207 protein-coding genes, 5 tRNA genes, 3 rRNA genes and 1 other RNA gene (2 of these 216 cut by a window edge) are annotated in these 229,404 nt (G+C 67.5%); 89 read left to right on the top strand and 127 right to left on the bottom strand.

Annotation, left to right across the window (positions count from 1 at the left end; translation table 11 throughout):
- The 5 genes from nadD to ODI_RS08410 all read left to right on the top strand — a co-directional run.
- Positions 1-340: the 3' portion of a nicotinate (nicotinamide) nucleotide adenylyltransferase gene (gene nadD, locus ODI_RS08430; RefSeq protein WP_067755151.1), read on the top strand. 317 nt of this gene lie to the left of the window's left edge; only the last 340 of its 657 coding nucleotides appear in the window; the start codon falls outside the window, past its left edge; it ends in the stop codon at positions 338-340.
- A 44-nt stretch (positions 341-384) separates the two neighbouring features.
- A complete protein-coding gene (gene rsfS, locus ODI_RS08425; RefSeq protein WP_067755148.1) occupies positions 385-771 on the top strand; it encodes a ribosome silencing factor in 387 nt (128 codons plus the stop codon).
- A 2-nt stretch (positions 772-773) separates the two neighbouring features.
- Entirely contained in the window at positions 774-1,244 is a 471-nt protein-coding gene (rlmH, locus tag ODI_RS08420; protein ID WP_067755145.1) for a 23S rRNA (pseudouridine(1915)-N(3))-methyltransferase RlmH, read from the top strand.
- 7 nt (positions 1,245-1,251) lie between these two features.
- The gene (locus ODI_RS08415; protein ID WP_067755142.1) at positions 1,252-1,902 is read left to right on the top strand and encodes a Maf family protein; all 651 of its coding nucleotides are present in this window, start codon (positions 1,252-1,254) and stop codon (positions 1,900-1,902) included.
- Between the two features lie 209 nt (positions 1,903-2,111).
- Positions 2,112-2,870 (top strand): SDR family NAD(P)-dependent oxidoreductase, encoded by a 759-nt coding sequence (locus tag ODI_RS08410; protein WP_067755139.1) that lies wholly within the window; start codon positions 2,112-2,114, stop codon positions 2,868-2,870.
- A gap of 58 nt (positions 2,871-2,928) precedes the next feature.
- Here ODI_RS08410 and ODI_RS08405 read toward each other — a convergent pair whose 3' ends face one another.
- Positions 2,929-4,296: a dicarboxylate/amino acid:cation symporter gene (locus tag ODI_RS08405; protein WP_067755136.1), complete on the bottom strand. Its 1,368-nt coding sequence runs from the start codon at positions 4,294-4,296 to the stop codon at positions 2,929-2,931.
- A 310-nt stretch (positions 4,297-4,606) separates the two neighbouring features.
- On the opposite strand from ODI_RS08405, the gene ODI_RS08400 reads away from it, so the two are divergent.
- Positions 4,607-6,430: a sensor histidine kinase gene (locus ODI_RS08400; RefSeq protein ID WP_067755133.1), complete on the top strand. Its 1,824-nt coding sequence runs from the start codon at positions 4,607-4,609 to the stop codon at positions 6,428-6,430.
- Positions 6,427-7,797 carry a sigma-54-dependent transcriptional regulator gene (locus tag ODI_RS08395; protein ID WP_067755130.1) on the top strand — a complete coding sequence of 457 codons (1,371 nt, stop codon included), beginning with the start codon at positions 6,427-6,429 and terminating at the stop codon, positions 7,795-7,797. The genes ODI_RS08400 and ODI_RS08395 overlap by 4 nt, the downstream gene beginning before the upstream one ends.
- On the opposite strand, the gene ODI_RS08390 is transcribed toward ODI_RS08395, so the two are convergent.
- Positions 7,794-8,459, bottom strand: coding sequence for a GntR family transcriptional regulator (locus ODI_RS08390; RefSeq protein ID WP_231968220.1), 666 nt, complete (start codon positions 8,457-8,459; stop codon positions 7,794-7,796). The genes ODI_RS08395 and ODI_RS08390 overlap by 4 nt on opposite strands.
- 184 nt (positions 8,460-8,643) lie before the next feature.
- Between ODI_RS08390 and ODI_RS08385 the strand changes: the two genes are divergently transcribed.
- From ODI_RS08385 to ODI_RS08320, 14 genes are all read left to right on the top strand, one after another.
- Positions 8,644-9,861 carry a pyridoxal phosphate-dependent aminotransferase gene (locus tag ODI_RS08385; protein ID WP_067755124.1) on the top strand — a complete coding sequence of 406 codons (1,218 nt, stop codon included), beginning with the start codon at positions 8,644-8,646 and terminating at the stop codon, positions 9,859-9,861.
- A gap of 8 nt (positions 9,862-9,869) precedes the next feature.
- Positions 9,870-10,598, top strand: a complete 729-nt coding sequence (gene pxpB, locus ODI_RS08380) for a 5-oxoprolinase subunit PxpB (RefSeq protein WP_231968219.1) — start codon at positions 9,870-9,872, stop codon at positions 10,596-10,598.
- Positions 10,595-11,593: a 5-oxoprolinase subunit C family protein gene (locus ODI_RS08375; RefSeq protein WP_067755121.1), complete on the top strand. Its 999-nt coding sequence runs from the start codon at positions 10,595-10,597 to the stop codon at positions 11,591-11,593. Before pxpB ends, ODI_RS08375 begins: the two co-directional genes overlap by 4 nt.
- 32 nt (positions 11,594-11,625) lie before the next feature.
- Positions 11,626-12,378, top strand: coding sequence for a LamB/YcsF family protein (locus tag ODI_RS08370; RefSeq protein WP_074046814.1), 753 nt, complete (start codon positions 11,626-11,628; stop codon positions 12,376-12,378).
- 50 nt (positions 12,379-12,428) lie between these two features.
- Entirely contained in the window at positions 12,429-14,027 is a 1,599-nt protein-coding gene (locus tag ODI_RS08365; RefSeq protein WP_067755115.1) for an ABC transporter substrate-binding protein, read from the top strand.
- A gap of 83 nt (positions 14,028-14,110) precedes the next feature.
- Positions 14,111-15,097 (top strand): ABC transporter permease, encoded by a 987-nt coding sequence (locus ODI_RS08360; RefSeq protein ID WP_067755112.1) that lies wholly within the window; start codon positions 14,111-14,113, stop codon positions 15,095-15,097.
- Between the two features lie 15 nt (positions 15,098-15,112).
- On the top strand, positions 15,113-15,949 hold the full coding sequence (locus tag ODI_RS08355; protein ID WP_067755110.1) for an ABC transporter permease: 837 nt from the start codon (positions 15,113-15,115) through the stop codon (positions 15,947-15,949).
- A gap of 4 nt (positions 15,950-15,953) precedes the next feature.
- Positions 15,954-17,654 (top strand): ABC transporter ATP-binding protein, encoded by a 1,701-nt coding sequence (locus ODI_RS08350; RefSeq protein WP_067755107.1) that lies wholly within the window; start codon positions 15,954-15,956, stop codon positions 17,652-17,654.
- On the top strand, positions 17,651-18,943 hold the full coding sequence (locus ODI_RS08345; protein WP_067755104.1) for a Zn-dependent hydrolase: 1,293 nt from the start codon (positions 17,651-17,653) through the stop codon (positions 18,941-18,943). The genes ODI_RS08350 and ODI_RS08345 overlap by 4 nt, the downstream gene beginning before the upstream one ends.
- A 36-nt stretch (positions 18,944-18,979) precedes the next feature.
- Positions 18,980-19,984: a hydroxyacid dehydrogenase gene (locus tag ODI_RS08340; RefSeq protein ID WP_067755101.1), complete on the top strand. Its 1,005-nt coding sequence runs from the start codon at positions 18,980-18,982 to the stop codon at positions 19,982-19,984.
- A complete protein-coding gene (hutG, locus tag ODI_RS08335; protein ID WP_067755098.1) occupies positions 19,981-20,781 on the top strand; it encodes an N-formylglutamate deformylase in 801 nt (266 codons plus the stop codon). The genes ODI_RS08340 and hutG overlap by 4 nt, the downstream gene beginning before the upstream one ends.
- Positions 20,782-20,792: 11 nt before the next feature.
- Positions 20,793-21,545 (top strand): biotin/lipoyl-containing protein, encoded by a 753-nt coding sequence (locus tag ODI_RS08330; RefSeq protein ID WP_098020875.1) that lies wholly within the window; start codon positions 20,793-20,795, stop codon positions 21,543-21,545.
- Positions 21,535-22,893 (top strand): acetyl-CoA carboxylase biotin carboxylase subunit, encoded by a 1,359-nt coding sequence (gene accC / locus ODI_RS08325; RefSeq protein WP_067755095.1) that lies wholly within the window; start codon positions 21,535-21,537, stop codon positions 22,891-22,893. Before ODI_RS08330 ends, accC begins: the two co-directional genes overlap by 11 nt.
- A 97-nt stretch (positions 22,894-22,990) precedes the next feature.
- The gene (locus tag ODI_RS08320) at positions 22,991-24,214 is read left to right on the top strand and encodes a pyridoxal phosphate-dependent aminotransferase (protein WP_067755092.1); all 1,224 of its coding nucleotides are present in this window, start codon (positions 22,991-22,993) and stop codon (positions 24,212-24,214) included.
- Positions 24,215-24,290: 76 nt separating this feature from the next.
- On the opposite strand, the gene ODI_RS08315 is transcribed toward ODI_RS08320, so the two are convergent.
- From ODI_RS08315 to ODI_RS08290, 6 genes are all read right to left on the bottom strand, one after another.
- On the bottom strand, positions 24,291-24,818 hold the full coding sequence (locus ODI_RS08315) for a YbaN family protein (RefSeq protein ID WP_082985355.1): 528 nt from the start codon (positions 24,816-24,818) through the stop codon (positions 24,291-24,293).
- A gap of 158 nt (positions 24,819-24,976) precedes the next feature.
- Positions 24,977-25,089 (bottom strand): 5S ribosomal RNA (rrf, locus tag ODI_RS08310).
- A 188-nt stretch (positions 25,090-25,277) separates the two neighbouring features.
- A 23S ribosomal RNA gene (locus ODI_RS08305) occupies positions 25,278-28,158 on the bottom strand.
- Positions 28,159-28,451: 293 nt separating this feature from the next.
- Positions 28,452-28,527, bottom strand: a tRNA-Ala gene (locus ODI_RS08300).
- 40 nt (positions 28,528-28,567) lie between these two features.
- Positions 28,568-28,644 (bottom strand) — tRNA-Ile (locus ODI_RS08295).
- A 125-nt stretch (positions 28,645-28,769) separates the two neighbouring features.
- Positions 28,770-30,300: ribosomal RNA gene (locus ODI_RS08290) — 16S ribosomal RNA — on the bottom strand.
- The 16S, 23S and 5S rRNA genes sit together here with 2 tRNA genes alongside, the layout of an rRNA operon.
- Before the next feature lie 810 nt (positions 30,301-31,110).
- Here ODI_RS08290 and rng point away from each other — a divergent pair.
- Both rng and ODI_RS08280 read left to right on the top strand, forming a co-directional pair.
- Positions 31,111-32,574, top strand: coding sequence for a ribonuclease G (gene rng, locus ODI_RS08285; RefSeq protein ID WP_067757006.1), 1,464 nt, complete (start codon positions 31,111-31,113; stop codon positions 32,572-32,574).
- Between the two features lie 62 nt (positions 32,575-32,636).
- On the top strand, positions 32,637-33,104 hold the full coding sequence (locus ODI_RS08280) for a carboxymuconolactone decarboxylase family protein (protein ID WP_067756994.1): 468 nt from the start codon (positions 32,637-32,639) through the stop codon (positions 33,102-33,104).
- A gap of 114 nt (positions 33,105-33,218) precedes the next feature.
- On the opposite strand, the gene msbA is transcribed toward ODI_RS08280, so the two are convergent.
- Positions 33,219-34,991, bottom strand: coding sequence for a lipid A export permease/ATP-binding protein MsbA (gene msbA / locus ODI_RS08275; protein ID WP_067756991.1), 1,773 nt, complete (start codon positions 34,989-34,991; stop codon positions 33,219-33,221).
- Between the two features lie 244 nt (positions 34,992-35,235).
- Here msbA and ODI_RS08270 point away from each other — a divergent pair, with 244 nt between their 5' ends.
- The 3 genes from ODI_RS08270 to ODI_RS08260 are packed head-to-tail and all read left to right on the top strand — an operon-like array spanning position 35,236 to position 37,255.
- Positions 35,236-36,213 (top strand): glycosyltransferase family 9 protein, encoded by a 978-nt coding sequence (locus tag ODI_RS08270; RefSeq protein ID WP_067756988.1) that lies wholly within the window; start codon positions 35,236-35,238, stop codon positions 36,211-36,213.
- 11 nt (positions 36,214-36,224) lie between these two features.
- The gene (locus tag ODI_RS08265; protein WP_067756985.1) at positions 36,225-36,992 is read left to right on the top strand and encodes a YdcF family protein; all 768 of its coding nucleotides are present in this window, start codon (positions 36,225-36,227) and stop codon (positions 36,990-36,992) included.
- A gap of 5 nt (positions 36,993-36,997) precedes the next feature.
- Positions 36,998-37,255, top strand: coding sequence for a YkgJ family cysteine cluster protein (locus ODI_RS08260; RefSeq protein ID WP_074046831.1), 258 nt, complete (start codon positions 36,998-37,000; stop codon positions 37,253-37,255).
- Positions 37,256-37,269: 14 nt separating this feature from the next.
- On the opposite strand, the gene ODI_RS08255 is transcribed toward ODI_RS08260, so the two are convergent.
- A complete protein-coding gene (locus ODI_RS08255; RefSeq protein ID WP_067757000.1) occupies positions 37,270-38,028 on the bottom strand; it encodes a glycosyltransferase family 2 protein in 759 nt (252 codons plus the stop codon).
- 14 nt (positions 38,029-38,042) lie between these two features.
- On the bottom strand, positions 38,043-41,540 hold the full coding sequence (gene dnaE, locus ODI_RS08250; RefSeq protein WP_067756982.1) for a DNA polymerase III subunit alpha: 3,498 nt from the start codon (positions 41,538-41,540) through the stop codon (positions 38,043-38,045).
- Between the two features lie 79 nt (positions 41,541-41,619).
- Here dnaE and lpxO point away from each other — a divergent pair, with 79 nt between their 5' ends.
- Entirely contained in the window at positions 41,620-42,519 is a 900-nt protein-coding gene (lpxO, locus tag ODI_RS08245) for a lipid A hydroxylase LpxO (protein WP_067756979.1), read from the top strand.
- A 104-nt stretch (positions 42,520-42,623) separates the two neighbouring features.
- Here the strand turns inward: lpxO and ODI_RS08240 are convergent, their stop codons facing one another.
- Together ODI_RS08240 and hrpA are read right to left on the bottom strand one after the other, a co-directional pair.
- A complete protein-coding gene (locus ODI_RS08240; RefSeq protein WP_082985421.1) occupies positions 42,624-43,760 on the bottom strand; it encodes an MFS transporter in 1,137 nt (378 codons plus the stop codon).
- A 327-nt stretch (positions 43,761-44,087) separates the two neighbouring features.
- Positions 44,088-47,945 (bottom strand): ATP-dependent RNA helicase HrpA, encoded by a 3,858-nt coding sequence (gene hrpA / locus ODI_RS08235; protein ID WP_067757888.1) that lies wholly within the window; start codon positions 47,943-47,945, stop codon positions 44,088-44,090.
- Positions 47,946-48,080: 135 nt separating this feature from the next.
- On the opposite strand from hrpA, the gene argA reads away from it, so the two are divergent.
- The gene (argA, locus tag ODI_RS08230) at positions 48,081-49,436 is read left to right on the top strand and encodes an amino-acid N-acetyltransferase (protein ID WP_067757885.1); all 1,356 of its coding nucleotides are present in this window, start codon (positions 48,081-48,083) and stop codon (positions 49,434-49,436) included.
- Positions 49,437-49,535: 99 nt separating this feature from the next.
- Complete coding sequence (locus ODI_RS08225; RefSeq protein ID WP_067757883.1) at positions 49,536-49,808, top strand: oxidative damage protection protein; 273 nt, start codon at positions 49,536-49,538, stop codon at positions 49,806-49,808.
- Positions 49,809-49,893: 85 nt separating this feature from the next.
- On the opposite strand, the gene phoU is transcribed toward ODI_RS08225, so the two are convergent.
- The 16 genes from phoU to ODI_RS08145 all read right to left on the bottom strand — a co-directional run bounded on the left by phoU (position 49,894) and on the right by ODI_RS08145 (position 66,426).
- A complete protein-coding gene (gene phoU, locus ODI_RS08220) occupies positions 49,894-50,619 on the bottom strand; it encodes a phosphate signaling complex protein PhoU (protein ID WP_067757880.1) in 726 nt (241 codons plus the stop codon).
- Between the two features lie 156 nt (positions 50,620-50,775).
- The gene (gene rpiA, locus ODI_RS08215; protein ID WP_067757877.1) at positions 50,776-51,456 is read right to left on the bottom strand and encodes a ribose-5-phosphate isomerase RpiA; all 681 of its coding nucleotides are present in this window, start codon (positions 51,454-51,456) and stop codon (positions 50,776-50,778) included.
- Positions 51,457-52,422: 966 nt separating this feature from the next.
- Positions 52,423-53,766, bottom strand: a complete 1,344-nt coding sequence (rmuC, locus tag ODI_RS08210) for a DNA recombination protein RmuC (protein ID WP_098020873.1) — start codon at positions 53,764-53,766, stop codon at positions 52,423-52,425.
- 90 nt (positions 53,767-53,856) lie between these two features.
- A complete protein-coding gene (locus ODI_RS08205) occupies positions 53,857-54,546 on the bottom strand; it encodes a DNA-3-methyladenine glycosylase (RefSeq protein WP_067759442.1) in 690 nt (229 codons plus the stop codon).
- 46 nt (positions 54,547-54,592) lie between these two features.
- On the bottom strand, positions 54,593-54,946 hold the full coding sequence (locus tag ODI_RS08200; RefSeq protein ID WP_067759445.1) for a Spx/MgsR family RNA polymerase-binding regulatory protein: 354 nt from the start codon (positions 54,944-54,946) through the stop codon (positions 54,593-54,595).
- Positions 54,943-55,755, bottom strand: a complete 813-nt coding sequence (locus ODI_RS08195; RefSeq protein ID WP_067759448.1) for an ABC transporter permease subunit — start codon at positions 55,753-55,755, stop codon at positions 54,943-54,945. Before ODI_RS08195 ends, ODI_RS08200 begins: the two co-directional genes overlap by 4 nt.
- Complete coding sequence (locus ODI_RS08190; RefSeq protein ID WP_067759451.1) at positions 55,752-56,672, bottom strand: ABC transporter permease subunit; 921 nt, start codon at positions 56,670-56,672, stop codon at positions 55,752-55,754. The genes ODI_RS08195 and ODI_RS08190 overlap by 4 nt, the downstream gene beginning before the upstream one ends.
- Positions 56,669-57,799 carry an ABC transporter ATP-binding protein gene (locus tag ODI_RS08185; RefSeq protein WP_067759454.1) on the bottom strand — a complete coding sequence of 377 codons (1,131 nt, stop codon included), beginning with the start codon at positions 57,797-57,799 and terminating at the stop codon, positions 56,669-56,671. The genes ODI_RS08190 and ODI_RS08185 overlap by 4 nt, the downstream gene beginning before the upstream one ends.
- Before the next feature lie 6 nt (positions 57,800-57,805).
- On the bottom strand, positions 57,806-58,870 hold the full coding sequence (locus tag ODI_RS08180; RefSeq protein WP_162292311.1) for a polyamine ABC transporter substrate-binding protein: 1,065 nt from the start codon (positions 58,868-58,870) through the stop codon (positions 57,806-57,808).
- Between the two features lie 188 nt (positions 58,871-59,058).
- Positions 59,059-59,727 carry a 3-deoxy-D-manno-octulosonic acid kinase gene (locus ODI_RS08175; protein WP_067759815.1) on the bottom strand — a complete coding sequence of 223 codons (669 nt, stop codon included), beginning with the start codon at positions 59,725-59,727 and terminating at the stop codon, positions 59,059-59,061.
- Between the two features lie 67 nt (positions 59,728-59,794).
- Positions 59,795-60,214 (bottom strand): group II truncated hemoglobin, encoded by a 420-nt coding sequence (locus ODI_RS08170; RefSeq protein WP_067759459.1) that lies wholly within the window; start codon positions 60,212-60,214, stop codon positions 59,795-59,797.
- Complete coding sequence (locus ODI_RS08165) at positions 60,214-62,763, bottom strand: ABC transporter permease (RefSeq protein WP_082985514.1); 2,550 nt, start codon at positions 62,761-62,763, stop codon at positions 60,214-60,216. Before ODI_RS08165 ends, ODI_RS08170 begins: the two co-directional genes overlap by 1 nt.
- 251 nt (positions 62,764-63,014) lie before the next feature.
- Positions 63,015-63,263, bottom strand: coding sequence for a hypothetical protein (locus tag ODI_RS22260; protein WP_067759462.1), 249 nt, complete (start codon positions 63,261-63,263; stop codon positions 63,015-63,017).
- Positions 63,264-63,443: 180 nt separating this feature from the next.
- Entirely contained in the window at positions 63,444-64,226 is a 783-nt protein-coding gene (locus tag ODI_RS08155) for a sulfite exporter TauE/SafE family protein (protein ID WP_067759464.1), read from the bottom strand.
- Positions 64,227-64,268: 42 nt separating this feature from the next.
- Positions 64,269-65,627, bottom strand: a complete 1,359-nt coding sequence (gene radA / locus ODI_RS08150) for a DNA repair protein RadA (protein ID WP_067759466.1) — start codon at positions 65,625-65,627, stop codon at positions 64,269-64,271.
- Between the two features lie 79 nt (positions 65,628-65,706).
- Complete coding sequence (locus tag ODI_RS08145) at positions 65,707-66,426, bottom strand: SDR family oxidoreductase (protein WP_067759818.1); 720 nt, start codon at positions 66,424-66,426, stop codon at positions 65,707-65,709.
- A gap of 238 nt (positions 66,427-66,664) precedes the next feature.
- Here ODI_RS08145 and hpnC point away from each other — a divergent pair, with 238 nt between their 5' ends.
- The 3 genes from hpnC (at position 66,665) to hpnE (ending at position 69,877) form a co-directional block, all read left to right on the top strand.
- Positions 66,665-67,495, top strand: coding sequence for a squalene synthase HpnC (gene hpnC / locus ODI_RS08140; protein ID WP_067759468.1), 831 nt, complete (start codon positions 66,665-66,667; stop codon positions 67,493-67,495).
- A gap of 172 nt (positions 67,496-67,667) precedes the next feature.
- Positions 67,668-68,531: a presqualene diphosphate synthase HpnD gene (hpnD, locus tag ODI_RS08135; protein ID WP_067759470.1), complete on the top strand. Its 864-nt coding sequence runs from the start codon at positions 67,668-67,670 to the stop codon at positions 68,529-68,531.
- A complete protein-coding gene (gene hpnE / locus ODI_RS08130) occupies positions 68,528-69,877 on the top strand; it encodes a hydroxysqualene dehydroxylase HpnE (RefSeq protein ID WP_067759472.1) in 1,350 nt (449 codons plus the stop codon). The genes hpnD and hpnE overlap by 4 nt, the downstream gene beginning before the upstream one ends.
- Here the strand turns inward: hpnE and crcB are convergent.
- The 6 genes from crcB to alaC form a co-directional block, all read right to left on the bottom strand.
- Complete coding sequence (gene crcB / locus ODI_RS08125; RefSeq protein ID WP_067759475.1) at positions 69,831-70,229, bottom strand: fluoride efflux transporter CrcB; 399 nt, start codon at positions 70,227-70,229, stop codon at positions 69,831-69,833. The genes hpnE and crcB overlap by 47 nt on opposite strands.
- 93 nt (positions 70,230-70,322) lie before the next feature.
- Complete coding sequence (locus ODI_RS08120) at positions 70,323-71,105, bottom strand: ABC transporter permease (RefSeq protein WP_067759477.1); 783 nt, start codon at positions 71,103-71,105, stop codon at positions 70,323-70,325.
- On the bottom strand, positions 71,102-72,025 hold the full coding sequence (locus ODI_RS08115; RefSeq protein ID WP_067759821.1) for an ATP-binding cassette domain-containing protein: 924 nt from the start codon (positions 72,023-72,025) through the stop codon (positions 71,102-71,104). The genes ODI_RS08120 and ODI_RS08115 overlap by 4 nt, the downstream gene beginning before the upstream one ends.
- Positions 72,026-72,060: 35 nt before the next feature.
- A complete protein-coding gene (gene thrC, locus ODI_RS08110; RefSeq protein WP_067759480.1) occupies positions 72,061-73,476 on the bottom strand; it encodes a threonine synthase in 1,416 nt (471 codons plus the stop codon).
- On the bottom strand, positions 73,473-74,780 hold the full coding sequence (locus tag ODI_RS08105) for a homoserine dehydrogenase (protein WP_067759482.1): 1,308 nt from the start codon (positions 74,778-74,780) through the stop codon (positions 73,473-73,475). Before ODI_RS08105 ends, thrC begins: the two co-directional genes overlap by 4 nt.
- The gene (gene alaC, locus ODI_RS08100; RefSeq protein ID WP_067759485.1) at positions 74,777-75,964 is read right to left on the bottom strand and encodes an alanine transaminase; all 1,188 of its coding nucleotides are present in this window, start codon (positions 75,962-75,964) and stop codon (positions 74,777-74,779) included. The genes ODI_RS08105 and alaC overlap by 4 nt, the downstream gene beginning before the upstream one ends.
- Before the next feature lie 297 nt (positions 75,965-76,261).
- Here alaC and ODI_RS08095 point away from each other — a divergent pair, with 297 nt between their 5' ends.
- The 5 genes from ODI_RS08095 (at position 76,262) to pbpG (ending at position 81,749) form a co-directional block, all read left to right on the top strand.
- On the top strand, positions 76,262-76,705 hold the full coding sequence (locus tag ODI_RS08095) for an Mth938-like domain-containing protein (protein WP_067759487.1): 444 nt from the start codon (positions 76,262-76,264) through the stop codon (positions 76,703-76,705).
- Positions 76,706-76,725: 20 nt separating this feature from the next.
- Positions 76,726-77,193 carry a peroxiredoxin gene (locus ODI_RS08090; RefSeq protein ID WP_067759490.1) on the top strand — a complete coding sequence of 156 codons (468 nt, stop codon included), beginning with the start codon at positions 76,726-76,728 and terminating at the stop codon, positions 77,191-77,193.
- Between the two features lie 40 nt (positions 77,194-77,233).
- A complete protein-coding gene (locus tag ODI_RS08085) occupies positions 77,234-79,036 on the top strand; it encodes a PhoH family protein (protein WP_067759492.1) in 1,803 nt (600 codons plus the stop codon).
- Between the two features lie 24 nt (positions 79,037-79,060).
- Positions 79,061-80,122, top strand: a complete 1,062-nt coding sequence (pdxA, locus tag ODI_RS08080) for a 4-hydroxythreonine-4-phosphate dehydrogenase PdxA (RefSeq protein ID WP_082985516.1) — start codon at positions 79,061-79,063, stop codon at positions 80,120-80,122.
- A 310-nt stretch (positions 80,123-80,432) separates the two neighbouring features.
- Positions 80,433-81,749 carry a D-alanyl-D-alanine endopeptidase gene (gene pbpG / locus ODI_RS08075; RefSeq protein WP_082985517.1) on the top strand — a complete coding sequence of 439 codons (1,317 nt, stop codon included), beginning with the start codon at positions 80,433-80,435 and terminating at the stop codon, positions 81,747-81,749.
- A gap of 179 nt (positions 81,750-81,928) precedes the next feature.
- Here the strand turns inward: pbpG and ODI_RS08070 are convergent, their stop codons facing one another.
- From ODI_RS08070 to ODI_RS08025, 10 genes are all read right to left on the bottom strand, one after another.
- On the bottom strand, positions 81,929-83,308 hold the full coding sequence (locus tag ODI_RS08070) for a replicative DNA helicase (RefSeq protein WP_067759494.1): 1,380 nt from the start codon (positions 83,306-83,308) through the stop codon (positions 81,929-81,931).
- Positions 83,305-84,156: a phosphotransferase gene (locus ODI_RS08065; protein WP_231968217.1), complete on the bottom strand. Its 852-nt coding sequence runs from the start codon at positions 84,154-84,156 to the stop codon at positions 83,305-83,307. The genes ODI_RS08070 and ODI_RS08065 overlap by 4 nt, the downstream gene beginning before the upstream one ends.
- A 114-nt stretch (positions 84,157-84,270) precedes the next feature.
- A complete protein-coding gene (rplI, locus tag ODI_RS08060) occupies positions 84,271-84,726 on the bottom strand; it encodes a 50S ribosomal protein L9 (RefSeq protein WP_067759498.1) in 456 nt (151 codons plus the stop codon).
- 16 nt (positions 84,727-84,742) lie between these two features.
- A complete protein-coding gene (gene rpsR / locus ODI_RS08055; RefSeq protein WP_067759500.1) occupies positions 84,743-85,015 on the bottom strand; it encodes a 30S ribosomal protein S18 in 273 nt (90 codons plus the stop codon).
- 110 nt (positions 85,016-85,125) lie between these two features.
- Complete coding sequence (gene priB, locus ODI_RS08050) at positions 85,126-85,440, bottom strand: primosomal replication protein N (protein ID WP_067759503.1); 315 nt, start codon at positions 85,438-85,440, stop codon at positions 85,126-85,128.
- Positions 85,441-85,475: 35 nt separating this feature from the next.
- Complete coding sequence (rpsF, locus tag ODI_RS08045; RefSeq protein WP_067759505.1) at positions 85,476-85,853, bottom strand: 30S ribosomal protein S6; 378 nt, start codon at positions 85,851-85,853, stop codon at positions 85,476-85,478.
- Between the two features lie 239 nt (positions 85,854-86,092).
- Entirely contained in the window at positions 86,093-86,890 is a 798-nt protein-coding gene (gene folE2 / locus ODI_RS08040; RefSeq protein ID WP_067759507.1) for a GTP cyclohydrolase FolE2, read from the bottom strand.
- 196 nt (positions 86,891-87,086) lie between these two features.
- Complete coding sequence (dxs, locus tag ODI_RS08035; RefSeq protein WP_067759510.1) at positions 87,087-88,976, bottom strand: 1-deoxy-D-xylulose-5-phosphate synthase; 1,890 nt, start codon at positions 88,974-88,976, stop codon at positions 87,087-87,089.
- A 78-nt stretch (positions 88,977-89,054) separates the two neighbouring features.
- Positions 89,055-89,966 carry a polyprenyl synthetase family protein gene (locus ODI_RS08030; protein ID WP_067759512.1) on the bottom strand — a complete coding sequence of 304 codons (912 nt, stop codon included), beginning with the start codon at positions 89,964-89,966 and terminating at the stop codon, positions 89,055-89,057.
- Positions 89,963-90,244 (bottom strand): exodeoxyribonuclease VII small subunit, encoded by a 282-nt coding sequence (locus tag ODI_RS08025; protein ID WP_067759514.1) that lies wholly within the window; start codon positions 90,242-90,244, stop codon positions 89,963-89,965. The genes ODI_RS08030 and ODI_RS08025 overlap by 4 nt, the downstream gene beginning before the upstream one ends.
- Before the next feature lie 252 nt (positions 90,245-90,496).
- Here ODI_RS08025 and ODI_RS08020 point away from each other — a divergent pair, with 252 nt between their 5' ends.
- The 3 genes from ODI_RS08020 to ODI_RS08010 all read left to right on the top strand — a co-directional run bounded on the left by ODI_RS08020 (position 90,497) and on the right by ODI_RS08010 (position 93,799).
- Positions 90,497-91,579: an acyltransferase gene (locus ODI_RS08020; RefSeq protein ID WP_082985518.1), complete on the top strand. Its 1,083-nt coding sequence runs from the start codon at positions 90,497-90,499 to the stop codon at positions 91,577-91,579.
- A 182-nt stretch (positions 91,580-91,761) separates the two neighbouring features.
- Positions 91,762-92,925, top strand: coding sequence for an aromatic ring-hydroxylating oxygenase subunit alpha (locus ODI_RS08015; protein ID WP_067759517.1), 1,164 nt, complete (start codon positions 91,762-91,764; stop codon positions 92,923-92,925).
- A 79-nt stretch (positions 92,926-93,004) separates the two neighbouring features.
- The gene (locus ODI_RS08010) at positions 93,005-93,799 is read left to right on the top strand and encodes a hypothetical protein (protein WP_157929738.1); all 795 of its coding nucleotides are present in this window, start codon (positions 93,005-93,007) and stop codon (positions 93,797-93,799) included.
- A 13-nt stretch (positions 93,800-93,812) separates the two neighbouring features.
- Here the strand turns inward: ODI_RS08010 and ODI_RS08005 are convergent, their stop codons facing one another.
- A complete protein-coding gene (locus tag ODI_RS08005; RefSeq protein ID WP_067759523.1) occupies positions 93,813-94,709 on the bottom strand; it encodes a DMT family transporter in 897 nt (298 codons plus the stop codon).
- Positions 94,710-94,869: 160 nt separating this feature from the next.
- Between ODI_RS08005 and htpX the strand changes: the two genes are divergently transcribed.
- Positions 94,870-95,745 (top strand): protease HtpX, encoded by an 876-nt coding sequence (gene htpX / locus ODI_RS08000; protein WP_067759525.1) that lies wholly within the window; start codon positions 94,870-94,872, stop codon positions 95,743-95,745.
- A 121-nt stretch (positions 95,746-95,866) separates the two neighbouring features.
- On the opposite strand, the gene ODI_RS07995 is transcribed toward htpX, so the two are convergent.
- Entirely contained in the window at positions 95,867-96,733 is an 867-nt protein-coding gene (locus ODI_RS07995) for a ZIP family metal transporter (protein ID WP_067759527.1), read from the bottom strand.
- Positions 96,734-96,853: 120 nt separating this feature from the next.
- Positions 96,854-99,571: a DNA polymerase I gene (gene polA, locus ODI_RS07990; RefSeq protein ID WP_067759530.1), complete on the bottom strand. Its 2,718-nt coding sequence runs from the start codon at positions 99,569-99,571 to the stop codon at positions 96,854-96,856.
- On the opposite strand from polA, the gene ODI_RS07985 reads away from it, so the two are divergent.
- The gene (locus ODI_RS07985) at positions 99,570-100,250 is read left to right on the top strand and encodes an LOG family protein (protein WP_456299560.1); all 681 of its coding nucleotides are present in this window, start codon (positions 99,570-99,572) and stop codon (positions 100,248-100,250) included. The two genes, polA and ODI_RS07985, sit on opposite strands and share 2 nt — an antisense overlap.
- Positions 100,251-100,340: 90 nt before the next feature.
- Here the strand turns inward: ODI_RS07985 and ODI_RS07980 are convergent, their stop codons facing one another.
- A complete protein-coding gene (locus tag ODI_RS07980; RefSeq protein WP_067759536.1) occupies positions 100,341-101,315 on the bottom strand; it encodes a tripartite tricarboxylate transporter substrate binding protein in 975 nt (324 codons plus the stop codon).
- 11 nt (positions 101,316-101,326) lie between these two features.
- The gene (locus ODI_RS07975) at positions 101,327-102,151 is read right to left on the bottom strand and encodes an amidohydrolase family protein (RefSeq protein ID WP_067759539.1); all 825 of its coding nucleotides are present in this window, start codon (positions 102,149-102,151) and stop codon (positions 101,327-101,329) included.
- A gap of 121 nt (positions 102,152-102,272) precedes the next feature.
- Here ODI_RS07975 and ODI_RS07970 point away from each other — a divergent pair, with 121 nt between their 5' ends.
- The gene (locus tag ODI_RS07970) at positions 102,273-103,169 is read left to right on the top strand and encodes a LysR family transcriptional regulator (RefSeq protein ID WP_067759541.1); all 897 of its coding nucleotides are present in this window, start codon (positions 102,273-102,275) and stop codon (positions 103,167-103,169) included.
- A 102-nt stretch (positions 103,170-103,271) separates the two neighbouring features.
- Here ODI_RS07970 and typA read toward each other — a convergent pair whose 3' ends face one another.
- The 8 genes from typA to scpB form a co-directional block, all read right to left on the bottom strand.
- Positions 103,272-105,092 (bottom strand): translational GTPase TypA, encoded by a 1,821-nt coding sequence (gene typA, locus ODI_RS07965; RefSeq protein ID WP_067759544.1) that lies wholly within the window; start codon positions 105,090-105,092, stop codon positions 103,272-103,274.
- Positions 105,093-105,105: 13 nt separating this feature from the next.
- A complete protein-coding gene (gene truB / locus ODI_RS07960) occupies positions 105,106-105,852 on the bottom strand; it encodes a tRNA pseudouridine(55) synthase TruB (protein WP_067759546.1) in 747 nt (248 codons plus the stop codon).
- 33 nt (positions 105,853-105,885) lie between these two features.
- Entirely contained in the window at positions 105,886-106,296 is a 411-nt protein-coding gene (gene rbfA, locus ODI_RS07955; protein ID WP_067759549.1) for a 30S ribosome-binding factor RbfA, read from the bottom strand.
- Positions 106,297-106,299: 3 nt separating this feature from the next.
- A complete protein-coding gene (gene infB, locus ODI_RS07950; RefSeq protein ID WP_067759551.1) occupies positions 106,300-109,305 on the bottom strand; it encodes a translation initiation factor IF-2 in 3,006 nt (1,001 codons plus the stop codon).
- 67 nt (positions 109,306-109,372) lie between these two features.
- Positions 109,373-110,866, bottom strand: coding sequence for a transcription termination factor NusA (gene nusA, locus ODI_RS07945; protein WP_067759553.1), 1,494 nt, complete (start codon positions 110,864-110,866; stop codon positions 109,373-109,375).
- Entirely contained in the window at positions 110,863-111,357 is a 495-nt protein-coding gene (gene rimP, locus ODI_RS07940; RefSeq protein WP_067759555.1) for a ribosome maturation factor RimP, read from the bottom strand. Before rimP ends, nusA begins: the two co-directional genes overlap by 4 nt.
- A gap of 446 nt (positions 111,358-111,803) precedes the next feature.
- A complete protein-coding gene (gene rluB, locus ODI_RS07935) occupies positions 111,804-113,597 on the bottom strand; it encodes a 23S rRNA pseudouridine(2605) synthase RluB (RefSeq protein ID WP_067759557.1) in 1,794 nt (597 codons plus the stop codon).
- A gap of 23 nt (positions 113,598-113,620) precedes the next feature.
- The gene (gene scpB / locus ODI_RS07930; protein ID WP_067759560.1) at positions 113,621-114,586 is read right to left on the bottom strand and encodes an SMC-Scp complex subunit ScpB; all 966 of its coding nucleotides are present in this window, start codon (positions 114,584-114,586) and stop codon (positions 113,621-113,623) included.
- 84 nt (positions 114,587-114,670) lie between these two features.
- Between scpB and ODI_RS07925 the strand changes: the two genes are divergently transcribed.
- A tRNA-Met gene (locus tag ODI_RS07925) sits at positions 114,671-114,747 on the top strand.
- Positions 114,748-115,696: 949 nt separating this feature from the next.
- Here ODI_RS07925 and ODI_RS07920 read toward each other — a convergent pair.
- The 3 genes from ODI_RS07920 to ODI_RS07910 are packed head-to-tail and all read right to left on the bottom strand — an operon-like array spanning position 115,697 to position 119,002.
- Entirely contained in the window at positions 115,697-116,737 is a 1,041-nt protein-coding gene (locus ODI_RS07920; protein WP_067759562.1) for a CobW family GTP-binding protein, read from the bottom strand.
- The gene (locus ODI_RS07915) at positions 116,734-117,267 is read right to left on the bottom strand and encodes a DUF934 domain-containing protein (RefSeq protein ID WP_067759565.1); all 534 of its coding nucleotides are present in this window, start codon (positions 117,265-117,267) and stop codon (positions 116,734-116,736) included. The genes ODI_RS07920 and ODI_RS07915 overlap by 4 nt, the downstream gene beginning before the upstream one ends.
- The gene (locus ODI_RS07910) at positions 117,260-119,002 is read right to left on the bottom strand and encodes a nitrite/sulfite reductase (protein WP_067759568.1); all 1,743 of its coding nucleotides are present in this window, start codon (positions 119,000-119,002) and stop codon (positions 117,260-117,262) included. Before ODI_RS07910 ends, ODI_RS07915 begins: the two co-directional genes overlap by 8 nt.
- 198 nt (positions 119,003-119,200) lie before the next feature.
- Between ODI_RS07910 and ODI_RS07905 the strand changes: the two genes are divergently transcribed.
- The gene (locus ODI_RS07905) at positions 119,201-119,470 is read left to right on the top strand and encodes a hypothetical protein (protein WP_067759570.1); all 270 of its coding nucleotides are present in this window, start codon (positions 119,201-119,203) and stop codon (positions 119,468-119,470) included.
- A 321-nt stretch (positions 119,471-119,791) separates the two neighbouring features.
- Here ODI_RS07905 and ODI_RS07900 read toward each other — a convergent pair.
- Positions 119,792-119,867: transfer RNA gene (locus ODI_RS07900), tRNA-Asn, on the bottom strand.
- A gap of 137 nt (positions 119,868-120,004) precedes the next feature.
- Here ODI_RS07900 and ODI_RS07895 point away from each other — a divergent pair.
- Positions 120,005-120,080: transfer RNA gene (locus ODI_RS07895), tRNA-Thr, on the top strand.
- 71 nt (positions 120,081-120,151) lie between these two features.
- Here the strand turns inward: ODI_RS07895 and maiA are convergent.
- The 3 genes from maiA to ODI_RS07880 all read right to left on the bottom strand — a co-directional run bounded on the left by maiA (position 120,152) and on the right by ODI_RS07880 (position 122,345).
- Complete coding sequence (gene maiA / locus ODI_RS07890) at positions 120,152-120,796, bottom strand: maleylacetoacetate isomerase (RefSeq protein ID WP_067759831.1); 645 nt, start codon at positions 120,794-120,796, stop codon at positions 120,152-120,154.
- Positions 120,797-120,873: 77 nt separating this feature from the next.
- Positions 120,874-121,869 carry a 4-hydroxy-3-methylbut-2-enyl diphosphate reductase gene (gene ispH / locus ODI_RS07885; RefSeq protein ID WP_067759572.1) on the bottom strand — a complete coding sequence of 332 codons (996 nt, stop codon included), beginning with the start codon at positions 121,867-121,869 and terminating at the stop codon, positions 120,874-120,876.
- Complete coding sequence (locus tag ODI_RS07880; protein ID WP_067759575.1) at positions 121,869-122,345, bottom strand: FKBP-type peptidyl-prolyl cis-trans isomerase; 477 nt, start codon at positions 122,343-122,345, stop codon at positions 121,869-121,871. The genes ispH and ODI_RS07880 overlap by 1 nt, the downstream gene beginning before the upstream one ends.
- A gap of 47 nt (positions 122,346-122,392) precedes the next feature.
- On the opposite strand from ODI_RS07880, the gene radC reads away from it, so the two are divergent.
- The 4 genes from radC to ODI_RS07860 all read left to right on the top strand — a co-directional run bounded on the left by radC (position 122,393) and on the right by ODI_RS07860 (position 126,969).
- Positions 122,393-123,067, top strand: a complete 675-nt coding sequence (gene radC / locus ODI_RS07875; protein ID WP_067759578.1) for a RadC family protein — start codon at positions 122,393-122,395, stop codon at positions 123,065-123,067.
- A 268-nt stretch (positions 123,068-123,335) separates the two neighbouring features.
- Positions 123,336-123,608, top strand: coding sequence for a type B 50S ribosomal protein L31 (locus ODI_RS07870; RefSeq protein WP_067759579.1), 273 nt, complete (start codon positions 123,336-123,338; stop codon positions 123,606-123,608).
- Positions 123,609-123,808: 200 nt separating this feature from the next.
- Positions 123,809-125,539 (top strand): glycosyltransferase, encoded by a 1,731-nt coding sequence (locus ODI_RS07865; protein ID WP_067759581.1) that lies wholly within the window; start codon positions 123,809-123,811, stop codon positions 125,537-125,539.
- Complete coding sequence (locus tag ODI_RS07860) at positions 125,536-126,969, top strand: MATE family efflux transporter (RefSeq protein ID WP_067759582.1); 1,434 nt, start codon at positions 125,536-125,538, stop codon at positions 126,967-126,969. The genes ODI_RS07865 and ODI_RS07860 overlap by 4 nt, the downstream gene beginning before the upstream one ends.
- Here the strand turns inward: ODI_RS07860 and orn are convergent.
- Positions 126,959-127,510, bottom strand: coding sequence for an oligoribonuclease (gene orn / locus ODI_RS07855; RefSeq protein WP_067759584.1), 552 nt, complete (start codon positions 127,508-127,510; stop codon positions 126,959-126,961). The genes ODI_RS07860 and orn overlap by 11 nt on opposite strands.
- 44 nt (positions 127,511-127,554) lie before the next feature.
- Here orn and ODI_RS07850 point away from each other — a divergent pair, with 44 nt between their 5' ends.
- On the top strand, positions 127,555-128,817 hold the full coding sequence (locus tag ODI_RS07850; protein ID WP_067759586.1) for a M48 family metallopeptidase: 1,263 nt from the start codon (positions 127,555-127,557) through the stop codon (positions 128,815-128,817).
- Positions 128,814-129,725 carry a ribosome small subunit-dependent GTPase A gene (gene rsgA / locus ODI_RS07845; RefSeq protein ID WP_067759588.1) on the top strand — a complete coding sequence of 304 codons (912 nt, stop codon included), beginning with the start codon at positions 128,814-128,816 and terminating at the stop codon, positions 129,723-129,725. Before ODI_RS07850 ends, rsgA begins: the two co-directional genes overlap by 4 nt.
- A 32-nt stretch (positions 129,726-129,757) precedes the next feature.
- On the opposite strand, the gene ODI_RS07840 is transcribed toward rsgA, so the two are convergent.
- The 16 genes from ODI_RS07840 to ODI_RS07765 all read right to left on the bottom strand — a co-directional run bounded on the left by ODI_RS07840 (position 129,758) and on the right by ODI_RS07765 (position 145,686).
- Entirely contained in the window at positions 129,758-130,486 is a 729-nt protein-coding gene (locus tag ODI_RS07840; RefSeq protein WP_067759591.1) for a CoA pyrophosphatase, read from the bottom strand.
- A 108-nt stretch (positions 130,487-130,594) separates the two neighbouring features.
- Positions 130,595-130,984 carry a 50S ribosomal protein L19 gene (gene rplS / locus ODI_RS07835; protein ID WP_067759593.1) on the bottom strand — a complete coding sequence of 130 codons (390 nt, stop codon included), beginning with the start codon at positions 130,982-130,984 and terminating at the stop codon, positions 130,595-130,597.
- 231 nt (positions 130,985-131,215) lie between these two features.
- Complete coding sequence (locus ODI_RS07830; protein ID WP_082985519.1) at positions 131,216-131,557, bottom strand: hypothetical protein; 342 nt, start codon at positions 131,555-131,557, stop codon at positions 131,216-131,218.
- A 12-nt stretch (positions 131,558-131,569) separates the two neighbouring features.
- Positions 131,570-132,808: a PA0069 family radical SAM protein gene (locus ODI_RS07825; RefSeq protein ID WP_074046860.1), complete on the bottom strand. Its 1,239-nt coding sequence runs from the start codon at positions 132,806-132,808 to the stop codon at positions 131,570-131,572.
- A 97-nt stretch (positions 132,809-132,905) separates the two neighbouring features.
- Positions 132,906-134,216: a sulfate adenylyltransferase subunit 1 gene (locus ODI_RS07820; RefSeq protein ID WP_067759596.1), complete on the bottom strand. Its 1,311-nt coding sequence runs from the start codon at positions 134,214-134,216 to the stop codon at positions 132,906-132,908.
- Entirely contained in the window at positions 134,216-135,124 is a 909-nt protein-coding gene (gene cysD, locus ODI_RS07815) for a sulfate adenylyltransferase subunit CysD (protein WP_067759598.1), read from the bottom strand. Before cysD ends, ODI_RS07820 begins: the two co-directional genes overlap by 1 nt.
- A 36-nt stretch (positions 135,125-135,160) precedes the next feature.
- On the bottom strand, positions 135,161-135,931 hold the full coding sequence (locus ODI_RS07810; RefSeq protein WP_098020871.1) for a phosphoadenylyl-sulfate reductase: 771 nt from the start codon (positions 135,929-135,931) through the stop codon (positions 135,161-135,163).
- A 41-nt stretch (positions 135,932-135,972) separates the two neighbouring features.
- A complete protein-coding gene (locus tag ODI_RS07805; protein WP_067759600.1) occupies positions 135,973-137,046 on the bottom strand; it encodes a sulfate/molybdate ABC transporter ATP-binding protein in 1,074 nt (357 codons plus the stop codon).
- A gap of 16 nt (positions 137,047-137,062) precedes the next feature.
- Positions 137,063-137,953 carry a sulfate ABC transporter permease subunit CysW gene (gene cysW, locus ODI_RS07800; protein ID WP_067759603.1) on the bottom strand — a complete coding sequence of 297 codons (891 nt, stop codon included), beginning with the start codon at positions 137,951-137,953 and terminating at the stop codon, positions 137,063-137,065.
- Between the two features lie 118 nt (positions 137,954-138,071).
- Positions 138,072-138,998 (bottom strand): sulfate ABC transporter permease subunit CysT, encoded by a 927-nt coding sequence (gene cysT / locus ODI_RS07795; protein WP_082985520.1) that lies wholly within the window; start codon positions 138,996-138,998, stop codon positions 138,072-138,074.
- A gap of 18 nt (positions 138,999-139,016) precedes the next feature.
- On the bottom strand, positions 139,017-140,036 hold the full coding sequence (locus tag ODI_RS07790) for a sulfate ABC transporter substrate-binding protein (protein ID WP_067759605.1): 1,020 nt from the start codon (positions 140,034-140,036) through the stop codon (positions 139,017-139,019).
- Between the two features lie 285 nt (positions 140,037-140,321).
- On the bottom strand, positions 140,322-140,963 hold the full coding sequence (locus ODI_RS07785) for a peroxiredoxin (RefSeq protein WP_067759607.1): 642 nt from the start codon (positions 140,961-140,963) through the stop codon (positions 140,322-140,324).
- Positions 140,964-141,071: 108 nt separating this feature from the next.
- Positions 141,072-142,895: an acyl-CoA dehydrogenase gene (locus ODI_RS07780; RefSeq protein ID WP_067759610.1), complete on the bottom strand. Its 1,824-nt coding sequence runs from the start codon at positions 142,893-142,895 to the stop codon at positions 141,072-141,074.
- 89 nt (positions 142,896-142,984) lie between these two features.
- Positions 142,985-143,914 (bottom strand): electron transfer flavoprotein subunit alpha/FixB family protein, encoded by a 930-nt coding sequence (locus tag ODI_RS07775; protein ID WP_067759612.1) that lies wholly within the window; start codon positions 143,912-143,914, stop codon positions 142,985-142,987.
- Between the two features lie 2 nt (positions 143,915-143,916).
- A complete protein-coding gene (locus tag ODI_RS07770; RefSeq protein ID WP_067759615.1) occupies positions 143,917-144,666 on the bottom strand; it encodes an electron transfer flavoprotein subunit beta/FixA family protein in 750 nt (249 codons plus the stop codon).
- 96 nt (positions 144,667-144,762) lie between these two features.
- On the bottom strand, positions 144,763-145,686 hold the full coding sequence (locus ODI_RS07765) for a histone deacetylase family protein (RefSeq protein WP_067759617.1): 924 nt from the start codon (positions 145,684-145,686) through the stop codon (positions 144,763-144,765).
- A 10-nt stretch (positions 145,687-145,696) separates the two neighbouring features.
- Here ODI_RS07765 and mltB point away from each other — a divergent pair, with 10 nt between their 5' ends.
- On the top strand, positions 145,697-146,887 hold the full coding sequence (mltB, locus tag ODI_RS07760) for a lytic murein transglycosylase B (protein WP_067759620.1): 1,191 nt from the start codon (positions 145,697-145,699) through the stop codon (positions 146,885-146,887).
- A gap of 76 nt (positions 146,888-146,963) precedes the next feature.
- Here the strand turns inward: mltB and cysM are convergent, their stop codons facing one another.
- From cysM to gyrA, 14 genes are all read right to left on the bottom strand, one after another.
- Positions 146,964-147,878 carry a cysteine synthase CysM gene (cysM, locus tag ODI_RS07755; protein WP_067759623.1) on the bottom strand — a complete coding sequence of 305 codons (915 nt, stop codon included), beginning with the start codon at positions 147,876-147,878 and terminating at the stop codon, positions 146,964-146,966.
- An 81-nt stretch (positions 147,879-147,959) separates the two neighbouring features.
- Positions 147,960-148,376 carry a ComEA family DNA-binding protein gene (locus ODI_RS07750; protein ID WP_082985521.1) on the bottom strand — a complete coding sequence of 139 codons (417 nt, stop codon included), beginning with the start codon at positions 148,374-148,376 and terminating at the stop codon, positions 147,960-147,962.
- Positions 148,377-148,526: 150 nt separating this feature from the next.
- Positions 148,527-149,519, bottom strand: a complete 993-nt coding sequence (gene rfaD / locus ODI_RS07745) for an ADP-glyceromanno-heptose 6-epimerase (protein ID WP_067759627.1) — start codon at positions 149,517-149,519, stop codon at positions 148,527-148,529.
- Complete coding sequence (gene rfaE1, locus ODI_RS07740) at positions 149,516-150,445, bottom strand: D-glycero-beta-D-manno-heptose-7-phosphate kinase (protein WP_067759630.1); 930 nt, start codon at positions 150,443-150,445, stop codon at positions 149,516-149,518. Before rfaE1 ends, rfaD begins: the two co-directional genes overlap by 4 nt.
- Positions 150,442-151,665, bottom strand: coding sequence for a lipopolysaccharide assembly protein LapB (gene lapB, locus ODI_RS07735; RefSeq protein WP_067759632.1), 1,224 nt, complete (start codon positions 151,663-151,665; stop codon positions 150,442-150,444). The genes rfaE1 and lapB overlap by 4 nt, the downstream gene beginning before the upstream one ends.
- Positions 151,666-151,735: 70 nt before the next feature.
- Positions 151,736-152,053 (bottom strand): LapA family protein, encoded by a 318-nt coding sequence (locus ODI_RS07730; RefSeq protein ID WP_067759634.1) that lies wholly within the window; start codon positions 152,051-152,053, stop codon positions 151,736-151,738.
- Between the two features lie 183 nt (positions 152,054-152,236).
- A complete protein-coding gene (locus ODI_RS07725; protein WP_067759637.1) occupies positions 152,237-152,587 on the bottom strand; it encodes an integration host factor subunit beta in 351 nt (116 codons plus the stop codon).
- A gap of 2 nt (positions 152,588-152,589) precedes the next feature.
- On the bottom strand, positions 152,590-154,293 hold the full coding sequence (gene rpsA, locus ODI_RS07720) for a 30S ribosomal protein S1 (protein WP_067759640.1): 1,704 nt from the start codon (positions 154,291-154,293) through the stop codon (positions 152,590-152,592).
- A 169-nt stretch (positions 154,294-154,462) separates the two neighbouring features.
- Entirely contained in the window at positions 154,463-155,137 is a 675-nt protein-coding gene (gene cmk / locus ODI_RS07715; RefSeq protein ID WP_067759642.1) for a (d)CMP kinase, read from the bottom strand.
- A 52-nt stretch (positions 155,138-155,189) separates the two neighbouring features.
- Positions 155,190-156,512 (bottom strand): 3-phosphoshikimate 1-carboxyvinyltransferase, encoded by a 1,323-nt coding sequence (gene aroA, locus ODI_RS07710; protein WP_067759645.1) that lies wholly within the window; start codon positions 156,510-156,512, stop codon positions 155,190-155,192.
- Positions 156,509-157,420, bottom strand: coding sequence for a prephenate dehydrogenase (locus ODI_RS07705; RefSeq protein ID WP_067759647.1), 912 nt, complete (start codon positions 157,418-157,420; stop codon positions 156,509-156,511). The genes aroA and ODI_RS07705 overlap by 4 nt, the downstream gene beginning before the upstream one ends.
- A gap of 19 nt (positions 157,421-157,439) precedes the next feature.
- On the bottom strand, positions 157,440-158,528 hold the full coding sequence (pheA, locus tag ODI_RS07700; RefSeq protein WP_067759650.1) for a prephenate dehydratase: 1,089 nt from the start codon (positions 158,526-158,528) through the stop codon (positions 157,440-157,442).
- Positions 158,521-159,663: a 3-phosphoserine/phosphohydroxythreonine transaminase gene (serC, locus tag ODI_RS07695; RefSeq protein ID WP_067759651.1), complete on the bottom strand. Its 1,143-nt coding sequence runs from the start codon at positions 159,661-159,663 to the stop codon at positions 158,521-158,523. Before serC ends, pheA begins: the two co-directional genes overlap by 8 nt.
- Positions 159,664-159,667: 4 nt before the next feature.
- Entirely contained in the window at positions 159,668-162,322 is a 2,655-nt protein-coding gene (gyrA, locus tag ODI_RS07690) for a DNA gyrase subunit A (RefSeq protein WP_067759654.1), read from the bottom strand.
- Between the two features lie 373 nt (positions 162,323-162,695).
- On the opposite strand from gyrA, the gene ompA reads away from it, so the two are divergent.
- The 3 genes from ompA (at position 162,696) to gph (ending at position 164,851) form a co-directional block, all read left to right on the top strand.
- Positions 162,696-163,292 (top strand): outer membrane protein OmpA, encoded by a 597-nt coding sequence (ompA, locus tag ODI_RS07685; RefSeq protein WP_067759656.1) that lies wholly within the window; start codon positions 162,696-162,698, stop codon positions 163,290-163,292.
- A gap of 141 nt (positions 163,293-163,433) precedes the next feature.
- Complete coding sequence (gene ubiG, locus ODI_RS07680; RefSeq protein WP_067759659.1) at positions 163,434-164,153, top strand: bifunctional 2-polyprenyl-6-hydroxyphenol methylase/3-demethylubiquinol 3-O-methyltransferase UbiG; 720 nt, start codon at positions 163,434-163,436, stop codon at positions 164,151-164,153.
- 20 nt (positions 164,154-164,173) lie between these two features.
- A complete protein-coding gene (gene gph, locus ODI_RS07675; RefSeq protein WP_074046863.1) occupies positions 164,174-164,851 on the top strand; it encodes a phosphoglycolate phosphatase in 678 nt (225 codons plus the stop codon).
- Here the strand turns inward: gph and ODI_RS07670 are convergent.
- On the bottom strand, positions 164,737-166,041 hold the full coding sequence (locus tag ODI_RS07670; RefSeq protein ID WP_157929737.1) for a GGDEF domain-containing protein: 1,305 nt from the start codon (positions 166,039-166,041) through the stop codon (positions 164,737-164,739). The genes gph and ODI_RS07670 overlap by 115 nt on opposite strands.
- A 281-nt stretch (positions 166,042-166,322) precedes the next feature.
- On the opposite strand from ODI_RS07670, the gene ODI_RS07665 reads away from it, so the two are divergent.
- The 4 genes from ODI_RS07665 to ODI_RS07650 all read left to right on the top strand — a co-directional run bounded on the left by ODI_RS07665 (position 166,323) and on the right by ODI_RS07650 (position 169,651).
- The gene (locus ODI_RS07665; protein WP_067759666.1) at positions 166,323-167,042 is read left to right on the top strand and encodes an autoinducer binding domain-containing protein; all 720 of its coding nucleotides are present in this window, start codon (positions 166,323-166,325) and stop codon (positions 167,040-167,042) included.
- 140 nt (positions 167,043-167,182) lie between these two features.
- Positions 167,183-167,824, top strand: coding sequence for an acyl-homoserine-lactone synthase (locus ODI_RS07660; RefSeq protein ID WP_231968215.1), 642 nt, complete (start codon positions 167,183-167,185; stop codon positions 167,822-167,824).
- A 32-nt stretch (positions 167,825-167,856) separates the two neighbouring features.
- Positions 167,857-168,831, top strand: coding sequence for a formyltetrahydrofolate deformylase (purU, locus tag ODI_RS07655; protein WP_231968214.1), 975 nt, complete (start codon positions 167,857-167,859; stop codon positions 168,829-168,831).
- 43 nt (positions 168,832-168,874) lie between these two features.
- Positions 168,875-169,651 (top strand): ferredoxin--NADP reductase, encoded by a 777-nt coding sequence (locus ODI_RS07650; protein WP_067759671.1) that lies wholly within the window; start codon positions 168,875-168,877, stop codon positions 169,649-169,651.
- A 27-nt stretch (positions 169,652-169,678) separates the two neighbouring features.
- Here the strand turns inward: ODI_RS07650 and ODI_RS07645 are convergent, their stop codons facing one another.
- The 14 genes from ODI_RS07645 to ODI_RS07580 form a co-directional block, all read right to left on the bottom strand.
- Positions 169,679-170,134: an OsmC family protein gene (locus tag ODI_RS07645; protein WP_067759674.1), complete on the bottom strand. Its 456-nt coding sequence runs from the start codon at positions 170,132-170,134 to the stop codon at positions 169,679-169,681.
- A gap of 3 nt (positions 170,135-170,137) precedes the next feature.
- Positions 170,138-171,322, bottom strand: a complete 1,185-nt coding sequence (locus ODI_RS07640) for an acyl-CoA dehydrogenase family protein (protein WP_067759676.1) — start codon at positions 171,320-171,322, stop codon at positions 170,138-170,140.
- Positions 171,309-172,073: a 4'-phosphopantetheinyl transferase family protein gene (locus ODI_RS07635; protein ID WP_067759679.1), complete on the bottom strand. Its 765-nt coding sequence runs from the start codon at positions 172,071-172,073 to the stop codon at positions 171,309-171,311. The genes ODI_RS07640 and ODI_RS07635 overlap by 14 nt, the downstream gene beginning before the upstream one ends.
- Positions 172,070-172,903 carry an aldolase gene (locus ODI_RS07630; RefSeq protein WP_067759681.1) on the bottom strand — a complete coding sequence of 278 codons (834 nt, stop codon included), beginning with the start codon at positions 172,901-172,903 and terminating at the stop codon, positions 172,070-172,072. The genes ODI_RS07635 and ODI_RS07630 overlap by 4 nt, the downstream gene beginning before the upstream one ends.
- Before the next feature lie 9 nt (positions 172,904-172,912).
- Positions 172,913-173,632, bottom strand: coding sequence for a TenA family transcriptional regulator (locus ODI_RS07625; protein ID WP_067759684.1), 720 nt, complete (start codon positions 173,630-173,632; stop codon positions 172,913-172,915).
- A gap of 33 nt (positions 173,633-173,665) precedes the next feature.
- Positions 173,666-173,989, bottom strand: coding sequence for a ferredoxin FdxA (gene fdxA, locus ODI_RS07620; protein WP_067759686.1), 324 nt, complete (start codon positions 173,987-173,989; stop codon positions 173,666-173,668).
- A gap of 15 nt (positions 173,990-174,004) precedes the next feature.
- Positions 174,005-175,096, bottom strand: a complete 1,092-nt coding sequence (locus ODI_RS07615) for a C45 family autoproteolytic acyltransferase/hydolase (RefSeq protein ID WP_067759689.1) — start codon at positions 175,094-175,096, stop codon at positions 174,005-174,007.
- Positions 175,089-175,679 (bottom strand): GNAT family N-acetyltransferase, encoded by a 591-nt coding sequence (locus ODI_RS07610; RefSeq protein WP_067759691.1) that lies wholly within the window; start codon positions 175,677-175,679, stop codon positions 175,089-175,091. The genes ODI_RS07615 and ODI_RS07610 overlap by 8 nt, the downstream gene beginning before the upstream one ends.
- Positions 175,680-175,687: 8 nt before the next feature.
- Complete coding sequence (locus ODI_RS07605; RefSeq protein WP_067759694.1) at positions 175,688-175,945, bottom strand: hypothetical protein; 258 nt, start codon at positions 175,943-175,945, stop codon at positions 175,688-175,690.
- Positions 175,942-177,489 (bottom strand): AMP-binding protein, encoded by a 1,548-nt coding sequence (locus tag ODI_RS07600; protein ID WP_067759697.1) that lies wholly within the window; start codon positions 177,487-177,489, stop codon positions 175,942-175,944. Before ODI_RS07600 ends, ODI_RS07605 begins: the two co-directional genes overlap by 4 nt.
- Before the next feature lie 22 nt (positions 177,490-177,511).
- On the bottom strand, positions 177,512-179,401 hold the full coding sequence (locus tag ODI_RS07595) for a hypothetical protein (RefSeq protein WP_067759699.1): 1,890 nt from the start codon (positions 179,399-179,401) through the stop codon (positions 177,512-177,514).
- A gap of 207 nt (positions 179,402-179,608) precedes the next feature.
- A complete protein-coding gene (locus ODI_RS07590) occupies positions 179,609-180,601 on the bottom strand; it encodes a tripartite tricarboxylate transporter substrate-binding protein (protein WP_098020870.1) in 993 nt (330 codons plus the stop codon).
- 8 nt (positions 180,602-180,609) lie between these two features.
- Positions 180,610-181,050 (bottom strand): SEL1-like repeat protein, encoded by a 441-nt coding sequence (locus ODI_RS07585; RefSeq protein WP_067759703.1) that lies wholly within the window; start codon positions 181,048-181,050, stop codon positions 180,610-180,612.
- Between the two features lie 103 nt (positions 181,051-181,153).
- Positions 181,154-182,053, bottom strand: coding sequence for a LysR family transcriptional regulator (locus tag ODI_RS07580; protein ID WP_067759709.1), 900 nt, complete (start codon positions 182,051-182,053; stop codon positions 181,154-181,156).
- 239 nt (positions 182,054-182,292) lie between these two features.
- On the opposite strand from ODI_RS07580, the gene ODI_RS07575 reads away from it, so the two are divergent.
- From ODI_RS07575 to ODI_RS07535, 9 genes are all read left to right on the top strand, one after another.
- Positions 182,293-183,006: an autoinducer binding domain-containing protein gene (locus ODI_RS07575; RefSeq protein WP_067759712.1), complete on the top strand. Its 714-nt coding sequence runs from the start codon at positions 182,293-182,295 to the stop codon at positions 183,004-183,006.
- Between the two features lie 164 nt (positions 183,007-183,170).
- Entirely contained in the window at positions 183,171-184,370 is a 1,200-nt protein-coding gene (locus tag ODI_RS07570; RefSeq protein WP_067759719.1) for an SfnB family sulfur acquisition oxidoreductase, read from the top strand.
- 9 nt (positions 184,371-184,379) lie between these two features.
- Positions 184,380-185,327: a hypothetical protein gene (locus ODI_RS07565; RefSeq protein ID WP_067759721.1), complete on the top strand. Its 948-nt coding sequence runs from the start codon at positions 184,380-184,382 to the stop codon at positions 185,325-185,327.
- A gap of 18 nt (positions 185,328-185,345) precedes the next feature.
- Positions 185,346-185,627 (top strand): acyl carrier protein, encoded by a 282-nt coding sequence (locus tag ODI_RS07560; RefSeq protein ID WP_067759724.1) that lies wholly within the window; start codon positions 185,346-185,348, stop codon positions 185,625-185,627.
- 5 nt (positions 185,628-185,632) lie between these two features.
- On the top strand, positions 185,633-188,911 hold the full coding sequence (locus tag ODI_RS07555; RefSeq protein WP_067759726.1) for a non-ribosomal peptide synthetase: 3,279 nt from the start codon (positions 185,633-185,635) through the stop codon (positions 188,909-188,911).
- Positions 188,912-188,930: 19 nt separating this feature from the next.
- On the top strand, positions 188,931-191,129 hold the full coding sequence (locus ODI_RS07550; RefSeq protein ID WP_067759729.1) for an iron-containing redox enzyme family protein: 2,199 nt from the start codon (positions 188,931-188,933) through the stop codon (positions 191,127-191,129).
- A gap of 22 nt (positions 191,130-191,151) precedes the next feature.
- Positions 191,152-191,985 carry a ferredoxin--NADP reductase gene (locus ODI_RS07545; RefSeq protein WP_082985528.1) on the top strand — a complete coding sequence of 278 codons (834 nt, stop codon included), beginning with the start codon at positions 191,152-191,154 and terminating at the stop codon, positions 191,983-191,985.
- Positions 191,982-192,776: a thioesterase II family protein gene (locus ODI_RS07540; RefSeq protein ID WP_067759734.1), complete on the top strand. Its 795-nt coding sequence runs from the start codon at positions 191,982-191,984 to the stop codon at positions 192,774-192,776. Before ODI_RS07545 ends, ODI_RS07540 begins: the two co-directional genes overlap by 4 nt.
- A gap of 127 nt (positions 192,777-192,903) precedes the next feature.
- Positions 192,904-193,296, top strand: a complete 393-nt coding sequence (locus ODI_RS07535) for a hypothetical protein (RefSeq protein ID WP_067759736.1) — start codon at positions 192,904-192,906, stop codon at positions 193,294-193,296.
- Positions 193,297-193,373: 77 nt separating this feature from the next.
- On the opposite strand, the gene ssrA is transcribed toward ODI_RS07535, so the two are convergent.
- Positions 193,374-193,736: a transfer-messenger RNA gene (ssrA, locus tag ODI_RS07530) on the bottom strand.
- 144 nt (positions 193,737-193,880) lie between these two features.
- Here ssrA and ODI_RS07525 point away from each other — a divergent pair.
- From ODI_RS07525 to ODI_RS07460, 14 genes are all read left to right on the top strand, one after another.
- Entirely contained in the window at positions 193,881-194,174 is a 294-nt protein-coding gene (locus ODI_RS07525) for a hypothetical protein (protein WP_067759739.1), read from the top strand.
- Positions 194,175-194,191: 17 nt separating this feature from the next.
- The gene (locus ODI_RS07520) at positions 194,192-194,581 is read left to right on the top strand and encodes a DUF2784 domain-containing protein (RefSeq protein ID WP_067759741.1); all 390 of its coding nucleotides are present in this window, start codon (positions 194,192-194,194) and stop codon (positions 194,579-194,581) included.
- 64 nt (positions 194,582-194,645) lie between these two features.
- Positions 194,646-195,464: a 2-keto-4-pentenoate hydratase gene (locus ODI_RS07515; protein ID WP_067759744.1), complete on the top strand. Its 819-nt coding sequence runs from the start codon at positions 194,646-194,648 to the stop codon at positions 195,462-195,464.
- 104 nt (positions 195,465-195,568) lie between these two features.
- Positions 195,569-195,991 carry a CopD family protein gene (locus tag ODI_RS07510; protein ID WP_067759746.1) on the top strand — a complete coding sequence of 141 codons (423 nt, stop codon included), beginning with the start codon at positions 195,569-195,571 and terminating at the stop codon, positions 195,989-195,991.
- Positions 195,992-196,043: 52 nt separating this feature from the next.
- The gene (locus ODI_RS07505) at positions 196,044-197,669 is read left to right on the top strand and encodes a THUMP domain-containing protein (protein WP_067759749.1); all 1,626 of its coding nucleotides are present in this window, start codon (positions 196,044-196,046) and stop codon (positions 197,667-197,669) included.
- Between the two features lie 456 nt (positions 197,670-198,125).
- Complete coding sequence (locus tag ODI_RS07500; RefSeq protein ID WP_067759751.1) at positions 198,126-198,911, top strand: amino acid ABC transporter substrate-binding protein; 786 nt, start codon at positions 198,126-198,128, stop codon at positions 198,909-198,911.
- A 76-nt stretch (positions 198,912-198,987) separates the two neighbouring features.
- Positions 198,988-199,668, top strand: coding sequence for an amino acid ABC transporter permease (locus tag ODI_RS07495; RefSeq protein ID WP_067759848.1), 681 nt, complete (start codon positions 198,988-198,990; stop codon positions 199,666-199,668).
- On the top strand, positions 199,665-200,465 hold the full coding sequence (locus ODI_RS07490) for an amino acid ABC transporter ATP-binding protein (protein ID WP_067759753.1): 801 nt from the start codon (positions 199,665-199,667) through the stop codon (positions 200,463-200,465). The genes ODI_RS07495 and ODI_RS07490 overlap by 4 nt, the downstream gene beginning before the upstream one ends.
- Before the next feature lie 67 nt (positions 200,466-200,532).
- The gene (locus ODI_RS07485; protein ID WP_067759756.1) at positions 200,533-201,069 is read left to right on the top strand and encodes an RDD family protein; all 537 of its coding nucleotides are present in this window, start codon (positions 200,533-200,535) and stop codon (positions 201,067-201,069) included.
- Positions 201,070-201,158: 89 nt separating this feature from the next.
- Entirely contained in the window at positions 201,159-202,070 is a 912-nt protein-coding gene (locus ODI_RS07480; protein ID WP_408635913.1) for a UDP-2,3-diacylglucosamine diphosphatase, read from the top strand.
- Between the two features lie 140 nt (positions 202,071-202,210).
- Positions 202,211-203,905, top strand: coding sequence for an acyl-CoA synthetase (locus ODI_RS07475; protein ID WP_067759761.1), 1,695 nt, complete (start codon positions 202,211-202,213; stop codon positions 203,903-203,905).
- A 101-nt stretch (positions 203,906-204,006) separates the two neighbouring features.
- The gene (locus ODI_RS07470; protein ID WP_067759763.1) at positions 204,007-204,528 is read left to right on the top strand and encodes a gamma carbonic anhydrase family protein; all 522 of its coding nucleotides are present in this window, start codon (positions 204,007-204,009) and stop codon (positions 204,526-204,528) included.
- 47 nt (positions 204,529-204,575) lie between these two features.
- On the top strand, positions 204,576-205,514 hold the full coding sequence (hslO, locus tag ODI_RS07465; RefSeq protein ID WP_067759766.1) for an Hsp33 family molecular chaperone HslO: 939 nt from the start codon (positions 204,576-204,578) through the stop codon (positions 205,512-205,514).
- A 124-nt stretch (positions 205,515-205,638) separates the two neighbouring features.
- Positions 205,639-206,373, top strand: coding sequence for a hypothetical protein (locus ODI_RS07460; protein ID WP_067759768.1), 735 nt, complete (start codon positions 205,639-205,641; stop codon positions 206,371-206,373).
- Between the two features lie 58 nt (positions 206,374-206,431).
- Here ODI_RS07460 and ftsB read toward each other — a convergent pair whose 3' ends face one another.
- From ftsB to ODI_RS07425, 7 genes are all read right to left on the bottom strand, one after another.
- Positions 206,432-206,788, bottom strand: coding sequence for a cell division protein FtsB (ftsB, locus tag ODI_RS07455; protein ID WP_067759770.1), 357 nt, complete (start codon positions 206,786-206,788; stop codon positions 206,432-206,434).
- Positions 206,789-206,901: 113 nt separating this feature from the next.
- Positions 206,902-208,188, bottom strand: coding sequence for a phosphopyruvate hydratase (gene eno / locus ODI_RS07450; protein ID WP_067759772.1), 1,287 nt, complete (start codon positions 208,186-208,188; stop codon positions 206,902-206,904).
- Between the two features lie 5 nt (positions 208,189-208,193).
- Positions 208,194-208,478 (bottom strand): DUF1330 domain-containing protein, encoded by a 285-nt coding sequence (locus ODI_RS07445; protein ID WP_067759774.1) that lies wholly within the window; start codon positions 208,476-208,478, stop codon positions 208,194-208,196.
- A 10-nt stretch (positions 208,479-208,488) separates the two neighbouring features.
- Complete coding sequence (kdsA, locus tag ODI_RS07440) at positions 208,489-209,394, bottom strand: 3-deoxy-8-phosphooctulonate synthase (protein WP_098020868.1); 906 nt, start codon at positions 209,392-209,394, stop codon at positions 208,489-208,491.
- Positions 209,395-209,420: 26 nt separating this feature from the next.
- Positions 209,421-211,079, bottom strand: a complete 1,659-nt coding sequence (locus tag ODI_RS07435) for a CTP synthase (RefSeq protein ID WP_067759777.1) — start codon at positions 211,077-211,079, stop codon at positions 209,421-209,423.
- 123 nt (positions 211,080-211,202) lie between these two features.
- Positions 211,203-213,011: an aminopeptidase P family protein gene (locus ODI_RS07430; RefSeq protein WP_408635938.1), complete on the bottom strand. Its 1,809-nt coding sequence runs from the start codon at positions 213,009-213,011 to the stop codon at positions 211,203-211,205.
- Between the two features lie 11 nt (positions 213,012-213,022).
- Complete coding sequence (locus tag ODI_RS07425) at positions 213,023-213,937, bottom strand: LysR substrate-binding domain-containing protein (RefSeq protein WP_067759779.1); 915 nt, start codon at positions 213,935-213,937, stop codon at positions 213,023-213,025.
- 124 nt (positions 213,938-214,061) lie between these two features.
- Here ODI_RS07425 and ODI_RS07420 point away from each other — a divergent pair, with 124 nt between their 5' ends.
- Together ODI_RS07420 and ODI_RS07415 are read left to right on the top strand one after the other, a co-directional pair.
- Positions 214,062-215,150, top strand: coding sequence for a tartrate dehydrogenase (locus tag ODI_RS07420; RefSeq protein WP_067759782.1), 1,089 nt, complete (start codon positions 214,062-214,064; stop codon positions 215,148-215,150).
- Between the two features lie 113 nt (positions 215,151-215,263).
- Positions 215,264-216,286 carry a Bug family tripartite tricarboxylate transporter substrate binding protein gene (locus ODI_RS07415; RefSeq protein WP_082985524.1) on the top strand — a complete coding sequence of 341 codons (1,023 nt, stop codon included), beginning with the start codon at positions 215,264-215,266 and terminating at the stop codon, positions 216,284-216,286.
- A 46-nt stretch (positions 216,287-216,332) separates the two neighbouring features.
- Here the strand turns inward: ODI_RS07415 and ODI_RS07410 are convergent, their stop codons facing one another.
- A complete protein-coding gene (locus ODI_RS07410; protein ID WP_067759784.1) occupies positions 216,333-217,199 on the bottom strand; it encodes a LysR substrate-binding domain-containing protein in 867 nt (288 codons plus the stop codon).
- Between the two features lie 108 nt (positions 217,200-217,307).
- Between ODI_RS07410 and trpB the strand changes: the two genes are divergently transcribed.
- The gene (gene trpB, locus ODI_RS07405; RefSeq protein ID WP_067759786.1) at positions 217,308-218,516 is read left to right on the top strand and encodes a tryptophan synthase subunit beta; all 1,209 of its coding nucleotides are present in this window, start codon (positions 217,308-217,310) and stop codon (positions 218,514-218,516) included.
- A complete protein-coding gene (trpA, locus tag ODI_RS22255; protein WP_067759789.1) occupies positions 218,513-219,349 on the top strand; it encodes a tryptophan synthase subunit alpha in 837 nt (278 codons plus the stop codon). The genes trpB and trpA overlap by 4 nt, the downstream gene beginning before the upstream one ends.
- A gap of 80 nt (positions 219,350-219,429) precedes the next feature.
- On the opposite strand, the gene ODI_RS22250 is transcribed toward trpA, so the two are convergent.
- From ODI_RS22250 to ODI_RS07390, 3 genes are all read right to left on the bottom strand, one after another.
- A complete protein-coding gene (locus tag ODI_RS22250; RefSeq protein WP_067759791.1) occupies positions 219,430-220,083 on the bottom strand; it encodes a 3-oxoacid CoA-transferase subunit B in 654 nt (217 codons plus the stop codon).
- Positions 220,084-220,100: 17 nt separating this feature from the next.
- Positions 220,101-220,799 (bottom strand): CoA transferase subunit A, encoded by a 699-nt coding sequence (locus tag ODI_RS07395; RefSeq protein ID WP_067759794.1) that lies wholly within the window; start codon positions 220,797-220,799, stop codon positions 220,101-220,103.
- A gap of 135 nt (positions 220,800-220,934) precedes the next feature.
- Positions 220,935-221,402 carry an acyl-CoA thioesterase gene (locus tag ODI_RS07390; RefSeq protein WP_067759796.1) on the bottom strand — a complete coding sequence of 156 codons (468 nt, stop codon included), beginning with the start codon at positions 221,400-221,402 and terminating at the stop codon, positions 220,935-220,937.
- Between the two features lie 98 nt (positions 221,403-221,500).
- On the opposite strand from ODI_RS07390, the gene ODI_RS07385 reads away from it, so the two are divergent.
- Positions 221,501-223,147, top strand: coding sequence for an electron transfer flavoprotein-ubiquinone oxidoreductase (locus ODI_RS07385; RefSeq protein WP_067759798.1), 1,647 nt, complete (start codon positions 221,501-221,503; stop codon positions 223,145-223,147).
- Positions 223,148-223,225: 78 nt separating this feature from the next.
- Here the strand turns inward: ODI_RS07385 and acs are convergent, their stop codons facing one another.
- The 4 genes from acs to ODI_RS07365 form a co-directional block, all read right to left on the bottom strand.
- The gene (gene acs, locus ODI_RS07380; protein ID WP_067759801.1) at positions 223,226-225,205 is read right to left on the bottom strand and encodes an acetate--CoA ligase; all 1,980 of its coding nucleotides are present in this window, start codon (positions 225,203-225,205) and stop codon (positions 223,226-223,228) included.
- 93 nt (positions 225,206-225,298) lie between these two features.
- A complete protein-coding gene (locus ODI_RS07375; protein WP_067759861.1) occupies positions 225,299-226,546 on the bottom strand; it encodes an MFS transporter in 1,248 nt (415 codons plus the stop codon).
- Between the two features lie 75 nt (positions 226,547-226,621).
- A complete protein-coding gene (locus tag ODI_RS07370; RefSeq protein WP_067759803.1) occupies positions 226,622-227,029 on the bottom strand; it encodes a GlcG/HbpS family heme-binding protein in 408 nt (135 codons plus the stop codon).
- On the bottom strand, positions 227,026-229,269 hold the full coding sequence (locus ODI_RS07365; RefSeq protein ID WP_269460530.1) for a propionate--CoA ligase: 2,244 nt from the start codon (positions 229,267-229,269) through the stop codon (positions 227,026-227,028). The genes ODI_RS07370 and ODI_RS07365 overlap by 4 nt, the downstream gene beginning before the upstream one ends.
- A gap of 82 nt (positions 229,270-229,351) precedes the next feature.
- Here ODI_RS07365 and ODI_RS07360 point away from each other — a divergent pair, with 82 nt between their 5' ends.
- A protein-coding gene (locus tag ODI_RS07360; protein WP_408635937.1) for a C40 family peptidase crosses the window boundary here: on the top strand, positions 229,352-229,404 show its 5' end (the start). The gene runs 529 nt beyond the window's last position; only the first 53 of its 582 coding nucleotides appear in the window; its start codon is at positions 229,352-229,354; the stop codon falls past the right edge of the window.

The following is a 229,404-nucleotide window of genomic DNA, read 5'->3' as shown; positions in this document are numbered from 1 at the left end:
CGCCGGCCCCGACTACATCTGGCTGCTGGGCGCCGACCAGCTGGCGAACTTCTGCACCTGGAACGGCTGGGAGGAGATCGTCGAGCGCGTCACGCTCGCCGTGGCCTCGCGCCCCGGCACGCCGCTGGCCGCCCCCCAGGCCCTCACCGAGCGCCTGCGCGGCCTGCAACGCAGCCTGCTTGCCCTGCCCTTCACGCCCATGGACGTCTCCGCCTCGGACATCCGCCAGCGGCTGGCCCAGGGCGTTTCCACCGCGGGCCGCCTGCCCGCCGCGGTGGCCGATTACATTGCACGGCACGGCCTGTACCAGTCCGCCGCCGCTCCCTTTACCCGCACTTGACCCGCAAGCCGGCCCCACCGCCGGCACGCGTTATATTCCCGCCTATGGACATCCAGAAAATGCAGCGCGTCGTCGTCGACGCGCTTGAAGACGTGAAGGCCCAGGACATCAAGGTGTTCAACACCACGCACCTGACGAGCCTGTTCGACCGCGTGATCATCGCCAGCGGCACCTCCAACCGCCAGACGCGCGCGCTCGCCAACAGCGTCGCCGACAAATGGCGCGAGAACGGTGAGCGCGTCATCGCCATCGAAGGCGAAGACACCGGCGAATGGGTCGTGGTCGACCTGGGCGACATCGTCGTCCACCTGATGCAGCCCGCCATCCGCCAGTACTACAACCTGGAAGAGATCTGGGGCGGCAAGCTCGTGCGCATGAAGCTGCTGCCTGACGGCAACCGCGGCGGCGCCAGCCAGGACGACGGGTCCTGACGGTGAAGCTCATCGTGGCGGCCGTGGGCAACAAGATGCCGGGCTGGGTCGAGCAAGCCTGGAACGACTATGCCAAGCGGCTGCCGCCCGACTGCGCGCTGGAACTGCGCGAAATCAAGCCTGAACCCCGTACCCTGGGCAAGACGCCCGCCCAGATGATGGCCGCCGAGGCGCGCCGCATCGAGTCGGCCTTGCCCGACGGCGTGCTGCGCGTGACGCTGGACGAACGCGGCCGCGACCAGACCACCATGCAGCTCTCGCAACGCCTGTCGGGCTGGCGCGAAGGCGGACGCGATGTCGCCCTGCTGGTGGGCGGCCCCGACGGCCTCGATCCCGACCTGAAGGCCGCCAGCGCGGAAAGCCTGCGCCTGTCCTCCCTGACCTTGCCGCATCCCATGGTGCGCGTGCTGCTGGCAGAGCAGCTCTATCGTGCCTGGGCGATCCTGACCAATCATCCCTATCACCGAGCCTGATTCCGCCATGCGCCCTGCCTCGCCGCACCCCTCGGCCCCGCCCCCGGCGCACGCCTCCGCTCCCGCCATCGTCCACCTGGCCTCGGCCAGCCCGCGCCGCCGCGAGTTGCTGTTGCAGCTGGGCGTCCCGCACGAGGCGCTGGCCGTGCCCGCGCCTCCTGGCGAAGACGAGCCGCGCCTGCCCGGTGAATCGCCGCATGCCTACGTCTGCCGCACCGCGCGCGAGAAGGCCATGCGTGCCCTGCGCTGGCGGCGCGAGCAAGGCCTGCCCGCGCTGCCGCTGCTGGCCGCCGACACCTGCGTGAGCCTGGACGACGAGATCTTCGGCAAACCCACGGATGCCGCCGACGCGGCCCGCATCCTGCGCAAGCTCTCGAACACCTGCCACGACGTGCGCACCGCGGTGGTCGTGGCGCACGACGGCGCGCTCTTCGAGATCCTGTGCGCCTCGCAGGTGTGGATGCGCGACCTGCTGCCCGCGGAAATCCAGCGCTACTGCGCCACCGCCGAGCCCTATGGCAAGGCCGGCGCCTATGGCATACAGGGCCTGGCCGGCGCCTTCGTGGCGCGGCTGGACGGCAGCTACACCGGCGTCATGGGCCTGCCGCTGTGCGAGACGGCGGCGCTGCTGGCGCGCGTGGGCATCCAGCGGCCCTGAGCCATCCCGGCCCTGGCGCAGGCGCGCCAGGCGGCGCGTCACGCCTTCGGCCCAGGCCCGGGCCTTTGCGCGCCACATATTTTTATATCAATCGATATAAAAACATTGACACCCGCCCCTTCCTCTTCGTAGCATGAATTTTGTAGTGATCGACACACATTAAATTCATCCCGCCGAGCCCACCCGGCTCGGCTGCAACGGAGAAAGTCATGAAGGGAACATTGCACGGCAAGGTCGCGCTCGTCACGGGCGGCTCGCGCGGATTGGGCGCCACCCTCGCCAAGGCACTCGCGGCGGAGGGCGCGGACGTCGCGATCAGCTACGCGTCTTCGGCCGGCAAGGCGGAGGCGGTGGTCGGGGCGCTACGCGCACAGGGCGTCCGGGCGCAGGCGATCCGCAGCGACCAGGCGGATACGCGCGGCGCCAAGCCCCTGATCGACCAGGTCATCCAGCACTTCGGGAAACTGGACATCCTGGTGAACAATGCCGCGATCGCGGTCCAGGGCCAGACAGTCGACGACCCCGCGCTCGATACGGCCAGGCTGGATCATCAATGGCAGGTGAACGTGCTGGGTGCGATAGCGACGACGCGCGCGGCGGCACCAGTGCTGCAGGATGGCGGCCGCATCCTGTTCATCGGCTCCCTGCTGGGCAGTCGCGTCCTCTTCCCGGGTGCCGCGGATTATGCGGGCACGAAAGCCGCCATCGCCGGCTACGCGAAAGGCGCGGCCCGTGACCTGGGCAGGCGCGACATCACGGTCAACGTCATCCAGCCCGGCGTGATGCCGACCGACATGGCCCAGGAAGTGCTCGGCGACGACGTGCCGGACGCGCTGCTGGACCTGCACCCGATACGCCGGATCGCGAGGCTGGAGGAAGTGTCGGCAATGGCCGTCTTCCTGGCCGGGCCCAACGGGGGATACATCACCGGCGGCGTTATCGACATCGCGGGCGGCGCGGGCATCTGACGCCCGCGACGCGATGCGCCGCCCTGTCATGGACGGTGCATCGTGCAAGCAGTGCGTATCAGGCGCGCTGCGGGGCCAGCGACACCGGCGCGGCGTGCGCCGGAGCAGGCGATGCTTCCGGCGCGGGCACGGCAGGCAGGTCACCGGCCATCGCACGGTCCAGTTGCTCGCGGTCCAGCTCGTTTTCCCAACGCGCCACCACGATCGAGGCCACGGCATTGCCGGTCAGGTTGGTCAGCGCGCGGCACTCGGACATGAAGCGGTCCACGCCCAGGATCAACGCCATGCCGGCCACGGGCACGGCGGGCACCACCGACAACGTGGCGGCCAGCGTGATGAAGCCCGCGCCGGTCACGCCGGCGGCGCCCTTCGAACTTATCATGGCCACCAGCAGCAGCAGGACCTGGTCGGTCAGCGACAGCGGGATGTCGCAAGCCTGGGCAATGAACAGCGCGGCCATCGTCATGTAGATGTTGGTGCCGTCCAGGTTGAACGAATACCCCGTGGGAACCACCAGGCCGACCACCGATTTGCCACAGCCGGCGCGCTCCAGCTTCTGCATCAGCGTGGGCAGCGCGGCTTCCGACGAGCTCGTGCCCAGCACCAGCAGCAGTTCCTCGCGGATGTAGCGGATCAGCTTCAGGATCGAGAAGCCGTTGTAGCGGGCCACCGCGCCCAGCACCACCAGCACGAAGAGCAGCGAGGTCAGGTAGAACGTGCCCACCAGCATCGCCAGGTTCACGACCGACGAGATGCCGTACTTGCCGATCGTGAAGGCCATCGCGCCGAAAGCGCCGACCGGGGCAGCCTTCATCAGGATCGCCACCAGCTTGAACACCGGGGCGGTGATGGCGTGGAAGAAGTCCAGCACGGGCTTGCCGCGCTCGCCGACCAGGGCCAGCGCGATGCCGAACAGCACGGCCACGAACAGCACCTGGAGGATGTCGCCCGAGTTGAAGGGGCTGTAGATCGTGGTCGGGATGATGTTCATCAGGAAGCCGACCAGCGTGGAGTCATGCGCCTTCTCGACATAGGTCGAGACCGCCTTGGTGTCCAGCGAGGCCGGGTCGATGTGCAGGCCGTGCCCCGGCTGCACGACGTTGGCCACGATCAGGCCCACGATCAGCGCCAGGGTCGAGAACACCAGGAAGTAGCCCATGGCCTTGCCCGCCACGCGGCCCACCTTCTGCATGTCGCTCATGCCGGCGATGCCGGTCACCACCGTCAGGAAGATCACCGGGGCGATGATCATCTTCACCAGTTTGATGAAGGCGTCACCCAGCGGCTTCATGCTCGCGCCCAGGTCCGGATGGAAGTGTCCCAGCAGCACGCCGATGACGATTGCCACCAGCACCTGGACATAGAGAAGTTGATAGAACTTGAGCTTGCGCGCAGGCGTTGCTGCGGCGTTGGGCGCGTCGATCATGTTGGGCTGTCCCCACCTGGTGCTTCTCGCCAGCCGGTCTGGATAGGAGGCCGGCGACCAAGCATCTGTTGTTGAATAAGCGCGCGTCCCGGTGTGATGGGCGCGCGCCCCGCACGGCTGTCATGCCGCGTGGACTCTCCAATGCAAGCCGCGTGCCAACGGAATAACCTGAATCACGATCAGGAATAGCCTTGATTCATAAAGGAAATTTTTTCCTTTCCCGGTTGAGATGACACAAACTTGGCGAAATTCCGCCAAATTCCGCCGTAGAATGTGCGGAAATCCGCACAACCTGCGTCCGTGACTTCGCATGCCCACCCGCTTTCCCCCTCCTCCCCGCGTCTCCCGCCGCGGCGCCTGGCTGCTGTTCGCGCTCGCCGTGATCGTGCTGGCGCTCACCTGGACCAGCGCCGGGCGCGTGGGCAGCGTGACGGCCCACGAACGCGTCGTGGCCCAGGCCCAGGCTGTCGCGCAGGGACAGGCGCAACTGCTGGAAAGCGAACTGAACAAGTTCCGCACGCTGCCCTTCGTGCTGGCGCAGGACCGGCAATTGCGCGATGTGCTGCGCCAACCCACCGGGGCCGCGCTTGCCACGCTGAATGCCAAGCTCGAAGGCCTGCCCGCGGGCACCGGTGCCTCGGTCGTCTACCTGCTGAACCAGGACGGCCTGGCCATCGCCGCCAGCAACTGGCGCACGCCCACCAGCTTCGCAGGCGTGCACTACGGTTTCCGGCCGTACTTCAAGGACGCCTGGCAGCACGGCACGGCCGACTATTTCGCGCTGGGCACGGCGAGCCGCCTGCCCGGGCTGTACCAGTCGCGCCGCATCGACGACGACGACGGCCAGCCGCTGGGCGTGCTCGTGGTGAAGGTGGAGTTCCATGGCATGGAGACCATCTGGCGCAAGCTGCCGCAACGCTATCTGGTGCATGACGAAGAAGGCATCATCCTGTTCGGCAGCCAGGCCGACTGGCGCTTCCTGACCCTGTCGCCCGTCACCGCCGAACGCGCACGCGTGCTGCGCGACAGCCTGCAATTCGGCGACGCGCCGCTCACGCTGCTGCCCTGGCGGCAGGTGACCGGCACGCCCGGCGAAGTCGTCATCCAGGGCACGCGCTATGCCGAGGCACGCCAGGCCATCACCGGCCTGGGCTGGACCTTGCGGGCGCTGGTGCCGGTGGCGCCGGTCTATGCCGAGGAAATCGCCGAAACCCGCCAGGCCTCCTTGCTGGCCTGCCTGCTGGCGCTGGCCGTCGCCGCCACCTGGCTGCTGTATCGCCGCCGCCGGCAGGATGAACTGGCCCTGCAAAAGCGCCAGCGCGCCACGCTCGAAGCCCTGGTGCAGGCGCGCACCGAGGCGCTGCGCGACAGCAATGCCCAACTCACCACGGAAATGGCCGACCGCCAACGCACCCAGGCGCGCGCCCGCGCCCTGCAGGCGGAACTGGAGCAAGCCAACAAGCTGTCGCTGCTGGGCCAGATCTCGGCAGGCGTGGCCCACGAGATCAACCAGCCGCTGGCCGCCATCCGCACCTATGCCGAGAATGCCGGCGAACTGCTGCGCCAGCAGCGCCCCGAGTCTGCCGGCCAGGCGCTGGACACCATCGTGTCGCTGACCGAGCGCATCGGCCACATCACGGGCGAGCTGCGCGGCTTCGCGCGCAAGCCGCTGGCCCGGGACGACGCCGTGCGGGTGCGCGACGCGGTCGACGGCGCGCTGCTGTTGCTGGCTCCGCGCGCCAGGCAGCTGGGCGTGCGTCTCCACACCAGCGACATCCCCGACGACCTGCTGGCCCAGGGCGAACGCGTGCGCCTGGAGCAGATCCTGGTGAACCTGCTGCAGAACGCGCTGGATGCCCTGGCCGGCCGCGATGACGGTTTCCTGCGCGTGCGCGCCTGGGCGGCCGACACCCGCCTCTACATCGAAATCAGCGACAACGGCCCGGGCCTGTCCGCCACCGCGCGCGCCACGCTCTTCACGCCCTTTTCCTCCGAGCGGCCGGCCGGGTTGGGACTGGGTCTCGTCATCAGCCGCGACATCGCCCGCGAACTGGGCGGCGAGCTCGATGCCGTGACGCCGCGCGATGGCGGCGCCACCTTCCTCCTCCAACTTCGAAAGGCAGACGCCGCATGAACGCCGCCCAGCATGTTTTCTTCGTGGACGACGACGCCGACCTGCGCCAGGCCACGGCGCAGAGCCTGGCGTTGCATGGCGTGCAGGTGACGGTCCATGCCAGCGCCAACGCCGCGCTGGCCGCCCTGCCCCCCGACTTCGACGGCGTGCTCGTCACCGACGTGCGCATGCCCGGCATGGACGGCCTGCAACTCTTCCAGGCGGTCCGCGCCCGCGACCCCGACCTGCCCGTCATCCTCATCACCGGCCACGGCGACATCCCCATGGCCGTGCAGGCCATGCAGCAAGGCGCGTACGACTTCCTCGCCAAGCCCTATGCCAGCGCACGCCTGCTCACCGCCGTGCGCAACGCCTGCGCCCAGCGCCGGCTGGCGCTGGACAACCGGCGGCTGAAAGCGCAGGCGGTCGCGGTCGACGACGACCTGCCGCTCATCGGCGAAAGCCCGGCCATGCAACGCCTGCGGCAGACGCTGCGCCACATCGCCGACGCCGACGTCGACGTGCTGGTCGAAGGCGAAACGGGCGCCGGCAAGGAAGTGGTGGCCGCGTCGCTGCATCGCCTGAGCCGGCGCGCGCCGCGCCCCTTCGTGGCACTGAATTGCGGCGCGCTGCCTGTCACGGTGATCGAAAGCGAACTGTTCGGGCACGAGGCCGGCGCCTTCACCGGCGCGCACAAGCGCCGCGTGGGCAGCATCGAATACGCCAGCGGCGGCACCCTGTTCCTCGATGAAATCGAAAGCATGCCGGCCGCCGCGCAGGTCAATCTGCTGCGCGTGCTGGAAACCCGCGCGGTCACGCCGCTGGGCAGCAACGAACTGCGGCCGGTGGACCTGCGCGTGGTCGCGGCCACCAAGGTGGACCTGGGCGACCCGTCGCAACGCGGCGACTTCCGGGCCGATCTCTATTACCGCCTGAACGTGGTGACGCTGCGCCTGCCCGCCTTGCGCGAGCGGCGCGAAGACCTGGCGATGCTGTTCACGCACTTCTCGATGCGCGCGGCCGCGCGCTTCAAGCGCGAGCCGGTGCTGCCCGACGGCACGATCCTGGACTATCTGCATGGGCACGACTGGCCGGGCAATGTGCGCGAACTGGCGCATTACGCCGAACGCCAGGTGCTGGGCCTGGCTGACGCCCTGATGCCGCAGGCCTCGCCCGCGGACGCCGAGGAAAGCCTGCCGGCATTGATGGAAAAGCACGAAGCCGGCCTGATCCGCCAGGCGCTTGCCCGTCATGCGGGCGACGTGCGCGCCACGCTGCAGGCGCTGGGCATTCCCCGCAAGACCTTCTACGACAAGCTGCAGCGCCATGGCATCGACCGCAGCGCCTACCAGCCAGGCAGCCCCGCAGGCAACAGCCAACCGTCCTAGTAGGACCCCGCCAGCTTGTCGATGATGGACTGGCGGATGTTGTCGATGTGTCGCATGGTCTCGGCCTGCGCCGCCTGGCCGTCGCCGCGCGCCAGCGCATCGATCATCGCCATGTGCTCGTCACAGACCGGCACCATGCGGTTTTCCAGCCGCTTCAAGGAAAACATGCGGGTTTTCTGGCGCAGGTTCGCGATCATGCCGGCCAGCAGTTCGTTGCCGCAGTAATCGGAAATGAAACCGTGCAGCTCGGCGTCCAGCTGCTGGTGCAGCGGGTCACCGGCGGCGCCGTGTTCCATCAGCCACTGGATGCGCTCGCGCAGGTCGGCCAGCTTGTCCAGCGGCACCTTGCCCGCCGCCCTGGCCGCGGCATCTCCCTCCAGCAGGCGCCGGATATAGAGCGCTTCCATCAGTTCCTGCAGCGTGACCTGCCGCACGAACAGGCGGTTGTTGGATTTGCGTTCCAGGAGCTGCTCGCCTTCGAGCCGGTGCATGGCCTCGCGCAGGGGCGTGCGTGACACCCCCAGCCGCACGGCGAGCATGCGCTCCTGAACCTGCTCCCCCTGCCTGAGCTCGCGCGACAGGATCATGTCGACCAGGGCGTCATAGGCCTGGTTGCCCAGCCCCCGGACGCCGCTGGCGGCTTCCTGGCTTTCTCTTTCCATTGTCTGGCTCATATCCATGGGCGTGATTGTGCACGATCCGTGCCAGCTTGGAACCGGTACAAAACCAGGCACGGATATTGCTTGTACCACTGGCATTATAGTGGAATCTAGGTGGTATACCGGATGTACATCGGTAGCCACATCCCCCAAGCTGAGTCTTCCCGACACCTGAATCCGAGCCGCCATGTCCGCCCCTCACGCCATCCTCTCGAACCGCCTGGCCGCCGCCCGCCCCTCCGCCACGGGCGCCGTCTCCGAACTGGCCCGCCGCCTTGCGGCCGAAGGCCGCTCCATCATCAGCCTGAGCGAGGGCGAGCTGGATTTCGACACGCCCGCGCACATCCAGTACGCGGCCATCAAGGGCATCATCGGCGGCCAGACCCGCTATACCAGCGTCGGCGGCACGCCGGCCCTGAAGGCAGCCATCCAGCGCAAATTCCGCGACGACAACGACCTCGACTATCAACCTTCGGAAATCATCGCGGCCACGGGCGCCAAGCAATTGCTGTTCAACGCCTTGCTGGCCACGCTGAACCAGGGCGATGAGGCACTGGTTATTGCACCATTTTGGGTCTCGTACACCGAAATGGTGCAAATCGCGGACGGCACGCCAGTCGTCATCACCCCGCCCGCCGGCGATCATTTCAAGCTGACGCCCGACCTGTTGGCCGCGCACATCACGCCCAATACCCGCTGGCTGATCCTGAACGCCCCCTGCAACCCCTCGGGTGCGCTGTACTCCCGTGAAGAACTGGCGGCGCTGGCCGACGTCGTGCGCAAGCATCCCCGCATCCTGGTGCTGTCGGACGACATCTACGAAAAGATCCTCTACGAAGGCAGTTTCACCTCCTTCGCCCAGGCAGCGCCCGACCTCAAGGACCGCGTGCTCACCATCAATGGCGTGTCCAAGAGCCATGCCATGACCGGCTGGCGCCTGGGCTACGCCGGCGGCCCGGCCTGGCTCATCAAGGGCATGGAGCTGCTGCAGTCGCAAAGCACCAGCAACCCCAGCTCGGTCAGCCAGGCCGCCGCCACCGCCGCGCTCGACGGCCCGCAGGAATTCCTGGACGACTGGCGCGACCGGCTGCGCGTGCGCCGCGACACCGCCCTGTCCATCCTGGCCCAGACCCCGCTGCTGTCCATCAGCCGTCCGCCCGCGGCCTTCTATCTGTTCGCGGACTGCGGCAAGGCCATCGGCCTGCGCACGCCGCAAGGCCAGGTCATCGGCAGCGATCTCGACCTTGCCCGCTACCTGCTGGAAGAGGCCGGCGTGGCGGTCGTGCCCGGCACGGCTTTCGGCCTCGCCCCCTACCTGCGCCTGGCCTTCGCGTTGTCCGACGAACGCCTGAAGCTTGCCTGCGAACGCATCGTCGCGGCTTGCGGCCAACTGGCCAAGGCGTGAGCGTCATCGTGGCCGAAACTTCCCCGTCCCTGCGAGACTGGCAGATAGAGCCGGTCGGCGACCGCTGCGTGCTCGTGCGTCTCGGCCAGGTGGTCGACGCAGGCACCAGCCGGACCGTGCACGCCGTCACGCGGCTGCTCACGGCCAGCCAGCTCCCCGGCGTCGTGGAGGTGGTGCCGGCTTTCACCACGGTCGCCGTGCATTACCAGCCTCGCGCCTTCCCGCGCGAGGCGGGCCCGGCGTCCGAACAGCTCACCGCGCAACTGTGGCGCCTGCTCGAACAGGACCTGGCCGAAGACGCCCGCACCGGCCGCGTCATCGAGATCCCGGCCTGTTATGGCGGTGAATTCGGCCCCGACCTGGAAACCGTGGCGCGGCACTGCGGCCTGGCCGTGGAAGAGGTCATCGCCCTGCACAGCCTGGCGCCGTTCATGATCTACGCCTTCTTCTTCACGCCGGGCCAGCCTTTCGCCGGCCCGCTGGACCCGCGCCTGCAGATCGGCCGCCGCGCCACGCCGCGCACGCGGGTCGAAGCCGGCACGATCTCCATCGCCAACGGGCTCACGGCCATCAACCAGACGGCCTCGCCCAACGGCTGGAACGTCATCGCGCGCACGCCGCTCGGCCTCTTCGATCCGCAAGCCCAGCCGCCCGCGCGCCTGCGCCTGGAAGACCGCATTCATTTCCGCCCCGTCACGCCAGAGGAATACCGGGACCTGCAGGAGGCGCGCGCATGAGTACGATGCGAGTCGAACGCCCCGGCCTGCTCAGCACGCTGCAGGACACCGGCCGCTATGGCCAGCAACAGTACGGCGTGTCGGTCAACGGCCCCATGGACGAGTGGTCGCACCGGCTGGCCAACGCGCTGGTCGGCAATCCTGAACAGGCCGCCGTGCTGGAGTGCACGCTGGGCGGCCCGCGCGTGGTCTTCTCCGAAGACACGCTCATCGCCGTCTGCGGCGCGCGCCTGCCGGTGACGGCGGGCGGACAGGCCATCCCGCAGGACCGTGCCGTGCTGCTCAAGCGCGGCACCGTGCTCGACCTGGGCTTGCGCCAGGACGGCGCGCGCGCCTACCTGGCCGTGCGCGGCGGCTTCGCCCCCCCGCCCGTGCTGGGCAGCCGCAGCACCAATCTGCGCGCGGGCTTCGGCGGCCACGAGGGACGCGCGCTGAAAGGCGGCGACCGCGTGGCGCTGGCGCCGCGGCGCGCGCTGCCCATGCTGCCCATCGAACGCCGGATGGTGCAAAGCGGCTTGCCGGTGCTGCTGGCCCCGGCCATCGACACCGCGACAGCCCCTCGGCCGGACACGGCGATCCGCGTCATCGCCGGCCCGCACTGGCAGGCCTTCACCCTCGCCGCGCACCACAGCTTCACCACGCAGCCCTACGCCGCCACGCAACAGTCCGACCGCATGGGCATCCGCCTGAAAGGCGAATCGCTGTCGCTCATCGCGCCGCTGGAACTGGTCTCCGAAGCCACGGTGTTCGGCGCCGTGCAGGTGCCGCCCGACGGCCAGCCCATCGTGCTGATGGCCGACCGGCAAAGCGCCGGCGGCTATCCCAAGATCGGCTACGTCGCCAGCGCCGACCTGCCCCTGCTGGCGCAAGCCATGCCGGGCGATGCCCTGCATTTCACCCTTGTCGACCAGGCCCAGGCGGAAGCTGCCTGGCTGGCCGCCGAGGATCGTCTCATCCAAATACAGGAAGCGGCCGCCCTTGCCCTGCAACGGTAGCGGACCGCCCCAGCCCCCAAGGAGAAAACAACGTGCCAACACTGGACATCAACTGCGACATGGGAGAGAGCTTCGGGCCCTGGGTCATGGGCCAGGATCTCGAACTGCTGGCCCACATCACCTCGGCCAACATCGCTTGCGGTTTCCACGCAGGCGACCCCGACGTCATGCTGAAGACCGTGCGCGGCGCCATCGCGCACGGCGTGGCCATCGGCGCGCACCCGGGCCTGCCCGACCTGCAGGGTTTCGGCCGGCGCGTCATGGCCATGCGCCCGGACGAGGTCTATGCCCTGGTCGTCTACCAGGTCGGCGCGCTGCAGGCCTTCGCCCGCTCGCAGGGCGGCAGCCTGCACCACGTCAAGACGCATGGCGCGCTCTACAACATGACGGCCAAGGACCCGGCGCTGGCCGAGGCCGTGGCGCAAGCCGTGCACGACATCGACCCGGCCCTGCCCATCTACGTCGCCAATGCCGCCATCGCCGCGGCCTCGGAGAAGCTGGGCCTGCCGACCGTCTACGAAGTCTATGCGGACCGCAGCTACCAGGACGACGCCACGCTCACGCCGCGCTCGCAGCCGCACGCCATGATCGAGGACGTCGACCAGGCCATCGCGCAGGTCAAGCGCATGGTCAAGGACGGCGTGGTGCGCGCGCTGTCGGGCAAGGAAGTGCCCATCCGCGCCGACACGCTTTGCATCCATGGCGACCAGCCTGGCGCCGCCGTCTTCGCGCGCACGATCCGCGCCGCGCTCGAAGCCGACGGCATCACGATCCGCAGCACCTGACCCCACACCCCGACGACGTTCCCGCCTCTCCCATAACAAGGAATGACCGCATGACCTCCGCAGCCAACCTCTCCTCCTCTTTCCGCGCCAAGCGCCCGCTGCTGTCGATGGCCCTGGCCGGCATGCTGGCGCTGGCCGGCGCCAACGCCTTCGCCCAGACCCAGGGCGGCACCCTGCGCGCCATCGTGCAGCCCGAGCCGCCCATCCTCATGCTGGGCCTGAACCAGCAGATCCCCACGCAATACGTGGCCGGCAAGATCTATGAAAGCCTGCTGACCTGGACGCCCGCCATCGAGCCCGCGCCCGGCCTGGCCAAGTCGTGGAAGATCTCCGACGACGGCAAGCTCTACAGCTTCGAGCTGCAATCCGGCGTCACCTGGCACGACGGCAAGCCCTTCTCGGCCGACGACGTGGTGTTCTCCATCGACAAGTTCCTGCGCGAAGTCCACCCGCGCGCGCGCGTCATCATCAACCAGTTCGTCGAGTCGGTCACCGCCACGGCCCCGGACAAGGTCGAGATCCGCCTGAAGCAGCCCTTCGCGCCGTTCCTGAAGGCCTTCGTCAGCGACAACATGCCCATCGTGCCCAAGCACATCTACGAAGGCACCGACTTCCGCAGCAACCCCGCCAACCAGACGCCCATCGGCACCGGCCCCTTCAAGCTGAAGGAATGGCGCAAGGGCTCGCACATCATCCTGGAGCGCAACCCCAGCTACTGGCAGAAGGGCAAGCCCTACCTGGACAGCATCGTCTTCAGCGTGATCCCCGACGCCGCCTCGCGCGCCGTGGCCTTCGAGCGCGGCGACGTGCAGGTGCTGCGCAGCGGCGACGCCGACAGCGTGGACGTGCGCCGCCTGCGCAAGCTGCCCAACGTGGAATACACCACCAAGGGCTGGGAAATGTTCTCGCAGCAGTCGTACATCCAGATGAACCAGCGCAAGCCGCCCTTCGACAACGTCAAGGTGCGCCAGGCCGTCATGACCGCGCTGAACCGCAAGTTCGTCGTCGACAACATCTTCTTCGGCCTGGGCAAGGTCGCCACCGGCCCCATCTCGTCCGGCACTCCGTTCTATGACGGCAACGTGCGCGCCTACGACTTCGACATCAAGGCCGCGCGCGCCCTGATCAAGGAATCCGGCGTCGACCTGTCCAAGACCCCCATCAAGATCCTGTCGTATCCCTACGGCGCCGTGTGGGACCGCCTGGGCGAGTACACCCGCCAGAGCCTGGAGCAGGTCGGCTTCAAGGTCGAGATCGAAGCGGCCGACTCGGGCACCTGGTCCAAGCGCGTCTCGGAATTCGACTTCGACCTGACCTTCAGCTTCACCTCGCAATACGGCGACCCCGCGCTGGGCGTCTCGCGCCTGTACCTGGCCCGCAACATCGTCAAGGGCTCGGCCTTCGTGAACAACCAGGGCTACAACAACCCCGAGGCCGACAAGCTGTGGGACCTGGCCGCCACCACCACCTCGAACGACGAGCGCCAGAAGCTCTACACGCAGATCCAGCAGAAGCTGGTCGAGGACGTGGCCAACGGCTACCTGTTCGAGATCGAGAACCCCACGCTCTACAGCAACAAGGTGCACAACCTGGTGAAGTCGGCCATCGGCCTGCATGACACCTTCGCCGACGTGTACATCGAGAAGTAAGCAGCACCGCAGTACCGGCCGGGGCGCCGCGCCCCGCGCGCAAGACGCGCCCCGGCCTGACGAACACAAGGGGATAACACCGCATGCAGACTCTGTCCTTCCTGATCTCGCGCCTCGGCAAAGCCGTCTTTGTCGTGCTGGGCGTGGTGATCATCAACTTCATTCTGATCCGCATGGCGCCGGGCGACCCCGCCGCCGTGCTGGCAGGCGAATCCGGCTCTTCCGACCCGGCCTACGTGGAACAGCTGCGCGAGCAGTTCGGCCTGGACCAGCCCCTCTACGTCCAGCTCGCCACCTACCTGAAGGGCGTGGTGCAGCTGGATCTCGGCTATTCCTACCGCGAGCGCCTGCCGGTCTTCGACCTCATCATGGACCGCTTGCCCGCCACCCTGCTGCTCATGGGGTGTGCCTTCGTGTTCGCCATCACGCTGGGGGTGCTCTTCGGCATCATCGCCTCGCGTTGCCGCTACCAGGGCAAGCGGCCCTGGGTCGACAGCGTGCTCATGACCGGCTCGCTGCTCATCTATGCCACGCCGCAGTTCTGGCTGGCGCTGCTCGCCATCATCTTCTTCTCGCTGCAGCTGGGCTGGCTGCCGCCCTTCGGCATGGAGACCATCGGCAGTGGCTACACCGGCTGGGCCCGCGTGAAGGATGTCGCCGCGCACCTGGTGCTGCCCACCATTTCGCTGGGCTGCTTCTTCATGGCGGTCTATGCGCGCCTGACCCGCGCCTCGATGCTGGAAGTGCTGGGCATGGACTTCATCAAGACCGCCCGCGCCAAGGGCGTGCCGGTCGGCCAGATCATCCGCCACCACGCCTTGCGCAACGCCCTGCTGCCGGTCGTGACGTTCGCGGGCATCCAGCTCGGCCAGATGGCCGGCGGCGCGGTGCTCACGGAAACCGTGTTCGGCTGGCCCGGCATCGGCCGCCTGATGTTCGATGCCCTGATGCAGCGCGACTATCAATTGCTGCTGGGCGTGTTCCTGGTGACCTCGACCATGGTGGTGCTCTTCAACCTGCTCACCGACCTGATCTACCGCTTTGTCGACCCGCGCATCCAGGGCAGCTGAGAGAGAGACACACACATGACCTTCCTGAAACGATTCCTCTCCAACCGCGGGGCCGCCCTGGGCGCCGTGCTGTTGCTCGCCGTCATCCTCACCGGCTGCTTCGCCAGCTTCTGGTACGAAGGCTCGCCGTGGATGATGGTGGCCCAGCCCCTCATCGAACCCTTCACCGATCCGGCCTATCCGCTGGGCACCGACATGCTGGGCCGCGACATCGCCGCCGGCCTCGCGCACGGCGCCCGCGTCTCGCTCATGATCGGCGTCATTTCCACCCTGGTCGCGGTGTTCGTCGGCATCCTGGTGGGCGCGCTGGCCGGCTACTACGGCAAGTGGGTCGACGACGTGCTGATGCGCGCCACCGAGTTCTTCCAGACCGTGCCCCAACTGGCCATGGCGATGGTGCTCGTGGCCATCTTCAAGCCCTCGCTCTACTCCATCGTCGGCGCCATCGCGATGGTGTCCTGGCCGCCTGTCGCGCGCCTGGTCCGCTCGGAATTCATGTCGCTCAAGACGCGTGAATTCGTGCAGGCGGCCGTCGTCATCGGCCAGCGTCCCAGCCGCATCATCCTCACGCAGATCCTGCCCAACACGGCCTCGCCCATCATCGTCACCGCCTCGCTCATGACGGCCACCGCCATCCTGACCGAATCCGCGCTGTCCTTCCTGGGCCTGGGCGACCGCAACCTGATGAGCTGGGGCTACATGATCGGCGCGGCCCGCACCATGCTGCGCGAGTCGCAGTGGATGAGCCTGTGGCCCGGCATGGCCATCATGCTCACCGTGCTGGCCATCAACCTGATCGGCGAAGGCTTGAACGACGCCCTCAACCCGCAACTTCGCAAGCGTGGAGCGTGACAGCATGACCCAAGACAACGCCACCACCCAGCCCGCAGCCGCCCAGCCCGCGCTGCTGTCCGTGCGCAATCTCAGCATCGCCCTGCCCAAGGGCGGCGACCGCGCGCACGCCGTCAAGGACGTGTCCTACGACATCCGCGCGGGCGAGATCCTGTGCATCGTGGGCGAGTCCGGTTCGGGCAAGTCCATGAGCGCCAACGCCATCATGGGCCTGCTGCCCGACTACCTGCAGCCCGAGGGCGGCCAGATCCTGCTCAAGGGCAAGGACCTGCTGACGCGCCCCGAACACGAACTGCGCGCCATGCGCGGGCGTGACATGGCCATGATCTTCCAGGAGCCGCTCTCGGCGCTCAACCCCCTGCAGACCGTGGGCGAACAGATCGCCGAGGTCATGCAGGTGCACAACGCCTATCCGGGCGAGGCGCGCGAGCAGCGGGTGCTGGAGCTGCTGCAGTTCGTCGGCCTGCCCGACCCCGCCACGCTGCGCCACGCCTATCCCTTCCGCCTGTCGGGCGGCCAGCGCCAGCGCGTCATGATCGCGATGGCGCTCGCGCTGGAACCGCAACTGCTGATCGCCGACGAGCCCACCACCGCGCTGGACGTCACCACCCAGGCCCAGATCCTGGCGCTCATCGCCCGCATCCAGAAAGAGAAAGGCATGGGCGTGATGTTCGTCACGCACGACTTCGGCGTCGTGGCACAGATCGCCGACCGCGTGGCGGTCATGGAGAAAGGCATCCTGGTGGAACAGGGCACGGCCGATGAAGTGCTGAATCGTCCGCGCCATCCATACACCCAGCGGCTGATCGCCGCCGTGCCGCGCCAGCGCGCGGGCGACGCCGGCCGTCCCGAACCCGAGGGTTATCCGGTACTGCGTGTGGAGAACCTGAACAAGACCTACGTCACTGGCGGCGGCCTGTTCCAGAAGAAGCGCGAAGTGCATGCGGTCAACGACGTGAGCTTCAGCATCCGCCGTGGCGAGACCGTGGGCATCGTGGGTGAATCGGGCTCGGGCAAATCCACCATCGGCAAATGCCTGTTGAAGCTCATCGACATCGACGGCGGCCAGATGGTTTTCGACGGCACCGACATCGCGCCGATGCCCGAAGCGCAGTTCCGCCAGCACCGCCGCCACATCCAGATGATCTTCCAGGATCCCTTCGCCTCGCTCAACCCGCGCCACACCGTGGGCCGCATCCTGTGCGACGGCCCGCGCGCCAACGGCGTGCCGCGCGAGCAGGCCGAAAGCCGCGCGCGCGAACTGCTGAAGCTCGTCGAGCTGGACCCCTCGGCCTTCGACCGCTACCCCGGCGAGTTCTCCGGCGGCCAGCGCCAGCGCATCGGCATCGCCCGCGCGCTGGCCATGGACCCGCGCCTGATCGTGGCCGACGAGTCCGTCTCGGCGCTGGACGTGTCGGTGCAGGCGCAGGTGCTCAAGCTGCTGCACGACGTGCAGCAGCGCCTGGACCTGGCGCTCATCTTCATCACCCACGACCTGCGCGTCGCGGCGCAGATCTGCGACCACATCCTGGTCATGCACCAGGGCAAGGTCGTGGAACAAGGCCCGCCCGCCCAGATCTTCGACGCCCCGCAGCACCCGTACACGCGCCAGCTCATCGCCGCCGTCCCCGGCCGCGACTGGGATCCTGGCGCGGCCGTGGAGACATTCACCCAGGACAACGAGAGGGCGCTGAGCCCCGCATGACGATGATGGAACCCGATATGGCCCTGGCCGAAAGCCTCTTCGCGCAACTGCGCGCGGACAGCTTCGACGGCGTGGGCATCACCCGTGACACCTATGGTCCCGGCGAACAGGCCGCGCACGACCTGCTGGCGCAGACCGCGCGCGACCTGGGCCTGGAAATCCGGCGCGATGCCGCCCTCAACCTCTACCTGACCCTGCCCGGCCAGGACCGCCAGGCGCCCGCCGTCATGACGGGTTCCCACCTGGACTCCGTGCCGCGCGGCGGCAACTACGACGGAGCGGCCGGCGTGGTAGCCGGCATGGCCGTGCTGGCCGGCTGGGTGCGCGCAGGCGTCCGCCCGGCACGCGACGTCACCGTCATGGGCGTGCGCGCGGAAGAAAGCGCGTGGTTCCCCGTGTCCTACGTGGGCAGCAAGGCCGCCTTCGGCCTGCTGGACGCCGCCGCGCTGGCAGCCCGACGGGCCGACACCCAACGCGCCCTGTCGGACCACCTCGCCACCCTGGGCGGCAACCCGCAAGCCGTCGCGCGCGGCGAGGCCGCGCTGCGCCCCGAGGCGCTCGACTGCTTCGTGGAACTGCACATCGAACAAGGCCCCGTGCTCATCGGCGAAGGCGACACGCTCGGCGTGGTCACGGGCATCTGCGGCAGCCACCGCTATCGCCAGGCGCAGGTCCTCGGGCGCTACGCCCACTCCGGCGCCGCCCCACGCGGCCACCGCAGCGACGCCGTGGTGGCGCTGGCCACGCTCATCGCGCGCCTGCAGGATGCCTGGCGTGACATGGAAGCAGCCGGCCACGAGCTCACGCTCACCTTCGGCCAGGTCTACACCGACGCCCAGCAGGCCGACTTCAGCAAGGTGCCCGGCCAGGTCAGCTTCTGCGTGGACATCCGCTCGCGCGACACCAACAGCCTGCGCCAGATGGATGCGCACGTCCAAGGCATCGCGGCCGAACTGGAGGCTGCGCACGGCGTGCGCTTCGACTGGGGCGCCACCTCGGGCAGCCAGCCCGCCATCATGGACGAGCGCCTGCAGGCGGCCCTGCACGCGGCCGCCGATGCCATCGGCGCCCCGTCGCGCAGCATGCCCAGCGGCGCCGGCCACGACGCGGCCACGTTCTCGAACCAGGGCGTGCCCACCGCGATGCTTTTCGTGCGCAACGCCCACGGCAGCCACAACCCGGACGAGGCGCTGGACATGCGCGACTTCACCGCCGCCACCCGCGTCCTGGGCCAGGTCCTGGGCCTGCGCGCAGGCATCGCACGCGCCGGCGCGCCCATCGCGTCCTGACACCCCTGACCTCCGACTTTCCGAGACTCAACGCCCATGCCCACCTGCGTCATCGCCCAACCGATACACCCCGTCGGCGCGCAACTGCTCGGCGCCGCCGGCATCGACGTCATCCAGGCGCCCGGCCCCGACCTCGCTTCCGTGCGCAGCGTCATGGCCAATGCCAACGCCGTGCTGGTGCGCGACAGCCTGCCCGCCGACCTCATCGACGCCGCACCCGGCCTCTGCGTCATTGCCAACCACGGCACCGGCACCGACAAGATCGACGTGGCGCGCGCCACCGAACTCGGCGTGCCCGTCGTCTATACGCCCGACGCCAACGTCCGCGCGGTCGCCGAGCACGCGCTCACCCTGATGCTCGCCACCGCCCACCAGGCCGCGCAGGCCGACGCCGCCACGCGCCGCGGCCACTGGCGCTTCAAATACGAACAGCCCATGCTCTCGCTCCATGGCAAGACGCTGGGCATCGCAGGCCTGGGCCGCACCGGCCGCATCCTCAGTGAAATGGCCTCGCGCGGGCTTGGCATGCGGATCCTGGTCTGGTCACCCAGCCTGCCCGCGGACGAAACCCTGGGCGAGGGCGTCACGCGCGTCGACAGCCTGGAGGCGCTGCTGCAGGCCTCGGACGTCGTCGCGCTGCACCGGCCCTTGCGCGCGGACACGCAACACATGCTCAATGCCGCTACCATCTCACAGATGAAACCCGGCGCCATCGTCGTCAACACCTCGCGCGGCGGCCTCATCGACGAGGTTGCGCTGGTCGAGGCGCTGCGCAATGGCCGCCTCTTCGGCGCCGGCCTGGACGTCTTCGAGCAGGAACCGCTGACGGCCGACTCGCCGCTGGCCGGCCTGCCCAACGTCGTGCTCACGCCGCACGTGGCAGGCTCTTCGCAGGAAGCCCTGCATGCCACGGCCAGCCAGTGCGCCGAACAGATCATCGCCGTGCTGAACGGCCAGCGCCCCGCGCACATGGTGCGCCCTGAAGTGTGGGACCGCCGCCGCCAGCTCTCATCCCTGCCCGTTCGCGAGGACCACGCATGACACGCCCCATCATCACCCTGGAACAGGGCACGTTGCCCCTGCTCATCTCCATCCCCCATGGCGGCGAATGCCTGCCCGAGGCGCTGGCCCAGCGCATGACGCCCGCCGCCCGCAAGCTCACCGACACCGACTGGCACCTGTCGCGGCTCTACGATTTCGCGCGCGCCATGGGCGCCTCGATCCTGCAGGCCAACTACTCGCGCTACGTCATCGACATGAACCGCCCGCGCGACGGCAGCAGCCTGTATGCCGGCCAGACGACCACGGGCCTGTGCCCCACGGAAACCTTCCGCGGCGAACTGATCTATGCCGACGGCCAGGCGCCCGACGACGCCGAGACCGCCGAACGCGTCGCGCACTACTGGGTGCCCTACCACGATGCCCTGCGCGCCGAGCTGGATCGCCTGCGCCAGCAACACAGCCAGGTGCTGCTGTGGGAAGCCCATTCCATTGCCAGCGTGCTGCCCCGTCTCTTCGACGGCCAGTTGCCCGACCTCAACATCGGCACCTACAGCGGCGCGGCCTGCGCGCCGGCACTGCGCGACGCCGCCATCGCCGCGGCCAGCGACAGCGGCTACACCTGGGTGGCGGATGGCCGCTTCAAGGGCGGCCACATCACCCGGCATTACGGCCAGCCGAAAGACGGCGTGCATGCCGTCCAGCTGGAAATGGCCCAGTGCCTCTACATGGACGAAGACGAGCCCTACGGCTATCGGCCAGACCTGGCCGCGCGCGCCCAGCCAGTCGTCGAGGACATGATCCGCCGCGCCCTGGGCGCGCTGGGCACGGTGCGCTGAGCGGAGCCCGCATGATCGACGCCTCTCTCATCCAGGACCTCGCCAGCCAGCTGCGCCGCCTTGGCGTGGAACGGCTGGAAATCGGCGTGTCCGATTGCGTGGCGCACCTGCGCCTGCCGCTCCATACGGCTGCCGGCGCAGCGCCCGCGCACAACCCTGCTCCCGCTGCCGCGCCAGCCGTCACCGTCCGCAGCGAAGGGCTGGGCCTGCTGCGGCTGAGCCACGACGCGCAATTGACCCAAGCCATCCAGCCCGGCGACAAGGTGGAACACGGCCAGCTGCTGGCCTTGCTCGAACTCGAGGACACGCTCACGCCCGTCCTTGCTCCGCAAGCCGGCACGATCGACAGGGTGCTGGGCCAAGACGGCCAGTTGGCCGACTACGGCATGGCGCTCTTCACGTTCGCGTCGCCGCCCGCCACGGCAAGCACGGCAGTCGAAGAGCAGGCCGCAGGCGCCCGCGCCGCCCCGCCCCAGGCGCGTGCCGCGGCAGCCTCCGCCTCGCAGACGCACACCATCCTCTCGCCCATGTCCGGCACCTTCTACCGCGCGGCCCGCCCCGGCGCCGATGCCCTGGTCAGCGTGGGCAGCCGCGTCGAGATCGGCACGCCCCTGTGCGTGCTCGAGGCGATGAAGATGCTCAACGAACTGCCAGCGGAGCACGCCGGCAGCGTCGCGCAGATCCTGTGCGAAAACGGCCAGCTGATCGAAGCCGGCCAGCCCCTGTTCGTCCTGGCCCTCGAGGAGACACGCGGTGTTTCGTAAGATCCTCATCGCCAATCGCGGCGAGATCGCGCAACGCATCCAGCGCGCCTGCCACGAACTGGGCATCCAGACCGTGATCGTGCACGCCGAGGCCGACCGCGATGCCGCCTATGTCCGGCACGCCGACGAAGCCCTCTGCATCGGCCCCGCCCCATCCGCCCGCAGCTACCTGAACATTCCGGCCATTCTTGCCGCCGCCCGCCTGACCGGCGCACAGGCCGTGCATCCTGGCTACGGATTTCTCAGCGAGAACGCCGGCTTCGCCGATGCCGTCGAGGCCGCGGGCCTGGCCTTCATCGGTCCCACCGCCGCCGCCATCCGGACAATGGGCGACAAGGTCCAGGCCAAGCAGGCCATGCTGACTGCCGGCGTGCCTTGCGTGCCCGGCACCGAGGGCGAACTGCCCGATGACCCGCAAGCCATCCTGGCCGCCGCCCGCAAGATCGGCTACCCCCTGATCGTCAAGGCCGCTGGCGGCGGCGGCGGCCGCGGCATGCGCGTCGTGGAGGCCGAAACCGCGCTGCTGGCCGCTGTCGAGACCACCCGCGCGGAAGCAGCGGCCGCCTTCGGCAACCCGGCGCTCTACATGGAGCGCTTCCTGCAACGGCCACGCCACATCGAGATCCAGGTGCTGGCCGACACGCACGGCAACGCCGTCTGGCTGGGCGAACGCGACTGCTCCATGCAGCGCCGCCACCAGAAAGTCATCGAGGAATCCCCGGCGCCGGGGCTGCCCGAGGGCGCTGTCGCCGCCATCGGCGAGCGCTGCGCGCAAGCCTGCCGCACGCTCGGCTACCGCGGCGCCGGCACCTTCGAGTTCCTGTACGAGGACGGCCAGTTCTACTTCATCGAGATGAACACGCGCCTGCAGGTGGAGCACCCGGTCACCGAGCTCACCACCGGCATCGACCTCGTCCAGATGCAGATCCGCATCGCCGCCGGCGAAGCCCTGCCCTGGCCACAGTCCGCCATCCAGCGACGCGGCCACGCCATCGAATGCCGCATCAATGCCGAGAACCCACGCAGCTTCCTGCCCTCGCCCGGCCGCATCACGGAATGGATCGCGCCGGGCGGACCAGGCATCCGCGTCGATTCGCATGCCTACCCGGGTTACATCGTCCCCCCTCACTATGATTCAATGATTGGCAAGTTCATCGCGTATGGAGACACGCGTGAACAAGCCCTTGCGCGCATGCGCGTGGCCTTGCGGGAGACCGTGGTCGCGGGCATCGACACCAACATCGCCTTGCATCGGGACCTGTTGACGGACCCGGTGTTCTGCGAAGGCGGCGCGGGTATCCATTACCTGGAGACCTGGATCGCGTCGCGCACGTCCGCGTCGGGCTGATTGCCCACGCACCCGCCGCGCGGTGTCACACCGCGCGGCGGTTCAGCCAGACCACCAGCGCCCACGCCCGGGCGGCACAAGGAGACAAAAGGAAACCATGAACGCAATCGAACAGAAATTCGCCAGGCTTTCCACCGACAACGCACCCGGCCAGGAGGTCCGCCTGCGCGCGGAGGGCAGCCAGCCGCAAGCCAAGGGTGAGAACCTGCCCGGCACGCCCGTCGATTTCTCGCACGGCGACGTCAACGACTCCGCCTTCGCGCCCACGCCGGGCTCGCTGGAGGCCTTCGTCGATGGCGTCCATCGCGGCGGCGAACAGGCCTACACCGAATACCGCGGCGGCGCCGCCCTGCGCGAACGCGTGGCGGCCCACCTGAGCACCTTCACCGGCGCGCCGGTCTCCGGCGACCGCGAACTCATCATCACCCCGGGCACGCAGGGCGCGCTGTTCCTGGCGATCGCGGCCACCGTCACCGCAGGCGACAAGGTCGCCATCGTGCGCCCCGACTACTTCGCCAATCGCAAGCTCGTCGAATTCCTGGGCGCGGAAATCGTGCCCGTCGACATGGACTACCTGGGCAACGACGTGCGTGCCGGCCTGGACCTCGGCCAGCTCGAAGCCGCCTTCAAATCGGGTGCCAAGACCTTCCTGTTCTCCAATCCCAACAACCCCGCCGGCGTGGTCTACAGCAAGGAAGAGATCGCGCAGATCGCCGCGCTGGCCAACCAATACGGCGCCACGGTCATCGCGGACCAGTTGTATTCCCGCCTGCGCTACACGGGCACCGAATACACCCACCTGCGCGCGACCGCCATGAATCCGGACAATCTCATCACCATCATGGGACCGTCCAAGACCGAGTCGCTCAGCGGCTATCGCCTGGGCGTGGCCTTCGGCGCCGCCCGACTCATCGACCGCATGGAAAAGCTGCAGGCCATCGTGTCCTTGCGCGCGCCGGGCTACTGCCAGGCCGTGCTCACCACCTGGTTCGAAGAGCCCAAAGGCTACATGGACACGCGCATCGCCCAGCACCAGGCCATCCGCGATGACCTGCTGAAAGTGTTGCGTGGCATCGAAGGCGTGGCCGCCCGCACGCCTCAGGCCGGCAGCTATCTGTTCCCGCGCCTGCCCAAGCTCAGCGTCCCGCCGCTCGATTTCGTGCGCCTGCTGCGCCAGCAGGCCGGCGTCATCGTGACGCCCGGCACAGAGTTCAGTCCCCACTCGGCCGACAGCATTCGCCTGAACTTCTCGCAGAACCACCAGGCTGCCGTCCAGGCCATCGAACGCACCGCCACGCTCATCGAACGCTACCGCGCTTGATGCAGCTGGGTGCCATGAAAAAGGCAGCTCCCCGGCGCTGCCTTTTCATTTTCAGGGTTGATTGCCTGCGTTGCGCTCAGACAGGCGGCGCCGGCCGGCTCAACACGTACGCCGCGCAGGCAGCCATGAACATGCCCACCACCGTGGCAAGCGGCCATTGCGGCCGCACACTCAGCCAGAAGATCACATACCCCGCCGTCATACCTGTGCAAGCCAGCGCCTTGCCCTTGCGGCTGATCGCGCCATTGCGCTGCCAATCGCGCAGCGTCGGCCCAAAGGTGGGGTGATTCAGCAACCACGCCTCCATGCGCGGCGACGAACGCGCCATGCACCACGCAGCCAGGATCAGGAAGATCGTCGTCGGCATCACCGGCAACACCGCGCCAATCAGGCCCAGGCCGATGAAAAGAAAGCCCAGCACCAGATAACAGGCGCGTGCCAGCCGGCTTTCAGGCACCAGGCGATGCGTGGCCGCCACGTCCGGCGGGTCTTGCGGCGGCACCTTGCCTTGCCCCGCCGTCGCAGGCGTCACCGCCGAGCAGGCAGGATCGGCGGCGCCACGCGCAGCCGAAGGCAAATCATCTTGAGAGTGGGAGGGATCCATGGGTTCCGCCGTGCTCCACCTTGGCCACAAGGCCGGAACACGCTAGTCCCGGACATTGTAAGCCTGGGCCGGGAACACTGAATCTGTTCGGGCCCGAGATCTGGTCGCCCAAAAGCAAAACCCCATCCGGTTGACCGGATGGGGTTTTGGGGATAAGAGCCTGACAATGACCTACTTTCACAGACGTCCGTCCACTATCATCGGCGCGAAGGCGTTTCACTGTCCTGTTCGGGATGGGAAGGAGTGGTACCACCTTGCTATGGTCGTCAGGCGTAACTGTTTGATGTGTCGCGGTTTAGGGCGTCACATCCAATCTGGGAAGAAGCGTATTGAAGTGTGTTTCAGGCTGGGCCTGAGACAACGAATTGGGATTGTTGGCTTGCTGCAGACGGTGCAGCAAGTTTTGAGTTTTGAACGACACTGTCGCTATAACTATCAGCGTTTAACCGCCAGGGTTATAGGATCAAGCCGCACGGGCAATTAGTATCGGTTAGCTTAACGCATTACTGCGCTTCCACACCCGACCTATCAACGTCCTGGTCTCGAACGACCCTTCAGGGGAATCAAGTTCCCAGGGATACCTAATCTTCAGACGAGTTTCCCGCTTAGATGCCTTCAGCGGTTATCTCTTCCGTACTTAGCTACCCGGCAATGCCATTGGCATGACAACCGGTACACCAGAGGTACGTCCACTCCGGTCCTCTCGTACTAGGAGCAGGCTCCGTCAAGTATCCAACGCCCACGGCAGATAGGGACCAAACTGTCTCACGACGTTTTAAACCCAGCTCACGTACCTCTTTAAATGGCGAACAGCCATACCCTTGGGACCGGCTACAGCCCCAGGATGAGATGAGCCGACATCGAGGTGCCAAACACCGCCGTCGATATGAACTCTTGGGCGGTATCAGCCTGTTATCCCCAGAGTACCTTTTATCCGTTGAGCGATGGCCCTTCCATTCAGAACCACCGGATCACTATGTCCTGCTTTCGCACCTGTTCGACTTGTCAGTCTCACAGTCAAGCACGCTTATGCCATTGCACTATCAGCACGATTTCCGACCGTACCTAGCGTACCTTCGAACTCCTCCGTTACACTTTGGGAGGAGACCGCCCCAGTCAAACTGCCCACCATGCACTGTCCCCGACCCGGATAACGGGCCTAGGTTAGAACCGCAAACAAACCAGGGTGGTATTTCAAGGACGGCTCCACGTGATCTAGCGACCACGCTTCAGCGCCTCCCACCTATCCTACACAGACCGGTTCACAGTCCAATGCAAAGCTACAGTAAAGGTTCATGGGGTCTTTCCGTCTAGCCGCGGGTAGATTGCATCATCACAAACACTTCAACTTCGCTGAGTCTCGGGAGGAGACAGTGTGGCCATCGTTACGCCATTCGTGCAGGTCGGAACTTACCCGACAAGGAATTTCGCTACCTTAGGACCGTTATAGTTACGGCCGCCGTTTACCGGGGCTTCGATCAAGAGCTTGCACCCCATCACTTAACCTTCCGGCACCGGGCAGGCGTCACACCCTATACGTCGACTTTCGTCTTTGCAGAGTGCTGTGTTTTTAATAAACAGTCGCAGCCACCGATTCTCTGCGGCCCCATCATGCTCCGAGCGCAGGCTCTTCACACTACCGGGGCATACCTTCTCCCGAAGTTACGGTATCAATTTGCCGAGTTCCTTCTCCCGAGTTCTCTCAAGCGCCTTGGAATATTCATCCCGTCCACCTGTGTCGGTTTGCGGTACGGTCTCGTACAGCTGAAGCTTAGAGGCTTTTCTTGGAACCACTTCCAATCACTTCGCGAACAATGTTCGCTCGCGCCACACCCTTGAATTACGCGCCCGGATTTGCCTAAGCGCCTTCTTCGATGCAGCAACAGGGACATCCAACACCCTGATGATCTTCCGCAATCCGTCCCCCCATCGCACTGTACGACGGTGCTGGAATATTAACCAGCTTCCCATCAGCTACGCATCTCTGCCTCGCCTTAGGGGCCGACTCACCCTGCGCCGATGAACGTTGCGCAGGAAACCTTGGACTTACGGCGAGGGGGCTTTTCACCCCCTTTATCGCTACTCATGTCAGCATTCGCACTTCTGATACCTCCAGCAGCCTTTACAAGCCACCTTCGCAGGCTTACAGAACGCTCTCCTACCGCGTGTACATAGTACACACCCGCAGCTTCGGTTCATTGCTTAGCCCCGTTACATCTTCCGCGCAGGACGACTCGATCAGTGAGCTATTACGCTTTCTTTAAAGGATGGCTGCTTCTAAGCCAACCTCCTGACTGTCTATGCCTTCCCACTTCGTTTCCCACTTAGCAATGATTTGGGACCTTAGCTGGCGGTCTGGGTTGTTTCCCTCTTGAGTCCGGACGTTAGCACCCGGTGCTCTGTCTCCCAAGCTGTACTTGCAGGTATTCGGAGTTTGCCATAGTTTGGTAAGTCGCCATGACCCCCTAGCTATAACAGTGCTCTACCCCCTGCAGTAATACTTGAGGCACTACCTAAATAGTTTTCGGAGAGAACCAGCTATTTCCAGATTTGTTTAGCCTTTCACCCCTATCCACAGCTCATCCCCTAATTTTTCAACATTAGTGGGTTCGGTCCTCCAGCACGTGTTACCGTGCCTTCAACCTGGCCATGGATAGATCATCTGGTTTCGGGTCTACACCCAGCGACTGAACGCCCTATTCGGACTCGCTTTCGCTACGCCTTCCCTATTCGGTTAAGCTCGCCACTGAATGTAAGTCGCTGACCCATTATACAAAAGGTACGCAGTCACCCCACAAGGAGGCTCCTACTGTTTGTATGCATACGGTTTCAGGATCTATTTCACTCCCCTTCCGGGGTTCTTTTCGCCTTTCCCTCACGGTACTGGTTCACTATCGGTCGATCACGAGTATTTAGCCTTGGAGGATGGTCCCCCCATCTTCAAACAGGATTTCACGTGTCCCGCCCTACTTCTCGTACGCTTAGTTCCACCTTCGTAATTTCGTGTACAGGGCTATCACCTGCTATGGCCGGAGTTTCCAATCCGTTCCACTATCACGAAGGCTAAAACGTACAGGCTCTTCCGATTTCGCTCGCCACTACTTTCGGAATCTCGGTTGATTTCTTTTCCTCGAGCTACTGAGATGTTTCAGTTCACCCGGTTCGCTTCCACTGACCTATGTATTCAGTCAGGGATACTCCTTGCGGAGTGGGTTTCCCCATTCGGACATCTACGGATCAAAGCTTGTTTGCCAGCTCCCCGTAGCTTTTCGCAGGCTACCACGTCCTTCATCGCCTGTGATCGCCAAGGCATCCACCATATGCACTTAGTCGCTTGATCCTATAACCATGTCGGCTATAAGACGCTGATACTTTGTAGCGTTTGTGCCGTTCATAAGTTTCAAAGCAAGATTCGGCTTGCGCCAAATCCTTGAGAACTTGAACTATTAATGCAATCACAACCCGTGTCTAATCGTCGATGCCTAAGCATCTACCAATCAAACACACTTCGTTGTGCTTCTTCCAGATTGTTAAAGAACAAAACAGCCGTTGGGATAAACCCAACTGTCAGCATTCAGTAAACGCTGACAGTTGGACTCACATCCAATGTCGTGCCAATTGATTAATTTGTAGTGGTGGAGGATGACGGGATCGAACCGACGACCCCCTGCTTGCAAAGCAGGTGCTCTCCCAGCTGAGCTAATCCCCCGGAATATCCCAATCCTGAACCCAGGACCAGAAACACTCGATGGTGGGTCTGGTTGGATTCGAACCAACGACCCCCGCCTTATCAAGACGGTGCTCTAACCGACTGAGCTACAGACCCAAACCGTTAGGACCAGCAACCCAGCCCATCGCCAGAGAAAGATCTCTCTAACCCCGGTCAACAAACTAACCAATCAAACAACAACCGATAAGCGTGGACGCTTTCGCTTCGTGCACTTCGCTCTTAAAGGAGGTGATCCAGCCGCACCTTCCGATACGGCTACCTTGTTACGACTTCACCCCAGTCATGAACCCTACCGTGGTAATCGCCCCCCTTACGGTTAGGCTAACTACTTCTGGTAGAACCCACTCCCATGGTGTGACGGGCGGTGTGTACAAGACCCGGGAACGTATTCACCGCGACATGCTGATCCGCGATTACTAGCGATTCCGACTTCATGCAGTCGAGTTGCAGACTACAATCCGGACTACGATCGGGTTTCTGGGATTGGCTCCCCCTCGCGGGTTGGCGACCCTCTGTCCCGACCATTGTATGACGTGTGAAGCCCTACCCATAAGGGCCATGAGGACTTGACGTCATCCCCACCTTCCTCCGGTTTGTCACCGGCAGTCTCATTAGAGTGCCCTTTCGTAGCAACTAATGACAAGGGTTGCGCTCGTTGCGGGACTTAACCCAACATCTCACGACACGAGCTGACGACAGCCATGCAGCACCTGTGTTCCGGTTCTCTTGCGAGCACTCCTAAATCTCTTCAGGATTCCAGACATGTCAAGGGTAGGTAAGGTTTTTCGCGTTGCATCGAATTAATCCACATCATCCACCGCTTGTGCGGGTCCCCGTCAATTCCTTTGAGTTTTAATCTTGCGACCGTACTCCCCAGGCGGTCAACTTCACGCGTTAGCTGCGCTACTAAGGCCCGAAGGCCCCAACAGCTAGTTGACATCGTTTAGGGCGTGGACTACCAGGGTATCTAATCCTGTTTGCTCCCCACGCTTTCGTGCATGAGCGTCAGTGTTATCCCAGGGGGCTGCCTTCGCCATCGGTGTTCCTCCGCATATCTACGCATTTCACTGCTACACGCGGAATTCCACCCCCCTCTGACACACTCTAGCCCGGTAGTTAAAAATGCAGTTCCAAGGTTAAGCCCTGGGATTTCACATCTTTCTTTCCGAACCGCCTGCGCACGCTTTACGCCCAGTAATTCCGATTAACGCTTGCACCCTACGTATTACCGCGGCTGCTGGCACGTAGTTAGCCGGTGCTTATTCTGCAGGTACCGTCATCTACGCATGGTATTAATATGCGCAATTTCTTTCCTGCCAAAAGTGCTTTACAACCCGAAGGCCTTCATCGCACACGCGGGATGGCTGGATCAGGGTTTCCCCCATTGTCCAAAATTCCCCACTGCTGCCTCCCGTAGGAGTCTGGGCCGTGTCTCAGTCCCAGTGTGGCTGGTCGTCCTCTCAAACCAGCTACGGATCGTTGCCTTGGTAGGCCTTTACCCCACCAACTAGCTAATCCGATATCGGCCGCTCCAATAGTGAGAGGTCTTGCGATCCCCCCCTTTCCCCCGTAGGGCGTATGCGGTATTAGCTACGCTTTCGCGTAGTTATCCCCCGCTACTGGGCACGTTCCGATACATTACTCACCCGTTCGCCACTCGCCACCAGACCGAAGTCCGTGCTGCCGTTCGACTTGCATGTGTAAAGCATCCCGCTAGCGTTCAATCTGAGCCAGGATCAAACTCTTCAGTTCAATCTCTGTAATTTCCGTATTAACAACCCTCCGAAGAAGGCCGGTCATACGTCGCTGCTACTCAAAGGAAGTGAGGTTTAAAAAACCTTACTTCATTAAGTGAGCACTTGATTTAGTTGGCTAGCCACCAATCCAGCAAGCTGAATCGTTGGCACGCGCACTCATTCCAAGCGCCCACACTTATCGGCTGTTTAGTTGTTAAAGAACGGTGACCTTGCGGTCGTTACTGCTATCAACTTCGCTTCTGACTCAGTAGCGCTACTTTCGCGTCGCTTGCTGTTTCAGCAGCAGAGAAACGAGATTATGAAGCAGTTTTTTTCGTTTGTCAAGTCGTTTGCGTTTTGACTTAAGCCTAACAACGCCAACCACTGACTTCCCGAAAAATCGATTTGGCTTACGCCGCCTCGCTTCTTCTCGCTTCCCGACTCGCCGAACTCATCAGGGTTAACCCTTAATCAGTTCGTGTTGCCGAGCCCGAAACTATAACACAACTTTTTTAGTTTGTGTGGCGCACCGCGTTTTCGCTTAAGCACCCCACCCACCTCACCCCCAACAACCACACTTTTGTTGCAGAACAACTTGCGTGTCGTGTTGCGAGGGGGCGAACTATAGCACCCTTTTTTTGCACTTTGCAAGTCAAACACCAAAAAAGAGGAAATTCTTGTCCGCCGTCCCTGCCGTCCCCAGGGGGAAACCCCCGTTCTCCCAGGAAGGCATCGGTCCGCAAGGCCAATAGATGTCATGATGGATGCCTGTGCGCACGCGCCTGGCACGTGCTTCCCTATATATATGCAGCATCGCAGCACCACCATGACTGAAGACATCCTGATCAATGTCACCCCCTTCGAGACCCGGGTAGCCCTGGTGGAACAAGGAGCCGTGCAGGAATTGCACGTCGAACGCAGCATCCAGCGCGGTCATGTCGGCAACATCCACCTGGGGCGCGTCGTGCGGGTGCTGCCCGGCATGCAGAGCGCCTTCGTGGATATCGGCCTGGAGCGCGCCGCCTTCATGCACATTGCCGACCTGCGAGAAAACCGCAGCGAGCGCGCCCAGGGAACACCGCCCACTCCTATAGAGAAGCTGCTCTTCGAGGGGCAGACCCTCATGGTGCAGGTGATCAAGGATCCGCTGGGCACCAAGGGCGCCCGGCTGTCCACCCAGATCAGCATGGCAGGGCGCATGCTGGTGCACCTGCCGCATGACCCGCATATCGGCATCTCGCAGAAAATCGACGGCGACGCCGAGCGCAATCGCCTGCGCGAGCGGCTGCAGGCCCTCATTCCCGCCGAAGAGAAAGGCGGCTTCATCGTGCGCACGCAGGCCGAAGGCGCCACGGACGAGGAGCTGCTGGCCGACCTGGAATACCTGCGCAAGCTGTGGGCCAGCGTCCAGGCCAGTGCCCGCAGCCTGCCTGCCCCCTCGGTGCTGCACCGTGACCTGTCGCTGGCGCAACGCGTCCTGCGCGACATGGTCGGCCCCCACACCGGCAAGATCCTGGTCGATTCGCGCACCACGACGACCGCAATGGTGGAGTGGGCGCGCCTGTATACGCCTTCCGTCGCGGAGCGCATCGGGCACTACAGCGGCGAGCGGCCCCTGTTCGACACGGCCAACGTGGATGACGAGATCGCGCGCGCGCTGTCGCGGCGCGTGGACCTGAAGTCCGGCGGCTATCTCATCATCGACCAGACCGAAGCATTGACGACGGTGGACGTGAATACCGGCGGCTTCGTGGGCGGGCGCAATTTCGACGACACGATCTTCAAGACCAACCTGGAGGCGGCCCAGGCCATTGCCCGCCAGCTGCGTCTGCGCAACCTGGGCGGCATCGTGATCCTGGACTTCATCGACATGGAGGATCACGCGCACCGGGACACCGTGCTGGCCGAACTGCGCAAGGCCTTGTCGCATGACCGCACGCGCATGACGGTGAACGGTTTCACCCAGCTCGGCCTGGTGGAAATGACGCGCAAGCGCACGCGCGATTCCCTTGCGCACCAGTTGTGCGAGCCCTGCCCGACCTGCCAGGCACGCGGCACGGTCCGCACGGCGCGCACCGTCTGCTATGAGATCCTGCGGGAAGTGCTGCGCGAGGCGCGGCAATTCAATCCGCGCGAATTCCGGATATTGGCCTCGCAGGATGTGGTCGACCTCTTCCTGGAAGAGGAAAGCCAGCACCTGGCCATGCTGGGGGATTTCGTCGGCAAGCCGATTTCACTGGAAGTCGAGGCCAGCTACCACCAGGAACAGTACGACCTGATCCTGATGTAGGCGGCCCCGCCGCGCACCCTGCTTGTTTTCACCCTGTTTACCTTGCATCCCCCGGAGACCGCATGGCCATCACGCCGCCCACCCCGCGCCTGGAGCGCGCCGCCTTTGCCCAGCTCGCGCCCGATGCGAACGCCGCCCTGATCGCGCTCAGCAAGGCCATCGATGCCTCGGGGCTGGAAAAGACGCTGACTGAACTGGTGAAGCTGCGCGCCTCGCAAATCAATGGCTGCGCCTTCTGCCTGCAGTTCCACCTGAACGTGGCGCGCGGCGCCGGCGTGGGACTGGCGCAGCAGGATCAGTTGGCGGCGTGGCAGGATTCGTCCGTGTTCACGGCGCGGGAGCGGGCCGCCCTGGCCTGGACCGAAGCGCTGACCCGCAAGGACCAGGGCGCCGAGGATGCCTTGTACGCGCAGGTGCGCGAGCAATTCTCCGAGTCGGAGGTGGCCTTCCTGACGGCGGCAGTGGGGCTGATCAATGCCTGGAACCGGATCGCCGTGGGATTGAAGTTCACGCCGCCTGGCGCGCAGTGACATCCCGATAGGCGCAATCACCAACGAAAAGGCCGGGAGATCCCGGCCTTTTCTTTGTCGCCGACGAGAGGCGCGGCGGACTGTGGATCCGCCACCCTCGTCGCATCCACGCCTTCAATCCTCCTGGAACTGCATCGCATACAGCGAGGCATACAGCCCGTTGGCCGCCAGCAGGTCGGCGTGGCGCCCCTGCTCGACGATCCGGCCCGCGTCCAGCACGACGATGATGTCGGCTTTCTGCACGGTGGACAGGCGGTGCGCGATGACCAGGGTGGTGCGGCCCTGCATGAGACGCTCCAGCGAGATCTGCACCTGGCGCTCGGACTCGTTGTCCAGGGCCGAGGTCGCCTCGTCCAGGATCAGGACGGGGGCATTCTTGATGAGCGCGCGGGCGATGGCCAGGCGCTGGCGCTGGCCGCCGGACATGCGGGCGGCGTTCTCGCCCACCTGGGTATTCAGCCCGTCGGGCAGCGAATCGACGAAGTCCAGCAGGTTGGCGTCGGCCAGCGCCCGCCGAATCTCTTCCTCGCTGGCATCGTGCAAGGCGCCGTAGCCGACGTTGGCGCCGATGGTGTCATCGAAGAGCACCACGTCCTGGCTGACCAGCGACAGCTGGGCGCGCAGGTCGCGCAGCGCGAGCGCCTCGATGTCGTGGCCATCGATGAGGATCTGTCCGCCCGTGGGCGAGACGAAGCGCGGAATCATGTTGACGAGGGTGGTCTTGCCGCTGCCCGACCTGCCCACCAGGGCGACGGTCTGGCCGGGCTCCACCAGCAACTCGATGTCGCTGAGCGTGTCGCGCTGCGAATCCGGGAAGCGATGCGAGACGCCACGAAAGGCGATGCGCCCCTGCACGGGCCCCTGGAAATGCGCCGTGCCCTTGTCGGACTCCTGCTGCTCATCGATCAGCGAGAAGACGCTTTCCGCGGCCACCAGCATCTTCTGCATCTTGCCCGCGATATTGGTCAGGCGCTTGATGGGATCGAAGATCTGCGCCAGCGCGGCCATGAACGCCGCGAAGCCGCCCGCGGTGAGGGTGCCCGACGAGGCCTCGCCGAGCGCCACCGCGATCACGGCCGCCACCGAGATGGCGATGCAGATCTGGGTGAGCGGCGTCATGGCGGCATCGGCGGTGGCCGAGCGCATGGCGAAACGGCGCAGGCGACCACTGACATAGCCAAAACGCTTGCTTTCGTTTTCGTAGCCGTCGAAGAGCTTGATGACGCGCTGGCCGTCGATGCCTTCGCTGACCACGCGGGTCAGCTCGGCGTTCATGTTGACGGTGTCGCGGTTGATGCGGCGCAGGCGCTTGATGAAGGTGCGCGCCACCAGCACGGAAACCGGCAGCATGAAGATGACGATGAGCGTGAGCTTCCACGACATGTAGAGCAGCACGACGATGAGCGCGCACACGACCAGCGTTTCGCGCACCAGCACCGTGAGGACGTCCGTGGCATAGCCGGTGACGTTGCCGGCATCGATGGTGAAGCGGTTGAGCAGCCGGCCGGAGTCGCCGCGCTTGAACTCGGCGTCGGGCAGGCCCAGCAAGCGGTCGAACATGTCCTTGCGCATGCCGAGCAAGACGTTGTTCGCGACCCAGGCGAGCAGATAGTCGCTGAAGAAATTGCACACGCCGCGGATGAAGATGAGGCCCACGACCGCCAGGGGGATGGCCCAGACATAATGCGGCTTGGTGCCGGCGAAACCGTCGTCCAGCAGCGGCTTCATGATGACCGCCAGGGTGGGCTGCGTGGCCGCCGCGCCGGCCATCAGCAGGATGGCCAGCAGCAAACCCTTCCAATAGCCGCCGACCCGGGTATAGACCCGCCGCCACAGCTCTGACTTGACGGGTTGGGAGCCGGCCGCGGCATAACGTGGGGCTGACATGGGAAAGACACTCGCTTTTTCTGTGGAATCCTGCACGGATTGTACCCAGTGCGACGCCCTTGCCTGCCGGATCCGCGCCGGCAGGCGCGGCACGCTTGCGTTTATGATTGCCCCGTCGCACGCGGCTGCGGGCTGGCGCCTGCCGCCTGCCGCCCCCTCCGCCTGCGACATCGATCCCTATCGGGCGCATCCAGGACTTCCTGGTAGCGTCCGGCCTCCGCCGTCAGACACGCTCATCACTTTCATGGCCTTTCCGTCCCATCTATTGGTCCGCCTGCCCAACTGGGTGGGGGATGTCTGCATGAGCCTGCCCTCGCTGGCGCGCCTGCTCGAAACCGGGCTGCCCGTGCACGTCTGCGCCCGGCCGTGGGCGCGCGGCCTGTTGGCGGGTCTGCCGCTGGCGGGATTCATCCCCATGACGGGACGGCTGGGCGATGACCGCCGCGGCGTGCGCGAACATTTTTCCGGGCAAGGCGTCCGGACTACCGAGGTGGCGGGACTGCTCCTGCCGGACTCGCTGTCCAGCGCCGCCGTTTTCCGCCTGGCTGGCATACGCTGCGCCGGGTACCGGGATGACGGGCGATCCCTGCTGCTGCGCTGGCCCCAGGCCAAATCACGCGAGCGGCTGCACGCCGTGGAATCGTGGTACCGCCTGACCCGCCTGGCGCTGCAGGCCTGGCAGCTACCCGCCGGCCCGGCGCAGCCCGAACCTGGCCTGACGCTGCCCTTGACCCGGCAACACCAGGAAGAAGCCCATGCCGCCCTCGCGGCAGCCGGCCTGCACGGCAAGGACTTCGTCCTGATCGCCCCCACGGCTACCGGCCTGCACCGTGGCCGGGTGAAGGTGTGGCCAGGCTTCGCCCAGTTGGCGCAGGACCTGCAGGCCGCCGGCCGGACCGTCCTGATGTGCCCGCCCCCGGCCGAACTGGAGGAGGCGCAGCGCAACGCCCCGACGGCACAGGTGCTGCCGCCGTTGTCGCTGGGCGCTTTCGCCGCCCTCACCCAGGCCGCCAGCCTGGTGGTCTGCAACGACTCGGGCGTCTCGCACGTGGCCAGCGCCACGGGCGCGCGCCAGGTCACGCTCTTTGGCGTGACCGACCCGGCCCGTACCGGGCCCTGGTCGCAGACTGCGATCTGCCTGGGCGCCGATAACGCCTGGCCCAGCGCCGAGTCCGTGCTCGACCGTGTACAGTCTGAGCTCGTTTCCGTCATTCGTCCCTGACCTGAGTATCGATGCCCTCCGTCTCCAGCATGCTGACCTCCCTCATCGTCCCCATCAACCTGAGCGTGGCACTGCTGGTGCTGGCTGCCGTGCTCGCGCTGTTGCGCTGGCGGCGCCTGGCCGCGACGGTGCTGGTGCTGGCGCTGTCGTGGTCGCTGGCCTGGTCCCTGCCCGCGACCTCGCTGGCATTGGGCGGCGCGCTGGAGCGCACCTATGCCTTCCTGCCGCCCGGCCAGGTGCAGCAGGCGGACGCCATCGTGGTGCTGGGCGGCCATACGGCGGGCAATCGCGCGAACTGGTTCGAGCCCATCGACCCCGCCAAGCGGGTGACCCGCATCGGCCGGGCAGCCGAGCTGTACCACGCGGGCCGCGCACCGCGTATCGTGTTGTCGGGGGGCGCGCTGGAAGGCGACGTCAGCGAAGCCCAGGGCATGGCGCATTCGCTCAAGCAGATGGGCGTGCCGGATGCCGCGCTGGTGCTGGAAAACGCAAGCCGCAACACCTATGAGAACGCCGAGCGCACCGAAGAACACCTGCGTGGCCAGAACATCCGCACGGTGCTGGTGGTGACCTCCGCGCTGCACATGCCGCGCGCCATGGCGGCCTTCCGCAAGCAAGGCATCGCCGCCACCGCGGCGCCGGCCGCCCCCCAGATCGTCCGCCCCGAAGACCCGGCGTTCTCGCCGTGGTGGCCCGATGAGCGGACGATGGACGCCAGCCGCTCGATCATCAAGGAGTATGCGGGCCTGCTGGTGTATTGGCTGCGCGGGTGGGTCTGATGGGCATGGCCTGTCGGCCCGATTGCGGCGCCTGTTGCACGGCGCCGTCGATCACCAGCGCGATACCTGGCATGCCCCAGGGCAAGCCAGCGGGTGTGCCTTGCATCCAGCTGGCGGAGGATCACCGGTGCCGCATCTTCGGGCAACCAGAGCGGCCGGCTTTCTGTGGCGGCCTCCAGCCCTCCGAAGACATGTGCGGCGGCAGCCGGGAACACGCGATACGCTGGCTGAGCGAGCTGGAACGCGCGACGGCGCCGATATAGCCGGCGCCCGTCGCCTACCCTTTCCCGCGGGTTTCGTCCCAGAGCAGCAGTTTCGCATAGCGGAAGATGCTGCCCGACGCGGCGAACAGCGCCAGCACCAAGCCTTGGCGGCCATCCAGGAAGCCCCGCCGGAGGAAATAGATACGGATGAAGGTCCAGATGCCGTGGCCCAGCATGCCCAGCGGCGTGGTGCGCTTGCCCCGCGCGTGCATCTGCGCGGCGGCATCGGAGGAGTAGCGGTTGTTCTTGGCGATCAACGCTTCCAGGTCGGCGTAGGGGAAATGCAGCAGATGATGCCTGAGCTTGCCGACGCTGCCTTGCGGCACGACCTTTTCGTGCACGGCGGCCTCGGTGAAGCGGGCCGTTCCGCGCCTGAAGAGGCGCAGCACGTAATCCGGCCACCAGCCGCTGTGGCGGATGGGACGCCCGCACAGCTCGGACAGACGCGCCACGTCATAGGCGTCGTGCTGGGGGGAAGCGATGACCGCGAGAATTTCCTCTGCCAATTCGGGCGGGACCCGCTCGTCGGCGTCCAGCGAGAGCACCCAGTCACCTGTCGCCAGATCGAGCGCGCGGTTCTTCTGCGGGCCGAAACCCGGCCAATCCGGTGATTGCTCGACCCGGGCGCCCCAGGCCAGCGCGAGGTCACGGGTATCGTCCGTGCTGCCCGAGTCCAGCACCACCACCTCGTCGGCGAAGGCGACGCTCTCCAGGCATGCCTGGATGTGGGCCGACTCGTTCTTGGTGATGATGATGACCGAGACGCGAGGCATGGAAGCGCGATCCATCAGTAGTTGATCTCGACAGGATAAGGCTGGGTCCAGGCGTTGAGCTGGTCGATCAGCGTCTCGGACATCCGCACGCGCCACTCCTCGCCCAGGCGAAGCAGCCCGCATGCGTCATCCCGCGCGTAATAGATTTCCACCGGCGTTCCCGGGAAACCATTCTCGGGTTCGGCGCGGAAGGGGTTCAGCAGGCGGCGCAGCTCGGCGGCGTCGGCGTTGCCATTGAGCGTGATGCGCAGGGACCGCGCCCGCGCCTCGCGCGCCAGCTGCAGGTCGTGCAGCGTGTCGGCCACGATGCGCATGCCGCCGGAGTATTCATCATTGCTGATCTTGCCCTGCACGATCAGCAACTGGTCTTCACGCAGGCGGGTCTTGTTCTGCTCGAACAGCTCGTTGAAGACCGAGATCTCGACCTGGGAGGAGCCGTCGTCCAGCACCGCGAACAGCATCTTGCCGCGGCGGGTCATCATGGTGCGCACGCCGGCCAGCACGCCCGCCATCCATTGCAGCTCGCGTGCGGGTTCCAGGCGCGCGAGCGGCGTGGGCACGAAGCGGCGGACCTCGTCGCGCCAGGCGTCGAACAGGTGGCCGCTGAAGAAGAAGCCCAGCGCGGCCTTTTCCTCGGACAGCTGGGTGCGCAGGTCCCAGGGCTGGACCTTGGCCAGCTGCCCCGCCACCACGTCCGTGCCGTCGTCGCCGAAGTCACCGAAGAGCGAGACCTGGTTGGCGCTGCGCGCGGCCTGCTCGGCCGCTTCCATCGCCGTGGGCACCGAGGCCAGCAAGGCGGCCCGGTTGGCCAGGATGGTGTCGAAGGCACCGGCGCGGATCAGCGCCTCGATGGTGCGGCGGTTGACCGAATGACGGTCGATGCGCCGGCAGAAATCGAACAGGTCCTTGAACGGACCGCCCTCCTCCCGCGCGCGCAGGATGTCTTCCACCGCGGCCTGGCCCGTGCCCTTGACCGCGCCCAGGCCATAGCGCATGGTGCGCGGCGGCAGGCCCTGGGCGGTGTGCGCGTCCTCCACCGGTTCGAAGCGGTAGTTCGAATGGTTGACGTCGGGCGGCAGCACGGTGATGCCGTTGGCCAGCGCATCCTTCCAGAAGGTCTGGACCTTGTCGGTGTCGTCCATGTCGGAGGACAGCGTGGCGGCCAGGAACTCGGTCGGGTGGTAGGCCTTGAGCCAGGCGGTGTGATACGAGATGAGCGCGTAGGCGGCCGAGTGCGACTTGTTGAAGCCGTAGCCGGCGAACTTCTCCATCAGGTCGAAGAGCTGGACGGCCAGGTCGGGGTCATGGCCCTTGTCCTGCGCGCCCTTCTGGAACAGCTCGCGGTGCTTGGCCATTTCCTCGGGCTTTTTCTTGCCCATGGCGCGGCGCAGCAGGTCGGCGCCGCCCAGCGAGTAGCCGCCGAAGATCTGCGAGATCAGCATCACCTGTTCCTGGTAGACGATGACCCCGTAGGTGCTCTTCAACGTCCCTTCCAGGTCCGGGTGGAAGTAATCCACCGCGGCGCGGCCGTGCTTGCGGTTGACGAAGTCGTCCACCATGCCCGACTCCAGCGGACCCGGGCGGTAGAGCGCCAGCACGGCGATGACGTCTTCGAACGTGCTGGGCCGCAGCTTCTTCAGCAGTTCCTTCATGCCGCGCGATTCCAGCTGGAACACCGCGGTGGTGTTCGCGTCGCACAGCACCTTGTAGGCGGCCGGATCATCGAGCGCCAGCGCCATGACGTCGAAGTCGCGCTTGTCCGCATTGAAGCGGCGCACGAAACGCACGGCCCAATCCAGGATGGTCAGGTTGCGCAGGCCCAGGAAGTCGAACTTCACCAGGCCGGCAGCTTCGACGTCATCCTTGTCGTACTGCGAGACCGCGCTGTTTTCCTGGCCTTGCTGGCAATACAGCGGGCAGAAATCGGTGAGCTTGCCGGGCGCGATCAGCACGCCGCCCGCGTGCATGCCGATGTTGCGGGTCAAGCCCTCGAGCGGCTTGGCCAGGTCGACCAGCGCCCGCACCTCTTCCTCCTGCTCGTAGCGCTCCTTGAAGGCAGGCTCGTTGGCCAGCGTGCGCTCCAGGGTCCACGGATCGGCGGGATTGAAGGGGATCAGCTTCGAGAGCTGGTCGCACATGGTGTAGGGCATGTCCAGCACGCGGCCTGCGTCGCGGACCACGGCCTTGGCGCCCAGCGTACCGAAAGTGGCGATCTGGCTGACGGCCTCGCGCCCGTATTTCTGCTTGACGTAGTCGATGACGCGTTCGCGGTTGTCCTGGCAGAAGTCGATATCGAAGTCGGGCATGGACACCCGCTCCGGATTCAGGAAGCGCTCGAACAGCAAGTCATAGCGGATGGGATCGAGGTCGGTGATGCCCAAGGCGTAGGCCACCAGCGAGCCCGCGCCCGAGCCCCGGCCCGGCCCCACGGGCACGCCATTGTTCTTGCCCCAGTTGATGAAGTCGGCCACGATCAGGAAGTAGCCCGGGAAGCCCATCTGGATGATGGTCTTGCACTCCCAGTCCAGCCGCGCCAGGTATTCCGGTCGCTTGGCGTCGCGCTCGGCCGCTTCCGCGAACAGCTGCGCCAGGCGCACTTCCAGGCCCTCGCGCGACAGCTGCACCAGGTAATCGTCCAGCGTCACGCCTTCCGGCGTGGGGAAATTGGGCAACTGGGGCTTGCCCAGCACCAGCGTCAGGTTGCAGCGCTTGGCGATCTCGACGCTGTTGGCCAGCGCCGACGGCACGTCGGCGAACCGGCGGGCCATTTCCGCCGAGTCCAGCAGGTACTGGTCTTCGGTGTGGCGGCGCGCGCGGCGCGGGTTGCTGAGGATTTCGCCTTCCGCGATACAGACGCGCGCCTCGTGGGCGCGGAACTCTTCGCGGGACAGGAACTGCACAGGGTGCGTGGCGACCACCGGCAGGCCGCACTCGCCCGCCAGCCGCATGGCGGCCTGGACATAGGCTTCGTCGCCGTCGTGGCCCGAACGCTGCAGCTCGATGTAGAAACTGCCGGGGAAGGTTTGCGCCCACTGGCGCGCCAGGACCTGCGCGGTGGCCATGTTGCCGGCTTCCAGCGCCTGGCCGATGTCGCCCGCCCGGCCGCCGGACAGCATGATGAGGCCGGCCTGGCCTTGCAGCCATTCGCGGCGCAGCTCGGCCCGGCCGCGATGCTGGTTGGTCAGCCAGGCCTGGGTCAGCAGGGCGCACAGGTTAAGATAGCCCTCGCGGCTGGCGACCAGCAACAGGATGCGGAAAGGCTTGTCCCGGTCATCCTCGTTGGTCAGCCACAGGTCGCAGCCCGCGATCGGCTTGATGCCTGCCCCGCGGGCCGCCTTGTAGAACTTGATCAATCCGAACAGGTTGGCGAGGTCGGTCAGCGCCACGGCCGGCTGCCCAAGGCGGGCGGCCTGCTTGACCAGATCGGAAATACGGACGATGCCGTCCACCACCGAAAACTCGGAATGGACGCGCAGATGGACGAAGGAAGGGGGCGTTGCGGATTCTGACATGGACGGAATTGTACCCACGCGCCCAGGCCCCCAAGCGCCGGCACGGTGCCACTAGGACGTTACGGAAGGTTTTCACGATATGAAATGGCTGATTCCCGGAATCTGGCTGGCCGCCATCCTGTATGGCCACCTGCGTGGGCGCGTGCGCCTGCCCTTCGTGCGGCAGTTGCTGGATCATTCGGCGTTGCTGGCGCCCATCAATGCCTTGATGGTGCTCAATTCCAAGGTGCCGACCACGCCCTACGTGGCGCCGGCCGACATGCCCGACCTGAAGGTGCTGGACGACAACTGGGAAATGATCCGGGAGGAAGCCCTGGCCATGGCCGAGGCGCAGCACATCAAGGCGGCGGAGAAGCACGACGACATCGGCTTCAACTCCTTCTTCAAGTACGGCTGGAAGCGCTTCTACCTGAAGTGGTATGACGCTCGCCACCCTTCCGCGGAAGCCCTGTGCCCGCGCACCGTGGCGCTACTGCGCCAATTGCCCTCCGTCAAGGCGGCGATGTTTGCCCAGCTGCCGCCCGGCGGCAAGCTCAATGCGCACCGCGACCCCTATGCCGGATCGCTGCGTTACCACCTGGGCCTGGTCACGCCCAACGACGACCGCTGCTACATCGAGGTCGACGGCGAGCGCTACAGCTGGCGCGACGGCGACAGCGTGGTGTTCGACGAAACCTACATCCACTCGGCGCTGAACGGCACCGAGCAGAACCGCATCATCCTCTTCTGCGACATCGAGCGTCCCGTGCGCTGGGGCTGGGTCGGCGCGCTGAACCGCTGGTTCGGCAAGGCGGTGATGTCGGCGGCCAGCTCGCCCAACGAAAGCGGCGACAAGACGGGCGCCATCAACCGCCTGACGCACCTGCACTACCGCATCGACCAGAAGCGCCGTACGTTCAAGAAGTGGAACAAGACGGTCTACAAGGCCACCAAGTGGGGCCTAATCGCGCTGGTGGTGATCGGCTTCATCGCGCTGTAGGCCCACAGGCAAGAAAACGCCCCCGCCGGCAGGCTGCCGCGGGGGCGTTTTTCATTGCGGGACGCGGGCACGCGGTGGCCCGGCCCTGCAAGGCCCGCTGCCGCTCAGGCCGCTGCAGCCTTTTCCTTGCGCGCCGCGCTGACCGACCAGGCGAAGACGCCCAAGCCCGCCACCGCCAGCAGGGCGCCCACCCAGCCGGTGGACGGATAGCCCATTCCAGCGGCGATGGACAGGCCGCCCAGCCAGGCCCCCAGCGCGTTGGCCATGTTGAAGGCGGAATGATTGAGCGCGGCGGCCAGGGTCTGCGCATCGCCCGCGACGTCCATCAGGCGGATCTGCAGCGTCGGGCCCATGGCCACGATGGTGCCCACCAGGAAGACGTTGATGGCGGCCAGCCAGGGATGGTGCGCCGTGAACACGAAGGCGCCCAGCACCACGAACGCCCAGACCAGCAGGCCGCCGATGGTGGGGATCAAGGCCTTGTCGGCCAGGCGGGACCCCGCCAGGTTGCCGACGATCATCCCACAGCCGAAGAGCGCCAGCACCGCGGGCACCAGCGAGGCATTCATGCCCGCGACCTCGATGAGCGTGGGCTTGATGTAGCTGAAGACCGAGAACAGGCCGCCCAGGCCGATGGCGCCGATGCCCAGGGTCAGCCAGACCTGCTTGCGGCGCAGCGCGCCCAGCTCGCGCATGGGGCTGGCGCGATGGTCCGCGGGCTGGTCGGGCACTTCGCGCTGGACCATCACGGCTGCCAGCACGCTGATGACGCCCACCAGCGCGAAGGCCGCGCGCCAGCCGAAGACTTCACCCAGCCAGGTGGCGATGGGCACCCCCACCAGCGTCGCCGTCGTCAGCCCGAGCATGACCCAGCCGACCGCCTGGGCGCGCCGCCAGGGTTCGACCAGCGACGCCGCCACCAGCGCGGCGACGCCGAAATAGGTGCCGTGCGGCAGGCCGGCGACGAAACGCAGCAGGTTCAGCGTCAGGTAGCTGGGCGCCATCGCGCTGGCGAAATTGCCCAGCGCGTAGAAGATCATGAGCGCCACCAGCAGGCGGCGGCGCGGCCAGCCCGCCGCCAGCACCGCCAGCAGCGGCGCGCCGATCACCACGCCCAGGGCATAGGCGCTGATGACGTGGCCGGCTTGGGGGATCGTGATGCCGATGTCCTGCGCGACTTCGGGCAACAGCCCCATGATGACGAACTCACCCGTGCCGATGCCGAAACCGCCGATGGCCATGGCGACCACGGCGCGTCCGACGCTGCCGCCTTTGGGTGGGCGGGCGGGTTCCTGTGCGACGCCGTCACCGGCGTCGTTGTCCTTGATACTGAAATCCATGTGTCCTCGAGTGTTGCTGGCCGTCCCGGCACGCTGCCCGGGAAACAGCCTGCCTTGCGGGGCGGCGGACACGGCAAAAGCGCTCCCCTGCCCCGCGCGGGACGTGCGAAGCTGGTATTGTGCAGTGCAGCAGTTGAAATTGCGATGAATGTCCTGTCGCCATCAGGGGCTTCGCGCCCGAGCCGGCGCCATCGCGTGGCGACGCTCGGGCGCGGGCGGCAGCGCCCGTCAGCGCTGCATGGCTTCCCAACTCTTCTGCAGGCGCTTGACCGACACGGGCATGGGCGTGCGCAACTCCTGGGCGAAAAGCGCGACGCGCAGCTCCTCCAGCAGCCAGCGGAACTCGTCCAGGCCGGCGTCGGGCGCGCCCTTGCGTGCTGCACGGGCGCGTTGGTAGAGCGTCAGCAGCGGCGCCATCTCCTGCATGATGCGGGCATCGCGGGCGGGATCGGCGCGCAGCTTGTCGATGCGGGCGCTGACCGCCTTCAGGTAACGCGGGAAATGCGCCAGCTGCGCCTGCGGCGTGTCGCGGATGAACCAGCGCGTGACCAGCGCCCCCAGTTGCTGCTGGATGTCGGCATGCGCCGCGGCATGCCCCTTGGCCTGCGGCAGTTTGCGCTGCGCCGCCGCCCATTCGGTGAGCACCGTCGCGGCCAGCCGCGCGGCTTCCTGCGCCAGCAGCCCCAGCCGGCCCTTGCCTTCGGCGCGCCGCGCCGCGAAGGCCTCGGCGTCCACCGGCCAGGGTTCGGCCAGGCAGGCCTGGCCGATGGCGCTGTCGACGATCTGGTCGCGCAGTTCTTCCAGGGTGCCCAGCGGCATGAAGAGCATGCTGGTCTTGGTCAGGTCGTGCAGGTTCTTTTCCAGGAACTTGACCTGCTCGCGCAGGCCCAGCTTGAAAAGCCGCAAGAGGCCCGCGCGATGGTGCCGCCGCGCCTCCTCGGGATCGTCATAGACGTCCAGGTCGCAATGCGTGCCCCGATCGACCAGCGCCGGATACCCCACGAAGGATTGCCCCTTGCGCTGGATTTCCAGCAGCTCGGGCAAGGCGCCGAAGGTCCAGTCGCTCAGGTTCTCGTGCGACAGCGCCTGGGCCACGCCCGCATCGCGCGCGGCCATCTGCTGGAAGGTGACCTGGGCCTGGCGGCCCAGCCCCGCTTTCAGCTGCGCCAGGTTCCGGCCCGCCTCCAGCATGCGGCCATGCTCGTCGATGACCTTGAAGTTCATGAACAGGTGGGCGGGCAGCGTCTCGAGCTTGAAGTCCGCCAGTTGCGGCCGGATCTGCACCTGCTCCCACATGTCGGCGATGATGCCCTCGACCAGGCCCATCTGCGGGTCGTCCAGGCGCTCGAACCAGCGGTCGTAGAAACCCGAGGCGTAGTCCGGCAAGGGCACGCAGTGGCGACGCAGCTTCTGCGGCAGGGACTTCAGCAGCAACTGCACCTTTTCCTTCAGCATGCCGGGCACCAGCCACTCGCAGCGCTGCGCGTCGATCTGGTTGAGCGCGAAGAGCGGCACGGACAAGGTCACGCCGTCGCGCGGCGAGCCGGGCTCGAAGTGATAGTCGAGCGCCATCGCGACGCCCTGCCATTCCACCTTCTTCGGGAAGACCTCGGTGGTGACGCCCGCCGCCTCGTGGCGCATCAGCGCATCGCGCGTGAGCAACAGGGCTTGCGCGCCCGCCTTGTCGAGCTTGGCGTACCAGGCTTCCAGCGTGGCGGTCTGGCTGATGTCCTCAGGCAGCAGCTTGTCGTAGAAGGCGAAGATCAGCGTGTCGTCGACCAGGATATCGGGACGGCGCGTCTGGTGCTCCAGCTTCTCGATCTGCGCGATCAGCTTGCGGTTCTGCGCCACGAAGGGCAGGCGCGTGTCGATGTCGCCCGGCACCAGCGCCTGGCGGATGAAAAGCTCGCGGGCGTGCCCGGGATTCACGCGGCCATAGTGGATGCGCCGGCCGCTGTAGACCGGCAGGCCATACAAGGTGCCGCGCTCGTTGGCCACCACCTGCCCGGCCTTGCGCTCCCAGCGCGGGTCGGCATGGGCGCGGCGGATCAGGTGCGAAGCCACGCGCTCGAGCCACACGGGCTCGATGCGCGCCACGCAGCGCGCGTACAGCCGCGAGGTTTCCATGAGTTCGCCGGCCACCACCCAGCGCCCGGCCTTGCGGGCCAGCCTCGAGCCGGGGTGGATGTGGAAACGCAGTTCGCGGGCGCCCTGGAAGTGGCCCGCCTCCTCGCTCTTCACGCCGATATTGCCCAGCAGCCCGGTCAGCAGGGCCAGGTGCACCTGCTCGTAGGTGGCCGGGCTCTGGTTGACGCGCCAGCCCTGCTCGCCGACGACCGCGGCCAGCTGCGTGTGGACGTCGTGCCATTCGCGCAGGCGGATGGGCGAGAGGAAATGCTGGCGCAGGAGCGCGACCAGCTTGCGCTGCGAGCCCTTGTGCGCCACCTGTTCGCCATACCATTGCCAGAGCTTCACGAAGGACAGGAACTCGGATTTCTCGTCGGCGAAGCGTGCGTGGGCCGCCTCGGCTGCTTCGCGCTGCTCCAGCGGGCGGTCGCGCGGATCCTGCACCGACAGCGCCGCGGCGATGACCAGCATCTCGGCCAGGCAGTCGTGCTGGCGCGCCGCCAGGATCATGCGGCCGATGCGCGGATCCACCGGCAGGCGCGCCAGTTCGCGGCCCACCTCGGTCAGCACGTTGGCCTCGTCGATGGCGCCGAGTTCCTGCAGCAGGTGGTAGCCATCGGCCACGGCACGTCCGGGCGGCGCCTCGACGAAGGGGAACTGCTCGATATCGTCCAGGCGCAGGGCCTTCATCCGCAGGATGACGGCGGCCAGCGAGGAACGCAGCACTTCCGGATCGGTGAAGGGCGCGCGTGCCGCGAAATCGGCCTCGTCATAGAGCCGCAGGCAGATGCCCGGCCCCACCCGGCCGCAACGGCCGGCGCGCTGGTTGGCGGATGCCCGGCTGATGGACTCGATGCGCAGCTGCTCGACCTTGTTGCGCCAGGAATAGCGCTTGATGCGGGCCAGGCCGCTGTCGATGACGTAGCGGATGCCGGGCACGGTCAGCGAGGTCTCCGCCACGTTGGTGGCCAGCACGATGCGGCGGCCATTGCCCGTGGGGCGGAAGATCTGCTCCTGCTCGGCCTGCGACAGCCGCGCGAACAGGGGCAGCACCTGGGTGCCCGGCGGATGGTGCTTGCGCAGGGCCTCGGCGGCCTCGCGGATCTCGCGTTCGCCGGGCAGGAAGACCAGCACATCGCCAGGACCGCTGCGGGCGCATTCGTCCACGCCGTCCACGATGGCATCGATGAGATCACGTTCCTCGTCGCCCGAGAGCCGCTCGCCTTCGCCGCCGCGCTTGGCGGGCTTGCCGTCTTCCTCTTCCTCGCGCACCGGGCGATAGCGGATTTCCACCGGGTACAGCCGGCCCGAGACCTCGATGACGGGCGCGGGCCGGCCGCGCTTGTCGGCGAAGTGCGTGGCGAAGCGTTCGGCGTCGATGGTGGCCGAGGTGATGATCACCTTCAGGTCGGGCCGCCGCGGCAGGAGCTGCTTCAGGTAACCCAGCAGGAAATCGATGTTGAGGCTGCGTTCGTGGGCCTCGTCGATGATGATCGTGTCGTAGCGGCGCAACAGCGGGTCGCGCTGCGACTCCGACAGCAGGATGCCGTCGGTCATGAGCTTGATGGCCGCATTGGGCCCGGTGCGGTCGTTGAAACGCACCTGGTAGCCCACCCACTCCCCCAGCGGCGTGCCCAGCTCGTCGGCGATGCGCTTGGCCACCGAGGTGGCGGCCAGGCGGCGCGGCTGGGTGTGGCCGATCATGCGGCGCAGGCCGCGCCCCAGTTCCAGGCAGATCTTGGGAAGCTGGGTGGTCTTGCCCGAGCCGGTTTCCCCGCTCACGATCGTGACCTGGTGGGCGGCGATGGCGCGCGCGATCTCGTCGCGCCGCGCGCTGACGGGCAGGTCTTCGGGGTACTGGATGGGCGGGGCGACGCGCGGCGGCGCGTCGGTCTCGGGCGCCTGCCTGGCAGGCCCCCGTCGCGCCGCGCTTGCGGCCGTGCCGGGATTGTCGGACATGGGTTGAATCGCTACTTGAAGCCCATCATTATAATTTCCGCCACGCGCCAGGCGTTTTGCCCGGCCGTGGACCGGCAGGGGGACCCATCCCCGCTCCGTTTTCCGATTCTTTTCGCTGGATACCCCCTCACCGCCATGCATGACCTGGAACCCGACACCGTCTCCGCCCTGGAAGCCCCCGAATTCGCCGCCGCGCAGTTCGTGCGATGGTTCCGAGAGGTGGCGCCCTATGTGCACGCGTTCCGGGGCAAGACCTTCGTCATCGGCTTCGGCGGTGAACTGGTGCAGGCCGGCGCGCTGAACGTGCTGATCCAGGACCTGTCGCTGCTGTCGGCCCTGGGCATCAAGCTGGTGCTGGTGCACGGCTCGCGCCCGCAGGTCAACGAACAGCTGCGGCTGAAGGGGCTGGACCAGCAGTTCGGTCGCGGCATGTCGCCCACCGACGCCGCCGCCCTGGAATGCGCCAAGGAAGCCGCCGGCGAGATCCGCCTGGACATCGAGGCCGCCTTCAGCCAGGGGCTGCCCAACACGCCCATGTCGCACGCCCACATCCGCGTGCTGTCGGGCAACTTCATCACCGCCCGCCCTGCCGGCGTGATCGACGGCGTGGACTATCGCCACACCGGCCACGTCCGCAAGGTGGACGCGGACGCCCTGCGTTTCGCCATGGAGCGCGGCGCCGTGGTCCTGCTGTCGCCGCTGGGCTTCTCGCCGACGGGCGACGCCTTCAACCTGGCCATGGAAGAGCTGGCCACGAGCGTGGCCGTGGCCCTGCGCGCCGAGAAGCTGATCTTCCTGACCGACACGCGTGGCGTGCTGGATGCCGACGGCAACGTCGACACCGAGCTGGCCCGCGACGACGCCGACTCGCTGCTGGCCGAAGGCGCGCTGGACGAGGACACCGCCTTCTTCCTGCGCTACGCCTCGCGCGCGGTCAAGCGCGGCGTGGCGCGTGCGCACCTGGTGCCCTATGCCCTGGACGGCAGCGTGATGCTGGAAGTGTTCACCCACGACGGCGTGGGCACCATGGTGGTCGAGGACACGCTGGACGACCTGCGCGCCGCCACCGTCGACGACGTGGGCGCCATCCTGCAGCTCATCGAGCCGCTGGAAGCCGACGGCACGCTGGTGGCCCGTGGCCGCAGCGTCATCGAACGCGACGTGGAGAACTTCACGGTACTGGAGCACGACGGCGTGATCTACGGCTGCGCCGCGCTGCATGCCTATCCGGGCGAGCAGATGGCGGAAATGGCCTGCCTCATCGTGCATCCCGAGTGGCAAGGCGCGGGCGAAGGCGAGATCCTGCTGCGCCACATCGAATCACGCGCGCGCGCGCAGGGCATCAAGCGGCTGTTCGTGCTCACCACCCGCACCTCGCACTGGTTCCTGAAGCGCGGCTTCACGCAGGGCGGCGTCGCCGACCTGCCGCGCGAGCGCCAGGCCAGCTACAACCGCTCGCGCAACAGCCTGATCTTCATCAAGCGGCTCTGAGCCTGCACCCTCGCCGCCCCCATGACCCTTGGGGGCTTGGCCGGTCTTGCCGGATGGGCAAGGTTAGAATGAACCATTACTTTTCATAGGCAGTCGATCATGGCCCGTACCGTCCAGTGTGTGAAATTGAAGCGCGAGGCCGAAGGCCTGGATTTCCCTCCGTATCCCGGAGAGATGGGCACGCGCATCTGGCAGAGCATCTCCAAGGAAGCCTGGCAGGAATGGCAGTCGGTGCAGACCCGCCTGGTCAACGAAAACCGCCTGAACCTCGCCGACAGCCGCGCCCGCAAGTACCTGGCCCAGCAAATGGAGAAGTTCCTGTTCGAGGACAGCGACGTCGAAGCCCACGGCTACGTGCCCCCCTCGGCCTGAGCCCCACCCCGAGACGAAAAAAAACGCCATCCGCAAGGATGGCGTTTTTTCTTGCGCAAGCCGGACAGCATCCGGCCCGGCGGGCTTACTCGGCGCCAGCGTCCGGCTCGGTCTCACCGCGCGCCAGGCGCTCGGTGTTCTTCACGCCGGTGTGGCGCACGTCGGCGCCGTGCACCATGTAGATGACGCGCTCGGCCATGTTCTTGCAGTGGTCGCCCACGCGCTCGAGCGCGCGCGCGATGAAGATCAGGTCGATGGAGCGGGAGATGGTGCGCGGGTCTTCGATCATGTAGGTGATCAGGTGACGCAGCGCACCCTTCCATTCCTTGTCGACTTCCTTGTCGCTGCGCACCACGGCGGCGGCCTGGATGGCGTCCAGGCGGGCGAAGGAGTCCAGGGCCTGGCGCAGCATGACCAGCACGCCGTTGGCCATGTGGCGCAGCTCGACGACCGGCTGGTAGCGCCTTTCGCCTTCGTGCACGCGGCGGGCGACGGTGGCGACCTTCTCGGCCTCGTCACCCGAACGCTCCATGTCCGTGAGCATCTTGGAGACGGCCAGCATCATGCGCAGGTCGATGGCGGTGGGTTGATGGCGAGCGAGGATCAGGCTGATGCGCTCGTCGATTTCCACTTCCAGGCGGTTGACTTCCTTTTCGCGCTCGCGGACCTTCTCGACGAGGTCGAGATCACCGCTGGCCAGGGCATCGATGCCGTCCTGGATCATGGCTTCGACCAGCCCGCCCATCTGCAGAAACTGCGAGCGGATGCGCTCCAGATCCTGGTCGAACTGCTTGTTGGTATGTTCGGTCATGCCTGATCCCTGTTTCCTGCCTTGTACAAGGCGCTGTCATATTTCAGCCGGCATGCCGCGGGAGGCCGCGCCGGGTGGGGGGTGGTGAGCCGCATCGCTTGCATTTCGGCGGGCTTACGCACGATCCAGCAAGCTTATGACTCGCATGTGACAACATTATGACTTTCGGTCCAGGCGGCGAATACCCCCTTGGGTAGCCAGCAGCGCGACGTCGGCGCCCGCGCGCGCGAACAGGCCGCAGGTGACCACCCCGGGGATGTTGTTGACCTCGGCCTCGAACGCGGCTGGATCCTTGATCGTCAGACCCGCCACGTCCAGAATGATGTTGCCGTTGTCGGTGACGAAGCCCTGGCGCCAGACGGGCTGGCCGCCCAACGCGGCCAGGCGGCGCGCCAGCGCCTCACGGGCCATGGGAATGACCTCGACGGGCAGCGGGAAGGCGCCCAGGCGGTCGACCAGCTTGGATTCGTCAGCGATGCACACGAAGCGCTTGGCCACCGAGGCCACGATCTTCTCGCGCGTGAGCGCGCCGCCCCCGCCCTTGACCATGTTCAGCGCGGGATCGATTTCATCGGCGCCGTCCACATAGACGGGCATGTCGGCGACGTCGTTCAGGTCCAATACCGTGATGCCGTGCGCCGCCAGGCGGGCGGCGCTGCGCTCGGAACTGGCCACGGCGCCCCGCACCCGTCCCTTGAACCGCACCAGGCCATCGATGAAGAGATCCGCCGTGGAGCCGGTGCCCACGCCGATGACGACGTCGGGACCAACGAAAGGGTCGATGTAATCGAGCGCGGCATCGGCCGCCTGCTGCTTGAGTTGCTGTTGAGTAAGCATAGGAAGGGACACCGGAGAGGCGCCGCGACAGAATTTCGGGGTGAAGCCGGGAATGTAGCAGATCGGTTTGGAGGGAAGCTTTCGCTGCGGGGGGGGGTGGGTGAGGTTGTGATACCGCATCGTTGACGGCCGTCGAGGGTGGTCGCGCCGTCGGTCGCCTGCCGCGTGGTGGGGCGCCCACAGCGCCCCGCCCCCCGCAGAAGGCGCCCGCCGTCCCGCCCACCCTCGACGTCCTGCGCTTAGGGGTTCTGGATCGGAGTCAGCAACCCGAGTCCTGCTCGCATTCTTGCCCTGCGCTCGCTGCCCTCCCGAAGATCTCGGCTTGCCGCTGGCCGGAGGGCGCCCACAGCGCCCACCGGCCAGCATTCGGAAAAGCAATAGGGCAGCTTTTGAGAGAGTGGGGGCGAGAGTTGGAGGGGGGAAGCAGCACGCTTCGGACTACGGGCGCCGCTTGGCCGTGTTGCCTGCTTGGAAAGGCTGCTCCACCACCGTCACGGAGCGGCCGAAGCCGCCAGGCTCATCAATGTCTCGGTGCCTCTGCCCGCGCAAGACTCCCGCCATTCAGTCACGATGACGGAACAACGCCTCCAAGCAGACAACGCAGCCTGACGGGGGCCCCCGCCCGAAGCGCGATGCCCCCCACCTCCACTCCCCTTCCCCCCTCTCTCAAAAGCTGCCCTATTGCTTTCCCGAATGCTCAGCAATGGGCGCTGTGGGCGCCCATTGCTGAGCGGCAAGCCGAGATCTTCGGACAGGCAGCGAGCGCAAGGCAAGAATGCGAGCAGGACTACGGTGGATGACTCCGGTACACACCACTCAAACGCAGGACGTCGAGGGTGGGCGGGACGGCGGGCGCCTTCTGCGGGGGGCGGGGCGCTGTGGGCGCCCCACCGCGCGGCAGGCGGCCGACGGCACGACCACCCTCGGCGGCCGTCAACCTAGCGGTTCAACCCCCCTTCCAAAAAATCACCCCTCATCAACCCGCTCCTCCTCAGAAGCCTCCCCCAACAACCGCTGCGCCTCCCCATCAGGCAGCGCCTCAACCGCTTTCAGATTCCGCAGCATCACCCGCGTCCGCGTCTCCGTCAGACCGATCTTGCTGCTGGCCGTATCCAGCGTCTTCTTCACGCTCGCCAGCGACTCGCCGAACTTGCCGAACTCCGTCTTCACCGCCCGCAGCACCTGCCAGACTTCAGACGAGCGCTGTTCGATCGCCAGCGTGCGGAAGCCCATCTGCAGGCTGTTGAGCAGCGCGGCCAGGTTGCTCGGGCCGGCCACGTTCACGCGCAGGCCCTGCAGCTTGTCGACCAGGCCGGGGCGGCGCAGCACTTCCGCGTACAGGCCCTCGGTGGGCAGGAACATGATGGCGAAATCGGTCGTGTGCGGCGGCGCGATGTACTTGTCGGCGATGAGCTTGGCCTGGATCTCGACGGCCCGCGCCAGCGCGTTGCCCGCCACGCGCGCGGCGTCGGCGTCGGCCGTGTCCTGCGCGTCGACCAGGCGCTCGTACTCTTCCTTGGGGAACTTGGCGTCGATGGGCAGCCAGACAGGCTGGCCCTCGGTCTCGCGGCCCGGCAGGCGGATCGCGAACTCCACGATGGCGTCGCTGCCCGGCACCGGCCGCACGTTGCGGCCGTACTGGTCGGCCGTCATCGTGTCCTCGACCAGGCGTGCAAGCTGGACTTCGCCCCAGGTGCCGCGGCTCTTCACATTGGTCAGCACGCGCTTCAGGTCGCCGACGCCGGCGGCCAGCGACTGCATCTCGCCCAGGCCCTTGTGCACGGCCTCCAGGCGCTCGGACACCAGCTTGAAGGACTCTCCCAGCCGCTGTTCCAGCGTGGCGTGCAGCTTTTCATCGACGGTGCGACGCATTTCGTCGAGCTTGGCGGTGTTGTCGGCCTGCAGGCTTTGCAGGCGCTGGTCCACCGTCAGCCGCACTTCCGACAGGCGCCGCTCGTTGATCTCGATGAGGCCCTGCAGCTGCTCGGTCAGGCGCGAGACGAAACGGGCCTGGGCTTCCGCATGTTCCGTGCGGGATGCCGAGGCATCCCGCGACAGCACGGCACGCAGCGCCTCGTGGCTTTGCGCCAGCTCGGCCCGGATGGCGCGCGAGGACTCCGAGAACTCGGCGCGCAAGGCACGCTGCCCCTCCGCCAGGTCGGCGCGAAGGCCGCGCGCCAGCTTGTCCTGGCCTTCCAGCAGACGGTCCAGGCGCGGATCGGGACGCTGTCCGCGCAGGAGCGCGAGCAATGCAAGCAAGGTGGCCAAAACGGCGCCCACGGCGGCCAGCCAGAGCAGGATAGCGGTCAAGGTGTTCTCCGGGAAGACAGGATTGTAGAGCGCGGGATAGCTGCCTGGCCGGACAGTCTCAGGCTGCCCGATGCCTGCCACCGGGCCAGTTCAATCCGCCGGGGACGCCGGCAAGGGCAGCCCCTGCCGGTCCACCAGGCGGTAATCCAGCCCGGCAGTCTGGCCACGCCGCAAGGGGTTGCGCGTGCAGTGGCGCGCATAGGCCGCGTCCACATAGCGGTAAGGCAGGTGCGCGTCCCGGCCGGCGGGAATGCCCAGCCTGGCCGCCTGCACCAGCACTGCCGGTCGTTCGCCCACGTCTTCCACGAAGAAGCGCGACGCGTTGAAGCGCTGCGCGTCCCAATGCGGCACCTGCAAGCCCAACGACCGGCACAGCAGGGTCTGCCCCGCGCACAGGCGTTCGGGTGGGCGCGGCCGGCCTTGCGCATCGGGGTTGGCGCGCTGCATGGCGGCCAGCGCGCGCGGACCGGCCTTGGCATCCAGCCAGGGATAGGCCGACTTGATCAGCACCGCATTGCCCGGGCCGTGCGCGCTGAAGTTCAGCGAATCGCCGCCGCGGGCGTAATACATATAGATGACGCCGCCATCCTGGAACAGCGCGCGGCGCTTGTGCGTGTAGCCCAGCGACGCATGGCTGCCGCGGTCGTCGAGGGTATAGGCCTCGGTCTCGATGATGCGCGCCGAACGCCAGATGCCGCCCACGCGATGGCGCAGCACCATGCCCAGCAGCTCACGCGCCAGGGTCAGGGCGTCCCGGTCGAAGAAGGCGTCGGGCAGCATGGACGAGACTCAGGAAGCCGGGCGCTGGCCGCGCCCGCCGGCCGGGTCAGAGAAAGCGCTCGGTGTAGCGCTTTTCGTTGAAGCCCACGGCCACCGTGCCGTCACCGGCCTGCGAGACCGGACGGCGCACCAGCGCGGGGTACTCGGCGATGAGGGCCAGCCACTCGGCATCGGAAGCCGGGGACTTGCGGCTTTCATCCAGGTTGCGCCAGGTCATGGAGGCCCGGTTCACCAGCTTTTCCCAGCCGCCCAGCTGTGCCGCCCAGTCTTTCAACAGGGCGGGCGACACGGGCGTCTCGCGGTAATCGACGAAGTCATGCGCCACATCGTGGGCGTCCAGCCATTGCCGCGCCTTGGCGACGGTGCTGCAGGCCTTCAGGCCGTACAAGGTCAGGCTCATCGTTCCTCTCTCCGTTTCTGCAGGCGATGGGCGACGATGACGCACACCCCCACCGCCAGGATGAACAAGGTCGCCAACGCGTTGACCTCGGGTTTCAGCCCCAGGCGCACGCGCGAGAAGATCTCGGGCGACAAGGGGGTGAAGCCCGGCCCCGACAGGAACGAGGCAATGACGACGTCGTCGAGCGACAGCGTGAAGGACAGCAGCCAGGCCGCGCCCAGAGCCGGCGCGATGAGCGGCAGCGTGATCAGGAAGAAGACCTTGAGCGGCGGTGCGCCGAGATCCAGCGCAGCCTCTTCCAGCGAGCGGTCCAGGTCGCGGATGCGCGACTGGATGATGACCGCGACATAGGCCGTGCACAGCAGCACGTGGCCCACCCAGATGGTGAACATGCCGCGCTCGCCGGGCCAGCCGAAGAGCTTGTCCATTTCCACGAACATGAGCAGCAGCGACAGGCCCAGCACGACCTCGGGGATGACCAGCGGCGCGCTGACCATGCCGAGATACAGCGAAAAGCCGGGGAAGCGCCCCATGCGCGCCAGCACATAACCGGCCCAGGTGCCGATGATGACCGCCGCGGTGGCGCTGAGCGCGCCGATGCGGAAGGACAGCCAGGCCGCCGACAGCAGCACCGAGTCATTGAAGAGCGCGGTGTACCAGCGGAACGAGAAGCCGCTCCAGGACGTGACCATGGCCGAGTCGTTGAACGAGAAGACGATCAGCGTGGCGATGGGCAGGTAAAGGAAGCCGAAGCCCAGGAACAGGACCAGGCCGCGCAGCCAGGGGTTGGGGGCGATGGCGGTGCTCATCGCGCGCCCTCCCGCTGCAGCTCCATCTGGCGCACCTGGCTCTTCTGGAAGAGCGCGAGCGGCACGAGCAGCAGCAACACCATGACCACCGTGATGGACGCGGCCATCGGCCAGTCGGTGTTGGTGAAGAACTCGTTCCACATGAGCCGGCCCATCATGAGCGTGTTGGCGCCGCCCAGCATTTCGGGAATGACGTACTCGCCCACGCAGGGAATGAACACCAGCATGGCGCCCGCGATGACGCCGGCGCGCGACAGCGGCAGCGTGATCTTCAGGAAGGCCTGCCAGGGACGCGCGCCCAGGTCGTAGGCGGCTTCCAGCAGCCGCGTGTCCAGCTTCACGAGATTGGCGTAGAGCGGCAGGATGAAGAACGGCAGATAGGCGTAGATCATGCCGATGTAGACGGCCAGGTCCGTGCGGTATATCTCGAGCGGGCTGTCGATGACGCCCAGCCACATCAGGAAATTGTTCAGCAGGCCGTCGTTGCGCAGGATGCCGACCCAGGCGTAGACGCGCAGCAGCAGCGAAGTCCAGAACGGCAGGATCACGGCCAGCAGCAGCACGTTGCGCACGGCAGGCGCCGAGCGCGCGATGTAATAGGCGATGGGATAGCCGATGAGCGCGCACCACAGCGTGGTGATGGCGGCCATCTCCAGCGAGTTGAGATAGGTCTGGACGTACAGCGAGTCGGCCAGCAGCATGGCGTAGCCGCGCAGGTGCAGCGCCAGGGTGATGGTCTCGTCCTTGAACTCGTAGAGCGGCGTGTACGGCGGCACGCCGAACTCGAGCTCGGCGAAGCTGATCTTCAGCACCAGGAAGAACGGCACCAGCAGAAACAGCGCCAGCCAGGCATACGGCGGCACGATGGCCAGCGCCCGGCTGCCCGGAAGCAGCTTGCGCACGTCCAGGCGCATCATGATGCGAGCACCATGGCGCTGTCGTTGTCCCAGCTGACGTAGACCTCTTCGTCCAGGCCCGGCGCGTCGGGGCCGGCCAGTTGGCGGCCCGATACGCTGACCTCGACGATCTTGCCCGAGGACAGGCGCACCTGGTAGCGCGCATGGCTGCCCAGCCACGCCACGTGGCTGACCACGCCGAAGCCCCAGTTGTGCTCGACCCGTGGCTGCTCGCGCGACAGCAGCAGTTGCTCGGGCCGGATGGACACGTGCACTTCCATGCCCAGCGGCTCGCTGACGCCGTGGCTCACGAAGAGCGGGCGCGGCAGGTCGTCGCTTTCGATGGCGATGTGATCGGGCTCGTCCACCACGATGGTGCCGGTGAAGAGATTGGTCGAGCCGATGAAGCCCGCCACGAAGCGGTTGCTGGGGAAGGTGTAGACATCCTGCGGCGAACCCACCTGCACGATCTGCCCGTCGGTCATGACGGCCAGGCGGTCGGAGAGGGTCATGGCCTCGTCCTGGTCATGGGTGACCATGATGCAGGTCACGCCCACCTGCTGGATGATGCGCACGAGCTCGATCTGCGTCTTCTGGCGGATCTGCTTGTCCAGCGCGGACATGGGTTCGTCCAGCAGCAGCAGCTTCGGGCGCTTGACCAGGCTGCGCGCCAGCGCGACGCGCTGCTGCTGGCCGCCGGACAGCTGGTGCGGCTTGCGGCGGGCATATTGGCCCATCTGCACCAGCTCCAGCGCTTCCTGCACGCGCTCGTAGATCTCGTTGGCCGGCACGCCTTCCTGCTTCAGGCCGAAAGCGACGTTGCCCTCGACGGTCATGTGCGGGAACAGCGCATAGGACTGGAACATCATGTTGACAGGCCGCCGGTACGGCGGCATGCCGGTGATGTCCTGGCCGTCGAGCAGGATGCGGCCCGAGCTGGGGGTCTCGAAACCGGCCAGCATGCGCAGCAGCGTGGATTTGCCGCAGCCCGAACTGCCCAGCAGCGAGAAGAGCTCGTTGCGGCGCACCGCGACGTTCACCCCGCGCACGGCGACCGTGTCGCCGAAGACCTTGACCACATCCTCGACGCGGACGAACTCGTCCGCGTCCACCGCGGTGTCCTGCACCGCCTGGCGGCTATCTGCCATGATCGCTCAGCGTCCCGATTTCAGTTCGGCCCAGAGGCGCGTCTGCAGGCGCTGCACGGCCAGCGGCTGCGGCTTGATGACGTAGAGGGTCTTGGAGACCTCCGCCGGCGGATAGATGTTCACGTTGCCCGCCACGTCCTTGTTCACGAATTCGCGCGCCGACTTGTTGGCGTTCGGGTAGAACATGTGGTTGGTGATGGCGGCGTGGACCTTCGGCGTCTCGATGTAGTTGATGAAGGCATGCGCGGCATCGACGTTCTGCGCGTCCTTGGGGATGGCCATGGTGTCGAACCAGGCAGGCGCCCCGCCCTTGGGCAGGTAGTAGTCGATCTCGTAGTCCTTCCTGGCTTCCCTGGCGCGGCGCGCGGCGATCAGCACGTCTCCCGAGAAACCATAGACCATGCACAGGTCGCCGGCGGCCAGCTCGTCGATATAGCCCGAGGAACTGAACTGGCGAATGTAGGGGCGGATCTTCTTCAGGACGTCCAGCGCGGCGCGGTAGTCGGCGGGCTCGCTGCTGTTGGGATCCTTGCCCAGGTAGTGCAGCACGGCCGGGAAAACCTGCGCGGCCTCGTCCAGCATGGAGATGCCGCAGGACTGCAGCTTGGCGGCGTTCTCGGGCTTGAACAGGGTGTCCCAGCTGCCCAGGTCGGCATCGGCCCCCAGCGCGGCGCGCGCGCGGGTCACGTTGTAGCCCAGCCCGTTGGTGCCATAGCCCCAGGGCACGAGGTATTGGTTGCCCGGATCGACCGTGGCGACCAGCGCCATGATCTCGGGATCGAGGTGCGACCAGTTGGGGATCTTGCTGCGGTCCAGCTTCTGGAAAAGACCGCCTTCCAGCTGGCGCGCGGCGTAGTGCGTGGACGGCACGACGATGTCGTAGCCCGACTTGCCGGTCAGCAGCTTGGCCTGCAGGGTGTCATTGCTGTCGTAGACGTCGTAGCGCACCTTGATGCCGGTTTCCTTCTCGAAACCGGGCAGGGTGTCGGGCGCGGTGTACTCGGCCCAGTTGTAGACGTTGACGGTCTTGTTGTCCTGGGCCTGGGCGGCTGCCGAGACCGACAAGGCCATGAGCGCCGCGACCAACCCGGACACGGTCTTGCCGCCGCGTCCCGCGTTTCCGATAGACATGAGAGTTCCCCCGCGTAGAACCAGAAAATTGCCAAACCCAAAATAATAAAGCCTTTTTTCCGCCGTGGGGCGGGGCCCGGGCCGGGCTTCACATGGCGAAAAGACGAGGCGATCCGGGGTGTCCGGCGTCAGCCTTGCCGAGCCCGCCAGGCTGCTTCATAGGATCGCGCCAGCAACGCCCAGAACGCCACGCCGCGCGCGCCTGCCACCTTCTCGCACGAGCGACGCAGGCGGGCCAGGTTGCCCTGCCGGGCGGCGGCGTCCACCCCGCCGCCGCGCCCGCGGTCGAAATCGATGAGCCAGGCCTGGTTCTGCCGGTCTATCAGGATGTTGTAGAGATTCAGGTCCGCATGCCAGGCCCCGGCCGCATGCATGTCGGCGATGGCCTGTGCGGCGGGTTCGCACAGCGCGTCTTCCAGCCGCAAGGCCAGCGGCTGCGCATCCGGGATGCGCTCGGTCAGCAAGGCGGCGCGATAGCCCAGGCCGTGGCGCCAGTAGCCGGCGGCCAGCGGACGCGGCACGGCCAGCCCCGCGTCGCGCAGTTCGGCCATCAGGCGGAACTCGGCGAATGCGCGGGTATCGGACTCGCCGGTCCAGACATAGGTGGCGCGCACCAGCTTGCCCACCAGTCCGCCGCGGCGGTAGTGGCGCAAGGCGGCCTGCGTGCCGCCGGGCAGGGACAGGAACCAGGCCGCCTGGCGGCCCCCTGCCCCCACGGGACGGGCCTGCTCGCCGTGGGTGGCGGGATCGAACAGCGCCGGATCGGGCTGCGTGATCACCGCCGGGTCATACAGCATGGCGCCGCCCCGCCAGGCATGGCGGATGGCCTGCGCGCCGGCGGGCGCGGCAACCTGGGCGGTTGCCTCAGCCTTCACGATTGCGCATCCAGTCGGCGGTGCCGTAGAAGGTGTGCAACAGCCTTTCGGCCAGGGGCTCGGGCAGGCCCTGGTCCTGCATGGCGCGGCCCATGCACGTCACCCACTGGTCACGTCCCTGGCTGTCGATGGCGAACGGCAGGTGGCGCGCCCGCAGGCGCGGATGACCGAAACGCGAGACGTAATGGTCCGGCCCGCCGAAGTAACCGCAGAGGAACCAGAACAGCTTGTCGCGGGCGCTGTCCAGCGAGGGGCCGTGCACGGCGCGCAGTTCCTTCAGGTCGGGCTCCATGTCCATGAGGTCATAGAAACGGTCGACCAGCGCGCGCACGCCGGCCTCCTGGCCGAGCTGATCGTAGAGGGAGCGGGTCGTGTCGAAGGGTTCGAAAATGGGAAGGACTGTCGCCATCAGGCGCCTCGAAGCGTAATGAGCGGCGGCGTGCGCAGCACGCCCCGCAAAGCCAGGGAACCGCCGCCCCAGGCGGCCAGGGCGCCTGCCGCCATGCCGGCCAGCCAGGGCCAGGCGTGCAGGGACAGCGGAAAATCGAAGACGAAGCGCGCCAGCGCCCAGGATACGCCAGTCGCGCCGGACGCGGCCAGCAGGCCCGCCAGGGCGCCCAGCGCCAGCAGCTCCAGGCGTTGCGCGCGCGCCAGCTGGCCGCGGGTGGCGCCCAGGGCCCGCATCAGGGCCGCCTCGTGCGTGCGCTCGTCGCGCGTCGACGACAAGGCCGCCGCCAGCACCAGCACGCCCGCGGCCAGCGTGAAGGCGAACAGCCACTGCACCGCCGCCACCACCTGGTCCAGCACGGTCTGCAGTTGCGCCAGGATCGCGCCCACGTCGAAGACGGTCAGGTTCGGATAGTCGCGCACCAGCGCCTGCATCAGGCCCGCCTGCTCAGGCGGCAAGTGGAAGGAGGTCAGCCAGCTCTGCGGCGCATCCGCCAGCGCGGCAGGCGTCGTCAGGGCAAAGAAGTTGACCTGCATCGTGTCCCAGTCGACCTCGCGCAGGCTGGTGACCTCGACGTTGACGATGGCACCGGCCACGTCAAAACCCAGCGTGTCGCCCAGCTGGATGCCCAGCGTCTTGGCCAGGCCGTCTTCGATCGAGACTTCCATGGCCTTGGGATCGAACTCGCGGCCGGCCAGGATCTCGTTGTAGGCGGGCACCTGGCTGTCGTAGGACAGGTTGAACTCGCGATCCACCATGCGGCGCGCGCGCGGCGCTTCGTAATCGGAAATCGCCACGGCGCGCGCATTGATGGACACCAGGCGGCCGCGGATCATGGGCCAGAGCTTCACGTCGTGGATACCGGCCGCCTGCAGCCGCGCCTGCACGGCCTCGCGCTGGTCGGGCTGGATATTGATGAGGAAGCGGTTGGGCGCGTCGGCCGGCATGGTCTGGCGCCAGCCGTCGATGAGATCGGTGCGCGTCATGGCCAGCAGCAAGAGCGCCATCAGGCCCAGGCCCAGGGCGCAGATCTGCGCGGCCGACGCAGCCCGGCGCCTGGCCATGCCGGCCAGTGCGAAACGCAGGGCCGGCCTGCCGTGGATGCGCGCGCGCAGGGCCCGCACGGCCGACAGGGCCACCCAGGCCACGCCGGCAAACAGCGCAAAGGCGCCGAAGAAGCCGCCCGCCACGATGGCGCCCAGCTTGAGATCGCCAGCGAACCACCACACCAGGCCGGCGAAACCCGCCGCGCCCACCGTGTAGCCGATGGCCGCGCAGCTGGCCGCCATCGCGCCTTCGCGCCGCAGGACGCGCGCCGGCGGCACCCGGCACAGCTCGGCGACCGGCGGCAGCGCGAAGGCGAACAGCAACCAGCTGCCCACCAGCATGCCCTGCACGCCCGGCCGCCAACTGGCTGCCGGCAAGGTCGTGTCGATGAGGCTGCCCAGTCCCGCCACCAGCAAGGCGTGCACGCCATAGCCCGCGACGCAGCCGACCGCCGACGCGGCCAGCGCGATGAAGGCGAACTCCAGGCCGAGCATGCGCAACAGCTGGCCCTGTGTGGCCCCCAGGCAGCGCATGACCGCGACGCCGTCGCGATGGCGCAAGGTGTAGCGGCGCGCGGCCAGCGCCACCGCCACGGCGCAGACCATGACGGCCAACAGCGCCACCAGGGACAGGAAAAGCTGGGCCCGGTCGAGCGTGCGGCGCACCTCGGGCCGGCCCGACTCCAGGTCGGCGATCTTCTGGCCCCGCTGCAGATTGTCCTGCAGCCAGCCGCGGTAGCTGGCCACCGCCGCCTCGTCCCCGGCCAGCAGCAAGGCATAGCCGACACGGCTGCCCAGGCCGATGAGCCCGGTGGCGGGCAGGTCCTCGGCCCGCAGCAGCACGCGCGGCGCCACGTTGACGAACTGCATGCCACGGTCGGGCTCGTAGCGGATGACCTGGGCGATGCGCAATTGCGTATCGCCCACGTGCAGCATGTCGCCCACGGCAAGCGCCGTCATGCCCAGCAGTTGCGGGTCGACCCAGACCGTCCCCGGCGCCGGCGCGCCCTCGGCGGGACGCTCCTCGCCCGTGGCGCTGTCGGCCACGCGCAGGCGGCCGCGCAGCGGATAGTCGCCCTCCACCGCCTTGATGGATGACAGCTGCAGGGTGTCGCCGTTGCCCACCATGGACGGGAACTGCCAGACCCGCGAGGTGCGCAGGCCCAGGTTGCGGGCATGGTCGACGAAAGCCTGGTCGATGGCGCCATCGGCCTCGAGGACGATGTCGCCCCCCAGCATCTGGCCCGCATCGCGCTCCAGCGCGCGCCCGACCCGATCGGACAGGAAGCCCACGCCCGTGACCGCGGCCACCGCGACGATGAGCGCCAGCATGAGCAGGCGCAGCTCGCCGGCGCGGATGTCGCGCACCATGGCAAGCCACGCCATGCGCAGGGACCAGCCCGGCCGGCGGCCGGAAGGGGACGGGGAGGACACTGCGGCGGAGGACGCGAGGGTTCGAGACATGGCGCAATGGTAAGGCAATCAGCGGGAGGGCCGCGGCCGGACGGCTGCGGAAGGGACGGAGACAAAGCACCTGCAACTGCGACACAGGCACCGAGCATACCGAAACGGTGTGACCGCGCCGGGACGCGCGGGTTGCAGGGCACGGCAGGAATGCCACGCGCGCACCCGGCCGAGGCTGGCGCCTGGCCGGGTGCGCGTCGGTGAGAAAGGGCAACGGCCCTGCCGCGCAGGCCACGGCAGGGCCGCGCGGGTTATTGGGAAGACTGCGTGGACTTGCCCGGCTTGTGGGCAGGCTGGTGCGCCTGGGTATGGCCCGTGGTCTTGCCGTGCTTGGCTTGCGGCCTGGCTTGCGGACTTGCGTGCGTGCCATGGGCTGCCTGGCTGCTGGCCTGGGCCGAGGTTCGGCCCGTTTCAGCGGCATGGGCGGCCGGGCCGGCCGCCAGCCCCAGGCACAGGGCCGAGGTCGACAGGAAGGCGGCGATGCGTGCTTGTGTCGTCATGGTGGACTCTCCTTGCAAGAAAGCAACCGGACGTCCGGGTCCGGTGATACCGGGCACGGGCAAGATGCCAGTGGCTCCGTACTGGCTTGGAGGGGGCTGGACGCGGGAGGTTTCCGCAAACTTAAGGAGAATGTCGTAACTGAATTTACGCTGTCTGGACGCTGACCGGGCCGTCAGCGTTCATCCCTCGGCCAGCAGCAGCGCCACCGTGCCGAACAGCATCACGGCAAAGGCCGCGCGCAGGCCGCGCTCGGGCAGGCGATACGCGATGCGCACCCCCACCGGCACCAGCAGCAGGCTGCCGGCAGCCAGCGCCCCGCCCACGACCCAGTCGGTGCTGCCGGAACGCGCATAGGTGAACAGCGCCACGCAGGCGCCCGGAATGATCATGGTGAGCGCCAATGCCTGCGCCGCCGCCTGGCGCAACGCGTAGACCGCGGTCATGACAGGCACCGCGATCACCGCGCCGCCCACGCCGAAGAAGCCGCCCAGCGTTCCTGCCAGCGCCCCCAGCAACGCGGCCTGGCGTCGTTTCAGGGTGGGCGCGGACGCCTGCGCGCCACCGCCCTGCCCGGCCGCCGTGCGCGGCTTGCGCCAGGTCTGCCAGACGTAGAAGGCCCCGACGCAGAACAGGAAGACCGCGAAACTGCGCCGCAAGGTCACGGGGTCCATGCCCAGGGCCCAGCGCGCGCCCAGCCAGGTACAGACCATTGCGCTGAGCGCGCCGGCCGCCGCCACCGACAGGTCGATGCGGGCCTGCTGGTTGTACTTGCGCACGGCCATGAGCACGGTGGGCAACACCATGACGAGCGCCGTGCCCTGGGCCAGTTGCTGGTCCATGCCCAGCACGAGGCCCAGCGCGGGGATGGCGATCAGGCCGCCCCCGATGCCGAGGATGCCGCCCAGCAAGCCGATGACCGCGCCGCTCAGCAGGCAGCCGATCACCAGGACGACGAGAGACACGGGAAAACTCCGAAATGAAAAAGAGACTGCCGGCCGCCGCCGTTAGCGCAAGCGCTCCAGCGCCGCATCCAGCCGATCCACCGCCCAGACCTCCAGCCCCTCGATGGGCTGGCGCGGCGCGTTGGCCTTGGGCACCAGCGCCACGTTGAAGCCCAGCTTCGCGGCCTCGCGCAGGCGCTCCTGGCCGCGTGGCGCGGGGCGGATCTCGCCCGCCAGGCCGACTTCGCCGAAGGCGATCATGCCCTGGGGCAAGGGCCGGTCGCGCAAGGAGGACATGATGGCCAGCAGCACCGGCAGGTCGGCCGCGGGCTCGGCGATACGCACGCCGCCCACCGCATTGACGAAGACATCCTGGTCATAGGTGGCCACGCCCGCGTGCCGGTGCAGCACCGCCAGCAGCATGGCCAGGCGGTTGCCCTCCAGCCCCACGGTCAGGCGCTTGGGATTGGGCGCATGCGCGCTGTCCACCAGGGCCTGGATCTCGACCAGCAGGGGCCGCGTGCCCTCCTGCGTCGCCATCACGCAGGAACCGGACACCTGCTGGGCATGCTGCGACAGGAACAGCGCCGATGGATTGGCCACGCCGCGCAAGCCGCGGTCGGTCATGGCGAAGACGCCCAGCTCGTTGACCGCGCCATAGCGGTTCTTGAAGGCGCGCACCAGGCGGAAAGAGGAGTGCGTGTCGCCTTCGAAATACAGCACCGTGTCGACGATGTGCTCGAGCACGCGCGGACCGGCCAGCGTGCCGTCCTTGGTGACGTGGCCGATCATCACGATGGGGATGCCGGTCTGCTTGGCATAGCGGGTGAGCTGCGCGGCGCACTCGCGCACCTGCGACACCGACCCGGGCGCGGCGGTGAGTTCGCCCGAATAGACGGTCTGGATGGAATCGATGACGGCCACGGCCGGCTTCTGCTCGGAGAGCGCCGCCTGGATGGATTCCAGCCGGATCTCGGCCAGCAGGTCGACATTGTCCGAGGTGACGCCCAGCCGGCGGGCGCGCAAGGCGACCTGCTCGGCGGACTCTTCGCCCGTGACGTAGAGCACGCGGGCCGCGCCCGACATGGACACCAGCGCCTGCAGCAGCAGCGTGGACTTGCCGATGCCCGGATCGCCGCCGATGAGCACCACGCCGCCCGCCACCAGGCCGCCGCCCAGCACCCTGTCGAACTCTTCCAGCCCGGTGGGCAGGCGCGGCAACTCGCGGGCCTCGATCTCGGACAGCGTGCGCACGGGCGTGCTGGCCGCCAGCGGCGCATAGCGGTGCCCGCCGGCCGCGGCCGACGGTTCCAGGGTTTCCTCGAGCGTGTTCCAGGCGTTGCAATGCGGGCACTTGCCCTGCCACTTCGGCGAGGTGCCGCCACACTCGGAACAGACGAACTGCGTTTTAGTCTTGGCCATGATCGCGGCAGTTTACCGGCAAGCCGCCGGCCGCGCCGCGCGCGGGCCGGACACCCGCGTCATGCTGGGCCCGGAAGTGTCAATACGGCTGGCCCAGCGCCCCGCCCCCATCCACGCCGATGATCTGGCCCGTGATGAAGCCCGCCTCGGGCCCCAGCAGGAAGGCGATCAGCGCCGCCACGTCGTCGGGCGCGCCCACGCGATGCATGGGCACCGAGGCCAGCGCCTGCTTCTCGGCGTCGCTTCCCACGGGATGGGCCTGGCGGAACAGTTCGGTCTCGACCGGCCCAGGCGCCACCGCATTGACGGTGATGCCGAACTCGGCCAGCTCCAGCGCCCAGGTGCGGGTGCAACTGGCCAGCGCGCTCTTGGCCGCGGCGTAGCTGGTCCGTTCGGCTGCGCCCCACATGGCGCGGCTGCAGACATTGACGATGCGGCCGCTGCGGCGCACCTTCATCGTTTCCGCGAAGGCCTGCGTCACCTGCACGGCGGCGCGCACGTTCAGGTCGAAGACGTTGTAGAGCGTCGCCAGGTCGATCTGGCCCAAGGGCTGCGGACCATCCAGGCCGACGTTGTTGACGATGCCGTCGATGGGGAATTTCTCGCGGATCGTGCGCAGCACGTCCTCGGTCGCGCCCGCATCCGCCAGGTCGCAGGCATAGAGATAACCGGGGAAATCGACCTCGTCGGTCTCGCGGGCAATGCCCACCACGTGACACCCCAGGTCCGCCAGCCGGCGGCTGATGGCCCAGCCAATGCCCTTGGTCGATCCCGTCACCAGTACGCACATGTCTTTCACGGCAGGTCCATCCTCCAGAATCATCGGGTCGCCCCGGCGGCGCCTGGCGCGCCGCGCCGGGACCGGGCCGGAGTCAGGTTATACACCGAGGCCATGCGAACCGGAAACCTCGCCCGCCGCCATCGCGCTCGCGTCCTGGGCCTTGCGCAAACTCTCGGAACAAACATGACAGGTCATACCTACTAGAATTGGGCAAGATTATTCAAGGCTCAAGGTTGTAAAGGAACCGTCGGGATCAATGGGCGTCAATCACTACGAGAACTTTCCGGTAGCGTCGCTGCTGCTGCCTGCGCGCCTGCGGCGGGCGGTATCGGACATCTACCGCTATGCCCGCACGGCCGATGACATCGCCGACGAAGGCAATGCGCATCCGCACACCCGCCTTTCCCGCCTCGCCGAATACCGGGCCGCGCTGCATCGCATCGGCTCGCGTCCGGGCTGTAGCCGCGAAGTGGCGTCGGGCGAACTCTCGCCCATCTTCGAGCCCCTGGCCGAGACCATCACCCGGCACCAATTGCCCATCGCGCCCTTCTATGACCTGCTCTCGGCCTTTGAACAGGACGTCTCGGTCCATCGCTACAACGACTACGACACCCTGCTGGACTATTGCACCCGCTCCGCCAACCCCGTGGGCCGGCTGATGCTGCACCTGTATGGCGCCGCCGACCCCGGCAACCTGCGCGAGTCCGATGCCATCTGCACTGGCTTGCAGCTGGTGAATTTCTGGCAGGACGTGCACCAGGACTGGAACAAGGGCCGCGTCTACCTGCCCCAGCAGGACATGCAGCGCTACGAGGTGACGGAAAAAACCATCGCCACCCAGCAGGTGACCCCAGCGTGGACTGCGCTCATGCGCTTCCAGACCCAACGCGCGCGCACCCTGTTACACTTCGGCGCGCCGCTGGCCCGCCGCCTGTCCGGACGCATCGGTCTCGAACTCAGGCTGGTGATCCAGGGCGGCCTGCGCATCCTGGAGCGGATCGATGCCGTCCAGGGCGACATCTTCCTGCAGCGTCCCGTCCTGCGCCCCCGGGATTGGGCAATCATGCTGTGGCGCGCGAGGGTATAGCCCACCCCCGAAGCGCTACGCGCTTCCCCCTCAAGGGGGCGGCGCCGGCGGACCGGCAAAGCCGGCTCCGCTGCGCCCCGGATCGAGGCAAACCCACGGATGGCGCCCGGCGCGGTGCGAACCGACATGACATCAACCGCAAGCTCAACCCGAACGGCCCGGCAGCACTGACATGACTCCCGACGACTACTGCCAGGAAAAGGCCGCCAAAAGCGGCTCCAGCTTCTATTACGCCTTCCTCTTCCTGCCGCCGGAACGCCGCCGCGCCATTACCGCGCTGTATGCCTTCTGCCGCGAGGTCGACGACGTCGTGGACGAAGTGTCCGACGCCTCGGTGGCGCGCATCAAGCTGGCCTGGTGGCGCGAACAGATTGCCGCCATGTACGCCGGCCGCGCCGATCACCCGGTGACGCGCGCCCTGGCGCCGCACCTGGAAACCTGTCACATCACCCAGGCACGCCTGCAGGCCATCATCGACGGCATGGAGATGGACCTGGACCAGACGCGTTACCTGGACTGGCCCGGCCTGCGCAAATATTGCTGGCACGCCGCTGGCGTGGTGGGCGAGCTGTCGGCCGGCGTGTTCGGCCATGACGACCCCGCCACGCTGGTCTATGCCGAAAAGCTGGGCCTGGCCTTCCAGATGACCAACATCATCCGCGACGTGGGCGACGACGCCCGCCGTGGCCGCATCTATCTGCCCATCGAGGACCTGCAGCGCTTCGACGTGAAGGCCGCCGAGATCCTCAACGGCACGCACTCCGACCGCTTCGAGGCGCTGATGCGCTTCCAGGCCGAGCGCGCCCGCGGGCTGTACCGCGAGGCCATGCAGGCCCTGCCCGAGTCCGACCGCCGCAAGCAGCGGCCCGGCCTCATGATGGCCGCCATCTATCACGCCCTGCTCGAGGAAATCGAGGACGAGCGCTTCCAGGTGCTGGAGCAGCGCATCTCGCTCACGCCCTTGCGCAAGCTCTGGTTGGCCTGGAAGACCTGGGTGGGCGGCGGCGCCGGACTCGTCAAGCGGCTGGCGCGATGAGGGTCGGTATCGTGGGGGCCGGCTGGGCCGGCCTGGCCGCGGCCGTGAGCCTGCGCGACGCGGGCTGCCAGGTGACGGTCTTCGAGGCCTCGCACGTGCCCGGCGGCCGGGCGCGCCGCGTCACGCATGAAGACTTCCCCGGCAACCTGGACAATGGCCAGCACATCCTGCTGGGCGCCTATGCCGACACCCTGTCGCTGATCCGCCGCCTGCGCGGCGACACCGATGCGCTGCAACGCCTGCCGCTGCGCCTGGAAAGCGTCGATGGTCACACGCGCGTGCGTGCGCCGCGCCTGCCCGCCCCGCTGCACATGGGTGCCGCGCTGCTGCTGGGCCGGGGCCTCGGCCTGGGCGGACGCTGGGCGGCCGTGCGCATGATGCGCGCGCTGAAGAAGCGCGACTGGCATGTGCCGCCCGGCTATACCGTGCGCGACCTGCTGGACGCCCACCACCAGCCCGCTGCGCTGCGCGCGCGGCTCTGGGCACCGCTGTGCCTGGCGGCGTTGAACACGCCGGTCGAGTCCGCCTGCGCCGCCCTGTTCGCGCACGTGCTGCGTGACAGCCTGGATCGCGGCGGACGCGCGGCCAGCGACATGCTGCTGCCGCGCGAAGATCTTTCCACCCTGTGGCCGGATGCCGCCATCACGCTGGTCGACTGGCGTCCGGGCCACACGGTGCGCGACCTGGGCCATGGCGCCGACGGCGTCACGCTGGATGGCGAGGCATTCGATGCCGCGGTGCTGGCGGTGCCCCCGCGCGCGGCGCAGCGCCTGATCGCCGGCCTGCCGCCTGCCCCGGGCAGTTCCCTGCTGCGCCAGACGCTGGGCGGCTATGAATACCAGCCCATCGCCACCGTGAACCTGCGGCTGGCGGGCCCGTGGCGGCTGCCGCAACCCATCCTGATGCTGAGCGAGGATCCTGCCCACGGCCAACTCGGACAATGGGTCATCGACCGGGGCACGCTGACCGGCCAGTCCGACGGCGAACTCGCCATCGTGGTGAGCGCGGCCCAGTCCGCGCTGGACATGGACAAGGACGCCCTGACGCAAGCCGTGATCGCGCAACTGCGTGATCAGTTGAAGCGCCGCCGCAAGCCCTGGCCTGCCCTGCCCGAGATCGCCGCCAGCACGGTGGTGATCGAGAAGCGCGCCACGTTTTCGGCCGTGCCCGGCCTGCGGCGCGCGCATCCGCGCAGCCCCTGGCGGCGCATCATGCTGGCGGGCGACTGGACCGACACCGGTTATCCGGGCGTCCTGGAAGGCGCCGTGCGCAGCGGCCAGGCCGCCGCCCGCGAGGTGCTCAGCCTGCGGCAAGCCCCCGCACCGTCCACAGCCCCAAGCCGGTGAGCACCAGCGAGCCTGCCAGGCTCGCGCCGGCATAGCCCAGGGCCAGCAGATAGCGGCCATGGCTCAGCAGCCCGACCGTCTCGGCGGAAAACGTGGAGAACGTGGTGAGGCCGCCCAGGAAACCCGTGACCGCCGCCAGGCGGATCCAGGCGGGCCATTCAGGGTGCGCCACCACCACGCCCAGCACCACGCCGATCAGGTAGCCCCCCACCAGATTCGCCGCCAGGGTTCCCCAGGGCCAGCCCTGCGGGGAGGCGTTCAGCCAGGCACCCAGCAGCCAGCGCGCCCAGGCACCCAGGGCGGCGCCCACGCCGATGACAAGGAAATGGAAGGGGCTGAACAACTGGACCATGGCGGCGCTCCGGCGCGGCAAAGTCCACAGCATACGCCTGGGCGAAGCAACGCCCGCGGCAGGCGCAACGCCCGCGCAAGCCCCCCAAGGACCTCAGCGCAGCAAACGCCGCCGCACCAGCACCGAGGCCAGCCAGATGGCCAGGCTCGCGGTCAGCAGCAACTGGCCCAGGTGACGCCACCACAGCTGGGGCATCTCGCCCAGGACCAGCGGGCGCACCAGCTCGATGATGGGTGTCATGGGCAAGAGCGCCATGAGGGCCGCCAGCGCGGCAGGCAGGCGATCCACGGGGAAGAACACGCCGGACAGGAACACCATCGGCGTGACGAACAGGGTGAAGTAATAGGTGAAGAAGTCGTAGCTGCGCGCCTGCACCGCCACCACCAGGGCCAGCGAGGCGAACACCAGCCCGCCCAGCACCAGCACCGGCGGGATCCACAGCATGGTGCCGGCCCGCGAGATGTCCATGGCGGCCACCACCAGCAGGATGGCGATGCCGCTTTTCACCGCCTTGGCCGTGGCCCACAGCGCCTCGGCCCAGATCACGTCGTCCAGCGACATCGGTGTATTCAGCATGGCTTCCCAGGTGCGCTGCACCTGCAGGCGCGAGAACGCGTTGTAGGTCGCCTCGAACGTGGCGCCGTACAGCGTGCCCATGCAGATGGAACCCGCCGCCAGGAAGGTGATATAGGCCACGCCGTCGATGGAGGGCAGCATGCTGCCCAGGCCGTAGCCCAGCGCCAGCAGCACGATCATGGGATCGAGCACGTCGCCCAGCACCGTGCTCCAGGCGGTCTTGCGCCACAGCAGGAAATGGCGGCGGATGACCGCGACGCACAGGCGCCCGGGCACGGGTGGCATCCAGGCCGGCCTCATGTTTCGTCTCGCATGCCGCGCCCGGTCAGGCGCAGGAACAGGTCTTCCAGGTTGGCCGGGCGGTGCAGGAAGCGCAGGTCGTCCCTGCCCTGCAGCGCGTGCACCAGCGGATCGGCGTCGTGCACATAGCAGAACGCCGTCTCGCCGCTGACCTCGACGCGGCCGTCCACCTGCGCCCGGTGGCCGGCCAGCCAGGCCGTCAGGCCGTCGCCATAGACCTCGACCACCTGGGGTTCGACGTGCTCGGCGATGAGCCGGCGCGGCGTGCCCTCGGCCATCAGGCGGCCGTGGTCGATCACGCCCAGCCGGGTGCAGAGCCGCTCGGCCTCGTCCATGAAATGGGTGGTGAGCAGGATGGTCTTGCCGCGCGCCAGCAGCATCTTCAGGCGCTCCCAGATCAGGTGGCGCGCCTGGGGGTCGAGCCCGGTGGTGGGCTCGTCCATGACGATGAGGTCGGGGTCGTTGACCATGGCACGCGCCAGGGTCAGGCGGCGCTTCATGCCGCCAGAAAGCTCGGTGATGCGCGCATCGGCCTTGGCCGTGAGCGCCGCGAAATCCAGCAACGCCGGAATGCGGGCGCGGGCCTCGCCATCGGACAGGCCGAAATAGCGGCCGAACACGAGCAGGTTCTCGGCCACCGTGAAATCAGGATCGAGATTGTCGTTCTGGGGCACGACGCCGATGCGCGCACGGGCCTGGCTGGCCTGCGCGGGCACCTCGTGGCCCAGCACATCGATGCGGCCGCCATGCTGGGGCGTGAGCCCCAGCAGCGCGCGCAGGGTGGTGGTCTTGCCGGCCCCGTTGGGACCGAGCAAGCCGTAGCATTCGCCACGCTGGATCTGGAAGGACAGGCCATCGATGATGGCGCGCGCGCCAAAGCGCTTGACCAGCCCTTCCACTTTCAGCGCAGGCCCGTTCAGGACACCGCGAACGCCTTCAGACTGCTGGCCGGCGCTCAGGCCGCGTCCCCGGCATGGCGGGCGATGTAGTCGCGCACCAGTTGGGCGTCGCATTCCATGGTCTCGACACGCTGCGGCCGCTGCGCCAGGTCTTCCATGCCGGGCGGCAGGGGCGCGGGCTTGCCCAGCGCTTCCTCGATGGTGTCAGAGAACTTCGCCGGCAGCGCGGTTTCCAGCACCAGCATGGGAATGCCGGGCTCCACGAACGCGCGGGCGACCTTCACGCCATCGGCCGTGTGCGGATCGATCAGGATGCCGCTGCGCTCGTAGGTGGCGCGGATGGTGGCCAGGCGGTCGGCATGCGAGCTCGTGCCCGCCACGAAACCGTAGCGCGCGGAGAAGTTCGGCAGCTCGCCGGACAGGTCGAACTGGCCGTCACGGGCCAGCGCCGCCCACAGCTCGCGCACACGCGCCGGGTCGCGGTTGACCAGGTCGAAGATGAAGCGCTCGAAGTTCGAGGCGCGCGAGATGTCCATGGACGGACTGGACGTGGCGTAGGTCTGCGCGGCCGCGCGCGGACGATAGATGCCGGTGCGGAAGAACTCTTCCAGCACGTTGTTCTCGTTGGTGGCCAGGACCAGGCGGCGCACGGGCAGGCCCATGCTGCGGGCGATGTGGCCCGCCAGGATGTTGCCGAAGTTGCCCGAGGGCACGGCGAACGAGACCTGCTCGCCCGGGGCCTTGGTGGCGCGCAGCCAGCCGTGGAAGTAATAGACCACCTGGGCGGCGATGCGCGCCCAGTTGATGGAGTTGACCGCGCCCAGGTTGTAGGCGGCCTTGAACGCCAGGTCGCCGGCCAGCGTCTTGACGATGTCCTGGCAATCATCGAACACGCCGCGCACGGCGATGTTGTGGATGTTGGCGTCCTGCAGCGAATACATCTGCGCGCGCTGGAAGCTGCTCATGCGGCCTTGCGGCGACAGCATGAAGACCTGCACGCCGCGCTTGCCGCGCAAGGCGTACTCGGCGGCAGAGCCGGTGTCACCCGAGGTGGCGCCCAGCACGTTCAGGCGGGCGCCGCGTTGCGCCAGCACGTACTCGAACACCTGCCCCAGGAACTGCATGGCGATGTCCTTGAAGGCCAGCGTGGGGCCTTCGGACAGGCCCAGCAGCGACAGCTCGTCATCCAGCGGGCGCAGCGGCACGATGTCCTCGCTGCCGAAGACCTCGCTGTTGTAGGCCGCATAGGTCATCTTGCGCAGGTCTTCGGCGGGGATGTCCTTGACGAAGAGCAGCAGCACGCGGAACGCCAGTTCCGCGTACGGCAGGCCGCGCCAGGCTTCCAGCATGTCGGCCGAGATCTGCGGCAGGCGCTCGGGCACGGCCAGGCCGCCATCAGGGGCCAGGCCTTCGAGCAGGACGTCGGAAAACGGCAGGGGCGACATGCCGCCCCGGGTCGAGATGTACTTCACGTGAGGTTCTCCAAGCGCAGGCGCGTGACCGTGGAGCGGACGAAGGGCGACGCCTCGATGCTGGCGATGGCCAGGTTGACGTTGCGCTCGCGCGCGAGGTGGGTCAGGAAGATGATGTCGGCGCCACTGCCGTCGCTGCTGGGCTCCTGGATCATCGAGCCGATCGAGATGCTGGCATCCGACAGGATGCGCGCGATATCGGCCAGGACGCCCGGACGGTCTTCCACGCGCATGCGCAGGTAATAGCTGGTCTCGGTGTCCTCGATGGACAGGATGGGGGTGTCCGACATGGCATCGGGCTGGAAGGCCAGGTGCGGCACCCGGTTGCCCGGATCGGCGGTGTGCAGGCGGGTCACGTCGACGAGGTCGGCGACCACGGCGGATGCCGTCGGCTCTTCGCCCGCGCCCTGGCCGTAGTACAGCGTGGGGCCCACGGCGTCGCCGCGCACCAGCACGGCGTTCATGGCGCCCTCGACATTGGCCAGCAGGCGCTCGGCCGGCACCAGCGCCGGGTGCACGCGCAACTCGATGCCGTCGGCGCGGCGGCGCGTGATGCCCAGCAGCTTGATGCGATAGCCCAGGCGCGCGGCGTGGGCGATGTCCTCGGCGGCCAGGTTGGAAATGCCTTCCACATGGGCGCGCTCGAACTGCACCGGCACGCCGAAGGCCAGCGAGGCCAGCAGCGTCAGCTTGTGCGCGGCGTCCACGCCTTCGATGTCGAAGGTGGGGTCGGCTTCGGCGTAGCCCAGGCGCTGCGCCTCGGCCAGCACCTGCGCGAAGGGCAGCCCGCGGCTGCGCATTTCCGACAGGATGAAGTTGGTGGTGCCGTTGATGATGCCGGCCACCCATTCGATGCGGTTGGCGGTCAGGCCTTCGCGGATCGCCTTGATGATGGGGATGCCGCCGGCCACGGCCGCCTCGAAGGCCACCATGACGCCCTGCGCGGATGCCGCCGCGAAGATCTCGTTGCCGTGCTTGGCAAGCAGCGCCTTGTTGGCGGTGACCACGTGCTTGCCGTTGGCGATGGCTTCCAGCACCAGCTCGCGCGCCAGCGTGTCGCCGCCGATGAGTTCCACCACGATGTCGATGGACGGGTCGCGCACGATGGCGTGCGGATCGGCGGCCACCTCGACTTCGTTGCCCACGCGCATGCGTGCCTTGGCCACGTCGCGCACGGCCACGCGCGTGACCTCGATGCGGCGGCCCGCGCGGCGGGCGATTTCCTCGGCATTACGCGCCAAGACCTTCCAGGTGCCGCCACCGACGACGCCCAGACCCAGCAAACCTACCTTGATCGGTTTCATTTCAACAACCCGTCTTTCCTGAACATGTCCTTGATGCCCCGCACCGCCTGCCGGATACGTTGCTCATTTTCAATCAATGCGAAGCGCACATACTCGTCGCCGTATTCGCCGAAGCCCACGCCCGGCGACACCGCCACCTTGGCTTCGGCAAGCACGCGCTTGGAAAATTCCAGCGAGCCCATCTGGCGATAGGGCTCGGGAATGTGCGCCCAGATGTACATGGAGGCGCGCGGCACCTCCACCATCCAGCCGGCCTCGTGCAGCCCGCGCGCCAGCACGTCGCGCCGATTGCGGTACATCTCGACCACGTGCTGCACGCAGTCCTGGGGGCCGTCCAGTGCGGTGATGGCCGCGACCTGGATGGGCGTGAAGGTGCCGTAGTCGTGATAGCTCTTGATGCGCGCCAGCGCGTTCACCAGCTCGCGGTTGCCCACCATGAAACCGATGCGCCAGCCGGCCATGTTGTAGCTCTTGCTCATCGTGAAGAACTCGACCGCGATGTCGCGCGCGCCGGGCACCTGCATGATGGAAGGCGCCTGGTAGCCGTCGAAGCAGATGTCCGCATAGGCCAGATCATGCACCACCAGGATGTCATGTTCGCGCGCCAGCGCCACCACCCGCTCGAAGAACGACAGCTCGACGCACTGCGCGGTGGGATTGCTGGGGAAGCCCAGGATCATCATCTTCGGCTTCGGGATGGACTCGCGCACCGCGCGCTCCAGTTCCTCGAAGAAATCGACGCCCGGCGTCATGCGCACCGAGCGGATGTTGGCACCGGCGATGACCGCGCCATAGATATGGATGGGATAGCTGGGATTGGGCACCAGCACCGTGTCGCCCTGGTCCAGCGTGGCCAGCATCAGGTGGGCCAGGCCTTCCTTCGAGCCGATCGTGACGATGGCTTCGGAATCGGGGTCCAGCGTGACGTCGTAGCGGCGGTGATACCAGTCGGTGATGGCCCGGCGCAGGCGCGGGATGCCCTTCGACACCGAATAGCCGTGCGTGTCGGGACGGGTGGCCGCCTCCACCAGCTTGTCCACGATGTGCAGCGGCGTCGCGCCGTCCGGATTGCCCATGGACATGTCGATGATGTCCTCGCCACGATGGCGCGCCGCCATCTTGAGCTCGCCCGTGATGTTGAACACATACGGCGGCAGGCGCTCGATGCGGGAGAACTTCCTCATGATGGAGGGGATCCTTCTGGACGGATTGGGAGACACCGGCATGACGCACCAGCGCAGGGCACGCTGGCGGGGCACGCTTCGAGACATTCCACGCGCGTGACGCGCGGATGGCGGCGGGAAACCCAGTAATCTAGCGCAAGGCGCTACCTGTAGCAAATTGCTATCGGCGCGGGCCAAAATGGTGCCAGGGACAGGCAAAAAAACAGGGCAAAAACAGGACCGTGGCGCGGGGGCCGCAAGGGCCGCCACGTGACACGCGAGTGCGCTATCATCGACGCATCCCTGCCGGAGCCATTATTGAAGCTTCATAACGAATCGACCTCCGCGCTGAATACCGTCACGGCCTACGGCGACGGTTATATCGAGGTCAACAAAGTCTCCTTCTCGCACGCCATTGCGTTCGGTCCGGAGGGCGAGATCGCCCCCTGGCCTGTCCCCTCCCCCGCCGAGATCACCACTGCCTTGCTGCGCCAGGCCGCCGGCCTGCCCGAAGCCAAGGTCGATCCGCTCGCCTTCCTCGATGAACCCGAAGCCGCGCGCATCGCGCTGCCCCCCGGCGCGCCGGAAGTCCTGTTGATCGGCACGGGCGCCCGCCAGGTGTTTCTCCCCCCCGCCGTCCTGAACCCGCTGCTGGGCGCCGGCGTCGGCATCGAGACCATGGACACGCAAGCCGCCGCGCGCACCTACAACATCCTCATGGCGGAAGGCCGGCGCGTGCGCGTCGCGCTGATCCCCGCCTGACACCACCGAACAGACCCACCATGACCCAAGCAGCCATCGGAAAACCCGCCCCCCTCTTCCAGGCGGAAAGCACCATCGGTCCCATCAGCCTGTCCCAATGCCAGGGACGCGCCGTCGTGCTGTATTTCTATCCCAAGGACAACACGCCGGGCTGCACCACCGAAAGCCAGGATTTCCGCGACCTGTACGACGAATTCCTGGACGCCGGCTGCCTGGTCGTCGGCGTGTCCCGGGACACGCTGAAATCCCACGAGAATTTCTGCGCCAAGCACGGCCTGACCTTCCCGCTGATCTCGGACACCGAGGAAGCCGTCTGCAATCTGTACGGCGTCATCAAGCAGAAGAACATGTACGGTAAACAGGTACGAGGTATCGAACGCAGCACCTTCCTGATCGACGCCCAGGGCAAGCTGGTGCAGGAATGGCGCGGCGTCAAGGTACCCAATCACGCGCGCGAAGTCCTGCAGGCCGCGCGCAGCATCGGTTAGTTTCTTTCGTTCCGCTGGCCCCCACTGGAGAGTGACGTTCATGCCGCTTCCTAAGTTGCCCACCCGTCCCGCAACCCTCATCGCCTCGCCTTCGGAACCTCCCAGCGTCTCGCACGCCAAGCCAGCCCCCGCCGCCCCCGCCAAAAAGGCCGCGGGCAAGACCGCCACGCGCCAGGCGGCGCTGCTCACGCCCGCCGCCCCGGTCGCCGCCACGCCGCCCCAGGCGCCGGTGAAACCCGCCGCACCGCAATCCACCCCGCCTTCGCTGCAGCCGCAGCTTGACGGCCTGGTGGCGCCCGAGCAGAAAGCGCGGCGCGGCGCGGCCACTCCCGCCAAGACGGCAAAGGCGGCGGAGAAACCGGCTGCGAAGCAGGACAAGCCTCCCGTGCACGCCAGGGAAGAGGCCGCCAAGCCGCGCAGCCGCGGACGTGGCCCCGACAAGGGCGCGCGCAAGCTCTTCGTGCTGGACACCAACGTGCTGATGCACGACCCGACCTCGCTCTTCCGCTTCGAGGAACACGACGTCTACCTGCCGATGATGACGCTCGAAGAGCTGGATCATCACAAGAAGGGCATGTCGGAAGTGGCGCGCAACGCGCGCCAGGTCAGCCGTTCGCTGGATGCCCTCATGGGCGCCTCGCCCTCGGTCGACTTCGAGGAAGGCCTCGCGCTGAACCTGCTGGGCAACAAGGATGCCGGCGGGCACCTGCTGTTCCAGACGCGCGCGATGCACGGCGACCTGCCCGACGACCTGCCGATGGGCCGCGCCGACAACCAGATCCTGGGCGTGGTGCGCGCGTTGCAGGAACAGGAAAAGCAGCGCGACGTGGTGCTGGTGTCCAAGGACATCAACATGCGCCTGAAGGCGCGCGCACTGGGCCTGGCCGCCGAGGACTACTTCAACGACCACGTCCTGGAGGACTCGGACCTGCTCTACACGGGCGTGCTGCAACTGCCCGAGAACTTCTGGAACAAGCACGGCAAGGGCGTCGAGTCGTGGCAGCAAAGCGGCACGACCTACTACCGCATCACCGGCCCGCTGTGCTCGCAGTTCGTCGTGAACCAGTTCGTGTACTTCGAAGGCCAGATGCCCTTGTACGCGCACGTCAAGGAGGTCAGCGGCAAGAGCGCCGTGCTGGCCACCCTGCGCGACTACACGCATGGCAAGAACAACGTCTGGGGCATCACCGCCCGCAACCGCGAGCAGAACTTCGCGCTGAACCTGCTGATGAACCCTGACTGCGACTTCGTCTCGCTGCTGGGCCAGGCCGGCACCGGCAAGACGCTGCTGACGCTGGCCGCGGGCCTGACGCAGGTGCTGGAAACCAAGCGCTATACCGAGATCATCATGACGCGCGTCACGGTCCCGGTCGGCGAGGACATCGGCTTCCTGCCCGGCACCGAGGAAGAAAAGATGCTGCCCTGGATGGGCGCGCTGGAAGACAACCTCGACGTGCTGAACATGGGCGAGGACGGCAGCGGCAATTCGCACAACAACGACTGGGGGCGCGCCGCCACCATGGACCTGATCCGCTCGCGCATCAAGGTCAAGTCGCTGAACTTCATGCGCGGCCGCACCTTCCTGAACAAATTCCTCATCATCGACGAGGCGCAGAACCTGACGCCCAAGCAGATGAAGACGCTGATCACCCGTGCCGGTCCCGGCACCAAGGTGGTCTGCCTGGGGAACATCGCCCAGATCGACACGCCCTACCTCACGGAAGGCAGCTCGGGCCTCACCTTCGTGGTGGACCGTTTCAAGGGCTGGCCGCACTCGGGCCACATCACCCTGCAACGCGGCGAGCGCTCGCGCCTGGCGGATTATGCGGGCGACGTGCTGTAGCACTGGCCAGGCAAGACGGCGGACATGAGCGCCGCCGTCTTGCCCGCCTCGCAGGATCCGGGGGATCGCCTGCCGCAGGATCGCCTGCCGCAGGTCCGCCTGCCGATCGCCATCACGCTGGGCGATGCGGCTGGGATCGGGCCGGAGATTGTCGCCAAATCGTGGCGGCAAGGCCTGCCCGCGCCTGCCGTGGTCTATGGCGATGCCGCGGCCTTGGCGCGCGCGGTGGCGCGTTGGGCGCCCGGCATCTCGGTACAAGAGACCGACACGCCCGCCGCGGCACGCCTGCTGCCGGACTGCATCGACGTGATCCGCTGCACCCCGCCCCTGCCTGCCGACCTGCCCATCGGCGAGATCAGCGCCCTGGCTGGCCGCGCCGCCTATGACAGCGTGACGGCGGCCATCGACGACGCGCTTGCCGGCCGCCTGCGGGCCATCGTGACCGCGCCGTTGAACAAGGCGTCCATGCAGGCCGCCGGACTGGACTTCCCCGGCCACACGGAAATCCTGGCCGAACGGTCAGGCACGCGCGACTACGCGATGATGCTGGTGAACGACGAACTGCGCGTACTGCTGGTGACGATCCACATCGCGCTGGCCCAGGTGCCCGCCGCGATCACGCCCGATGCGGAATTGCGCGCCATTTTGCTGGCAGACCGCGCCTGCCGCCAGGCAGGCATTGCCCGGCCGCGCGTCGCGGTCGCGGGCCTGAACCCCCACGCGGGCGAAGCCGGCAAGTTCGGCCGGGAAGACCTCGACGTCATCGCCCCTGCCATTGCCGCGGCCCGCGCCCAGGGCGTGGACGCCAGCGGCCCCTGGCCCGGCGACACGATCTTCATGCGCGCGCGCCGGGGGGAATTCGACATCGTGGTCGCCCAGTACCACGACCAGGGATTGATCCCGGTGAAATACCTGGGCGTGGACCACGGCGTGAACGTCACGGTGGGCCTGCCCTTCGTACGCACCAGCGTGGACCACGGCACCGCCTTCGACATCGCGGGGCAAGGCATCGCCGACCCTGCCTCGCTGGGCGCAGCATTCGCCCTGGCGCTGGCCATGACGCCTGCGGGAGCGGCGAGCGGCTGAGGCATGGCCGGCTTGCCTGCGCGCCGCGTGGCGGCTTTGCCGCAGCCCGTGGCGCATTCAGCCTCCTGGCAGGGAAACTGCGCTATGGTTGCGCCCGGCGCAACCCCCTGCGGGGCCGCTTGTCACAAAATTTCCCCTGCCTTTTTCCTCAAGCTGATTCTCAGCTTGGATTCCTAAGCATATAATTTTTCAGAAATTTTGCAGCTTGCTGTCGCCGTGCGGCGCGTCGCGCCCGGCCAACAGGCGCCTGGCCCCTGGGGACACCCCGTCCCCATAACAGTTCCCCATAACAGTCTTTCCCGGTCCGATCATGCAGCCTGTCCGTTCCCTGCGCGAGCGCTTCGTGCGCGCTTTCGTCCCCTGCCTCCTGGCGTTGTGCCTGGCTCCCGGCGCAGGCTGGGCGGCATCGTCCTCCACCGACAGCAAGGCCAGGTCCAGCGTCGCCAAGAAGGAAGAAGCGCGCAAGGCGAAGGCCGCGGCCGCCAAATCTGGCGCCAGGAGCGCCACCAAGACGACCAGCAAGGCCACGAGCAAGGCCACGGCCAAGCCGGCCACCAAGGCCGCGTCCTCGAAGACGGCAAGCAAGCGCGCCGCCAAGGCCGCGCCCGCCAAGGCCAGCGCCAAGACCAGCAGCAAGGCCAGCGCCAAGCGCGCGGCCAAGACCCCGAGCAAGGCCAGCAGCAAAGCCACGGCCAGGACCGCCAGCAGCAAGACCAGCGCCCGGCGCGCCAGCTCCAGCCGCGGCAGCGAGATCGTGACCCGCCCCCGCAACCAGGCCACCACGGCCGTGCCGGTGCGCGCGGCCCTGCGCCCTCCGGTCCCGGCGGGCCTGGACGACGCCGCGCCGGCAGTGGGCATCGGCGCCCTGGGCCTGCGCTCCTCGGTTGCGCTGGTGCAGGATCTCTCCAGCGCCGAAGTGCTGGTGGGCAAGAACGCCAACACCGTGCGCCCCATCGCCTCCATCACCAAGCTCATGACGGCCCTGGTGGTGCTGGACGGCAAGCTGCCGATGCACGAGAAGATCACCATCACCAGCGACGACATCGACCGCCAGCGCAACTCGCGCTCGCGCCTGTCGGTGGGATCGGCGCTGACCCGCGCCGACCTGCTGCACCTGGCGCTGATGTCCTCCGAGAACCGCGCCGCCCATGCGCTGGGTCGCAGCTATCCGGGCGGCCAGGCGGCATTCGTGCGCGCCATGAACGCCAAGGCCGCCTCGCTGGGCATGCGCCGCAGCCGCTTCGTCGAGCCCACCGGCCTCTCCAGCGAAAACGTCTCCACGCCCAGCGACCTGGTGAAACTGCTGAGCGCCGCCGGCCAACAGCCGCTCATCCGCCGCTACAGCACCGACGACGAGGAAGACATCGAGGTCGGCTCGGGCAAGGTCGAGCGCTACCGCAACACCAACCTGCTCGTGACCAAGTCCGACTGGGACATCACCGTCTCCAAGACCGGCTTCATCAACGAAGCCGGCGAATGCCTGGTCATGCTCACCCGCATCAATGGCCGCGACCTTGCCGTCGTGCTGCTGAACTCGGAAGGCAAGCTCTCCCGCATCGGCGACGCCAGCCGCGTGCGCAAGATGCTGATCGCCAACGCCGGCAAGGTCATCGCCTCGGCCCAGTAAACGCAAACCCCCGCAAAAAGCAAAAGCCCGGAACACCCGGGCTTTTTCTTTTGCACGACAGCAGAACAACCCCCCCTGCAAGCAGCGGTACCCAAACCCAGGGTGCCGCGGAGCCGGCTCCGCCGGTCCGCCAGCACCGCCCCCTTGAGGGGGAGGCACGCAGCGCCTCGGGGGTGGGCTTAGTACCCCGCCGCGGAGAAGTTCAGGAAGCGCGTGCTGGAGCCCTGGAACGTCAGCCTGACCGTGCCGATCGGGCCGTTACGCTGCTTGCCGATAATGATTTCGGCGCTGCCCTTGTCCGGCGAGTCGGGGTTGTAGACCTCGTCACGGTAGATGAAGAGGATCACGTCCGCGTCCTGCTCGATGGCGCCCGATTCACGCAAGTCGCTCATCACGGGGCGCTTGTTGGGACGCTGCTCCAGGCTTCGGTTCAGCTGCGACAGCGCGATCAGCGGGCAATTCAATTCCTTGGCCAGGCCCTTCAGCGAGCGGCTGATTTCCGACACTTCGGCCGCGCGGTTCTCGCTGGACGCGCCGCCGTTGCCCGACATGAGCTGCATGTAGTCGATGATGATCAGGCCCAGCTGGCCGCATTGGCGCGCCAGGCGACGTGCGCGCGCACGCACTTCCATCGGGCTGAGCGCCGGCGTCTCGTCGATGTAGACCTGTGCATCCTGCATCTTCTGCACCGCATGGGTCACGCGCGGCCAGTCCTCGGCCGTCAGCTTGCCGGTACGCATGCGGTGCTGGTCCAGCAGGCCAACCGAACCCAGCATGCGTTGCGCCAGCTGCACCGCGCCCATTTCCATGGAGAACACGGCCACCGGCAGGCCCTGCTCGATGGCGATGTGCTCGCCGATGTTCATCGAGAACGAGGTCTTGCCCATCGAGGGACGGCCCGCCACGATGATGAGGTCGCCGCCTTGCAGGCCCGAAGTCATCTTGTCGAGATCGGCGAAACCCGTGGGCACGCCCGTGACGTCCGAATCCGATTCGCGGTGATACAGCTCGTCGATGCGCTCGACCACCTGCGTGAGCAGCGGCTGGATTTCCTTGAAGCCCGAGGTGTTGCTGGCGCTTTCCTCGGCGATCTTGAAGACCTTGGATTCGGCGTCATCCAGCAGTTGCCGCGCGTCCTTGCCGTTGGGATTGAAGGCGGCCGCGGCGATTTCGTCCGCGATCGTCACCAGCTTGCGCAGCACGGAACGCTCGCGCACGATTTCGCCATAGCGGCGGATGTTGGCCGCGGAAGGCGTGTTGTGGGCCAGCGCGTTCAGGTAGGCGATGCCGCCTGCTTCGGCCGACTTGCCCGCCGTATCCAGCGACTCGTTCACCGTCACCACGTCCGCCGGGCGCGACAGGCTGATGAGGCGCGCGATATGCTGCCAGATCAGGCGGTGGTCATGGCGATAGAAGTCGTTTTCGCTCAGCACATCGCCAATGCGGTCCCAGGCGCCGTTGTCCAGCAGCAGGCCGCCCAGGACCGACTGCTCGGCCTCGACCGAGTGGGGCGGGACGCGCAGGTATTCGAGTTCTTTGTCGGAGGTCGGACTGTTCATGGCTGGGAAAGACTCTGCATGAGATCGGCGGTGCGCAGGAAGCCCTGCACGTCTCGCCACGGCAAGCGGGCCAGCACGGGGCGCAGCGGACGCGCCACGCGCCCCAGCGTCCTGGCCATGGCACGTAATTGTTCGCGCACGAGGGCGTCATCCTGGACGGACAGGTAGCCATCGAGCAAGGCCTGCCCCATGGCGGGCCAGTCGGGATTCTGGACGCGGCCCAGGCCCATCAGCGACAGGCTGGCTTGCAGCACATCATACGCCTGGGCCAAGGGCAGGCTCAGCGCCCCGCCGATGTTCTCCTCGAAATCGATGCGCCAGCGGCGTCCGTCCAGCACGGTGATGTTGCGCAACTGCGCGCCGCCATGCCAGCCGCCTGCCTGGTGGAAGCGCGCCAGGTCTTCTCCGGCGGCGCGCAGCAGGGCCAGGCGCGTGGGCGCATCGGCGCGGCGCAGGTGGCCGGGAAAACTGGTGCCCACATAGGCCAGCACCAGCATGCCGGGTTCCTCTGCGTACACCGCTGGCACCGCGCAACCGCGGGCGCGCCAGTGACGCAGGCGCCGCGCTTCGTCGGCCAGGCCGTTGCGCAGCAGCACCTTGGGAGACGGGAATTCGCCCAGGAACAGGCGGCAGAACGCCGACAGGGACGCGGCACGCAGATAGCGCAGCCCGTAATCGAGCGGCGCGCGGCTGGGGCGGCGCCGGCGCTTGACCACGCAGCGTACACCGCCGATGTCCACCTCGCTCACGCCGTCGGGCTCGGGCGTCGCGCGCGCGGCAGCCAGCCAGGCGTCCAGACCGGGGGGCGCTTGCACAGCGTCGTCTACCGAGGTCACAGCGGGGGTCAAGGCAGGCACTCCAGGAAAGGGAAGAACCGGTGGCAAGCCACTCTCTGGCGAGGATGGCGCCAAGAAACAAAAAGCCGGCCTAAGCCGGCTTTTTGCTGCGGAACGCCTTCAACCTTAGTTGATTTCGCCCACGACAACCAGGTTCACGTTCGCGACCACGTCGGCGTGCAGCGCGACTTGGAGCGAGTACTCGCCCACGGCCTTGAAGGGACCGTCGGGCAGGCGCACCAGCGACTTCTCGACGGAGGCAAAGCCTTCCTTCTGCAGCGCGGTGGCGATGTCCTGGTTGGTGACCGAACCGAACAGACGGCCGTCAACGCCAGCCTTCTGCGAGATCTTCAGGTTGAAGCCTTCCAGACGCTCGCCTTCCTTCTGAGCGGCGGCCAGCTTCTCGGCCTGGACCTTTTCCAGTTCGGCGCGGCGCGCTTCGAATTCCTTCAGCGCGGCTTCGGTGGCGCGGCGGGCCTTCTTCTGGGGGATCAGGAAGTTGCGGGCGTAACCGTCACGCACGCGAACGACGTCGCCCAGGTTACCCAGGTTGACCAGTTTTTCGAGCAGGATGATTTGCATGTCAATTCCCCCGGGATCAGTTGTGGTTGTCGGTGTAGGACAGCAGGGCCAGGAAGCGCGCGCGCTTGATCGCGGTGTCGAGCTGGCGCTGGTAGTGGGCCTTGGTGCCGGTCAAGCGGGCGGGAATGATCTTGCCGTTTTCCTGGACGAAATCACGCAGCGTGTCCAGATCCTTGTAGTCGATCTCGTCGACGCCGGCTGCCGTGAAGCGGCAGAACTTGCGGCGCTTGAAGAGCGGGTTTTGCTGCGTGAACTTGCGTTTTTCCTTGCGTTTTCCGAAGAAAGCCATGATGTGCCTCTTTCAAAATTGCCGCCCCAGGGGGCTGGCATGAATATGGGTGAATACGTCGACTTGCTGTGATGAAGGCTTTGCCTGCGCGCCGTATTGGGGATTCCGCCTCAGGCCACGGGGTCGATGCCGACCGCCTGCCTGCTGGCTTGCTGGATATGCAGGGCGAGTCGCGTGGCGCTCTTGCGCACGGGGGCCAGAAACCCTTCCACGTGCAAGCTTGCGCCGAGCGGCGTTCCCGCCAACATGCGCGCCTGGTCTCCCAGGGCCACCGCCGCCAGCGTCAATTCCACTCGCCGGGGGAGGTTCGCCTCGATCACTTCCGAAGCGTGCGACAACTGCATTTCCAACACTGGCACACCGGCCGGGGTGTGTCGCAAGGGCCCGATCTCGAGCACCTGCGCACTGAGCGCCAACCGGTTCACCAGGATTCGCCGATACGAAACGCCGTGATCCGGAATTACTCGGATTCGGCGGGAGCGGCGGCTTCGGCGCTGGCCTTGCGGGCCTCTTCGCGCTCGACCGACTTCATCATCACCGACGCGGCGGCGGGGGCAGCCTTGGTCTTGATGACCAGGTGGCGCAGCACGGCGTCGTTGTAGCGGAACGAATGCTCCAGCTCGTCGAGCGTGGTCTGGCCGCACTCGATGTTCAGGCACACGTAATGGGCCTTCACCAGCTTCTGGATCGGGTAGGCCAGTTGGCGGCGGCCCCAATCTTCCAGACGGTGCACGGCACCGCCCTGACCGGTCACGAGCGACTGATAGCGCTCGACCATGGCGGGCACCTGCTCGCTCTGGTCCGGGTGGACAATGAATACGACTTCGTAATGACGCATGGGTACGACTCCTTAGGGATGTCTTGCCCGCCGGCGCGTGTTTTATTGTGTTTTTGAACACAGCGCGTGCCCCCAAAAGACACGCCGCGCCCCGGGCAAGGGGCAGCCCGCAACGGAAAAATCCCGCTGTCGAGCAAGAAAGCTTTCGATTATCGCGTAAACATCATGCGATTGGCAACAACATTGCCAAAAAGGGACGGAGCCCCGTCGCAAAACCGCCGCGCGGCCTGCCTTGCGTGTCAGCCTTCCACCACCGCGTACGCGGAATGATTGTGGATGGACTCGAAATTCTCGGCCTCGACGCGGAAGCGCAACACGCCCGGCTGCGCCTTCACCCGCACCGCGACGTCGCGCACCAGATCCTCGACGAACTTCGGGTTGTCGTAGGCGCGCTCGGTGACGTATTTCTCGTCGGGGCGCTTCAGCAGGCCCCACAGCTCACACGATGCCTCGTCTTCGACCAGGCGGATCATGGCGTCCATGTCGACGTTCTCGTCCTGCATGACGGCCACGACCGTGACGTGCGAACGCTGGTTGTGCGCGCCGTAGTCGGAGATGGTCTTCGAGCAGGGGCACAGGCTGGTCACGGGCACGAGCACCGACAATTCGAACTCGGTGCCCTGCGCGCCGGCGCGCGCGGTCCACTGCACTTCGTAGTCCAGCAGGCTGCGCACGCCCGACACGGGCGCGGACTTCTCGATGAAATAGGGGAAGGTGGCGGTGATATCGCCGCGCTCGGCGTGCAGCAGCGGCAGCATCTCGCGCGCCATGGTGGCGAACAGCGCCGGCGTCATGGGCACGCGACGATACTTTTCCAGCAGCGCGATGAAGCGGGACATGTGCGTGCCCTTCTCCTCGGCCGGCAGGGCCACCGTCAGCGTCCAGTTCGCCACGGTCGGCTGCGCGCCGTCCGCGCCGGCGACCAGCATCGGATGACGCACGCCACGGATGCCTACGCGCTGGATGGGGATCTGGCGGATATCGACGGAACTCTGCACATCGGGCATCACGATGGCGGAATCGACGGGAGAATTCATTTGGCTTACCTGTGCACGCGCGGCCGGCATGTCGGCGGACGCGCCCTGCGCAAAAAGATTGGAGAGGGATTATCGCCCAAACGCTGGGCGCACCGTTCAAAAACCCTTTGGACACCAATGCGAAACCCGGGTTCCGGCCTCGCCAGCCCAGGCCACGCGGGCCTGGGGCTGCAAGAAAACAACAACGGCGCGGGATTCAGGCCGCCTGGCCGTCCTGGGCCGACGGTTCGAGCAAGGCGGCGTAACGCGCGCGGATCGACGCCTCGATGCCCTTGGCATCCAGGCCGACGCCAGCCAGCAGGCTGCCCTGCTCGCCATGGTCGATGAAGCGGTCCGGCAGGCCCAGCTGCAGCACGGGCACGGTGATGCCGGCTTCGTTCAGGGCCTCGGTGACGGCGCTGCCCGCGCCGCCCATGATGGCGCCCTCTTCCAGGGTCACCAGCGCATCGTGGCTGGCGGCCAGCGACAGCACCAGTTCCTGGTCCAGCGGCTTGACGAAACGCATGTCTGCCACGGTGGCGTCCAGGTTCTCGGCAGCGGCCAGCGCCGCCTGCACCAGAGTGCCGAAGCCGAGGATGGCGACGCGGCGGCCCTGTCGGCGCACCACGCCCTTGCCCAGCGGCACGTCGTCCAGCGCCGTGCCGGGCTCGGCGCCACAGCCCGCGCCACGGGGATAACGCACCGACGCAGGTCCCGGATAACGGTAACAGGTGCTCAGAAGCAGGCGCGTCTCGCGCTCGTCGGACGGCGTGGCCACGACCATGTTGGGGATGCAGCGCAGGAACGCGATGTCGTAGTTGCCCGCGTGCGTCGCGCCATCGGCGCCCACGAGACCTGCCCGGTCCAGCGCGAAGGTGACATCCAGGTTCTGCAGGGCGACGTCATGCACCAGCTGGTCATAGCCGCGCTGCAGGAAGGTGGAATAGATGGCAAGCACCGGCTTGTGCGCCTCGCAGGCGATGCCGGCGGCAAAGGTCACGGCGTGCTGTTCGGCTATGCCCACGTCGAAATAACGCGCCGGGAAGCGCTGCTCGAACTCGACCATGCCGCTGCCTTCGCGCATGGCGGGCGTGACGCCCACCAGCTTGTCGTCCTGGGCGGCCATGTCGCACAGCCATTGCCCGAACACCTGCGTGAAGGTGCGGCGGGCAGGCGCCTTGGCCTGCTGGATGCCCACGGCCGGATCGAACTTGCCCGGACCGTGATAAAGCACAGGATCGGCCTCGGCCAGTTTGTAGCCCTGCCCCTTGCGCGTGACCACGTGCAGGAACTGCGGCCCCGGCAACACGCTGAGATTCTGCAGCGTGGGCATCAACGCGTCGAGATCGTGGCCATCGATGGGGCCGACGTAGTTGAAGCCCAGCTCCTCGAACAGCGTGGCCGGCGTGACCATGCCCTTGGCGTGTTCCTCGAACCGGCGCGCCAGTTCGAGCATGGGCGGCACGCGCTGCAGCACGGCCTTGCCCACATTGCGGGCGGCGGCATAGAACCGGCCGGACATGAGGCGCGCCAGATAGCGGTTGAGCGCGCCCACCGGCGGCGAAATCGACATGTCGTTGTCGTTCAGCACCACCAGCAGGTTCACGTCGGGCGTGACGCCGGCGTTGTTCATGGCTTCGAAGGCCATGCCCGCGGACATCGCGCCGTCGCCGATCACGGCGATGTGGCGGCGTTCGATGCCGGCGTTGCGCGAGGCCACGGCCATGCCCAGCGCGGCCGAGATCGAGGTCGACGAATGCGCGGTGCCGAAGGCGTCGTAGGGCGACTCCGCGCGGCGCGGGAAGCCGGAGATGCCGCCCGCCTGGCGCAGGCGGTCCATCTCGGCGCGCCTGCCGGTGAGGATCTTGTGCGGATAGGACTGGTGGCCCACGTCCCAGACGATGCGGTCATGCGGCGTGTCGAACACCGCGTGCAGCGCGATGGCGAGCTCCACGGTGCCCAGGTTCGAGGACAAATGGCCGCCCGTGCGCGACACGGAGTCCAGCACGAAACCACGCAGTTCATCGGCCAGTTGTTTCAGGTCGCGGCGATCCAGCGACTTCAGGTCGGCCGGCGACTGGATGCGATCGAGCAATTCGGTCTTCATGGCATGACAAGGTTATTCAGCATTCACCCCCGCGCCCAGGCTGGGCAAGGCGGGCGGTTCGGCGTGCAAGGTATCCGCTCAGCGGTCCCTGAGCACGATGAAATCGGCCAACGCGGCCAGGTACTTGGCGCCTTCGCCCAGCGGCGCGATGGCGGCATGGGCGTCGGTGCGCAGGCTCTCGGCCAGCGCCCGGGCATCGTCCAGGCCCAGCAGCGAGACATAGGTGGGCTTGTTGTCCGCGGCGTCCTTGCCGGCGGTCTTGCCCAGGCTGGCCGTGTCGGCAGTGACGTCCAGGATATCGTCCACCACCTGGAACGCCAAACCGACAGCCCCCGCGTAATCATCCAGCGCATTGCGCTGGCTGGAGCTGGCGCCGGCCACCACGCCGCCCAGCGCGACGCTGGCCACCAGCAAGGCGCCGGTCTTCAGGCTGTGCATGGTCTGGAGCTGCTCGCGCGTGAGGGACTGCCCCACGCTGTAGAGATCGATGGCCTGGCCGCCGGCCATGCCGCGGCTCCCGGCCGCACGCGCCAGCACGCGCGAGGCCTGCACCACCAGCGCCGGCGCGATCGGCATTTCGGCGAGCAGCTCGAAGGCCAGGGGTTGGAGGGCGTCGCCCGCCAGCATGGCGGTGGCCTCGTCGAACTGCACGTGCACGGTGGGCCGGCCACGGCGCAAGGTGTCGTCGTCCATGCAGGGCAGGTCGTCGTGCACCAGCGAATAGGCGTGGATGAGCTCGATGGACGCGGCGGCGCAATCGAGGCCGGTGCCCACGGACACGGGCATGGCGCCGCTGGTGCAGGCATGCCCTGCCGCATAGACCATGGCCGCGCGCACGCGCTTGCCGCCGCCCAGCACGGCGTAGCGCATGGCTTCGTGCAGGCGCGCAGGCGCTTCCTCCGGCGTGGGCAGCAACCCATCCAGGCAAGCCTCGACATGATCGATCCGATCCTGCATCCAGGTCGGGAAATCCAGGGGGGCGCTTCTCATTGCGGCTCGCCCGCGCCCAGTGCGCCAGCGTCCAGCGGACGCAGCAATTCGCCTTCGAGCACCTTCACCTGCTGCTCGGCCTGGGCCAGTTTTTCCTGGCACACACGGGACAGCTCCACGCCGCGCCTGTAGGCGGCCAGGGACTGCTCCAGCGGCTGGGAACCGTCTTCCATGGCGGCAACGAGCGATTCAAGCTCAGCCAGGGCGGTCTCGAAATCCTGCGGGAGCGGCAAGGCGCCGGGGGAGGAAGCTGCGGCCAAACGGGTCTCCGTCTTCATGACACTGCGTCGTTTTGATACAAGCCTTTCATTGTACGAGAACTGTCCAGCCTGCCCTGCCCGCGACCGGGGACCCGGCACCGGCGCAATTGCAACAGAGTTAACCCGGCGCCATCCGCACCGGGGCAAAGCCGCCCTTGGCCTGGCCATTCCCCGCCCCCAGGGCGGCAGGAATGGCTAACGCCTGGAAACAGTCCGGCACCGCCCGCGCTGCTATGGTGGCCCGCAGCCAAGCTACATCTTTCGCCATCCATGAGGTTTCCCCACGTCAGGCCCGCGTCCGCCGCGGCCCCGTCATCCACCGCTCCCGACACGACGCCGTCGAGCATCCCTCCCGACCCCCGACTGGCGCAGCTGGATGCCGCCCGCTGGATCGCGGCGCTGGCCGTGGTCCTGCTGCATTGCGCGGCGGTCCCCGTCTCCTCGACCGAGCCCTATGGCACGGCCGGCTGGGTCAGCGCCAACCTGTACGACTCCGCCGTGCGCTGGTGCGTGCCGGTTTTCGTGATGATCAGCGGCGCCCTCCTGCTGGCGCCCGCCCGGCCCGAGGGCATCCCCCGCTTCTATCTGCGCCGCAGCGCGCGCATCCTGCTGCCGCTGGTGTTCTGGACGGTCTTCTACCTGGCCTGGACGGTGACGCTCGAACATCTGGACGGCACGCCGCACGAGCCGATGGCCTGGCTGCGCCGCCTGACCGAAGGACGGCCGTACTACCACCTCTGGTACCTCTACATGATCGTCGGGCTCTATCTTTTCGCCCCTTTCGTGCGTGAGCTGTACGGCAAGCTGTCGGTGCGACGCCGCCTGGCTTGTGTCATGGTCACCCTGGCGATCGCGATCGTGGACGCGCTGTATCGCCACCTGACGGGCCAGGGCTACGGCTTCTTCCTCGCCTGGTTCGTGCCCTACCTGGGTTATTTCGTGGCGGGACGGATGATCTACGAAGGCTCGCTGTCCCTGCCACGGCCGGGCTGGGTGCTGGCGGCCAGCATCGCCATCACGGCCCTGGGCGTCTATGCGCTGTCGACCTCGCAGAGGCTGAACTTCTATTTCTACGACTACTTCAGCATCACGGTGCCCTTCATGTCGCTGGCGGTGTTCCAGCTGATCCTGGCCACGCCCGCCCTGCCCCGCCTGGTGCTGCTGGCGCCGCTGACCTTCGGCATCTACCTCATCCATCCGGTATTCATCGACCTGGCGCAACGCAGCCCGCTCTATGACAACGGCATCGCCCCCGCCTGGGCCATTCCCTTCGCGGCCGTGGTCATTTTCGGGCTGTCGGCGGGCAGCATCTGGCTGATGCAAAGGCTGCCGCTCATGCGCCGTTTCGTCTGACGCCGGCCCCGGTTTGCCGGGGGCGCCAGCGCGGACTTGTTCGTGGTCAAACCTTGCGCGCCCGTACCGGTCCCAAGAGGGGATATAGGGTAGAATATGACCTTTAGATGATCGGCCGGACCGATTTTTCTTCGCGCCAGGACCTTGGACGTCCTGGCTTTTTTATCCGTGCGGAGGGAATCATGACCGACATTGGTCGGATGGCGCACCTGGCGCCAGCTCGCACCCAGCTACCCGTCACTGCCTACTTTGACGAAGCCCGCCTGGCTCGCGAGCAGGAACTCATTTTCAAGCAATCTTCGCAGTATGTCGGTCACGCCCGCAACGTGCCCGAGGTCGGCGACTGGCGCACCCTGCATCACGAAGGTGGGGGGCGCGTGCTCGTGCGCAACCCGCAAGGCGTGGAATTGCTGTCCAACGTCTGTCGCCACCGCCAGGCCCTCATGCTGGGCGGCTCGACGGCCGATGTCACGGGCGCCGACGCGAAGCACATCAGCGGCAACCTGCGCGCGACGGGCGGCAACATCGTCTGCCCGCTGCACCGCTGGACCTACGACAAGCAGGGCACGCTGCTGGGCGCGCCCCAGTTCGACAGCTCCCCGTGCCTGGACCTGCAGCGCTTCCCGGTGAAGGATTGCCACGGCTTGATGTTCGAAGGGCCGCGCGATCCGTCGCATGACCTGCGCACGCTCTTCGGCCGGCCCGAGTTCGATTTCTCGGACTACGTGCTGGACCACGTCGAGATCCACCCCTGCAACTACAACTGGAAGACCTTCATCGAGGTCTACCTCGAGGATTACCACGTCGGCCCCTTCCACCCCGGCCTGGGCAAGTTCGTCACCTGCGACGACCTCAGCTGGGAGATGGGCGACTGGTTCAGCCTGCAGCGCGTGGGCGTGCACCAGGCGCTGGGCCAGCCGGGCTCCGACGTCTATCGCATGTGGCACGACAAGCTGCTGCAATACCGCGACGGCCAGGCGCCCGACTTCGGCGCGATCTGGGTCACCTACTTCCCGACCCACATGATCGAGCTGTATCCGCACGTGCTGGTGCTCTCGACGCTGTACCCCAAGGGCCCGCAGGAAACGGTCAACGTGGTGGAGTTCTACTACCCCGAGGAAATCGCGGCCTTCGAACGCGAATTCGTCGAGGCGCACCGCGCCGCCTACATGGAGACGGCCGTCGAGGACGACGAGATCGCCGAGCGCATGGACGCGGGCCGCAAGGCGCTGATGGAACGTGGCGTCACCGAAGCCGGCCCCTACCAGTCCCCCATGGAAGACGGCATGCAGCACTTCCACGAATGGTATCGGCGCGTCATGCAGGAACCGACGGACCCGGGCTGACGCGCGTTCGCCCTGTCGCAGTGAAAGTGGCGGCCCACGGGGCCGCCACTTTTTTTTGCGCGGACGCCGCAACGGCATAATGAAGCCCCGACACCCCACCGCCCACCGCCCGCCGCCGATGACGACACTCTCGACTCCCTTCCTCGACACGCTCCTGGCCGACGGCGTCATCACCGCCAGCCATCACGACGCAGCGCGGGCGCGCTTGGCGCACGCCACGTCCGAACCCTTCGACTCCCTGGGCTCGGCCCTGTTCTGGCTGGCTGGCGAGAACATCGTCACGGACGAGGAAATGGAGGAGATGGAGGAAGTCAGCCTGCGGGATGCGGCCTTCGCCTCGAACGCCACGCGCGTGCAGGCGCTGGACGAATACGAGGACTGCCTGTTCGAGCAATTCGACCGCGAGGAAGCCGAGCGGATCCGCGCCACGCCGTGGCACCAGCGCCATCGCCCCTGGCTGATCGCCGGCGGCGTCGCCGTGCTGGCCGCCGGCCTGGTCTGGTTCCTGCAGCCGGCGCGCGTGCCGCCCGCCTGCGACGACGACGCCGTGGTGAAGACCCTGCGCAGCGCGCTGCACACCGCCGAAAGCCGGACCCTGCAGGCGAATCCCATGCTACGCAGGGACAGCCGGCCCAATTACCTGCTGACTGAATTCGAGTCGATCCAGGAACTGGGATACCTCAAGCAGGCACGCGTGCGCGGCTGCCTGGCCACCGCCAGCCTCGACGGGCACAGGCAGCCCTTCGCCTTCGAAGTGCGGCAAGGGGAGTCCGGCAACGGTTTTCGCATCGAAGGCGGCAATGCGCGCCTGCTGCAGGCGCGCTATCGCCAGGTGGATGCCGACGGGCAACGCGAGGTCACGCCCGCCCCCTAGGGACGGCCGCGATTCAGGGCTTGGCGGCCGAGGTCGCCTGCCTGGCCGCGCGGCGCACGGCCTCGCGGGTTTCGCGCATGGTGCGCCAGATCGACAGCAGGCCCGCCGCAATGATGCACAGCATGCCGATCCAGGCCAGCATGTCGGGCATGTCGTGCCACACCCAGGCGCCCATCAGCGCCGCGAAGATGATGGTGGTGTATTGCAGCGCCGCCGTCAGCAGCGCCGAGCCCAGGCCGAAGGCGCGCGTCATGGCAAGCTGCCCGACCATGCCCGAGAGGCCCACGCCCACCAGCGAGACGATGCCCAGGGTATCCGGATTGCCCCAGCCGACCAGTGCCACGCCGACGGCGCTGCTGAGACAGACCGCGACCGAGAAGAACAGCACGGTGCGCCATTCGGCCTCGCCCAGGCGGCCGAGTTCGCGGATCTGCATCATGGCCACGGCGGACAAGGCGCCCGCGCACAGGCCCAGCAAGGCTGGCAGCCATTGGTCGCCGGTCACGCTGGGACGCAGCACCGTCAGCACGCCCAGGAAACCGATGATGACCGCGGCGATGCGCCAGCCATCGCGCCCGGTGCCGCCCCAGCCCAGCATCCATCCCGCGATGAAGAGCGGCGCCGTGTAGTTCAGGCTGGTGGCGGTGGACAGCGGCAGGCTGGAAATGGCGATGAAGCCCAGCCACATCGACGAGACGCCGGCCAGGTTGCGCCACAGGTGCGGGCGCCATTGCTTGGGAAGGATGGGATGGCCGGCCCAGCGGGCCCAGGCCAGGAGCAGGAAGACCGAAGGGAGCCCCCTGAACAGCACCACCTGCGGCAGGCTGGCGCCATGCTCACCCGCCAGTTTCACGAACGTGCCCATGACAGCGAACATCGCCGAGGCAAGGAGCATCCAGAGAGCCTGCATGGGGAAAAGGGAAACCGGCCGGAATATGAACAGAACCGCTACTATACTCCCCCCTTGTCGCCCGGCCGGCTGCCCTCATATAAGAGTCCTCGCGGGAACCGCCATGGCAGCGGCCGATCCAAGCTCCGAACCATAGATTCACAAACGGGGATTACTCAGCATGAAGCGCATCGTCCTATTCCTCCTCACCAACCTGGCCGTCATGGTCGTGCTGAGCGCGACCCTGCACATCCTGGGTGTCAACCGCTTTATCACGCAGCAGGGCCTGGACATCCAGATGCTGCTGATCTTCTCGGCCGTCATCGGCTTCACCGGCGCCATCTTCTCGCTGCTCATCAGCAAGCCGATGGCCAAGTGGAGCACCGGCGCACGCGTCATCGACCCGCAGGCGCCCAACGGCGCGCGTGAAATGTGGCTGCTGGAAACCGTGCATCAACTGGCCGACCGCGCCGGCGTCGGCCGGCCGGAAGTCGCCATCTATGACGGCGAACCCAATGCCTTCGCCACCGGCGCCTTCAAGAACAGCTCGCTGGTCGCCGTCTCCACGGGCCTGCTGGAAAGCATGACCGAAGAGGAAGTGGCCGCGGTGCTGGCGCACGAAGTGGCCCACATCGCCAACGGCGACATGGTCACCCTCACCCTGATCCAGGGCGTGGTCAACACCTTCGTGGTCTTCCTGGCGCGGGTGGTCGGCTATTTCGTCGATCGCGTGGTGCTGAAGAACGAACGCGGCGGCGGCATCGGCTATTTCGCCACCGTCATCGTCTGTGAAATCGCCTTCGGCGTGCTGGCCTCCATCATCGTGGCCTGGTTCTCGCGCCAGCGCGAATTCCGCGCCGACGCCGGCGCCGCCCACCTGATGGGCGCCCGCGAGCCCATGATCCGCGCCCTGGCCCGCCTGGGCGGCGTGGAGCCGGGTGAACTGCCGAAGGCCTTCCAGGCCTCGGGCATCAGCGGCGGCCGCGCCATCAGCGCGCTGTTCTCCACCCACCCGCCGATTCCGGCCCGCATCCACGCGCTGCAGAATCTGCGGTAAAGAGGTTCCCCACGAAGGGCGGCACGGGCGGACCGGCAAAGCCGGCTCCGCGGTGCCCTGAATGGAAAAAAACCGGGCCTGTGGCCCGGTTTTCTTTTTGTTGCGTGTCGCGTTGCGTGGCTTAGTGACCATGGCCTTGACCATGGCCTTGGCTGTGGCCGTGATCGTGATCATGGCCTGATTCGTGACCCTGGCCCTGCCCCGGACCATGATCATGGCCGTGGTGCACGAAGACTGTCACGCTGTAGATCAGCGCGACGCCAAGGGCGACCAGGGCCAGCTGGGGCCCCGCGTCGCGCAGGCTGACGCGCTCGTGCATCTGCGGCATCAGGTCGGCGATGGCGATGTACAGGAAGCTGCTGGCGGCCACCACCAGCAGGTAGGGCAGCCAGGACTGCGCCTGTGCCAGCAGCAGCGTGCCCAGCACCGCGCCGATGGCGGAACACAGGCTGGAGAACAGGATGAGGCCGAAGGCGCGCTCGCGCGACAGGCCCGCGTTCATCAGCACCACGAAATCGCTCAGCTTGTGCGGCACCTCGTGCAGGATGATGGACGCCGCCGTCAGCACGCCCAGGATCGGGTCGACCAGGAAGGCCGCCGCGATCAGCACGCCATCGCACAGATTGTGCAGCGAGCTGCCCACCAGGATCAGCACACCGCCGCGCCCTGCCTCGTGGCGGTCATGGCCGGCATGATGGTGATGTCCGTCGCCCTCGTGGTGATGGCTGTGCCGCAGCAAGGCGATCTTCTCGAGAATGAAGAACCCCACCAGCGCGGCCAGCATCAAGGGAAACAGGGTGTGCGGCCCGGGCCCGGTCTCGAAGGCCTCGGGCAGCAGGTGCAGCAGGGAGACCCCCAGCAGCACCCCCACCGACAGGCTGACCATGTGATGGAGATAACGGGAAAAGACGTTCAACGTCAGCCAGCGCGCAATGAACAGCGCCAGCAAGCCGCCAGTGATGGCGGCCAGCACGGACCAGGCAAGCATGGGGAATCAGGACCAGGTTGGAAGGGAAAGCTGGAACATTATATTGTTACTTTCCCGTGAACGGCGGCCCAGCCATGGCGGATGCCCCCGCAACGGGAGCGTCCGCCCTTCCTGCACGGCTCAGTGTGCCCGTTCCCAACTCGGACCGGCGCCGATCTCGGCCACCAGCGGCACCCGCAATTCGGCGACATTGCACATGAGTTCAGGCACCTTCTCTCGCAGCAGCGCCTCTTCGGCGACGGGCGCGTCGAAGACGAGTTCATCATGCACCTGCATGACCATGCGCGTGCGCAGGCCCTCGGCGGCCAGCCAGGTTTGCACCCGCACCATGGCCATCTTGACCAGATCGGCGGCCGTGCCTTGCATGGGCGCGTTGATGGCGGCGCGCTCGGCGCCCTGGCGGCGCGGGCCCGAGCCTGCCCGCACATCGGGCAGCCACAGCTTGCGGCCGAACACGGTTTCCACGTAGCCCAGGTCACGCGCGCGCGTCTTGGTGTCGGCCATGTACTGCGCCACGCCGGGATAGCGCGCGAAATAGCGGTCGATGTAGGCCTGCGCCGCATCGCGGGTGATGCCCAGGTTGCTGGCCAGGCCGAAGGCGCCCATGCCGTAGATGAGGCCGAAGTTGATGGCCTTGGCCGCGCGGCGCTGGTCGGCGCTGACCTCGGCCAGCGGCACATTGAAGACCTCGGCGGCGGTGGCGCGGTGGATGTCCTCGCCCGCGGCGAAGGCGCGTTGCAGGTTGGCATCGTCCGAGACGTGCGCCATGACGCGCAGCTCGATCTGCGAGTAGTCGGCCGAGACGATCACGCCATCGGTGGCGATGAACGCCTCGCGCACGCGGCGCCCCGCCGCCGTGCGCACGGGGATGTTCTGCAGGTTCGGGTCGGACGAGGCCAGCCGGCCCGTGATGACCGCCGCCTGCGCATAGTGCGTGTGCACCCTGCCCGTGCGCGGGTTGATCATGCGCGGCAGCTTGTCCGTATACGTCGACTTCAGCTTGGCCAGGCCGCGGTAGTCCAGCAGCGCCTGCGGCAAGGGATAGTCCTGCGCCAGCTTGGTCAGCACCTCCTCGTCGGTCGAGGGCGCGCCGCTGGCGGTCTTGCGCACCACCGGCAGGCCCATGCGGCCGAACAGGATCTCGCCCAGCTGCTTGGGAGAATTCAGGTTGAAGGGCTGGCCCGCCAGTTCATAGGCGCGCTGCTCCAGCGACACCATCTCCTGGCCCAGCACGCCGCTCTGGCGCACCAGTTCGGCGGCATCCACGCGCACGCCGTTGCGCTCGATCTCGAAGAGCACGCGCGAGACCGCGATTTCCAGGCTGTAGATGTCGTCCAGGCCTTCGGCAGCGACGCGCGGGCGCAGCACGCCGTGCAAGGCCAGCGTGAAGTCGGCATCCTCGCAGGCATAGTGCGCCGCCTTGTCCAGCGGCACTTCGTCGAAGCCGATCTGGTGCACGCCCTTGCCGCACAGGTCTTCATAGTTCAGGCCCTTGCGGCCCAGCCAGCGCTCGGACAGCTCGGCCAGGCCCACGCCGCGGTGCGACTCCAGCACATAGGCCTGCAGCATCGTGTCGTCGGTGACGCCGGCCAGGTCGATGCCCGCGTTGGCGAAGACGTGCGTGTCGTACTTGGCATGGTGCAGCAGCTTGGCCGCCTTGGGATCTTCCAGCCAGGGCTTCAGGCGCGCCAGCACTTCGTCGCGCGGCAACTGCTCGGGCGCGTCGGGGCCACGGTGGGCCACCGGGATATAGCACGCGAGACCAGCTTCGGTGGACAGGGAGATCCCCACGATCTGGGCGTTCATGGCCTCCAGCGACGTGGTCTCGGTATCCAGCCCGACCAGCTCGGCCGCCTGGATCCGCGTCATCCACGCGTCGAACGCCGCCCAGTCCTGCACGGTCTCGTATTGCGTCTGCACCGGCGCGGCCGGCACGGTTTCCGTGACCACGCGCGCATCGCCCTCGGGCACGCGCTCGGCGTCGCCGCTCAGTTCGCGCAGCCAGGTGCGGAACCCATAGCGGTCATAGATGTCCGTCAGTTCAGCGGCGTCTGGGTCGCGCGGCGCCAGCACCGAGAAATCCGGCACGTCGGCCGACAGGTCGCAGTCGGTCTTCACCGTGAGCAGTTGGCGCGTCATGTCGAATTGCGGCAAGGCGTCACGCAGGTTGTTGCCCGCCACGCCCTTGATGCCGTCGGCGGCCGCCACCAGCGCGTCGATGTCGCCGTGCTCCGTCAGCCACTTGACCGCGGTCTTGGGCCCCACTTTCTGCACGCCCGGCACGTTGTCGACCGTATCGCCCACCAGCATCAGGTATTCCACGATGCGCTCGGGACCGATGCCGAACTTGTTCCTTACCCCTTCCACGTCCAGCGTTTCGCCCGACATGGTGTTGACCAGCGTGACGTGCGGATTGACCAGCTGGGCCAGGTCCTTGTCGCCCGTGGAGACCACGGTATGGATGTCCTGCTCGGCGGCCAGGCGCGCCAGCGTGCCGATGACGTCATCGGCCTCGACGCCGGGCACGGTCAGCACGGGCCAGCCAAGCGCGCGCACGGTGCGATGGATGACATCGACCTGGGCGGCCAGTTCTTCGGGCATGGGCGGGCGGTGGGATTTGTATTCCGCGTAGATATCATCGCGAAACGTCTTGCCACGCGCGTCGAACACGCATGCTGCATACTGTGCCTTGTAATCCTGCACCAGCCGGCGCAGCATGTTGACGACACCGTACAGCGCCCCGGTGGGTTCTCCCTGGGCATTGCGCAGGTCGGGCATGGCGTGGAACGCGCGATACAGGTAGCTCGATCCATCCACCAGCAACAAGGTTTTTTTCATGGTCACAAAAAGCAATCCGGTCACGCCGGCGGACCGGCAGATACCTGGAATTATGTCAGAGATATCCCGGGCGGCCGACGCGCTGGCCCACCTGGGACCGGCAGTCAGCGTCTTCGGCAGCGCCCGCATTCCCCGGGAATCGCCGCACTATGCCAAGGGAGAAATCCTGGGCGGCCTGCTCGCGCGCGCCGGTTTCGCGGTCATCGCTGGCGGCGGGCCCGGCATCATGGAGGCGGCCAACAAGGGCGCCTATGAAGCGGGCGGCACCAGCGTGGGCTTGAACATCGTGCTGCCGCACGAGCTGCACAACAACGGCTTCCAGTCCATCGAGCTGGACTTCGAATACTTCTATTCGCGCAAGGCCACGTTCTTCATGCACAGCACGGCCTACGTCGCGCTGCCGGGCGGCTTCGGCACGCTCGACGAACTGTTCGAGGCGCTCACCCTCATCCAGACCGGGAAGGTCCTGCCCGGCCCCGTGATCCTGGTGGGCAGCGAATTCTGGCAAGGCATGATCGACTGGCTGAAGGCGCAATTGCTGTCGCACGGCACCATCAATGCCCGCGACCTGGACCTCATCCAGATCGAAGACGATCCCGAACGCGTGGTCGAGATCATCACGCAGTACCAGAGCCGCCACACCACCTCGGGCGACCTGGCCCCCGCCCTGCCCACATGAAAAAGGCGCCCACCACGGGCGCCCCTGCACTGCTGCGTGGCTGGCATGCCGCGTGCCGGGAATTCCGGGCACGCGGCACACGCACCGCGCTCAATCCAGCTTCAAGCCGGCTTCCTTCACCACCTTCTGCCACTTGGCGATTTCCGCGCGGCGGAACGTGTCCAGGTCGGCCGGCGTCGATCCTACCGGTTCGGCGCCGATGGCTGCCAACTGCTGTGCAATGCCGGGGTCCTTCAGCACCTTGGCCAGCGCTTGCGACACCTGGTCCACGATCTCGGCCGGCGTGCCGGTAGGCGCGAACACGGCATTCCACTCGTACGACTCGAAGCCGGGCACGCCGGACTCGGCGATGGTGGCCATCTCGGGCGCGACGGGCGAGCGCTGCGAACCGCCGGTGGCCACCGCGCGCAGCTTGCCGTTCTTCACGTGCTGCCACGACGAGCCCATGCTGGCGAACATCACCGGCACCTGGCCCGACATCACGTCGATCATGGCCGGACCGCCGCCCTTGTAGGCCACGTGCTGCAGCTGGGTCTTCGCCAGCAGGTTGAAGAGCTCGCCGCCCAGGTGCTGGGCCGAGCCGGGGCCGGACGACGCGAAATACACCGGATTCTTGTCATCCTTGCCCAGGCGGACCAGGTCTTCCACCGTGCGGATTTCGCTCGAGGGCGTGACCACCAGGATGTTCGGCGCGCGCAGCAACAGCGACACCGGCGCGAAGTCCTTCAGCGTGTCGAACTGCATGCGAGGCTGGATTGCCGGATTCTGCGCATGGTTGGACGCGTCCAGCATCAGGGTGTAGCCATCGGGCTTGGCGCGCGCCACCATCGCGCCGCCGATCATGCCGCCCGCGCCGCCACGGTTCTCGATGACGACGGGCTGGCCCAGTTCCGCGGCCAGTTTCGGCCCGATCAGGCGCGCCACCACGTCCACCGTGCCGCCAGGCGGGAAGGTCACGACCAGGGTCACCGGACGCTCGGGATAGGCGGCATGCGCCAGGCCGGCACTGGCCAGGAGGCTCGCGGCCAGCGCCACGCGGGCGCAACGTTGCAGGAAAGTGCTCATGGATATCTCCTCTATTTGAATTGGAATAGGCGCAGCGGGGTGCCGGCAAGGACAGCCTCGCGCTGCGCGGGATCGTCGATCCAGTCGTCCAGCCAGGCGCGGACGACGGGGAAGGAAGCCAGATGGCGGTGTTCGGTGTGCGGCCAGTCGCTGCCCCACATCAGCCGCTCGCCGCCAAAGGCATGCAGCAGGCGGGCACAGGCCTCGCGGCCCGCAGTCGGGCAATCGGCCGGCGTCCAGTTGCGATACGCGGCGGAGAGCTTCACCCAGACCTGGCCGCTGCCGGCCTGCGACAGCAGATAGCCGAAACCCGGATCGGCCAGGCCCAGCACGGGATCCGGGCGGCCAAAATGATCGACGACGACCTTGCAGCCCGCCTGCAGCAAGGCAGGCAGGGCTTCGTGCAAGCGGCCTGCGGGCAGGTGGATTTCCACGTGCCAGTCCAGCGCGTTGATGCGGGCCAGCAGCGAAGACCACTCAGGCGCTGCCAGGTCGGGCGTGGGCAGGCCGATGAGGTTCAGGCGCATGCCCGCCACGCCGGCCTCGGCCAGTTCGGCCAGCGCCACGTCGCTCACGCCCGGCTCGACCACCGCCACGCCGCGCAGGCGCCGTGGCGCGGCGCGCAAGGCCTGCACCAGGAAGCTGTTGTCGCTGCCCAGGAAGCTGGGTTGCACCAGCACGCCGTGCGAGCAGCCATGGGCATCCAGCAAGGCCAGGTATTGCGCCGTGGTGGCATCGTGCTCGGGGCTGTGGCGGCGCCTGGCGGCCAGGGCCAGGCCCTGCACGAAGACGTGCGCGTGCGTGTCCACGGCAAGGCCGGTGTGGGGCGAGGGCAACGCTGTCTCCTGTGTTCTTGTGTCGCCGGCAACACCGGCGGGCTTTCTCCGAGACTGGATTCTAGGAAGACACGGTATAGTTTTCCATTATCTGAAAACTAGATTTTTATATCTTATCGATATGGAAACCCGGCATCTGCGTTATTTCCTCGCCGTCATCGACCAAGGCAGCGTCAGCCGCGCCGCGGACTGGCTGGGCATTGCCCAGCCCGCGCTCAGCCAGGCCCTGCAACGGATGGAGCGCGACCTGGGCACGCGCCTCTTCGAGCGTTCCCGGCAAGGCGCCCGTCCCACGCCCGCGGCGCTGGCCATCCTGGACGACGTGCGCGCCAGCGTGACCCGCATCGACAGCGCCGCCCGCCGGGCCCAGGAAATCGGCCGCGGCAGCGCTGGCCAGCTCACCGTGGGCCTCGTCTCCTCCGCCCTCTTCCACACCCTGCCGCGCGCCCTGCGTGAAATGCGCAAGCAGGCGCCCGGCGTGCGCATCATCCTGCGCGAAATGAGCAATGCCGAACAGGCGCAGGCCTTGCAGACCGGCGAGATCGACATCGGGCTCATGCACACGCCCGTGGCCGTGGGTGGCCGCATGCGCGAGCGCCAACTGTTGCGCGACCGGCTGCTGGCCGCCGTGCCGGACGAATTCGAGGTGGGCGAGGATGGCCAGGTATCGCTGGCCCAGATCGCCAACGCGGGGCTGGTGATGTATCCCCAGGGCCAGTTGCCCGTGCTGTACGCGGGCATTCTGGATGCCATGCGCAAGGCGGGCCACGACCCTGTGGTGGCGCAGGAGGCAAATCGCACCTTGACGGTGCTGGCCTGCGTGGCGGGCGGTTGCGGCGTGGCGCTGCTGCCCAGCTGGATACGTTCGCTGGACTTCGCCGGCGTGCGCTTCTGCGGCGTGCGCGACGGCCAGGGCCTGCCGAGTTTCGACCTCAGCGCGATCTGGCCCGCGCGCTCGGTGCCGACGCTGGCGGACAGGTTTGCGAACCTGGACCTGGCGCGGCCCGACCACGCGTAAGCCGCCACGGCAAGACTAGAAACACAAAGGCCGCCAGCCCGTGATGGGTGGCGGCCTTTGCCTGCCTGGCCTGGCAATCCGGCCGCAAGGGCCGGACGGGGATCAGACGCCTTCGCGCGAAGCGCGGCGGCGCTCGTGCTCTTGCAGGTGACGCTTGCGCAGGCGGATCGACTTCGGGGTCAGTTCGACCAGTTCGTCGTCGTCGATGAATTCCACTGCGTATTCCAGCGACATCTGGATCGGCGGCACCAGGCGCACGGCTTCGTCGGTGCCCGAGGCGCGCACGTTGGTCAGCTGCTTGCCCTTGATGGGGTTGACCACCAGGTCGTTGTCACGGCTGTGGATGCCGATGATCATGCCCTCGTACAGCGGCTCGCCCGGGTTCACGAACATGCGGCCGCGATCCTGCAGCTTCCACAGCGCGTAGGCCACGGCATCGCCGTTGTCCTGGCTGATCAGCACGCCGTTGCGGCGCTCGCCGATCGCGCCTTCGCGCACGGGACCGTATTCGTGGAAGATGTGGCTCATGAGGCCCGTGCCGCGCGTCAGCGTCAGGAACTCGTTCTGGAAACCGATCAGGCCACGCGCCGGAATGATGTATTCCAGGCGGGTACGGCCACGGCCGTCAGGCTGCATGTCCTGCAGGTCGCCCTTGCGGCGGCCCAGCTCTTCCATGACGCCGCCCTGGTGCGCGTCCTCGACGTCGATGGTCAGCGACTCGAAGGGCTCCGACTTCACGCCGTCGATGTCCTTGAACACCACGCGCGGACGCGACACGGCCAGCTCGTAGCCTTCGCGGCGCATCGTTTCCAGCAGGATGGTCAGGTGCAGTTCGCCACGGCCCGACACTTCGAACACGGTGTCGTCGCCCGTGTCACGCACGCGCAGCGCCACGTTGGACTTCAGTTCGCGGTCCAGGCGGTCGCGGATCTGGCGGCTGGTGACGAACTTGCCTTCACGACCGGCCAGCGGCGACGTGTTCACCATGAAATTCATGGTCAGGGTGGGCTCGTCGATGCGCAGCACCGGCAACGCCTCGGGGGTGGCCGGGTCGGTCACGGTGGTACCGATGCCCAGTTCCTCGATGCCGTTGATCAGCACGATGTCGCCGGCTTCGGCCTCATCGACGACCACGCGCTCGAGCCCACGGAACTTCAGCACCTGGTTGATGCGGCCACGGCCGGGCGTGCCGTCGGGACCGAAGCGGTGGGCGATTTCCATGCCGGGGCGGATGCGGCCGCGGTTGACCCGGCCCACGCCGATCTTGCCGACGTAGCTGTTGTAGTCCAGCGAGATGATCTGCATCTGCAGCGGCGCATCGGGATCATCGTCGCGTTGCGGCACGTGCTTCAGGATGGCTTCGAACAGCGGGCGCATGTCGCCGCTGCGCACGTCGGCGTCCAGGCCTGCATAGCCCGACAGGCCCGAGGCGAACACCACCGGGAAGTCCAGCTGCTCTTCCGTGGCGCCCAGCTTGTCGAACAGTTCGAAGGTGGCATTGATGACGAAATCGGGACGAGCGCCCGGACGGTCGATCTTGTTGACCACCACGATGGGCTTCAGGCCCAGGGCCAGCGCCTTGCGGGTCACGAAGATGGTCTGGGGCATCGGGCCCTCGACCGCGTCCACCAGCAGCAGCACGCCGTCGACCATCGACAGCACGCGTTCGACCTCGCCGCCGAAGTCGGCGTGGCCCGGGGTGTCGACGATGTTGATGTGCGTGCCTTCATACTCGACGGCGCAGTTCTTGGCCAGGATCGTGATGCCGCGTTCCTTTTCCAGGTCGTTGGAGTCCATGACGCGTTCGGTCAGGGCCTGGTTCTCGCGGAAGGTACCCGACTGGCGCAGCAGCTGGTCCACCAGCGTGGTCTTGCCGTGGTCCACGTGGGCAATGATGGCAACGTTGCGCAAGGCGCGTGACATAAGAGGATTTCCTTTAGTTTGGCTTGACGGGCATGAGGCCCGCCGGCAATTCGTTCATTTCCAACAAGGCCGTCTTGGGGTCGGCCATATCCTGCAAGGCTTCCAGCGTCACGGACCGATCCAGCGGGAACGGTCCGACACGGGTCCGGCGCAGCGCCGTCAGGTGGGCGTAGCACCCCAGCGCCCGCCCGATGTCCTGGGCCAGCGTCCGGATGTAGGTGCCCTTGCTGCAATCCACATCCAGCACCGCCTGCATGCCATCCGCGTCGAAGGACACCAGTTCAAGCTTGTGTATCGTGACCTGCCGCGGCTCGCGTTCCAGCTCGATGCCGGCGCGCGCATATTCGTACAGCGGCTTGCCATCACGCTTGAGCGCCGAATACATCGGCGGTATCTGCGAAATGCTACCGGTGAAACGTGACAGCACCGCGCGCAGCGCCGCCTCGTCGGTGCCCGCGAATCCTGCCGGCGCCTGCGAGACGACGTTGCCGGTCAGGTCGCCGGAATCCGTTTCCTCGCCAAAGCGCACGGTGGCGAGATACGACTTGTCGGCGTTCAGCATGGCGCCGGAAATCTTGGTGGCCCGCCCCATGCAGCAGACCAGCAGACCCGTCGCAAAGGGATCCAGCGTCCCCGTGTGGCCGGCCTTGGCCGCGTCCAGGGTGCGCTTGGCGCGTTGCAAGGCGTGGTTGCTGGAGAGGCCCACAGGCTTGTCCAGCAACAGCACACCGTCGAGCGCGAGCCCGCGTCGTCTTGCCATCGTCTCAGTCCGGAAAAAAGCGACGACAGCCCTTCAGGGCTTGTCCTCGGGCTCGTCAGGCTCGTCGGGCTCTTCAGGCGCCGGGCCGCTCTGGACGGCGCGATCGATCAGCTGCGACATCTCGATGCCGCGCACGATCTGCACGTCGTGATGGAAGTGCAACGTGGGCACCGTGTGGATGTGCAGCATCTTGAAGAGCTGCGAATGCAGCCAGCCTGCCTTCTCGCGCAAGGCGGCCGTGGCGGCCTCGGGCTCGGCGCCCAGCACGGTGAAATACACCTTGGCGTGCGCGTAGTCGGCCGACAGCTCCACGCCTGACAGCGTGATGAGCCCCGCCCGCGAGATATCGATCTCGCGCTGGATGAGCACGGCCAGATCCTTCTGGATCTGGTCGGCCAGCCGGAGATTCCGGCCGGGGATGGTCTTGGACTTGTGACGGCTCATGGCTTACAGCGACCGGGCGATTTCCTTGATCTCGAAGATCTCGAGCTGGTCACCGACCTGGATATCGTTGTTGTTGCGCAGCGTCAGGCCGCAATCGAAGCCGGAACGCACTTCCTTGACGTCGTCCTTGAAGCGGCGCAGCGAGTCCAGCCAGCCCGACCACTGCACGACGTTGTTGCGCAGCAGGCGCACCTGCGAATCGCGGCGGACGATGCCATCGAGCACCATGCAGCCGGCGATGTTGCCGATGCGGGAGATCGAGTAGACCTCGCGGATCTCGACCATGCCGATGACTTCCTCGCGCTTCTCGGGCGCCAGCATGCCCGACATGGCTGCCTTCACCTCATCCACGGCGTCGTAGATGATGTTGTAGTAGCGCAGGTCGACGTCGTTGGACTCGGCCAGCTTCTTGGCGCTCTGGTCGGCGCGGACGTTGAAGCCGATGACCACGGCGCCCGACGCGATGGCCAGGTTGACGTCGCTTTCGGACACGCCGCCCACGGCGGCGTGCACGACCTGCACGCGCACTTCCTCGGTGGAGAGCTTGGTGAGCGCGGTAACCAGCGCTTCCTGCGAACCCTGCACGTCGGTCTTGACGATGAGCGACAGCGTCTGCATGCCTTCGCCCAGGTTGTCGAACATGGACTCGAGCTTGGCGGCCTGCTGGCGAGCCAGCTTCACGTCGCGGAACTTGCCCTGGCGGAACAGCGCGATTTCGCGCGCCTTGCGCTCGTCGGCCAGCGCCATCAGCTCGTCACCGGCGGCGGGCACTTCGGTCAGGCCCTGGATTTCCACCGGAATGGAAGGACCGGCCGAGGCCACGGGCTTGCCGTTCTCGTCGAGCATGGCGCGCACACGGCCGTAGCTGGCGCCAGCCAGCACCACGTCGCCGCGGTTGAGCGTGCCGCTCTGCACCAGGATCGTGGCCACCGGACCACGGCCCTTGTCCAGGCGCGCTTCGATGACCAGGCCCTTGGCCGGGGCTTCCACCGGCGCCTTCAGTTCCAGGATCTCGGCCTGCAGCAGGACGTTTTCCAGCAGGTCGTCGATACCCGTGCCCGCCTTGGCCGACACCGGCACGAAGGGCACGTCGCCGCCGTATTCTTCCGGCACGACTTCCTCGGCAACCAGTTCCTGCTTGACGCGGTCGGGGTTGGCATCGGGCTTGTCGATCTTGTTGATGGCCACGACCAGCGGCACGCCGGCGGCCTTGGCGTGGTGGATGGCTTCACGCGTCTGCGGCATGACGCCGTCGTCGGCGGCCACCACCAGGATCACGATGTCGGTCGCCTTGGCGCCGCGGGCACGCATGGCGGTGAACGCCTCGTGGCCCGGGGTATCCAGGAAGGTGACCATGCCACGCTCGGTCTCGACGTGATAGGCGCCGATGTGCTGCGTGATGCCGCCGGCCTCGCCCGCGGCAACCTTGGCGCGGCGGATGTAGTCCAGCAGCGAGGTCTTGCCGTGGTCGACGTGGCCCATGACGGTGACGACGGGCGCGCGCGACTGCAGTTCGCCTTCGGCCTGCGGCGTTTCGTCCAGGAAGGCTTCCGGGTCGTCCAGCTTGGCGGCGATGGCCTTGTGGCCCAGTTCCTCGACGAGGATCATGGCCGTTTCCTGGTCCAGCACCTGGTTGATGGTGACCATCTGGCCCAGCTTCATCAGGTGCTTGATCACCTCGGCGGCCTTGACGGACATCTTGTGCGCCAGGTCGGCCACGGTGATGGTCTCGGGCACGTGCACTTCGCGCTGGATGAACTCGGCGGGCGCCTGCTGGCTGGCCTGCTGCGACTGCTGGCGGCCGTGACGGCCACCGCCCTTGCCGCCCTTGCCGCCGCCCTTGCCTGCGCGCCAGCCGTCACGGCTGGCCGGCGCAGCCGGGCCCTTGCTGTCGGCGGGCTTCTTGCGGGAAGCGTCGTCGGACCAGGTCGAGGACACCTCGGCCGTCTTGATGACCTTCTTGCCCGGCGCGCCGGCGGCCGGCTTGGCAGCGGGCTTCGCAGCCGCGCCCTTGGCGGCCGCGGGCTTGTGCAGCGTGCCGGACAGGGCGCCGGCAGCGGGCGCCTCGGGTTCCGGCGCGCGCAGCACCTTGCGCGGACGATTCAGCATTTCGCGCAGCGCGGCGGCTTCGGCTTCGGCCTGGCGGCGGGCACGATCACGGTCTGCCGTGGTGGCATTGGCCACGGATGCAGCGACGGGAGGCGGCTCGGCACGGCGGGCAGCGCGCGACGGCGCCGACGACACGGGCGCGGCAGGGGCGACGGGCGCGACAGGCGCCGGGGCCTTGGCCTCGGCCGCTGCGGGCGTCTTCACTTCGGGTTCGGCTTGCACCGGCGCGGCAGCGGGCTGGGCGTCGGCCGGCTTGGCGGCGGCTTCGGGTTCGGCCTTCGCGACAGGCGCGGGCTCGGGTTCCGGCTGCGGCGCGGGCGTCTCGACCTTGGCGTCGACGGCAGGCGCCTCTTCCTTGGCGGCGGGCGCGGGCGCCGCTTCCTTCACCACGTCGGGCTCGGCGGCGGCAACAGGCTCGGCAGCCGCGGGCGGCTCGACGGTCTCGGCCTGCGCCGGAGCAGCTTCGACAGCCTGCACGGTTTCCTTGATGTCCTGCTCGGGCACGGCCAGTTGCGTCGTTTCCGCGACGGCGGCATCGGCAGCGTCGACGGCATCGATACGGTCGGCGTCTTCGGCACGCACCGGGGCGTCGACGCCCTCGGGGGTGTCGCGCTTGACGAACACGCGCTTCTTGCGCACTTCCACCTGGATGGTGCGCGAACGGCCGCTGCCGTCGGCCTGGCGGATCTCGGAGGTCTGGCGACGCGTCAACGTGATCTTCTTGCCATCGCTGGCGCCGTGGGCACGGCGCAGCGACTCGAGCAGCTTCGCCTTGTCGCTGTCGGTGACGGAATCGTCCACCGATTTGAGATCAACGCCAGCCGAGCGCAGCTGATCCAGCAGCACATTGGCAGGCATCTTCAGCTCGGTAGCGAACTGGGCGACGGTATTACTCGACATTAGGTTCTCTCTTCCCTATTTACAGCGTATTTCAACAAACACCGCAAGACAGCAGACCGCATGGCACTCAGGCCCCGGCCGGCTTGTCGTCCTCGAACCAGTGCGCACGGGCGCGCATGATGAGCTCGCTGGCCTCGTCGTCGCTGACGCCGGCCAGCTCGGCCAGTTCGTCGCTCGCCAGTTCGGCCAGGTCATCACGCGTGCTCACGCCGTTCTCGGCCAGCTTCGCCACCAGCTCGGGCGTCACGCCCTCGAGGCTCAGCAGGTCTTGCGCGGTTTCCTTCAGTTCTTCCTGGGCGATCGCCTCGGTCAGCAGGGCGTTGCGCGCACGGGTGCGCAGCTCGTTGATCGTGTCTTCGTCGAAGGCTTCGATCTCGAGCAGTTCCTGCATGGGCACGTAGGCGATTTCTTCCAGGCCCGTGAAGCCTTCGTCGATCAGGATGTCGGCGACTTCCTCGTCCACGTCCAGCTTGCTCATGAACGTGGCACGCAGGTTGGCGCGCTCGGACTCCTGGCGGTTCAGGCTTTCTTCCGGCGTCATGATGTTGATCTGCCAGCCGGTCAGCTCGGACGCCAGGCGCACGTTCTGGCCCTTGGCACCGATGGCCTTGGGCAGGTTTTCCTCGTCGACCACCACGTCCATCGCGTGCTTGTCTTCATCGACCACGATGGACTCGACGTTGGCCGGGGCCAGCGCGCCGATGACGAACTGCGCGGGATCTTCCGACCACAGCACGATGTCGACCTGTTCGCCGCCCAGCTCGTTGCGCACGGCGGTGACGCGCGAACCGCGCATGCCGACGCAGGTGCCGATCGGGTCGATGCGCTTGTCATAGGCGATGACGGCGATCTTGGCGCGCACGCCTGCATCACGGGCAGCAGCCTTGATCTCGAGCAGGCCCTGCTCGATCTCGGGCACTTCGTTCTCGAACAGCTGGCGGATGAAGTCGGGCGAGGTGCGCGACAGGATGACCTGCTGGCCGCGCAGGGTGTGGTCGACTTTCAGCACGAAAGCCCGCACGCGGTCGCCGACCCGCAGGTTTTCCTTCGGGATCATTTCCTGGCGCGGCAGGCGGGCTTCGATCTTGCCCGTCTCGATGATGTAGTCGCCCTTGTCCATGCGCTTGACCGTGCCGGACACGATGGTCTCGCCACGATCGAGGAAGTCGTTCAACACCTGCTCGCGCTCGGCATCGCGGATCTTCTGCAGGATCGCCTGCTTGGCCGCCTGGGCGCCGATGCGGCCGAACTCCACCGGCTCGAGCGGCTCTTCGATGTATTCACCGACCTGGATGCCGGGGACGATTTCCTCGGCTTCCGAGAACAGCTCTTCGCGATCCGGCTCCTGCAGGCCGGCCTCGTCGGGCACGACCAGCCAGCGGCGGAACCCTTCGTGGTCACCGGAGTTGCGGTCGATCGCGACGCGGATGTCCGCGTCGTCCTTGAAACGCTTTTTCATGGCCGAGGCCAAGGCGCCTTCCAGCGCCTCGAAGACCACGTCACGCGCCACGTTCTTTTCACGCGCCAGCGCGTCGACCAACAGAAGAATTTCGCGACTCATCGCTTTTTGCCCTTGAAATCCAGGACGGGATCCAGCTTGGCACGCTCGATATCCTCGAACGTGAAACTCAGCACCTGGACCTCGCCCTTCTTTGCCTCAAATTCCAGACCGAACGTCGACGCACCGGCAGGCTCCTGGCCCTCGGCCGCAGCCGCCTCGGCCAACAACTTGCCCGAAAAGACCTTGCGGCTGTCGACTGCCTCGCGCAGCTTGATCTCGACGCGCTCACCCGCGAACCGGCGCAAATCAGCCTCGTTGCGCAAGGGACGGTCAACGCCGGGAGAACCGACTTCCAGCCGGCGGTAATCGATATTCTCGACTTCGAACACACGCGACAGCTGGCGCGTCACGCGCTCGCAATCCTCGATCCGCACCCCTTCGGGGCGATCGATGGTGACACGCAGCAGGCCCAGCGCGGCGCGCTCGACTTCCACGAGCTCGACATCCATGCCGGCCAGCGCCTGTTCGGTCAATGCGTACAGATCTGCCATATATATAAAAAAAAAGGGCTGTTTACCCAGCCCACGTTGCACTTACCCTGCATTGCATGCAGCCGGAAAGGCTGCGATGCCGCGACACCACTGCCGCCGCCAGGCTTGGTCAGAACCTTGGAGGAACGCCAGAAGCGTCCCGATTCATCGTTCTTGTCAGCGCCGCGCTGCCGTGATTGCGGCACAGTGCGCTGCGCATTGGCCTACCACCGGCCCACTCGCAAGGCTTGCGGAAAATACTCGCAAGCCGAGAAAACCATTGATTCTAGCAGAAAAACGGAAATTTGCCTTCCCCGTCACGGGTTTACGAAAACAGGGCCACGCTCGGACCCCGTCCCTTTTGTCGCCGGGCCGTCCCAAGACAAAAGACAGCCCCTCGGGGGGCAGCAAGCCGAAGGGCGCAGCGTGGGGCCCTTCCCGTCACTGCCAGCATCCTGCCCGGTGCGTCAGCGCGCGCCGCGCCCGCCCATCACACCCAGGCGCGACTCGTGCGCCGAGGCGCCGCGAGGCTGCCAGTCATCACCGCGGGCGCCACCACCGCCGCCGTTGCCGTTGCGCGCACGCGGCGCGCGCGGCTTGGACGCCTTGTTGCCGTTCGCGCCGCCCTGCCCTTTGGCGCCCTGGCCCTGCCCCCTCGGGCCCTGACCCTTGGCACCTTGCGAACCCTGGCCGCGGGCGGGCTTCTGACCTTCAGCCCCCGCAGCCGGCTTGGCCGACTTGCGCGCGCCCGGCTTGCCACCGGCAGCAGACTTCGCCCCCGGCTTGCCGCCCGCCTTGCCAGCCGCCTTGGGGCCGGCGCCTGCGCCAGCACCCACCGGCTTGCCACGGGGTTTCCGGTTGCCATTGGCATTGCCACCCGCCTTGTTGCCACCGCCGGCGCCCCGGCCGGCGGGCTTGTCCGACGCACCACCGAGCGGATGGCCATTGGCATAACCGCCCGAGAACATCAGCCCCGTCGTGAACGGATCGGCCGTGCCGGACTGCGCGCCGCCCTTGCGGCCGCCCTGTAGCGTGCCGCGGCGGCCGATGCGCGCGCCGCTCATACCATTGCGCTCCATCGTGCCGAAGCCCGGCGGCAACGCACTGTCATGCGAGGTGGGTTGGCGCGGACGGCGCTCCTCGTCGCTCTCGTCACGCAACAGGCCCAACTGCACCATCAGGGCCGTCACCAGCGAGGCGTCGACATCCTCCCAGCGACCACGACGCAGGTTGGATGGCAGCACCACGTCACCGAAACGGGTGCGGATCAGGCGGCTGACCGTGACGCCCACCGCCTCGAACATGCGGCGCACCTCGCGATTGCGGCCTTCATTCAGGGTCACGCGATACCAGCGATTGCTGCCCTCGCCCCCCAGGAATTCCATGCTGCCGAAAGCAGCCGGACCATCTTCCAGCTCGATGCCCTCGACGAGCGAACGGCGCTGCGCCTCGTCCATCTCGCCCAGCACGCGCACCGCGTACTCGCGCTCGGCGCCGTAGCGGGGATGCATCAGGCGGTTGGCCAGGTCACCCGAGGTCGTGAAGATCAGCAGGCCTTCGGTATTCAGGTCCAGCCGCCCCACGGAAAGCCACTTGCCGTTGCGTACCGGCGGCAGGCGCGAGAACACGCTGGCACGGCCACCCGGATCATCGTGGCTGACGATTTCGCCCGCGGGCTTGTGATACAGGATGATGCGCGGCGGCTTCTTGGCATTGGGACGCGAGACGATCTTGCCGTTCACGCGCACCTGGTCGGTCGGCCCGACGCGCTGGCCGATGTGGGCAGGCTCGCCGTTGACCGATACGCGACCGGCCACGATCAGTTCTTCCATTTCACGGCGCGACCCGACGCCGGCGTCCGCCAGCACCTTGTGCAGCTTGGGCATGGCCGCGTCGCTGGACAGGTATTTGTTCAGGCGCTGCTCGGTGCGAACCGACCGCTCCAGGTACGACAAGGCATTGTCGGCCTCCTGCTCGGACTCGCGAGTCTCTTGCGGCAGGGGCTGGGCCGAGTGGGCCTCGCCCGAGCGCGGGGAATTTCCCTTGCGGCGGCGCGGACGTCCCTCGGCGGGCGGCGCGTCGGCAGCAGGCGCCGCCTCGGCGGTTTGGGCCGTGGCGGCATCACCCGCCGACGCGTCGGTGCGGCGGCGGCGGAAAGGCGTGCGCAATTTGCGGCCACGGCCCTTGGGCGCGCCACCCGCGCCATCCTGCGAGGCGCCATCCTCAACCTGCGGCAAGGCATCCTGCGTCGATTCATTCATGGTCACGAAGACTCCGTTCTCTTTTAGCTTCTGGTCGGGACTTCCGAGGCGCCGGGGCGCGGAAGCTCCACTTCATCGGTTTGCGGGGGCGCCACTTCATCAGGCGACTCCCCAGGGATTTCGTCGGGCTGCGGCACGGGCGCAACCTCGGGTTCCGCCGGCGGCGTCCAGCCAGGCGGCGCATCAGGCCGAGGCTCGGGGTCCGGCTGGGGCACGGTCGCAGGCTGCGGTGCCGGCACGGGCTCGGGCGCGCCGGGCTCGGCTGATTCATGCATGTCATCCACGCCGCCATCTCCTTCCGACCGGGGCGCCTCGCCGTCGCCGGCAGCCCCTGTCGCATCAGCACTCACGGCTTCGGCATCCGCCAGGGTGTCTTCCTGCTGGCTCTCGGCATCCTGCGGCAAGGCGCCCGCGCCCGGCAGCACGGCCTCGAGCGCCTGCGTGAACGCCAAGCCACCCAGCTCCGCCTGCGCCTGCTGCGGATCCAGCTCAGGCAGCTCATCCAGCGCGCGCAGGCCCAGATCATCGAGGAACTGGCGCGTGGTGCCCAACAAGGCAGGCCTGCCCGGCGCGTCGCGATGGCCGATGGTTTCGATCCAACCGCGATCCTCGAGCGACTTGATGATCTGCGAAGACACCGTCACGCCGCGGATGTCCTCGATGTCGCCCCGCGTCACCGGCTGGCGCCACGCGATGATGGCCAGGGTTTCCAGCACGGCGCGCGAATAACGCGGCGGCTTTTCAGGATTGAGGCGCTCCAGGAAGCGCTGCATTTCGGGCCGGCTCTGGAAACGCCAGCCACTGGCCAGCTGGACCAGGGCCAGCCCCTTGGGCTCCCATTGCTGGGCCAGTTGATCCAGCAAACCCGCCAACGGGATCTGCTCGACCTCATCCTCGGTGAACAACCTGCGCAACTCCGCCACCTGCATGGGTTGCTGCGCGCACAGTAAAGCGGTTTCGAGAACCGAAATGGCCTGACTTTCGTTCATCGGTACATGCACCCTTTGTTCAACCTGCCACGGGCAGACGTTTTGCTCGTCTTGCCCGGCTCGTGTAGAATGCTGCCTCTCAGACGCGGGGTGGAGCAGTCTGGCAGCTCGTCGGGCTCATAACCCGAAGGTCGTAGGTTCAAATCCTGCCCCCGCAACCAAATTCCTTTGTCGTGCCCGCCATGCAGGGGGTTCACCCCCCGGCCCGCAACCCGGTTTGCAGTTTGCGCGGCACGCAACAGCACAGATTCCAGCCCGGCCTCAGGGCACGCTCCCTTCCCCAATTTTTCGCCACGCTTGACGCCTGCTTGCGCCGTCCAGCGGCAAGCCCCTGCCTGCCGGGTCGGATCGCTGAGCAAATCACTGAGCAAATACGTGAGCGAGCCCATGTCCGCGCGCAGGGCGCGGCCACGCCCCGGCCCGGCTTGCGCCGCCGCACGGACAGGAATGGGAAACAGGCTCAACGTGTACAGCTCTAAATGGAAAGCGCGCAAAGGCGTCGATATCAGCAAGGGCGGATGGGGCAGGAGCCCGGTCCTGGCGTGCAAGCGACCCCGGGGCCTGCACGCCTGCAGCGCCATCCCGCCCGCCCTGCCCGGCCATCCATGACAGGGATGAGGCGTGGCACAGGCCGCAGGACTTGCGACACGACATGCAAGGAACGAGATCGTGCATCACGGCACGACAATGACAACGTGCGCAAAACGCGAAAAAAACGCGGAAGAACGCGACGGCACAACGAAAATGCTTGGGTAGTGGGAGGCGCTTCCCGGGACATCTCCCTGGCAGGCGCCTCTTGGGCAGAACTGCGCGGGTTCGTGACCTGCGCCTTTTTGGTTATTGCCCAGCCCCAGGCAGTTTGCCCGGGATTGCCGGCCTGGCAAGAAACGAAACGTTCTTGCTGGTTCCTTGGCGGCGACCTTGTCGCGGCACCAGATGCTGTCTTGCCAGGGCAATGCTGTCTTGCCACGGCAAACGACAGCGGAATTGCCGAAAAGCTCTTAACTCTTGGGCCAGTATAACTCCAAGCTCGCGCCATGTGTAAAGGCGCAGCACTGCTTTTCACCCGGCGCGGCATGAGGGTCTTTTCACCACGTTTCCCCGACCCGCTCAATCGGGCGTGGCGCATTCCCGCAGCAGGGCCTCGGCACGCGCCTCGATGGCCCGCGATTCGGCAGGCGACCCTCGCACGATGAGCACCAGCCCCAGGGCCTTGCCTGCCTTTTCGCTGGGCACCGGCGCCAGGGGATAACGCTGCTTGTGCACGCCATGCAGCACCTGCGTGACGGCCTGCCCGGAGAAACGCAGCAGGCCCTTGATCCGCAGGATGGCCTCGCCGTGCGCATCCTGCAACGCCGCCAGCCCCGCCAGGAAACGGCCCGCGTGCAAGGCGCCCGGGACAGGCAGGCTGATGACCCGGACGCCTGCATGCGATGCCGGGGCCACGGCCCTCACGCCAGACAGGCCCAGCCACCCCTGCCAGCCACTGCCGGGCCCGGCCTGCCGATATGGGCCCAGGGCATCCAGGGTGCCCCGCCACGACTGGACGGTATCCGCCGTTACGGCCCGCAAGCCCGGATGATGCCGCGCCATGGCCGCCATGGTTTCCGCCCGCTGCGCAGGGGTCGCCAGATCCGTCTTGGTCAGCACGGCCAGATCCGCCTGCGCCAGTTGGCGGGAAGCCTCCGGCTGGGCCGACAGCTGGCCGGCGCCATGCACGGCATCGAGCGTCATGACGGTGCCGGCATAGGCATAGCGCTCGACCAGGAAGGGATCGTGGCGCAAGGTGAACAGCACGGCCGCGGGATCCGCCATGCCGGTGGTCTCGAGCAACACGCGGGAAAAAGCAGGAATGCGGCGCTGCAGCGCCTGCATGAACAGGTCACGCAGGGTCTCGCTGAGCTCGCCGCGCAGGCTGCAACAGACGCAGCCGCCTTCCAGCAAGGCAACGCCGCCCTCGGACACGCGCAAGAGGTGATGGTCGACGGCAATGCTGCCCAGCTCGTTGACCACGACGGCCGTCTCGCGCAAGCCCGGCTCGCGCAGGAGCCGGTTGACGAGCGTGGTCTTGCCGCTGCCCAGGAAACCCGTGACGACGACCAGGGGGATGCGCCGGTCGGCCGGCGCCGGCCCGCCCCCCGCCTGGCTCACGCCACCGGCCGGGCCTGGGGCTTGGGATAGGCGTCCTGGTAGACCACCGAAAACGTGGCCAGCGCGTCCAGCGCCTTCTGGGGATCATGGCCGGGCTTGACCGCGAAACTGTCGAAGCCGCAACGCGCCTGGTAGTAGATGGTGTCGATCATGACGTCGCCCGTGGCGCGCAACTCCCCGCGCCAGCCCAGTTCGCCTCGCAGGATCTGCGCGATGGAGTAACCGCGTCCATCGGTATAGACCGGGAAGTCGACGGCCAGGAAAGCCAGTCCTTGCGGATCGATGCGTCCATCGGCATCCGCCAGCACGGCGGGATCCGCGTCGGGCGCGAGCAGCACGCCCACCGGATGCGCGCGGGCACGCAAGGCATCCCGGTGCGCCAGCCAATCGGGCAGGGACACGATCCAGCCGGGTTCGTCGGCCGGCAAGGCGCCACCCTCTTCGGCCGCGTGCAGGCGCCAGTCGTTGGACTGCAGCGCACCGCCACGGATCAGGGTGGCGGCATCCGCCTGGGTCAGGACGTCAGACATGGGCGGCCTCCTCGCGCTGCTTGGGCTTGGCCAGCCCGGGATCGGCATAGACATCCTGCTTGAAGGGATCGATGCCGACGCGGTCGACCACGTCGATGAAGCGCTCGGCATCGCCGTCGCGCAGGCGCAGGTAGGTATCGATGAGCTTGGCCACGACGTCGGCCACCTGTTCGCGGGCAAACGAAGGACCGATGATGCGGCCGATGGCGGCCCCCGCGCCGCGCGTGGAATCGATGTCGGCATAGGGCTTGTCGGCGCCGTTCTGGCGACCGCCCAGGGTGACCTGATACCACTCCTCGCCCGCCTTGTCGACGCCGAGGATGCCGATATGGCCGACGTGGTGATGCCCGCAGGAATTGATGCAGCCGGAGATGTTCAGGTCGAGCTCGCCGATGTCGTGCAGGTAATCGAGGTTGTCGAAGCGGCGCTGGATGGCCTCGGCCACCGGAATCGAGACGGCGTTGGCCAGCGCACAGAAATCGCCGCCGGGACAGGCGATGATGTTGGTCAGCAGGCCGATGTTGGCCGTCGCCAGGTTCAGCGCCTTCAGCTCCTGCCACAAGTCATGCAGGCGGCTGCGGCGCACGTCGGCCAGGATGAGGTTCTGTTCGTGCGAGACGCGCAGTTCGCCGTAGCCATAACGGTCGGCCAGGTCGGCGACGCTGTCCATCTGGTCGGCAGTGATGTCGCCCGGCGGCACGCCGGTGGGCTTCAGCGACACGGTGACCGCGGCATAGCCCGGCGCACGGTGCGCATGGACATTGGTGCGCAGCCAGCGGGCAAAGGCGGGATCCGCCGCGGCAAGCGCCTCGGTCTGGTCATCGTCGCTGGCGGCCGCGGCGTCATACTCGGGCCAGGTGAAGCGGCTGGCCACGACGTCCAGCTCTTCCTGCGTGATGGTGTCGGGACCATTGCGCAAGGCCTGCCAGACCTCGTCGACCTGCTGGGCGAAGGCCTCGGGCGTGAGGTCCTTCACCAGGATCTTGATGCGGGCCTTGTACTTGTTGTCGCGCCGGCCGTGCAGGTTGTAGACGCGCAGCGTCGCCTGCAGGTAGGTCAGCAGATCCTGCCAGCGCACGAAAGGATTGATGAGCTTGCCCACGATGGGCGTGCGGCCCAGGCCGCCGCCCACCCAGACGCGGAAACCGACCTCGCCGTCACGCTCGACGGCATGCAGGCCGATGTCGTGCACGCCGACGGCGGCACGGTCATGGCGCGCGCCGCTGACGGCGATCTTGAACTTGCGCGGCAGGAAGGCGAATTCGGGATGCAGCGTGGACCACTGGCGGATGATTTCGCACCAGACCAGCGGATTCACGATCTCGTCGGTCGCGATGCCGGCGAAATGGTCGGTGGTGGTGTTGCGGATGCAATTGCCGCTGGTCTGGATGGCATGCATCTGCACCGAGGCCAGCGCTGCCAGGATTTCCGGCACGTTTTCCAGCGCGGGCCAGTTGAACTGGATGTTCTGGCGTGTGCTGAAATGGCCATAGCCACGGTCCCAGGTGCGGGCGATGTGGGCCAGCATGCGCAACTGCCGCGACGCCAGCAGGCCGTAAGGGATGGCCACGCGCAACATGGGCGCATGGCGCTGGATGTACAGTCCGTTCTGCAGACGCAGGACGCGAAATTCGTCTTCGCTCAGTTGGCCATCCAGGAAGCGGCGCGTCTGCCCCGTAAACTGGACCACCCGTTCGTCCACCAGCTTCTGGTCGACGGCATCATAGATATACATAGAAAGCGCACCCTCAGGCATCGCGGCGGCGCAGCACGAGCCCACAATCCGGTCATTCGCTGGAAACAGGCAGCCAGCACGACCTTGCATTATATTTTTTGGAACGGCCGCCCGACGGCCATCATTCGGTTAATAACCAAAATGTCTTAACCGGGCTCGCGCCCCTCCTCCAGCGCCTGCCCAGCGGAGTTTCCAGCCATGCAACGAGAATTCGACCTGGTCGTCACCATCCTGGGAGGCCTGCGCGACGCGCCGGCCGCCTGGCTCAGCACCGCGGAAGTGGTGGCGGCCGTGCAACACCCCGGCGCCGACGCCATTTCCGAAGAACGGGTGCTGCACCACCTGCACATCATGGAGGACGCAGGCCTGGTCACGCGCATGGACGCAGTCGTGGATACGCGCTGGCGTCTTACCTGGACCGGCTACGACACCCTGGACGGCGACGAGGACGACGACGCGGACGTCTGACAAACCTGGGCGGCGAGGCGTTCGCGATCATCATGCCCGACGGCCAGCCCGCTCGTGCGCAAGAAGTGGCCGAAACGCCTGCGCGCCCAGACCGAGCAGGCGCTCGCGCTGACGGACCAACGGCTCCATGAGCCAAGGCGGCGTACCGCAACCGCTTGCGCCGCAATGTGGCGCCGACGACGGATCACAATCGGATGGCGTTGGCGTAGAGGTAGCGTCCAGAGGATGCAGCGCCTGGATGTGTCGCGCATGGATTTATGCGACCAGAGACACAGAAAGGCAAAAGGGCGAACGCCTGAAGCGTTCGCCCTTTTGAAATCTTGGCTCCCCGAACTGGGTTCGAACCAGTGACCTGCGGATTAACAGTCCGTCGCTCTACCGACTGAGCTATCGGGGAATTGGAGAAGCGAGATAATAGCACTATTTTTCGAAGGTGCGCAAATCGAGGAGAAAAACTTCGACCTGCGGCGCCCGCTTTCTTTCATTGCCGACTTTCGACACGCGACAAAAGATCGTGCTAGAATGCATGGCTTCGCCGGCATAGCTCAGTTGGTAGAGCAGCGCATTCGTAATGCGAAGGTCGTAGGTTCGACTCCTATTGCCGGCACCAAGATAAAAGCAAGACAAAAGGGGCAGTCCTCACGGACTGCCCCTTTTCCATTTCCGCTACGCCCCGTTCGCTCAACCCGCGTCGGACTGCAAGGCGGGCGCTGCCTTCGCAAAGGCCGGCAACGCCTGGCAGGCCGCCTCGATGCGCAGGATGCGCACCAGCCCGGACAGGTCGCAATCGACACGCCGCGCATTGGCCAATTGCGGCACCAGGCAGATATCCGCCAGCGTGGGCGTGTCGCCATGGCAGAAGGCGCCCTGCACGGGCGAGCGCGCCAGCTCGGCCTCGAACGCGTCCAGGCCCAGCATCACCCAATGGCGATACCAGTCGTCGCGCGCCGCGTCCTGCACCCCCAATTCATTCTTCAGGTACTTCAACACCCGCAGGTTGTTCAAGGGATGGATGTCGCACGCGATGGACAGCGCCAGCGCGCGCACGCGCGCACGCCCGGCCGGATCCGCCGGCAGCAGCGCGGGCTGCGGGTGCGTGTCTTCCAGGTATTCGATGATGGCCAGCGACTGGCTCAAGGTCAGGTCGCCATCGACCAATGCAGGCACGAGCGCCGCCGGATTGACGGCCCGGTAGGCCGCCTGCAACTGCTGGCCGCCCTCCTTGCGCAGATGGATGGGCACCGTCTCGTGCGGCAAGGCCTTCAGGTTCAATGCGATCCGCACCCGGTAGGCCGCGGAACTGAGGGAGTAGCTATAGAGCTGCAGCATGAAGACCTGCCATCAGGACGCCCGGCCCACATGCCGGAACAAGGAATGCAACCCGCAACACAGCCCGGGGAGGGTCAACCCTCGGCGGCCGGCGCGGTGCCAGCGGCCTGCGCCATGGACTTGTCGGACAGCCCCTTGGGCAGCGGGAACGAGACGTTCTCTTCCAGCCCGGGCATCTTGCGCACCGACACCGCGCCCAACTCCTTCAACCGGTCGATGACCTGCCGCACCAGGATCTCGGGCGCCGACGCCCCCGCCGTGATGCCGATACGCGAGCGCCCCTCCAGCCAGGCCGGATCGATGGCATGCGCGCCGTCGATCAGATAGGCGGGCGTGCCGCGGCGCTCGGCCACTTCGCGCAGGCGGTTGGAGTTCGAGCTGTTGGGGCTGCCGACCACCAGCACCAGGTCGCACGCCGGCGCCAGCACCTTGACCGCGTCCTGGCGGTTCTGGGTGGCATAGCAGATGTCGCTCTTCTTGGGCTCGACGATGGAGGGGAAGCGCGCCTTCAGGGCACTAGACACCGCCGCCGCATCGTCCACCGACAAGGTGGTCTGCGTGACGTAGGCCAGGTTCTCGGGGTCCGCCACCTGCAGGCCATGCACGTCTTCGACCGTCTCGACCAGGTGCATGCCCCCATCGGCCTGGCCCAGCGTGCCCTCGACTTCCGGATGGCCCTTGTGGCCGATCATGATGATCTCGCGGCCAGCCGCGCGCATGCGCGACACCTCGATATGCACCTTGGTGACCAGGGGGCAGGTGGCATCGAAGATCTGGAGCTGGCGCTCGGCCGCCTCGCGGCGCACCGCCTGCGAGACGCCATGCGCGGAGAACACCACGATGGCGCCGGCGGGCGCCTCGTGCAGTTCGTCGATGAAGATGGCGCCCTTGCCGCGCAGGTCTTCCACGACATAGCGGTTATGGACGATCTCGTGGCGCACGTAGATGGGCGCGCCATGCAGCACCAGCGCCCGGTCGACGATCTCGATGGCGCGGTCCACGCCGGCACAGAAGCCGCGCGGCTGCGCCAGCATGATCTCGGCGCCTTCGATCTTGGCTTCGACAGTCATCAGAGCACCCCCAGGATGGCCACATCCACCCGCAAGGCCGTGCCGGCGAGCGGATGGTTGAAATCGAAGACGGCAGACTCGTCGCGCAGCTCCTTCAGCACGCCGGAATAGCGCGAGCCGTCAGGCGCGGGGAATTCCACCATGTCGCCCGGATCGAAGGTCGTATCGGGACCCGCGTGGCGAGCCAGCATCTCGCGGCTGACGATCTGCACCAGCTCGGGATTGCGGTCGCCGTAGGCCTGGGCAGGCGGCAACGTGAAGCTGAAGCGCGCGCCTTCGGGCTGGCCGATGAGTGCCGCCTCCATGCCGGGCGCCCACTGCCCGCTGCCCAGCTGCAGCGTGGCGGGCCGGCCATCGAAGGTGTCGGCAAAGACGGAATCCTCTCCGGGACCGGACGCCAGCACGATGCGGTAGTGCAGGGTCAGGTAGGAATCCGGACGGACCAAAATGTTCTCGGGGGCGGGGCTGGCGGTCAAAATCTGTCACCGTAACGCGGTTACCAAACCCTGATTTTAAAGCCTCCATGGCCCGATCGCTTCCCCCGCCCGCAGAACGCCCGCGCGAGCGTCTTTTACGCCACGGCGCGCAGGTCCTGACGGATGCCGAATTGCTGGCCATCATGCTGCGCACCGGCGTGGCCGGGCGCAGCGCCGTCGAGATGGGCCGCAGCCTGCTTGGCCACTTCGGCGGCCTGCGGCCATTGCTGTCGGCCGACCTGGCCGCCCTGCTGTCGCAAGGCGGCCTGGGTCAGGCCAAGGCCTGCCAGCTGGCGGCCGTGCTGGAACTGGCCCGGCGCGCCACGGAAGAGGCCCTGACCCAGGGCAGCACCCTCAGCCAGCCCGAGCGGGTCAAGCACTACTGCATCGCGCTGCTCGGCCACCGCAAGGTGGAACACTGCATGGCGTTGTTCCTGGACAACCAGTTGCGGCTGATCGCCGCCGAGGAGCTGTCGCGCGGCACCCTGTCGCAGGCGTCCGTCTACCCCCGGGAAGTCGTGCGCGCGGCCCTGCGCCACCATGCCGCCGCGCTCATCCTGACCCACAACCACCCGTCCGGCTCGCCCCAGCCCAGCGCTGCCGACGAGCGCCTCACCCGCCAACTGCGCCAGGCGCTGGCGCTGGTGGACGTCCGCCTGCTCGACCACCTGGTGGTTGGCGCCGGCCAGGCGATCTCCATGGCCGAGCTTGGCCTGATGTAACACCGGCATGATGCCCCGACGCCACATTCCTGCCCTGGCCTGCCCTGCGCCCCACATGGCGGCTTCCCCGGGCAGGAACCCCATGCTAGAATCCACGGTTGACTTTTCCAGCCCACAGGATACGTGGCCAGGTTTCATGTCGCAGCGCCGTGATCCATCCCTGATGATCCCGGCGCGCGGCGGCGCCTCCCAGGCATTGCGACAGCGATGTCGCCCCGGGAACCAAGGCGTGCCAGGCTGGCGACCCGCCCAACCCCAGGACGATCCCATGAAAGAAGGCATCCACCCCGAATACCGTGAAGTGGTCTTCCACGACCTCATCACCGGCAGCAAGATCATCACCCGTTCCACCCTGAACTCGCGTGAAACGATCGAACTCGACGGCAAGACCTATCCGCTGTTCAAGTGCGACGTGACCTCGGAATCGCACCCCTTCTACACCGGCGCCCAGACCCGCATCGTCGAGACCGGCCGCGTCGAGAAGTTCCGCGCCCGCTTCGCCCGCACCGCCGGCACGAAGAAGGCTGCTGCCCAGGGCTGAATCCTGGCATCGCCGAGCACCCCCTGCGCGCGCCCAGGCGCCGCAACACGGGTGCCAGCAAGAAAAAAGGCAGCCGACAGGCTGCCTTTTTTTCCTCCCGACCCGCCTTAGGCCCTGCGCGCATTCCGCCGGCCTCCCAGGCCCGTCCCCGGGGGCCTCTGCCCCGTCCTTTTTTTCGACCCTGCGGTTACATTACGCCTGTGTCTCCTGCATCGCGCTCCACCCCCGCCCGGCTGACCGCCACGGCGACCGTCAAGCTGCCCCGGTACATCCTGGTCGGCCTCTCCCTGGTCTATATCCTGGCCGGGCTGTTCCTGCGCGACCCCTGGAAAACCGACGACGTCGTCGGGGTGGCCACCATGCTGACCGCCCTGCAGGAAGGCAGCCGCGCCTGGCTGCTGCCGCAGGTGGGCCACCTGGCCTATGCCCAGGATGGCCCGCTGATCACCTGGGTCGGCGCCATCAGCGTCTGGCTGCTGGCGCCGCTCATGGGCGAGATTCCCGCTGCGCGCGTGCCCAACATCCTGTGGTTCGGCCTGACCGCCTGGTCGCTCTGGTACGGCACCTACCTGCTGGGCCGCCGCAAGGAAGCCCAGCCGCTTGCCCTGCCTTTCGGCGGCGAACCCACCGTGCGCGACTATGGCCGCATGCTGGCCGACGCGTCCTTGCTGCTGCTCATTGCCACGGCCGGCATCCTGTGGCGCACCCACGAGACATCCGAAGTGCCCGCCATCATGGCGTTCCAGGCGCTGGCCTATTACGCCCTGGCCCGGATGCTGGACAAGCCCGCCCTGGGGGCCACCGTGCTCGGCCTCGCGCTGGCTGCCGCCTTCCTGACCCGGGCCTGGCCGGGCGCGCTGCCCATCCTCATCGCCATCCCCCTCGCCTTCCAGCCGCACAGCGCGCTGTGGGCGGCCCGGCGCTGGCTGATGTGGCCGCTGCTGCTCGCGCTGACGCTGGTGCTGCTGTGGTGGCTGCCCGCCTCGCAGGAAGGCGACTACTGGATGCGCAGCTGGCGCCAATGGAACGAGTCGGTCTTCGGCCTTCCCACGCTGCGCGATATCGGCCGCACCTTGCGTGACCTGCCCTGGTTCCTGTGGCCGACCTGGCCGCTTGCCTTCCTGGCGCTGTGGCGCTGGCGCAATTGGATCGCCGCGCCGCACATCCTGCTGCCCGGCGCGCTGATGGCCGGCGTGCTGCTCGTGCTGCCTTTCATGCAGCAGCCGTCCGAGCCCGAGTTCATCCTGCTCGTCGTCCCCTGCGCCGTGCTGGCCGCCTTCGCGCTGCCCACGCTGCGCCGAGGCGTGATCAACACGCTGGACTGGTTCGCGGTGATGTGCTTTTCCCTGACCCTGGCCACCGTCTGGCTGGGGTGGGTGGCCCTGCATTTCGGCGTGCCCCCCAAGATCGCGCACAACATTGCCCGCCAGACGGCAGGATTCGAGCCATCCATTTCCTGGCTTGCCACGCTGCTCGCGCTGGGCGTGACCGCCGCCTGGTTCGCGCTGGTCAGCTGGCGCCTGCGCACCCGCCCCGCCGCCCTGTGGCGCGGCACCGTGCTTTCGGCTTGCGGCCTGGGCGCCACCTGGCTCCTGCTGGTGCTGCTGTGGATGCCGCCGGTGGATTACGCGCGCAGCTACCGTGCCGTTTCCACCGAACTGGCCCAGGCCATCCAGACCCACCGGCAGCCCGGCGAATGCGTGCGTGGGCTCAGCCTGGGCAGCGGCCAGCGCGCGTCCTTCCTGGTGTTCGACAAGCTGAGCTTCACGTATGACTCCCGCTGCACGCTGGTGCTGCAGCAGACGTCGCGCGAAGCCCTGCGCGACGGCACGGCCGCGCACAGCGACAACCCTGTCGTGCTGTGGGAAGGCGCGCGCCGCGCCGACCGCCATGAAGTGTTCCGCCTGCTGCGGCTGCCGTCGGCACGATGAACGCCCTGGCTGACACAGGCGGCGCCAGCACGGGCGCCGTCCTGCGCAATATCCTGCGCCAGGCCTGGCCCGTCCTGATCAGCCAGTGGGCGGGCATCGCCTTCGGCGTGCTCGACACCGCCATGACCGGCCACGCCAGCCCCACCGACCTGGCGGCCATGTCGCTGGGCGTCTCCATCTACCTGACGGTCTTCGTGTCGCTCATGGGCGTGATCCACGCCCTGATCCCCATCATCGCCCAGCACTATGGCGCCGGCCGCCTGCACGAGGCGGGACGCGCCTGGGGCCAAGGCGTCTGGCTGGCCCTGGGCCTGTCGGCGGCGGGCGGACTCCTGCTCTGCTTCCCCGACGTCTGGCTGTCCTTCTCGGGTGACGTGGCGCCGGAAGTGCGCGAGCGCATCCGGCACTACCTGCAGGCACTGCTGGTGGCCTTGCCCGCCGCGCTCGTGTTCCGGACGGTCTACGCATTCGGGACGGCCATCTCGCGCCCCAAGGTGGTCATGGCCATCAACCTGGGCGGCGTGTGCCTGAAGGCCCTGTGCAACTGGCTGCTGATCTATGGAAAGTTCGGGCTGCCCGCGCTGGGCGCGGTGGGCGCCGGCATTTCCTCGGCCATCGTCTACTGGACCAGCCTGGCCGTCGCGCTCTGGCTGCTGCGCCATGACAGCCATTTCCGCCGCTTCGCCCCCACCCTGGGCCGTCCGCAATGGGAATCCCTGCGCACCCTGCTGCGGCTGGGCCTGCCCATGGGCGGTTCGTATCTCATCGAGGTCTGCGCCTTCACCTTCATGGCGCTGCTGATCGCCCGCGAGGGCACGGTGGTGTCGGGCGGCCACCAGATCCTGTCGAACCTGGCCGCGCTGACCTACATGATGCCCATGGCCATCGGCGTGGCCGGCGCGTCACTGGTTGCACAGGCCATCGGCGCAGGCAATGGCCTGCTGGCGCGCCGCACCGGCGGCATGGCCGTGCTGGTTGCCCTGGCCGGCGCCGTGCTGACAGTGGGCCTGCTGGCCGGGCTGAGCGGCAACATCGTGCGCGCCTACACCAGCGACACGCAGGTCGCCGCCATCACGCTGTCGCTCATGCCGGTCATCTTCGCCTTCCACCTGGCCGACGCGATGCAGTGCGTGCATGCCTACCTGCTGCGCGCCTACAAGGTCGCCTTCGTGCCCATGCTGATCCAGGCGCTGGCCCTGGCAGGCCTGGGCCTGGTGGGCGGCTGGTGGCTGGGTTTCGGTCCGCAGGCGGGCGCACTGGCCGGCTGGCAGCAGAACGTCCTGCCCGGCACGCCTGTCGGCGCCGGCGCCATGTGGATACTGGCCGCGCTGGGCCTGTTGCTGGCGGCGGTGCTGATGCATGGCCTGTATCGCAACGTGGTGCGCCGCCACGCGGTGGCGGCGCCAACGGCCACCGCGACTACGGCGTGACGCGCAGGAAGTGCTCGCGGTAGTACTTGAGCTCTTCGATCGACTCGTAGATATCGGCCAGGGCCTCGTGGCGGCTCTTCTTGTCGAAACCCTTGTAGACGTCGGGACGCCAGCGGCGGGCCAGCTCCTTCAAGGTGCTGACATCCAGGTTGCGGTAGTGGAAGAACGCCTCGAAACGCGGCATGTAGCGGAACATGAAGCGGCGGTCCTGGCTGATGGTGTTGCCGCACAGCGGCGACTTGCCGGCGGGCACGTGCTCGGACAGGAAGGCGATGAGGAGGTCCTCCGCCTGCGCCTCGTCCACGGTGGATGCCTTCACCTTGTCGATGAGGCCGCTTTTGCCGTGGGTGCCCTTGTTCCAGCTGTCCATGGCGTCCAGCAGGGCGTCGGACTGGTGGATGACCAGCACGGGGCCTTCGGCCACCACGGTGAGATCGGGCTCGGTCACGACGACCGCCACCTCGATGATGCGTTCCTTCTCGGGATCCAGGCCCGTCATTTCCATGTCGAGCCAGATCAGGCGGTTTTCATTCAGAGCCATATAATTCGCCTATAAAACGCCGGATTTTCGCACACACAGGCCGCATGCAACCGTCACTTCCCCTCTTCTCCCTGTTCTTCGTGGCCATGCTCGCGCTGGACGTGATGCTCAAGTTCTGGCTGGCCACGCGCCAGACCCGCCATGTGTCCTCGCACCGCGCACAGGTGCCGGACGAGTTCGCGTCGCGCATCGGCCTGCACAGCCACCAGCGCGCAGCCGACTACACCGTGGCGCGTGTGCGGCTGGGCATGATCGAGCGGCTCTTCGACGCGGCCGTCCTGGTGGGTCTGACGCTGCTGGGCGGCCTGCAGGCGCTGGACCAGCTTGCCGCGCACTGGGTCAGCGCCGACCTGCCGCGCCAGTTGCTCCTGATCACCCTGGTCGCCCTGCTGCTGGGCGCGCTGGGGCTGCCTTTCACGCTCTACCGCCAGTTCCGGCTGGAAGCCCGCTTCGGCTTCAACCGCATGACGCCGGGCCTGTTCCTGTCGGACCTGCTGAAGGGCACGCTGGTGTCGGCACTGCTGGGCCTGCCGCTGGCAGCCGTGGTGCTTTGGCTGATGGCCAGCGCCGGCCATCTGTGGTGGTTGTGGGCCTGGGCGGTGTGGGCGGCATTCAACCTGCTGATCCTGCTGATTTTCCCGACGGTCATCGCCCCGCTCTTCAACAAGTTCACGCCGCTGGCCGACCCTGAACTGGCCGACCGCATCAACCGCCTGGCCCAACGCTGCGGCTTTTCCATCAACGGCCTGTTCGTGATGGACGGCTCGCGCCGCTCCGCCCATGGCAACGCCTACTTCACGGGTTTCGGCAAATCCCGCCGCATCGTGTTCTTCGACACGCTGCTCTCCAAGCTCAATGGCGACGAGATCGAGGCCGTGCTGGCCCACGAACTGGGCCACTTCAAGCACCGCCACATCATCAAGCGCATCGTCATCAGCCTGGGCGGCGCGCTGGCCGTCTTCGCGCTGCTCGGCTGGCTGGGCCAGCAGGTCTGGTTCTATACCGGGCTGGGCGTGCTGCCCCAGCTCGCCGCGCGCAACGACGCCATGGCGCTCATCCTGTTCTTCCTGGTGCTGCCGGTCTTCACCTTCCCCTTCACGCCGCTGGGCAGCTGGTTCTCGCGCAAGGACGAGTTCCAGGCCGACCGCTACGCGGCCGAACAAAGCCGCGCCGACTACCTGGTGTCCGCCCTGGTCAAGCTGTATGACGACAATGCCGCCACCCTGACCCCCGATCCCGTGCACTCGGCGTTCTACGACAGCCATCCGCCCGCGGCCATCCGCATCCGCCATCTGGTCGCGCAATGAGCGCCCCGCAAGCCCTGCTGCGCGGTCGCGTCATTTCCGCCCACGGGCGCCATTACATCGTCGAGTTCGAGGACGGATCGCTGCGCCAGTGCTATCCCCGCGGCAAGAAGGCCGGCGCCGCGGCGGTGGGCGACCACGTCAACGTGCGGCCGGAAGGCCGCGACGAAGGCACGCTGGACAGCGTGGAGACGCGGCGCAACCTGCTGTACCGCTCCGACGACATGCGCAGCAAGCAGTTCGCCGCCAACGTCGACCAGCTGCTGATCGTGGTCGCGGTCGAGCCGACGTTTTCCGAGGACCTGCTGGGGCGCGCCCTGGCGGGCGCCTGGTCGGCCGACATCGAGCCGGTCATCGTCCTGAACAAAAGCGATCTTGCCGCGGGCCTGCCCGCGGCGCGGCAGAAGCTGGCCACGCTGGCCGGACTGGGGGTCCCGGTCATCGAGCTCTCGGCGCACGATACGAATGGCGTGCGCGCGGCGCTAGCAGACAGGCTGACGGGAAAGACCAATCTGCTGCTCGGCCAGAGCGGCATGGGCAAGTCCACCCTGCTCAACGCGCTGTCGCCCGAAGCGGGCGCGGCCACGCGTGAACACTCGCAGGCCCTGGACACCGGCAGGCACACCACCACCAGCACGCGGCTGTATCACCTGCCCGCGCCGGGCGGGGACCTGATCGACTCCCCCGGCTTCCAGGCTTTCGGCCTGCAGCACCTGTCCAGCAAGGAGGTCGAACACGGCTTCCCGGAATTCGCGGCGCCCGCCGAACAATGCCGCTTCTATAACTGCACCCATCGCCACGAGCCGGGCTGCGGCGTGCTGGCGGCCTTGGCCGCGGGACGGATCGACCCGGCCCGCCATGCCCTGTACGCGCGGATCCTGGACGACAACGCCGCCGGCATGCGCTACTGAGCCAGACCGGCGATCCGCGGCCAAGGGGCGCCTCAGCCCGGATTGGCGCTACGCAGCAGGTGATAGAAATTTCGCAGCATCGCCGCGGTGGCGCCCCAGATGAAGCGGTCGTGCCAGGGCATCGAATAGAAATGCCGCGCCCGTCCATCGGGCAGCAATGCACGATGCAGGCGATGGTTGGCCGGATCCGCCAGGAAGGCCAGCGGCACCTCGAACACCTCGGCCACTTCGAAGGCGTCCGGCGCCAGCGTGAAACCAGGCCGCACCAGCCCCGTCACCGGCGTGACGGTAAAGCCGGTAGTGGTGTGGTAAGGCGGCAGGCTGCCCAGCACTTCGATGAAATCTCCGCCCAGGCCGGTCTCTTCCTGCGCCTCGCGCAATGCCGCAGCCACGGGACTGGCATCCCAGGTTTCGATGCGGCCGCCCGGGAAGCTGATCTGGCCGGCATGGTCGTGCAAATGCGCCGCGCGCTGCGTCAACATGACGCGCACGCCGTCCGGATAGGCCACCAGGGGAATCAGCACGGCCGCCTCGACCGGCGGACCGTCACGCCCGGGATAGCGCAGGTCCGCCTCGAAAGGCGGCTCGGGCGTCCATGACGGCGGCGCGGTCAGCACGCGCCGCAGGGACTCCGGCGTCAACAGCCGAGGATCGACGGGCGACAAGCCTTGCGAGGCCGCCTCCCACGGCTGGGCCACCGGATCGAAACTGAGCCGGGCGGCGGGACGCCGGGGGCGCGAAGAAGGGGTATCGGTCGCCATGACGCTGCACTGTACCAAGAATGACTTAGCCGGGCCGAAGAAAGACGCGGCATGAAAAAAGGGCACCCCGAGAGGTGCCCTTCTTTACCCTGCGTGGCGGTGAACCGCTTACGCTTGGGTGGCGGCCGGCGCCGACTTGCGCACCAGCTTTTCCTTGATGCGAGCCGACTTGCCCGAGCGATCGCGCAGGTAGTACAGCTTGGCGCGGCGGACGTCACCGCGGCGCTTCACTTCGATCGAGGCGATCTGGGGCGAGTACAGCTGGAACGTACGTTCGACGGCTTCACCCGAGGAGATCTTGCGGACGATGAACGCCGAGTTCAGGCCGCGGTTACGCTTGGCGATGACCACGCCTTCGTAGGCCTGGACGCGCTTGCGCGTGCCTTCGACGACGTTCACGTTGACGACGACGGTGTCGCCAGGCGCGAATTCGGTGACGGGCTTGCCGCCGGTCAGGCGAGCAATTTCTTCTTGCTCGATGGTTTGGATCAGGTTCATGAGAACTCCAGATTGATCATGCTCGGGCATCTGTTGGGATGACGCGCCTGGCTGTCAGCAGCACCGGAAATCCCGGCAAGTAGTGTGCTGCAGCTTCGCTGCGCCTGTTTGGGGTGTCTTGGCCTTTTCGGCCACCCACCGCCGTATCGCCCGGCAGAGGATACGTTGAACAGCCCCCGATTCTAGCCTGAAACGCCAATAATTGGCTAGCAGCTTGAAAAGAAAGCTGATTTAGAAGCCCGCGGCGTGGCCCAGCCACATCAGGGCGGGAATGATGCCCCCCCAGGCCAGCACCATGGCCACGTCGGCAATCATGGCCCCCCGGCTCAGGGTGACCGAGGCCGGGCCTGTGAGGCCAGCCAGCGTCGGCGCGGCCTGCTCCGCCTTCTGGGCGGGTTCGGCCTGGGGGCGCGGCGCGTCCGGCGCCGACGGCTGGAAGGGCCAGTTGCGCGGCGGCGTGCTGGCGCGCGGCCGGCTGGGCGCGGCGTGCCGGGACGGTGCGGGACGCAGGGAACGGGGATCGGCCAGGACCGGAGCGCTGCCATAGGCACTGCTGCAGGAAGGAATGAACATGACGGACTCGCTTCAAGTAGGGGTGGCGGCGCCGGCGGCGTGAGGCTGGCGATGAGAGGAAGAGACGGCGGGGCCGGACACGGCAAGGTCGGGCACGGAAAACAGGTCGAGCTGAGCGCTGGCCGCCCCTGCCGCGGACGGCTTCACGGCACGGGCGGGCGCCACGAAAGCCGAAGTGTCCAGATCGCCGAGGTCGCGCAGGTTCAGGCCGGCCTGGCGCACCGCCAGCGCAAAACGCTGGGCGATGAGATCGGCCCAGATGCCCGTGCCGCGCATGCGCACACCGAAGCGCGAATCGTTGCGGCGGCCCTCACGCAAGTCTTCGATGCGATGCAGGACTCGCTGGGCGCGATCGGGGAAATGGGTGTGTAGCCACTGTTCGAAGACATCCTTGACTTCATGGGGCAAGCGCAACACGGTATAGAACGCCTGCGACGCGCCCGCCTGGGCCGCGGCATGCAGGACCTGCTCGATCTGGTCGTCGTTGATGAAGGGAATGACGGGTGCCAGCGACACCCCGGCGGGCACGCCGGCATCGGCCAGCACGCGCAGCGTGCGCAGGCGGCGCCAGGGCGCGGAGGCACGGGGCTCCAGGGTGCGCGCCATGTCGGCATCGAGGGTGGGCAGGCTGAGATAGACCTGCACCAGGCGCCGCTGGGCCAGCGGCACCAGCAGGTCCAGGTCGCGCTCGACCAGCGCGTTCTTCGTGATGACGGACACCGGATGGCCGGTTTCCAGCATGAGCGCCAGGATGCCGCGCGACAGCTGCCACTGCCGCTCGATGGGCTGGTAGGCGTCGGTGGCCGAACTGAGGGTGATGGTTTTGGGCACGTAGCCCGGGCGCGACAGTTCGGCCCGCAAGGCCTCGACGGCGTTGGTCTTGGCGACCAGGCGGGTTTCGAAATCCAGGCCGGGAGAGTATCCGAGGTAGGCGTGGGTGGGCCGGGCGTAGCAATAGATGCAGCCGTGCTCGCAGCCCCGGTAAGGGTTGACGGCCTGCTCGAAGGGAAGATCGGGGGAGTCGTTGCGGGAGATCAGCCGGCGCGCCTGCTCGGCTTCGACCCGGGTAAGGGGAGCCGGGGGCAGTTCGTCCAGGGCAAGGGCGTGATCCAGGGCGTCCGGATCGGCCACGCGGCTGTCGCGCTGGTAGCGGTGCGATACGTTAGTCACCGCACCCCGGCCGCGCGAGGCGGCGGGGGCGGCAGCCGGGGACCCAGTACCGGCGGAAACAAAGGTATCGATAGCGACCATGAAAACCACTGTACAAAAAAACAGTGATTCACACAAGCTTCGTTACCGAATCCTTTTTACTCCTTTTTCCGCCGGCCCGGGTCCCCTCCTGTGCGGCTCAGGCCTGCGCCGGCAGGCGGATGAGTCCGGCCGCGGCAGTCTGGTTGCTGGCCTCGTCGATCAGGATGAAGGCGCCCGTGGCGGGTTGTTGCGTATACGCATCAACCGCCAGCGCGTCCCGGACGGCCAGCGTCACGCGGCCGATGTCGTTCATCTCGAGCGCCCCCGCCGCCTCGACTTCCTGCAGCTCATGGATGTCGCGACGACTGTGCACGGCGCGAATCTTGGCGCTGGTCAGGCGCGAGCCGTGCTTCAGCAGATACTTGCGCGCCGGATTCAGGGCACGGGCATCCAGCCAGCACAGCTCCGCCTCGAACTCGCGCAGCACCTGCGCGGGCGCCTCGGCATGCACCAGCAGGTCGCCGCGCGACAGGTCCACGTCACGGTCCAGCTCGACCGTCACCGCGTCGCCGGCCACCGCCGCATCAGCCTGGCCGGCCTGCGTGCGCAGGGACTTCACCACGGCCGGCACGCCCGACGGCTGCACCTGGACCGCATCCCCGACGCGCAGGCGGCCGCTGGCCACCTGGCCGGCATAGCCCCGGAAATCATCGATCTGGCTGCCGCCATGGCGGATCACCCACTGCACGGGCAGGCGCAACGGGCCGCCGGCGCGCGCGTCGTCCACCGGCAGGGATTCCAGCAACGCCAGCAACGGCGCCCCCGTGTACCAGGGCGTGCGCGCCGAGCGGCTGACCACGTTGTCGCCCGTCAGGGCCGACAAGGGCAGCACATAGTGCGTGGCGATACCCAGGCGCTGCGCCAGTTCGGCATAGGCATCGCGGATGCGCGTGTAGACGGCCTCGTCCCAATCGACCAGATCCATCTTGTTGATGGCCACGACGATGTGGCGGATGCCCAGCAGTTGCGCGATGGCGCTGTGCCGCTTGGTCTGCGCCAGCAGCTTGCCGTCCGCGGCGCGCGTGGCATCGATCAGGATGATGGCGGCATGGGCCGTCGAGGCGCCCGTCACCATGTTGCGCGTGTACTGCTCGTGCCCGGGCGCATCGGCCACGATGAACTTGCGCAGCGGCGTGGCGAAGTAGCGGTAGGCCACGTCGATGGTGATGCCCTGCTCGCGCTCGGCCTCCAGGCCGTCGGTCAGCAGCGACAGGTCCATCACGCCGCCCTGCGTGCGCTTGTGCTTGGCCCGCGAAATTGCGTCGAGCTGGTCGGCGAAGACGCCCTTGCTGTCGAACAGCAGGCGGCCGATGAGCGTGGACTTGCCGTCATCCACCGAACCGGCGGTGATGAGGCGCAGCACGCCGCGTTCGGCGCCCTGCAGGAAGGAATCGTTGACTGCGTTCATCAGAAATAGCCCTCTTTCTTGCGGCGCTCCATCGAGGCCTCGGACGTCTGGTCGTCCATGCGGGTCGCGCCGCGCTCGGTGATGTCGGTGACGGCGGTCTCGGCGATGATGGCGGCGGGATCCGCCGCGTCGGAAGCCACCGGGCAGGTGCAGGAGATGTCGCCCACGGTACGGAAGCGCACGGCCAGGGCCTCGACCGACTCACCCTCCTGCGGTGGCGTCAGGCGGGTGACAGGCACGAGCAGGCCCTTGCGGCGCACCACCTCGCGCTGATGCGTGTAATAGATCGAGGGCAGCGCCAGCTGCTCGCGCTGGATGTATTGCCACACGTCCAGCTCGGTCCAGTTCGAGATCGGGAAGACGCGCATGTTCTCGCCGGGATGCACGCGCGTGTTGTAAAGGTTCCAGAGCTCCGGGCGCTGGGACTTCGGATCCCACTGGCCGAACTCGTCGCGGAAGGAAAAGATGCGCTCCTTGGCGCGGGCCTTTTCCTCGTCGCGGCGGGCACCCCCGATGCAGGCGTCGAAGCCGAACTCCTCGATGGATTCGAGCAGCGTCACCGCCTGCGCGGCGTTGCGCGAATCGGTCTCGCGGCGCAGCACGACCGTGCCGCGGCGCATGGAATCCTCGACGCTGCGCACGATCAGTTCCTCGCCCAGTTCCGCCGCGCGCGCATCACGGAAGGCGATGACCTCGTCGAAATTGTGGCCGGTGTCGATGTGCATCAAGGGGAATGGGAAGCGGCCGGGGCGGAAGGCCTTCTCGGCCAGGCGCAGCAGCACGCAGGAATCCTTGCCGCCGGAGAACAGCAGCACCGGCCGCGCGCACTCGGCGGCGACCTCACGCAGGATATGAATCGCTTCCGATTCCAGCCAGTCCAGGTGGCTGCGGTTGGCGACGACACTCATGGGTAACCCCTCGGGAATAACGGATGAACTGAAGAACTAGAGCGACTGGCCGCGTGCGACGATGCGCACGGCTTGCGCCGGGGCGGCAGCGCCTGCCTTGTTGCCCGCATGCAGGCCGCACTCCTTGCTGTCGGCGGATTCCCACCACCAGCGCCCTGCCCGTGCGTCCTCGCCTGGGCGCACGGCGCGCGTACAGGGGTCGCAGCCGATGGACGGGTAGCCCTGGTCGTGCAGCGGGTTGTAGGGAATGCCAAGCGCGCGGATCACGGCCCAGACCTCGTCCTCGGTCCAGTCGGTCAGCGGATTGAACTTGTGCAGGCCGAACACCGGGTCATGTTCGGACTCGGCCAGCGCGCCGCGCGTCGCGGCCTGTTCACGGCGCTGTCCGGTGATCCAGGCACTGCGGCCAGCCAGCGCGCGGCGCAGCGGCTCGACCTTGCGGATGCCGCAACAGGCCTTGCGCAAATCGATGCTCTCGTAGAACGCGAAGGCGCCGTGCTCGCGCACATGCGCCTCGACCGCCGCGGCATCGGGACGGAACACCGTGATGGCGCGGCCATAGCGTTCGGCCACGACGTCCTGCATGCCCAGGGTCTCGGCATGCAGGCGGCCGGTGTCCAGCGAGAAGACCTCCAGCGGCAGGCCGCGCCCGAAGATGGCGTGGGTCAGCAGCATGTCTTCCGCTGCAAGCGATGAAGCCAGCGCGGCATCGGGATGCTGGCTGGCGATGTCATCCAGCCGCGCCGCCAGGGCCTGCCATTTGGCAGCCGTGGCGACGGGCAGATCAGGGTCAGGTGTCTGGTTCACTGCTGGCGGGCTCACTTAAAAACAGACGGAAAAGAGAAACGTCAGGCCTGGGGCGGCGGCGCGGCGAACACGCGTGCGTTGCGGGGTCGCGCCAGCAGCGCTTCGCCTTCGGTCACGTTCAGCGAACGGAACACGTCTTCCGGCACCTGCGCCTCGATCAACTGGCCCGTGTCCTGGCGCGACAGCTCCAGGAAGGCGCTGGGGCCGGCGAGGTAGGCATGGTTCAGGCGCACGGCGATGCCATCGCTGCCCGCGGCATAACGCGAGATGTCGAACTCGTGCGGGCGGACATAGGCCACGGCCTCGGCGTCATCCGCCCCCGAGAAGTCAGGCGCCGGCAGGCTGAAGGCGCCATCGCGCCAGGTGCCCGCGGCCGCGCGGCCCTTGAACTGGTTCACGTCGCCCAGGAAGCCATAGACGAACGGCGTGGCCGGGTTCTCCCAGACCTCGCGCGGGGTGCCCACCTGCTCGATGCGGCCGGCGTTCATCAGCACGACGCGATCCGCCACTTCCAATGCCTCTTCCTGGTCGTGGGTCACGAAGACGCTGGCCACGTGCAGGTCGTCGTGCAAGCGGCGCAGCCAGCGGCGCAGTTCCTTGCGCACCTTGGCATCCAGGGCGCCGAAAGGCTCGTCGAGCAGCAGCACGCGCGGCTCGACGGCGAGGGCGCGCGCCAGCGCGATGCGCTGGCGCTGGCCGCCGGACAACTGCGAGGGATAGCGGTCGGCCAGCCAGTCCAGCTGCACCAACTGCAGCAGTTCCGTCACCTTGCGGCGGATGACGTCTTCCGCCGGGCGCTGCGAACGGTGCTTCACGCGCAGGCCGAAAGCCACGTTCTCGAACACGGTCATGTGCTTGAAGAGCGCATAGTGCTGGAACACGAAGCCCACCTGGCGATGACGCACGTGCACGTCGGTGGCGTCCTCGCCGGCGAACCAGACGCGGCCGCTGTCAGGCTGCTCCAAACCCGCGATGATGCGCAGCAGCGTGGTCTTGCCACAGCCTGACGGCCCGAGCAGCGCGACCAGTTCACCAGTCTCGATGTGGAGGGAGATATCGTCCAGCGCACGGAAACTCCCGAAACGCTTGGACAGGCTGCTGACTTCGATGCTCATGGTTCAAAACTCCGTATCAGGCGGCGACGGGCTGCAGGGCGGCCGCTGGGCGCTCCAGCAGGGCGTCCGCGGCGATCGGCCGATGGTTCAGCCACTCGATCACGTTCTTGGCCGCCAGCGTCACCAAGGCCAGCAAGGCCAGCAGGGAAGCCACGGCAAAGGCCGCCGAGAACATGTATTCGTTGTAGAGGATTTCAACATGCAGGGTCATGGTGTTGGTCAGCCCCCGCACCTGGCCGGACACCACCGAGACCGCGCCGAACTCGCCCATGGCGCGCGCATTGGCCAGGATGGCGCCGTACAGCAGCCCCCACTTGATGTTGGGCAGCGTCACGCGCCAGAAGATCTGCCAGCCGTTGGCGCCCAGCGTCAGCGCGGCCAGTTCCTCGTCGCTGCCCTGCGCCTGCATGAGCGGAATGAGTTCGCGCGCGACGAAGGGAACCGTGACGAAGAGGGTCGCCAGGATGACGCCCGGCACCGCATAGACGATGCGCAGGTCGTTGGCCTTCAGCCACTCGCCGAACCAGCCTTGCGAGCCGAACAGCAGGATGAACACCAGGCCCGCCACCACCGGCGACACCGAGAACGGCAGGTCGATGAGGGTGATCAGGAACTGCTTGCCGCGGAAATTGAAGCGCGTGATGGCCCAGGCCGCGGCCAGGCCGAAGACCAGGTTCACCGGCAAGGCGATGGCAGCCACCAGCAGCGTCAGGCGGATCGCCGACACCGCATCGGGTTCGGTGATGGAAGCCAGATACAGCTCCCAGCCCCGCGCGAACGCCTGCACGAACACGGCGGCCAGGGGCACGACCAGGAACAGGCCGAGGAACCCCAGGCCTATCGTCAACAACAGGCCGCGTACCCAGCGCGGCTCGTTCAGGTGATCAGGACGATGGGCGGCGCTCATAGGGAAACCTCCGCCCTGCGGGCTGCGGTGCGAGCGCCTTCGGGCGGCCGGGCGGCGCTCATGGGGAAACCTCCGCCCTGCGGGCTGCGGCGAGCGCCTTCGGGCGGCCGGGCGGCGCTCATGCCGGCCTCCCCGCCGCGCGGCGCGTCTGCCACCACTGCAGGCCATTGACCAGGAGCAACAGCAGGAAGGAGATGGCGAGCATGACCGTCGCGATGGCGGCGGCGCCCGCGTAGTCGAACTGCTCGAGCTTGGAGATGATGAGCAAGGGCGCGATCTCGGAAATCATGGGCATGTTGCCCGCGATGAAGACCACCGAGCCGTACTCACCCACGGCGCGGGCGAAGGCCAGTGCGAAACCGGTCAGCAGCGCCGGATAGATGGTGGGCAACAGCACGCGGCGGAAGGTCTGCCAGCGGTTGGCGCCCAGGCTGGACGAGGCCTCTTCGATCTCGCGCTCGATGTCTTCCAGCACCGGCTGCACCGTGCGCACCACGAAAGGCAGCCCGATGAAGATCAGCGCGATGACGATGCCCAGCGGCGTGAACGCCACCTTCAGGCCGAACCAGCTTTCCAGCGGCGCACCCAGCCAGCCGTTGGAGGCGTACAGCGCGGTCAGCGCGATGCCGGCCACGGCGGTGGGCAATGCGAAGGGCAGGTCGACCAGGGCATCGACGAACTTCTTGCCCACGAACTCGTAACGCACCAGCACCCAGGCCACGACCAGCCCGAACACCAGGTTGACCAGCGCGGCGACGGCCGACGCGCCGAAGGTCAGCTTGAACGACGCGATGACGCGCGGCGCCGTCACGGCATCCCAGAAACCGCCCCACCCCAGCTCGGTGCTTTTCAAGGGCAGCGCAGCCAGCGGGATCAGGACGAGCAGGCCCAGGTAAAACAGGGTGAAGCCCATGGAGAGGCCGAAGCCGGGCAGGACGCCGTGGCGGGCGCGGCGGGTGGCCCGGCCGGGGCCGGCCGGCCCGGGCGGCGTCCGGCCCGCCGGGGCCGGGCCCGCGCCCAGCGGGGTGGTGGCAAGGGAGGTCATGGTCGCGGGGCCTCTCGCTTACTTGCCCTTGGGCTGGTAGATCTGGTCGAAGGTGCCGCCATCATTGAAATGGTCGGCCTGGGCCTTGCGCCAGCCACCGAATTCCTTGTCGATGGTCACCAGCTTCACTTCCGGGAACTGCTTGGCGTACTTCGCCGCCACGTCCTTGTTGGTGGGACGGTAGTAGTTCTTGGCGATGATTTCCTGCGCCTCGGGGGTGTACAGGAATTCCAGGTAGGCCTGGGCGGCGGCACGCGTGCCCTTCTTGTCGACGTTCTTGTCGACGATGGCCACGGGCGGCTCGGCCAGGATCGACAGCGACGGCACGACGATGTCGAACTTGTCCGGACCCAGCTCCTCCACCGACAGGAAGGCCTCGTTCTCCCAGGCCAGCAGCACGTCGCCCACGCCGCGCTCGACGAAGGTGATGGTCGAGCCGCGCGCGCCGGTGTCCAGCACGGGCACGTTCCGGAATATCTTGCGCACGAATTCCTTGGCTTTCTCGGCATCGCCGCCGCTGCGCTCGAGCTCGTAGGCCCAGGCCGCCAGATAGTTCCAGCGCGCACCGCCCGAGGTCTTCGGGTTGGGGGTGATGACCTGCACGCCTTCCTTGGTCAGGTCGTTCCAGTCCTTGATGCCCTTGGGATTGCCCTTGCGCACCAGGAAGACGATGGTCGAGGTATAGGGCGAGCTGTTCAGCGGCAGGCGGGCCTGCCAGTCCTTGGGCAGCAGGTCGCGATCGGCGATGGCGTCGATGTCGTAGGCCAGCGCCAGCGTCACCACGTCGGCATCCAGCCCGTCGATGACCGAACGCGCCTGGCGGCCCGAGCCACCGTGCGATTGGCGGATGGTCAGCGCGGTGCCGGCCTTTTCCTTGTATTGCTTGATGAAGACGTCGTCGATCTCGCGGTAGAGTTCACGCGTCGGATCGTAGGAGACGTTCAGCAGCGTCTGCGATTTCTGCTGGGCGCTGGCCGACAGCGGCACAGCAAGGGTAAATGCCAGGGCGGCGGCCAGGAAGCCAGCTTTGCGCAACATGAGTATTTCCTTTTGTAATCGACTATCGGGAAACACAGTGTGCGGGCCGCGCATCAGGAACGGAACGAATCAATCCTTGATAGTTCATCGCTGCACGTCATTAACAAAAATGAATCTATCGATATTCCGAACAAGCCGGAAAGGAAGGAATTCAAAAGAAAATCGCGAGGAGGACTCGGTCGCGATTGAGAGAAAACCGAAGAGCAGGGGTGCAGTGGAGCCGGCTCCGCCGGTCCACCAGCACCGCCCCCCTGGGGGGGAGGCGCGAAGCGCCTCGGGGGGGGACTATTTATCCGGCTGAGGCGTCACGCGCAGGTAGGGGCGCACGGCGGTGTAGCCCTTGGGGAACTTCTGCTTGATGACTTCCTCGTCCTTCAGCGACGGCACGATGATCACGTCGTCGCCGTCCTGCCAGTTCACCGGCGTGGCCACGCTGTGGCTGTCGGTGAGCTGCAGCGAATCGATGACGCGCAGGATCTCGTTGAAGTTGCGGCCCGTGCTGGCCGGATAGGTCAGCGTCAGGCGCACCTTCTTGGCCGGATCGATGATGAACACCGAACGCACCGTCAGCGTGGCGTTGGCATTGGGGTGGATCATGTCGTAGAGCTCGGACACCTTGCGGTCCGAGTCGGCCAGGATCGGGAAATTGACCGTGGTCGACTGGGTGTCGTTGATGTCGTCGATCCACTTGGTGTGCGAATCGGCGCTGTCGACCGACAGGGCCAGGACCTTGACGTTGCGCTTGGCGAATTCGTCGGCCAGCTTGGCGGTGTAGCCCAGCTCGGTGGTGCAGACCGGCGTGAAGTCGGCGGGGTGCGAGAACAGCACGCCCCACTTGTCACCCAGGAACTCGTGGAAACGGATGCGTCCGATGGAGGAATCCTGCTCGAAATCAGGGGCGGTATCGCCCAGCCTGAGAGTTGCCATAGTGCTTGCTCCTTCTGTTGACGCCGCGTGATGGCGCGGCATGCGTCATGCATGACGGCCATTTTTGCAGCAAATCTCCGGGTTCTTAAATAAGCAAATTTAATAACCTTATGCAATGAGGGAGCCCGCCAGCGCAGCGCTGACGACGCCGCCGGCCTGCACGGCGGCCGCCTGCGCCGCCGCGCGCGGCAGGATGTGGCCGGCGTGGAAAACCGCCGTGGCGAACTTGTCGGCCCAGAACGGATCGGTGCTGCCCTCGCCCAGGTGGCGCTCGCAGGCCAGCGCCGCGCGCGCCATCTGCCAGCCCCCCGTCACGATCCCGGCCAGCATCAGGTAGGGCACGCTGCCGGCGAAGATGGTGCGCACGTCCTTCGGCGCCTCCTGCAGCAGGAAGGCCACGGTGCCCCGATAGGCCTGCACGGCGCCCTCCAGCTGGCGGGCGATCAGTTGCAGGCCTGCCTGGCGCGGCGACCCGGCCTCGGCCGCACGGCGCAATTCGGCCAGGGTCTTGTCGATCTCGGCGGCCAGGCCCTGCGCCACGGCGCCGGCGTCCCGCAAGGTCTTGCGGCCAAGGAAATCGTTGGCCTGGATGGCGGTGGTGCCTTCGTAGATGGGCAGGATGCGGGCGTCGCGGTAATGCTGGGCCGCCCCCGTCTCCTCGATGAAGCCCATGCCGCCATGGACCTGGATGCCCAGCGACGCGACCTCGACGGCCGTTTCGGTGGCGTAGCCCTTGACCACCGGCACCAGGTATTCGTACAGCGCCTGGCTGGCGGCGCGCTGTCCGGCATCGGCGTGCTGGTGGGCATGGTCCCGCGCGGCCGCCGCCACATAGGCCACGGCACGGTTGGCCTCGGTAAGCGCCCGCATGGTCAGCAGCAGGCGCTGCACGTCGGGATGGCGCACGATGGGCACCGGCCCGCTGGAGCCCTCCACCGCCCTGCCCTGCACGCGGTCGCGCGCATAGGCCAAGGCCTGCTGCGTGGCGCGCTCGGACACCGCGATGCCCTGGATGCCCACCGCATAGCGCGCGGCATTCATCATGATGAACATGTATTCCAGGCCCCGGTTGGCTTCGCCCACCAGGTAGCCGACGGCGCCTTCGCCCACCTCGCCCTTGCCGCTGCCATAGAGCAGCACGGCCGTCGGGCTGCCGTGGATGCCCAGCTTGTGCTCGAGCGATGCGCACCAGACGTCGTTGCGCTTGCCGGGCTCGCCCGCCTCGTTGGGCACGAACTTGGGCACGATGAACAGCGAAATGCCCTTCACGCCCGCGGGCGCGTCCGGCAGGCGGGCCAGCACGAGGTGGATGATGTTCTCCGCCATCTCGTGCTCGCCATAGGTGATGAAGATCTTCTGGCCCGACAAGCGGTAGCTGCCATCCGATTGCGGCACGGCGCGCGTCGCGACCAGCGCCAGGTCGGAGCCGGCTTGCGGCTCGGTCAGGTTCATCGTGCCGGTCCAGCGTCCGTCCAGCAGCGGCGGAATGTAGCGGGCCTTCTGGGCCTCGGTGCCCACCGTCAGCAGCGCTTCGATGACACCATCGGTCAGCAGCGGACACAAGGAGAACGACAGGCTGGCCGCATTCAGGTTCTCGCTGGTGGCGGCGGCCAGCACCTTGGGCAGGCCCTGGCCGCCCCACTCCTGGGGATGCTGCAGGCCCTGCCAGCCGCCTTGCGAGAACTCGGCGAAAGCCTCGGCATAGCCCGGCGTGACGGTGACCTCGCCGTCGCGCAAGGTGGGCGGCTGGCTATCGCCCTGGCGGTTCAGGGGCGCGATGACCTCCTGCACGAAGCGGGCGTTTTCCTCCAGCACGGCCTCGACGAGGTCGGCGCTCATTTCCTCGTTGCCCGGCAGGGCAAGGATGTCTTTCAGGCCGGCCAGCTCGTCCAGGACGAAGCGGATGTCACGCAGGGGGGCGGTGTAGCGCATGTCGTCTCCTCATTTTTCTACGCTGGAAGTGCAAACGGCCTGCAAGCATGTCGCTTGCAGGCCGTTGTCGGTCTCCGGGGCGGGTGGCCTCAGAGCGCCTTGGTCAACTCGGGCACGACCTGGAACAGGTCGCCCACCAGGCCGTAATCCGCCACGCCGAAGATCGGCGCCTCGGCATCCTTGTTGATGGCCACGATGACCTTGGAATCCTTCATGCCGGCCAAGTGCTGGATGGCGCCCGACACGCCCACGGCGATGTAGAGCTGGGGCGCCACGATCTTGCCCGTCTGTCCCACCTGCCAGTCGTTGGGGGCATAGCCCGCGTCCACGGCGGCGCGCGAGGCGCCGACGGCGGCGCCCAGCTTGTCGGCCAGCTCGTCCAGCAGCTTGAAGTTCTCGGCGCTGCCCAGGCCGCGGCCGCCCGAGATGACCACGCGCGCGGCGGTCAGTTCAGGGCGGTCGTTCTGGGCCAGCTCGCGGCCCACGAAGGCGCTCAAGCCCGAATCGGCCACGGCCTCGACGGTCTCGACCGAGGCGGAACCGCCTTCGGCGGCCACGGCGTCAAAGCCCGTGGTGCGCACGGTGATGACCTTCACCTTGTCGGCGCTTTGCACAGTGGCGATGGCGTTGCCGGCATAGATGGGGCGCTGGAAGGTATCGGGGGAGTCGACCGCGATGATGTCCGAGACTTGCGCGACGTCGAGGCGCGCGGCGACGCGCGGCGCGATGTTCTTGCCCCAGGCCGTGGCGGGGAACAGGATGTGTTCGTAGTTTTCCGCGACTGCCAACACCTGCTCGGCCACATTCTCGGCCAGGCCATCGGCCAGTTGCGGCGCCTGGGCCAGCAGGACCTTTGAGACGCCCGCCACGCGGGCGGCGGCATCGGCGGCGGCCTGCGCGGCATTGCCGGCGACCAGCACGTGGATGTCGCCGCCGATGGCGGCGGCGGCGGCCACGGTGTTCAGCGTGGCGGACTTCAGCGCGGCGTTGTCGTGTTCCGCAATAACCAGGATCGTCATCGTTACACCACCTTCGCTTCGTTCTTCAGTTTGTCGACCAGGGCCGCCACGTCGGCGACCTTCACGCCAGCCTTGCGCGCGGGCGGCTCGCTGACCTTCAGGGTCTTCAGGCGCGGCGCCACGTCCACGCCGAGGTCCTCGGGGGTGTGCGTGTCCAGCGGCTTCTTCTTGGCCTTCATGATGTTGGGCAGCGTCACGTAGCGCGGCTCGTTCAGGCGCAGGTCGGTGGTGACGATGGCCGGCAGCGTCAGCGACAGCGTTTCCAGGCCGCCGTCGATTTCACGCGTGACGACGGCACGGCCGTCGGCCACTTCCACCTTGCTCGCGAACGTGGCCTGGGGCCAGCCGAGCAACGCGGCCAGCATCTGGCCGGTCTGGTTCGCGTCGTCGTCGATGGCCTGCTTGCCCAGGATCACGAGCTGCGGCTGCTCCTTGTCGACCACGGCGCGCAGCAGCTTGGCGACGGCCAGCGGCTGCAGTTCGGCATCGGTCTGGACCAGCACGGCGCGGTCGGCGCCGATGGCCATCGCCGTTCGCAAGGTTTCCTGGCTTTGCGCGACACCGCAAGAGACCGCGATGACCTCGGCGGCCACGCCCTTTTCCTTCAGGCGGGTCGCTTCCTCGACCGCGATTTCGTCGAACGGATTCATGGACATCTTCACGTTGGCGATGTCCATGCCGGACTGGTCCGACTTCACGCGAACCTTGACGTTGTAGTCAACGACCCGCTTGACGGGTACGAGCACCTTCATCCCGCAATCTCCTTGTTCATGGTCGGCGGCGCGGACCACGTGTCCGCCTGGCCTTCTCTTGGCGTGGATAATCAATCGCCCGATTCTACAGCTTCACTACAACTTGGCGAGCACCCGGACATGGGCCACCACGCTGCGGCCCAGCGCCGACAGGCTGTAGCCCCCTTCCAGCAGGCTCACCACACGGCCCCGGGCATGGCGCTCGGCCACGGCCAGCACTTGTTCGGTGATCCAGGCATAGTCGGCCTCGACCAGGCCGAGCTGGCCCATCTCATCCTCGCGGTGCGCGTCGAAGCCCGCCGAGACCAGCACCAGCTCGGGCCGGAAGGCATCGAGCCGCGGCAGCCAGTCGCGCGTCACGATGTCGCGCACCTGCGGGCCGCCGGCATAGGCAGGCACCGGCACGTTGAGCATGTTTTCGCCTGCGGGCGGCGCGCCCGTGTCGGGAAACAGGCCGCGCTGGAAGATGCCACACATCAGCACGCGCGGGTCGTTGGCAAGCATCGCCTCGGTGCCATTGCCGTGATGCACGTCAAAGTCGATGACGGCCACGCGCGACAGGCCGTGCGCCTCCAGCGCATGCCTGGCGGCAATGGCCACGTTGTTCAGGAAGCAGAAGCCCATGGCCCGGTCCGGCAGCGCATGGTGGCCCGGCGGGCGCACGGCGCAGAAGGCGGTGTTCGCCTCGCCGCCCAGCACCGCGTCGACCGCCGCCACGCCGGCACCGGCGGCCAGCCGGGCCGCATCCAGCGTGTGGCGGTTCATCAGCGTATCGGGGTCGATGGGCTGGTAGCCCTCGGCCGGCGATTCGCTGGCCAGGCGCGACAGGTAGGCAGGATCGTGCACGCGCAGGATCTGCGCGTCGGTCGCGGGCGCGGCGTCGCGCTCGACCAGCCAGGGCATGACGCCGCTGGCCAGCAACTGGTCTGAAATGGCATCCAGCCTCTCCGGGCATTCGGGATGCCATGCGCCCATCTCATGCAGGCGGCAGACGGCATGGGTAAGATACAGGGTCTCCATAAGGATGATTATGTTCATCAGCACGCGTTTCCTGCAAATGGGCGCGCTGGCCCTGGCTCTGGCGGGCTGCGCCAGCTCCGGGGGCACGACCGCCGCCCTGAATGCCCCGCCCACGCCTTCCGCCAGTCCCGCCGCACAGAAGAAGGCTGCCCAGGCCCCCGCGCCGCAGCCTGCCGCCCAGTCCGAGGACGTCCCCGAACCCGCCGTCTCCGAGCGCGACATCAAGCGCTATGCCGCCACCCTGGCCGCCGAGCGCGGCCTCGACCCAGCCCGCGTACAGGCGCTCCTGAATTCCGCCCGCTACAACGCCACGGTGGCGCGCCTGATCGCGCCGCCGGCGGCAAGGCCGGACGGCGCCAAGCCCCAGCGCAGCTGGCCCGCCTACCGGCAGCGCTTCGTCGAGCCCATCCGCATCCGCGCAGGCGTCGCCTTCATGGCCGAGAACGCCCAGGCCCTGGCACGCGCGGAAAGCCGCTATGGCGTGCCGGCGGACATCATCGCGGCCATCATCGGCGTCGAAACGCTCTACGGCAAGCACATGGGCAACTTCCGCGTGCTCGATGCCTTGGCCACGCTGGCCTTCGACTACCCGGACCCCAAGCGGCCCGACCGCGCCGAGATGTTCCGCACCCAGTTGGGCGACCTGATCGAACTGTCGGCCAAGGACGGCGTGGACGCGGCCAGCGTGCGAGGCTCGTATGCCGGCGCCATCGGCCTGCCGCAATTCATGCCCGGCAGCATCCTGCGCTATGCGGTGGACGGCAACGGCGACGGCAAGATAGACCTGATCAACGACGTGGACGACGCCATCCAGTCCGTGGCGAATTTCCTGGTGGAGCACGGCTGGCAGCGTGGCCTGCCGGTCTTCGCCCCGGTGCGCCTGCCCGCCGATCCTTCGGGTCTCGTCGACGGTGGGCTGAGTCCGCACCTGGATTGGGCCGGCATGCAGGCGGCTGGCGCCGTGCAGCTTGGCGCGACGCCCGCCGAAGGCGCCGCCATCGCCGCCTGGCAACGCGCCGGACTGGGTGTCATCAACCTGCCCGACGAGCCGACCGACACCGTGCAGTACCGCACCGGCACGCCGAACTTCTTCGCCCTGACGCACTACAACCGCAGCTATTTCTACGCCACCTCGGTCTCCGACCTGGCCGACGCCCTGCGTGACGCGCGGCTGCGACGCCAGGCCGAAGCGCCCCGCTGAAAAGTCCGCCGCATGCGGAAAGCCCCGCCGCTTCGATGAAGCGGCGGGGCTTTTTTTCACTGGCGGATGCCGGCTATCAGGCGGGCGGGTTGAACACGCCCGTCGACAGGTAACGGTCGCCCCGGTCGCACACGATGAAAACGATGGTGGCATCCCGCACGGTTTCGGCCAGGCGCAGGGCGCCCACCAGCGCGCCGCCCGATGACACGCCCGCGAAGATGCCCTCTTCCGCCGCCAGCCGCCGCGCCATGACTTCCGCGTCGCGCTGCTCGATGGAGGCGAAGCTGTCGACCAGGCTGGCGTCATAGATGCGCGGCAGGTAGGCCTCTGGCCACTTGCGGATGCCGGGAATCTGCGAGCCCTCGGCGGGCTGGGCACCCACCACGTGCACGGCGGGATTCTGCGACTTGAGATACCTCGACACGCCCATGATGGTGCCGGTCGTGCCCATGGCGCTCACGAAGTGCGTGACGCGGCCGCCCGTCTGCGTCCAGATCTCGGGGCCGGTGCTGTCGATGTGCGCCTGCGGATTGTCGGGATTGGCGAACTGGTCCAGCACCTTGCCGCGGCCCTCGGCCTGCATGCTGGTGGCAAGGTCCCGCGCATATTCCATGCCGCCCTTGTCGGCCGGCGTCAGGATCAGCTCGGCGCCATAGGCCGTCATGGCCGCGCGCCGCTCCAGCGACAGGTTGTCGGGCATGATGAGGATCATGCGGTAGCCCCGCATGGCGGCCACCATGGCCAGCGCGATGCCGGTGTTGCCGCTGGTGGCCTCGATCAGCGTGTCGCCCGGCTGGATGTCGCCGCGCGCCTCCGCGCGCCGGATCATCGACAGCGCGGGACGATCCTTCACCGAGCCGGCCGGGTTGTTGCCTTCGAGCTTGGCGAGGATGACGTTGCCGCGCGCCTGGCCGGCCTCACCCGGCAGGCGCTGCAGGCGCACGAGCGGGGTATTGCCGACGGTTTCTTCCAGAGTGGGATAGGTATGCATGGCGGGAATATTACCCGTTCGGCCGCGGGCTGCGCGATTCCGCCCACGGCCGGCGGGGTCATCCCGGATTGCGCGGTCCGCCTAGCGCTTCGCCGGACCGGCAGAGGCCTCGCGCGCCCTGCCTGCGGGCACAGCCGGCGGCGTGTCCTTGGCGGAGGCCTGCAGGCCTGCCGACTCGAGGTCCTTCAGGCGCTTGGGCCCCAGGCCGCGCACGCGCTCGCCCAGGTCCTGCAGCGATGCGAACGGGCCACCGCGCTGGCGCTCGTCGATGATGACCTGGGCCGTCTTGGGGCCGATGCCTTTCAGCGCATCGAGCTGGGCGGCCGTTGCGGCATTGAGGTCCAAGGCATGGGCGGGCCCGGCCGCCGCCAGGCCCAGCCCCAGCGCGAGCGCGGCGGCGCGGCCCCTGGCGCGGCGGGAACGCCCCGCGCGCGGCGCGCGAAAGGAGCAAGGCTGCGCCACGGGACGGGCGACAGTGGGATGCAGAAAGGGATTCATGCGCGTCTCTCCTGAAAGCGCCGGCTGCCCCCTGGCAACCGGCATGCTTCCATGATGCGCGCCCGCATCGCCGCGCGGCGCGGAAGTGCCGCGCAAGAGCCATGCGTGGGAACCGAGACGCGCGTCATCGGCCCCGGGGCAGGACGCGGCTCAGCGCCTGGCCAGCCAGTCCTTCACGTACTCGGACACGCCCGTGGCCACGTCGCGCATCGGTGCGTCGAAACCGGCGGCGCGAAGGCGGGACACATCCGCCTGCGTATAGCTCTGGTAGCGCCCCTTCAGGTCGTCCGGGAAGGTGATGTAGCGCAGGAAGCCGCGCTCGACCAGGTCCTCCAGCGGCAGCGTTTCCTTGCCGGCGCCTTCGCGCAGCGTGTTGACCACGGCCATCGCCACGTCATTGAAGGGTTGTGCGCGGCCCGTGCCGCAGTTGAAGACGCCCGAGTATTCCGGATGATCCAGGAAGTGCAGGTTGACCGCGACGACGTCTTCCACGGAGATGAAGTCGCGGCTTTGCGCGCCGTCGGCATAGCCGTCCCAGCCGCCGAACAGGCGCACCTGCCCATCGGCCACGAACTGGTTCATGTTGTGGAAGGCCACCGAAGCCATCCGGCCCTTGTGCTGTTCCTGCGGGCCATAGACATTGAAATAGCGCAGGCCCACCACCTGCGCGGTCAGCCCCGCCGCCATGCGCTGGCGCAGCACCTGGTCGAAGAGCAGCTTGGAATAGCCATAGACGTTCAAGGGATGCTCGTTGGCCGGGTCTTCGGCATAGACGGGACCCGCGCCATAGACGGCCGCCGACGAGGCATACAGGAAGGGAATCCGGCGTGCCTGGCAGAACTCGAACAACTCCAGCGTGACGCGGTAGTTGTTGTCCATCATGTAGCGGCCATTGCGCTCGGTGGTGTCCGAGCAGGCGCCCTGGTGCAGCACGGCGCGGATCTCGGGCAGATTGCCCTCGGCCACGCGGCGGCGGAATTCATCGCGGTCGAGATAATCGGCGACCTGGCCGCGCGCCAGGTTGATGAACTTGTCGCCCTCGGTGAGATCGTCCACCGCGATGATGTCGGTGATGCCCCGTGCATTCAGGCCCTTGACGAGATTGCTGCCGATGAAACCCGCGGCTCCGGTGACGACGATCATGACAACTCTCCTGCGGTAACGATGGACGTGCCGAGCTTGCCGACGACGATGCCGCCTGCGCGATTGGCCCAGCGCATGGCGCCGGACCAGTCCATGCCGGCGGCGCGCGTGACGGCCAGGGTGGCCAGCACGGTATCGCCCGCGCCCGACACATCAAAGACTTCGTGGGCCTGGGCGTCGACGTGATCGCGCCCGGCATCGGTGAACAGGGTCATGCCCTGCTCGGAACGGGTTACCAGCAAGGCCTGCAGGCCGAGTTCCTGGCGTAGCGCCTGCGCGCGGCTTTCCAGTTGCGCTTCGGTGCTCCATGCGCCCACCGCCTGCTGCATCTCGGACCGGTTGGGCGTGACCAGGGCGGCGCCATGGTAGCGGCTGTAGTCATCGCCCTTGGGATCGACCAGCACCGGCACGCCCGCCGCGCGCGCCTGCGCGATCAGGGTCTGCACGCGCGCAAGCGCGCCCTTGGCATAGTCGGACACGACCAGCACGTCATGGCTGGCGATCAGCTCGGCGTAGCGGGCATCCAGGGCGTCCAGCGCCGCGGCGCCCGGGTGCTCCTCGAAATCCACCCGCAACAGCTGCTGCTGGCGGCCCAGCACGCGCATCTTCAGCGTGGTGGGATGCTGCGGATCGGCCGGCAGTTCGGCGCGAATGCCCGCCTCGGCGGCCATGCTGGCGATGATCGCGCCCGGTTCGTCCTGCCCGACCACGCCCAGCAGGCTGGCCTGGGCGCCCAGCGCCACGATGTTGCGGGCGACGTTGGCCGCACCGCCCAGGCGGTCTTCACGGCGGGCGACCCGCACCACCGGCACGGGCGCCTCAGGGGAAATACGATCGACTTCGCCGAACCAGTAGCGGTCCAGCATCACGTCGCCGACGACCAGTACGCGCGCACGCGCGACGGCCTCGATGGGGAAAGACGTCATTCCAATTCTTCCAGGCGGCGGGGCCGGTAGGTTTCCCAGGCGTTGCAGCCGGGGCATTGCCAGTAATAGCGGCGCGCCTGGAAGCCGCAGGCGCGGCACGCATAGCGATCCAGGCGCTGCGTGTGCTTGTGGATGAGCGAGCGCAGCAAGGCCAGGTCGGCGCCGGGCACGACGCCTTCCTGCGGCGCGCTGCCCGGGTTGGCGGCCAGTTCGGCCTCGAGCAGGCGATCCAGGCCCAGCAGGGACGGGTTCTGGCGCAAGGCCTTGCGGGCGAATGCCCAGGCCGGGCCCGCGCCTTCCTGCACACGCAGTTCGCGGAACACCACGTTGAACAGGTCCAGCGAGGCGTGCTTGTCGTATTGCGCCTGCAGCAGGGCCAGGCCCTCGGCAGCCTGCCCGGCCGCGCGATAATTGTTCAGCACCGATTCCGCGACCAGGCCGGCGAACTCGGGCGAGCCCGACAGCACCGACTCCAGCTGCAGGCGTTCGCGCTTGGCATCGCCGTCCAGCGCGGCCAGGCGTGCCCGCAGCATCGCCACCCGCACGCTCGAGGCAGGCACGTTGCCCGCATTGCTGCTGGCGCCGCGCAAGGCGTGCTCGGCGGCGTCCAGCGCGGCCTGCGCCTGATCGACGTTCGGCGGATTGGCGGCCAGGGCCGATTGCGCCTGTTCGCAGTGATAGTGCACGCGCTGCGGCACCGGCTCGTCAACCAATTGGCGCAGCGTCTTGACCGCCTCGATGGCACGCGACCAGTCGTGCTCGGACTCATAGATGCGGATCAACGAGCGCAATGCCGGCAAGGCGAAGCGCGTGTCCTTCAGCAGTTCGAAGGCTTCCTCGGCGCGGTCCAGCATGCCGGCCTTCAGGTAATCCTGCGCCAGCTCGTGCTGGGCATGTTCCCGCTGCGTCTGCGGCAGGTCGGCGCGCGCCAGCAGGCTCAGGTGCACGCGGATGGCGCGCTCCATTTCACCGCGGCGGCGGAAAAGACTGCCCAGCGCAAAGTGCAGCTCGGTGGTCTCCGGATCCAGCTTGGCCACTTCGACGAACGCGTCGATGGCGCGGTCGGGCTGCTCATTCAGCAGGAAGTTCAGCCCGCGGAAATAGGAGTCGGGCAGGCTGCGGTTCTCCGACAGCATCTGCCGGATATCCACGCGCGCCGCGATCCAGCCCAGGCCGAAAAGCACGGGCACGAAAATGAGCCACCAGGGTTCAAAATCCACGGCAAGACACTCGCTAAAGACGAAACAGGAAAACAGGCCGCGCAGCGTTCACGCACGCGCGGCGCAGCGCTCAGAGGGGCGAGAGCGGGGCGATCGTCTCGGGCGCCACGGTGGCGGGATTGGGCGGCGCGACGGCTGCCTGCAGCCGCTCGATCTCACGGCGCAGGCGCGCGGCTTCGCGGCGGCGGCGCAAGGCGCCGGGCACGGTCAGCAGCAGGCCGAACAGCGTGCCCACGACGAACACCGTCAGCATCACGACGATCAGCGGCACGTCATGGACGACATGGTCGCCATAGAAGTTGACCGCCACGGGACCGGTATTCTTCAGCGCGAACAAGAGCACGACGATGAAGACCAGCAAACGCAGAGCCCAGACCAGATAGCGCATGACGATGCTCCAAAGTGCTGCCCACCCCGAGGCGCCTGCGCGTGCCTCCCTCCTTTGCGAGGGCGACGCTGGCGTACCGGCTGAGCAACGAAGATATAAAGGGCGATTCTACTTCGCCCCCGTTTGAATTGAAAAAGCCGTCCTTGTGGGACGGCTTCTTGTGCCGGAAGGCACCGGCGAGGATTACGCTTCGATGTGGCGATCGACCGTGTCGATCACTTCCTCAACATAACCTGCCGGCTGGCCGGCAGCGGTACCAAGATCGACTTTTTCTCGCAGCTCCTTGCCGGCCTTGAAGTGAGGCACCTGCTTGCCAGGCACCATCACCTGCTCTCCCGATTTGGGATTGCGGCCGACACGCGGAGCGCGCAGCGACAACGAAAAACTGCCGAAACCGCGAATCTCGATGCGTTGGCCGGCGGCCAGCGCCTGGGTCATCGCATCGAGGACGGTCTTGACGGCGTAATCGGTATCGCGGGCGGCCAGCTGAGGGTAGCGGGCCGCCAGCGCCGCGATCAATTCCGACTTGGTCACGCTTAACCGTCGTTGCGCTGTTGATCCAGCTTGGCCTTCAGCAGGGCGCCCAGATTGGTCGTACCCGACGAAGCGCTGGCATCGGACATGCGCTGGATGGTTTCAGCCGTTTCCGCGTTGTCGCGAGCCTTGATCGACAGCTGGATCGAACGCGCCTTGCGGTCGACGTTGATGATCATGGCTTCGATGTTGTCGCCCACGCTCAGGACCGTGCCGGCGTCTTCGACGCGGCCAGCCGAGAGTTCGGAAGCGCGCAGGTAGCCTTCGACTTCCACCGACAGCGTGACGACGGCGCCCTTGGGCTCGACCGACTTCACGGTACCGGGGACGACAGCGCCCTTCTCGTAGGTGGCCACGAAGTTGTTGAAGGGATCGCCTTCCAGCTGCTTGATGCCCAGCGAGATGCGTTCCTTCTCGACGTCGATGCCCAGCACCACGGCTTCGACTTCGTCGCCCTTCTTGAAGTTGCGGACGGCTTCTTCGCCAGCTTCGGCCCACGACAGGTCGGAGAGGTGGACCAGGCCGTCGATGCCGCCTTGCAGGCCGACGAACACGCCGAAGTCGGTGATCGACTTGATGGCGCCGCGAACCTTGTCACCGCGCTTGAAGTTCGTCGAGAACTCTTCCCACGGATTCTGGCGGCACTGCTTCATGCCGAGCGAGATGCGGCGACGGTCTTCGTCGATTTCCAGGACCATGACTTCGACTTCTTCGCCCAGGGTCACAACCTTGCGCGGATCGACGTTCTTGTTGGTCCAGTCCATTTCGGAGACGTGCACCAGGCCTTCGATGCCGGCTTCCACTTCAACGAACGCGCCGTAGTCGGTGAGGTTCGTGACCTTGCCGAACAGGCGGGTGCCTTGCGGGTAGCGGCGAGCCAGGCCCACCCACGGATCTTCGCCCAGTTGCTTGACGCCCAGCGAGACGCGGCTCTTTTCCTGGTCGAACTTGAGGACCTTGGCTTCCACTTCCTGGCCCACTTGCAGGACCTCGGAGGGGTGACGCACGCGGCGCCATGCCATGTCGGTGATGTGCAGCAGGCCGTCGATGCCACCCAGGTCCACGAACGCGCCGTAGTCGGTGATGTTCTTGACCACGCCCTTGACCACGGCACCTTCGTGCAGCGTCTCGAGCAGCTTCTGGCGCTCTTCGCCCATGCTGGCTTCCAGCACGGCACGGCGCGACAGCACGACGTTGTTGCGCTTGCGATCGAGCTTGATGACCTTGAATTCGAGGGTCTTGCCTTCGTACGGGGTCGTGTCCTTGACAGGACGCAGGTCGACCAGCGAACCGGGCAGGAAGGCGCGGATGCCGTTGGTCATGACGGTCAGGCCGCCCTTGACCTTGCCGGTGATCGTGCCGGTGACCAGTTCGTTGTTGTCCAGCGACTGTTCCAGCGACAGCCAGGCCGACAGGCGCTTGGCGCGGTCGCGCGACAGGATGGTGTCGCCGTAGCCGTTTTCGAGCGAGTCGATTGCCACGGAGACGAAATCGCCGGGGCTGACTTCCAGCTCGCCCTGGTCGTTCAGGAATTCTTCCAGGGGAATCAGGGCTTCGGACTTCAGGCCGGCGTTGACCACGACGAAGTTGTGGTCGATACGCACCACTTCGGCGCTGATGACCTCACCGGACTTCATGTCCTGGTTCTTGATGCTTTCGGCAAACAGATCGGCAAAGCTTTCGCCGCCAAGTACGGAAGTAGACATTGAGATGGGTCCATTGGGCCGCAAGGCCCAGATTTGCACACCCGATGAACGGCTTTCAACCGCTCGGGTGGAGTTCACAAACCTTGCCGGCCGCGGGGTTGTTGATCGCTGCCTGCAAGGACGGGGGGGTTAACAGCCATTCACCAAGATTGGCCCGCCGAGTCCGTGGTCAGCGCGCACGCGCTTTCCAGAGATCCAGGATGGCCTGTATGGTTTGCCGGGCGCTCAATCTCGAGGAATCGAGCTCCACGGCGCCTTCCGCGGGAGCGAGCGGCGCGACCTGGCGATTGGCATCGCGCGCGTCGCGTTCGCGCATATCGCGCAGAAGGTCTGCCAAGTTAGCAGAAATTCCCTTTTCGATCAACTGCTTACACCGTCTTTCCGCGCGCGCCTCGACATCGGCCACCAGAAACACCTTCAGGGCCGCATCGGGAAACACCACGGACCCCATGTCGCGGCCGTCCGCGACCAGCCCCGGCGGCTGCCGGAACGCCCGCTGGCGGGCCAGCAAGGCCGCGCGCACCGCGGGCAGCGCCGCCACGCGGGAGGCCAGGTTGCCGATGGCTTCCTGGCGGATGGCCTCGCAGACGTCGTCGCCGTCGAGATAGATACGCCCGGATGAAAACAGGACATCCAGCCCCAGGGCCACCTGGCCCAGCGCCGCCTCATCGGTCTCGTCCACGCCGCGCCGGGTCGCGGCCAGGGCGGTCAGGCGATAGAGGGCGCCGCTGTCCAGCACCTGCCAGCCCAGGGCCTCGGCCACGCCGTGGGCCACCGTGCCCTTGCCGGACGCAGTGGGACCGTCGATGGCGATGACGGGAACCGTACTCGCGTTGTCGTTCATTGCAAATCCATCGCCACGCCTGGCCGGCGCGGCTATACGGTAGGGACGCCGCTCAGCCGGTAACCAGGCTGGCGTAGACGTCGAAGTAATCAGGGAAAGTCTTGGCCACGCAGCCCGGATCCAGGATGCGGACGGCGGCCGGGCCGAAAGCGGCCAGCGAAAAACACATCGCCATGCGGTGATCATCCCAGGTCCCGATGTGCGCGTCACGCCAGGTGCCCGCGGCGGGCGGGGTCACGCGCAGCCAGTCCTCGCCGGACGCCACCGTCGCGCCCAGCTTGGTGAGCTCGGTCTGCATGGCGTGGATGCGGTCGGTTTCCTTCACGCGCCAGCTGCCGATGTTGCGCAGCAGGCACGGGCCGTCGGCGTACAGCGCCAGGGCCGCCGCCGTCATGGCGGCATCCGGGATCAGGTTGAAATCGGCGTCGAACGCCTTGAGCGTCTGGCCTTCGGCGACCCGCACGCCGCTGGCCTCGATCCAGTCGGGGCCGTGCGTGATGGTGGCGCCCATGGCCGCCAGCGTCTGCGCGAAGGCCACGTCGCCCTGGATGCTGTCGGCGCCCACGCCGGTGACGCGCAAGGGGCCGCCGCCGATGGCGCCCAGCGCCAGGAAATACGACGCCGACGAGGCATCGCCCTCGACCTGCACGCGGCCGGGCGAACGATAGGCGCTGCCGGCTTCCACCGTGAAGCGCTGCCAGCCGTCACGCGTGACGGCGACGCCATAGCGCGCCATCAGGTTCAGCGTGATGTCGATGTACGGCTTGGAGATGAGATCGCCCGCCACCTCGATGACCAGCGGCCTGCCCGTGCCGCGCACGACCAGCGGCGCGGCCAGCAGCAGCGCGGTCAGGAACTGGCTGGACACATTGCCCTGCACGCTGACGCGCTCGGCGCCGCCGCCGGCAAAGGCGCCGATGGCCAGGGGCGGATAGCCGGGATTGCCTTCGTAATCAATGGCGGCGCCCAGGCCGCGCAACGCGTCGACCAGGTCCCCGATGGGACGCTCGTGCATGCGGGGCACGCCCGACAGACGGTACTGGCCGCCCAGCAGCGCCAGGGCGGCGGTCAAGGGACGGAAAGCCGTGCCGGCATTGCCCAGGAAGATGTCGGCCTCGGCCACCGGAAAACGCGCGACACCGTCGACGCGCACCACGCCATCGGCCCCCTGCTCCACCGACACGCCCAGCTGGCGCAGCGCCTGCAGCATGACGCGCGTGTCGTCGGAGTCGAGCAGGCCCGCGATCTCGGTGCGGCCTTCGGCCAGCGCGGCCAGCAGCAGCACGCGGTTGGAAATGCTCTTGGAGCCCGGCAGGGCCACGGTGCCCGCGGCACGGCGCGCGGGGGGGAGATCGAGATAGTCGAGATGGCTCATCGCAGGTTCTCTTGCCAGTTGCGCCGGGCATCCGACGCCAGTGTCAGCCACTGGAGCAGCGCCTCGCCGTCCTCGTCCCGCAGCGCATGTTCGGCGCGTTCCAGCACCGCGCGCAAGGCGTCGAGTTCACGCAGCATGGCAGTCTTGTTGGACAGGAAAATGTCTCGCCACATCTCGGGCGAACCGCCCGCGATGCGCGTGAAGTCACGGAATCCGGTGCCCGCCAGGCCCAGCCGCAAGGCGGCGTCGTCGGACAACGCGATCTGGGCCATGTAGGCGGCCGCCAGCCAGTGCGGCAAGTGGCTGACCGCGGCGAACACGGAATCATGGGTGGCGGGATCCAGCCGGCGCACGGTCGCGCCACAGGTTTCCCACAAGGCTTGCACCCGGGCCACGTCGGCGTCGGCGTTTTCCGGCAGCGGAGCCAGGACCACGTCGCGGCCCCGGTACAGGCCGGCATGCGCGGCGGCAGGCCCCGAGGCATGCGAACCTGCAATCGGGTGTCCCGGCACGAAGCAGCCCACGCGCTCGCCCAGCGCGTCGCGCGCGGCGGCCACCACATCCTGCTTGGTGCTGCCGGCGTCGGTCAGGATGGCGCCGGCACGCAGGTGCGGCAGCATGGCGGACAGCGTGGGGCCCAGCGCGGCCACGGGCGTGGCCAGCAGGATCACATCCGCGCGCGCAGCAGCAGACGCCAGCGTGGCGATCTCGTCGATCAGGCCCAGCGCGCGCGCCTCTTCCAGCGAGGCGGTATTACGCCCCACCCCCAGCACCTGTCCCACGGCGCCCGCCTCGCGCAGCGCCTGGGCGAAGGAGCCGCCGATCAGGCCCACGCCGACCACGGCCAACACCGGGACCGGATCCGGAACCATTGGCGTGCGCGCTTTCGGCGTTGACGTGGCAGTCATGCGCCGGCTCCGCGCCGCGTCATTGCGCGGGATACGAGCCCAGCACCTTGAAGAAGGCAGCCTGGGACTCGAGCGTCGCGAGCGTGCGCGCCACCGCCGGATCGTCGCGGTGGCCCTGCACGTCGACGTAGAAGAAATATTCCCACTGGCCGGTGCGGGCTGGTCGGGATTCGAAACGGGTCATGGACACGCCATTGGCGGCCATGGGCGACAGCATGTCGTAGACCGCGCCGGCGCGGTTGGGGACGGCCAGGATGAGGCTCGTCTTGTCGCGGCCGCTGGGCAGCGTGTCGATCTTGCCGATGGCAAGGAAGCGCGTGCGGTTGTGCGGATCGTCCTGGATGCCGGCCGACACGATCTCCAGTTTCCAGGCGCGCGCCGCCGCTTCGCCGGCAATGGCCGCGGCGGTGGGGTCGGACGCGGCCAGGCGGGCGGCCTCGGCATTGCTGGACACCGGCACGCGCTCGAGCGTGGGATGCAGGCGGCCCAGCCAGCCCTGGCACTGCGCCAGCGACTGCGGATGCGAATAGACCCGGGTCACGCCCTCCATGCTGCCATTGCGCGTCATGAGGCAATGGCGGATGACGAGCGAGCGCTCGCCCAGGATGCGCAGCGGCGAGGTCAGCAGCAGATCCAGCGTGCGGTTGACGGCGCCTTCGGTGGAATTCTCCACCGGCACCATGCCCACGTCCGCCTGGTCGGACTCGACCGCGCGGAAGACTTCGTCGAAGGACGGGCAGGCCAGGCCCTGGATGGCATGGCCGAACTGCTCGAAGGCCGCCTGCTCGGAAAACGACCCTTGCGGCCCCAGGAAAGCAGCCGTCAGCGAACGTTCCAGGCCGCGGCAGGCCGAAATGATCTCGGTCCAGACGGCAGCGATGGCGTCCGCCGGAAACGGCGCGCCGTGCTCGCTGGCCTGCAGCCGGCGGATCACCTGGGATTCGCGCTCGGGACGCAGCACGGGGCCATCCGCGTGGGCGGCATGCTTGACGTCACCCACGGCCTGGGCGGTGCGGGCCCGTTCGGCCAGCAGCGTGAGGATCTGGGTATCGATGGCGTCGATGCGGTCGCGCAGGGGCGCGAGCTTGGCCAGCAGGGCGTCATCCATGCGTGCGCTCGAATTCCTTGAGATATTGAACCAGCGCTTCCACGCCGGCCAACGGCAGGGCGTTGTAGATGGAGGCGCGCATGCCGCCCACGCTCTTGTGGCCCTTCAGTTGCGTGAGGCCCGCGGCCTCAGCGCCCGCCAGGAAAGCGGCGTCCTGCGCGGCATCGGCCAGCACGAACGGCACGTTCATGCGCGAACGCACGGGTGCGTGGATGGGGTTGCGATAGAACGACGATCCGTCCAGGAAGCCATAGAGCAGGTCGGCCTTGGCGCGGTTGGCGGTTTCGATGGCGGCCAGGCCGCCCTGCCCCAACAGCCACTTGTAGACCAGGCCCGCGACATAGATGGCGTAGGTCGGCGGCGTGTTGTAGCGCGAGGATTCCGCCGCCACGTTGGCGTAGTCGAACGCCGTCGGGCAGATGGGCAACGCATGGCCCAGCAGGTCGCGGCGGATGATGACCACCGTGACGCCAGCCGGGCCGGCATTCTTCTGGGCGCCGGCGTACATCATGCCCACACGGCTCACGTCCATGGGACGCGACAGGAAATGCGAGGAGGCGTCCACCACCAGCGGCACCTCGGGCGCGCCCAGCGCGGCCGGCTCGGGCCAGTCCATGAACTCCACGCCGCCGATGGTCTCGTTGCTGCACAGGTGCAGATAGGACGCGTCGGGACGGACGTGCCAGTCGGACACCGGCGGCACCCAGGTCCAGGGCGCCTGTTCCCGGCCATCGAGCACCGTGGCCGCATCGCTGGCGGCCGCCACCTGGGCGTCGCCGTAGCGGTTGGCTTCCTTGTGCGACCGGCGCGACCAATGGCCGGTCAGCACATAGTCGGCCACCGGCGCACCGCGCCGGCCGATCAGGTTCAGGGGCACGATGGCGTTTTCCGCCGTGGCGCCGCCCTGCATGAACATCACGGCATAGTCATCCGTGACGCCCAGCAGCGTGCGCAGGTCGGCCTCGGCCTCGTCGCAGATCTGCACGAACTGCTTGCCGCGATGGCTCATTTCCATCACCGACATGCCGCAGCCGTGCCAATCCAGCATTTCCGCGGCAGCCTGCTCCAGCACCGGCACCGGCAGCACCGACGGACCGGCAGAGAAGTTCCAGGGGCGAGTCTTCGCCTGGGTCATGGTCTTATTCCTCTTCGCCGCCAGCGGGCGCCTCGCCACCCTCGGCCGGGGCGACGCCCTCGGCCAGGTCTTCCTCGTCCTCGCCGACATCGGCATCGCTTTCGACCACGCGGCGCACGCCCGACAGATGGCTGCCGTCGTCCACGCTGATGAGCGTGACGCCTTGCGTGGCGCGGCCCATTTCGCGGATTTCCGCGACGCGGGTGCGCACCAGCACGCCGCCCGTGGTGATCAGCATGATCTCGTCGGACGGCATCACCAGCACGGCGCCCACGACCTTGCCGTTGCGGGCGGAGGTCTGGATGGCGATCATGCCCTTGGTGCCACGGCCGTGGCGCGTGTACTCGAGGATGGGGGTGCGCTTGCCATAGCCGTTTTCGGTGGCGGTCAGCACGCTTTGCGACTCGTCGCCGGCCACCAGCATGGCGATGACCGTCTGGCCCTCTTCCAGCATCATGCCGCGCACGCCGCGGGCGTTGCGGCCCATCGGACGCACGTCGTTCTCGTCGAAGCGCACGGCCTTGCCGGAATCGGAGAACAGCATCACGTCGTGCTTGCCGTCGGACAGGTCCGCACCGATCAGGAAGTCGCCCTCGTCCAGGTCGACGGCGATGATGCCGGCCTTGCGGGGGTTGGAGAAATCGGACAGCGGGGTCTTCTTGACCGTGCCGCGCGAGGTCGCCATGAAGACGTAGTGGTCTTCGCTGAATTCCTTGACGGGCAGCACCACCGTGATCTTCTCGCCATCGCTCAGCGGGAACATGTTCACGATCGGGCGGCCACGCGAATTGCGCGTGCCCTGCGGCACTTCCCAGACCTTCAGCCAATAAACGCGGCCGCGGTCGGAGAAGCACAGCAGGAAGTCGTGCGTGTTGGCGATGAAGAGCTGGTCGACCCAGTCGTTTTCCTTCATGGCCGTGGCCTGCTTGCCTCGGCCGCCACGGCGCTGGGAACGGTACTCGGACAGCGGCTGGCTCTTGATGTAGCCGCCAGCCGAGAGCGTCACGACCATGTCGAGCGGCGTGATCAGGTCTTCGGTATCCAGCTCGGTGGCGTTCAGCTCGATGTGCGAACGGCGCGCGTCCTTGCCGTTGGCGGTGAACTCGGCCTTGATGGCCTGCAGCTCGTCGCCGATGATGGTCGTGATGCGCGCAGGCGTGGCCAGGATGTCCAGCAGGTCGGCGATGGCGGCCATGACGTCCTTGTACTCGCCGACGATCTTGTCCTGCTCCAGGCCCGTCAGGCGCTGCAGGCGCATGTTCAGGATTTCCTGGGCCTGGCCTTCGCTCAGGCGATAGCGGCCGTCGGCCTGCAGGCCGCACTCCTCCGGCAGGTTCTCCGGACGATAGGCGGCGCGGCCGCCCGAGGTCTCGGTGTCGGCGCGCGACAGCATCTCGCGCACCAGCGAGGAATCCCAGTCGCGGTTCATCAGCTCCTGGCGCGCCACCGGCGGCGTGGGCGCTGCCTTGATGATCGCGATGAAGTCATCGATGTTGGCCAGCGCGACGGCCAGGCCTTCCAGCACGTGGCCGCGCTCGCGGGCCTTGCGCAGCTGGAACACCGTGCGGCGGGTGACCACTTCGCGGCGATGCAGCAGGAAGTAATGCACCATCTGCTTCAGGTTGAGCAGGCGCGGCTGGCCATCGACCAGCGCGACCAGGTTCATCCCGAAGGTGTCCTGCAGTTGCGTGTGCTTGTAGAGGTTGTTCAGCACGACCTCGGGCACTTCGCCGCGCTTCAACTCGATGACAAGGCGCATGCCGTCCTTGTCGGATTCGTCGCGGATGTCCGAGATGCCTTCGATCTTCTTGTCGTTGACCAGCTCGGCGATGCGCTCCTGCAGCGTCTTCTTGTTGACCTGGTAGGGCAGCTCGTCGACCACGATGGACTGGCGGTTGCCACGCTCCATGTCCTCGAAGTGCGTCTTCGCGCGCATGATCAGGCGGCCGCGGCCCGTGCGATAGCCTTCGCGCACGCCGGACATGCCGTAGATGATGCCGCCCGTGGGGAAATCCGGCGCCGGGATCAGCTCGATGAGCTCATCGACCGTGCACTCGGGATTGCGCAGGGCGAACAGGCAGCCGTCCACCACTTCGCCCAGGTTGTGGGGCGGGATGTTGGTGGCCATGCCCACGGCGATGCCCGAGCTGCCGTTGACCAGCAGGTTGGGCAGGCGCGAGGGCAGCAGCAGCGGCTCGCTTTCGCTGCCGTCATAGTTGGGCCCGAAATCGACCGTCTCCTGGTCGATGTCGGCCAGCAGTTCGTGGGCGATCTTGGCCAGGCGGATTTCGGTGTAACGCATGGCGGCGGCGTTGTCGCCGTCGATGGAGCCGAAGTTGCCCTGGCCATCCACCAGCATGTAGCGCAGGGAGAAATCCTGCGCCATGCGGACGATGGTGTCGTAAACGGACTGGTCGCCGTGCGGGTGGTATTTACCGATCACGTCACCGACGATACGCGCCGACTTCTTGTAGGCACGATTCCAGTCGTTGTTCAGCTCGTGCATGGCGTAGAGCACGCGGCGATGCACGGGCTTCAAGCCGTCGCGCACGTCCGGGAGTGCCCGGCCCACGATCACGCTCATTGCGTAATCGAGGTAGCTGCGGCGCATTTCTTCTTCCAACGAAATTGGAAGAGTTTCCTTGGCGAAGGAATCCATAGGCTGAGGCGTCTATCTATATATATAGAGGGCTGACCCTTCACAGGGTAAGCCGTGGATTCTATCACCCGCCCTCCGGAGCGCCGCTGCCCAGGATTTGAGCAAGGCATGCAAGCGCCCCCTTTTGCTTGTTGCCAAAAACCAACAGCAACTCGCGGCATCCGGGAGAAATGCCCGCATCCAGCCAGAATGGGGCTCCCAGGGCAATCCAAAGGCTGGCAAATGCCTTAAGATTGTTTCCAGCACGCAGGAAACCCAGTAGGCGATTCTTTGACCGTGCTTTAGCCGTTGCTATACTGGCCCCGTTTTCCTGATATGCAGCGGGGGTTCGCTGCGAGTCACTTATCCAGCTTCAAGCTCAACGAGGAGAAACATGAACAAGCCCTCCAAATTCGCTCTGGCGCTTGCCTTTGCCGCCATGACGGCGTCGGGTGCAGCTTCCGCTCAAACCGTCGACAACTGGCGCAGCGCTTTCGGTGATGTCTGGAAGAACGGCACCAACGAACTGTGCTGGCGCAATGCGTTCTGGACCCCCGCGACCGGCATCCCCGGCTGCGACGGCGTTCCGGTCGCTCAAGCTGCCCCGGCCCCCAAGCCCGTTGCTCCTACCCCGACTGCCAGCAAGGTCGTCTTCAACGCTGACACCTTCTTCGACTTCGACAAGGCTACGCTGAAGCCCGAAGGCCGCCAGCTGCTGGATCAAGTTGTCGCCCAAACGCGCAGCATCAACCTCGAGACCATCATCGCCGTCGGCCACACCGACTCGACCGGTCCGGAAGCCTACAACCAGAAGCTGTCGGAGCGCCGTGCCGCCGCCGTCAAGACCTACCTGGTTCAGCAAGGCGTGGATACCAACCGTATCTACACCGAAGGCAAGGGCGAGCTGGAACCCGTCGCCGACAACAAGACCCGTCAGGGCCGCGCGCAAAACCGTCGCGTGGAAATCGAAATCGTCGGCACCCGCCGCTAATTTCGGTTTCGTCTCGCCTCCTCCGGGAGGCGATACAATCAAAGGGCCTCGCATCGCGAGGCCCTTTTTTTCTGGCCCGCCACATCCAGGCCAGCGCGCGCCCAGGCGCGCGTGCCCTCCTCCCCTGCCGTCGAGCTGCCCATGACCACCACCCACGCCCGAGCCACCCCGAACGTCGATCAATCGGAACTGGACAAGTTCAGTGCGCTGGCCGCGCGCTGGTGGGACCCGACCAGCGAATTCAAGCCCCTGCACGCCATCAATCCGCTGCGCCTGGGCTGGATCCGTGAATTGGCCGGCGAACTGCGCGGCAAGGAAATCCTGGACGTGGGCTGCGGCGGCGGCATCCTGGCCGAAAGCATGGCGGCTGCCGGCGCGCAGGTCACGGGCATCGACCTGGCGCAGAAATCGCTGCAGGTCGCCCGCCTGCACGGCCTGGAAAGCGGCGTCAAGGTGGATTACCAGGCCATCAGCGCCGAAGACATGGCCGTCCAGCACCCGGGACGCTTCGACATCGTGACCTGCATGGAAATGCTGGAGCACGTCCCCAACCCTGCTTCCATCGTCTCGGCCTGCGCCGCGATGGTCAAGCCGGGCGGCTGGGTGTTCTTCTCCACGCTGAACCGCAACCCGAAGTCCTTCCTGTTCGCCATCGTGGGCGCCGAATACGTGCTGCGCCTGCTGCCGCGCGGCACGCACAGCTACGAAAGCTTCATCCGCCCCAGCGAACTGGCCGCCGCCGCGCGCCAGGCGGCGCTCGAGCCCGTGCAGTTGCGGGGGCTGGAATACAACCCCTTCGGCGACCGCTACAGCCTGTCGGCCGACACGTCCGTCAACTACCTGATGGCGACCCGCAAATGAACGGTCAACCTGACAGCCGACTGGCCGGCCTGGTCCTCTTCGACTTCGACGGGACGCTGGCCGACACCGCCCCCGACCTGGCGGCCGCCGCCAACCTGCAACGTGCACGCCGTGGCCTGCCCGACCTGCCGCTGGCGCAATTGCGCCCGGTGGCCTCGCACGGCGCGCGCGGCCTCTTGCGCGTGGCCCTGGACATGCAGCCCGACCATCCGGAATACGAAGAGACACGCCGGCGATTCCTGGACGACTACGAAGCCGCCATGACGGTGCACACCACGCTCTTCCCGGGCATGGACGCGCTGCTGGACCGGCTGGAAGCCAATGGCCTGCAATGGGGCATCGTCACCAACAAGATGGAAAGGCTGGCCCTGCCCATCATCGCGCACCTGGGCCTCACGCCGCGCTGCGCCGCGATCGTCTGCGGCGACACCACCGCGCACGCCAAGCCGCATCCGCTGCCGCTGCTGCATGCCGCCCGACTGGCGAACGTCACGCCGGACCGCTGCGTTTACGTGGGCGACGACCTGCGCGACATCCAGGCGAGCCGCGCCGCGGACATGCCCGCCATTGCCGCCGCCTATGGTTATTGCGATGGCGGCGTCGACAGCTGGGAAGCCGACATCAACGTCGAAACGCCCGAGGCGCTATGGCCTGCCATCGGCGCACTGCTGGGCAGGTCGGCTGCGCCTGCCACCTGAGACGGCGCGGCGGGCGCCAGCAAAGGCACGATCATGCCGGCGGGACCCACCGCCTGCTTCCTGCCTCGTGCCTTCGCGTCGTACATGCGCTGATCGGCCAGCGCAATGAATGCCGTCCACCCGGCCGACCCGTCGGCCAGCCGCTCCGCCAGGCCGATGGAGGCGCCGAGCGGCGCATCGTCCGGCGTGCGGCCAAAGCCCTGTTCACGCAAGCGCGCCAGCCAGGCCTGCTGGTCGGCGACGGTGGCCCCCGGCATCAACACCACGAACTCCTCGCCGCCCCAGCGCGCCAGCACGTCGCCCGGACGCAGGCTGCGCCGCAAGGCCTGGGCGAATTGCACCAGCACCTGGTCTCCCACCTGGTGGCTGAAGCGGTCATTGATCCGCTTGAAATGATCGATGTCGCAGAAGGCCAGGCCATAGTGGCCGTTGACGGCCTGCGCGGCGGCAAAACCGCGCTCCAGCATCTCGACGCCTGCGCGCCGCGCCAGCGCACCGGTCAAGGAATCCGTCATCGCGCGCGTGACCAGGCTTTCCATGTAGTGCGATTGCGCCATGCCCGAGAAGAATGACACGCCGATGGCCATGCCCATGAACCAGAAGGTCTTGCCGTGCTCGAGCCAGGACATCGACTGGCCGGACCATTCGAAGCCAAGCAAAGCCGTGACGAACATCGGCAGCCCCAGCAGCAGGATCTCCAGCGCCGACAACGGGAAGATGGCCAGGCCTGCCAGCACCACGGTGGGCATCAGCGCGTAGAGCTGCATGATGCCCTGCTGTGCGGGCGTCAACGCCCCGTCGCCCACCACCCACAGCGACGCCAGGTAGAACAGGGGGGGCACCATGACCATGCCCAGCAGCCGGGCGAGCGCGTACCGGTACGGATGCTCGGACGCCTGCGCCCTTGCCGGCAGGGCCAGCAGGATGAAGATGAACGCGGCCAGCAGCCGCAGGCCCAGCAGGCCCAACGCGGTGCCCCGCTCGAACACCAGCAGATCCACGGCCGCGCACAGTGGCACCAGCACGGCGAACAGCACCGAGATGAGCCGCACGCGCGCGAGGATCACCGATGCGGCATTGCGGCGCACCAGCGCGGATCGGCCGAAAGGCGTCGCCAATCGCAGCAACTGGCGCTCGGACGGGGTCGTCGGGGCGACGATGTCATCTAGAAAGTGTCGCCAGGCTGGCATGGTGGGCTCTACAGGAATGCGGCACGGCAATTTTCGCGCATGGCCCCGGCAAGCGCTCTGACGCAGATCAGGCCGCGGCGCAAGCGCCCCCCCATCGGAAAGAGGCTCGCAGGCAGGCGTGCTCGGCCCCGGCAAGGGTAGGTTTTCGTCACATCCACCCGATATCCCAAAACTTGCCAATGGCTGTAACATCAGCGGACAAGCAAGCCCGCCGCTCCCCCACAGAGCGGGCGCATCCGGGGGTTCATGCAGTAGGCGCCATGGTGCCAGGAGACAACGCAATGAACCAATGGGTGCAGGAACTGCTGGCCTTGGCGCTGTTCGACGAGACCGCCAGCGAGCAGGCCGTGTTCCGCAAGATCCAAGCCACCGCGCGCGCACTCGGATTCGAATATTGCGCCTATGGCCGCCGCGGCCCGCTGCCCCTGAGCAAGCCCGCGGTGCAAATGATCAACACCTATCCGGCAAGCTGGCAGACGCACTATGCGCGCGCCGGCTATCTCGCCGTCGACCCCACGGTGGCGCACGGCCGGCGCAGCACGCAGCCACTGGTCTGGAACGATGCCATCTTCGCCGCGACGCCCGAACTCTGGGCGGATGCCCGCGCGGCCGGCCTGCGGGTAGGCTGGGCGCAATCCAGCCTGGATGGGTATGGGGTCGGGGGCATGCTATCGCTGGTTCGCTCGAAGGAGCCGCTGGGACTCGCGGAACTGGCCGCCAAGGAAGCCGCCATGCGATGGCTGACACAGGTCACGCACCTCACGATGTCGCGTGCCATGGGCCCGGCGCCGCAAGGCCATGCGTCCGTCAGCCTGACGCCGCGCGAAACCGAGATACTGAAGTGGCACGCCGACGGCAAGACCGCCGAGGAGATCTCGGACATTCTCCTGATCTCGGTGGACACCGTGAAATTCCATACGCGCAACGCGGCCCAGAAACTGGGCGCCCCCAACAAGACCGCCGCCGTGGTGCGCGCCGTCATGCTCGGCCTGCTGAACTGATCCCCCTTGCCTCCGGCGGAGCGGACGTTGCCTGCCTGCCACGAACCTCGTGAGCACGAGCGCCCTACCCAAAAGGGGAGTTTCACAAATCCGCATGAACCTGTGGAATGTGTGTACTGCGTTGTCACAGGACGGCCAATGTGGAAATTCTTGCTGGCACCCCCAATCACCTGCCCCCGGGATTGATGTCCGGGCTCGCGCGTTACCGCCACAAGGTCTTCGTGGAAATGCTGGGATGGAAGCTTCCCTGCGAGGGCGGGCTGGAGTTCGACCAGTTCGACCGGCCCGACACGCTGTATGTCGCGGCACGCTGCAAACGCAGCGGCCGCCTGGTGGGCAGCGCGCGCCTGCTGCCCACCAACCGGCCGTATCTGCTGGGAGAAATATTCCCGGATCTCATGCAAGGCATACCTGTCCCGCATAGCGAACAGGTCTGGGAGCTGTCCCGCTTCGCTGCAGTGGACTTCTCCTCGCCCACGCATGATGGCCCGGCCGGGCAATTCTCCTCCCCCGTCGCCATCGAACTGTTGCGGGTCGCGTTGGCCGCGGCGGCCGCACAGGGCGCACGGCGCCTCATCACCGTTTCCCCGCTGGGCGTCGAACGCCTGTTGCGCCGCGCCGGTTTCCAGGCGCGTCGCGCGGCGCCTCCGATCCAGGTCGACGGCCATGCGCTCTTCGCCTGTTGGATCGAAGTGCCTCGCCCGAACACGCCGCCTCAACGACTGAGCGGGCGTCACCGCCTACCTGGCTTGGTAGTTGTTGGCGCGGGAGGCTGCCTGTGAAATAGGCTACGCCCTGTCCAGGAAGAACCGGCATGAAACTCCCCCTGCCCAGCACCCTCATGCCAGCAGGCAATGCGCCCGAGGCCCTGCTCAGCGAACGCCAGCGCGCCGCCATCTGCCAGCCTGCCCGCAACCGCGAATTCGTCCTGCGGCTGTCGTGCCGCGACGGCAAGGGGCTGGTCTTCGCGGTCTCCAGCGCGCTCTACGACGCCGGCTGCAATATCCTGGACTCCCAGCAGTTCGGCGACGTGGCCGCGCAGGATGGCACGGGGCTCTTCTTCATGCGCATCCATTTCGACGCGCCCATCGAGATTGCCCACACCGCCGCGCTCGAACACACGCTCGCGCCCGTGGTGGCGCGCTACGGCATGCAGGCGCAATTCCATGACCGCGAAAGCGAATCCCGCGTGCTGATCCTGGTGAGCAAGGAAGGGCACTGCCTGAACGACCTGTTGTATCGCACGATGTCGGGCAGCATGCCGATGCGCATCGTCGGCGTGGCGTCGAACCACCTGGACTGCCGCAACATCGCGCAAAGCTACGGCCTGCCCTTCCATCACTTCCCGATAGCGGCCGGCGCCGACGAAGCCGCCCGCGACGCCCAGCAGGCGCGCATCCTGGCGCTGGCCGAAAGCGAGGCCGTGAACCTCGTCGTGCTGGCCCGCTACATGCAGATCCTGGGGCCGGCGCTGTGCGAGGCGCTCAAGGGCCGCGCCATCAACATCCACCACAGTTTCCTGCCCAGCTTCAAGGGCGCACGCCCCTACGCGCAGGCCCATCGGCGCGGCGTGAAGCTGATCGGCGCCACCGCGCACTATGTGACCGAGGACCTGGACGAAGGTCCGATCATCGAACAGGACGTCGAGCGCATCGACCACAGCCTGGCGCCATCGGAACTTGCCCTGATCGGGCGGGACGTCGAATGCAAGGTGCTGGCGCGCGCCGTGAAATGGCATTGCGAGCACCGGGTGCTGCTCAATGGCGCCAGGACGGTGGTGTTCCGCTGACCCCTTGCCCCCTTTTTCTTTCACGCGATCCGGACGCCACGCCATGTCAGCCTTTTCCGAAGAGACCGTCCTGCACGTGCATCACTGGAACGACAGCCTGTTCAGCATCCGGACCACGCGGCCGGCAAGCCTGCGCTTCGTGAGCGGGCAATTCGTCATGATCGGCCTGCAGGTGGACGGACGGCCGCTGCTGCGCGCCTACAGCATCGCCAGCGCAACCTACGACGAGCACCTGGAATTCTTCAGCATCAAGGTCCAGGACGGTCCGCTCACCTCGCGGCTGCAGCACCTGAAGGAAGGCGACACGCTGCTGGTGGGCAGGAAGACCGTCGGCACGCTGCTCGTGGACGACCTGAAGGCAGGCAAGCACCTGTACCTCTTCGGCAGCGGCACGGGCCTGGCGCCCTTCCTCAGCGTGGTGCAGGACCCGCTCGTCTATGAACGCTTCGATCGGGTGGTGATCGCCCACAGCGTGCGGCGTACCAGCGAACTCGCCTACGCCGACTTCCTCGCCAGCTCGCTGCGCGAGCACGAACTGGTGGGGGAAGCCGCGCGCGACAAGCTGATCTACTACCCCACGGTCACGCGCGAACCCTTCCGCAACCAGGGCAGGCTGACCGAGCTGATCCACACCGGCAAGCTCTTCGACGACCTCGGCCTCCCGCCCCTGCATCCTGACCAGGATCGCGCGATGATCTGCGGCAGCCCGTCGCTGCTGGACGACCTGAGCCGGCAGCTCGATGGCCACGGCCTGCAGGTGTCGGCCCACCAGGGCGCGCCGGGCGACTACGTGATCGAACGGGCCTTCGTCGAGAAATGAGACACGGGCCTCAAGCGGCGTCCGCGTTCAGGCGCGCCAGGTGAGCCTGGCCCGCAGCGAGTTCGCGATGTAGCAACGGTGATGCGCCTGCGCGTGCAGCGCATCGCATTCCTCGGCGCTGGGCTGCGGGTCCGCGAACACGATCTCGGGCCGCAAGGCGATCGCCACCATGCCTTCCCCTCCGTCGGGGAACCTGCCCAGCTCGCCTTGCGCGCGATCGCGGTAACGCAACACCGTCCAGCCTTGCGTGGCCGCGATGGCCAGGAACCACAACATATGGCAGCTGGATGCCGCCGCGACGAGCGCTTCCTCGGGATCCACCGCGGCGGGATCGGATTCGGGCACCGGGACGGCATGCGGCGAGGCCGAGGCCGGCACGGCCAGCCCGCCATCGAAGCGCCAGGTGTGCGCGCGCGAATACGGTGCGCCCGGGATCGTGCCCTCGGCCGAAGACCACTCCACCTCCGCCGTGAAGGTCGCCATGGCTCACGCCCAGCCGCCGGCGGCGAGCGGGCGCGAGACGGCGCCCGCGATGATCATCTTCTGGATCTCGGACGTGCCCTCGTAGATGCGCAGGGCGCGCACCTGCCGGTAGACCTGCTCGGGCACGGAACCGGCGATCAGGCCCGCCGCGCCGAAGAGCTGCACGACATCGTCCGCCGCGGCGCCCGCGCCGTCGGTGGCATACAGCTTCGCCATCGCCGCATGGGCCGCCACGTCCTTCACGCCGGTATCGAACTCCCAGGCCGAACGCGCCACCAGCAGCGAGGCCGCATCCAGATAGGTGGCCAGGCCGGCCAGCTTGTCCATCGTGAACTGCGTCTTGATGAGCTTGGCGCCCGCCACGTCGCGCTTCTGCGCCCAGGGCACGGCGGCGTGCGCGGCACGCCGGCAGAAGCCGACGGCGGCCGCCCCCACGGTGACCCGGTAGAAATTCAGGATCTCCATCGCATACTTGAATCCCATCCCCCCTTCGCCGATGCGCGCCGTGGCGGGCAGGGAGACCTGCTGGAACGACAGGCTGGCGAAATCCCGCGGCGCCAGCAGGTCGATGGCCTCGGGCTTGAGTCCGGCCGCGTCGGCGGGCACGAGCAGGAAGCTCAGGCCAAGCCCGCCCGGTCCTTCGCCAGTGCGCAGCAGCGCACAGTGGAAATCGGCGATCGTGCCGTTGGACACCCAGGTCTTCAGGCCATCGACCGCATAGCCGCCGTCGCGCGCGTGCGCCAGCACGGCCAGCGCGGCCAGATTGGAACCGGTCTCGGGTTCCGACAACGCCAGCGAACCGATACGGCTGCCGTCGCGCAGCGCGGGCAACAGGCGCTCGCGTTGATCCGGGGAGCCGAACCAGGCGATGGGCGCCGCGGCCAGGCCCTGGATCGCGAACGAGAAATCCAGCAGGTCATCCAGGTAGGCCAGCGCCTCACGGATCAGGCAGACCGAGCGCAGGTCCGGCCGCGGACTGCCCTCCGGCGCATCCACGGCGTATGCCAGCCAGCCGGATTCGCCCAACAGGCGCGCATAGCGGCGACCCCGCTCCTGCACGCTCGCGCTCGCCAGCTCGCGCACCGCCGACGCATGGCGCGCCACCCAATCCTCCAGCGCCAGGGCCAGCTCGCGGTGCGCGTCATCATAGAAAGGCAAGGCCAGCAGGGAACGGTCAAAGAGTGTCATGGGCAAGGCATTCCATCGGAAGGCGCGGGCCGGGATTGGCCGGCGCGGGAAAGGACCGGGCGGCGGCCACGGCAATGCTGGGCTCGGACACCTGCCACGCCAATGCGCCCACCAGGCCGGCCGCCAGGCCGTGCAGATCCTGCACCCGCCATGTGCAGGGCACGCCGTCCAGGTCTGCTGCGACGAGCGTGCGCGGCGCGCCTGCCCAGCCCACGTCCAGCGAGGACATCGCGCGGCGCAGGCCGCAGCCGATCGCCTTGAGCAAGGCCTCCTTGCGCGTCCACACCCGCGCCAGCGCCCTTGCGCCGCAGGTGGCGTCCAGCGTGCGCCAGGCCAAGCGTTCAGCCGGGCTCAGCACGAGACGGGCAAAGCCGGGGTCCGCGGTGGCGAAGGCATCCAGGCACTCGATATCGATCCCCACGGGGCCGGACGACGCCGGGCCCAGAGCCGCCGCCCAGGCGGGGCCGGCGTGGCTGAAGCTGAAATGGCCGGCGCAAGGCAACAGGACCGGCTTGCCCGACTGCCCCGCCTGGCCAAAGCACAGCGCCGCGGGCGCGACACCCAGCTGCTCGCCCAGCCAGCGCCGCAAGCCCACGTGGCTGGTCCGGTACTGCTCAGCCTGCTCGGCACGCACGAAGCGCGATGCGCGCGCCTGCTCCGGTCCCGACAGCATGCGCGACCACACCGGGTGGCGCGCATCCTCGGGCTGGCCCGTGGCACACACCCACTGCACCAAGGCAGGGGGCGTCATGGCAGGGCCGCTGCCGGCGAGGCCTCGCCGGCCTGCAGGTCGTGCAGCGTCTGCGACCCGGGTGGCAGCGCGCCCAGCACGCGCCGGGCGAAGTAGGCGAAGGTCGCGGCCGAACGGGTGGGCTGGAGGATCCAGTCGTGCGCCTCGCGGGCCAGGGCCGGATCGATGCGGGCAATGTCGCCCACGGCCTCGGCCATCAGCTGCAGGCGGGCGGCACGCTCGCATTGCACGGCAACGACGCAGGCCTCCTCGACGGACTGCGCCGCCACCACCAGGCCGTGATGGGCCAGGATGGCCGCGCGCCTGCCGCCCAGCGCCGCGCTGATCAGCACGCCCTCGTCATTGCCGACCGGCACGCCTGGCCAGTCCGCCAGGAACCCGACGTCCTCGTACAGCATGCAGGCGTCCATCTGCGCCACGACGAGCGGGCGCTTGAGCATGGCCAGCGCACAGAGGTGCGGCGGATGCGTGTGCACGATGCAACGCGCATCCGGCCGCTGGCGGTAGATCCAGCTGTGGAAACGGTTGGCCGGATTCGCCATTCCCTCTCCCTCGATCACCGCCAGGTCTTCATCCACCAGCAGGACGTTGGCCGGGGATATCTCGTCGAACCCCAGGCCCAGGCGCTGGGTGTAGTACGTGCCGGGCCGCTCGGCGCGGGCGGTGATCTGCCCCGCCAGGCCCGAGTCATGGCCCTGGGCGAAAAGGATGCGGCACGTCAGCGCCACCTTCTGGCGCACGCTCCAGGCCGGCGCCTGCAGGTGCTGCCGCATCGAGGCCTTCGCACGATCGACCAGGACAGACTTGTCGAGCGTCAGGGTCGAGGACATGGCCGCCCCCTATTGCGACAGCACGGCGTCCTGGCGCGCCGGCGCGGCGCCCAGGATCCGCGCATGCGTTTCGATGGAATCGAAGAAGGCCAGCCGCGCGTCGACCAGGGCTTCGCCCGCGCTCAGCATCAACGCCAGCTGGTCGGGCTGCGAACGCGCGACCTCCACCATGATGTCGCGCAGCGTCTCGGCGTGGCCGTCATCGCACTCGACGTGGATGCTGAAGAACACCACCGCCTCGGGCGGCACGCCTGCCCCGGCGAACCCCGCGAGCAGGTCGGTGTAGACGATGGGCACCAGCGCCTCGGCGCCCAGGCAGAGCGCGCCCAGGCCACGCGCCGCGTTCACGTCGCGGCAGTGATCGAACATGGTGTCGATGAGGCGGCGGGTGCCCAGCAGCGGACGCTCGCCCTCCAGTGTCAGCCCGAAGTCCTTGAGCATGTCGCGGTAGATCACGCTGTGCGGGGTGGCGCTGTCTTCGGTCAGCCCCAGCTCTTCGCACAGGTTCTCGGCCAGGGCTTGCACTTGGGCGCCGCTGGGAAGGTTGGCCATCAACGCGCACAGATAGCGCGTGAAGTAGCTGCTGTAGATGCCCTGCTGGACCAGGAACACCTTGAACTCCTCGACGCTGACCTCGCCGCGCCGGCTGCGCGTCAGGAACCCGGACTGCTGGATCCGCTGGGCCAGTTTCAGCTTGTACTCTTCCAGTACCGATGCGTACTCTTCCATGTCGCACTCCTTTGCGCGCAGTGTCTGCTCGGATCAGCGGATCAATTCCGCGAACTTGCCTGGCGTGCCCGCCCAACGCTCGGCGTCGGGCAAGGCGTCCTTCTTTTCCATGATCAGCGGCCAGACCTGGGACAGCTCCTCGTTCAAGGTCAGGTATTGCATCTGGTCCGCCTCCAGGCGGTCATGCGGGCGGATCGCATCAACGGGGCATTCCGGCTCGCACACCCCGCAATCGATGCAGACGGCGGGGTCGATCACCAGAAAGTTCGGTCCCTCGTGGAAGCAGTCCACCGGACAGACGGACACGCAATCCGTATGCTTGCAACGGATGCAGTTCTCGGTAACGACGTAAGGCATCGTGCTCTCCTGGATTTAGACGGCCTGCAAGGCGCGGGCCGCGACGGGGCTGCTGGTTGCGGCCACGGGCGCGCGCTGCCTGACGGCAAGCACGCCCAGCCGCGGCTGCATGACGGCGGTTCCCACGGTGCACTCGCGGCGCAGATCGCCGGTGTCGGCCACATGCACGGGCGCCGCGTCCATGAAGGCGAAATAGCGCTCCAGCGCGGCCTCGGCAGGGACGGCACGCAAGGCGTCCTCGCAGGCCTGCTGGCGGCGCAACGAGGACGTCCGCGCGAAGGGATTCAAGGCATCGCGCGGCACGAAGTCCGGATGCAGGAAATGGTTGGCGTGGCAGCTGGCGTCCGCCTCGGTGATGCGGATGTCGTCCAGGACGTACTCCACCGTGACCAGCCGCCGGCCATCCGTCAGCATCAGCGCGCGGGAACTCGCCAGCGGCACGGCGCGCAGCACCGCCAGGCAATCGTCCACGCTGTCTGCCTCGTCCAGCAGGTGGCGGATCAGCATGTAGGCCGGGATGCCCGGGCGCCATGTGCCCGCGAGCACCAGGTTCAGGCCCACGGCCAGGCCGCGGTCATTCAGGCCCAGATACCCCAGCAAGCCCGTGAAGCTCGCCATGGCCAGGCGCCGCCCGGTCGCGCCGTGGGTGATCTCCAGCACGCTGAGTTCGGGCGCCATGCCGCCATTCAGGTCGATGGTCTGTCCCAGCACCGTGCAGGCCCCGGCCAGGCGGCCGAAGGTGGTGCAATCCCCTGCCGTGGGAACCGCCTGGTAGCCGGCGATCTCGCGGCGCAGCTGCAGCAGGTAGCCCTCTTCCAACGTAATGCCGGCGCCATGGGCCAGCCCCCGGACCTCCTGCGCCATCCCGGGCAGCGCCCACTCGATGCACTCGGCGTGCGCGGCAATCCGGCCGGACAGGTCGGCCAATTGCGCTGCGGGCGCCACTGCATCCAGGCGTGTGCGGCGGTCGGCCAGGAAGCGCTGGATGGCTTCGCGGTGGGCCAGGCCATGGCGCAGGCCCAGTTCGAAATGCGAGCCCGACAGGCGCAGGTGACGCGAGGGCGGCAGGTTGCTCACCACCGAAAGGGGAATCGCACGCTTAGCCATGAAAGCGCTCCGCGCGCACCGACGGCCATTCGGCCTTGAGGATGCTGTAGTAGATGGCATCGCGCCGCCGCCCGCCCGGCATCACGTTGAAGCTGCGCAGCACGCCTTCCTCCTTCGCGCCGATGCCAAGCAGGCCCTTGCGGGCGCGCGTATTGAGCACGTCCGTCTTGAACTCGACCCGCTCGCACCCCAAGGCGTCGAAGGCATGACCCAGCAGCAGCGACTTGACCGCGCGATTGGTGCCGTTGCCCCGATACGGCTCGCCCAGCCAGGACCAGCCGATTTCCAGCCTGCGGTCGGCGGGCGCGATATTGCCGTAGGACGCGCTGCCCGCGATGGCGCCGCTGCGCTTGTCGAGGATGGTGAAAACGATCCGCGTGCCGTTGAGCGTGTCGCGGATGCCCTGTTCCACGAAGGTATCCAGGCTGGCCGCATCCGTCACGGTGGAGACGAAATAGGTCCAGATGTCCGGATCGAAGGCAATGCGGGCATAGCCCGGCTTGTCGTCGATGGCGATGCGCCGCAGGCGCACCACGTCGTTCTCCAGGACGAGATCCTTCAGCACGTGAAAGGCCTGTTCCATGGCGCGCCTCAGGCCGGTGCCTTCTGGCCGAGCACGGCGACGATGTCGGCAGGCGTCTTCAGCGCGCCGATATCGTCCTCGGCCAGCGCCGTGAGCGGCACGCCGGCATCCTGGCAGATGCCGCTCATCAGCATGATGATGTCCAGCGATGTCAGGCCATAGCCATAGGCCAGGTCCGCCTCCATGTCGAGGTCGGCCGCGGTGTCCTGGTTGCGCCGCAGCACTTTCTCCAGGTTGGCCTTCACGATTGTTTCGAGTCTGCTCACGACGCCGCTCCATAGAGGTTTTCGATCTGCCCGCGAAAGGTCCGGAAGATCTCCTTGCGCCGGGGTTTGAACTGCGAGGTCAGCAGCCCGCTGTCGACCGTGATGGGCTCGGACAGGATCAGGCTCTTGACCACCCGCTCGTCGGCCGAGGCCGCTTCGTTCACGCCCTGGATATGCCGCTGGATGGCCGCGACATCCGGCGCGCCCGCCGCCGGCGACACGACCGCCACCAGATAGGCGCGGCCCGCGCCGAACAGCACGCACTCGGCCACTTCCGGATGCGACTTGATGCGCTCCTCGACATGGCGGGTATGGATGTTGCGGCCATTGGCCAGCACGATGACGTCGTCGGCCCGCCCCAGGATGTACAGGAACCCGTCCTCGTCGATGCGGGCGAGATCGCCGGTGCGCACCTCGCCGCCGGGCAGGAAGGTCTTCTCGTTGTCCCCCTCCCCGCAATAGGCATAGCGGGTGTTGACCGGGTAGTCGCTGCCGACGATCAGCACGCCCTGCTCGTCCAGGCGCAGGCGCTTGTTCGGCATGACGCGCCCGACGCTGCCGGCACGCGCGCTGCCCGGTCCGTTCTTCGTGACGATGCAGGTCTCGTTCATGCCATAGCCTTCGTAGACGGGGAAATCCGCCTCGTTGAAGAAGGCCAGCGTGTCCGGATTGGCGGGCGCCGAGCCCGTCCACATGTAGCGCACGCGGGAGCCCAGCAGGCTGCGCAGGCACTCACGGCGCTCGGCCAGCGCCGTGCCACCGCCCAGTTGGCGCTCGGCCTGGCGCTTCAGGCTTTCATAGAATCCCGGCACCCCCATCACCACGGTGGGCTGCACCAGGCGCGCCGCTTCCAGCGCGAACTCGAAAGGCGCCACCGTGACATCGTGCCCGAACACCAGCGCGGAATAGATCCAGTAGCGTTGCTGCAGCAGCGACAGCGGCATGAAGACGAGCAGGCTGTCGGCCGCGGCATGCGAGAACAGGGACTGGGCCGCGTACAGCGAGCTGTCGATGCTGCCCACGGTGGCGGCCAGCCCCTTGGGCTCGCCCGTGCTGCCCGACGTGAACTTCAGCGTGGTGACGTCGCGCGGCCCGTAGGTCATGACAGGCATGCCCGCGTCGGGCGCGCCGTGGAGGGCGGACTCATCCTCCAGCAGCGCGGCCAGGGCTGCCCGCACGTTCACCCCTTCGGCCGCCTGGGCCGCGTCGTTGTCGGCCGGCGCATCGGAGTAATAGGCCTTCAGGCCATAACGCGCCAGCAAGGGCCGCACGGACGGGAACTTGCCCCATTCGAAGCCGGCCGTCACCACGCCGAGCTTGATCGCGGCCAGGTCCAGCAGCACCCACTCGATGCCGTTGCGGGCGAGGATGCCGAGGCGGTCACCCGGACGCAGGCCGAGGTCGTGCAACAGCCGCGCCGCGCGCTGGGCCAACACATCCAGCTGGCTCAGGCTGAGCCCCACCAGGGCGCCCTGGCGGAAATAGCGGATGTGGTGGCCGGCGCTGCGCGCCGCGGTCAGCGCCACTGCGTTGACGATGCTCATCGGCGGTCTCCGTCGCCTGCCTTCAACCGTGCACGACCAGGCGGTCGCTGCCGTCGCCACGCAAGGCGGTCAGCGCCACCGGCCGAGTCAGGCCGCCCTGCGCCGCGCCGTCACCGATCAGGTCCTGGTAGGTGCCGGCCTGGAATCCCCGGGTCACGAGGCGCACCGCGCGCGGACTCATCAGGTATTGCGTCAGGGCCGCATAGACCGACTCCATCCAAAGCGTGCGCCGACGCACGCGCAGGATGTCCGACACGTCGAACTCCTCGCCTTCCATCCTGACCACCCGCACGTCATAGAAGCCGCGGAAGTAGCGACCGGCGATGGGCAGCGGCGGGCGCGACATGTCGGGGCCCGGGCTGCGGATCGAGAATTTCACGCGCGCACGGTTGTGCGCGGCGCGGTGCATGTCGGCGTGCACGGCGATGTCCGGCACCAGCGGCGGGTAGTACCAGTGGCGGGACTTCAGGATCATCGGGCGTTCGAGGTTGCCCGGGATGAAGTGCCAGCGGTTGAACTGCATGCGCTTCTGGACAGATGACGCGATGACGCCCGCTTCGGCGGTTCCCACGCCCTCGATGAGATCGCGGGACACGAAACAGGTGAAGAAATCGGGTGGCGTCAGCGCGTGCAGGTTGGCAAGCAGTGTCGCTTCGTCGTAACTGATCAGCTTGCTGATGTCGCGCAGCGAACTGGACATGCCGTAATCGGCCCGGGTGGCCAGCACGGCCGATCCCACGAGGCGCTCGATCAGGTACTCCGTCCAGCTCGTCACCGCGTCGCTGCCACGTTCGCACGCCACGCCCGACGCATCCAGCGCCACGGCGGCCTGGGCCAGTTGCGCCATGCCGGCGTGCTCGGCGGGGATGAAACCGGCAGGGCCGCCCACGAGCGCACGGTAGTCCTGCTCGAACTCCTGCCACCAGACGTCGTCGGCCTCATCCGATTCGTTGCGGTCCAGGATGGACTCGACCTTCTGGAAATTCAGGCCATAGATCCAGCGGTAGCGCAGCCAGGACTTGCCGATGCCGCGCAAGGTCTGCTCGCGGATGGCGGCCGCACGCGCGAATAGCCCGAGCTCGGGGGACACTTCGATTTCGTTGCCGGCGGCCGAATAGGACGCCGCCAGTTCGGCCAGGCGGTCCAGCAGGCGCCGGGCCGAGAGCAAGGTGCCGTTGAACTCCTCGAAACGCACGGAACGGCCCGAGATGAAGAGCGCGTGCAACGCGCCCACCGACAGCACCTCGTCCGCTTCCCAGGCCTCGAAGGGCTTGTCGCGCAGCAGGCTCAGGAAGCCCCGGCTGCGCTTGTCGTCGATCAGGTTCGCGTAGCGGTCCATCAGCGCATAGAAGCGGTCACCCAGATAGAAGCAGACGGACTCGACGTGTTCGACGTGGTCGATGACCTCCTCCAGCACACGCGGCAGGTCTCCGTTCGCATGCAGCTCGGCCACGGCGGCGTGGACCTCGGCCAGGGCGGCCTCCTCGCTCGCCTGCAGCCTTGCCTGCTCGGCGCCGATCTCGGCGCGCAGGGCGGCGGTCAGGGGCACATAGCCCAGGTCGTCTGCGCGGTCATTCTCGTCATAGGACACGCGGGGCGCATCCGCCGCGCGCGCATGCAGGCGTCCCAGCGTATTCACATACAGCACCAGCGCATCGCCCTCGGGGCGCTGCGGCTGCACCTGCAAGGACGGATGGCGCTCGAACACGGTCAGCGCCGCGCGGTCCGGCAGCGCCAGGACCTGCCAGGCATGGGCCAGGGGATAGATGCCGCCGTGCGTGAGCGCACGAATCGAGACGTCATGGGCGCTGCCCTGGCAGGCCTCTTCGGACATGACATAGCGGCTCATGTCGAAGCCATACAGGCTGCCGGACTGCTGCTGCTGCGTTGATGCGTGTGCTCGTGGGTCCATGCGCGTCTCCGGTCGGTCGATTTCCCTCACGCATGCATTTCATAGTCAGCGGGGGGTTGCGACAACTACCAAGATTCGTAGGACAGGGCAGGACGCCGGGCGGGCATGCCCTCACACTGCGCGCTTTTTGTCTTGGGGCGGCCCGGCGACAAAAAAAAAGGCCCGCCGAAGCGGGCCAACATGCAGCAGACAACGATCTCGTGGATGTCAGTTCGGCTTGATGCCGGATGCCGAGATGACCTCGGCCCATCTCGCGGTTTCCTCGCCCAGCTTCTTCTGCAGGCTTTCGGGTGTCGCGTCGGCCTGGGCCACGACCTGCGCGCCCAGGTCCGTCATCTTCTGCTTGAAGGACGGATCGGCCAGCGCGTCCTGCAGGCCCTTGACCAGTTTTTCCTTGACCTGCGGCGGCAAGCCCTTGGGGGCGTACATGCCGTGCCAGGTCCGCATGTCGAAGCCCTTGAGCCCCTGCTCGTCCGCCGTCATCAGGTCGGGAAACGGCGTGGCGCGCTGGATGGTGGTGATGGCGAAGGGCTTGACCATGCCGCCCTGCATCTGGCCGGCCGTGCTGGTCGTCTGGTCGCAGACCAGATCGATCTGCCCGCCGATCAGGTCCGAGAGCGCGGGCGCGCTGCCCTTGTAGGGCACGGACACCATCTTGGACTTGACCTGGTTCTCGAACAGCAGCGTGCAAAGGTGCGCCGCCGAACCCGGCCCTGCGTGGCCGATGGAGACCTTGCCCGGATGCTTGCGGATGGTGTCCAGCATTTCGCTGAAGTTCTTTTCCTTCAGGCCCTTGGACCCGAGGATGACCATGGGCACGTCGACGACCTGGCCGATGTAGTCGAAATCCTTCAGCACGTCGAAGCCCAGGTTCTTGTAGAGGCTGGGCGCCGTCGACATGCCCATGGTGTGAACCAGCACCATGTAGCCATCGGGCGGCGCCATGGCGACCTTGCGCGTGCCGATGGTGCCGCCCGCGCCCGTGACGTTCTCCACCACCACGGTCTGGCCCAGCGACTTGCTCATGGAAACGGCCAGGTCGCGCACGACCTTGTCGGTGGGGCCGCCCGCCGAGAACGGCACCACGATGGAAACCGCCCGGCTGGGAAACTCCGCCGCGGCGGCGGGGGACAGTGCGGCCGCGGCCAGCGTGGCGGACAAGGCGCTGGCAAGCGCACCACGCAACAGATTCACGTTCATTATTGTTTTCATCCTTGTGTTTGACAGACGTCTTCTCCGGAAGGGGCGTTCCGCAGCCTGTGCAGGAAGGCCCATTGGGTTTTGCCCAGTTCGCTGCCCTGGGCGGCGGCGCGGCGCATCCACTTGCCCGCTTCGCAGCGGTCGGTGGGCACGGCCTCGCCGTAGACGGTGGGGCCGGCCAGCAACGCCATGCCCAGCATTTCCTGGGCAGGGACGTGATCCGCCTCGCCTGCCTCGCGCAGCAACGCGACCATGCGGGTGTATTCCCCGACGCTTTGCGCCTCGAGCGCCATCTGGTATTTCTGGCTGGGCGATGCCCACTCCGCGGCAAACGCGGCGGGCGACAGCGCGGCTGCGCAGCCCAGTGCAAGGAAGGCCAGCGATCGGTCCAGGCGATGCGAGGACGACGCGGGGGCGTCGAAGCGCCCGGCCTGTGCGGTCTCTTTCATGGCTGTCTCCGTGGTGCTTGCTTGTTTGGCAGCATCTTCACGGAAACGAAAGCCGACAGAAAGCTGGAATTTCCTGATCCAGCCTATTGTCCAGCCTGAGCGTTCAAGCCTGGGAAGGCGCGTGCCCCGACAGGTGCGCGATGAAATCGCGCACGAAACCGGGAAGCGCCGCCACGTCGCGCGTGCAGATGACCAGGCCGCGCAGCGCCCAACTGTCGGAGAGGTCGACGACGCGGATGTCGAAGCCGTCCACCAGGCGCAGTGCCGCGTTGCGCGGCACGATGCCGATGCCGATGCCGCTTTCGATCATGCGGCAGACCGCTTCGAAGCTGCGCAGCTGCACGCGATAGCTGATGCGCTTGCCCAGCTTGCGGGCCTGCTCGGCGATGTGTTCCTGCAAGGCGCTGCCATCGACCAGGCCGATGAACGGCGAATCCACCACCTCGGCAAAAGGCACTGCCTCGCGCTCGGCCAGCGGGTCGCCCGGCGGCACGACCAGCACCAGCCTGTCCTCGCGAAACGGCACGCACTCCAACCCTTCCAGGTTGATGGAGTTGGCGAGGATGCCGATATCCGCGGTCCTGGCGCGGATCGCGTGGGCGATCTCGTGGCTCAGTCTTTCCTCGACGTTGATGGAGATCTTGGGATGCGCAGCGAGATACTCCGCCATGACGCTGGGCAGGTGCTCGCTGAGCGCCGAGGTATTGCACAGCAGGCGGATGTGTCCGCGCAGTCCGTCGCCGTACTGGCGCAGGTCGCCGCGCATGTGCTCGACTTGCGCCAGCACGACGCGCGCATGATGTTCCAGTGAACGCCCCGCTTCGGTCAGGCGGGTGCCGAGCTTCGTGCGGCGCAGCAGCGGCACCCCCAGCTCCTGCTCCATGCCCCGGATGCGCTCGCTGGCCGATTGCAGCGTCAGGTGCGCGCGCTCGGCGCCGCCCGTGATGCTGCCGGCCTCGACCACGTGCAGGAAAAGACGAAGATCCACCAGGTCAAATCGCACGACTTACGCTCCGCTTATCCGAGACGGTGCAAAGGTAGCACCGTTTGAGACGAGATCGCACACGCTCAGAGAAAACCTGAGTTGATCTCAAGCATTCCCTGATGAACGGTTTCTTGAAAATGGGAGAATGTTCGAGATTATCCGAGATGTGGCAGCAGTTATTGGTTTAAGTATCTAGATAATTTGCCAACTCGCCGTCCTGCCCCCGGCCTGGACGGCCGCTCAACGCGGAGAAGGACATGGAGCAGTGGTCACGAGAGAACCTGGATCGTCTGGCGCAAGCGACAAGCGCGGATGAGGTGTTCGAAGCAGCCCTGCACGCCAGCCGCGCGTTGGGGTTCGAGTACTGTGCCTACGGGGCAAGGCTGCCTGTGCCCTTGTCCCGGCAGCGCACCTTCGCACGCAACAACTATCCCGAAGGCTGGCAGCACCGCTACGAAGAAGCGGGCTACCTGGCGCAGGACCCCACGGTCCTGCATGGCCTGGCGCATGGAACGCCGGTCACCTGGAATGATGCGGTCTTCGAGAAGGCGCCGTTGTTGTGGGAAGAGGCACAATCCTTCGGCCTGAAAGTCGGCTGGGCGCAATCCCTCTTCGGCCAGCAGGGCACGCGCGGCATGTTGACGCTGGCCCGCTCCGGCGAGCAGATCCAGCCCGCCGAACTGGACGCCAAGGAAGCGAGCATGAGCTGCCTGGCGAACGCCACGCACCAGGCCTTCTCGCGCGTGCTGGCGGCCGACCTGGCCGGCCTGCCCGAGCAGCCGCTCACGCCACGGCAAGTGGACATCCTGAAGTGGTCGGCAGACGGCAAGACGTCGTCCGAGATCGCGGAGATCCTGGGCATCTCCATCAACACGGTCAACTTCCACGTGAAGAACGCCCTGGTGCAGTTGAACGCGCCCAACAAGATGGCGGCTGTGGTGCGCGCGGCCATGCTGGGCCTGCTGAACTGAGCGTCGGCCCGTGCGGCGCGCCGCCGCCCGGGCTATGAGTTCTGGTAGTTGTGGATACAGGCACGCACCGATGAAATGGATGCGTGCCGATACTCCGCTCCGCGGGCCTCGTGCCCGGCGTTCGCGGCCGGTCGGCGTCGATTCGTCGGACACAGAGGCCCCACATGAACGCTCCCGTCATGAACGCTCCCATCCTGCTGGCCACGACCGCGGACGCGCTGGCGGCCGCCGCCGAAGTCGCCGCCGCCGTGCGGGCCGGCGCCAGCGAGCGCGATGCGCAACGCACGCCCTGCGACCAGGAAATCACCGGCTTCAGCGAGTCGGGCCTGTGGGCCATCACGGTACCCGCGCGCCACGGCGGCCCCGACCTGGGCTACGCCACGCTGGCGCAGGTCACGCGCCTGATCGCGGCCGCGGACCCCTCGGTGGCGCAGATCCCCCGCAGCCACTTCCACATCGTCGACCTGCTGTCGCTGGCGGGCGACGACGCGCAGCAGGACTTCTTCTTCAGCGAAATATTGCGCGGCAAGCGCTTCTCGCAGGCGGCCTCCGAGCGAGGCGGCAAGACCGCCATGGACATCTCCACGCGGCTCGAAACCCGCGGCGGGCGGCGCGTTCTGAATGGCCGCAAGTTCTACGCCACGGGCTGCGTCTTCGCCGACTGGATCGGGATCGTGGCGCGCGACGACCACGACGACCACGTCCAGGCCTTCATTCCCCGTCATTCGGCGGGCCTGACCATCGAAGACGACTGGACGGGCTTCGGCCAGCGCGGCACGGCCAGCGGCACGGTGTTGCTGGAAGACGTGGAAGTGGACCCCGGCCATGTCATGCCATTCGCCGACGTCTTCATCGAGCCGACGATGGTTGGGGCGGCCTCGCAGATATTCCACGCCGCGATCGACGCGGGCATCGGCGCGGAAGCGATGGCCGACGCGGTGAACTATGTGCGCACGCGCTCGCGGCCCTGGATCGACAGCGGCCTGGATCGCGCGGCCGATGATCCCTATGTGCTGCGCACCATCGGCGACATGCAGGTGCGGCTGGCAGCGGCCATCCAGGCCGTCGACGCCGCCGCGCGCCTGATGGACGCGCATCGCCATGACCTGGACGACGACCTGGTCGCGGAGATCTCGGTGGCCGTGGCGATCGCCAAGGTGCTCAGCACCGAAAGCGCCCTGTTCGCCACCAACAAGCTGTTCGAGGTCTCGGGCACCGGCGCGGTGCTGGAAAAGCTCAACCTGAACCGGCATTGGCGCAACGCCCGCACCCACACGCTGCATGATCCCGTCGCGTGGAAGTACCACGTGATCGGCAACTACGTGCTCAACCAGACAGCGCCGCGCAAGCACAACTACCTGTAAGGAGTTGCCGTGGACACCACGATCGCCGGCGTGGCCTACAGCCTGGGAGAAGACGCGCACGACTGGGACGATCTTCCCGACGTGGACGAGGCGCTGGCGCGCACGGGCCTGTCGCGCGAGCCCGAGCTCTGGGGCTGGGGCCAGTATCGGCGCACGCGCGGACAGCCCGTCGACCTCGCGGTGGCCAGCGCGCGACGCACGCTTGCCGAGACCGGCGTGATGCCCGGCGACATCGATGCCGTGCTGCTTTGCGCGGCTGTCTTTCCCGGCGGCGTGAACGAACATCGCGCCGACACCCACCGTTTCCTGAACAGCCTGGGACTGGACCACGCACCGCTACTGGGCTTGACGCTGAGCCGCTGCGCCACGCTGGTCTGCGGCATCCGCCTGGCCGATGACATGCTGGCGTCGGGACGCTATCGCCACATCCTGGTGGCATCCTTCGACGCCATTCGTGACGAACATGAGCGCCTGGCGTCGTTCGCGCTGTTCAGCGACGCGGGCGCCAGCTGCCTGCTCAGCCAGGAGGCCTTGCCGGGCTACCGGCTCGTTGCATCCGTCGCGGCCATGCAGGCCACGGCCGGCGCATCGGATGGCCTGGATGGCGGCGGACGGCTTGCCGCCCAGGCCAATCGCCAGCTCTCGCACGCCAGCCTGCAGCCCAGCCAGCTGGACAAGGTCTGCCACGACAACCTGTTCCTGCCCATCCTGTCGATGCGCGAGCAGATGGCTGGCTTCGCCAGGCCCCAGCTCTACCTGGACAACGTGACCAGGCTCGGGCACTGCTTCGGCTGCGACCCGCTCATCAACCTGGCCGACCACGCCGCTTCGTCCCCCTTGCCCGACGGGGTCCTGCTGGGCGTGTACTCGGGCACGCCAGGCGTGCGCGCAGGTCTCGTGCTGCAAGCCTGTGGCGCGAGCGCGGCGCGGCCGTCCCACCCACGATCCCTGTCCTGACCCACTGGAGCGCCCGCCATGCCTGCTTCCGCCGCCGACACCACAACGCTCACGTCCGTGTTGCAAGAGGAGATCGCCGCCGCGCTGGGCGTGCCTCACGCCGCGCTGCAGGAACCGGACACGCGCACGCTGCGCGAGCGCGGCCTGACCTCGCTGCAGGCCATTCGCGTCCAGTACCGCGTGGAGGAGCGCAGCGGCGTCCAGCTCGGCCTGGCCGATCTGCTCGATGCCAGCGACCTCCCGGCGCTCGCGCAACGGCTAGCCGGCGCGCCCACGCCCGCCCTGCCTCTCCAGGAGTAGTCACCATGTCCGGCTCCGTCCTCGACCGTCCCGCCCACGCTGCCCCGCCACACGCGCAAGCCGGCCCCTGGTTCCCGCTCTCGGCCATGCAGGCCGCCTACCTGGTCGGACGGGGCGATACCCTGGCACTGGGGCGCGTGTCCTCCCATGTCTATCACGAGATCCTGATGGAAGGCTGCGACCCCGATCGCCTGGAGGCCTCGCTGTGCGCGGTGGTGGCGCGCCACGAGGCACTGCGCACCATCATCGATCCGGAAGGCCGCCAGGCAATCCTGCCCATGCAGGACGTGCCGACGCCGCTCATGACCCGCCACGACCATGGCCGGGATGACGAGCTGGCCGCGCAGGCCGCCATTCACGCGCTGCGCCGCCGCCTGTCCGCGCAGGTTGCGCCGCTGGCGCGTCCCTGCGCGCTCGAGGCCGTCCTGGTTGCCCTGCCTGCCGGGCGGCACATGCTGCTGGTCAGCCACGAGGGCCTGCACATCGACGGCCTGTCCATGCAGATCCTCTTCGCGGACTGGGCCGCCGCCTATGCGCGGCCCGATGCCACGCTCAAGGCGCTGGCGCCCTGCGTGGCGCCCTACGTGGCCGCCGAGCAGCGCGAACGCGAGGGTCCGGGCTGGCGCCAGTCGCGCGATCGCTGGCTGAGCCGCCAGGCGCGCGACGGACTGCATCCGCCCCGGCTGCCCCTGGCCACCGACCCGGACAAACTGGCACAGGGCCTGACCGAACGCTTCGAGGCCAGCCTGGACGCACAGGCCTGGACACGTTTCCAGGCACATGCCGGGGCCGCCGGCGTGACGCCTGCCGCCGCGGTGTTCGCTGCCTATTGCGACGTGCTTTCGCGTTGGGACGGCACGCATGCCAAGACACTGAACGTCACCCTCGCCTACCGGCCGCCGGTCTCGCCGGACATCGATGCCGCCATCGGCAATTTCACGCGGCCGGTGCTTGCCACCGTCACCGGCACCCAACCGCGCTTCGACCTGCGCGCCAAGGCGGCGCAGGCCGCCTTGATGGAAGCCCTGGATCTGCGCCACTTCACCGCGCTGGATGCCGCCCGCCACCTGGCCAGCGCCTCGCCCGGCCAGGCCACGCTCATCGTGCCCTATACCTTCAACTTCGCGTTGGCCGACGCGCCCGGGCACGGCCCCCTGCAGGGCGTCGAGACGCTGGGCACGCACGTCCATGGCGTCAGCCAGACGCCGCAGGTCTGGCTCAACCTGTTTGTCATGCGCCAACGCGGCGGCATCGTGCTGCAACTGGATGCCGTGACGGGCCTGTTCGCACCCGGGGTGCCCGCCTGCGTGGCGGACAGCCTGGGCCGGTTGCTGGGCCGGCTGGCCGACTCGCCGCAAGCCTGGCAGGAGGCCGAATTCGACCTGCTGCCCGCCACGCAGCGACAGGCGCGTGAACGCGCCAACCGGACCGACAAGCCCGTGCCGGTCGAATCCCTGCACGCCGGCTTCCTGCGCCACACCCTGGTCGATCCGGGCCGGCCCGCCGTGTTGACCGCCAGCCGCGGCGTCACCCGCGGTGACTTGCTGGCGCAGGCCCGCGCCATCGCGCAGCGCCTGGTGTCGCACGGCGTGCAAGCGGGCGAACCCGTGGCCATCTGCCTGCCCAAGGGCCCCGAACAGGTGGCCGCGGTCCTGGGGGCAAGCCTGGCGGGCGCGGCCTACGTGCCCATCGCCACGGACTGGCCCGACGCACGGCAGGACGAGATCGCCAGACTGGCGCAGGCACGCGTTCTCGTCACCCGGGAGGATCTCCCGCTGGCAGCCCGTTACGCGGGCGAACGCCTGTTCGTCGAGGATCTCGCGCCAGACGGCGACCTGCCCAGGGTTGCCCTGGGCAGCGCGCCCGACCGCCTGGCCTATGTGCTGTACACCTCTGGCAGCACCGGCGCGCCCAAGGGCGTCATGATCGGCCAGGGCAGCGTCGTCAACCTGGTGCACGATGCGACCGCGCGATTCTCCGTGCAGGCGCGCGACCGCGCGCTGGGCCTGTCCGCCTTCCATTTCGACCTGTCGGTCTTCGACATCTTCGGCGTGCTGCACGCGGGTGGCGCGCTGGTGCTGCCCGACCCCGACAAGGCCGCGGACCCCGCGCACTGGCTGGACCTGATGGAACGCTTCGGCGTCACGCTGCTCAACACGGTGCCCGCCGTGGCGCAGATGCTGGTGGCGCATTGCGATGCGATCGACGCGCAGTTGCCCGAGACCCTGCGGCTCGTCATGCTGAGCGGCGACCGTATTCCGCCTTCCCTGCCGGGAGACCTGCGCCGGCGCAGCCGTGCGCGCATCGCCAGCCTGGGTGGCCCGACCGAAACCACGGTCTGGAACATCTTCCATCCCATCGACACGCCGGTGCCGCCCCACCTGAGCCGCATCCCGTATGGTCGCCCGCTGGCCAACAGCCGATATCACGTGCTGGATGCCGCCTTGAACGACTGCCCGGACTGGGTCGTGGGAGAACTGCACGCCAGCGGCGCCGGACTGGCGCAGGGCTACTGGCGCGATCCGCTGCGCACCGCCCAGGCCTTCATCACCCATCCTCGCAATGGCGAGCGCCTGTACAAGACGGGCGACCTGGGCCGCTACCTGCCCGACGGCAGCCTGGAGATCGTGGGCCGCGCCGACTTCCAGGTGAAACTGCACGGGCAGCGCGTCGAACTCACCGACATCGAAGCCCGCCTGGCCAGCCACCCGCTGGTACGCGCGTGCGCGGTCACCGGCCCTGCGCCGGACCATGACGGGCTGACCGCCCACGTGGTGCTGGCCGGGGACGCAAAAGCGCCCCCGCCCGACGTGGCGCAGCAACTCAAGGCCCATGTGGCCGCACAGCTTCCCGCCTACATGGTGCCCACTCGCGTGCTGGTGCGGGACGCGCTGCCGCTGTCGGAGAACGGCAAGGTGGACCGCCAGGCCTTGCACCTTCCCCCGGCGCCATCCGCCAGCGCCGCCGCGCCTGCATCGCCGCCGGACGCCTCGCCTGCATCGCCATCGCCGACCGCCGAGGGCGGCGATGGTGAACCCGCGCTGTCCGCGTTCGAGCAGGGCGTGGCCCGGATCTGGTCCGAACTGCTGAAGCGCGAGATCGCCGACCTGGACCAGAATTTCTTCGACCTGGGCGGCGACTCCATCAAGGCCGCTCGCCTCATGGCCCGCTTGCGCAAGGAGTTCGCCGTCTCGGCCTCGCTGGCGCAAGTCATGCAACACCAGACCGTCCGCGGCATGGCGCGCTTTGTCGCCGCCAATGGGCGCGCCCGCGCCACGCCGTGACACGTGAGGAGGTTTCGCCATGCTGTCCTTTCCCTTCGCCTGCCTTGACACCGCCCCTCCCCGCTTCAGCCCGGATGCCCAGGCGCAAGGCCGCGCCCTGCTGGCGTTGCCGCCTGCGCAACTGTTCCGCCGCTTCGTGACGGACAAGGAGTCGGAGGGCATGCGCTGGGCGGCCCTGGCGCTGATCGAGACCGTGCTGGACCAGATCCCGCCGCGTGACGCGCCGCTGCCTGACAGCCTGGCGGCGCTGGACGAGAGACTGCGCGCGCGCCGCGCGGACCTGGGCCAGCGCCTGCACGCGGTGCTCGAACACGACGGCAGGGCGCGCCGTGAATTGCTGCGCGAACGCGCGCCCGTCCGCGCGCTGAGCGGGGTCTGGCTGGATTCCGTCTCGCAACCCGCCACCCAGCCCGCGCCGCTCGTCAACCGGCTGTTCCGTGCGCGCTGCCTGGATCAACAAGGCGCGCCCGGCCGGCAGCCGCAATGGCAGCGGCACCACCACGTGCTGCTGGATAACGGCCTGGCCCTGCCCGAGCTCGCCGACCCGGCTTTCGAACGCGCCTGCCTGGCCGATACCGCCAGTTGGCTGCAAGCCTGTTTCCTGCAGGCCCTGGCGCTCTATGGCGCGCGCTGCCTGCCGGAGATCGCCGGCGTGCATTGGGCCTTCCACGCCTTGGCCGTCGACGCGGCGGTGGGCGGCCCGCTGGATGACGACGCGGCCGCGCGAGACGATGCCGCCGGACTGTTCCAGGCGCTGTTCGCGCAGCACGGCTCCGCTACGCCCGGCTGGCCGCGCGCGGCCCGCGCCGCGCTCGCCCTCGCGGAACTGGAAAGCCTGCAGGTCCAGGCCATGCTCACGCGTCTCTGCCGCCAGGCTCGCCGCAACCTGGATGAACGGGTCGCCGAGATCGTGGCCCGCCATGCTCCCTATGCCGGCAAGCAACACGGCAAGGTGAAAGTGGACGGCGAAACGCTGGCCGACCGCTTTGCCAGCCCGGACTTCGATCCGCACGCCTTCGTGCGCGCCTTCAAGGCATCGCCATACGTCCGCGCGCGCGATCCGCGGCAGCCCTGCCGCTTCATGGGCGCCATCCAGTTCGGCGGTCCGATGTTCGGCGTCTTCGACGCGGACGAGACCATGACCTTGCAGGCATGGTCGCTGCAGGCCGCCAGCCCCGAAACCCTGCAGCCGCCGGCCAACCACGACATGCCGCAGACGGCCTGGGACGCGGTGTTGGCCGCCCTGCCCGCGCATCCCGGCTTCGACACCCTTGCAGAGACCGTAGCGCCGGCGCCGAGGCAGTTCTTCCATCGGCTCGTCAACATCGAGCAGTTCCCCGCCGTCCTGCCCATGGCGCGGACACACGCCGAACAGGGCTTGTCGGCGGCGGCGGCGCTGCTGCATGCGCCTGGCGATGGCAGCGCCTGGCGCCATACCGACGCGCGCGCGTTCCCCTATTCCCGCGACGCGCTCTATGCGCGCTTCGACGCGATCTATCACGACAAGCTGCTCGGCCCCATCGCCCCGCTTGCCGAGATGCCGGATGCCGAAGAGGTCGTCTTCACGCAGAAGACCTTTGCGCTGGGCAACCTCATCGACGGCGCCTGGGCCTATCGCAGCGCCTTGCGGGGCAGGCACCTGCGCGCCGCCGACAGGGCGCTTTTCGCCATCTACGCGGACGAGATGGGCCAGGGCGACGTCGCGCAGAACCACATCCAGCTCATCCACCAGGTGCTGCGCTCCATGGACGTGCACCTGCCCCACATCGCCAGCACCGACTTCATCGAGCAAGAGGAACTGCTCGACGAGATCTATCCCTTCGCGCTCTACCAGCTTTGCCTGGCGCAGTTCCCGGACAGCTACCGCCCCGAGATCCTGGGCTTCAACCTGGGCATCGAGATGTTCGGCCTGGGCGAACTGCGCCTGCACGAGATCGAGAAGCTGCGGCGGTGGGGCTACGACACCGCCTACGAAGTCACCCACCTGTCGATCGACAACTATGGCTCGGGCCATGCCCGCAGCTCCCTGGACGCGGTGGCCGACCATCTCGACCAGGTGGCGCTGTCGCTCGGGCCCGAATCCGCCGCGCAGGAATGGCGCCGCATCTGGACGGGCTATGCGTCGTTCGCCCAGTTCGTCGAACGGATGCCCACGCCGCCCGCCGCCCCGCAATCGCCGGCGCGGACCGGACATGCGCCCCTGCACGCGCCCGCCTGACACCGTCACGGAGACCGGCACCATGCACAATCACACCCTGGAACGCGTGACGAACATCCGCCACTGGAACGACCGGCTCTTCAGCGTGACGACCACGCGCCCGCCCGGCCTGCGCTTCGAAAGCGGCCACTACGTCAGCCTGGGCCTGGCCGCACAGGACCAGCTGCAGGCGCGGCCCCACAGCGTGGCGAGCGCGACGCGCGATCCGTATCTCGAGTTCCTGAGCCACGCCACGCCCGCCGACACGCTGGGCAGCCGCCTGCAGGCCTTGCGCGTGGGCGATCCCGTCCTCGTCGGGCGGCAGTCGGGAGGAACGTTGCGCCTCTCCGACCTGCGTCCAGGCAAGCGGCTCTACCTGCTTGCCACCGGCTCGGGCGTCGCGCCCTTTCTCAGCATCATCCGCGACCCGCAGGCCTACGAGGCCTTCGACACGATCGTGCTGGTGCATTGCGCACGCGAGGTGAGCGGGCTGGCCTATCGCCACTACATCACCCAGGCGCTCGCCGGCCGGCAGGATTGGCGGGCACGCGGCGCCTTGCGCTACGTCCCCACCGTGACCCGCGAACCCTTCGAACGCCAGGGCCGCATCACCACGCTGATCCATTCCGGCGAGCTGGCGCGCGAACTCGGCCTGCCGCCGCTGAACCCCGAGCACGATCGGGCCATGGTCTGCGGCAGCAAGACAGTGCGCGAGGCGCTTTGCGCCATGCTGGAGGGTTTCGGCTTGCGCTGCCGGCCGGAAGCCGGGCCGCCCGGTGACTACGTCTACGAAAGGGGCACGCCGGCGGCAGCCCGCCCCGCCCCGGCCCCGCGGCCGCCGCGCCGGCAGGCCATGCCGGCAGGCGCCGCGCCATGATGCCGGCCCATGCCTGCCCCACCACGGAAGCCTCGTGCTGGGCACCGCTGCGCCCGGTGGAGAATGCCGCGGCCACCCTCTTCCTCTTTCCCTACGCCGGCGGCAGCGCGCAGTCCTTCCTGCGCTGGATCGAGCACCTGCCGCCGCAGTGGTCGGTGCTGGGCCTGCAGATGCCGGGACGCGGCACCCGCTGGTCGGAGGCGCCCCTGCGCCATATCGGGGATGCCCTGGCCGAACTCGTGGCCCAGCAAGCGCAACACCTCGACCGCCCCGCCTTGTTCTGGGGCCACAGCCTGGGCGGCATCCTCGCCTATGAAGCGGCGCGCCACTGGCGCCAGCTTGCGCGCGCCGGCCGCCAGGCGCTGGACATCCAGGCGCTGGTGGTCTCCGCGTGTGTCGCCCCCAGGTACTGGCCCGGCCAACGCGGCAACTCCGTCGTCATCTCGGGCAGGCAGGACCTGGTCAACGCGCTGCGCCGCTACGGCGACACCTTCCTGCACATGATCGAGGACGAGGAACTGCTGGACTTCGTGCTGCCCACCGTCCAGGCCGATTTCGAGGTCGTCGAGTCCTATGTCTATCCCGGACCGGCGCAACTGGACGTCCCCATCCTGGTGTTCCACGGGGAGGAAGACCAGACGGTCGACGCACGCAAGGCCTCGGACTGGCGCGAGGAAACCCAGGCGGATTGCCAACTGCGCGGCTTCGCCGGCGGCCACTTCTTCTTCGTCGAGCATGAAGCCGAAGTCGTCGAGGCCCTGAACGCCTTCCTCTCCACGCAGCGCGGATGAGGCGGCGCCGGCATTGAGGTCGCGCACGGCCGGCATGACAGTCCCTGCCAACTTTGGCAGGATTTGCACACAGCGTGCATGCCTGGTGCTACGATGCTTTGACCTTCAATCGACCGGCCCGCCGCCAATGAAAAAAACGTCTCAAGCGGATCCGCGTTCATCCCCTTCGCCACTGCCGCCGGAAGACGCGCCCCGCACGCCGGTCGGCATCCTCGATCGGCTGCGCAACACGCCGCTGGGCGCGGCCGACAATCGGCTTCGGCTCGGCCTCGCCGTGCTGGCCTACGCGGAGGGCGTGCTGGTCGTCGAGACCGAAGGCTTCACCCACGTCACAGGCCGCTTCACGCCCGAGGCCGTCCAGGTCAGGTTGGCGGACGGCAGCCTGCTCATCGATCTCTGGCACGACTCGGGCAACTCGCTGCGGTTCGCCGTCGATGAAGACGAACTCGAAGAGGCTGGCGCGTATTTCTCCGGTTATGGTTTTGCCGTGACGGATCTGCGCATGCTGCGGCAAAGCTGAGCCTTGCGCCGCGGGAAAAAGAAAATGGCCAGTCCCGGGGGACTGGCCATTTGCTGGGCACCAATTGGAGGGTGTTCTGGTGGAGCCGGGGGGAATTGAACCCCCGTCCGCGAGCCCTCTGCAGGCAGTTCTACATGCGTAGTCGATTTATTTCGTTTTAACCCCGGACTTAGCCAACCGACAGGCCGGACCGGAGCGATTCACATCGTTTTAAAGCCTGACCGTGTGACCCGGCCAGACCCGATTCCCTGTGAATAACGTTGCTGTGGGTGTTACCCCACCTGACCCAGGGACAAGTCAGTGCAACGGCTCACCGCTTAAGCGGCGAGAGCGAAACGCTCGTCGTTGGCGTTTGTTTGTTTCCAGTGGTTTTACGAGCGTACTGGGGCTCGGCATGCCCTGCTCTGTTTCGCGACCCACGTCGAATCCGGATCGGCCCCAGATCGGTCATTGTACTCCCAGCCGGCCGCGCGCGCGAATAAGGCCGTGGGACTAGCGTCTGGTTACAACAGCCGGCACGCACGGCGCGGCGGCGGCAGGCCGCGCAGGTAAGATGGCCCGCAACGCAACTCCTCCTTTCCCTCATGCAATCAGAAGGCACTTTCCAATGGCTGGGCGAGTTGCTCGGCGGACTGATCCGGCTGATCGTCGACGCCCTGCGCTTCGTCTTCGGCGGACTGGCGGAAGCTATCAGCGACTTCTCGGCGGGCGTGGCCGCTGCCATGGGCATGCAGCCCAGCCTCTTCAATTTCGCGCTGCTGGCGCTGGGCGTGGCCATGCTGCTGGCGGCGCTGCGCGCCTTCGCCGCGCGCGGCATCGTGGCCGGCATCGTCTGGGCCCTGCTGGCGCTGCTGGTCCTGAGCGCGCTCATCGGCTGAGCGCTGCCGGGCACGCCATGCTCTACAAGACCCTGGCCGATCTCGTCCTCATCCTGCACGGGCTTTTCATTGCCTTCGTGATCGCGGGCGCGCTGCTCCTGCCGTGGCGCCCCCGGCTGGCCTGGCTGCACCTGCCCGCGCTGACATGGGGCGCCCTGGCCATGCTGACGGGCTGGATCTGTCCGCTCACGCCGCTGGAGAACGACCTGCGTGCGCAGGCGGGCCAGGCCGGATACTCGGGCGGATTCATCGAACACTACCTGCTGGCCGCGATCTATCCGCAAGGCCTGACGCGCACCGTGCAGGTGGGCCTGGGCGTGGGCGTCGTCACGCTGAACGCGGTGCTGTACGGCTGGCTCTGGCGGCGCGTCCGGCGCCAGCGTGGCGAGGCGCGCGGCCCTGTGTAACAATGCCCTGGCGCCACGCTGCTGCTACGCCCCTCCACTACAACCGACGAGACAAGCCGCCTCCATGACCGCCGACGCCCGCAATCCGCTCACCGCCGAACAGATCGCCGCAGCCTTCCGCCAGGGCCGCCTCAGTGCCACCGCCCTGGCCGCCTATCCCGGTGACGTGACGCCGGCCACGCTGGCGGCCGCGTACCACATCCAGGACGTGGCGCTGGCCGCCTGGCCCGGCCCCGTCGGCGGCTGGAAAGTGGCCGCGGTGCAGCCGCAATGGCGTGAACAATTCCCCGCCGAGCGCCTGGTCGGTCCCGTGCTGGCCGGCAACGTCTGGCAGACCGACAGCGCCCAGGTGCCCGTGGTGGAAGGCGGCTATGCCGCCGTGGAAGTGGAGTTCGCCATCCGCATCGCCAAGCCGGTGCCGGTCGGCATGCACTTCGAACGCCCTGCCGAGATCGGCGACTACGTGGGCGGCGTGCACGCCGCCATCGAACTGGCCGGCAGCCCGCTGAAGAACCTGAGCCCGCTGGGGCCTGGCGCCGTCATCAGTGATTTCGGCAACAACGCCGGGCTGGTGGTCGGCGACGAGCTGAAGGATTTCTTCTCGCAGCCGCTGGAAAACTGGACGACCCGCATTTCCATCAACGGCCAGGAAGCGGGCGCCGGCGACGCGGCCCGCATCCCCGGCGGCCCGGTCTCGGCGCTGCTGTTCCTCATCAACACCCTGGCGGACCGCCGCATCGCCCTGAAGGCGGGCGACTGGATCTCGACCGGCGCCAGCACCGGCATCCATCCGGTGGCCGTCGGCGACACCTTCGAGGCCCATTTCGCCAATGCCGCCCGCATCAGCGGACGCATCGTGGGCGCCACGCCCCAGCCGGCCTGACGCGCCGGATGCCGCGCCACGCCGGCGCGGCGCACGCAGGCGGACCTCGGTCCTGGCGACGCTCTACAATCCGGGCTTCGCCTAGCTGATATCGAAGGACCGCCATGTTCTGGGTCAAAACGCTGCACATCGTCTTCGTGACGTCCTGGTTCGCCGGCCTGTTCTATCTGCCGCGCATCTTCGTGAACCTGGCGCAGCAGGGCGACCCGGCGGTGCAGTCCTGTTTGCTGGGCATGGCCCGCCGCCTCTATCGCTTCACCACGATCCTGGCGATTCCGGCCGTGCTGTTCGGCCTGTGGCTGTTTGCCGGCTATGGCATCGGCATGGGCGCTGGCAATGGCTGGATGCACGCCAAGCTCACGCTGGTTCTGGTGCTGATCGGCTATCACCACGGCTGTGGCGTGCTGCTGCGCAAGTTCGAGCGCGGCGCCAACACCCGTTCGCATGTTTTCTACCGCTGGTTCAACGAGTTGCCGGTCCTGCTGTTGCTGGCCATCGTGGCGCTCGTGGTCGTCAAGCCGTTCTGATTGATTCTGTCCGGACCGCGCGCGCGGTTCGTCATTTTTTCGAGTCCTGCCCATGTCCTCCCAAGATGCGGATCCTCCGCGCAAAACGCTGTCGCTGAAAACCGTCAAACGCAGCGCCACCCCGGCCAGCGACGATGACGGCCCGCGCAAGCGGACCGGCGCGCGCGCGCGCCAGGTCGCGCAGCAGGTGCGCGTGAAGGAACAGTCATCGGCACGGCGCGCGGACGACACGCCCGCCCCGCGCCGCAGCGACGCCGCTTCCGCCGGCCCCCCCACGCGCGCGCCGCGCGAAGGCGGCAGGCCGCTGCGCAACATGCAGCGTGACGGACAGCGCGAAACGCGCCGCGACACGCGCCCTGCTGGCGGGACGGGTGCCGGCCCCCGTCCCGCCCGGGTGCACGACGATGCGCCCGTTGCCGCGTCCTGGGATGACCTCCTGGAAGACGAGGCAACCCAGGACGCCCGGCCGGCGCCGCGCCCGGCACCGCGTGCGCACGCCGCCGTTCGTGCCCGCGACGACAGCGAGCGCTACACCGTCTTCGCTCCCTGCCCCCAAGGCATGGAAGAGGCGCTGACCATCGAGCTGCAGGCCCTGGGCTTCGAGGATGCGCAGGCGGACCGCGCCGGCGCCCGCTTCACCGCGGACTGGACCGGCGTCGAACGCGCCAACCTGTATTCGCGCCTGGCCACGCGCGTGCTGGTGCAGGTGGCGCACGCGCCGATCCAGCACGAGGACGACATCCTGGAACTGGCTCGCGCCACGCCCTGGGAACGCTGGTTCGGGCCCGAGCACACGCTGCGCGTGGACACCTCGGCCATCCGCAGCCCCATGAAGAGCCTGCAGTTCTGCAACCTGCGCGCCAAGGACGGCATCTGCGACCGCCTGCGTGACCGCGAAGGCGAGCGTCCCAGCATCGACACCGTGCGCCCCGACGCGCGCGTGCATCTCTTCCTGACCGCCGAGACCGCCACGCTCTACCTGGACACCTCGGGCGAATCGCTCTTCAAGCGCGGCTGGCGCCTGGACAAGGGCGAAGCCCCATTGCGCGAGAACCTGGCCGCCGGCCTCCTGGCGCTGGCTGGCTGGGACCCGGCCGCGCCGCTCATGGATCCGTTCTGCGGCAGCGGCACGATCCTCATCGAAGCCGCCTGGATCGCCCTGGGCGTGCCGCCCGGCATTTCGCGTCCTTTCGGTTTCGAGCGGCTGCGCGACCATGACAGCCGCGCCTGGGATCGCCTGCGCCAGGAAGCGCGGGCGAATGTGCTGCCGCAGCTGGAGGCGCCGCTCGTGGGCATCGACCGCGACCCTGCCGCCATTGCCGCCGCGCAACGCAACGCCGAGCGCGCCTGGCTGTCGGCCGAGACCATCCGCTTCGAGGTGGGTGACGCGCGCACGGCCCAGCCGCCCGCCGACAGCGGCTGGATCGTGACCAATCCGCCCTATGGCGAACGCCTGGACATGCACGCGCAGGAAACGCTGTGGCCGGAGTGGGCCGCGCAACTGAAGCGCCACTATGCCGGCTGGCACCTGAACGTCATCACCAGCGACCTGAAATTCCCGCAGGCCTTGCGGCTGAAGGCCCACCGCCGCACGCCCGTGCACAATGGCGCGCTGGACTGCCGCCTGTTCGCCTTCGACCTGGTCGAAGGCAGCAATCGGCACAAAGATGGTGCATGAATTCGTTGTCACGGTGCAACGTCGCGCTGCGACGCACCAAAAGATTGCGTTCCAAAAGGGTTATCCCTATAATTCGGGTTAACCCTAGACGACAGCATCAGTGCGCTGTTTTCCAGACGGAGGGGTCCACGGCACGCCTCGACACGGTGCATGCAGTGACCAAGCGAAACAACGCTACCTGCCGTCTGACAAAGGTCTTAAAGTATTCCGCAGTACAGAATTCTTGCAGTAAGCGTTATTGCAGTGAGCCGTTTTTCCCCTTGGGGGCTGCCAAGGCCCCTTTTTAAGCCCATCGGTTTCGATGGGCTTTTTTTTCGCTTTTTTCTGCCGCCCGAGCACATTCACTAATAACTTATAGAAATTAAACCAACTGAAAATCGTCGTTGTTGGCAGAATGGGCCATTGCTACAGTGAGCGCATCCTTTCCCGGGCAGCCGCCCTTTTCGGAGCCTCGCGATGATTTCCCTTTCCTTCCGCAGCGTGCTGGCCGCCGGCCTCCTTCAGCTTGCCGCCCTGGGCGTGGCCCATGCCCAGTCGGGCCTGAACGATATCCGCAAGGCCGGCGTGATCAAGATCGGCACCGAGGGCACTTATGCCCCCTTCAGCTTCCATCAGGACGGCAAGCTCACCGGCTTCGACGTCGAGATCGGCCGCGCGATCGCCGAACGCCTGGGCGTGAAAGCCGAATTCGTCGAAGGCAAATGGGACGGCCTGATCGCCGGGCTGGATGTGAAGCGCTACGACGCGGTCATCAACCAGGTCGGCATCACCGAAGCCCGCCAGGCCAAGTACGACTTTTCCGACGCCTACATCACCTCGCCCGCCGCGCTGGTGGTGCGCAACGACAACACCAGCATCAAGACCTTCGAGGACCTGAAGGGCAAGCGCTCGGCCAACACGCTGACCAGCAATTTCGGCAAGCTCGCGCAGTCCTACGGCGCCGAGATCGTGCCGGTGCAGGGTTTCAACGAATCGGTGGACCTGCTGCTGTCGCGCCGCGTGGACGCCACCGTCAACGACAAGCTGTCCTACCTGGACTTCAAGAAGCAGAAACCGAATGCGCCGGTGCAGGCCGTGGCCTATGCTTCCGGCAAGGACGTGAACGCCTCGGGCGTGCTGCTGCGCAAGAACAACCCCGAACTGCGCGACGCCATCAACAAGGCCCTGAAGGACATCCGCGCCGACGGCACCTACAAGAAGATCTCGGAAACGTATTTCGGCGTCGACGTCTCGACGCAATAAGACTTCCCCTGCCGCAAGCCCTTACCCAAGCAGGTAGCGCCCGCCCCGCATGCCGACCGACACCGTGACATCGGTGGTGCCGGCCTGGCTGCAGCTGATGGCAGATTCCTTCTGGCCATTGCTGCAGGCAGGACTGGAATTCACCGTTCCTCTTTCCCTCCTGTCCTTCGCCGCCGGACTGGCCCTGGCCTTCTTGGTCGCGCTGATCCGGCTGTTCGGCCCCTGGCCACTGGTCCAGCTGGTGCGCTTCTACGTCTGGCTGATCCGCGGCACGCCGCTGCTGGTGCAGCTCTTCGTGATTTTCTACGGTCTGCCCAGCGTGGGCATCGTGCTGGATCCGCTACCCGCCGCGCTGATCGGCTTCACGCTGAACGTGGGCGCCTACAACTCGGAAGTGATCCGGGCGGCCATCGAATCCATCCCCAAGGGCCAGTGGGAAGCCGCCTATTCGCTCAGCATGTCACGCGGCCAGGCCATGCGGCGCACGGTGCTGCCGCAGGCCGCGCGCGTGGCCGTGCCGCCGTTGGCCAACTCCTTCATCTCGCTGGTCAAGGACACCTCGCTGGCTGCGGTGCTGACCGTGCCCGAAATCTTCCAGCAGGCCCAGCGCATCGCGGCCGTCACCTATGAACCGCTGGTGCTGTATGTCCTGGCGGCGCTGATCTACCTGCTGTTCAGTTCGGTGCTGTCGGCCGCGCAGACACGGCTGGAGCGGCGCTACGGCCAGCACGCCACCTTCGCCGGGAAGTTGCGATGATCGGACTGCAAGGCATCGTCAAGCAGTTCGACGGCAACACCGTGCTGCACGGCGTCGACCTGGCCATTCCCGAAGGCAGCGTCACCTCGCTGATCGGGCCCTCGGGCAGCGGCAAGAGCACGCTGCTGCGCTGCGTGAACCTGCTGGAAGTGCCGGAGCGCGGCGCCCTGCAACTGGGCGAGGTGTCGGTGTCGTTCACCGGCGCGCGGCTGCCGGCCGAGACGCTGCAACAGGTCCGCCGCCAGACCGGCATGGTGTTCCAGAACTTCCAGCTGTTCCCGCACCGGACCGCGCTGGAAAACGTCATGGAAGGCCTGGTCACCGTGCAGAAATGGCGCCGCGCCCAGGCCCGCGAACGCGCCATGCAGCTGCTGGAGAAGGTCGGCATGGCCGCCAAGGCAGATGCCTGGCCCGCCACGCTCTCGGGTGGCCAGCAGCAGCGCGTCGCCATCGCCCGCGCGTTGGCGCCCTCGCCGCGCGTGCTGTTGTGCGATGAACCGACCTCGGCGCTGGATCCGACCCTGGCCGGTGAAGTCGTCGACGTGCTGCGCGCGCTGGCGGCCGAAGGCATGACCATGCTGATGGCCACGCACGACCTGCGCCTGGCCGCCGCCATTTCGCAGCAGGTGGCCTTCCTGGAGAACGGCGCGCTGGTCGAGGCCGGCACGCCGCGGCAGTTGTTCCAGGCCTCGACCCACCCGCGCACGGCGGCCTTCGTCTCGACGCTGGCCGGCAATGCCTTGCCGGCGGATTGGGCCGAGGCGGGGGCGGACCAGCCCGCCCCCGCCTCGCCTTGAAGTCCTGCGCCAGCGCAAGGAAAGCGCAAGGCCAGGCGGCGGTTTTCCGGGATAATACGTCCCCATCATGAGCCAGACCGCCCCCATCCTCGATGCCACCGCCCCCGTGCCCGGGCGCCTGCGCCGCTTCGCCTGCATGATGTACGAAGGCGTGCTGCTCTTCGCCGTGGTGTTCCTTGCCACCTATCTCTTCGATACGCTGACCCAGAGCCGGCACGGCCTGACGCTGCGCCACGCCCGCCAGGCCATGGTGTTCCTGGCCATCGGCGCCTACTTCCTGCTGTGCTGGCGCATGGGCGGGCAGACCCTGCCCATGAAGACCTGGCACATCCGCCTGGTGGATGCGCGCGGCGCCATCCCCGGCCTGGGCCGGCTGGTGTTGCGCTACGTGCTCATGTGGGTGCTGCCGCTGGCGGCCGCCGCCGGCGTCTGGGCCCTGTCGGCCAGCACGGGCTGGGCCTCGGCCAACAGCCTCATCGTCTTCACCCCGTTCATGAACTTCCTGGGCACGTGGGGCGGCCGCGACGGCGGGCAATTCCTGCATGACAGGCTGGCCGGCACGCGCCTGGTCAGCACCCAGCCCGCGGTCCCCGCCGCAGCCTGATGCCGCCTTGCGGGGACGCCCTCCCGGGGTCCCTGTCATAAGCCCGTCACCGCTCGGTCACAGGGTGGTCACCGCAAAATGGTTCCATAGTGGACAAGCCCCCACTACAGGAAGCCATCGTGACCTCCCCCAAGATCACCCACTGGCGCACGCTCTGGATCTCCGACATCCACCTGGGTACCTCCGGGTGCAAGGCGGACTTCCTGCTCGATTTCCTGGAGCACAACCAGGCCAAGACCCTGTATCTGGTCGGCGACATCGTCGATGGCTGGGCGCTGCGCCGCAGCTGGCACTGGCCCAGCTCGCACAACGACGTCGTGCAGAAGATCCTGCGCATGGCGCGCCACGGCACCCGGGTGGTCTTCATCCCCGGCAACCACGACGAATTCGCCCGGGACTTCATCGGCTACGCTTTCGGCGACATCGAGATCCAGGACGAGGAAATCCACCAGACCGCCGATGGCAGGCGCCTGCTGGTGCTGCACGGCGACCAGTTCGATCACGTGATCCAGCACGGCAAGTGGCTGGCCCACGTGGGAGACCGGCTCTACACCTTCGCGCTGTGGCTGAATAACCACTACAACGCCTTGCGCCGCCGCCGTGGCCTGCCCTATTGGTCCCTGTCGCAATACCTGAAGCACAAGGTCAAGAACGCCGTGGCCTTCATGACCGACTTCGAGCAGGCGCTGGCGGGCTCCGCCCGCGAGCGCGGCCTGGACGGCGTGGTCTGCGGCCACATCCACCGCCCCGAGATCCGCGAGGTCGAGGGCGTGCTGTATTGCAACGACGGCGACTGGGTGGAAAGCCTGTCGGCCCTGGCCGAACACCACGATGGCAAGCTGGAATTGCTGGATTGGTCGCACGTGCCGGTGGAACGCCTGGGGCGCCAGCAGGCGGCTCGGCCCCACACGCCGCGCCCGCTGGCCCTGCCCGCGCTGCCGTCCTCGCTGCGCCGCCACGGCAAGCATCCGTACAAACCCTTAGACAATGCGGGAAGCTGAGCCGCGTTCTTGCAGTTAGCGGCCTCCTGGGTCATGCTTGCACCTTGAAAGAACGTCGGCGCGGGCGCCGGCCCTGGCCTTGGCGCCCGGCTCGTGCCCGTGACCTCCGCAAGGTGTAACCCGCGCTGCTGCACAGGGCCATGACCGACCAATACCAGGCGCTCTACCACTCGTTTCGCTGGCTGGTGCCGCCGGCCTTCAATATCGCCCAGGCCTGCTGTCATCGCTGGGCCGACAGTTCGTTGGACGCCCGCCGCATTGCCCTCTACATCGAGGACGAAGCCGGCAACCGGGAAGTCTGGACTTACGCCCGCCTGGCCGAAACCGCCAACCAGCTCGCCAACGGCCTGGTCCGCATGGGCGTGGGCCGTGGCGACCGCGTGGCGGTCGCGCTGGGGCAGCGCCCCGAAACCGTCGTCGCCCACATCGCCATCCACAGCGTGGGCGCCGTCGTCCTGCCGCTGTCCCCCTTGTTCGGTCCCGATGCCCTGGAGCAGCGCCTGCGCGACTCGGAAGCGCGCGTCGCCATCGTGGACGACAGCTCCTGCGCCAACCTGCTGGCCGCCGCCGACCGTTGCCCCGCCGTGCGCCAGATCATCGGCATCGACGTCAAGGACGAACACATCCTGCCGTGGCGCTCGCTGCTGGCGCGCCAACTGCCGCATTTCCGCCCGGCCAATACCCGCGCCTCGGATCCCGCCATCCTGCTCTATACCTCCGGCACCACCGGCGCGCCCAAGGGCGCCCTGCTGCCGCACGCGGTGCTGATCGGCAACCTGCCCGGCTTCGTGGCCTCGCAGGACTGGTTCCCGCAGCCGGGCGACGTCTTCTGGTCGCCCGCGGACTGGGCCTGGACCGGCGGCCTGATGGACGCGCTGCTGCCCAGCCTCTATTTCGGCACGCCCATCGTCGGCGCGCGTGGCCGCTTCACCCCCGAGCGCGCCTTCGAGATCCTGGAACGCTACCGCGTCACCAACACCTTCCTCTTCCCCACCGCGCTGAAGATGATGATGAAGGCCGTGCCCGAACCGCGCGCGCAGTACCGCCTGGCCTTGCGCAGCATCATGAGCGCGGGCGAGAGCGTGGGCGAGGCGGTCTTCAACTGGTGCCGGGACGCGCTGGGCATCACGCCCAACGAGATGTTCGGCCAGACCGAGATGAACTACCTGATCGGCAACAGCGGCCAGAAGTGGCCCGCACGCGCGGGCAGCATGGGCCGCGCCTATCCGGGCCACCAGGTCGCGGTGCTCGACGAGCTGGGCCAGCCCGTGAAGACGGGCGAGGTCGGCGAGATCGCGCTGAACCGCCACGACATCCACGGCCATCCCGACCCCATCCTGTTCCTGGGCTACTGGCGCAACGAGCCCGCCACCCAGGCCAAGTTCTCGGGCGACTGGTGCCGCACGGGCGACCTCGCCAGCATCGATGCGGACGGCTACTTCTGGTACGCCGGCCGCGCCGACGACGTCTTCAAGACCTCGGGCTATCGGGTGGGGCCGGGTGAAATCGAGAATTGCCTGATCGACCACCCTGCGGTCGCCAATGCCGCCGTGGTGCCCAAGCCCGATGCCGAGCGCGGCAACGTGGTGAAGGCCTATGTCGTGCTGACCCCCGACTATGCCCAGCGCGACCCGGCCGAGCTGACCGAGCTGCTGCAGGCGCACGTGCGCACGCGGCTCGCGCCGTACCAGTACCCCAAGGACATCGAGTACCTCGACGCCCTGCCCATGACCGCCACCGGCAAGGTGCAGCGCCGGGTGCTGCGCCTGCGCGAGCAAGGCCGTGCAGGCCTGCCCGCCGGCCTCCCCCCGCTGACCACTAGCACGCCAACCTGATCGCCCCTCGCCGGCAGCCCCTGCCGGCCACGCAGCCGGCCTCCCCGGGCCGGCTTCTCCTTTCCCCTTCCAGACCGCGGCCACGCGGCAGACCACGAGACATGGCCATCTATCAACTGAACGCGCAGACCCCCACCATCCATGAAGACAGCTTCGTCTTCGAATCGGCCGACATCATCGGCGACGTCACGCTCTGTGCGGGCGTGAGCATCTGGTCGCAAGTCACCATCCGCGGCGACAACGAGCCCATCGTGATCGGCGAAGGCAGCAACATCCAGGAATCGAGCGTGCTGCACGTGGACAAGGGCTCGCCCCTGACCGTGGGCAAGCACGTGACGGTGGGCCACCAGGCCATGCTGCACGGCTGCACCATCCAGGATGGCGCCCTGATCGGCATGCAGGCCATCGTGCTGAACGGCGCGGTGATCGGCCGCAACTGCCTCATCGGCGCGGGCGCCATCGTGCCGGAAGGCCGCGAGATTCCCGACAACTCGCTGGTCATCGGCATCGGCAAGGTCGTGCGCGAGCTGTCCGCCGACGAGATCGCCAACATGCACAAGAACACCCGGCATTACGTCGAGCGCGGCCGGGAATACCGCCAGCAGCTCAAGCGCATCGGCTGAGGGCTCATCGGGGGAGTGGCCGCAGGCGGATCGGCTAACATCCTCCCATGACCGATACGCTCAAGAAATACCTCTTCGAAGACCGCCAGGTGAAGGTGCAGATCGCCGAGTTGCGCGACACCTGGCGTCATGCCCAGTCGCACGTCCAGTATCCGCCCACCGTGCGCAAGCTGCTGGGCGAACTGGTGGCCGCCGCCACGCTGCTGGCCGGCAACCTGAAGCTGGACGGCTCGCTGGTGCTGCAGATGCACGGCGACGGCCCGATCTCCCTGCTGGTGGTGGAATGCCGCGGCGACCTGAGCCTGCGCGCCACCGTGAAGCTGCGCGAAGACCATGAACTGCCCGAGGACGGCACGCTGCAAAGCCTGCTGAACACGCATGGCAAGGGCCGCTTCATCGTCGTGCTGGACCCGCGCGACAAGCTGCCGGGCCAGACCGCCTACCAGGGCGTGGTGCCGCTGGAAGGCGAGACCGTGGCCGAGGTGCTGGAGCACTACATGCTGGCCTCCGAGCAGCTGGACACCCGCCTGTGGCTGGCGGCCGACGACGCCAAGGCCACCGGCGTGCTGCTGCAGCGCCTGCCCGGCGAAGGTGGCCACGGCACCGACACGCAACTGGCCAGCAACGACCTGGACGCCTGGGACCGCGCCTGTCACCTGGCGGGCACGCTGAAGGCCGAGGAACTGCTGTCGACCGACAGCGACACCATCATCCGCCGCCTCTTCTGGGAAGAAAGCCTGCTGGCCTTCGAGCCGCTGCCCGTGCGCTGGCATTGCCCGTGCTCGAAGCAGAAGGTGGCCGACATGCTGCGCATGCTGGGCGCCAAGGAAGTCGAATCCATCCTGGAAGAACGCGGCAAGGTCGACGTCACCTGCGACTTCTGCGGCAAGCCCTATTCCTTCGATCCGGTGGACTGCGCGGAACTGTTCCTGGGCGACCCGCTGAAGCCCGCCGAAGACGGCAGCGGCACGCCGACGCTGCACTGACGCGCGGATGACGCCGGGCGGCGCGCCTGGCGCCGCAAGCTCGTCCTGACGCCGCCCGCGCACGAACATCCGTCGCGGCAAGCCCGCATCGACGCGGGACCAGGCCTTGCGCAGACTGTCCGTCATGCGCCCGCTCCCCTCCCTTCCTCCTGCCTCGCATGGCGCGGCCATGATCGAGTTCACGGTCGCGGCCACCGTGCTGCTCGGGCTTGCCCTGGCCGCACTGGAGACCGCGCATTGGCACCGGACGCGGCAACTGCTGGGCGTGGCGCTGCTGGAAGCGGCGCGTGCCGGCAGCACGGCGGGGCTGGCGCCGGGCAGCATGGCGGATGCCTTCGAGACCGGCTTGCTGCCGCTCTATGCCACGGCCTCCCCGACCGGCGCACGCGCCCGGCTGCGCCAGGCGCATGTCCGGCGTGCGCAGGCCGCTGGCCTGCCGGCCTGGCGCATCGACATCCTGTCGCCGCGCCGCGCGCATTTCCTGGACTTCAACGGTGGCAATCGCAGCGGCGGTTTCCACGCCGCCCCGGTGGACGCGCTGTCGCCGGACTACCTGCCTGAACGCCACGCGGCGCATCGGCAACGCTGGCCCGGCGGCCGGGGGCCCCGCTCGGGCGACACCGTCTTCGACGCCGCGGTGCTGCATCTGCGACTGCGTTACCTGCATGCGCCGCTCACGCCCGGCCTGGGCGCGCTGGCACGGGCCTTGGGCAGGGAACGGCGGGATGCCGAAGGCCAGGCCATGGCACGCGCGGGCCTGCTGCCCATCGTGCTGGAGTTGCAGCTGACGATGCAGAGCCTGTCGACGTGGCCGGCAGACTGGTCGCAGGCACAGGGAGAGATCGTGATGGCGCCTTGAACCTCGCCACGACACCCACGACAGGCCTGCAGCAAAAAACCCGCCAGAGGCGGGTTTGCTATCGCGGCGCCTGGCGCGCAGGGGGCGCGGCAGCCCCAGGTTTCTTCGGCGGCGGCGGCGCCGTGATCTGGGGGGGCGCCACGCCCGGCGGCAGGATCTGCACGAAGGCTTCGCCGTCGCGCATCATGCCCAGTTCGCCGCGTGCGCGCTCCTCGACGGCTTCGGTGCCGTCGCTGAGATCGCGCACTTCGGCGTCCAGCGCCGCATTGCGCGTACGCAAGCCGTCATTGACCTCGCGCTGCGCCGCCACCTGGCCCTGCAGGTCCCAGACCGTGAACCAGCCGCCCTTGCCCAGCCACAATGGGTACTGGATAAGGCACAACAGGGCAGCCAGGACCAGGAATAGCAAACGCATGGTTTAGCGCCCCCCCGAGGCGCTGCGCGCCTCCCCCCCAGGGGGGCGGCGCTGGTGGACCGGCAAAGCCGGCTCCGCTGCGCCCTGGATTGGAGCGAGCATCACGTGAGGGGTCAGCGGAGGTTGTAGAAGGCTTCGCGGCCGGGGTAGTGGGCGACTTCGGCCAGCTCTTCCTCGATGCGCAGCAGCTGGTTGTACTTCGCCATGCGGTCCGAACGCGACAGCGAACCCGTCTTGATCTGCATGGCGTTGGTGGCCACGGCGATGTCGGCGATGGTGGAGTCCTCGGTTTCGCCCGAACGGTGCGAGACCACGGCGGTGTAGCCCGAACGCTTGGCCAGCTCGATGGCGGCGAAGGTTTCGGTCAGCGTGCCGATCTGGTTGATCTTGATGAGGATCGAGTTGGCCACGCCCTGGTCGATGCCCTGCTTCAGGATCTTGGTGTTGGTGACGAAGAGGTCGTCGCCCACCAGCTGGACGCGCTTGCCCAGTTGGTCGGTCAGGAGCTTCCAGCCTTCCCAGTCGTTCTCGGCCATGCCGTCCTCGATCGAGATGATCGGGTACTTGTCGCACCAGGTGGCCAGCAGGTTGGTGAACTCCTGAGCCGACAGCGACACGCCGCCTTCGCCGGCCAGGTGGTACTTGCCGTCACGGAAGAATTCCGAGCTGGCGCAGTCCAGGCCCAGGGCGATCTGCGAGCCGGCTTCATAGCCGGCGTTCTCGATGGCGCGCAGGATCAGCTGGATGGCCGCTTCGTGGTTGGCCACGTTGGGGGCGAAGCCGCCTTCGTCGCCCACGGCGGTGGACATGCCCTGGTCGTGGATCAGTTTCTTCAGGGCGTGGAACACTTCGGCGCCCATGCGCAGCGACTCGCGGAAGCTGGTCGCGCCGATCGGCAGGATCATGAACTCCTGCATGTCCAGCGTGTTGTTGGCGTGCGCGCCGCCGTTGATGACGTTCATCATCGGCACGGGCATGCTCATGGCGCCGCTGCCGCCGAAGTAGCGGTACAGCGACAGGCCGGACTCGTCGGCCGCCGCTCGGGCGACGGCCATGCTGGCGGCCAGCAGCGCGTTGGCGCCCAGGCGTTCCTTGCTTTCCGTGCCGTCCAGCTCGATCAGGGTGCGGTCGACGAAGGTCTGTTCCTGGGCATCCAGGCCCATCAGGGCTTCGGACACTTCGGTGTTCAGGTTTTCCACGGCGCGCAGCACGCCCTTGCCCAGGTAGCGGGCCTTGTCGCCGTCGCGCAGCTCGATGGCTTCGCGCGCGCCGGTGGACGCGCCCGAGGGCACGGCCGCGCGGCCCATGGCGCCGGACTCCAGCAGCACGTCGCATTCGACGGTGGGGTTGCCGCGCGAATCGAGGATTTCGCGGCCGATGATGTCGACAATTGCACTCATGATCTTCAGATCCCTTGAACGATGAACATATTCATGACGGCCGCGCCCTCGCGTGCCTGGCGGGCGGCGCGGTAGGTCTCGGACTCGTAGAAGGCCTGCGCCGCCTCGACGTTCGGAAACTCCAGCAGCACGGTGCGGCCCGGTTCGCGCCCTTCCAGGTGCTGGGTCTGGCCGCCGCGCACCAGCACCTTGGCGCCATGCTCGGCCATCGCCTGCGACGACAGTCGCTTGTAGTCTTCATACTGCTGCGGGTTGCTCACCGAGACGTCGGCGATGAGATAGGCGCTCAAGGCGGCTCCTTCAGTTGAAAGCGTTTTCGATGAAGCCCGCTCGCTTGGTCGCCGCATCCAGCGCCACGAGCGTCTCCAGCAGGGCTTCGATCTTGTCCAGCGGCACGGCGTTCGGGCCGTCGGACATGGCCTCGCGGGGGTTCGGGTGGGTTTCCATGAAGAGACCCGCCACGCCCACGGCCACGGCCGCGCGCGCCAGCACCGGCACGAATTCGCGCTGGCCGCCCGAGGACGTGCCCTGCCCGCCCGGCAGCTGCACCGAGTGGGTGGCGTCGAACACCACCGGACAGCCGGTGTCGCGCATGATGGCGAGCGACCGCATGTCCGACACCAGGTTGTTGTAGCCGAAGGACGCCCCGCGCTCGCAGACCATGATGTTGCGGCCGTCGTTGCCGCTGGCCAGCGAGGCCTCGCGCGCCTTGATGGCCACCTGCTTCATGTCTTGCGGCGCCAGGAACTGGCCCTTCTTGATGTTGACCGGCTTGCCGCTGGCCGCGCAGGCGCGGATGAAGTCGGTCTGGCGGCACAGGAAGGCCGGCGTCTGCAGCACATCCACCACCGCGGCGACTTCATTGATCTGGTCGATCTCGTGCACGTCGGTCAGCACCGGCACGCCCAGCGCATCGCGCACGTCGGCCAGGATCTTCAGGCCCTCGGCCATGCCGGGGCCGCGGAAGGACGTGCCCGAGCTGCGGTTGGCCTTGTCGAAGGAGCTTTTGTAGATGAAGGGAATGCCCAGGCGCGACGTGATTTCCTTCAGCTTGCCCGCCGTCTCGAATGCCATCTCGCGCGACTCGATCACGCAGGGACCCGCGATCAGGAAATAGCGGTGCGCCAGCCCCGCCTCGAAGCCGCACAGGCGGATGGTGTCCTGGCCGGAGGCCTGCGGGGCGGGAGTGGCTGCGCGATCGGTCATGGGCGGTCGGGGTCCTTGGGCGGGGCTCAGGCGGCGGCGGTCTGCGCGCGTTCGGTCTGGTGGGCCAGCACGGCTCGGATGTAGCTGCTGAAGAGCGGGTGGCCGTCGCGCGGCGTGGACGTGAACTCGGGGTGGAACTGTACGCCGACGAACCAGGGGTGGCCGGGCAGCTCCATCATCTCGGGCAGGTTCTCGGTGGGCGTGCGCGCACTGATCACCATGCCGGCCTCTTCGAGGCGGGGCACGTACACGTTGTTCACTTCGTAGCGGTGGCGATGGCGTTCGTTGACCTCGTCGCCATAGATGCGCTGGGCCAGCGTGCCGCTCTTGACCGGGCAACGCTGCGAACCCTTGCGCATGGTGCCACCCAGGTCCGAGGTTTCGCTGCGGGTCTCGACCTTGCCTTCGCGGTCCATCCACTCGGTGATGAGGGCCACCACGGGGTGCGGCGCGGAAGGATCGAACTCGGTGCTGTTGGCGCCGCCCAGGCCCGACACGTGGCGGGCGAACTCGATGACGGCCAGCTGCATGCCCAGGCAGATGCCCAGGTAGGGCACCTTGTTTTCACGGGCGTAGCGGATGGCGGCGATCTTGCCTTCCGTGCCGCGCTTGCCGAAGCCGCCGGGCACCAGGATGCCGTCCAGGTGCTTCAGCGCATCGGTGCCGTTGGCCTCGATTTCCTCGGAGTCGATGTACTCGACCACCACGCGGCTGCGCGTGTGGATGCCGGCGTGCACCAGGGCTTCGCTGAGCGATTTATAGGATTCGGTCAGGTCGACGTACTTGCCGACCATGCCGATGCGCACTTCGTGCTCGGGATGCTCCAGCGCATCGACCAGGCCGTCCCACATGGACAGGTCGGCGGGCGGGGGCGTCAGGCCCAGGGCTTCGCAGACCAGCGAGTCGAGGCCCTGCTTCTGCAGCATGGCGGGAATCTTGTAGATCGAGTCGACGTCCCAGACCGAGATCACGGCGTCTTGCGGCACGTTCGAGAACAGCGAGATCTTGGCGCGCTCGTCATCGGGGATCGGGCGGTCGGCGCGGCACAGCAGCGCGTTCGGGATGATGCCGATCTCGCGCAGCTTCTGCACCGAATGCTGCGTGGGCTTGGTCTTCAGCTCGCCGGCCGAGGCGATGTAGGGCACCAGCGTCAGGTGCACGAAGGCCGCGTTGTTGCGGCCCAGGCGCAGGCTCATCTGGCGCGCGGCTTCCAGGAACGGCAACGACTCGATGTCGCCGACCGTGCCGCCGATTTCCACGATGGCGACGTCGGTGGCGCCATTCCAGGCGGCATCGGCGCCACGGGCGACGAAGTCCTGGATTTCATTGGTGATGTGCGGGATGACCTGCACGGTCTTGCCCAGGTAGTCGCCGCGGCGCTCCTTGCGCAGGACCGATTCGTAGATCTGGCCGGTGGTGAAGTTGTTCACCTTGCGCATGCGCGCGGTGATGAAGCGCTCGTAGTGGCCCAGGTCCAGGTCGGTTTCGGCGCCGTCCTCGGTCACGAACACCTCGCCGTGCTGGAACGGGCTCATGGTGCCCGGGTCGACGTTGATGTAGGGATCGAGCTTGAGCAGCGTCACCTGGAGGCCGCGCGACTCGAGGAGGGCGGCGAGCGAAGCGGCGGAGATCCCTTTGCCCAGGGAAGACACCACGCCGCCGGTGACAAATACGTACTTGGTCATCGTCTGTAGCGTCCGGGGCGACCGGACGCGTGCGGGAAATTTGGATTATAGCTGGCCGCGCGGACCGGCTTCGAGGCCCGGGCCGACTTTTACGTTTCCCTACGGAAAACGGGGCGGCAAGCCTCAGGCCTCGCCCACCGGGGCGTCGTCCAGCGGCAGGGTGCGCTCGCGCAACCAGGCCAGCGCCTCGCCCGACAAATAAGGGGACAGACGGTCGCGCACCTCGGCGTGATAGGCATCCAGCCATGCGATCTCGTCCGGCCGCAGCAGGCCGGCGGCGATGCAGCGGGTGTCGATGGGGCACAGGGTCAGCGTCTCGAAGCGCAGGAACTCGCCGAACTCGGTCGTTTCCGCCGGCACGGCCAGCACCAGGTTCTCGATCCGGATCCCCCACCGGCCCGGGCGGTACAGCCCCGGCTCGTTGGACGTGATCATGCCCGGCTGCATGCCGGTGTGCGGCCCGGGCTGGGCCCGGAAGGAAATGCCCTGCGGGCCTTCGTGCACGTTCAGGAAATAGCCCACGCCGTGGCCGGTGCCGTGCCCATACTCCGCCCCGCCCTCCCAGATGGGCGCGCGGGCCAGCGCATCCAGCGCCGACGCCGGCAGGCCGCGCGGGAAACGCGCGCGCGACAGCGCGATCATGCCCTTCAGCACGCGGGTGTAGTCACGCTTCTGCTCGGCCGAGACCGTGCCCACCGGCACCACGCGGGTGATGTCGGTGGTGCCGTTCAGGTATTGCCCGCCCGAATCGATCAGCAACAGCCCGTTCCCCTCGACGGCCGCATGGTGCGCGGGCTCGGCCCGGTAATGCGGCATGGCGCCGTTGGCGTTGTAGGCCGCGATGGTGGGGAAGCTGGGGCAGACATAGGCCGGGCGGCGGGCACGCGCCACGATCAACTGCTCGTCGATGGTGATTTCGGTGACCGGCAGGCCCGCGCGCTGCGCCGCCTCGAACCACGAGAAGAATTCGCACAGCGCCGCGCCGTCTTCCTCCATGGCGCGGCGCACGTGGGCGGCCTGGGCCTCGGACTTCACGGATTTCAGCAACTGCGAGGGATTGAGCTGCTCGACGATGGCGGCGCCCGCCGCCGCCAGCAGTCCCGCCGTCACGCGGGCCGGATCGACCAGCAGCGTGTCGTCGCCGGGCAGGCTGGCCAGCGCGTCGACGATGGCCTCGTACGGTTCCAGCGTCACGCCGTCCTGGGCCAGCGCGGCCGCCAGCGCGGGCGGCACCTTGCCCGGCGCCACGTAAAGACGCGCGGCATCCTGGCCCAGCAAGGCATGCGCCAGGAAGACCGGGTTGTAGTCGACGTCGGCGCCGCGCAGATTGAACAGCCAGGCGATGTCGTCGAGCGAGGAGACCAGGTGCCAGCCGGCGCCGGCCTTCCGCATGGCCTCGCGCACGGCAGCCAGTTTTTCCGAACGCGGCTGGCAGGCATAGGCCGCGTCATGTTCATACACCGGCGCGGCGGGCAGGCCCGGCCGCTCGGGCCAGGCGCGCGCCAGCGGATCGGCGTCGTCCACCACCACCAGGCCTGCGTCTTCCAGCGTGTCGCGCAGGCGGCGCGCGGCCGACAGCGACAGCACCTGGGCATCCACGCCGACGCGGGCGCCCGCCGGCGCATGCCCGGCCAGCCAGGCCAGCGGATCGCCATGCTCGCCGGGCTGGCGGAACAGGTCCACGCCCGTGCCGGCAAGCTGGCGCTCGGCCTGCTCCCAATAGCGGCTGTCGGTCCAGACGCCCGCGGCATCCGGGGTGACCACCAGCGTGCCGGCCGAGCCGGTGAAGCCGGAGAACCACTCCCTGCCCTGCCAATATTCCGGCAGGTATTCCGACAGGTGTGGATCGGACGAGGGCACGATGCAGGCGTGAAGGCCGGCATCCTTGAGGGCGGCGCGCAGCCGGGCGAGGCGTTCGGTCACGGGAGGAATCGTCGCGGAAGTCATGGCGAGCATGATAATGCGCTGGCCGCGAAATCCACGAATGCCCGCACGCGCGCCGCCGACCGGTGGCGCGGCGCGTACACGACATAGACGTCGGCGTCCGGCGTGGCGTAGCTCGGCAGCACCTGCACCAGTTCGCCCGACGCGAGATAACGCGCGATGTCCCATTCCGCGCGCATCAGGATGCCGTGGCCGGCCAGCGCCCAGTTCACGGCGATCTCGCCATCATTGGTGGCCAGGTTGCCGAAGGTCTTCACCGCGTCGGTGCGCGCCTGTTTCCCGCGTCCATGCGTGAGCCGCCACAAGCCATAGGCCTCTTCGCCCTGGCGGATGCCGATGCAGTTGTGGTGGGCCAGGTCGGCCGGCGTGCGCGGCGTGCCGCGGCGCGCAAGATAGCCGGGCGCCGCGCACAGCAGGCGGCGGTTGGGCGCGATGCGGCGCGCCACCACACGCGCCTCGCGCGGCGCGCCGAAGCGCACGCAGACGTCGAAGGCGTCCTCCGACAGCGGCGGCGGGTTCACCGAGAGCTGCAACTGCACGTCGACCTCGGGATGCTTCTGCACGAAGCGCGAGATCAGCGGCCCCACATGGCTGCGGCCAAAGCCCAGGGTGGCATTCACGCGCAGCAGCCCCTTGGGCACCGCGCGCGAAACGCCCAGCGACTCTTCCATTTCACGCAAGGCATCCAGGATGCGGCGCGCATGTTCCAGATAGACCTCGCCGTCGGGCGTCAGGCTCATGCGGCGCGTGCTGCGATTGACCAGCGGCACGCCCGCGCGCGCCTCCATCTGCGCCAGGTGGCGGCTGACCGCCGGCGTCGTGATGCCCAGTTCGCGCGCGGCCGCGCTCAGGCTGCCGGCGCCTGCCAGCACCGAGAAGAACCCCAGGTCCGCCGGCTGTATCGCATTGGCCATGTGATGTCCCATTGTTAAACACAGGTAAACAATGCTTTCACTATAGCGGGACGCGCGGCGGCCCGCCGCTTCCTATAGTGCCCCGGTGGATCGCACACGCATTCAGCTTATCGAGGAGCCCCGCATGAAGACCTACGCCATCGCCACCATTCCCGGTGACGGCATCGGCAAGGAAGTGATTCCCGCCGGCCAGCAAGTGCTGGAACAGCTGGCCGCCACCAGCGACCGCTTCCGTTTCGACTTCGAGAACTTCGACTGGGGCGGCGACTATTACCGCGCCCACGGCGTCATGATGCCGGCCGACGGCCTGGACGCCTTGCTGGACAAGGACGCGATCCTGTTCGGCTCGGCCGGCGACCCCGACATTCCCGACCACATCACGCTGTGGGGCCTGCGCCTGAAGATCTGCCAGGGCCTGGACCAGTATGCCAACGTGCGTCCGACCCGCGTGCTGCCCGGCATCGATGCGCCGCTCAAGCGCTGCGGCCCGAAGGACCTGGACTGGGTGATCGTGCGCGAGAACTCCGAAGGCGAGTATTCCGGCGTGGGCGGCCGCGTGCACCAGGGCCATCCGATCGAGACCGCCACCGACGTGTCCATCATGACGCGCGCCGGCGTCGAGCGCATCCTGCGCCATGCCTTCCGCCTGGCGGCTTCCCGTCCGCGCAAGCAATTGACCGTCATCACCAAGAGCAACGCGCAACGCCACGCCATGGTCATGTGGGACGAGATCGCCGCCGAGGTGGCGCGCGAGTTCCCCGACGTGCGCTGGGACAAGGAGCTGGTGGATGCCGCCACCGCGCGCATGGTCAATCGCCCCGCGACGCTGGACACCATCGTGGCCACCAACCTGCACGCCGACATCCTGAGCGACCTGGCCGCCGCGCTGGCCGGCAGCCTGGGCATCGCGCCCACCGGCAACATCGATCCCGAACGCCGCTATCCCTCGATGTTCGAGCCCATCCACGGTTCGGCCTTCGACATCATGGGCAAAGGCCTGGCCAATCCCATCGGCACCTTCTGGTCGGTGGTGATGCTGCTGGAACACCTGGGCGAAGACGAAGCCGCCGCGCGCGTGATGCAGGCCATCGAACACGTCACGGCCAATCCCGCGCTGCACACGCGCGACCTGGGCGGCCAGGCTGGCACGGCCACCGTCACGCAGGCCGTCTGCGATTACCTGGCGCAAACAGCCACGCGCAAGGCCGCCTGAGCCCGCGCGCGGGAGGCGGCCGCGCGCCGGCCTCCCGCCGACTTGCACCTTGCCAGTCATCAGTGCCCATAAAAACGAAGACGACGCAGATCGATAAAACGAGGAGACAGGACATGAAGACTCACGCGCAATCCTTGCCCCGGCTGTCATTGCCCCGCCTGGCCACGCCTGCCGCAGCCCTGCTGCTCGGTGCCGGCGTGCTTGTCGGCCTGGCCGCCAGCCCCGCCGCCGCCCAGGACTGGCCCGCCCGGCCGATCAGCCTGGTCGTGCCCTTCCCGCCCGGCGGCACCACCGACGTGCTGGCCCGCGCCCTGGGCGAAAAGCTTTCTGCGCGGCTGGGCCAGCCCGTCGTGGTGGAAAGCAAGCCCGGCGCCGGCGCCACCATCGGCGCGGATTACGTCGCGCGCGCCAAGCCCGATGGCTACACCCTGTTGGTGGGCGCGGTGCACCACACCATCGCGCCCAGCGTGTATCCCAGGCTGAGCTACGATTTCCAGAAGGATTTCGCGCCGCTCACCACCATCGCGATGGTGCCCAACGTGCTGGTCGTGAACGCCGAGCGCAACCCGGCGAAATCGGTGCAGGAGCTGGTCACGCAGCTGAAGGCCGAGCCGGCGCGCGCCACCTATGGTTCCAACGGCAACGGCACGGCCCAGCACATGATCGGCACGGAGTTCCAGGCGCAGACGGGCGCCGCGCTGACGCACGTGCCCTACAAGGGCAGCGGCCCGCTCACCACCGACCTGCTGGGCGGCCAGATCCTGATGTCCTTCGACACCATCACTCCGGTGCTGCCGCACATCCGCACGGGCAAGCTGCGTGCGCTCGCCATCTCCACCCGCGAACGCTCGGCCGCCCTGCCCGACGTGCCGACGCTGGCAGAGGCCGGCCTGAAGGACTTCAACATCGGCACGTGGTTCGGCGTGCTGGCGCCGGCGGGCACGCCCGAGCCCGTGCTGGCAAAACTGTCCACGGAAATGGTCGCGGTCATCCAGTCGCCCGAGTTCGGCAAGACCATGGCCGAGATCGGCGCACAGCCGGTAGGCAATTCGCGCGAGGAAATGACGAAGCAGATCAGCGACGAGACCGCGAAATTCTCGGCGTTGGTGAAGGCAGCGAACATCCGCATCGAGTAAGGCTGCCGCGCCCGCGCAGGCACGGTGCGCCACCCTCGATGCGCCGTTACTGCGTGGCCTCGGCTTGCAACCATGCCCGCAGGCGCGCCACGGGCCTGCCCGCATCGGGCCGCGCATACAGGCTGAACGTGCCGACCCTGGCCGCGAACCCCAAGGGCGCGACCAGGCGTCCGCTACGCAGGTCCGCCTGCGCCAGCATCTCGGGCGCCACGCCGATCCCCAGGCCCGCCGCGGCGGCTTCCAGCATGTGGCCCAGCTGATCGAAGATACGCGGCGTCCCGGCCCCGCCCAGCGCCACGCCGCAAGCCCCTGCCCATTCCTCCCAGGCCGAGGGGCGGGAACTCGTGTGCAGCAGCGGCTCGCGCAGCACGTCGGCAGGCGCCAGAATCCGCTGCGCGACAGCGGGCGTGCACACTGGCCCGATCGTCTCGGGAAACAGCGGCGTCACCACGAGCCCGTCGGAACGGCCTGCCTGCGCGAGGATCAGGGCGTCCACATTGCCCCGCTCCAGGTGCGACAGGTCCGTCGCCGTTTGCAGCCTGACGCGGCACTCGGGATGCGCGCGCTCGAAATGCTCCAGACGCGGAATGAGCCAGTTGGACAGCAGGCTGGCCGGCGCCCCCACGACCAGCTCGGCGGACTGCCCGCGGCCCCGCAGCGCGACGCAACGCTGCTCCAGCAGATCGAAGGCGGGCTGCGCCGCGCGCTGCAGGTCATGCCCCGCCGCGGTCAGGCGCACGCCGTCGGCATGGCGCTCGAACAGCTTGCAGCCCAGCCAGGTTTCCAGCTGCCGGATCTGCTGGCTGACCGCACTGTGCGATACGCCCAGGGCCTGGGCGGCCAGCGTGAAATTCCGATGGCGGGCGGCGCTGTCGAAGACCCGCAGCGCATTGAGGGGAGGCAGGGTACGCATGAAGATGCCGTTAGAAAATCTAATATCCGATCAGAAAAAATCTTTGATTTATCTGGGAAAATTTCCTCAATACCATAGCAGACATGTTTCCCTCTTCACGGTGACGCCATGCCTGCCACGCCACATCCCGCACAACCCGACGCCCGGGGACAATTCGGCCCGTATGGCGGGCGCTACATGCCCGAGACCCTGACGCCCGCCCTGGACGCGCTGGAACGGACCTATCGCGAGATCCGGCACGACGAAGCCTTCTGGCAGGCGTACCGCGGGCTGCTAGCGGATTACGTCGGCCGCCCGACCCCGCTGTTCCATGCCCAGGCCATCAGCGAGGAAACCGGCGGCGCGCGCATCTTCCTGAAGCGCGAAGACCTGAACCACACTGGCGCCCACAAGATCAACAATTGCCTGGGCCAGATCCTGCTGGCCCGGCGCATGGGCCGCAGCCGCATCATCGCGGAAACGGGCGCGGGCCAGCACGGCGTGGCCACCGCCACCGTGTGCGCGCTGTACGGCTTGCGCTGCGAGATCTACATGGGCGCCGTCGACGCCGCGCGGCAGGCAAGCAACGTGGCGCGCATGAAGATGCTGGGCGCCACGGTCCATCCCGTCCACGACGGCAACGCCACGCTCAAGGACGCCATGAACGCCGCCATCCGTGACTGGATCGCGCACCCGGACGACACCTATTACCTGCTGGGCACGGGCGCGGGCCCGCATCCTTACCCCTGGATCGTGCGGGAGTTCCAGAAGGTCATCGGCGAGGAAACCCGCGCGCAGATCCTGGCGCATACCGGCAGACTGCCCGATGCCATGATCGCCTGCATAGGCGGCGGCTCCAACGCATTGGGATTCTTCCACCCCTTCCTGGCGGACAGCGCCGTGCACCTGATCGGCGTGGAGGCCGGCGGCCACGGGCTCGGCACGGCCCGCCATGCCGCGAGCCTGAACGCGGGCCGGCCCGGCGTGCTGCACGGCTGCCGCAGCTATTTCCTGCAGGACGACGACGGCCAGATCCTGAACGCCCACTCCATCTCGGCGGGCCTGGACTACCCGGGCGTGGGCCCCGAACACGCGCTGCTGCACGATGCCGGACGCGTGCGTTATGTCTCGGTCACCGACGAAGAGGCCATCGATGCCTTCCACTGGCTGACGCGGCGGCAAGGCATCGTGCCGGCGCTGGAGAGCGCCCACGCCCTGGCATTCGCGCGCAAGCTCGCGCCCGGCCTGGGGCCGGACAAGGTGGTCGTGGTCTGCCTGAGCGGCCGCGGCGACAAGGACATCGGCACCGTCCTGCACGCCGAGGGAGCACGGGCATGAGCGGGCAACAGCATCGCAGCCGCCAGGCGAACCGCCTGCAGACCGTGACCGATGCCCTGCGCGGGGCAGGCCGATCCGGGCTGGCGGCCTACTTCACGGCCGGAGACCCTTGCCATGACAGTTGCCTGTCGCTGCTGCAACGCCTGCCCGCCGCCGGCGCCGACGTGATCGAGCTGGGCATTCCCTTCAGCGACCCGCTGGCCGACGGCCCCGTGCTCCAGCGCGCCAACGCGCGGGCGCTGCGGGGCGGACAGACCTTGCGGCGCACGCTGGCGCTGGTGCGGGCATTCCGCCAGGGCGACGACGCCACGCCCCTCGTGCTCATGGGTTACCTGAACCCCGTGCTGCGGCATGGCGTGCCCGAGTTCCTGGCGGAGGCCGCGCGGGCGGGCGTCGATGGACTCATCCTGGTCGACCTGCCCACGGAACACGCCGAGACCATCGACGCGCATGCCCGCAAGCACGGCATCGCCATGATCCGGATGTCCGCGCCCACCACGCCGGATACGCGCCTGGACGCCATCGCGCGGCAGGCAAGCGGGTTCATCTATCACATCATGCTGGCGGGCACGACCGGCGCCGCCTTGCCACCAGAGGCGGCCATCGTCGAATCGCTGCAGCGCATCCGGGCCAGGACCCTGCTGCCCGTCGTGGCAGGCTTCGGCGTGCGCACCCCCGCGCAGGCGCAGGCTGTCGGCCGGCATGCCGACCTGGTCGCGGTCGGCTCCAGGCTGGTGGAAGAGCTGGAGCACAACGGCGTCGAGGCCGCGCTGCACCAGGTTCGCCTGCTGTCACAGGCGCTGCGGGCAGGCACGCGGCAAGCGCCGGCGTAAGGCCGCAAGACAGGAAAGCAAAGAAAAACGCCGGCGTCTGCGCCGGCGTTCTTCATGCAGCGCGCAAGCTGCCAAGGCCATCAGGCCACCGCAGACACGTCCAGCTTCGCCTGCGTCTTTTCCTGCACTTCCTGCACCGTGACGCCAGGGGCCAGTTCGACCAGCTTCAGGCCGTCCTCGCCCACTTCCAGCACGCCCAGGTCGGTGATGATGACATCCACCACGCCCAGGCCCGTCAGCGGCAGCGTGCACTCGGGCAGCAGCTTGATGTCGGTGGTGCCGTCCTTCTTCTTGGCGATGTGCTCCATCAGCACCACCACGCGGCCCACGCCGGCCACGAGATCCATGGCGCCGCCCATGCCCTTGACCATCTTGCCGGGGATCATCCAGTTGGCCAGGTCGCCCTTTTCCGACACCTGCATCGCACCCAGGATCGCCAGGTTGATCTTGCCGCCGCGGATCATCGCGAACGAGTCCGCCGACGAGAAGAACGACGAGCCCGGCAGCGTGGTCACGGTCTGCTTGCCGGCGTTGATGAGGTCGGGGTCGACCTTGTCTTCCGCCGGGAAGGGGCCGATGCCCAGCAGGCCGTTTTCCGATTGCAGCCACACCTCGATGCCCGCGGGCACGTGGTTGGCGACCAGGGTGGGCAGGCCGATGCCCAGGTTCACGTAGAAGCCGTCTTCCAGTTCGCGCGCGGCGCGAGCGGCCATTTCATCGCGGGTCCATGCCATGTTGTCTCTCCTTCTCGTCAGGCCGCGCGAACGGTGCGTTGCTCGATGCGCTTCTCGGGGGTCGCGTTGACCACGATGCGCTGCACGAAGATGCCGGGCAGATGGATCTGGTCCGGGTCCAGCTGGCCCACGTCGACCACCTGCTCGACCTCGACGATCGTGACCTTGCCGGCCATGGCGACGTTGGGGTTGAAGTTGCGCGCGGTCTTGTTGAAGACGAGGTTGCCGCTACGGTCGGCGATGTGCGCCTTGACCAGCGAGACATCGGGCGTCAGCGAACGCTCCATCACGTATTGATGGCCGTCGAACTCGCGCACTTCCTTGCCTTCGGCCACCAGCGTGCCCACGCCGGTGCGCGTGAAGAAGGCCGGGATGCCCGCGCCACCGGCACGCAGCTTTTCCGCCAGCGTGCCCTGCGGCGTGAATTCCAGCTCCAGCTCGCCCGAAAGGAACTGGCGCTCGAACTCCTTGTTCTCGCCCACGTAAGAGGCGATCATCTTGCGCACCTGGCGCGTGGCCAGCAGCAGCCCCAGGCCGAAACCGTCGACCCCGGCGTTGTTGCTCACGCAGGTCAGGTCCTTCACGCCCGAATCGCGCAAGGCGGCGATCAGGGCTTCGGGAATCCCGCACAGGCCGAAACCGCCCACGCCGATCATCTGGCCATCCTTGACCAGGCCTGCCAGCGCCTCCTGGGCGCTCGCATAGACTTTGTCCATCTCTCCAGCTCCTTACAGGTTTGTCGTTCCTGCAAGCCGGCGGCTTACCGGCTTGCGGTCCTGCCTTGCCTTGCTTTGCCTCGTGGCGGCCCTGTCCGGGTCCATCGCCTTGCGGGCCATTGTAAACAGAGCCCGTCACCCTTCCTGGGGCGCGGGCAGCATCAGTGTGCCGAAGTGTTGCAGTAGCGCAGGCGGCCACGGTTCCGAGCGGTTGGCCTGGTAGTCCATCCATACCAGCACGTTGCGGCCGCTGGCGTAAGGCGTGCCCTGGTCGTCGGGCGGCGTCAGCAGCAGGTCCATCGTCAGGCTGGCACGCCCGATGGCCGCCACGCGATGGATGACGCGCACCATCGCCGGATAGACCACCGGCCGCAGGAAATCGCAGGAGGCATGCGCCAGGATCGGCCCGGTATGCGCCGCCACCTGCGTGCGCGCGCTGTAGAAGATCTGCATGCGCGCCTCTTCCATCAGCCGGAAATACAGCGTGTTGTTGAGATGTCCCATCGCATCCATGTCGCCCCAGCGCACGGGCAGGTCGATGTGGTGGACGTCGCCGACCGCCAGCGTGCGGGTCGGCAGGGAGGTGTTCCGTGCATGGCTCATGGGCTTGCTGTCTCCTGCAATGTCGCCAGCCCGGCAATTCAGCCGGGCCGCCTGCAATACAATCGCACAAATCATTCCAGCCTTCGGAGAATATGGCAATGTCAGAGCGCGAATCCATGGAATACGACGTCGTCGTCGTGGGCGGCGGACCCGCCGGCCTGGCCACCGCGATCCGCCTCAAGCAGTTGGCCGCCGAGCGCGGCCACGACGTTGGCGTCTGTGTGCTGGAAAAAGGCGGAGAGATCGGCGCGCACATCCTGTCCGGCGCCGTCATGGACCCGGGCGCGCTGACCGAACTCATTCCCGACTGGAAGGACAAGGGCGCGCCGCTGGACACGCCCGTCACCGAAGACCAGTTCCTGTTCCTGACCACCACGGGCTCGCGCGCCACGCCCAACTGGCTGCTGCCCGCCTGTTTTCACAACACCGGCAACTACATCGTGCGCCTGGGCGACGTCACCCGCTGGCTGGGCGAGCAGGCCGAAGCCCTGGGCGTGGACATCTTCCCCGGCTTCGCGGCCGCCGAAGTGCTGTATACCGAAGACGGCGCCGTGCGCGGCGTGGCCACGGGCAACATGGGCGTGGGCCGCGACGGCAACCCCACCGACCAGTTCCAGCCCGGCATGGAACTGCTGGCGCGCTACACGGTCTTCGCCGAAGGCTCGCGCGGCCACCTGGGCCGCCAGCTGATCGAACGCTTCAAGCTGGACGCCGACAGCGACCCGCAAAGCTACGGCATCGGCCTGAAGGAACTGTGGGAAGTCAACCCGGCGCAGGCCCACCCGGGCCGCGTGGTCCACACCGCCGGCTGGCCGCTGGATGCCGATACCTATGGCGGCGCCTTCCTGTACCACCTGAAGGACAACCTGGTGGCCGTGGGCATGGTCGTGGGCCTGGACTATGCCAACCCCTGGCTCTCGCCCTTCGAGGAATTCCAGCGCTACAAGACCCACCCCGCCATCCGCCCCACCTTCGAAGGCGGCAAGCGCGTGGCCTATGGCGCGCGCGCCATCACGGCGGGCGGCCTGCTGGCCTTGCCCAAGCTCGACTTCCCCGGCGGCGTGCTGGTCGGCTGCGAGGCCGGTTTCCTGAATGCCTCGCGCATCAAGGGCAGCCACGCCGCCATCAAGTCCGGCATGATGGCCGCCGAGGCCGCCATGGACGCACTGCAGGCCGGCCGCAGCCACGATGCGCTGACGGCCTATCCGCTGGCCTTCAAGGATTCGTGGCTGCATGCCGAACTGAACAAGTCGCGCAACTTCAAGCAGTGGTTCAAGAAGGGCCGCACCGTGGCCACGCTGATGACCGGCGTGGAGCAGTTGCTGCTCAAGGGCAACATTCCCTGGACCGTGCATCGCACCAAGCCCGACCACGCCTGTCTGCAGCCGGCGTCGCAATGCGCCCGCATCGACTATCCCAAGCCCGACGGCAAGCTCACCTTCGACCGCCTGAGCTCGGTGTTTCTCTCCAGCACCAACCACGAGGAAAACCAGCCCGTGCACCTGACGCTGAAGGATGCCTCGGTGCCGGTGTCGGTGAACCTGGCGAAGTACGGCGGCCCCGAGGCGCGCTATTGCCCTGCCGCGGTCTATGAGTTCGTGAAGGACGAGCACGGCGGCGACCGCTTGCAGATCAACGCGCAGAACTGCGTGCACTGCAAGACCTGTGACATCAAGGACCCCACGCAGAACATCGTGTGGGTGACGCCGCAAGGGGGCGAGGGACCGGTGTACAACGGCATGTGAGGCCCGCGATATCCAGCGCATGAAGAAGAACGGGACGCCATGGCGTCCCGTTCTTCTTTTCCAGGCCAGGCCTGCGTATTACTGCGACTTCGCCAGCTGCTCCAGGATCGCCGGGTTTTCCAGCGTCGACACGTCCTGCGTCACTTCCTCGCCCTTGGCGACCACGCGCAACAGGCGGCGCATGATCTTGCCCGAGCGGGTCTTGGGCAGGTTGTCGCCGAAGCGGATGTCCTTGGGCTTGGCGATGGGGCCGATTTCACGGGCCACCCAATCGCGCAGCTGCTTGGCGATGGCCACGGCCTCTTCGCCCTCCGGACGGTTGCCCTTCAGGACCACGAAGGCCACGACGGCCTCGCCGGTGGTGTCATCGGGACGGCCCACCACGGCGGCCTCCGCCACCAGCTCGTGCGAGACCAGCGCCGACTCCACTTCCATGGTGCCCAGGCGGTGGCCCGAGACGTTCAGCACGTCGTCGATGCGGCCCATGATCCAGAAATAGCCGTCGGCGTCGCGCTGCGCGCCGTCGCCCGCCAGGTAGTAGCCACGCAGCTCCGACGGGAAGTAGCTCTTCTTGAAGCGTTCCGGGTCGCCCCAGATGTTGCGGATCATGGACGGCCACGGACGCTTGATGACCAGGAAGCCGCCGTTGCCCTGCTCGACGTCGGCGCCCGTCTCGTCGACGATGGCGGCGGTGATGCCGGGCAGCGGCAGCGTGCACGAGCCGGGCTTCAGGGGCGTGGCGCCCGGCAGCGGCGTGATCATGTGGCCGCCGGTCTCGGTCTGCCACCACGTGTCGACAATCGGGCAGCGTTCCTGGCCCACGTTCTTGTGATACCAGATCCAGGCCTCGGGGTTGATGGGCTCGCCCACCGTGCCCAGGATGCGCAGGCTGGACAGGTCGTAGTTGCGCGGATGCGCCTCGGGCGTGGCTTCCGATGCCTTGACCAGCGAGCGGATGGCGGTGGGCGCCGTGTAGAACACGGTGACCTTGTGGCGCGCCACCATGTCCCAGAAGCGGCCGGCGTTCGGATAGGTGGGCACGCCTTCGAACACGACCTGCGTCAGGCCGGCGGCCAGCGGGCCGTAGGTGATGTAGGTGTGGCCGGTGATCCAGCCCACGTCGGCCGTGCACCAGTAGACGTCATCGGCGCGGGCGTCGAAGGTCCACTTCACGGTCAGCAGCGACCACAGCAGATAGCCTGCCGAGGAATGCTGCACGCCCTTGGGCTTGCCGGTGGAGCCCGAGGTGTAGAGGATGAAGAGCGGATGCTCGGCATTGACCTGCACGGGCGCGCAGGTGTCGGCCTGGCCGGCCTCGACGTCGTGCAGCCACAGGTCGCGGCCTTCGGTCCAGGCTGTTTTCCCGCCGGTGCGGCGGTACACGATCACGTGCTTGACCGCGTCGCAGCCGCCCAGCTTTAAGGCCTCGTCCACGGCGGGTTTCAGCGGCAGGTGCTTGCCGCCGCGCGCCTGTTCGTCGGCGGTGATGACCAGCGTGGCGCCGACATCGACGATGCGCTCCTGCAGGCTCTTGGACGAGAAGCCGCCGAACACCACCGAGTGCGTGATGCCCAGGCGGGCACACGCCTGCATGGCGACCACTGCCTCGATGGACATGGGCAGGTAGATGATGGCGCGATCGCCCTTCTTGTAGCCCAGCTTGCTGATGCCGTTGGCGACGCGGCAGACGCGCGCCAGCAGTTCGCGATAGGTGATCGGGGTGACCGTGCCGTCATCCGCCTCGAAGAGGATCGCGGTCTTGTCGCCGCGGCCGTTATCCACATGCACGTCCAGGCAGTTGGCCGACACGTTCAACTCGCCATCACCGAACCAGCGGTAGAAAGGAGGATCGGATTCGTCCAGCACCTGCGTGAAGGGCTTGCTCCACGTCAGCTGCTCGTTGGCCTGGCGGCGCCAGAATCCTTCCGGATCCTGCTCGGCCTCCTGCGCCAGCTTGCGGTAGGCCTCGATGCCGGAAATGGTGGCACCGGCCGTGGCACGCGCGTCGGGCGGGAACACCCGCGTCTCGTTCAGCGTGGATTCGATGGCGTTCGACATGCTTGTCTCCTTGAAAATTCGTATGCAGGGAAGCCTATCCAGGCCTCAACCCTAATAGTTGTTTTTTTGACTGTCCACCCTATCGCCCGGCTCTTACTGCTGCCTTACAGCGGCCCCCTCTAGACGCTGTTCCAGACCTAGACGAAAGTCGATACGCGAGAGCAGCAACAAGCCCCCGACGAAGAACAAACCGGTGGTCAGGATGGCCAGGCGATGATTGCCGTCCGTCACCCAGGTGACGATGCCGTAGCTGAGCGGCCCGACCACCGCCGCCAGTTGCAGCGCGAAGGTCCAGAGCGCGAAGAATTCCGCCAGGCGGCCCGCCGGCGCCAATGCGCCCGTCATGGCGCGGCCGGCGCTCTGGCTGGTGCCCATGCACAGCCCGGCCAGGCCGGCGGCCACCCAGAACACTTCCACCGTCACGGCGGCATAGGCCGTGAGCACCATGACGATCCAGCCGACCAGCGTGATGGCCAATGCCTTGCGGTGGCCGATGCGGTCCTGCACCGCGCCGAAGGTCAGCGCCCCCACCGCCGCCGCGATGTTCACGACGAAGACCAGCATCATGATCCGCGGCATGTCGAAGTTCATGACCTGCTCGGCGTACACCGCCGCCAGCGTGATGACCACCGAGATGCCGGCCTGGTAGCAGGCGCCGCACATCAGCAGCTTGCGGAACTCCGGGAAGTGCTCGCGCGTGTCGCGCCAGGACTGCGCCAGGCGGCGCAGCATGCCGGTGGTGGCGCCGCCCACCTGCGCATGCGGCACGGTGCGTTCGCGCAGCATCAGGAACGACGGCAGGGCCGAGAGGCCGAAATGGCAGGCCACCGCCAGCATGATCCACGGCACGTACTGCGCGGCGGTCTGCCCCGCCCCTTCCGCGCGCGTCACGATGAAGAGCGCGACGCCCAGCGCCAGCATGCCGCCGAAGTAGCCGAAGCCCCAGCCCCAGCCCGATACCTTGCCCAGCGCCTGCGGCGCGGCCAGCTCGGGCAGGAACGAAGCGACGGCGGACTCGCCGACGCTGTAGCAATAATTCGAGATCACGATGGCCAGCAGCGCCAGCCAGATCGCGCCCGGCCCCACCTGCGTGAGCAGCAGCGTGCCGGCGATGCAGCCCACCGTGCTGGTGAAGAGCAGCCGGCGCTTGGCCGCGCGCGCATCGGCCCGCGCGCCCAGCGTGGGCATGGTCAGCATCACGGCCAGGTAGGACACCGAGAGCGCCGCGGTCCAGGCCAGCGTCGCCCAATCGGCGCCGCCCGCCACCACGCCCACGAAGTAGGTGCTGAACACGGTGGTCAGCACCACCGTGGTGTAGCCCGAGTTGGCGAAGTCGTACATGGCCCAGGCCCAGACTTCGCGCTTCTTCACACCAGGATTCAGGCTCCCGGCTCCGCCAATCTCGGGTTTCAAGGCTTACACACCCAGCGCAGCGATGCCGGCTTGCGCGATCTGCACGTCATCGGTCGACTTCACGCCCGACACGCCCACGGCGCCGATCACCTGGCCGTCGACCAGGATGGGCACCCCGCCTTCCAGCATGCCCTGCAGCAGCGGCGCGGTCAGGAAGGCCGTGCGGCCGCCGTTGATGATGTCCTCGTAGACCTTGCTCTCGCGGCGGCCCAGCGCGGCGGTCTGCGCCTTGGCCGGGGCGATGTGCGACGAGATGGGCGCGGCGCCGTCGCGACGCAGCAGGCCCAGCAGATGGCCGCCATCATCCACCACCGCAATGGTCACCGCCCAGTTGTCCTGTTGGGCGCGGGCGTCGGCCGCGGCAAGGATCTTCTGGACTTCGGCGGCACCGAGCACGGACTTGGTCTTCATAGGGTTTCCTTTATTTGTTCGAGTGTCTGGGGGTCTTCGATCGTGGTCAGGTCGCCCGGGTCGCGGCCTTCGCAGAGGGCCACGATGGCCCGGCGCAGCACCTTGCCCGAACGGGTCTTGGGCAGGGCCGGCACGAAGCGGATACGCGCAGGCCGCGCCACCGCTCCCAACTGGTCCTGCACCACGCGCATGATATCCCCTTCCAGGGCGTCGGCCTGCTCGCGTGTCTCGGCCTGCTCGGGCGATTTCAGCACCACGAAGGCCATGGCGACCTGGCCCTTCAATTCGTCGGCCACGCCCACCACGGCGCACTCCGCCACGCCGGTGTGGCTGCTGATGGACTCCTCGATTTCACGGGTGCCCAGGCGATGCCCCGCCACGTTGATGACGTCGTCGGTGCGGCCCAGGATGAACCAGTAGCCGTCCTCGTCCACGCGCCCCCAGTCGAACGACGAATAGACCTGGCGGCCGGGGATGGACGTGAAATAGGTCTGCACGAAACGCGCGTCGTCGCCCCAGATCGTGCTCATGGCGCCAGGCGGCAACGGCGGCACGATGGCCACCACGCCCTTCTGGCCCGCCGGCAGGTCCTCGCCGGTGGACTCGCTGACGATACGCGCGTCGAAGCCATACACCGGGAAGGACGGGCTGCCGAAACGCGTGGGCACGGCCTCCACGCCCGGCTGGGCTGACAGGATGGGCCAGCCGCTTTCCGTCTGCCAGTAGTTATCGATGATGGGCTTGCCCAGCTCGCCGGCGATCCAGCGCGCCGTCGGCTCGTCCAGCGGCTCGCCGGCCAGGTAGACGGCACGCAGGCTGGAGAGGTCATGGCGGCGCAGGCATTGCGGGTCCTGCTTCTTCAGCACCCGCACGGCGGTAGGCGCCGAGAACAGCGTGTTCACGCCGAAGCGCTCGACCAGCCGCCACAGGATGGCGCCATCCGGCCGCACTGGCGTGCCTTCGTACAGCACCGTCGCCTGCCCGCCGATGAGCGGCCCGTAGACGATATAGGAATGCCCCACCACCCAGCCGATGTCGCTGGTGCAGAAGAAAGTGTCGCCCGGCTTGCCGTTGAAGACATGGCGCATCGACGAGGCCAGCGCCACGGCATAGCCGCCCGTGTCGCGCTGCACGCCCTTGGGCTTGCCGGTGGTGCCGGACGTATACAGCACGTAGCTGGGCTCGGAGGACTCCAGCCATGCGACCGGGGCCTGGGCGCCATCATGGCGCGCGCGCAGGGCCTGGTAATCCAGGTCGCGGCCTTGCACCGGCGTGAAGGGCGCCAGGCCGCGATCCACGATGATGACGCTGGCAGGCTTCTGCGTCGCCAGGTCCAGCGCACGGTCCAGCAAGGGCTTGTAGGGCGTGACCTTACCCCCGCGCGAGCCGGCATCCGCGGACACCACCACCTTGGGCGCGGCGTCGTCGATGCGCTGGGCCAGGTTGACGGAGGCGAATCCGCCGAACACCACTGAATGGATGGCGCCGATGCGCGCACAGGCCAGCATCATGAAGACGGCCTGCGGAATCATGGGCATGTAGATCAGCACGCGGTCGCCGCGCCCCACGCCCTGCGCCACCAGCATGGCCGCCGCGGCGTTCACTTCCTTATGCAATTGCGCGCGGGTATAGGTTTCTTCCTGGTCGACCTCGGTGGACACCCAGATGAGCGCGGGCGCATCGGCCTGCTCGGGCAGCCAGCGGTCCACCGCGTTGTGGCACAGGTTGGTGCGCCCGCCCACGAACCAGCGCGCGAACGGCAGGCGGCTGTCGTCCAGCACCCGCTCGAACGGCGTCTCCCAGTGGACGAACGCCGCCTGCTCGCGCCAGAAAGGATCGCGCTCCTGCAGGGAACGCCGATGAAATTCGCGCAGGGTCTGCATGCCTGTTGTCTCCTTGTCGGTCTGTTTCTTCCGTGAGAAAAGCCTTGTTGTTCTGCGGGCATTGTGCCGCCGCAAGCTTGCACGAGGCTTGCCTTTTTCCGCGATCTTGCGCCATCTGAGACCAAAAGACGAGGCAAGCGCGTCCAAGCCGTGTTTTCCCGTATCCGGACCTGCCAGAAAGAAAAAGACATGACAAAAACGATGGCTTTGGTAGAATTTTCCTGTTTTTGCCAAACACCCCCTGTCCGCGTCAGGTTTTCGCCGCCGTCGTTCTCCGGCGAAAAACGCGTCCAGCCCTGCCAGTTCCTTCCTTCGTGTCACCTTGCACGCGGGAATTCGCCGCAAATTCTTGTCCATGCATCCAGCCGATCGCGCCATCGACGCCCCTGCTTTGCGCCCGCACCGTGTGCGTGCCGTGGGTGGCTGGACGGCCGGCGTGCTGCTTGCGCTGATGCTCGCGGGTTGCGGCACCTCGCCCACCCGCCCGGCCCA

It is taken from the genome of Orrella dioscoreae, from assembly GCF_900089455.2.
Classification (GTDB): Bacteria; Pseudomonadota; Gammaproteobacteria; order Burkholderiales; family Burkholderiaceae_B; genus Orrella; species Orrella dioscoreae.
The sequence above is the reverse complement of the archived record's forward strand: the minus strand, read 5'-3'. Positions and strand labels throughout refer to the sequence as shown.

Coding starts and splice junctions, on each gene's coding strand:
- ODI_RS08375 (WP_067755121.1), top strand. CDS start 10,595: ATGAGTACGATGCGAGTCGAACGCCCCGGCCTGCTCAGCACGCTGCAG.
- cysW (WP_067759603.1), bottom strand. CDS start 137,953: ATGAGCGCCGCCCATCGTCCTGATCACCTGAACGAGCCGCGCTGGGTA.
- ODI_RS07670 (WP_157929737.1), bottom strand. CDS start 166,041: ATGCCAGCCTGGCGACACTTTCTAGATGACATCGTCGCCCCGACGACC.
- ODI_RS07825 (WP_074046860.1), bottom strand. CDS start 132,808: ATGGTCGCTATCGATACCTTTGTTTCCGCCGGTACTGGGTCCCCGGCT.
- phoU (WP_067757880.1), bottom strand. CDS start 50,619: ATGACCGAACATACCAACAAGCAGTTCGACCAGGATCTGGAGCGCATC.
- ODI_RS07420 (WP_067759782.1), top strand. CDS start 214,062: ATGAAGACCTACGCCATCGCCACCATTCCCGGTGACGGCATCGGCAAG.
- ubiG (WP_067759659.1), top strand. CDS start 163,434: ATGACCACCACCCACGCCCGAGCCACCCCGAACGTCGATCAATCGGAA.
- ODI_RS08350 (WP_067755107.1), top strand. CDS start 15,954: ATGACCCAAGACAACGCCACCACCCAGCCCGCAGCCGCCCAGCCCGCG.
- ODI_RS08270 (WP_067756988.1), top strand. CDS start 35,236: ATGGCCTTTCCGTCCCATCTATTGGTCCGCCTGCCCAACTGGGTGGGG.
- radC (WP_067759578.1), top strand. CDS start 122,393: ATGGCCCGATCGCTTCCCCCGCCCGCAGAACGCCCGCGCGAGCGTCTT.
- ODI_RS07550 (WP_067759729.1), top strand. CDS start 188,931: ATGCTGTCCTTTCCCTTCGCCTGCCTTGACACCGCCCCTCCCCGCTTC.
- ODI_RS08015 (WP_067759517.1), top strand. CDS start 91,762: ATGACCGACATTGGTCGGATGGCGCACCTGGCGCCAGCTCGCACCCAG.
- ODI_RS07485 (WP_067759756.1), top strand. CDS start 200,533: ATGAGCCAGACCGCCCCCATCCTCGATGCCACCGCCCCCGTGCCCGGG.
- rimP (WP_067759555.1), bottom strand. CDS start 111,357: ATGGCAGATCTGTACGCATTGACCGAACAGGCGCTGGCCGGCATGGAT.
- crcB (WP_067759475.1), bottom strand. CDS start 70,229: ATGGTCCAGTTGTTCAGCCCCTTCCATTTCCTTGTCATCGGCGTGGGC.
- ODI_RS07600 (WP_067759697.1), bottom strand. CDS start 177,489: ATGAGCATCGTCAACGCAGTGGCGCTGACCGCGGCGCGCAGCGCCGGC.
- polA (WP_067759530.1), bottom strand. CDS start 99,571: ATGAAAAAAACCTTGTTGCTGGTGGATGGATCGAGCTACCTGTATCGC.
- ODI_RS07915 (WP_067759565.1), bottom strand. CDS start 117,267: ATGTCTGACGTCCTGACCCAGGCGGATGCCGCCACCCTGATCCGTGGC.
- hpnD (WP_067759470.1), top strand. CDS start 67,668: ATGACTCCCGACGACTACTGCCAGGAAAAGGCCGCCAAAAGCGGCTCC.
- cysD (WP_067759598.1), bottom strand. CDS start 135,124: ATGAGTGTCGTCGCCAACCGCAGCCACCTGGACTGGCTGGAATCGGAA.
- ODI_RS08395 (WP_067755130.1), top strand. CDS start 6,427: ATGAACGCCGCCCAGCATGTTTTCTTCGTGGACGACGACGCCGACCTG.
- serC (WP_067759651.1), bottom strand. CDS start 159,663: ATGACCCAGGCGAAGACTCGCCCCTGGAACTTCTCTGCCGGTCCGTCG.
- ODI_RS08070 (WP_067759494.1), bottom strand. CDS start 83,308: ATGAACAGTCCGACCTCCGACAAAGAACTCGAATACCTGCGCGTCCCG.
- truB (WP_067759546.1), bottom strand. CDS start 105,852: ATGGCAAGACGACGCGGGCTCGCGCTCGACGGTGTGCTGTTGCTGGAC.
- ODI_RS08195 (WP_067759448.1), bottom strand. CDS start 55,755: ATGAGCACCGCCATCGCCCCCAACCCCTGGCTGCGCGGCCTGGTCCTG.
- ODI_RS07870 (WP_067759579.1), top strand. CDS start 123,336: ATGAAAGAAGGCATCCACCCCGAATACCGTGAAGTGGTCTTCCACGAC.
- ODI_RS08415 (WP_067755142.1), top strand. CDS start 1,252: ATGCGCCCTGCCTCGCCGCACCCCTCGGCCCCGCCCCCGGCGCACGCC.
- rbfA (WP_067759549.1), bottom strand. CDS start 106,296: ATGAGCCGTCACAAGTCCAAGACCATCCCCGGCCGGAATCTCCGGCTG.
- ODI_RS08225 (WP_067757883.1), top strand. CDS start 49,536: ATGGCCCGTACCGTCCAGTGTGTGAAATTGAAGCGCGAGGCCGAAGGC.
- ODI_RS07630 (WP_067759681.1), bottom strand. CDS start 172,903: ATGTCCTCGACCCTGACGCTCGACAAGTCTGTCCTGGTCGATCGTGCG.
- htpX (WP_067759525.1), top strand. CDS start 94,870: ATGAAGCGCATCGTCCTATTCCTCCTCACCAACCTGGCCGTCATGGTC.
- ODI_RS08355 (WP_067755110.1), top strand. CDS start 15,113: ATGACCTTCCTGAAACGATTCCTCTCCAACCGCGGGGCCGCCCTGGGC.
- orn (WP_067759584.1), bottom strand. CDS start 127,510: ATGGCTCTGAATGAAAACCGCCTGATCTGGCTCGACATGGAAATGACG.
- rfaD (WP_067759627.1), bottom strand. CDS start 149,519: ATGATCGTCGTCACCGGAGCCGCGGGTTTCATCGGCAGCAATCTCGTC.
- ODI_RS07470 (WP_067759763.1), top strand. CDS start 204,007: ATGGCCATCTATCAACTGAACGCGCAGACCCCCACCATCCATGAAGAC.
- ODI_RS07560 (WP_067759724.1), top strand. CDS start 185,346: ATGCCTGCTTCCGCCGCCGACACCACAACGCTCACGTCCGTGTTGCAA.
- ODI_RS08105 (WP_067759482.1), bottom strand. CDS start 74,780: ATGAAACCGATCAAGGTAGGTTTGCTGGGTCTGGGCGTCGTCGGTGGC.
- hutG (WP_067755098.1), top strand. CDS start 19,981: ATGACACGCCCCATCATCACCCTGGAACAGGGCACGTTGCCCCTGCTC.
- ODI_RS08265 (WP_067756985.1), top strand. CDS start 36,225: ATGCCCTCCGTCTCCAGCATGCTGACCTCCCTCATCGTCCCCATCAAC.
- ODI_RS07830 (WP_082985519.1), bottom strand. CDS start 131,557: ATGTTCATTCCTTCCTGCAGCAGTGCCTATGGCAGCGCTCCGGTCCTG.
- ODI_RS07785 (WP_067759607.1), bottom strand. CDS start 140,963: ATGGCAACTCTCAGGCTGGGCGATACCGCCCCTGATTTCGAGCAGGAT.
- ODI_RS07860 (WP_067759582.1), top strand. CDS start 125,536: ATGAACGCCCTGGCTGACACAGGCGGCGCCAGCACGGGCGCCGTCCTG.
- pheA (WP_067759650.1), bottom strand. CDS start 158,528: ATGGATGACGCCCTGCTGGCCAAGCTCGCGCCCCTGCGCGACCGCATC.
- hrpA (WP_067757888.1), bottom strand. CDS start 47,945: ATGTCCGACAATCCCGGCACGGCCGCAAGCGCGGCGCGACGGGGGCCT.
- ODI_RS07425 (WP_067759779.1), bottom strand. CDS start 213,937: ATGGCCAATGCGATACAGCCGGCGGACCTGGGGTTCTTCTCGGTGCTG.
- ODI_RS08410 (WP_067755139.1), top strand. CDS start 2,112: ATGAAGGGAACATTGCACGGCAAGGTCGCGCTCGTCACGGGCGGCTCG.
- scpB (WP_067759560.1), bottom strand. CDS start 114,586: ATGAACGAAAGTCAGGCCATTTCGGTTCTCGAAACCGCTTTACTGTGC.
- ODI_RS07475 (WP_067759761.1), top strand. CDS start 202,211: ATGACCGACCAATACCAGGCGCTCTACCACTCGTTTCGCTGGCTGGTG.
- ODI_RS07625 (WP_067759684.1), bottom strand. CDS start 173,632: ATGGAAGAGTACGCATCGGTACTGGAAGAGTACAAGCTGAAACTGGCC.
- ODI_RS22250 (WP_067759791.1), bottom strand. CDS start 220,083: ATGGCATGGACCCGCGATGAAATGGCCGCTCGCGCCGCGCGCGAACTG.
- ODI_RS08255 (WP_067757000.1), bottom strand. CDS start 38,028: ATGCCTCGCGTCTCGGTCATCATCATCACCAAGAACGAGTCGGCCCAC.
- ODI_RS07665 (WP_067759666.1), top strand. CDS start 166,323: ATGAACCAATGGGTGCAGGAACTGCTGGCCTTGGCGCTGTTCGACGAG.
- radA (WP_067759466.1), bottom strand. CDS start 65,627: ATGGCCAAGACTAAAACGCAGTTCGTCTGTTCCGAGTGTGGCGGCACC.
- ODI_RS08165 (WP_082985514.1), bottom strand. CDS start 62,763: ATGTCTCGAACCCTCGCGTCCTCCGCCGCAGTGTCCTCCCCGTCCCCT.
- ODI_RS07780 (WP_067759610.1), bottom strand. CDS start 142,895: ATGCGCTACACCGCCCCCCTGCGTGACATCCGCTTCGTCCTGGACGAG.
- eno (WP_067759772.1), bottom strand. CDS start 208,188: ATGAGTGCAATTGTCGACATCATCGGCCGCGAAATCCTCGATTCGCGC.
- ompA (WP_067759656.1), top strand. CDS start 162,696: ATGAACAAGCCCTCCAAATTCGCTCTGGCGCTTGCCTTTGCCGCCATG.
- ODI_RS07905 (WP_067759570.1), top strand. CDS start 119,201: ATGCAACGAGAATTCGACCTGGTCGTCACCATCCTGGGAGGCCTGCGC.
- acs (WP_067759801.1), bottom strand. CDS start 225,205: ATGTCGAACGCCATCGAATCCACGCTGAACGAGACGCGGGTGTTCCCG.
- folE2 (WP_067759507.1), bottom strand. CDS start 86,890: ATGAATTCTCCCGTCGATTCCGCCATCGTGATGCCCGATGTGCAGAGT.
- hpnE (WP_067759472.1), top strand. CDS start 68,528: ATGAGGGTCGGTATCGTGGGGGCCGGCTGGGCCGGCCTGGCCGCGGCC.
- rplI (WP_067759498.1), bottom strand. CDS start 84,726: ATGCAAATCATCCTGCTCGAAAAACTGGTCAACCTGGGTAACCTGGGC.
- cysM (WP_067759623.1), bottom strand. CDS start 147,878: ATGCATACCTATCCCACTCTGGAAGAAACCGTCGGCAATACCCCGCTC.
- rpsA (WP_067759640.1), bottom strand. CDS start 154,293: ATGTCTACTTCCGTACTTGGCGGCGAAAGCTTTGCCGATCTGTTTGCC.
- kdsA (WP_098020868.1), bottom strand. CDS start 209,394: ATGACCGATCGCGCAGCCACTCCCGCCCCGCAGGCCTCCGGCCAGGAC.
- typA (WP_067759544.1), bottom strand. CDS start 105,092: ATGTCACGCGCCTTGCGCAACGTTGCCATCATTGCCCACGTGGACCAC.
- ODI_RS08120 (WP_067759477.1), bottom strand. CDS start 71,105: ATGAGGCCGGCCTGGATGCCACCCGTGCCCGGGCGCCTGTGCGTCGCG.
- ODI_RS07705 (WP_067759647.1), bottom strand. CDS start 157,420: ATGACTGCCACGTCAACGCCGAAAGCGCGCACGCCAATGGTTCCGGAT.
- ODI_RS07765 (WP_067759617.1), bottom strand. CDS start 145,686: ATGGAGACCCTGTATCTTACCCATGCCGTCTGCCGCCTGCATGAGATG.
- ODI_RS07730 (WP_067759634.1), bottom strand. CDS start 152,053: ATGCGCTATCTGGTCTGGGCTCTGCGTTTGCTGGTCTTCATCGTCGTG.
- ODI_RS07640 (WP_067759676.1), bottom strand. CDS start 171,322: ATGACACTCTTTGACCGTTCCCTGCTGGCCTTGCCTTTCTATGATGAC.
- ODI_RS07910 (WP_067759568.1), bottom strand. CDS start 119,002: ATGTATATCTATGATGCCGTCGACCAGAAGCTGGTGGACGAACGGGTG.
- rluB (WP_067759557.1), bottom strand. CDS start 113,597: ATGAATGAATCGACGCAGGATGCCTTGCCGCAGGTTGAGGATGGCGCC.
- rsgA (WP_067759588.1), top strand. CDS start 128,814: ATGAGCGCCCCGCAAGCCCTGCTGCGCGGTCGCGTCATTTCCGCCCAC.
- rpsF (WP_067759505.1), bottom strand. CDS start 85,853: ATGCGTCATTACGAAGTCGTATTCATTGTCCACCCGGACCAGAGCGAG.
- ODI_RS07970 (WP_067759541.1), top strand. CDS start 102,273: ATGGAAACCCGGCATCTGCGTTATTTCCTCGCCGTCATCGACCAAGGC.
- ODI_RS07805 (WP_067759600.1), bottom strand. CDS start 137,046: ATGAGCATCGAAGTCAGCAGCCTGTCCAAGCGTTTCGGGAGTTTCCGT.
- ODI_RS07525 (WP_067759739.1), top strand. CDS start 193,881: ATGCAATCAGAAGGCACTTTCCAATGGCTGGGCGAGTTGCTCGGCGGA.
- ODI_RS07850 (WP_067759586.1), top strand. CDS start 127,555: ATGCAACCGTCACTTCCCCTCTTCTCCCTGTTCTTCGTGGCCATGCTC.
- ODI_RS08185 (WP_067759454.1), bottom strand. CDS start 57,799: ATGGCAGATAGCCGCCAGGCGGTGCAGGACACCGCGGTGGACGCGGAC.
- ODI_RS08315 (WP_082985355.1), bottom strand. CDS start 24,818: ATGGATCCCTCCCACTCTCAAGATGATTTGCCTTCGGCTGCGCGTGGC.
- ODI_RS08240 (WP_082985421.1), bottom strand. CDS start 43,760: ATGGCCATCGGCGGTTTCGGCATCGGCACGGGTGAGTTCGTCATCATG.
- hslO (WP_067759766.1), top strand. CDS start 204,576: ATGACCGATACGCTCAAGAAATACCTCTTCGAAGACCGCCAGGTGAAG.
- alaC (WP_067759485.1), bottom strand. CDS start 75,964: ATGAGGAAGTTCTCCCGCATCGAGCGCCTGCCGCCGTATGTGTTCAAC.
- ODI_RS08010 (WP_157929738.1), top strand. CDS start 93,005: ATGAAGCCCCGACACCCCACCGCCCACCGCCCGCCGCCGATGACGACA.
- ODI_RS07545 (WP_082985528.1), top strand. CDS start 191,152: ATGCACAATCACACCCTGGAACGCGTGACGAACATCCGCCACTGGAAC.
- ODI_RS07435 (WP_067759777.1), bottom strand. CDS start 211,079: ATGACCAAGTACGTATTTGTCACCGGCGGCGTGGTGTCTTCCCTGGGC.
- ftsB (WP_067759770.1), bottom strand. CDS start 206,788: ATGCGTTTGCTATTCCTGGTCCTGGCTGCCCTGTTGTGCCTTATCCAG.
- ODI_RS08320 (WP_067755092.1), top strand. CDS start 22,991: ATGAACGCAATCGAACAGAAATTCGCCAGGCTTTCCACCGACAACGCA.
- cmk (WP_067759642.1), bottom strand. CDS start 155,137: ATGAACGACAACGCGAGTACGGTTCCCGTCATCGCCATCGACGGTCCC.
- fdxA (WP_067759686.1), bottom strand. CDS start 173,989: ATGCCTTACGTCGTTACCGAGAACTGCATCCGTTGCAAGCATACGGAT.
- ODI_RS07520 (WP_067759741.1), top strand. CDS start 194,192: ATGCTCTACAAGACCCTGGCCGATCTCGTCCTCATCCTGCACGGGCTT.
- mltB (WP_067759620.1), top strand. CDS start 145,697: ATGTTCATCAGCACGCGTTTCCTGCAAATGGGCGCGCTGGCCCTGGCT.
- ODI_RS07980 (WP_067759536.1), bottom strand. CDS start 101,315: ATGAGCACTTTCCTGCAACGTTGCGCCCGCGTGGCGCTGGCCGCGAGC.
- pbpG (WP_082985517.1), top strand. CDS start 80,433: ATGCAGCCTGTCCGTTCCCTGCGCGAGCGCTTCGTGCGCGCTTTCGTC.
- ODI_RS07500 (WP_067759751.1), top strand. CDS start 198,126: ATGATTTCCCTTTCCTTCCGCAGCGTGCTGGCCGCCGGCCTCCTTCAG.
- ODI_RS07535 (WP_067759736.1), top strand. CDS start 192,904: ATGAAAAAAACGTCTCAAGCGGATCCGCGTTCATCCCCTTCGCCACTG.
- ODI_RS08200 (WP_067759445.1), bottom strand. CDS start 54,946: ATGAGCCTGACCTTGTACGGCCTGAAGGCCTGCAGCACCGTCGCCAAG.
- gyrA (WP_067759654.1), bottom strand. CDS start 162,322: ATGGATTCCTTCGCCAAGGAAACTCTTCCAATTTCGTTGGAAGAAGAA.
- ODI_RS07540 (WP_067759734.1), top strand. CDS start 191,982: ATGATGCCGGCCCATGCCTGCCCCACCACGGAAGCCTCGTGCTGGGCA.
- ODI_RS08390 (WP_231968220.1), bottom strand. CDS start 8,459: ATGGAAAGAGAAAGCCAGGAAGCCGCCAGCGGCGTCCGGGGGCTGGGC.
- ODI_RS07995 (WP_067759527.1), bottom strand. CDS start 96,733: ATGCTTGCCTGGTCCGTGCTGGCCGCCATCACTGGCGGCTTGCTGGCG.
- ODI_RS07750 (WP_082985521.1), bottom strand. CDS start 148,376: ATGAATCCCTTTCTGCATCCCACTGTCGCCCGTCCCGTGGCGCAGCCT.
- dnaE (WP_067756982.1), bottom strand. CDS start 41,540: ATGTCAGAATCCGCAACGCCCCCTTCCTTCGTCCATCTGCGCGTCCAT.
- ODI_RS08090 (WP_067759490.1), top strand. CDS start 76,726: ATGACCCAAGCAGCCATCGGAAAACCCGCCCCCCTCTTCCAGGCGGAA.
- purU (WP_231968214.1), top strand. CDS start 167,857: ATGAAACTCCCCCTGCCCAGCACCCTCATGCCAGCAGGCAATGCGCCC.
- ODI_RS08085 (WP_067759492.1), top strand. CDS start 77,234: ATGCCGCTTCCTAAGTTGCCCACCCGTCCCGCAACCCTCATCGCCTCG.
- ODI_RS07575 (WP_067759712.1), top strand. CDS start 182,293: ATGGAGCAGTGGTCACGAGAGAACCTGGATCGTCTGGCGCAAGCGACA.
- rpiA (WP_067757877.1), bottom strand. CDS start 51,456: ATGCTTACTCAACAGCAACTCAAGCAGCAGGCGGCCGATGCCGCGCTC.
- ODI_RS07395 (WP_067759794.1), bottom strand. CDS start 220,799: ATGGACAAAGTCTATGCGAGCGCCCAGGAGGCGCTGGCAGGCCTGGTC.
- ODI_RS07770 (WP_067759615.1), bottom strand. CDS start 144,666: ATGAAGGTGCTCGTACCCGTCAAGCGGGTCGTTGACTACAACGTCAAG.
- ODI_RS08025 (WP_067759514.1), bottom strand. CDS start 90,244: ATGAAGACGGAGACCCGTTTGGCCGCAGCTTCCTCCCCCGGCGCCTTG.
- ODI_RS08190 (WP_067759451.1), bottom strand. CDS start 56,672: ATGATGCGCCTGGACGTGCGCAAGCTGCTTCCGGGCAGCCGGGCGCTG.
- argA (WP_067757885.1), top strand. CDS start 48,081: ATGCATGACCTGGAACCCGACACCGTCTCCGCCCTGGAAGCCCCCGAA.
- rng (WP_067757006.1), top strand. CDS start 31,111: ATGACTGAAGACATCCTGATCAATGTCACCCCCTTCGAGACCCGGGTA.
- ODI_RS08360 (WP_067755112.1), top strand. CDS start 14,111: ATGCAGACTCTGTCCTTCCTGATCTCGCGCCTCGGCAAAGCCGTCTTT.
- msbA (WP_067756991.1), bottom strand. CDS start 34,991: ATGTCAGCCCCACGTTATGCCGCGGCCGGCTCCCAACCCGTCAAGTCA.
- ODI_RS08405 (WP_067755136.1), bottom strand. CDS start 4,296: ATGATCGACGCGCCCAACGCCGCAGCAACGCCTGCGCGCAAGCTCAAG.
- dxs (WP_067759510.1), bottom strand. CDS start 88,976: ATGAAGACCGAATTGCTCGATCGCATCCAGTCGCCGGCCGACCTGAAG.
- ODI_RS22260 (WP_067759462.1), bottom strand. CDS start 63,263: ATGACGACACAAGCACGCATCGCCGCCTTCCTGTCGACCTCGGCCCTG.
- ODI_RS07775 (WP_067759612.1), bottom strand. CDS start 143,914: ATGACGATCCTGGTTATTGCGGAACACGACAACGCCGCGCTGAAGTCC.
- ODI_RS08180 (WP_162292311.1), bottom strand. CDS start 58,870: ATGGCCTTGTCGGTCTCGGCAGCCGCCCAGGCCCAGGACAACAAGACC.
- ODI_RS07650 (WP_067759671.1), top strand. CDS start 168,875: ATGTCAGCCTTTTCCGAAGAGACCGTCCTGCACGTGCATCACTGGAAC.
- ODI_RS07615 (WP_067759689.1), bottom strand. CDS start 175,096: ATGGCTAAGCGTGCGATTCCCCTTTCGGTGGTGAGCAACCTGCCGCCC.
- ODI_RS07390 (WP_067759796.1), bottom strand. CDS start 221,402: ATGAGCCATGCACGGAACACCTCCCTGCCGACCCGCACGCTGGCGGTC.
- ODI_RS07370 (WP_067759803.1), bottom strand. CDS start 227,029: ATGAAGACCAAGTCCGTGCTCGGTGCCGCCGAAGTCCAGAAGATCCTT.
- ODI_RS08340 (WP_067755101.1), top strand. CDS start 18,980: ATGCCCACCTGCGTCATCGCCCAACCGATACACCCCGTCGGCGCGCAA.
- lpxO (WP_067756979.1), top strand. CDS start 41,620: ATGAAATGGCTGATTCCCGGAATCTGGCTGGCCGCCATCCTGTATGGC.
- trpA (WP_067759789.1), top strand. CDS start 218,513: ATGAGCGGGCAACAGCATCGCAGCCGCCAGGCGAACCGCCTGCAGACC.
- ODI_RS08005 (WP_067759523.1), bottom strand. CDS start 94,709: ATGCAGGCTCTCTGGATGCTCCTTGCCTCGGCGATGTTCGCTGTCATG.
- infB (WP_067759551.1), bottom strand. CDS start 109,305: ATGTCGAGTAATACCGTCGCCCAGTTCGCTACCGAGCTGAAGATGCCT.
- ODI_RS08260 (WP_074046831.1), top strand. CDS start 36,998: ATGGCCTGTCGGCCCGATTGCGGCGCCTGTTGCACGGCGCCGTCGATC.
- ODI_RS08400 (WP_067755133.1), top strand. CDS start 4,607: ATGCCCACCCGCTTTCCCCCTCCTCCCCGCGTCTCCCGCCGCGGCGCC.
- ODI_RS07515 (WP_067759744.1), top strand. CDS start 194,646: ATGACCGCCGACGCCCGCAATCCGCTCACCGCCGAACAGATCGCCGCA.
- ODI_RS07590 (WP_098020870.1), bottom strand. CDS start 180,601: ATGAACGTGAATCTGTTGCGTGGTGCGCTTGCCAGCGCCTTGTCCGCC.
- ODI_RS07365 (WP_269460530.1), bottom strand. CDS start 229,269: ATGGACAAGAATTTGCGGCGAATTCCCGCGTGCAAGGTGACACGAAGG.
- ODI_RS07610 (WP_067759691.1), bottom strand. CDS start 175,679: ATGGAACAGGCCTTTCACGTGCTGAAGGATCTCGTCCTGGAGAACGAC.
- rpsR (WP_067759500.1), bottom strand. CDS start 85,015: ATGGCTTTCTTCGGAAAACGCAAGGAAAAACGCAAGTTCACGCAGCAA.
- ODI_RS07840 (WP_067759591.1), bottom strand. CDS start 130,486: ATGGCGACCGATACCCCTTCTTCGCGCCCCCGGCGTCCCGCCGCCCGG.
- ODI_RS07595 (WP_067759699.1), bottom strand. CDS start 179,401: ATGGACCCACGAGCACACGCATCAACGCAGCAGCAGCAGTCCGGCAGC.
- pdxA (WP_082985516.1), top strand. CDS start 79,061: ATGAGCGCCGCCGTCTTGCCCGCCTCGCAGGATCCGGGGGATCGCCTG.
- cysT (WP_082985520.1), bottom strand. CDS start 138,998: ATGACCTCCCTTGCCACCACCCCGCTGGGCGCGGGCCCGGCCCCGGCG.
- ODI_RS08330 (WP_098020875.1), top strand. CDS start 20,793: ATGATCGACGCCTCTCTCATCCAGGACCTCGCCAGCCAGCTGCGCCGC.
- ODI_RS07585 (WP_067759703.1), bottom strand. CDS start 181,050: ATGAAAGAGACCGCACAGGCCGGGCGCTTCGACGCCCCCGCGTCGTCC.
- hpnC (WP_067759468.1), top strand. CDS start 66,665: ATGGGCGTCAATCACTACGAGAACTTTCCGGTAGCGTCGCTGCTGCTG.
- ODI_RS07415 (WP_082985524.1), top strand. CDS start 215,264: ATGAAGACTCACGCGCAATCCTTGCCCCGGCTGTCATTGCCCCGCCTG.
- ODI_RS07555 (WP_067759726.1), top strand. CDS start 185,633: ATGTCCGGCTCCGTCCTCGACCGTCCCGCCCACGCTGCCCCGCCACAC.
- ODI_RS08175 (WP_067759815.1), bottom strand. CDS start 59,727: ATGCTGTATGACCCGGCGGTGATCACGCAGCCCGATCCGGCGCTGTTC.
- ODI_RS07985 (WP_456299560.1), top strand. CDS start 99,570: ATGGTCACAAAAAGCAATCCGGTCACGCCGGCGGACCGGCAGATACCT.
- nusA (WP_067759553.1), bottom strand. CDS start 110,866: ATGAGTCGCGAAATTCTTCTGTTGGTCGACGCGCTGGCGCGTGAAAAG.
- trpB (WP_067759786.1), top strand. CDS start 217,308: ATGCCTGCCACGCCACATCCCGCACAACCCGACGCCCGGGGACAATTC.
- ODI_RS07460 (WP_067759768.1), top strand. CDS start 205,639: ATGCGCCCGCTCCCCTCCCTTCCTCCTGCCTCGCATGGCGCGGCCATG.
- ispH (WP_067759572.1), bottom strand. CDS start 121,869: ATGACTGTCGAAGCCAAGATCGAAGGCGCCGAGATCATGCTGGCGCAG.
- ODI_RS07375 (WP_067759861.1), bottom strand. CDS start 226,546: ATGTACGACTTCGCCAACTCGGGCTACACCACGGTGGTGCTGACCACC.
- ODI_RS08020 (WP_082985518.1), top strand. CDS start 90,497: ATGAGGTTTCCCCACGTCAGGCCCGCGTCCGCCGCGGCCCCGTCATCC.
- ODI_RS08030 (WP_067759512.1), bottom strand. CDS start 89,966: ATGAGAAGCGCCCCCCTGGATTTCCCGACCTGGATGCAGGATCGGATC.
- ODI_RS07410 (WP_067759784.1), bottom strand. CDS start 217,199: ATGCGTACCCTGCCTCCCCTCAATGCGCTGCGGGTCTTCGACAGCGCC.
- ODI_RS08385 (WP_067755124.1), top strand. CDS start 8,644: ATGTCCGCCCCTCACGCCATCCTCTCGAACCGCCTGGCCGCCGCCCGC.
- ODI_RS08280 (WP_067756994.1), top strand. CDS start 32,637: ATGGCCATCACGCCGCCCACCCCGCGCCTGGAGCGCGCCGCCTTTGCC.
- ODI_RS07635 (WP_067759679.1), bottom strand. CDS start 172,073: ATGACGCCCCCTGCCTTGGTGCAGTGGGTGTGTGCCACGGGCCAGCCC.
- aroA (WP_067759645.1), bottom strand. CDS start 156,512: ATGAGCCATCTCGACTATCTCGATCTCCCCCCCGCGCGCCGTGCCGCG.
- rsfS (WP_067755148.1), top strand. CDS start 385: ATGGACATCCAGAAAATGCAGCGCGTCGTCGTCGACGCGCTTGAAGAC.
- ODI_RS08205 (WP_067759442.1), bottom strand. CDS start 54,546: ATGCTGCCCGACGCCTTCTTCGACCGGGACGCCCTGACCCTGGCGCGT.
- ODI_RS07645 (WP_067759674.1), bottom strand. CDS start 170,134: ATGGCGACCTTCACGGCGGAGGTGGAGTGGTCTTCGGCCGAGGGCACG.
- ODI_RS07570 (WP_067759719.1), top strand. CDS start 183,171: ATGAACGCTCCCGTCATGAACGCTCCCATCCTGCTGGCCACGACCGCG.
- ODI_RS07790 (WP_067759605.1), bottom strand. CDS start 140,036: ATGTTGCGCAAAGCTGGCTTCCTGGCCGCCGCCCTGGCATTTACCCTT.
- ODI_RS08170 (WP_067759459.1), bottom strand. CDS start 60,214: ATGGCGACAGTCCTTCCCATTTTCGAACCCTTCGACACGACCCGCTCC.
- ODI_RS07820 (WP_067759596.1), bottom strand. CDS start 134,216: ATGAACGCAGTCAACGATTCCTTCCTGCAGGGCGCCGAACGCGGCGTG.
- rplS (WP_067759593.1), bottom strand. CDS start 130,984: ATGAACCTGATCCAAACCATCGAGCAAGAAGAAATTGCTCGCCTGACC.
- ODI_RS07510 (WP_067759746.1), top strand. CDS start 195,569: ATGTTCTGGGTCAAAACGCTGCACATCGTCTTCGTGACGTCCTGGTTC.
- ODI_RS07385 (WP_067759798.1), top strand. CDS start 221,501: ATGTCAGAGCGCGAATCCATGGAATACGACGTCGTCGTCGTGGGCGGC.
- ODI_RS08345 (WP_067755104.1), top strand. CDS start 17,651: ATGACGATGATGGAACCCGATATGGCCCTGGCCGAAAGCCTCTTCGCG.
- ODI_RS07490 (WP_067759753.1), top strand. CDS start 199,665: ATGATCGGACTGCAAGGCATCGTCAAGCAGTTCGACGGCAACACCGTG.
- rfaE1 (WP_067759630.1), bottom strand. CDS start 150,445: ATGACGTCTTTCCCCATCGAGGCCGTCGCGCGTGCGCGCGTACTGGTC.
- ODI_RS07505 (WP_067759749.1), top strand. CDS start 196,044: ATGTCCTCCCAAGATGCGGATCCTCCGCGCAAAACGCTGTCGCTGAAA.
- ODI_RS08365 (WP_067755115.1), top strand. CDS start 12,429: ATGACCTCCGCAGCCAACCTCTCCTCCTCTTTCCGCGCCAAGCGCCCG.